190 protein-coding genes, 1 tRNA gene and 4 pseudogenes (1 of these 195 running past the window's edge) are annotated in these 230,686 nt (G+C 43.7%); 117 read left to right on the plus strand and 78 right to left on the minus strand.

Features of this window, described 5'->3' with window-relative positions; genetic code table 11:
• Positions 1–74: 74 nt before the first annotated feature.
• Positions 75–1,427, minus strand: coding sequence for an NADP-specific glutamate dehydrogenase (gdhA, locus tag NL645_RS01780; RefSeq protein ID WP_164665539.1), 1,353 nt, complete (start codon positions 1,425–1,427; stop codon positions 75–77).
• 302 nt (positions 1,428–1,729) lie between these two features.
• On the opposite strand from gdhA, the gene NL645_RS01785 reads away from it, so the two are divergent.
• Together NL645_RS01785 and NL645_RS01790 are read left to right on the plus strand one after the other, a co-directional pair.
• The gene (locus tag NL645_RS01785) at positions 1,730–2,740 is read left to right on the plus strand and encodes a DUF2804 domain-containing protein (RefSeq protein WP_253651066.1); all 1,011 of its coding nucleotides are present in this window, start codon (positions 1,730–1,732) and stop codon (positions 2,738–2,740) included.
• Between the two features lie 7 nt (positions 2,741–2,747).
• A complete protein-coding gene (locus NL645_RS01790; protein ID WP_243327922.1) occupies positions 2,748–3,605 on the plus strand; it encodes a sterol desaturase family protein in 858 nt (285 codons plus the stop codon).
• Positions 3,606–3,622: 17 nt separating this feature from the next.
• Here the strand turns inward: NL645_RS01790 and NL645_RS01795 are convergent.
• A tRNA-Gly gene (locus NL645_RS01795) sits at positions 3,623–3,697 on the minus strand.
• Between the two features lie 371 nt (positions 3,698–4,068).
• On the opposite strand from NL645_RS01795, the gene NL645_RS01800 reads away from it, so the two are divergent.
• Together NL645_RS01800 and NL645_RS01805 are read left to right on the plus strand one after the other, a co-directional pair.
• A complete protein-coding gene (locus NL645_RS01800) occupies positions 4,069–4,587 on the plus strand; it encodes a DUF4136 domain-containing protein (RefSeq protein ID WP_053807830.1) in 519 nt (172 codons plus the stop codon).
• Positions 4,588–5,162: 575 nt separating this feature from the next.
• Complete coding sequence (locus NL645_RS01805; protein WP_164665540.1) at positions 5,163–5,843, plus strand: DedA family protein; 681 nt, start codon at positions 5,163–5,165, stop codon at positions 5,841–5,843.
• 125 nt (positions 5,844–5,968) lie between these two features.
• On the opposite strand, the gene NL645_RS01810 is transcribed toward NL645_RS01805, so the two are convergent.
• The 3 genes from NL645_RS01810 to NL645_RS01820 all read right to left on the minus strand — a co-directional run bounded on the left by NL645_RS01810 (position 5,969) and on the right by NL645_RS01820 (position 7,814).
• Positions 5,969–6,292 carry a hypothetical protein gene (locus NL645_RS01810; protein WP_005397141.1) on the minus strand — a complete coding sequence of 108 codons (324 nt, stop codon included), beginning with the start codon at positions 6,290–6,292 and terminating at the stop codon, positions 5,969–5,971.
• An 86-nt stretch (positions 6,293–6,378) separates the two neighbouring features.
• Positions 6,379–6,837: a hypothetical protein gene (locus NL645_RS01815; protein ID WP_046875978.1), complete on the minus strand. Its 459-nt coding sequence runs from the start codon at positions 6,835–6,837 to the stop codon at positions 6,379–6,381.
• Positions 6,838–7,172: 335 nt separating this feature from the next.
• Entirely contained in the window at positions 7,173–7,814 is a 642-nt protein-coding gene (locus NL645_RS01820) for a murein L,D-transpeptidase catalytic domain family protein (protein ID WP_006741014.1), read from the minus strand.
• A gap of 1,005 nt (positions 7,815–8,819) precedes the next feature.
• Between NL645_RS01820 and NL645_RS01825 the strand changes: the two genes are divergently transcribed.
• Positions 8,820–9,395 carry a DUF1629 domain-containing protein gene (locus NL645_RS01825; protein WP_046875979.1) on the plus strand — a complete coding sequence of 192 codons (576 nt, stop codon included), beginning with the start codon at positions 8,820–8,822 and terminating at the stop codon, positions 9,393–9,395.
• A gap of 137 nt (positions 9,396–9,532) precedes the next feature.
• Here the strand turns inward: NL645_RS01825 and NL645_RS01830 are convergent, their stop codons facing one another.
• A complete protein-coding gene (locus tag NL645_RS01830; protein ID WP_046875980.1) occupies positions 9,533–11,899 on the minus strand; it encodes an EAL domain-containing protein in 2,367 nt (788 codons plus the stop codon).
• 472 nt (positions 11,900–12,371) lie between these two features.
• Here NL645_RS01830 and rbsD point away from each other — a divergent pair, with 472 nt between their 5' ends.
• The 14 genes from rbsD to vctC all read left to right on the plus strand — a co-directional run bounded on the left by rbsD (position 12,372) and on the right by vctC (position 25,067).
• Positions 12,372–12,791 (plus strand): D-ribose pyranase, encoded by a 420-nt coding sequence (gene rbsD / locus NL645_RS01835; protein WP_005397153.1) that lies wholly within the window; start codon positions 12,372–12,374, stop codon positions 12,789–12,791.
• A gap of 23 nt (positions 12,792–12,814) precedes the next feature.
• Positions 12,815–14,320, plus strand: a complete 1,506-nt coding sequence (gene rbsA, locus NL645_RS01840) for a ribose ABC transporter ATP-binding protein RbsA (protein WP_253651067.1) — start codon at positions 12,815–12,817, stop codon at positions 14,318–14,320.
• Positions 14,317–15,300, plus strand: a complete 984-nt coding sequence (rbsC, locus tag NL645_RS01845) for a ribose ABC transporter permease (RefSeq protein ID WP_006741011.1) — start codon at positions 14,317–14,319, stop codon at positions 15,298–15,300. The genes rbsA and rbsC overlap by 4 nt, the downstream gene beginning before the upstream one ends.
• A gap of 77 nt (positions 15,301–15,377) precedes the next feature.
• On the plus strand, positions 15,378–16,256 hold the full coding sequence (gene rbsB, locus NL645_RS01850) for a ribose ABC transporter substrate-binding protein RbsB (protein ID WP_006741010.1): 879 nt from the start codon (positions 15,378–15,380) through the stop codon (positions 16,254–16,256).
• 225 nt (positions 16,257–16,481) lie between these two features.
• Positions 16,482–17,399, plus strand: coding sequence for a ribokinase (gene rbsK, locus NL645_RS01855; protein WP_005397162.1), 918 nt, complete (start codon positions 16,482–16,484; stop codon positions 17,397–17,399).
• 33 nt (positions 17,400–17,432) lie between these two features.
• On the plus strand, positions 17,433–18,440 hold the full coding sequence (locus NL645_RS01860) for a substrate-binding domain-containing protein (RefSeq protein WP_046875982.1): 1,008 nt from the start codon (positions 17,433–17,435) through the stop codon (positions 18,438–18,440).
• 229 nt (positions 18,441–18,669) lie between these two features.
• Entirely contained in the window at positions 18,670–18,888 is a 219-nt protein-coding gene (locus NL645_RS01865) for a hypothetical protein (protein WP_005499106.1), read from the plus strand.
• Between the two features lie 161 nt (positions 18,889–19,049).
• Positions 19,050–19,781, plus strand: a complete 732-nt coding sequence (gene pnuC, locus NL645_RS01870) for a nicotinamide riboside transporter PnuC (protein ID WP_253651068.1) — start codon at positions 19,050–19,052, stop codon at positions 19,779–19,781.
• A 10-nt stretch (positions 19,782–19,791) separates the two neighbouring features.
• Positions 19,792–20,523, plus strand: a complete 732-nt coding sequence (locus NL645_RS01875; RefSeq protein ID WP_145534837.1) for a nucleoside phosphorylase — start codon at positions 19,792–19,794, stop codon at positions 20,521–20,523.
• A gap of 132 nt (positions 20,524–20,655) precedes the next feature.
• Positions 20,656–21,336 carry a Crp/Fnr family transcriptional regulator gene (locus NL645_RS01880; RefSeq protein WP_006741007.1) on the plus strand — a complete coding sequence of 227 codons (681 nt, stop codon included), beginning with the start codon at positions 20,656–20,658 and terminating at the stop codon, positions 21,334–21,336.
• A gap of 163 nt (positions 21,337–21,499) precedes the next feature.
• The gene (locus NL645_RS01885) at positions 21,500–22,408 is read left to right on the plus strand and encodes a siderophore ABC transporter substrate-binding protein (protein ID WP_134645591.1); all 909 of its coding nucleotides are present in this window, start codon (positions 21,500–21,502) and stop codon (positions 22,406–22,408) included.
• Positions 22,409–22,430: 22 nt separating this feature from the next.
• Positions 22,431–23,366, plus strand: coding sequence for an iron chelate uptake ABC transporter permease subunit VctD (gene vctD / locus NL645_RS01890; RefSeq protein ID WP_253651069.1), 936 nt, complete (start codon positions 22,431–22,433; stop codon positions 23,364–23,366).
• A complete protein-coding gene (gene vctG, locus NL645_RS01895) occupies positions 23,359–24,309 on the plus strand; it encodes an iron chelate uptake ABC transporter permease subunit VctG (protein ID WP_253651070.1) in 951 nt (316 codons plus the stop codon). Before vctD ends, vctG begins: the two co-directional genes overlap by 8 nt.
• 2 nt (positions 24,310–24,311) lie before the next feature.
• Positions 24,312–25,067, plus strand: a complete 756-nt coding sequence (gene vctC / locus NL645_RS01900; protein ID WP_253651071.1) for an iron chelate ABC transporter ATP-binding protein VctC — start codon at positions 24,312–24,314, stop codon at positions 25,065–25,067.
• 54 nt (positions 25,068–25,121) lie between these two features.
• Here the strand turns inward: vctC and cueR are convergent, their stop codons facing one another.
• A complete protein-coding gene (gene cueR, locus NL645_RS01905) occupies positions 25,122–25,508 on the minus strand; it encodes a Cu(I)-responsive transcriptional regulator (RefSeq protein WP_012842332.1) in 387 nt (128 codons plus the stop codon).
• A gap of 72 nt (positions 25,509–25,580) precedes the next feature.
• Positions 25,581–26,564 (minus strand): helix-turn-helix domain-containing protein, encoded by a 984-nt coding sequence (locus NL645_RS01910; RefSeq protein ID WP_253651072.1) that lies wholly within the window; start codon positions 26,562–26,564, stop codon positions 25,581–25,583.
• Between the two features lie 116 nt (positions 26,565–26,680).
• Between NL645_RS01910 and NL645_RS01915 the strand changes: the two genes are divergently transcribed.
• Both NL645_RS01915 and NL645_RS01920 read left to right on the plus strand, forming a co-directional pair.
• Positions 26,681–28,687 carry a TonB-dependent siderophore receptor gene (locus NL645_RS01915; protein WP_182018612.1) on the plus strand — a complete coding sequence of 669 codons (2,007 nt, stop codon included), beginning with the start codon at positions 26,681–26,683 and terminating at the stop codon, positions 28,685–28,687.
• A gap of 42 nt (positions 28,688–28,729) precedes the next feature.
• Positions 28,730–29,011, plus strand: a complete 282-nt coding sequence (locus NL645_RS01920) for a DUF2218 domain-containing protein (RefSeq protein ID WP_006742780.1) — start codon at positions 28,730–28,732, stop codon at positions 29,009–29,011.
• 98 nt (positions 29,012–29,109) lie between these two features.
• Here NL645_RS01920 and NL645_RS01925 read toward each other — a convergent pair whose 3' ends face one another.
• Positions 29,110–29,355, minus strand: coding sequence for a YgjV family protein (locus tag NL645_RS01925; RefSeq protein ID WP_005397186.1), 246 nt, complete (start codon positions 29,353–29,355; stop codon positions 29,110–29,112).
• An 860-nt stretch (positions 29,356–30,215) separates the two neighbouring features.
• Here NL645_RS01925 and NL645_RS01930 point away from each other — a divergent pair.
• Positions 30,216–45,587: a retention module-containing protein gene (locus NL645_RS01930; protein WP_253651073.1), complete on the plus strand. Its 15,372-nt coding sequence runs from the start codon at positions 30,216–30,218 to the stop codon at positions 45,585–45,587.
• A 159-nt stretch (positions 45,588–45,746) separates the two neighbouring features.
• Here the strand turns inward: NL645_RS01930 and NL645_RS01935 are convergent, their stop codons facing one another.
• The 3 genes from NL645_RS01935 to yccS form a co-directional block, all read right to left on the minus strand.
• The gene (locus tag NL645_RS01935; protein ID WP_253651074.1) at positions 45,747–46,049 is read right to left on the minus strand and encodes a hypothetical protein; all 303 of its coding nucleotides are present in this window, start codon (positions 46,047–46,049) and stop codon (positions 45,747–45,749) included.
• Between the two features lie 80 nt (positions 46,050–46,129).
• On the minus strand, positions 46,130–46,360 hold the full coding sequence (locus NL645_RS01940; protein ID WP_041853076.1) for a hypothetical protein: 231 nt from the start codon (positions 46,358–46,360) through the stop codon (positions 46,130–46,132).
• A gap of 185 nt (positions 46,361–46,545) precedes the next feature.
• Entirely contained in the window at positions 46,546–48,699 is a 2,154-nt protein-coding gene (yccS, locus tag NL645_RS01945; RefSeq protein WP_253651075.1) for a YccS family putative transporter, read from the minus strand.
• Between the two features lie 323 nt (positions 48,700–49,022).
• On the opposite strand from yccS, the gene helD reads away from it, so the two are divergent.
• Positions 49,023–51,092: a DNA helicase IV gene (gene helD, locus NL645_RS01950; RefSeq protein WP_253651076.1), complete on the plus strand. Its 2,070-nt coding sequence runs from the start codon at positions 49,023–49,025 to the stop codon at positions 51,090–51,092.
• Between the two features lie 77 nt (positions 51,093–51,169).
• Here the strand turns inward: helD and NL645_RS01955 are convergent, their stop codons facing one another.
• Together NL645_RS01955 and torT are read right to left on the minus strand one after the other, a co-directional pair.
• Positions 51,170–51,625: a methylglyoxal synthase gene (locus tag NL645_RS01955; protein ID WP_005376571.1), complete on the minus strand. Its 456-nt coding sequence runs from the start codon at positions 51,623–51,625 to the stop codon at positions 51,170–51,172.
• A gap of 64 nt (positions 51,626–51,689) precedes the next feature.
• Entirely contained in the window at positions 51,690–52,739 is a 1,050-nt protein-coding gene (gene torT, locus NL645_RS01960; RefSeq protein ID WP_080936816.1) for a TMAO reductase system periplasmic protein TorT, read from the minus strand.
• Between the two features lie 43 nt (positions 52,740–52,782).
• On the opposite strand from torT, the gene torS reads away from it, so the two are divergent.
• Positions 52,783–55,746: a TMAO reductase system sensor histidine kinase/response regulator TorS gene (gene torS / locus NL645_RS01965; protein WP_253651077.1), complete on the plus strand. Its 2,964-nt coding sequence runs from the start codon at positions 52,783–52,785 to the stop codon at positions 55,744–55,746.
• A gap of 49 nt (positions 55,747–55,795) precedes the next feature.
• On the opposite strand, the gene NL645_RS01970 is transcribed toward torS, so the two are convergent.
• The 3 genes from NL645_RS01970 to NL645_RS01980 all read right to left on the minus strand — a co-directional run bounded on the left by NL645_RS01970 (position 55,796) and on the right by NL645_RS01980 (position 58,821).
• Positions 55,796–55,987 carry a hypothetical protein gene (locus NL645_RS01970; RefSeq protein WP_054867428.1) on the minus strand — a complete coding sequence of 64 codons (192 nt, stop codon included), beginning with the start codon at positions 55,985–55,987 and terminating at the stop codon, positions 55,796–55,798.
• Between the two features lie 18 nt (positions 55,988–56,005).
• Complete coding sequence (locus NL645_RS01975) at positions 56,006–58,360, minus strand: fatty acid cis/trans isomerase (protein ID WP_253651078.1); 2,355 nt, start codon at positions 58,358–58,360, stop codon at positions 56,006–56,008.
• An 89-nt stretch (positions 58,361–58,449) separates the two neighbouring features.
• Positions 58,450–58,821 (minus strand): winged helix-turn-helix domain-containing protein, encoded by a 372-nt coding sequence (locus NL645_RS01980; protein WP_253651079.1) that lies wholly within the window; start codon positions 58,819–58,821, stop codon positions 58,450–58,452.
• A 330-nt stretch (positions 58,822–59,151) separates the two neighbouring features.
• Between NL645_RS01980 and NL645_RS01985 the strand changes: the two genes are divergently transcribed.
• Positions 59,152–60,699, plus strand: coding sequence for an arylsulfatase (locus NL645_RS01985; protein WP_046875994.1), 1,548 nt, complete (start codon positions 59,152–59,154; stop codon positions 60,697–60,699).
• Positions 60,700–60,821: 122 nt separating this feature from the next.
• Here the strand turns inward: NL645_RS01985 and NL645_RS01990 are convergent, their stop codons facing one another.
• Positions 60,822–61,679 (minus strand): LysR family transcriptional regulator, encoded by an 858-nt coding sequence (locus NL645_RS01990; protein ID WP_174856108.1) that lies wholly within the window; start codon positions 61,677–61,679, stop codon positions 60,822–60,824.
• A 140-nt stretch (positions 61,680–61,819) separates the two neighbouring features.
• Here NL645_RS01990 and NL645_RS01995 point away from each other — a divergent pair, with 140 nt between their 5' ends.
• From NL645_RS01995 to yegS, 11 genes are all read left to right on the plus strand, one after another.
• Positions 61,820–63,346 (plus strand): arylsulfatase, encoded by a 1,527-nt coding sequence (locus NL645_RS01995; RefSeq protein ID WP_005396660.1) that lies wholly within the window; start codon positions 61,820–61,822, stop codon positions 63,344–63,346.
• A 106-nt stretch (positions 63,347–63,452) separates the two neighbouring features.
• A complete protein-coding gene (locus tag NL645_RS02000) occupies positions 63,453–64,754 on the plus strand; it encodes an anaerobic sulfatase maturase (protein ID WP_253651080.1) in 1,302 nt (433 codons plus the stop codon).
• 85 nt (positions 64,755–64,839) lie between these two features.
• On the plus strand, positions 64,840–65,823 hold the full coding sequence (locus NL645_RS02005; protein ID WP_253651081.1) for a MoxR family ATPase: 984 nt from the start codon (positions 64,840–64,842) through the stop codon (positions 65,821–65,823).
• Positions 65,824–65,835: 12 nt separating this feature from the next.
• A complete protein-coding gene (locus tag NL645_RS02010; RefSeq protein WP_015313118.1) occupies positions 65,836–66,798 on the plus strand; it encodes a DUF58 domain-containing protein in 963 nt (320 codons plus the stop codon).
• Positions 66,799–67,377, plus strand: a complete 579-nt coding sequence (locus tag NL645_RS02015) for a DUF4381 domain-containing protein (protein WP_253651082.1) — start codon at positions 66,799–66,801, stop codon at positions 67,375–67,377.
• Positions 67,370–68,440: a VWA domain-containing protein gene (locus tag NL645_RS02020; RefSeq protein ID WP_253651083.1), complete on the plus strand. Its 1,071-nt coding sequence runs from the start codon at positions 67,370–67,372 to the stop codon at positions 68,438–68,440. The genes NL645_RS02015 and NL645_RS02020 overlap by 8 nt, the downstream gene beginning before the upstream one ends.
• Positions 68,433–70,163: a VWA domain-containing protein gene (locus NL645_RS02025; RefSeq protein WP_253651084.1), complete on the plus strand. Its 1,731-nt coding sequence runs from the start codon at positions 68,433–68,435 to the stop codon at positions 70,161–70,163. Before NL645_RS02020 ends, NL645_RS02025 begins: the two co-directional genes overlap by 8 nt.
• Positions 70,160–71,476, plus strand: a complete 1,317-nt coding sequence (locus NL645_RS02030) for a BatD family protein (protein ID WP_253651085.1) — start codon at positions 70,160–70,162, stop codon at positions 71,474–71,476. The genes NL645_RS02025 and NL645_RS02030 overlap by 4 nt, the downstream gene beginning before the upstream one ends.
• Before the next feature lie 49 nt (positions 71,477–71,525).
• Positions 71,526–71,951 (plus strand): bifunctional diaminohydroxyphosphoribosylaminopyrimidine deaminase/5-amino-6-(5-phosphoribosylamino)uracil reductase RibD, encoded by a 426-nt coding sequence (locus NL645_RS02035; RefSeq protein WP_253651086.1) that lies wholly within the window; start codon positions 71,526–71,528, stop codon positions 71,949–71,951.
• 173 nt (positions 71,952–72,124) lie between these two features.
• Positions 72,125–73,030 (plus strand): LysR family transcriptional regulator, encoded by a 906-nt coding sequence (locus tag NL645_RS02040; protein ID WP_253651087.1) that lies wholly within the window; start codon positions 72,125–72,127, stop codon positions 73,028–73,030.
• Positions 73,031–73,038: 8 nt separating this feature from the next.
• Positions 73,039–73,941: a lipid kinase YegS gene (gene yegS / locus NL645_RS02045; protein WP_253651088.1), complete on the plus strand. Its 903-nt coding sequence runs from the start codon at positions 73,039–73,041 to the stop codon at positions 73,939–73,941.
• 76 nt (positions 73,942–74,017) lie between these two features.
• On the opposite strand, the gene NL645_RS02050 is transcribed toward yegS, so the two are convergent.
• The 4 genes from NL645_RS02050 to NL645_RS02065 form a co-directional block, all read right to left on the minus strand.
• Positions 74,018–74,353 (minus strand): NirD/YgiW/YdeI family stress tolerance protein, encoded by a 336-nt coding sequence (locus NL645_RS02050; protein WP_253651089.1) that lies wholly within the window; start codon positions 74,351–74,353, stop codon positions 74,018–74,020.
• Between the two features lie 15 nt (positions 74,354–74,368).
• Positions 74,369–75,016, minus strand: coding sequence for an AcfA family outer membrane beta-barrel protein (locus NL645_RS02055; RefSeq protein WP_253651090.1), 648 nt, complete (start codon positions 75,014–75,016; stop codon positions 74,369–74,371).
• Positions 75,017–75,182: 166 nt separating this feature from the next.
• Entirely contained in the window at positions 75,183–76,796 is a 1,614-nt protein-coding gene (locus tag NL645_RS02060) for a VRR-NUC domain-containing protein (protein WP_253651091.1), read from the minus strand.
• A 67-nt stretch (positions 76,797–76,863) separates the two neighbouring features.
• The gene (locus tag NL645_RS02065) at positions 76,864–78,096 is read right to left on the minus strand and encodes an OFA family MFS transporter (protein WP_104970823.1); all 1,233 of its coding nucleotides are present in this window, start codon (positions 78,094–78,096) and stop codon (positions 76,864–76,866) included.
• 577 nt (positions 78,097–78,673) lie between these two features.
• On the opposite strand from NL645_RS02065, the gene NL645_RS02070 reads away from it, so the two are divergent.
• Positions 78,674–79,030: a hypothetical protein gene (locus tag NL645_RS02070; RefSeq protein WP_005398137.1), complete on the plus strand. Its 357-nt coding sequence runs from the start codon at positions 78,674–78,676 to the stop codon at positions 79,028–79,030.
• Between the two features lie 57 nt (positions 79,031–79,087).
• On the opposite strand, the gene NL645_RS02075 is transcribed toward NL645_RS02070, so the two are convergent.
• The 4 genes from NL645_RS02075 to NL645_RS02090 all read right to left on the minus strand — a co-directional run bounded on the left by NL645_RS02075 (position 79,088) and on the right by NL645_RS02090 (position 84,641).
• Positions 79,088–80,977 (minus strand): M48 family metallopeptidase, encoded by a 1,890-nt coding sequence (locus NL645_RS02075; RefSeq protein WP_253651092.1) that lies wholly within the window; start codon positions 80,975–80,977, stop codon positions 79,088–79,090.
• Positions 80,977–81,567: a LemA family protein gene (locus NL645_RS02080; RefSeq protein ID WP_005398201.1), complete on the minus strand. Its 591-nt coding sequence runs from the start codon at positions 81,565–81,567 to the stop codon at positions 80,977–80,979. Before NL645_RS02080 ends, NL645_RS02075 begins: the two co-directional genes overlap by 1 nt.
• A 226-nt stretch (positions 81,568–81,793) precedes the next feature.
• A complete protein-coding gene (dcuC, locus tag NL645_RS02085) occupies positions 81,794–83,161 on the minus strand; it encodes an anaerobic C4-dicarboxylate transporter DcuC (protein ID WP_005398199.1) in 1,368 nt (455 codons plus the stop codon).
• 355 nt (positions 83,162–83,516) lie between these two features.
• A complete protein-coding gene (locus NL645_RS02090; protein ID WP_253651093.1) occupies positions 83,517–84,641 on the minus strand; it encodes a fatty acid desaturase in 1,125 nt (374 codons plus the stop codon).
• A gap of 272 nt (positions 84,642–84,913) precedes the next feature.
• Here NL645_RS02090 and NL645_RS02095 point away from each other — a divergent pair, with 272 nt between their 5' ends.
• Complete coding sequence (locus NL645_RS02095) at positions 84,914–85,462, plus strand: GNAT family N-acetyltransferase (protein WP_005398196.1); 549 nt, start codon at positions 84,914–84,916, stop codon at positions 85,460–85,462.
• A gap of 87 nt (positions 85,463–85,549) precedes the next feature.
• Here the strand turns inward: NL645_RS02095 and NL645_RS02100 are convergent, their stop codons facing one another.
• On the minus strand, positions 85,550–86,167 hold the full coding sequence (locus NL645_RS02100; protein WP_150916739.1) for an HAD family phosphatase: 618 nt from the start codon (positions 86,165–86,167) through the stop codon (positions 85,550–85,552).
• Positions 86,168–86,534: 367 nt separating this feature from the next.
• On the opposite strand from NL645_RS02100, the gene NL645_RS02105 reads away from it, so the two are divergent.
• Positions 86,535–88,580, plus strand: coding sequence for a response regulator (locus tag NL645_RS02105; protein WP_253651094.1), 2,046 nt, complete (start codon positions 86,535–86,537; stop codon positions 88,578–88,580).
• 103 nt (positions 88,581–88,683) lie between these two features.
• Here the strand turns inward: NL645_RS02105 and cqsA are convergent, their stop codons facing one another.
• Entirely contained in the window at positions 88,684–89,865 is a 1,182-nt protein-coding gene (gene cqsA, locus NL645_RS02110) for an alpha-hydroxyketone-type quorum-sensing autoinducer synthase (protein ID WP_253651095.1), read from the minus strand.
• A gap of 340 nt (positions 89,866–90,205) precedes the next feature.
• Positions 90,206–91,150, minus strand: coding sequence for a ribosome biogenesis GTPase YlqF (ylqF, locus tag NL645_RS02115; protein ID WP_253651096.1), 945 nt, complete (start codon positions 91,148–91,150; stop codon positions 90,206–90,208).
• Between the two features lie 807 nt (positions 91,151–91,957).
• Here ylqF and NL645_RS02120 point away from each other — a divergent pair.
• Together NL645_RS02120 and NL645_RS02125 are read left to right on the plus strand one after the other, a co-directional pair.
• Positions 91,958–92,392 carry a type III secretion system chaperone gene (locus tag NL645_RS02120; RefSeq protein WP_253651097.1) on the plus strand — a complete coding sequence of 145 codons (435 nt, stop codon included), beginning with the start codon at positions 91,958–91,960 and terminating at the stop codon, positions 92,390–92,392.
• Between the two features lie 10 nt (positions 92,393–92,402).
• On the plus strand, positions 92,403–95,153 hold the full coding sequence (locus NL645_RS02125) for a hypothetical protein (protein WP_253651098.1): 2,751 nt from the start codon (positions 92,403–92,405) through the stop codon (positions 95,151–95,153).
• A 457-nt stretch (positions 95,154–95,610) separates the two neighbouring features.
• Here the strand turns inward: NL645_RS02125 and NL645_RS02130 are convergent, their stop codons facing one another.
• Both NL645_RS02130 and NL645_RS02135 read right to left on the minus strand, forming a co-directional pair.
• On the minus strand, positions 95,611–96,348 hold the full coding sequence (locus tag NL645_RS02130; RefSeq protein WP_253651099.1) for an EAL domain-containing protein: 738 nt from the start codon (positions 96,346–96,348) through the stop codon (positions 95,611–95,613).
• Between the two features lie 179 nt (positions 96,349–96,527).
• Complete coding sequence (locus NL645_RS02135; protein WP_253651417.1) at positions 96,528–98,756, minus strand: M9 family metallopeptidase; 2,229 nt, start codon at positions 98,754–98,756, stop codon at positions 96,528–96,530.
• 265 nt (positions 98,757–99,021) lie between these two features.
• Here NL645_RS02135 and NL645_RS02140 point away from each other — a divergent pair, with 265 nt between their 5' ends.
• The 3 genes from NL645_RS02140 (at position 99,022) to NL645_RS02155 (ending at position 104,602) form a co-directional block, all read left to right on the plus strand.
• The gene (locus NL645_RS02140; protein WP_253651100.1) at positions 99,022–102,057 is read left to right on the plus strand and encodes a M6 family metalloprotease domain-containing protein; all 3,036 of its coding nucleotides are present in this window, start codon (positions 99,022–99,024) and stop codon (positions 102,055–102,057) included.
• 46 nt (positions 102,058–102,103) lie between these two features.
• The gene (locus NL645_RS02145; protein WP_046876016.1) at positions 102,104–103,084 is read left to right on the plus strand and encodes a GlxA family transcriptional regulator; all 981 of its coding nucleotides are present in this window, start codon (positions 102,104–102,106) and stop codon (positions 103,082–103,084) included.
• A gap of 609 nt (positions 103,085–103,693) precedes the next feature.
• Positions 103,694–104,602 carry a LysR family transcriptional regulator gene (locus NL645_RS02155; protein ID WP_046876017.1) on the plus strand — a complete coding sequence of 303 codons (909 nt, stop codon included), beginning with the start codon at positions 103,694–103,696 and terminating at the stop codon, positions 104,600–104,602.
• 52 nt (positions 104,603–104,654) lie between these two features.
• On the opposite strand, the gene NL645_RS02160 is transcribed toward NL645_RS02155, so the two are convergent.
• Entirely contained in the window at positions 104,655–105,098 is a 444-nt protein-coding gene (locus NL645_RS02160) for a prepilin peptidase (RefSeq protein ID WP_046876018.1), read from the minus strand.
• A 194-nt stretch (positions 105,099–105,292) separates the two neighbouring features.
• Here NL645_RS02160 and NL645_RS02165 point away from each other — a divergent pair, with 194 nt between their 5' ends.
• The 16 genes and pseudogenes from NL645_RS02165 to NL645_RS02240 all read left to right on the plus strand — a co-directional run bounded on the left by NL645_RS02165 (position 105,293) and on the right by NL645_RS02240 (position 118,588).
• The gene (locus NL645_RS02165; protein WP_253651101.1) at positions 105,293–105,544 is read left to right on the plus strand and encodes a Flp family type IVb pilin; all 252 of its coding nucleotides are present in this window, start codon (positions 105,293–105,295) and stop codon (positions 105,542–105,544) included.
• A 56-nt stretch (positions 105,545–105,600) separates the two neighbouring features.
• The gene (locus NL645_RS02170) at positions 105,601–106,356 is read left to right on the plus strand and encodes a pilus assembly protein CpaB (protein WP_124007824.1); all 756 of its coding nucleotides are present in this window, start codon (positions 105,601–105,603) and stop codon (positions 106,354–106,356) included.
• 2 nt (positions 106,357–106,358) lie between these two features.
• Complete coding sequence (locus tag NL645_RS02175; RefSeq protein WP_124007825.1) at positions 106,359–107,702, plus strand: type II and III secretion system protein family protein; 1,344 nt, start codon at positions 106,359–106,361, stop codon at positions 107,700–107,702.
• Positions 107,702–108,151 carry a hypothetical protein gene (locus tag NL645_RS02180; protein ID WP_005445974.1) on the plus strand — a complete coding sequence of 150 codons (450 nt, stop codon included), beginning with the start codon at positions 107,702–107,704 and terminating at the stop codon, positions 108,149–108,151. Before NL645_RS02175 ends, NL645_RS02180 begins: the two co-directional genes overlap by 1 nt.
• Positions 108,152–108,154: 3 nt before the next feature.
• The gene (locus tag NL645_RS02185; RefSeq protein WP_005445972.1) at positions 108,155–109,354 is read left to right on the plus strand and encodes an AAA family ATPase; all 1,200 of its coding nucleotides are present in this window, start codon (positions 108,155–108,157) and stop codon (positions 109,352–109,354) included.
• A complete protein-coding gene (locus NL645_RS02190) occupies positions 109,351–110,616 on the plus strand; it encodes a CpaF family protein (protein WP_005445970.1) in 1,266 nt (421 codons plus the stop codon). Before NL645_RS02185 ends, NL645_RS02190 begins: the two co-directional genes overlap by 4 nt.
• Positions 110,613–111,527: a type II secretion system F family protein gene (locus NL645_RS02195; protein ID WP_046876022.1), complete on the plus strand. Its 915-nt coding sequence runs from the start codon at positions 110,613–110,615 to the stop codon at positions 111,525–111,527. Before NL645_RS02190 ends, NL645_RS02195 begins: the two co-directional genes overlap by 4 nt.
• On the plus strand, positions 111,527–112,393 hold the full coding sequence (locus NL645_RS02200; RefSeq protein ID WP_046876023.1) for a type II secretion system F family protein: 867 nt from the start codon (positions 111,527–111,529) through the stop codon (positions 112,391–112,393). Before NL645_RS02195 ends, NL645_RS02200 begins: the two co-directional genes overlap by 1 nt.
• The gene (locus tag NL645_RS02205) at positions 112,393–113,436 is read left to right on the plus strand and encodes a M48 family metallopeptidase (protein ID WP_253651102.1); all 1,044 of its coding nucleotides are present in this window, start codon (positions 112,393–112,395) and stop codon (positions 113,434–113,436) included. The genes NL645_RS02200 and NL645_RS02205 overlap by 1 nt, the downstream gene beginning before the upstream one ends.
• Complete coding sequence (locus NL645_RS02210; RefSeq protein ID WP_253651103.1) at positions 113,433–113,975, plus strand: TadE family protein; 543 nt, start codon at positions 113,433–113,435, stop codon at positions 113,973–113,975. Before NL645_RS02205 ends, NL645_RS02210 begins: the two co-directional genes overlap by 4 nt.
• Positions 113,965–114,543 carry a tight adherence pilus pseudopilin TadF gene (gene tadF / locus NL645_RS02215; RefSeq protein ID WP_124007830.1) on the plus strand — a complete coding sequence of 193 codons (579 nt, stop codon included), beginning with the start codon at positions 113,965–113,967 and terminating at the stop codon, positions 114,541–114,543. Before NL645_RS02210 ends, tadF begins: the two co-directional genes overlap by 11 nt.
• Before the next feature lies 1 nt (position 114,544).
• On the plus strand, positions 114,545–115,927 hold the full coding sequence (locus tag NL645_RS02220; RefSeq protein ID WP_226420581.1) for a TadE/TadG family type IV pilus assembly protein: 1,383 nt from the start codon (positions 114,545–114,547) through the stop codon (positions 115,925–115,927).
• A gap of 1 nt (position 115,928) precedes the next feature.
• Positions 115,929–116,492 carry an OmpA family protein gene (locus NL645_RS02225; protein WP_253651104.1) on the plus strand — a complete coding sequence of 188 codons (564 nt, stop codon included), beginning with the start codon at positions 115,929–115,931 and terminating at the stop codon, positions 116,490–116,492.
• A 323-nt stretch (positions 116,493–116,815) separates the two neighbouring features.
• Positions 116,816–117,358 carry a chromosome segregation ATPase gene (locus NL645_RS02230; protein ID WP_203342552.1) on the plus strand — a complete coding sequence of 181 codons (543 nt, stop codon included), beginning with the start codon at positions 116,816–116,818 and terminating at the stop codon, positions 117,356–117,358.
• Positions 117,355–117,564, plus strand: a pseudogene (locus NL645_RS02235) (diguanylate cyclase); the annotation flags it as partial. The gene NL645_RS02230 and the pseudogene NL645_RS02235, both read left to right, overlap by 4 nt.
• A gap of 136 nt (positions 117,565–117,700) precedes the next feature.
• Positions 117,701–118,588, plus strand: coding sequence for a LysR family transcriptional regulator (locus NL645_RS02240; protein WP_253651105.1), 888 nt, complete (start codon positions 117,701–117,703; stop codon positions 118,586–118,588).
• Here the strand turns inward: NL645_RS02240 and NL645_RS02245 are convergent.
• Positions 118,585–119,193, minus strand: a complete 609-nt coding sequence (locus tag NL645_RS02245) for a response regulator transcription factor (protein ID WP_253651106.1) — start codon at positions 119,191–119,193, stop codon at positions 118,585–118,587. The two genes, NL645_RS02240 and NL645_RS02245, sit on opposite strands and share 4 nt — an antisense overlap.
• 478 nt (positions 119,194–119,671) lie before the next feature.
• On the opposite strand from NL645_RS02245, the gene NL645_RS02250 reads away from it, so the two are divergent.
• Positions 119,672–120,652 (plus strand): chemotaxis protein, encoded by a 981-nt coding sequence (locus tag NL645_RS02250; RefSeq protein ID WP_025998672.1) that lies wholly within the window; start codon positions 119,672–119,674, stop codon positions 120,650–120,652.
• Between the two features lie 48 nt (positions 120,653–120,700).
• Here NL645_RS02250 and NL645_RS02255 read toward each other — a convergent pair whose 3' ends face one another.
• Positions 120,701–121,231, minus strand: a complete 531-nt coding sequence (locus NL645_RS02255; RefSeq protein WP_046876029.1) for a prepilin-type N-terminal cleavage/methylation domain-containing protein — start codon at positions 121,229–121,231, stop codon at positions 120,701–120,703.
• A 446-nt stretch (positions 121,232–121,677) separates the two neighbouring features.
• On the opposite strand from NL645_RS02255, the gene NL645_RS02260 reads away from it, so the two are divergent.
• The 4 genes from NL645_RS02260 (at position 121,678) to NL645_RS02275 (ending at position 124,518) form a co-directional block, all read left to right on the plus strand.
• Complete coding sequence (locus NL645_RS02260) at positions 121,678–122,400, plus strand: sulfite exporter TauE/SafE family protein (RefSeq protein ID WP_253651107.1); 723 nt, start codon at positions 121,678–121,680, stop codon at positions 122,398–122,400.
• Positions 122,401–122,501: 101 nt separating this feature from the next.
• Positions 122,502–123,407, plus strand: coding sequence for an EamA family transporter RarD (gene rarD, locus NL645_RS02265; RefSeq protein ID WP_005395245.1), 906 nt, complete (start codon positions 122,502–122,504; stop codon positions 123,405–123,407).
• A 197-nt stretch (positions 123,408–123,604) separates the two neighbouring features.
• Positions 123,605–123,991 carry an MAPEG family protein gene (locus NL645_RS02270; RefSeq protein WP_005395243.1) on the plus strand — a complete coding sequence of 129 codons (387 nt, stop codon included), beginning with the start codon at positions 123,605–123,607 and terminating at the stop codon, positions 123,989–123,991.
• A complete protein-coding gene (locus NL645_RS02275) occupies positions 123,985–124,518 on the plus strand; it encodes a DNA mismatch repair protein (protein WP_182032830.1) in 534 nt (177 codons plus the stop codon). Before NL645_RS02270 ends, NL645_RS02275 begins: the two co-directional genes overlap by 7 nt.
• 290 nt (positions 124,519–124,808) lie before the next feature.
• On the opposite strand, the gene NL645_RS02280 is transcribed toward NL645_RS02275, so the two are convergent.
• On the minus strand, positions 124,809–126,173 hold the full coding sequence (locus tag NL645_RS02280) for an endonuclease/exonuclease/phosphatase family protein (RefSeq protein ID WP_253651108.1): 1,365 nt from the start codon (positions 126,171–126,173) through the stop codon (positions 124,809–124,811).
• A gap of 353 nt (positions 126,174–126,526) precedes the next feature.
• Here NL645_RS02280 and NL645_RS02285 point away from each other — a divergent pair, with 353 nt between their 5' ends.
• A complete protein-coding gene (locus NL645_RS02285; protein ID WP_253651109.1) occupies positions 126,527–128,632 on the plus strand; it encodes a M4 family metallopeptidase in 2,106 nt (701 codons plus the stop codon).
• A 150-nt stretch (positions 128,633–128,782) separates the two neighbouring features.
• Positions 128,783–129,097, plus strand: coding sequence for a multidrug efflux SMR transporter (locus NL645_RS02290; RefSeq protein WP_005395239.1), 315 nt, complete (start codon positions 128,783–128,785; stop codon positions 129,095–129,097).
• Positions 129,098–129,179: 82 nt separating this feature from the next.
• Here NL645_RS02290 and NL645_RS02295 read toward each other — a convergent pair whose 3' ends face one another.
• The gene (locus NL645_RS02295) at positions 129,180–130,085 is read right to left on the minus strand and encodes a DMT family transporter (protein WP_253651110.1); all 906 of its coding nucleotides are present in this window, start codon (positions 130,083–130,085) and stop codon (positions 129,180–129,182) included.
• A 183-nt stretch (positions 130,086–130,268) separates the two neighbouring features.
• On the opposite strand from NL645_RS02295, the gene NL645_RS02300 reads away from it, so the two are divergent.
• From NL645_RS02300 to NL645_RS02310, 3 genes are all read left to right on the plus strand, one after another.
• Positions 130,269–130,727 carry an NUDIX pyrophosphatase gene (locus NL645_RS02300; RefSeq protein ID WP_253651111.1) on the plus strand — a complete coding sequence of 153 codons (459 nt, stop codon included), beginning with the start codon at positions 130,269–130,271 and terminating at the stop codon, positions 130,725–130,727.
• Between the two features lie 114 nt (positions 130,728–130,841).
• The gene (locus NL645_RS02305) at positions 130,842–131,414 is read left to right on the plus strand and encodes a GNAT family N-acetyltransferase (RefSeq protein ID WP_253651418.1); all 573 of its coding nucleotides are present in this window, start codon (positions 130,842–130,844) and stop codon (positions 131,412–131,414) included.
• Between the two features lie 125 nt (positions 131,415–131,539).
• The gene (locus NL645_RS02310) at positions 131,540–132,952 is read left to right on the plus strand and encodes a coniferyl aldehyde dehydrogenase (protein WP_253651112.1); all 1,413 of its coding nucleotides are present in this window, start codon (positions 131,540–131,542) and stop codon (positions 132,950–132,952) included.
• A 166-nt stretch (positions 132,953–133,118) separates the two neighbouring features.
• Here the strand turns inward: NL645_RS02310 and NL645_RS02315 are convergent, their stop codons facing one another.
• Positions 133,119–133,598 (minus strand): aminoacyl-tRNA deacylase, encoded by a 480-nt coding sequence (locus NL645_RS02315; RefSeq protein WP_006742302.1) that lies wholly within the window; start codon positions 133,596–133,598, stop codon positions 133,119–133,121.
• A 157-nt stretch (positions 133,599–133,755) separates the two neighbouring features.
• On the opposite strand from NL645_RS02315, the gene NL645_RS02320 reads away from it, so the two are divergent.
• The 4 genes from NL645_RS02320 to NL645_RS02335 all read left to right on the plus strand — a co-directional run bounded on the left by NL645_RS02320 (position 133,756) and on the right by NL645_RS02335 (position 138,756).
• Positions 133,756–135,297 (plus strand): glutamate synthase-related protein, encoded by a 1,542-nt coding sequence (locus NL645_RS02320; protein ID WP_253651113.1) that lies wholly within the window; start codon positions 133,756–133,758, stop codon positions 135,295–135,297.
• 185 nt (positions 135,298–135,482) lie between these two features.
• Positions 135,483–137,654 carry a catalase/peroxidase HPI gene (gene katG / locus NL645_RS02325; RefSeq protein ID WP_253651114.1) on the plus strand — a complete coding sequence of 724 codons (2,172 nt, stop codon included), beginning with the start codon at positions 135,483–135,485 and terminating at the stop codon, positions 137,652–137,654.
• A 177-nt stretch (positions 137,655–137,831) separates the two neighbouring features.
• Positions 137,832–138,284 carry an antitoxin Xre/MbcA/ParS toxin-binding domain-containing protein gene (locus tag NL645_RS02330; RefSeq protein WP_006742299.1) on the plus strand — a complete coding sequence of 151 codons (453 nt, stop codon included), beginning with the start codon at positions 137,832–137,834 and terminating at the stop codon, positions 138,282–138,284.
• A gap of 1 nt (position 138,285) precedes the next feature.
• On the plus strand, positions 138,286–138,756 hold the full coding sequence (locus NL645_RS02335) for an RES family NAD+ phosphorylase (protein WP_005376497.1): 471 nt from the start codon (positions 138,286–138,288) through the stop codon (positions 138,754–138,756).
• Between the two features lie 80 nt (positions 138,757–138,836).
• Here NL645_RS02335 and NL645_RS02340 read toward each other — a convergent pair whose 3' ends face one another.
• Complete coding sequence (locus NL645_RS02340) at positions 138,837–140,687, minus strand: acyltransferase family protein (RefSeq protein WP_253651115.1); 1,851 nt, start codon at positions 140,685–140,687, stop codon at positions 138,837–138,839.
• 241 nt (positions 140,688–140,928) lie between these two features.
• On the opposite strand from NL645_RS02340, the pseudogene NL645_RS02345 reads away from it, so the two are divergent.
• Positions 140,929–141,201, plus strand: a pseudogene (locus NL645_RS02345) (nitrogenase-stabilizing/protective protein NifW); the annotation flags it as partial.
• A gap of 122 nt (positions 141,202–141,323) precedes the next feature.
• Here the strand turns inward: NL645_RS02345 and NL645_RS02350 are convergent.
• Together NL645_RS02350 and gloA are read right to left on the minus strand one after the other, a co-directional pair.
• A complete protein-coding gene (locus NL645_RS02350; protein WP_253651116.1) occupies positions 141,324–142,424 on the minus strand; it encodes an alkene reductase in 1,101 nt (366 codons plus the stop codon).
• An 11-nt stretch (positions 142,425–142,435) separates the two neighbouring features.
• Positions 142,436–142,822 (minus strand): lactoylglutathione lyase, encoded by a 387-nt coding sequence (gene gloA / locus NL645_RS02355; RefSeq protein ID WP_253651117.1) that lies wholly within the window; start codon positions 142,820–142,822, stop codon positions 142,436–142,438.
• Positions 142,823–143,033: 211 nt separating this feature from the next.
• Between gloA and NL645_RS02360 the strand changes: the two genes are divergently transcribed.
• Together NL645_RS02360 and NL645_RS02365 are read left to right on the plus strand one after the other, a co-directional pair.
• Positions 143,034–143,462 (plus strand): PaaI family thioesterase, encoded by a 429-nt coding sequence (locus NL645_RS02360; protein WP_253651118.1) that lies wholly within the window; start codon positions 143,034–143,036, stop codon positions 143,460–143,462.
• Positions 143,463–143,488: 26 nt separating this feature from the next.
• On the plus strand, positions 143,489–143,878 hold the full coding sequence (locus NL645_RS02365) for a MazG nucleotide pyrophosphohydrolase domain-containing protein (RefSeq protein WP_237285044.1): 390 nt from the start codon (positions 143,489–143,491) through the stop codon (positions 143,876–143,878).
• Positions 143,879–143,923: 45 nt separating this feature from the next.
• On the opposite strand, the gene NL645_RS02370 is transcribed toward NL645_RS02365, so the two are convergent.
• Positions 143,924–144,799 (minus strand): universal stress protein, encoded by an 876-nt coding sequence (locus NL645_RS02370; RefSeq protein ID WP_253651119.1) that lies wholly within the window; start codon positions 144,797–144,799, stop codon positions 143,924–143,926.
• 212 nt (positions 144,800–145,011) lie between these two features.
• Between NL645_RS02370 and NL645_RS02375 the strand changes: the two genes are divergently transcribed.
• From NL645_RS02375 to def, 7 genes are all read left to right on the plus strand, one after another.
• Positions 145,012–146,358 (plus strand): magnesium transporter, encoded by a 1,347-nt coding sequence (locus NL645_RS02375; protein WP_253651120.1) that lies wholly within the window; start codon positions 145,012–145,014, stop codon positions 146,356–146,358.
• Between the two features lie 295 nt (positions 146,359–146,653).
• Entirely contained in the window at positions 146,654–147,190 is a 537-nt protein-coding gene (locus tag NL645_RS02380) for an AAA family ATPase (RefSeq protein WP_104973641.1), read from the plus strand.
• A gap of 113 nt (positions 147,191–147,303) precedes the next feature.
• Positions 147,304–148,749, plus strand: coding sequence for an N-acylglucosamine 2-epimerase (locus NL645_RS02385; protein ID WP_253651121.1), 1,446 nt, complete (start codon positions 147,304–147,306; stop codon positions 148,747–148,749).
• A gap of 100 nt (positions 148,750–148,849) precedes the next feature.
• Positions 148,850–149,101: a DUF2999 family protein gene (locus tag NL645_RS02390; RefSeq protein ID WP_005395194.1), complete on the plus strand. Its 252-nt coding sequence runs from the start codon at positions 148,850–148,852 to the stop codon at positions 149,099–149,101.
• A 313-nt stretch (positions 149,102–149,414) separates the two neighbouring features.
• The gene (locus NL645_RS02395; RefSeq protein ID WP_164665587.1) at positions 149,415–149,744 is read left to right on the plus strand and encodes a YceK/YidQ family lipoprotein; all 330 of its coding nucleotides are present in this window, start codon (positions 149,415–149,417) and stop codon (positions 149,742–149,744) included.
• Between the two features lie 31 nt (positions 149,745–149,775).
• Positions 149,776–150,234, plus strand: a complete 459-nt coding sequence (locus NL645_RS02400) for an ABZJ_00895 family protein (protein WP_029817912.1) — start codon at positions 149,776–149,778, stop codon at positions 150,232–150,234.
• Between the two features lie 220 nt (positions 150,235–150,454).
• The gene (gene def / locus NL645_RS02405; RefSeq protein ID WP_025559876.1) at positions 150,455–150,961 is read left to right on the plus strand and encodes a peptide deformylase; all 507 of its coding nucleotides are present in this window, start codon (positions 150,455–150,457) and stop codon (positions 150,959–150,961) included.
• 64 nt (positions 150,962–151,025) lie between these two features.
• Here the strand turns inward: def and NL645_RS02410 are convergent, their stop codons facing one another.
• Positions 151,026–151,433, minus strand: a complete 408-nt coding sequence (locus NL645_RS02410; RefSeq protein WP_005395191.1) for a helix-turn-helix domain-containing protein — start codon at positions 151,431–151,433, stop codon at positions 151,026–151,028.
• A gap of 84 nt (positions 151,434–151,517) precedes the next feature.
• Here NL645_RS02410 and NL645_RS02415 point away from each other — a divergent pair, with 84 nt between their 5' ends.
• The 4 genes from NL645_RS02415 to NL645_RS02430 all read left to right on the plus strand — a co-directional run bounded on the left by NL645_RS02415 (position 151,518) and on the right by NL645_RS02430 (position 155,173).
• A complete protein-coding gene (locus NL645_RS02415) occupies positions 151,518–152,021 on the plus strand; it encodes a DUF2938 domain-containing protein (protein WP_124007846.1) in 504 nt (167 codons plus the stop codon).
• A gap of 232 nt (positions 152,022–152,253) precedes the next feature.
• Positions 152,254–153,282, plus strand: a complete 1,029-nt coding sequence (locus NL645_RS02420; protein WP_006742284.1) for a phospholipase A — start codon at positions 152,254–152,256, stop codon at positions 153,280–153,282.
• A 94-nt stretch (positions 153,283–153,376) separates the two neighbouring features.
• Positions 153,377–153,835: a hypothetical protein gene (locus NL645_RS02425; protein WP_005395188.1), complete on the plus strand. Its 459-nt coding sequence runs from the start codon at positions 153,377–153,379 to the stop codon at positions 153,833–153,835.
• 333 nt (positions 153,836–154,168) lie between these two features.
• A complete protein-coding gene (locus NL645_RS02430; protein ID WP_253651122.1) occupies positions 154,169–155,173 on the plus strand; it encodes a metal-dependent hydrolase in 1,005 nt (334 codons plus the stop codon).
• Positions 155,174–155,214: 41 nt separating this feature from the next.
• Here NL645_RS02430 and NL645_RS02435 read toward each other — a convergent pair whose 3' ends face one another.
• From NL645_RS02435 to NL645_RS02455, 5 genes are all read right to left on the minus strand, one after another.
• Positions 155,215–155,607 (minus strand): hypothetical protein, encoded by a 393-nt coding sequence (locus NL645_RS02435; protein WP_047008310.1) that lies wholly within the window; start codon positions 155,605–155,607, stop codon positions 155,215–155,217.
• 504 nt (positions 155,608–156,111) lie between these two features.
• Positions 156,112–157,872, minus strand: a complete 1,761-nt coding sequence (locus NL645_RS02440) for an ABC transporter ATP-binding protein/permease (RefSeq protein WP_253651123.1) — start codon at positions 157,870–157,872, stop codon at positions 156,112–156,114.
• Between the two features lie 370 nt (positions 157,873–158,242).
• Positions 158,243–159,394, minus strand: coding sequence for a lipase family protein (locus NL645_RS02445; RefSeq protein WP_253651124.1), 1,152 nt, complete (start codon positions 159,392–159,394; stop codon positions 158,243–158,245).
• Positions 159,394–159,855, minus strand: a complete 462-nt coding sequence (locus NL645_RS02450) for a DUF6795 domain-containing protein (RefSeq protein ID WP_253651125.1) — start codon at positions 159,853–159,855, stop codon at positions 159,394–159,396. Before NL645_RS02450 ends, NL645_RS02445 begins: the two co-directional genes overlap by 1 nt.
• Positions 159,856–160,122: 267 nt before the next feature.
• Complete coding sequence (locus NL645_RS02455; protein ID WP_253651126.1) at positions 160,123–160,650, minus strand: DUF6795 domain-containing protein; 528 nt, start codon at positions 160,648–160,650, stop codon at positions 160,123–160,125.
• 1,268 nt (positions 160,651–161,918) lie between these two features.
• Between NL645_RS02455 and NL645_RS02460 the strand changes: the two genes are divergently transcribed.
• On the plus strand, positions 161,919–162,179 hold the full coding sequence (locus tag NL645_RS02460; RefSeq protein ID WP_005376453.1) for a DUF5062 family protein: 261 nt from the start codon (positions 161,919–161,921) through the stop codon (positions 162,177–162,179).
• 240 nt (positions 162,180–162,419) lie between these two features.
• Positions 162,420–162,913: pseudogene (locus NL645_RS02465) on the plus strand (YcxB family protein).
• 119 nt (positions 162,914–163,032) lie between these two features.
• Here NL645_RS02465 and NL645_RS02470 read toward each other — a convergent pair.
• Both NL645_RS02470 and NL645_RS02475 read right to left on the minus strand, forming a co-directional pair.
• Positions 163,033–163,773 (minus strand): helix-turn-helix domain-containing protein, encoded by a 741-nt coding sequence (locus tag NL645_RS02470; protein ID WP_253651127.1) that lies wholly within the window; start codon positions 163,771–163,773, stop codon positions 163,033–163,035.
• Between the two features lie 104 nt (positions 163,774–163,877).
• Complete coding sequence (locus NL645_RS02475) at positions 163,878–164,339, minus strand: carboxymuconolactone decarboxylase family protein (protein ID WP_253651128.1); 462 nt, start codon at positions 164,337–164,339, stop codon at positions 163,878–163,880.
• A gap of 241 nt (positions 164,340–164,580) precedes the next feature.
• On the opposite strand from NL645_RS02475, the gene NL645_RS02480 reads away from it, so the two are divergent.
• Positions 164,581–164,982, plus strand: coding sequence for a VOC family protein (locus tag NL645_RS02480; protein WP_253651129.1), 402 nt, complete (start codon positions 164,581–164,583; stop codon positions 164,980–164,982).
• A gap of 242 nt (positions 164,983–165,224) precedes the next feature.
• Here the strand turns inward: NL645_RS02480 and gcvP are convergent, their stop codons facing one another.
• The 3 genes from gcvP to NL645_RS02495 form a co-directional block, all read right to left on the minus strand.
• On the minus strand, positions 165,225–168,089 hold the full coding sequence (gene gcvP, locus NL645_RS02485; RefSeq protein ID WP_046876055.1) for an aminomethyl-transferring glycine dehydrogenase: 2,865 nt from the start codon (positions 168,087–168,089) through the stop codon (positions 165,225–165,227).
• 128 nt (positions 168,090–168,217) lie between these two features.
• A complete protein-coding gene (gene gcvH / locus NL645_RS02490; RefSeq protein WP_046876056.1) occupies positions 168,218–168,598 on the minus strand; it encodes a glycine cleavage system protein GcvH in 381 nt (126 codons plus the stop codon).
• Between the two features lie 53 nt (positions 168,599–168,651).
• Entirely contained in the window at positions 168,652–169,947 is a 1,296-nt protein-coding gene (locus NL645_RS02495) for a serine hydroxymethyltransferase (protein WP_005395177.1), read from the minus strand.
• A 377-nt stretch (positions 169,948–170,324) separates the two neighbouring features.
• Between NL645_RS02495 and NL645_RS02500 the strand changes: the two genes are divergently transcribed.
• Both NL645_RS02500 and gcvT read left to right on the plus strand, forming a co-directional pair.
• Positions 170,325–170,948, plus strand: a complete 624-nt coding sequence (locus NL645_RS02500) for a helix-turn-helix domain-containing protein (RefSeq protein ID WP_164665596.1) — start codon at positions 170,325–170,327, stop codon at positions 170,946–170,948.
• Between the two features lie 260 nt (positions 170,949–171,208).
• Positions 171,209–172,327, plus strand: a complete 1,119-nt coding sequence (gene gcvT / locus NL645_RS02505; protein ID WP_253651130.1) for a glycine cleavage system aminomethyltransferase GcvT — start codon at positions 171,209–171,211, stop codon at positions 172,325–172,327.
• Positions 172,328–172,460: 133 nt separating this feature from the next.
• Here the strand turns inward: gcvT and vdeR are convergent, their stop codons facing one another.
• Positions 172,461–173,189, minus strand: coding sequence for an efflux transporter transcriptional repressor VdeR (gene vdeR / locus NL645_RS02510; protein WP_006742273.1), 729 nt, complete (start codon positions 173,187–173,189; stop codon positions 172,461–172,463).
• Positions 173,190–173,350: 161 nt separating this feature from the next.
• Between vdeR and NL645_RS02515 the strand changes: the two genes are divergently transcribed.
• The 4 genes from NL645_RS02515 to NL645_RS02530 all read left to right on the plus strand — a co-directional run bounded on the left by NL645_RS02515 (position 173,351) and on the right by NL645_RS02530 (position 179,433).
• Positions 173,351–174,424 carry an efflux RND transporter periplasmic adaptor subunit gene (locus NL645_RS02515; RefSeq protein WP_074190630.1) on the plus strand — a complete coding sequence of 358 codons (1,074 nt, stop codon included), beginning with the start codon at positions 173,351–173,353 and terminating at the stop codon, positions 174,422–174,424.
• Positions 174,424–175,485, plus strand: coding sequence for an efflux RND transporter periplasmic adaptor subunit (locus NL645_RS02520; RefSeq protein WP_048625001.1), 1,062 nt, complete (start codon positions 174,424–174,426; stop codon positions 175,483–175,485). The genes NL645_RS02515 and NL645_RS02520 overlap by 1 nt, the downstream gene beginning before the upstream one ends.
• Entirely contained in the window at positions 175,485–178,544 is a 3,060-nt protein-coding gene (locus NL645_RS02525; RefSeq protein WP_253651131.1) for an efflux RND transporter permease subunit, read from the plus strand. Before NL645_RS02520 ends, NL645_RS02525 begins: the two co-directional genes overlap by 1 nt.
• 175 nt (positions 178,545–178,719) lie before the next feature.
• Positions 178,720–179,433 carry a hypothetical protein gene (locus NL645_RS02530; RefSeq protein WP_253651419.1) on the plus strand — a complete coding sequence of 238 codons (714 nt, stop codon included), beginning with the start codon at positions 178,720–178,722 and terminating at the stop codon, positions 179,431–179,433.
• Positions 179,434–179,515: 82 nt separating this feature from the next.
• On the opposite strand, the gene fruA is transcribed toward NL645_RS02530, so the two are convergent.
• The 3 genes from fruA to fruB are packed head-to-tail and all read right to left on the minus strand — an operon-like array spanning position 179,516 to position 183,388.
• Positions 179,516–181,255 carry a PTS fructose transporter subunit IIBC gene (gene fruA / locus NL645_RS02535; RefSeq protein ID WP_253651132.1) on the minus strand — a complete coding sequence of 580 codons (1,740 nt, stop codon included), beginning with the start codon at positions 181,253–181,255 and terminating at the stop codon, positions 179,516–179,518.
• Positions 181,256–181,273: 18 nt separating this feature from the next.
• Positions 181,274–182,245 (minus strand): 1-phosphofructokinase, encoded by a 972-nt coding sequence (gene pfkB, locus NL645_RS02540; RefSeq protein WP_253644475.1) that lies wholly within the window; start codon positions 182,243–182,245, stop codon positions 181,274–181,276.
• A gap of 9 nt (positions 182,246–182,254) precedes the next feature.
• Positions 182,255–183,388, minus strand: coding sequence for a fused PTS fructose transporter subunit IIA/HPr protein (gene fruB, locus NL645_RS02545; protein WP_253644476.1), 1,134 nt, complete (start codon positions 183,386–183,388; stop codon positions 182,255–182,257).
• A 374-nt stretch (positions 183,389–183,762) separates the two neighbouring features.
• Here fruB and cra point away from each other — a divergent pair, with 374 nt between their 5' ends.
• On the plus strand, positions 183,763–184,743 hold the full coding sequence (gene cra / locus NL645_RS02550; RefSeq protein ID WP_006742265.1) for a catabolite repressor/activator: 981 nt from the start codon (positions 183,763–183,765) through the stop codon (positions 184,741–184,743).
• A gap of 17 nt (positions 184,744–184,760) precedes the next feature.
• Here the strand turns inward: cra and NL645_RS02555 are convergent, their stop codons facing one another.
• Positions 184,761–185,714 carry an endonuclease/exonuclease/phosphatase family protein gene (locus NL645_RS02555; protein WP_253651133.1) on the minus strand — a complete coding sequence of 318 codons (954 nt, stop codon included), beginning with the start codon at positions 185,712–185,714 and terminating at the stop codon, positions 184,761–184,763.
• Positions 185,715–185,940: 226 nt separating this feature from the next.
• On the opposite strand from NL645_RS02555, the gene NL645_RS02560 reads away from it, so the two are divergent.
• On the plus strand, positions 185,941–186,474 hold the full coding sequence (locus tag NL645_RS02560; protein ID WP_054867581.1) for an RNA-binding S4 domain-containing protein: 534 nt from the start codon (positions 185,941–185,943) through the stop codon (positions 186,472–186,474).
• Positions 186,475–186,578: 104 nt separating this feature from the next.
• On the opposite strand, the gene NL645_RS02565 is transcribed toward NL645_RS02560, so the two are convergent.
• The 7 genes and pseudogenes from NL645_RS02565 to NL645_RS02595 all read right to left on the minus strand — a co-directional run bounded on the left by NL645_RS02565 (position 186,579) and on the right by NL645_RS02595 (position 193,115).
• Positions 186,579–187,397, minus strand: a complete 819-nt coding sequence (locus NL645_RS02565; protein WP_046876068.1) for an EAL domain-containing protein — start codon at positions 187,395–187,397, stop codon at positions 186,579–186,581.
• Positions 187,398–187,489: 92 nt separating this feature from the next.
• On the minus strand, positions 187,490–188,410 hold the full coding sequence (locus NL645_RS02570) for an amino acid ABC transporter permease (protein WP_253651134.1): 921 nt from the start codon (positions 188,408–188,410) through the stop codon (positions 187,490–187,492).
• A gap of 81 nt (positions 188,411–188,491) precedes the next feature.
• Positions 188,492–189,310 carry a transporter substrate-binding domain-containing protein gene (locus tag NL645_RS02575; protein WP_182018566.1) on the minus strand — a complete coding sequence of 273 codons (819 nt, stop codon included), beginning with the start codon at positions 189,308–189,310 and terminating at the stop codon, positions 188,492–188,494.
• A 9-nt stretch (positions 189,311–189,319) separates the two neighbouring features.
• Complete coding sequence (locus NL645_RS02580) at positions 189,320–190,117, minus strand: amino acid ABC transporter permease (protein WP_182033746.1); 798 nt, start codon at positions 190,115–190,117, stop codon at positions 189,320–189,322.
• Entirely contained in the window at positions 190,117–190,851 is a 735-nt protein-coding gene (locus tag NL645_RS02585) for an amino acid ABC transporter ATP-binding protein (RefSeq protein WP_253651135.1), read from the minus strand. Before NL645_RS02585 ends, NL645_RS02580 begins: the two co-directional genes overlap by 1 nt.
• Before the next feature lie 170 nt (positions 190,852–191,021).
• Positions 191,022–191,670, minus strand: a pseudogene (locus NL645_RS02590) (lysoplasmalogenase).
• 296 nt (positions 191,671–191,966) lie between these two features.
• On the minus strand, positions 191,967–193,115 hold the full coding sequence (locus tag NL645_RS02595; protein ID WP_006742257.1) for an iron-containing alcohol dehydrogenase: 1,149 nt from the start codon (positions 193,113–193,115) through the stop codon (positions 191,967–191,969).
• A gap of 206 nt (positions 193,116–193,321) precedes the next feature.
• On the opposite strand from NL645_RS02595, the gene NL645_RS02600 reads away from it, so the two are divergent.
• Positions 193,322–194,203: an AraC family transcriptional regulator gene (locus tag NL645_RS02600; RefSeq protein ID WP_053808441.1), complete on the plus strand. Its 882-nt coding sequence runs from the start codon at positions 193,322–193,324 to the stop codon at positions 194,201–194,203.
• Positions 194,204–194,480: 277 nt separating this feature from the next.
• The gene (locus NL645_RS02605; protein WP_145535014.1) at positions 194,481–197,645 is read left to right on the plus strand and encodes a glycosyl hydrolase family 18 protein; all 3,165 of its coding nucleotides are present in this window, start codon (positions 194,481–194,483) and stop codon (positions 197,643–197,645) included.
• A 97-nt stretch (positions 197,646–197,742) separates the two neighbouring features.
• Here the strand turns inward: NL645_RS02605 and glgC are convergent, their stop codons facing one another.
• The 4 genes from glgC to NL645_RS02625 form a co-directional block, all read right to left on the minus strand.
• On the minus strand, positions 197,743–198,960 hold the full coding sequence (gene glgC / locus NL645_RS02610; protein WP_006742254.1) for a glucose-1-phosphate adenylyltransferase: 1,218 nt from the start codon (positions 198,958–198,960) through the stop codon (positions 197,743–197,745).
• Between the two features lie 410 nt (positions 198,961–199,370).
• Positions 199,371–201,119 (minus strand): formate--tetrahydrofolate ligase, encoded by a 1,749-nt coding sequence (locus NL645_RS02615; protein ID WP_253651136.1) that lies wholly within the window; start codon positions 201,117–201,119, stop codon positions 199,371–199,373.
• A 236-nt stretch (positions 201,120–201,355) separates the two neighbouring features.
• The gene (locus NL645_RS02620; protein WP_164665612.1) at positions 201,356–202,660 is read right to left on the minus strand and encodes an inosine/guanosine kinase; all 1,305 of its coding nucleotides are present in this window, start codon (positions 202,658–202,660) and stop codon (positions 201,356–201,358) included.
• A gap of 232 nt (positions 202,661–202,892) precedes the next feature.
• Positions 202,893–203,363, minus strand: coding sequence for a CreA family protein (locus tag NL645_RS02625; protein WP_005397614.1), 471 nt, complete (start codon positions 203,361–203,363; stop codon positions 202,893–202,895).
• Positions 203,364–203,625: 262 nt separating this feature from the next.
• Here NL645_RS02625 and NL645_RS02630 point away from each other — a divergent pair, with 262 nt between their 5' ends.
• On the plus strand, positions 203,626–204,135 hold the full coding sequence (locus NL645_RS02630) for a flavodoxin (protein WP_253651137.1): 510 nt from the start codon (positions 203,626–203,628) through the stop codon (positions 204,133–204,135).
• A gap of 194 nt (positions 204,136–204,329) precedes the next feature.
• Entirely contained in the window at positions 204,330–204,998 is a 669-nt protein-coding gene (locus NL645_RS02635; RefSeq protein WP_005397612.1) for an HAD-IA family hydrolase, read from the plus strand.
• A gap of 429 nt (positions 204,999–205,427) precedes the next feature.
• Here NL645_RS02635 and NL645_RS02640 read toward each other — a convergent pair whose 3' ends face one another.
• Positions 205,428–206,858 carry a methyl-accepting chemotaxis protein gene (locus NL645_RS02640; RefSeq protein ID WP_253651138.1) on the minus strand — a complete coding sequence of 477 codons (1,431 nt, stop codon included), beginning with the start codon at positions 206,856–206,858 and terminating at the stop codon, positions 205,428–205,430.
• 568 nt (positions 206,859–207,426) lie between these two features.
• Here NL645_RS02640 and NL645_RS02645 point away from each other — a divergent pair.
• Complete coding sequence (locus tag NL645_RS02645; RefSeq protein ID WP_170892703.1) at positions 207,427–208,029, plus strand: ACP phosphodiesterase; 603 nt, start codon at positions 207,427–207,429, stop codon at positions 208,027–208,029.
• Between the two features lie 67 nt (positions 208,030–208,096).
• Positions 208,097–209,356, plus strand: a complete 1,260-nt coding sequence (locus NL645_RS02650) for a DEAD/DEAH box helicase (protein WP_253651139.1) — start codon at positions 208,097–208,099, stop codon at positions 209,354–209,356.
• A gap of 27 nt (positions 209,357–209,383) precedes the next feature.
• Here the strand turns inward: NL645_RS02650 and NL645_RS02655 are convergent, their stop codons facing one another.
• Together NL645_RS02655 and NL645_RS02660 are read right to left on the minus strand one after the other, a co-directional pair.
• Complete coding sequence (locus NL645_RS02655) at positions 209,384–210,172, minus strand: EAL domain-containing protein (protein WP_253651140.1); 789 nt, start codon at positions 210,170–210,172, stop codon at positions 209,384–209,386.
• A 186-nt stretch (positions 210,173–210,358) separates the two neighbouring features.
• Positions 210,359–210,991 carry a hypothetical protein gene (locus tag NL645_RS02660; RefSeq protein WP_005395531.1) on the minus strand — a complete coding sequence of 211 codons (633 nt, stop codon included), beginning with the start codon at positions 210,989–210,991 and terminating at the stop codon, positions 210,359–210,361.
• A gap of 186 nt (positions 210,992–211,177) precedes the next feature.
• Between NL645_RS02660 and NL645_RS02665 the strand changes: the two genes are divergently transcribed.
• The 3 genes from NL645_RS02665 (at position 211,178) to NL645_RS02675 (ending at position 212,700) form a co-directional block, all read left to right on the plus strand.
• Positions 211,178–211,420 (plus strand): DUF2164 domain-containing protein, encoded by a 243-nt coding sequence (locus NL645_RS02665; RefSeq protein WP_253651141.1) that lies wholly within the window; start codon positions 211,178–211,180, stop codon positions 211,418–211,420.
• A gap of 174 nt (positions 211,421–211,594) precedes the next feature.
• Positions 211,595–212,134 carry a cytochrome b gene (locus NL645_RS02670; protein ID WP_048625024.1) on the plus strand — a complete coding sequence of 180 codons (540 nt, stop codon included), beginning with the start codon at positions 211,595–211,597 and terminating at the stop codon, positions 212,132–212,134.
• On the plus strand, positions 212,131–212,700 hold the full coding sequence (locus tag NL645_RS02675) for a YceI family protein (protein ID WP_005395526.1): 570 nt from the start codon (positions 212,131–212,133) through the stop codon (positions 212,698–212,700). The genes NL645_RS02670 and NL645_RS02675 overlap by 4 nt, the downstream gene beginning before the upstream one ends.
• 138 nt (positions 212,701–212,838) lie before the next feature.
• Here the strand turns inward: NL645_RS02675 and focA are convergent, their stop codons facing one another.
• Entirely contained in the window at positions 212,839–214,290 is a 1,452-nt protein-coding gene (focA, locus tag NL645_RS02680) for a formate transporter FocA (protein ID WP_253651142.1), read from the minus strand.
• Positions 214,291–214,594: 304 nt separating this feature from the next.
• Between focA and NL645_RS02685 the strand changes: the two genes are divergently transcribed.
• A complete protein-coding gene (locus tag NL645_RS02685; RefSeq protein WP_005395522.1) occupies positions 214,595–215,500 on the plus strand; it encodes a LysR substrate-binding domain-containing protein in 906 nt (301 codons plus the stop codon).
• A gap of 435 nt (positions 215,501–215,935) precedes the next feature.
• A complete protein-coding gene (locus NL645_RS02690) occupies positions 215,936–216,418 on the plus strand; it encodes a DUF1097 domain-containing protein (RefSeq protein WP_253651420.1) in 483 nt (160 codons plus the stop codon).
• Positions 216,419–216,569: 151 nt separating this feature from the next.
• Here the strand turns inward: NL645_RS02690 and NL645_RS02695 are convergent, their stop codons facing one another.
• On the minus strand, positions 216,570–218,204 hold the full coding sequence (locus NL645_RS02695; RefSeq protein ID WP_253651143.1) for an ATP-dependent endonuclease: 1,635 nt from the start codon (positions 218,202–218,204) through the stop codon (positions 216,570–216,572).
• Between the two features lie 271 nt (positions 218,205–218,475).
• Between NL645_RS02695 and NL645_RS02700 the strand changes: the two genes are divergently transcribed.
• The 3 genes from NL645_RS02700 to NL645_RS02710 all read left to right on the plus strand — a co-directional run bounded on the left by NL645_RS02700 (position 218,476) and on the right by NL645_RS02710 (position 222,334).
• Complete coding sequence (locus tag NL645_RS02700) at positions 218,476–220,218, plus strand: bifunctional UDP-sugar hydrolase/5'-nucleotidase (protein ID WP_253651144.1); 1,743 nt, start codon at positions 218,476–218,478, stop codon at positions 220,216–220,218.
• A gap of 626 nt (positions 220,219–220,844) precedes the next feature.
• The gene (locus NL645_RS02705) at positions 220,845–221,864 is read left to right on the plus strand and encodes a TerC/Alx family metal homeostasis membrane protein (RefSeq protein WP_134645655.1); all 1,020 of its coding nucleotides are present in this window, start codon (positions 220,845–220,847) and stop codon (positions 221,862–221,864) included.
• Between the two features lie 278 nt (positions 221,865–222,142).
• On the plus strand, positions 222,143–222,334 hold the full coding sequence (locus tag NL645_RS02710) for a hypothetical protein (protein WP_005376351.1): 192 nt from the start codon (positions 222,143–222,145) through the stop codon (positions 222,332–222,334).
• Positions 222,335–222,525: 191 nt separating this feature from the next.
• Here the strand turns inward: NL645_RS02710 and NL645_RS02715 are convergent, their stop codons facing one another.
• The 4 genes from NL645_RS02715 to NL645_RS02730 all read right to left on the minus strand — a co-directional run bounded on the left by NL645_RS02715 (position 222,526) and on the right by NL645_RS02730 (position 227,390).
• Positions 222,526–223,083 (minus strand): PhnA domain-containing protein, encoded by a 558-nt coding sequence (locus tag NL645_RS02715; RefSeq protein WP_005395511.1) that lies wholly within the window; start codon positions 223,081–223,083, stop codon positions 222,526–222,528.
• 289 nt (positions 223,084–223,372) lie between these two features.
• Positions 223,373–223,582: a YgdI/YgdR family lipoprotein gene (locus tag NL645_RS02720; protein ID WP_041853072.1), complete on the minus strand. Its 210-nt coding sequence runs from the start codon at positions 223,580–223,582 to the stop codon at positions 223,373–223,375.
• 134 nt (positions 223,583–223,716) lie between these two features.
• Positions 223,717–226,125: a VolA/Pla-1 family phospholipase gene (locus NL645_RS02725; RefSeq protein ID WP_085343682.1), complete on the minus strand. Its 2,409-nt coding sequence runs from the start codon at positions 226,123–226,125 to the stop codon at positions 223,717–223,719.
• Positions 226,126–226,145: 20 nt separating this feature from the next.
• Positions 226,146–227,390: an outer membrane protein transport protein gene (locus tag NL645_RS02730; RefSeq protein ID WP_005395507.1), complete on the minus strand. Its 1,245-nt coding sequence runs from the start codon at positions 227,388–227,390 to the stop codon at positions 226,146–226,148.
• Positions 227,391–227,813: 423 nt separating this feature from the next.
• Between NL645_RS02730 and NL645_RS02735 the strand changes: the two genes are divergently transcribed.
• A complete protein-coding gene (locus tag NL645_RS02735; RefSeq protein ID WP_253651421.1) occupies positions 227,814–228,842 on the plus strand; it encodes a site-2 protease family protein in 1,029 nt (342 codons plus the stop codon).
• A gap of 73 nt (positions 228,843–228,915) precedes the next feature.
• On the opposite strand, the gene NL645_RS02740 is transcribed toward NL645_RS02735, so the two are convergent.
• Positions 228,916–229,704 (minus strand): M48 family metallopeptidase, encoded by a 789-nt coding sequence (locus NL645_RS02740; RefSeq protein ID WP_012842308.1) that lies wholly within the window; start codon positions 229,702–229,704, stop codon positions 228,916–228,918.
• Positions 229,705–229,907: 203 nt separating this feature from the next.
• Here NL645_RS02740 and NL645_RS02745 point away from each other — a divergent pair, with 203 nt between their 5' ends.
• The 3 genes from NL645_RS02745 to NL645_RS02755 form a co-directional block, all read left to right on the plus strand.
• Positions 229,908–230,342: a hotdog fold thioesterase gene (locus NL645_RS02745; protein ID WP_012842307.1), complete on the plus strand. Its 435-nt coding sequence runs from the start codon at positions 229,908–229,910 to the stop codon at positions 230,340–230,342.
• 6 nt (positions 230,343–230,348) lie between these two features.
• Positions 230,349–230,582, plus strand: a complete 234-nt coding sequence (locus NL645_RS02750; RefSeq protein ID WP_005395503.1) for a DUF3389 domain-containing protein — start codon at positions 230,349–230,351, stop codon at positions 230,580–230,582.
• A gap of 79 nt (positions 230,583–230,661) precedes the next feature.
• Positions 230,662–230,686, plus strand: the 5' end (the start) of a protein-coding gene (locus NL645_RS02755) for an SgrR family transcriptional regulator (RefSeq protein WP_047010405.1). It continues 1,685 nt past the right edge of the window; only the first 25 of its 1,710 coding nucleotides appear in the window; the start codon lies at positions 230,662–230,664; its stop codon lies beyond the right edge, outside the window.

Consider the following 230,686-nt stretch of genomic DNA (forward strand, 5'->3'; position numbering starts at 1 on the left):
TGAAGCTCTTCTTCAAAGCACAGTGTATCGCCGAATAGCGTTAAGCCAGCAGTCCGGCTGCTGGCTATTGTGAACTAAACGATGCCTTGCTCGATCATCGCATCAGCGACTCTTCTAAAGCCGGCAATGTTTGCGCCTAAAACTAAATTACCAGGCTGACCAAACTCTCGACTGGTTTCGTTTGCATTAATAAAGATGTTTTTCATGATGGTCTGTAACTGGCTATCGACTTGCTCAAAGGTCCAGTTTTGCATGCTGGCATTTTGTGCCATTTCAAGCTGACTGGTTGCAACGCCGCCTGCATTGGCTGCTTTCGCTGGCCCATAAGCCATTTCGGAATCCACGATGATATTGGCCGCATCACGAGTGGTTGGCATGTTTGCTCCTTCACTAATCAAAACACACCCATTATCGATAAGAGCAAGAGCATCGTTTGACGTCAGTTCATTTTGGGTCGCGCAAGGGAATGCGGCGTCAGCTTGATATCGCCATACAGCATGCCCTTCATTAGGATAGTCACCCAACGGCGTATACTCTGCTTCAGGGTAAGTGTCTAAATACTCTTCTAAACTTGCTCTTTTCACTTCTTTAAGTTGCTTGAGGAGCTGCAGATCAATACCGTGCTCATGATAAATCGTGCCTCGAGAATCGCTGCATGTTACTGGGGTTGCTCCCATGTGGTATAGCTTTTCAATTGCATAGATAGCGACGTTACCTGCGCCAGAAACGAGGCAAGTTTTGCCTTTTAGTGAATCATTACGGTCATTGAGCATGCATTCCGCAAAATATACGGTTCCGTATCCCGTTGCTTCTTTTCTAACAAGTGAGCCCCCCCAAAGAAGGCTCTTGCCTGTAAGTACCCCTTCGTAGCGGCCCGTCAATCGCTTATATTGACCAAACATATAACCAATTTCACGCGCACCGACGCCGATATCGCCAGCAGGAACATCTGTAACAGGACCAATGTGGCGGTATAACTCGTTCATAAATGATTGGCAAAATCGCATGATTTCACCGTCAGATTTTCCTTTAGGATCGAAATTTGAACCGCCTTTTCCGCCACCAATTGGAAGGCCAGTAAGCGCGTTTTTAAAAATCTGTTCAAAGCCGAGGAACTTTATGATGCTCGCGTTCACTGAATGATGGAACCTCAGTCCGCCTTTGTATGGACCTAACGCGGAGTTAAACTCGACGCGGTAGCCTTTGTTTATTTGCACATTCCCTGCGTCATCGACCCAAGGAACTCGAAACATGATTTGACGTTCTGGTTCTACGATTCTTTGGATAATCGCTTGTTCTTTATATTTATTATTGCTTTCTATGACTGGAGCGAGAGAAGTTAATACTTCTTCTACGGCTTGGTAAAACTCTTTTTGAGCCGGGCTACTGTGTTGCAACGCAACAATAGTATCGTGTATGTGTGACATAGATCTCTTCCTTGATATGAATAAGCAATCAGTTTATATGAATTTATTCCCATTAAATAGTGATTTTGACCAATTCTCAATGGCTATAATGGTCTTTCCTGCGGATGAGAACGCTCAATTTCCAACTTCTGGTCGTATTGATGAGGAAGATTAAGTGAGTGACATGATTGGATGGTTGAGTGATCGGTTTCACATATAGCGAGCAGAAGCCAAATTAGTCGATATTGTTGTGCTGTCACGCAAACTGTTTTTGTTAACTCGGTGTTAACATTTGAGCGTGTTGACTCGAAAAAGATAAAAATATGCATGAGCTTAAGACTCTGGACTCGTTTATTCAGCAAAACGGTCTACCAGTGTTTGGCCATCTTGATGGGATTCCCACATCTTTACAGTTAGATAAGTTTACCTACCTTGATGAGATGGATAAGCCAGCGTCTAAGTGGCGCCGTTACTGTGACTATAAGCAGTTTCAGTTCGTTAATTTGGTCACACCTAACTACGTGATTGGGGTTGCGATTGCGGATATTAGGTATTTAGCATCTGGTTTTTGCTATCTGTTTGACATTCAAAATAATGAGTTAGTGGAGCAGCAGTGGTTAAAGCCTTTTAATATTGATTATCAAACTCAGCCTTCCAGTTGGTCTAGTCATGCCCATCTTGCTGACAAAAGTATTCAGTTTTCTATTCAGAATGGTATTTGGCACGTCCACTTTGTGACAAAGTCTGTCAATGCTGATCTCTACTTACGTCCAGAAAGTATGAGTTTGCCATTAATGTTGTGTACGCCAACCGGTTATGCGGGTTGGACTTATACGCAGAAACATAATGCGTTAACGGTAGATGGCAATTTATTCATATTAGGAAAGGAACAAGATCTCTCAGAAGTGGCTGCTGGTTACGACTTTTCCGCTGGGTACATGCGACGGGAGACAAGCTGGCGGTGGGCGAGTATTAATTGCTTTGAAAGCGGCAGAAGGTTGGGGGTGAACTTAGCTGCGGGTGTCAATGAAACGGGCTACTGTGAAAATATATTCTGGATTAATGGTGAACGGCATTTTTTACAGCCTGTTCAGTTTCAATTTTCACGAAATGATGAAGGTCAAAGATGGCATATCATGTCGGAAGATAAACGGATTGACCTAGTATTCACGCCTTTAAATCGACGTTCAGAAAAGAAGAACTTTTGGTTTCTCAAAAGCAATTTTCGTCAATATATCGGCTATTTCTCTGGCTACATCGTTGATGGGAATGGTATCAAACATCAGTTAGAAGAAGTCATAGGTCTTACTGAAGATCACTATGCAAAATGGTAGAAACACAATGGATTGGACACAGTTGATGGAACGCCCTGAATTACTTCTGATGATTTTGGCGCCTGTTTTCTTTTTATGTATGGTTGCAGAGTACTGGTTTGGACAACGAAGGGGACATTTGCCTGAAAGCGCGACGTATTATATTCCGGAAGTTGTATGTAATTTTGTGCTTGCGGGCTTACACCAAGCGACAGACATACTCACGGGTTTACTGATTGCTCAGTTATATTTGTGGTGGTTTGATTGGCGATTGTTTGATATCGAAATGAGCGTTTCAGCGTTTTTGTTACTTGTCGTTCTGCAAGACTTTTTCTATTACTGGTTTCATCGGGCTAGCCACCGTATTCGTTGGATGTGGGCTGCGCACGTGGTCCATCACAGCTCGGAGAGAATGAATTTCAGCACCGCGTTTCGTCAAAGCTTGATGTATCCGTTAGCGGGAATGTGGATTTTCTGGTTGCCTTTGGTGATTATTGGCTTTGATCCCAAGTGGGTCGTCTTCGTTGTGCTGTTTAATCTGGGCTTACAGTTTTTTGTTCATACTCAATCAATTCGCTCGCTTGGACCGCTAGAGTGGGTATTTAATACGCCATCTCATCATCGTGTTCATCATGGTATAAACCGTCAGTACATCGACAAAAATTACGCGGGAGTGTTGATTATCTGGGATCGGATGTTTGGAACGTTTGAACCAGAAGTGGAAACCGTTAGGTATGGAATTTCTAAACCGGTAAACAGCTTTAATCCCATTCGTGTGACGTTTGCAGAATGGAAAGATATGTTTTATGACGTAACACGACCAAATTTAACGTGGAAACAACGTTGGCGCTGTCTATTTGCTCCGCCATCGGATTCTTTTGAGTAGATTGAGATAAAAGAGATTGGAGCGGGCAGCGGGAATCGAACCCGCATCATCAGCTTGGAAGGCTGAGGTAATAGCCATTATACGATGCCCGCGCATCGATAGGACGCAGTTAATATGCCACACTGAACGAAAAAGAAAAGTCTTTTCTCATCAATTGTTTGTCAGACGCCTAAAAAAGTAGCGTCTTGGTGTTAAAGTGTTCATTGTCTCTGTTTTTCAGGAGGGTCAGAGATTCCGCTTCTAAAATCGATGGCTGCTAATTAGGGGCAAACACACTGTCTACTAGCGTTTAGGTATTGATGATATTCAAGATTGTCAGTGTAAAGGTTAATTGCGTTTATTGAACAGTCACGTTTCATGGTCAAGACTAGATATTGAAATGATTACTTTTTACTGCTGAAGCGTATGTATAGCACTAGCGTAATTCCGCTGAAACAGTCAGCTTAACCAAAGGAGATTTAACATGTGGAAAGGTTTGATATTAGGGACGGTGATGATGCTCGTGTCTGCTTGTACAACCGTAACGACGGATGTTGATAAGCAAGCCGATTTTTCAGCTTACAGAACGTTTGATTTCGGTGCCCAAGCAGAAGCCCCTACGAGTATTGATGGTCGACGTATTGAACAAGGATTGGCTGAACAGCTTGAAGACAAGGGCTTAATTAAAGTGAATAGTGGTGGGGACCTTTACGTTCATCATGATATCGTCGAAGAGTCCGAGCTTGTCTCTTCTGGGTCTTCGGTGAGTTTCGGTTATGGTTGGAATAGCTTTGGCGTGATCACTTCAAGCCCGGAACGATACAAAGAACGTAAGTATGGCAAACTGGTGGTAGAGCTTGTTGATGCAAAGGCTAATCAGGTTGTGTGGAAAGGTGTTTCAAGTAGGAAACTATCTGAGTCTATGAGCTCTGAGAAAAGAGAGTCTCTGATTGAAGAAGAAATTGCGAAAATGTTTGAAAACTACCCTTACGGTGAAAAATAATTAGTATTCTTAACGATTAAGAATACTAATTGCCAATCGTTACGCACAGGGTTAAAAGAACTTATTATTTTGGTTTTGGTTACCTTTGTGCGTACGACTCTGATTGCTTTACTCGGACTACTTTTCTGCTTGTTGGCTCCGAGCATGAGTATGGCGCACTCATACCCAAATTTTCTTTCCTTTCATAACCAGAATATTGCTGTTGACGCTAAGTCGAAGCTCTTTTCAGAACACCCTGCCTCTCCAATACAACAAGACTATCCGAGTTTAAACAGCCGGAATATATTGAGGGTTAGCCATTCTAAGGAAACGAGCTCGAACGACGATGTAGAACTCGAATGGTTTGAAACGCTTGCTGTAGTTTGGTGGACACATCGTTCGGCAATTCACTCGATGGGGCTGCTAAAACGCATCGGCAATGAGGCTTTAGGTCGTTGTGTTGAAAGTATTTTTACTCATTCTAAATACAGAATCGGTGCGAGGAAAGAATCGAATCTCATATACCGCTTTATACATGCTCGCTAACACATTCCATGTTTTTACAATTTTTGGTTAGTTATGCTTAGGAGCGGTTTATGTTTGATTCGATAATTCAGGTCTTGAGTGCCTTTTGGCATCAAGATTTTACGGCGTTAATGGCGCCAGGCGGAGCAGGATTGGTTTATTTTGTTGTTGCTGCGCTTATCTTTTTGGAAAGTGGTTTTATTCCTGCTGCGCCATTCCCATGCGACAGTGTCGTCGTATTATCCGGTACGCTGGCGGCGGTTGGTGTCCTTGATCCAATAATGATCATGTTGGTGATAGCTGTTAGTGCGGGATTGGGAAGTTGGGCGGCTTACTTACAAGGCAAGTGGCTAAATCGCTTACCTAAGGTCCAAGGCTGGGTGAGCGCGGTTCCTCAAAAGCGTTTGGAACAGGTCGACGTATTACTCAGTAAACATGGATTGATTGCGCTTTTTTGTGCGCGGTTTATTCCGGTTGTTCGTTCCCTATTGCCATTAATGATGGGGTTGCGAGTGAAACGTATTAGTAAATTCCATTACTTTGCGTGGTTGAGTGCGATTTTATGGACGCTGATATTATGCGGTTTTGGTTTATTGCTTCCTTTGCTACCAGAGAATATGAGCAAAGCGATCACAATGCTATTAATGGCGGCCCCAATAATTACTCTTGTGATTGGGGTGCTTAGTTTCTTGTTTGTTAAAGCACGTCGAGCGTTCTGTAAATCCAAGGATGTGTCAGAGTTTTCTCAGTAAGTTTACTTTGATTTGCACTTTTAAGCTTGTATACAGATTAGACATCTAATCGGCTGGTTTTTATCAGTAAAAAGAAAGGCGCAATGTATGCGCCTTTCTTTATGAGTGTCGTTAGGGTTTCGAGTTTAATAGCCAATGCTATATAGGTACTCGCCAACCTCTTTACACTGAGACTTGTAGATATTTTCTACTTCGGATTCATTCTTATCTGCTGCTTTAAATTCAAGCTCAGCAGAAGATAACTGGCTGAAACTATAGTTTCTTTCAGACATTAGGTAGTGTCTGAACATCGCTCTGTGTTCTGGAATCGCAATACGTGCATTAGAAACGTTGGCACACTCTAGCAGAGTCTCATTGCTCATTTCTTCTGGCTTTGCTTCTGTGTTAGCGAAGGCAGAGCCCGTTGCAAATAGTAATGCTAGTGCGATAGTCGTAGCGAATTTTGTCATTATATGGACCTCAAATTGGTTCTAGTAACAATGAGCGTATTGGTTCTCATCGTTACATTTCCGTGTTCTCTGTATGTCATAAAAAGTTAAACAACAGGGAAGGCGTTGCGACCATGAGTAAAGACGTACATCAAATTGGCTTCTTTTCTTCCTGAGAGGCGATAGAGAGAGCGTTTACTCATCAGCCCGCTATAACCATCAAGAGGTAAGCGAGATGCTTGTTTTGCCAATTCCAATAGTGGCGGGGAAGAGAAAGCAACAAGTAAAAAATAATCAGGAGTAAAATCTGATGATAAAACACCATCAGTGGCGGATGTTCGACGGCAGGAAACCAGCGCTAACAACTCGCGCTTTATGTGCAGATAATAACCTTCTGAGCCCCAAGAACTTGGAGAGGCAAATGTATGGAATTCGCTGTGTGCTAGTTCAAAATCGTCTTGTTGCGCAAGTTTAAGCAAGCGTTCTGAGGTGTAATGTTTAGTGTGGTGATACGTATGCGCATATGAGGCAGCGATGAACCCTGAAAATAGGGACAATGAAAGCATCAATAATATACGGTGTAGATAACGCAAGAAGTAACCCTAAACATATAACGTCATAGACTATCACTATGGCTACGGAATCTTAGTGACACTATGATAACAATGAAAATCGGTGTCTGACCAACTCAGCGTATACTAACGAGATGGAAGAGGGATGAACAGAGTTTTCTGATGTTATTTAGGTATAAGCTAATACCTAAATAATTTTAGCGTTGAAGCAAGCGAAAACTGGAAAAATAGGTAAAGAAAGAGAGTCATGAGGCCTGGAAGCTTGAGTCAATCCGATTATTTGTTGGGGAAGAAATAGAGCATTCTTCCCCACATGATTTGCACCCGTGTTATGCGCTTGCGTAAATAACACTGCCGCCTTTTATGGTGTCAATGATCTCACGAGACAACTTCTTTGGCAGTGCAGGGCAACCCCAACTGCGCCCAAGGTAACCATTCTTCTTGATAAAAGAAGGGTTAGCATAGTCGGCACCGTGCACAACGATATAACGCTCGCGAGCTTTATCGTTCAACCCTGAGCTTAGACCATCTAGTCGAAGTGAATAGCCATTTGAGCCGTAGTAGGTGGTGTCAGTCAAAAACGTACCCAGTGATGTTTTACGCGAGTTCACCACATTTGAAAACTGCGTCGCTGTTTTCTTTCCACTGTTCACACCGTGAGAAACATAAGTATTGTAGATAAGCTTCTTTTTATCTAAATCAACCACATAAAAGCGCTTTTCAGTCGATGGTTTACTATAGTCGATGATGGTTAGTACTGATTTCTTTCTATCAGGTGTTTTTTGGTACGCGATATAAGCGTCACGAAACAATTTAAAGTCTACTACGCCATCTAACTTTGCTTGTTTGAACACTTGTTCAATTTGATTCTGTGGTATGTGACTTTTGACTTCGTTATCTGCTTGTTTTGCAAAGGCAAAAGGAGAGGCAGACAGAAATGTCCATATAAATAATAAAATTAACTTTTTCATCTTGGCTAAATAAAACTCTATGGTGTTACAAATTTACCGATTGCTTCATGCATTCGTTAAAACAACATGCACATCAATATAATTCTATTCCCAATGTTTCTTATTGTACGCTTAGGTACTTAATATTGGGTTAACGATAAGTTTTCAAGTTAAAAACTAACTGTTTGAAACTCAAATAAATTATGAAGTTAATCGATTGTTTCGATAAACTTCGGCATAAATAATATCTGATATGCGTAATTAATAAAACTGTGTTTAAGGATATTTGTGAGATGGCGAATTTATAAAAACGACGTTTTATTTTTTCTAGATTAGAAACTCTTTTTATTTCAATGTGTTTGTCTTTTGTGCGTCTATTCAGCCTGCGTTTAGATTTGTGATTTGACTCGTAACAAATCGTAACGTCAACTCGTTATGTGTGTTAGTGCATTTTAAGTGAGTGGGTAAACAACAAGATGGATAAGAAAGGTAGAGAAATACCGAGAAGAAGGGCATTTCCTGTTCACAAGTGATAAAGCTAAGTCTAAGTGGAGCCGACAAATGAGCTTCTACACGAATCATCTAAGCCGGTGATTAGCAGTACAAAAGTAAGTTTTGTCAGCTTTTACTTATTTCCTCATGTTTTCAATTAAATACATAAAAGTCTGAACTAAACTTACCAGAAATTAATTCTATCGTTTTGATTAAATATTTAAATAACTGAGAGCTTTCATCGAAAAATAATAATGCCAAAAATTAACGTACGAACTTGTATCAATTTTTATCTTGTTGAATCTAAGAGTGATTTTTTATGTTGGACCTTATGTTTGATTCATAGAGAAAAATCCCCTTTCTTAGCTGAGTATCGAGTTTTTAATTTTGATCTTTAAACCTATTTTGTCATACCTGATAATGCAGTGACATTAACATGCCAAGCATAATTGATATATTTAGCTAAGTAGGCGAAAATCTTGAGGGTGGAGAGTTCCCATTAAGAGAAGCTATTCAACCTGTTTAAGGATGGTTATGACAGCATTTAACAAAGTGTTTATTGTCACACCCAATGCGCATGATTTTGCAATCTTGCAAGAATCTGCATTGGAAATGTCCCTTCAAGTAACCACAAACGAACCTATCCAGCTGTATGGAGAATCTGTTAAAGACAGTTGGAGAAGTATTGATATTGAATGGTTAGATGTTGAAGGTGAAAACACATTACCTAGGCCTGATGTTGCTGCTTGGGGAGCGGTTACTTTCGCTGTGCCAGCTGCCATTGCTGATAAGCTTGGTGCGTTAAGCGAGAATGTCGAATTCTTGCCATTGAGTCTAAAAGGACAGCCTTGGCGAGCATTAAATATTATTACTCAAATCGATGCTATTGATAGCTCTGCTACCAAGTATAACCTTCGTAATGGGAAACCGAGTCGTACTAGGCCGTTTAAGAAACTCGTTTTGAATAGAGAAGCCATTAATGAAGCTGGCTTATTCAGAGTAAAAGGTGCGGGACTCAGAACGTTTTGCACGGACAAAAAAGGTGGATTGTACGATAGAGTCAAAGAACTAAATTTGACTGGATTGGATTTCAAAGAGGTGTTTGTTTAAGAGTAGATAAACGGTAATTTTATGCAACTGTATTATATCTATAGGTGTGTGATAGTAAGAGCTAGATTTTTTGTTCTCTTTATGAATCACACGTGACCAAGTACAGCAGCCACATACATGGCTTCTGTACTTAATCTTTAATAAGATGTCCCTTGAACAGTAATTGAACCTACTATGGAACCATCGAAGCGGCTATCGTCATTTGCGGATTGCCACCACAAATTCAGTTGTTCCTTACTCATTGGCTTACCAAATAAATAGCCTTGCATATAGTCACAGCGGTAGGACGATAACCATTCATGCATCACATTGTGCTCAATACCTTCTGCGGTGACCGTTTTATTTTGAGCGTGGCATAGATCGATGATGGGTTTGATCACATGACCGTTGTTGGTTTTCATCAATGTAACGAGGAACTCTCGGTCAAATTTGATCTTTTGAACTGGATATTGGACAAGTTGAGTCAGCGATGTATAGCCAGAGCCAAAGTCATCAATGGCGAGACGATAGCCACGCTTCGACAGCTCATCAAGTAATGCTGTACCTTGTTGTTCTGCGGCAAAGGTTTCTGTTATTTCTAATTCAATACATTCTGGTTTCACACCGTTTTTGCTTGCTTGGTCATGAATATAATTCGCCATTTCGATGGAGTTAAGCTCTGCTGAAGAGAGGTTGATCGAAAGGACAATGTCTTTGCCAAAAATATTTCTTAATTGGTGATATTCCGCTGTAGCGTTGGCGAAAACCCAGCGATCAATTTTATCAAATAAGCCCGCCTGTTCCGCGATTGGGATAAACTCTTTCGGAGGCACGGGACCAATGCCTTCCGCTTCCCAGCGCAATAATACCTCTAGTCCTTCAATCTCGTTGTCCCGATTATTCATATAGGGTTGAAAAACGAGATGGAACTCTTCTTCCACGTTGCTTTTTCTGAGCGCTCGCTCAAGCTGACTGCGTCTTTGAGACTCAACATTGAGAGCAGCTGAGTAATAAGCGTACTGGTTTTTCCCGGCTCGTTTGGCTTGATACATTGCCGCATCGGCACTGGAGAGTAATTTCGCGACGTCTGTACCGTCTTGAGGGTACTGAGCGATACCTACGCTCGCAGTCACGGGGAATGAATTACTCCAAGATGGACTGAGATTGCTAATCGGCTTTAGCAACTCTGAGGCCAGCAAGTCAGGTAGGCGTTGTGCATCCTGATTTGAGCTCAATAAAATAGCAAATTCGTCACCAGACAATCTTGCTGCAAAACAGGGACTATCGTAGTCGTGCGAGAATTTTTGACAGGCATTTTTGATGTGTGATGAAAACACCTTTAATAAGTTGTCTCCCAGTTCATGCCCGTATTTGTCATTAACGTACTTAAAGTTATCGAGATCGACATAAATGACCCACAAATGCCGCGAAGGGGAGATGAGTTCACGAGTTGCAAGTTCATGGAAACGATGGCGATTAGCGAGTTGCGTTAGGTGATCCGTTTCAGCCAGGCGTTTTGTCTTCTTATATATGACGTTGAGCTCTTCATACATATCAAAAAAGCGTGAGGATAAGCGTCCTATTTCATCGTTTGTTTCTAGCTTTTCAATGTTGCCGCGTTGATTTGTTTCCAGCTCTTGTAGCTGTTTATCGAGGCGAGAAACGGGGTGTAATACATAACGATACAAAACCAAAACAATTAAGGTGATGGTACAAAACGCCGCCACACCAAAGGAAAGGGCCAGTTCTAGCCACACTTTATCGACTTTATTCCACATCAAATATTCAGCGGGGGAGAGTACCGCATAAAAGTGTGGCAATAGTTCAATCGTCTGAGCGAGAGGAATATCGAGATAAATAGGCTTGTCGGCAAAAGTTATCACGCTATGCGTGTCGAACTCGATTTCGTGCTTGATCTCATTGAAGGCTTCGAGCGATACCGATACCACCACGAAAAAGACATTTTGCGGATCAAAACTTAGAGGTTGTGTCCCTGTTCGTTTGTCGATGAGTTCGTATTGCAGAAGAATACTTTGCCCGCTGGAATTGTAAATAAAGCCAGTATGGTTAAACGCTTCTCTCGTACTAAAGCTTCGCGAGATGTAATCCAATACCTTAGGGTCGACTACACCTGATGATTCGTAGTATTTATTTTCTGTGTAATAAAGAAGGTTTTGTTTCCCGTCGAGAATCGCCATGCTTGCATCGCCTGTATAGCCATGGCTTAACACATTTGCGGTTTCATCGAGTCGGTTAAATAACACGCGCTCACGATACGGATTGTTATGATTCACCAAGTAGTCTTGCAATACATCACTTTTGCTTAATGTGTATGCATAACTATTGAGGAATATGTTGGCTTGTCGGAACTGCCCTGCGAGCTTTTCCATTTGCAATTGGATATAGCTGTCTTCTCGCTTGATGAGCGTTACTTTTTGAATGCTGTAAATAATATAACTTGATACCAGCGCGCTTAATAAGATCACTGGCGCGACAAGCAAGATGACTCGATTGCTTAACTTCATTATGGCTTTTAGTTTCCGTTTGTGTCCCTACAAACGTCGCATACCATATAAGGTACTGAACGGATGATGTGTTTTGCAAATTGTAACCAGATTGTAAGGTGAGCGTTCTCCAAAATCAGACAACCATCCAAGAACTGTGATGATGTGTAAGGTTTCCATCTCATTAACTAGAGTGTTTCTCAGTAATGGGACGTATCTCTTTTTCAACTGTCTTTAAAAACCTCACTTCAAGTGTAGATTAAGCCAATCATCGAAACGTTTCGATGATAAAGTGTGACTCATGTACCTTTTTACTATTCGATGACCCGTTAATTACGGATCATTCTCACACCTTATCGATCTCACTCTGGTCAAATTACCACTACGAATTATTATTTCATCGAAACGTTTCGATGAGTTTTCTGTTAATAACGAAAACACTTTAAAACAGGCGCTCATGGTTGTATGAACGTGTAACCGAAAGGTCGATGAGATGAAAAAAAGTACCCTAATTAACTCAGATATTTCTTACTTGGTGGCGACGCTAGGCCACACCGATGAGATCACGATATGTGACGCTGGCCTGCCAATCCCTGAGCATGTACAGCGAATTGATTTGGCGCTAACGCATGGCGTACCAAGTTTTCTTGATACTGTTCGCGTGATTCTATCTGAGTCGCAAATCGAAGGGGTCATTATTGCGGAAGAGTTTTCTGATGTAAGCCCAGTTTTGCATCAAGCATTGCTTAACGAACTGAGCAAAGAGAGCGAAGAAACGGGTAAATCTATCGAGATCAGCTACGTGTCACATGAAGCATTTAAAGCACGCACGGCACAAAGCCGCGCTGTCGTTCGAACTGGCGAATGCTCGCCATACGCGAACGTTATCTTTCAAGCGGGCGTGGTTTTTTAAGCCAGAGATATTGAGGACAGATTATGACTCAAGCCATTCTACAACTGAGCGACATTGAGAAAGCGTTCCCGGGCGTGAAAGCACTGGACAAAGCGAGCCTGAATGTTTACCCAGGCCGTGTCATGGCGCTCATGGGAGAAAATGGAGCAGGCAAGTCAACATTGATGAAGGTGCTGACTGGCATCTATCACATGGATGCGGGTAGCATCCAATATCAAGGCCAACCTGCCGCGTTTAAAGGGCCGCGTGACTCTCAGGAAGCGGGCATCAGCATCATTCACCAAGAATTGAACTTGATCCCTGAACTAACGATTGCTGAAAACATCTATCTAGGTCGTGAATTTACCGGCACGATGGGGCGTATTCAGTGGAGCAAGATGTATGAAGAAGCAGACAAGTTGCTTCAACGCCTTAACGTAAAGCACTCATCGAAAACGTTGCTTGGTGATTTGAGCCTAGGTGAACAGCAAATGGTGGAGATCGCGAAAGCGCTTTCGTTTGAATCGAAAGTCATCATTATGGATGAGCCAACTGACGCGCTGACTGATACCGAGACGGAGTCACTATTTAAAGTGATCAACGAGCTTCGAGAGCAGGGCTGCGGCATTGTTTATATCTCACACCGTCTTAAAGAAATCTTTGAAATCTGTGACGATATTACGGTGCTTCGTGACGGTAAATTTATCGGTGAGTGCAAGGTGCCCGACACTGATGAAGACGGCCTGATCGAAATGATGGTTGGTCGTAAGTTAGAAGAGCAATACCCACGTATTGATGTACAACATGGCGAAACTTGCCTTGAAGTGATTGGCCTGACCGGATCTGGCGTTCACGATGTGAGCTTCACGCTGAAACGCGGTGAGATTTTGGGTATTTCTGGTTTGATGGGGGCAGGCCGCACCGAACTGATGAAAGTAATTTATGGCGCGTTGCCAAGTGAGCATGGTGTTATCAACCTTGATAACAAAACCATTAACCCGGTTAGCCCACAAGATGGCTTAGCAAATGGCATCGCTTACATCTCTGAAGATCGCAAAGGCGATGGCTTGGTGTTAGGTCTCTCGGTTAAGGAGAATATGTCACTTTGTTCTCTCAATCATTTGACTAAAGGCTTCCAAATCCAACATAGCGACGAAGTGATTGCCGTGGAAGATTTTATCAAGCTATTTAATATCAAAACCCCTACGCGCAACCAAATCATTGGTAACTTATCCGGCGGTAACCAGCAAAAAGTGGCGATCGCGAAAGGGTTAATGACCAAACCTAAAGTTCTGATTCTCGATGAGCCAACACGTGGCGTCGATGTCGGTGCGAAAAAAGAAATTTATCAACTCATCAACAAGTTCAAAGCCGAAGGCATGAGCATCATCTTGGTGTCTTCCGAGATGCCAGAAGTGCTCGGTATGAGTGACCGCATTCTGGTTATGCATGAAGGTCGTATTACTGGCGAATTCGATGCGAAAGACGCCGATCAAGAAAAATTACTCGCCTGTGCCGTAGGCAAAAAGATCAATGAGGAAGCAGCATGAGTACTAATACCATGAGCAAACCAACCGAAGCTAGCAACAAGAAGTTGTTCACAAAAGAGTGGTTGATTGAGCAAAAATCACTGATAGCACTGATTTTTTTGATTGTTGTTGTGTCATTTTTGAACCCGAACTTCTTTACGGTCGACAACATTCTCAACATTCTTCGTCAAACCTCAGTGAATGCCATTATCGCGGTAGGTATGACACTGGTTATTTTAACCGCAGGCATCGACTTGAGTGTTGGTTCCGTACTGGCGTTATGCGGTGCCTTTGCGGCAAGCATGATTGCGCTTGAAGTCCCGGTGCTGGTGGCGGTTCCGACTGCTTTAGTCGCAGGTGCAGCGTTAGGTGCAATTAGCGGCATCATCATTGCGAAGGGCAAAGTACAGGCTTTTATCGCTACGCTGGTTACCATGACGTTACTACGCGGTGTGACTATGGTGTATACCGAAGGTCGTCCAATCTCGACAGGTTTTACTGACACAGCTGATGCGTTTGCATGGTTTGGTACCGGCTACGCGCTAGGTATTCCAGTACCTGTTTGGTTGATGGTAGTTGTATTCGCTGCGGCTTGGTACCTACTTAACCACACTCGCTTTGGTCGCTACGTTTATGCACTAGGTGGCAACGAATCAGCGACTCGTCTATCTGGTATCAATGTAGACCGAGTGAAGATTGGTGTGTACGCAATCTGCGGTATGCTGGCAGCGCTTGCAGGCATCATCGTGACTTCTCGCCTGTCTTCGGCGCAGCCAACAGCGGGTATGGGCTACGAGCTAGACGCTATCGCAGCGGTTGTTCTTGGCGGTACCAGCTTGATGGGCGGTAAAGGCCGTATCATGGGTACGCTAATTGGTGCGCTGATCATCGGTTTCTTAAACAACGCTCTTAACCTACTAGACGTTTCCTCATACTACCAAATGATTGCCAAAGCAGTGGTTATCTTGCTCGCAGTACTGGTAGACAACAAAAACAAATAATCCATAACCATTAAATCCTGAATACAAACCGAGCCAGTGGGCGTGTGCTGGCTCACCCTACACAAAGGACTAGAACGATGAAAAAACTTGCAACTCTTATCTCTGCTGCACTTCTTTCTTCCACTGTATCAGTAGCGGCACAAGCCCAAGATACGATGGCGATTGTGGTTTCGACGCTAAACAACCCGTTCTTCGTAACGATGAAAGACGGTGCGGAAGCTAAAGCGAAAGAATTGGGGTACGACTTAATTGTACTGGACTCGCAAAATGACCCGAGCAAAGAACTGTCGAACATCGAGGATTTAAGTATTCGCGGTGTAAAAGCAATTCTTATCAACCCAACGGATTCTGATGCTGTGTCTAATGCGATTCGTATGGCGAACCGTTCTAAGATCCCTGTATTGACACTAGACCGTGGCGCAAGCCGTGGTGAAGTCGTGAGTCACATCGCGTCCGACAACGTGATCGGTGGTGAAATGGCAGGCCACTACATCATGGAAAAAGTTGGCGAAAAAGCAAAAGTAATTCAGCTTGAAGGTATTGCGGGCACATCGGCGGCGCGCGAGCGTGGTGAAGGTTTCATGAATGCCGTGAAGGGCAGCGATATGGATCTTCTTGCCAGCCAGCCAGCAGACTTTGACCGTACTAAAGGCCTAAACGTGATGGAAAACCTACTCGCGGCTAACCCTGATGTACAGGCGGTATTCGCACAGAATGATGAGATGGCGCTAGGGGCACTTCGCGCAGTTCAAGCATCTGGCAAAGACGTCGTTATCGTTGGTTTTGATGGCACGGAAGACGGCATTGCGGCAGTTAACCGTGGCAAACTAGCAGCAACCATCGCGCAGCAGCCAGATCTTATCGGTGCTTTGGGTGTCGAAACGGCTGACAAAGTCTTGAAAGGTGAAAAAGTAGAAGCATACATTCCGGTACCACTAAAAGTAGTGACTAAATAAGTTTGACGTTCAATAAAGCGTCCTAATTTTTGCTCTCTCCTCCGTTTATATCTGTCGTTTAGGAGGAGAGGGCAAACATACCCAAGTGACTTAAAAATGCAGGGTATAGATGCCTTTGGCTTTTTATCGTGACTCCTTCGCTAAGGAGAGAAGTTAAAGTCATCTAATGTATTTTCCAAAATAGTTTTTCAAAAAAAGGGTTCATTCAGAACCGAGGATAACCGTATGAATAAGTTAGTGGTGTTAGGTAGTGTAAACGCTGACCATGTTCTTCAAGTGCCTTCTTTCCCTCGCCCTGGCGAAACGCTACATGGTCGCAACTATCAAGTTATCCCAGGTGGCAAAGGTGCCAACCAAGCTGTTGCTGCAGCTCGACTCAAGGCTGATATTGGCTTTATTGCTTGTGTAGGCGATGACTCGTTCGGCATCAATATTCGTGAAAACTTCAATATGGACGGCATCGACATCACTGGTGTGAAGATGCAACCAAACTGCCCAACTGGCATTGCGATGATTCAAGTGTCGGATAGTGGTGAAAACAGCATTTGTATTTCAGCAGAAGCGAATGCCAAATTGACAGCAGAAGCGATTGAGCCAGATTTAGATCGCATTCGCCAAGCGGATTACCTGCTGATGCAATTGGAAACGCCGATGTGCGGCATTGAGAAAGCCGCGCGAGTGGCGAAAGATGCAAAAACTAACGTCATTTTAAACCCTGCCCCTGCTCGTGAACTGTCAGACGAACTGCTTGCTTGTATTGATGTCATTACACCAAATGAAACCGAAGCTGAAGTCCTGACGGGGGTAACGGTAACGGATAATGACAGCGCGCAAGAAGCGGCGAATGTGCTTCATAGCAAAGGTATCGAAATTGTCATGATCACTCTCGGTGCGAAGGGTGTTTGGTTAAGTCAAAATGGTAGAGGTGAGCTCATCCCGGGGTTCCGTGTTGACGCGACTGATACCACCGCAGCAGGGGATACGTTTAATGGGGCATTCGTCACTGGCCTGTTAGAGGATTTACCTTTAGAATCAGCAATTAAGTTTGCACATGCGGCGGCTGCAATTTCTGTGACCCGCTTTGGCGCGCAGACGTCGATCCCAACTCGCGAAGAGGTGGACGCGTTTCTCGCTGCACAATAGGGCTTAAACGCCTCATTAATTAGGAGTAATAACATGGCGACGATGAAAGACATCGCAAAACTGGCAGGGGTTTCCACTTCAACAGTGAGCCATGTTATTAACAAGACGCGTTTTGTGAGTGAAGAGATCTCCGAACGCGTCAATACTGCCGCAAAAGAACTCAACTACTATGCGCCATCAGCTTTGGCGCGTAGCCTCAAAGTCAATCGTACCAAAACCATTGGTATGCTAGTGACAACTTCAACCAACCCATTCTTTGGCGAAGTCGTAAAAGGCGTCGAACGCAGTTGCTATCACAAAGGCTATAGTCTCATTCTATGTAACACCGAAGGTGACAACGAACGCATGCGCCAGTCCATTAATACGCTTTTGCAAAAGCGTGTCGATGGTTTGATCTTGATGTGCTCCTCGCTAGAAGGGGAGCGTATCGATGTATTTGAGCGTTATCCTGATATCCCTGTCGTGGTGATGGATTGGGGGCCGATGCTGTTTACGAGCGATAAAATTCAAGATAACTCGCTTCGTGGCGGTTACCTAGCGGCGAAATACCTGATTGATTGTGGCCACACAGAAATAGGATGTATCACTGGCCCTTTGATTAAACACCAAGCGCAAATGCGATACGAAGGTTACAAACGTGCGATGAACGAAGCAGGCTTGGAATTTAATGCCAACTGGATCATTGAATCGGACTTCGAATGTGAAGGCGGATATCAAGCATTTATGAAAATGGCGCAGCGAGGCATCTTACCCAGCTCGATTTTCGTTTCCAATGATATGATGGCGATGGGTGTGATTAACGCCGCAAATGAGCTCAATATTAAAGTCCCGGAACAGATTTCAATCATCGGTTACGATGACATACATATCGCGAAGTTCATGTCGCCTTCCTTAACGACCATCCACCAACCCAAATATCGACTCGGCCAAGCCGCCGTCGAAACTCTTGTCCGAAGACTGGACGACAAATCTAACGAAGCTCAAGTCGTTCAACTGGAACCAGCATTGGTTGTACGCAACAGTGTGACGAATTTCTCTTAATTAAAAACAAACGTATGGTTAACAAATTTAGTGCATATAATTTATAAAGAATGGGCTAAAAATAAATAAGCATGCAAAACAGATGTTCGAATTTATTAACTCAATATTTGAAAAGTGTGATTTTTTGCGAGTAACTCGAAAGATTTCGTGTAGATAGTGCTTAAAAAGCTTATTATTAATAAAGTCTATAATTAGATTTATAACTTATTGAGATGAATGGAAAATCTTTATGTTAGTTAAGAGATATGCACAGTATTCAGTAAAGAGGCCGTGGTTTCACCGTTTCAATATTTCACTAGTATTAACGGTGTTTGTCGTGAGTGTTTATGAGCTACTTGCGAATGAAGAGTATGTATACTTGGCTGGCGTGGTGTTTACATTTGCTTCGACTTTACTGTTCGCGTCAGCATCTACGTTCAAAAAGCGCTACCTAGGACACGAGTCCTAGTTCATTTGGAATGAATGGTTGAGATAAATAGGCGCTTTCAAGCAAATATTGAACTGAATTATGATCGAGTGCATCAAGAGGGGGACAAATGTCCTCCTTTTTGTTAGGTGTCACGCCCTAATATAGGCATATTCCCAAACAAAATAATAAAGGACATCGACATGGACCTACTTGCCTTACTCGATATAAACAACACCCTGGTTAACATTCCAATTGGCGGCGGTTACGCAATGAGTTGGATCGAAGTTTTCGGTACGGTTTTTGGATTGCTTTGCATTTGGTTTGCTAGCCAAGAAAAAACCATCAACTACTTATTCGGTTTGCTGAATGTCACTCTTTTTGCCGTTATCTTTTTCCAAATTCAGTTATACGGATTATTACTTCTTCAACTGTTTTTCTTCTGTGCGAACATTTACGGTTGGTATGCGTGGACTCGTCCAAACGCGGAAGGTGAAACGCTGGAAGTACGCTGGTTAAACAAACAGAAACTCATCGCCACTGCTTCTATTAGCGTTGTGTCTATCGCGTTGTTAACCATCTACATCGACCCCTTTTTCTTTGCATTAGCAAACATTGCTGTTGATAGCTTGAATCTATTTGGTGCAGGTTTGGCTGATCCGGTACTTGAACCTGATGCGTTCCCGTTTTGGGATGCAACCATGACAGTACTTTCTGTTGTTGCACAAATTCTGATGACACGTAAATATGTGGAAAACTGGATTCTTTGGGTTGTGATTAACATCATCAGTGTTGGTATCTACGCGACACAGGGTGTTTATGCGATGTCCGTTCAGTATGCGATTTTGATGTTCATTGCTGCCAATGGTACGCGTGAATGGGCCCGTAGCGCCAAGCGCAATGGCGATAAAACCTTAGCTCAAGCTGCAGCTTAAGGAACGAAAAATGGCGAAACAACCTCATATTGGTGTTGATGAAACACAAGTCGCTCCTCTCGTCATTGTATGTGGTGAGCCAGACCGAGCTAATCGTATTGCCGCATTATTGGATGATGCAGAAATGATCTCGGAAAATCGCGAGTACCGTGTTTTTACTGGCAAATACAAAGACCAGCCTGTTTCAGTATGCAGCACAGGCATCGGCGCCCCATCGATGATCATCGCAGTTGAAGAGCTAAAACAGTGCGGTGTCACTCATGTAGTACGTGTTGGATCGGCCGGTGCGATGCAATCAGGCATTCAGCTTGGCGAGCTAATCATTGCCGAAGGTGCGGTAAGAGATGAAGGCGGCTCCAAAGCGTATGTGGATTCGGCTTATCCGGCGTACGCAAGCTTTTCCTTATTAAAGGAAGTTGAGCGTTACCTGTCAGTACAAGAGGCGCGTTATCATTTCGGTGTGGTACGTTCTCACGACAGTTTCTATACCGATGACGAAGATGCGATATGCCAATACTGGAACAAGAAGGGCGTCTTAGGTGCCGATATGGAAACCTCAGCTCTGTTTGCCGTTGGCCGATTACGTGGCCTTCATGTCGCTTCGATCTTAAATAACGTCGTTCTGTACCAACAAAATGTGAAAGAAGGGGTTGGCCAGTACGTTGATGAAGCGAAAGTAATGATGCAAGGTGAGAAGCTTGCTGCAATGACGGCGTTAGAAGCGCTGATTGCTCAGAGATAGTCCGTACTAACTTCAGTAACTCTTATAAATCAATGAATGTAAAGCGACAGGCCACTGTCGCTTTTTTATTTGGTGTTACGGGGTACAATCCATCTGAGATAGTTATCAGTAACTTTTCTGAGAGAACAGAGAATGAAAATCAGCCCGTATCCAACTGGCCGCTTCAAAACATACCTTGAAAAAAAGAGCGTTGCCTTTCGTGAGATGATCTATCAGTGTCAAATTAGTACGCGTTACTTTGATGCTGGGGAAGAAATTCTCCGTCAAGGTGAGCAACTTCAGTACTTATATGTTGTGCCGGTAGGTCGAGTTTCAATGAGCATATTGGCCGCGAATGGGCGACGCTTTCAATTAGGAGAGGCAAACTGCGACTACCATATCTATGGTGAAATGGAGTACTTCACTCAGACTCCTTGCCAATGGAACGTGATTGCAGACGAGCACATGCAGGTTGATGTCATCTGCATCCAAAAACTAACTGAAGCGCTACAAAAGCATCCAGAAATGATGGTGTTCTTTGCTTCAGCGTTGGCCGAAGATTATCAAGATTCTATGGATATCTATACCAATCGGTTATTGCATCCCATTACTTATAATATTGCGTATGATCTTTTCGTCCGTAATCAAACCAACACATTGCTCGGTGGCTTTGACAAAGTGAATCAAGAAGCTGAGCGATTTGGTACTTCTGGTCGTGTTTATCGACGTGCAGTTAAAGATTTGATTGAAAAGGGATTGATTGCAAAAACGGAAAACGGGTTGGAGATTATTGATGAGCTTGCACTCAAAGCATTTATCGAAGCGCATGAATGATACACCTAGATATTGCAATGAATGGTTTTTATAAGTCTTTGATATAGTTGGAGCTCGAATAAGCGTAACTAATGTAAAGTACCTTAAATTTTGTTGAATGCAGTAAAGAGTAACGTTATATTGCGAACGCGCATGATAATAGATCTCATTAAGGCTTAACAAAATGAAAAAATTCGTCGGTGCGGCTATGCTGTCGCTATTTACTGTTTCTCCTTCTTTCGCTGCTAAGGTTGTGATTGACCATTACATGGGGCAAACCGAGCTAGAGCAATCACCAGAGCGCGTGGTTGTGATTGGCTTTGGTCCGCTAGATGCGCTGGACAACTTTGGTATCGATCCTGTTGCAGTTTCTAACTCTTCTAATCTGCCTAGCTACCTTTCAAAGTACAGCAAAGATAACTACACCTCTGCGGGTAGTTTGTTTGAACCTGACTTTGAAACCATTTACATGCAAAAACCGGATTTGATATTGGTTGGTCCGCGAGCGTCTGCGAAATATGAAGAGCTGAGTGAAATTGCTCCTACGGTCGTTTTTGCTGCGAAAGAGAATCAAGGTTACTGGGAGGGTACGCAAGCACAGTGGCGCAATATTGGTAAAATCTTCGATATCGAAGAAAAAGTAGAGCAGAAAATTGAAGCGCTAGATGCTCAATTCAAAGCAATCCGTGACTACAATCAATCAAATAACAATGATGCGTTAACGATTTTAAGCATGGGTGACAACATCAGTGCGTTTGGAGCTCAATCACGATTTGGTGTTATTTATAACGATTTCGGTTTCTTGGAAACGGTTGAACACGTGAAAACGGGCACTCACGGAGATGTTATTTCTTATGAATTTATTCGTGAAGCTAACCCGAAAAATATACTCGTAGTTGACCGCAATTCGCTGAAAGGCACGCCAGATAACGATATTCGTAAGTCCATGGATAACGACTTAGTCAAAGCAACCGCCGCATATAAGAATCACAAAATCACTTATTTAGATGTGGACGCGTGGTACTTGTCGATGTCTGGTGTGACTGCAACAGAAAAAATGGTCAGTGAGATCAAGCAAACCGTTGAACTGTAATCCAAGATAGCAGAGGTTAACTTTGAAAAAGTTATTGCTAACCCTTGTGGTTTTAAGCACGGTTTCGTTATTTGTTGGGGTGGCAAACATGACGCCCCAACAACTCTTTTCGGGTGATGAGAAAGCGTTAGAGCTTTTCTTTACCAGCCGTATACCACGTTTATTCGCCATACTGCTTGCTGGTGCAGGCTTAAGTATTACAGGCCTTATTATGCAGCAAATTAGCCAGAACCGATTTGCTGCACCTTCTACAACCGGTACGATCGAATGTGCCATGCTGGGCTATGTACTGAGCGTGGTTTTCTTTGGCAACGACAATCACCTTTGGCTCGTATTCGGCATCTCGGTATTTGGGACGCTGGCGTTTATTTTCTTTATTCAGCGCATTCAATTTAAGAGTGTGGTTTTTGTGCCTCTTGTCGGGATTATTTTCGGCAATGTCATCCAATCCATGACCACGTTTATCGCTTACAAATACGATGCACTTCAAAGTCTGAATGCTTGGACAGTCGCAAACTTCGCCAACATCTTGCGTGGTGATTTTGAACTGCTGTACATCGCGGTACCAATGGCTATTCTCAGCTATCTTTTTGCCGCACGGATTTCAGCCGTGGGTATCGGAAAAGATTTCGCGGTTAACTTGGGGTTAAATTATCAGCAGGTTGTCACGATTGGCGTTCTATTGGTGTCAATCATGTCAGCAAGTGTCGTGATGATTGTGGGGCAGCTGCCATTCCTTGGTCTGATTGTGCCGAACCTCGTTAGTCACTTTTATGGTGATAACCTCAAAAAGAACATTCCGCTTACGGCCATGTATGGGGCGACTTTAGTGCTGTGTTGCGACTTGGTGAGTCGTTTGATTATCTTCCCTCATGAAATGCCAATCTCTATCGTGATCAGCATATTGGGTGGTGTGGTATTCATCGCGATGTTGTTGCGAGGTAAGCAACATGCGTGATTCAACGAAAATCCTACTGCTAGGTGGCATTGCGGTACTTTTCGCATGTTTGTTTATTGGTATTGGGCTAACAGCTGACAACTACCAGTATTTTTTATCTCGTAGAGTTCCTAAAGTATTGGCGATAGTGCTAGCGGGTGTGGCTATTGCTCAGTCTTCACTTGTATTTCAAACCATTACGCACAACCGAATTTTAACGCCAAGTATCATGGGGTTTGATGCGTTGTATGTGTTGACGCAAATTTTGATCGTGCTGATTTTTGGTGGTTTGAGTACTTTAGTTCTTAACTTGTACGTCAATTTCACAATTGCCGTAATTGTAATGGTGTCGTTTTCATTATTGTTGTTTGGTTTTTACTTTTCTAAAGGAAGCAAGAACTTGATTACGTTGCTATTGGTCGGCTTGATCTTTGGTCAGCTATTTTCCAATGCGTCGTCATTTTTCTCTTTGCTGATGGACCCAAATACGTTTGCAATCGTTCAATCGAAACTTTACGCCAGCTTTAATAATGTCAAAGTGAATTTGGTTTACTTTAGTGCACCAGCTTTGATGTTTGCATGTTGGTTGCTATTTAGTATGCATCGCACTTTAGATGTGTTTTGGCTCGACCAAGACAATGCGAAAAGTTTGGGCGTCGACGTACCTAAGGTGACGCGAAATGTATTCATTATCTCGGCGGTTCTGATTGCTATTTCTACGGCTCTAGTGGGACCAATCATGTTCTTTGGTTTGCTGGTGACCAACTTAAGCCGAGAAATGTTCCGAAGTTACCAACACAAAACGCTATTGGTTGGTTGTTCGTTTCTCTCCATCAGCTCGTTACTGGCTGGGCAATGGATTATCGAGAACGTGTTCAGTTTTGAGACGACGTTGAGTGTCGTTATTAACTTTATTGGTGGTGCGTATTTCTTATACCTACTACTGAAAAACAAAGTTGTATAAATATGATAGTGATAGACAAATTAACGAAGGCCTTCGGTTCAAATAAAGTGGTTGATGAGGCCAATACTCAGTTTGAAAAGGGCAAAGTGACGTCCATTATTGGCCCGAATGGCGCGGGAAAGAGCACGCTGTTATCTATGGCTTCGCGCTTAACGGAGCGGGATGGTGGTAGTGTTATCATTGATTGTAAGGAAATTGCGGAATGGGACACTAAAGAGTTAGCGAAAAAGCTGGCGGTACTTCGTCAAGCCAACTCTATTACCATGCGATTTACCGTGAAGGAGTTGGTCTCTTTTGGCCGTTTCCCATACTCCAAAGGAAATCTGACCAAAGAAGATCATGCGGTGATTGAACAAGCGATCGACTACCTAGATTTACAAGGTATCCACGACAAATATTTGGATGAGTTAAGTGGTGGTCAGCGACAGCTTGCGTTTATTGCCATGGTGATTGCACAAGATACAGACTACGTTTTTCTTGATGAACCACTTAACAATCTAGATATCAAACACTCTCTTCAGATCATGAAAGTCGTGCAGCGGTTAGCTCATGACATGAACAAAGCCATGGTGGTGGTAATTCATGATATTAATTTCGCAGCGTGCTACTCGGATGTCATATTGGCGCTTAAGCAAGGCAAAGTTGTGGCAAGTGGTGCGGTGGAAGAGGTGATTCAGGCGTCTACGCTAGAGGATATCTACGAAACGCCGTTTAATATTATCGAATTAAACGGCAAGCGCATGTGTACTTACCACTAATCCAACCTCAGTGCTTAATGAAAGCGATTCTTCAATGAGGATAGATAGGCGAGTTTACTTGGTGAGCTCGTCTATGATTGGGCATCGGCTTTCAGCGTCTCCCGGACAAGAAGAAACCCAACCTTCAAGTTGCGTTTTGATCTCCATAAGGTGCGCGATTTTTTCTTCAACCTCTCTCAGCTTATCCATGGTTCTTGCTTTTACTTCGCTGCTTTTTCGGTTGGGATTATGGGCAAGCTGCACAAACTCTTTGCATTCTTGCAGTGAAAAGCCAGCGTTTTTTGCGCGTGATACTAAGTTAAGCTCTTGAATATGATTATCTGAATATTCGCGATAGCCAGAGTCGCTGCGCGCTGGTGGAGATATGATCCCTTTGTCTTCATACAATCGAATCGACTTAGATGAAAGCCCAGTAAGCTTTGCGACAGCACCAATATTCATGTTCAACCTCCATAACGTTTAAGGCGAGTATATACCGATGTTGTGGATAAGACACTCCTAAATAACAGTCAGTTACCTGGGGCCTCTTTGCTCTTTTATCACTTCATGCGGTGGTACACCAAATACCTTTTTGAAAGCGCAGGTGAAGTTGGAAGGGTGGTGGTATCCGGCTTCATAAGCCGCTTCCGTGATCGTCACTAGGCCACGTTCCAAGTGTTGCCTCGCAATCTCAAGGCGCCGAAAGCGAATGTAACCATTTACGGTCATATTCAGTGATTGTTTAAATCGGCGCTGCAGGTTTGAAACGCTCATTGAAAACACGCTTGCCAACTTTTCTAAGCCTAGTTCTTGCTCAAGGTGAGTTTCTATATAGCTAACAATATCCTCTATTCGACCATCTGTGTGCCGTTCATGGTTATTTTTATTAGCACTGAAGTTTTTGGGGATTTGCTCAGTCGCTTGATGCAAAATTTGATAGATCAAGCTTTCAACTTCCAACTTATCTTGGAATTCTTGTGGTGTTTCTCGGCTTGTCAGCGTTTCAGCCAGTTCGCATAACGCCTGGTTAAGCTCTAGAGGATGAAACGCCTGATGAGAGTTAAAAAAGGACCAATGACGACAGGTTTGGTCAAGGCGAGCCTCTAGCCACTGGGGCTTAACCAATATGTTGATCTTATTAATGAGGTTATCTTTGAGCAGTGAACGACGAAAGTTTGCAGGTTTGAGTAGGTTCACCACGACACCTTTAGGGCCGTCGCCTGCGTCTAAATCAAATTGCAAATCGTCGTAGCCAAACGAGAGCTTACCTTCTAAAAGAATAGTGACCAACAGTGAGGCGTGTGCAGTAGAAACAATATGTGAATCAACAAGCTCTAGGCAGCGTCCACCATGAACAAAGATTTGATCATTGTACTGATATGATAGGAATTTGCCTTCTGCCAGTTGAGTTTGACAAGGTTGACCTTGCGTGACGATCCACTGCTTTTCTGTGGCTTCCAGTTTTTGGGTTAAAGCGATCTTGGCAATTCTAGTTCGTTTTGGTGTGACTTCCTGCATTTGACACTTCCTCATAACACTTGTGCGATTTCGCATAATCAAATCGCCTTTGTATTTATAAAACTCATGCTTATTATACCTGAGAATTATTATCATTAATATTTAGGGATGAAGTTATGGAAAGCCCTGCTTGTTCATCTATCAAGCTTTCAAGCCTTTGCCTTGCAGTGGGAATGGCGCTATCAAACCCTGTTTTAGCTCAAGATACCGAGTCACATTTTGAAGAAGTCGTTGTATGGGGAACAAAAGTTTCTAGCAATACTGAGTCGATGTTTGCGGACGACATGTCACTGAAGCAAGCGGATCATATGTCTGATTTACTGCGCGATATTCCCGGTGTGGATGTTGGTGGAACACACTCTGTGAATCAACGTATTACCATTCGTGGTTTGAGCGAAACCGATTTGGACATTCGTCTTGATGGTGCTTCTCAGCATGCGAGCATGTTCCATCACATTGGTAACTTGACGCTAAACCCTGACATTCTCAAATCTGCCGATATCCAGGTAGGTAATAACTCTGTGACTCAAAATGGCTTAGGCGGCTCGGTTTATTTTGAAACGAAAGACGCTCGCGATTTACTTCGTTACGATGAAACGTTTGGCGCTCGTGTTTATGGCGGTTATGCATCCAACGACAACCAACAAGGCTCGTTGACACTGTACGGGCTTTTGTCCGAAAACATTGATGCGATGGTTTATGGCCATTACGTTACGCGCGATGACTTTGAAGATGGTGACGGCAACAAAACCTATGGCGCTGCGGGTGATGTTTACAACATTCTGGCTAAGTTGGGGTATGAACTAAACGACATCCATCGTTTTGAGCTCTCTTATGACATGTACCGAGACAGTGGTGATTACAGTCCGCGTCCTGATATGTCGGGTAGTGCGAACAATGGCTTATCGAGCACGTTACTTATTCCTACGGATTATGACCGAGATACCGTTACCTTGAGTTACGAGCTGCGAGGCGAACAGCATAAAGGTAACGTCACACTTTATAATACCGAGACAGAAATTAAACGGGATGAGAGCGTTATGGCTCCTCGCTGGCCTTCGAACCGTTTATCGAAGAACACCGCTAAAAACCAAAACTTTGGTTTGAATGGTAAGTTCCAGTCGGATGTTATGTTAGGTGAGTTTGATAATCGAATCACCTATGGTTTCGACTACATGGATAAGACATCTTCAAGTTACTACGGTAGTCGTAAGTTCATGGATGAATCGGCCATTTCAACCGCATTGTTTGTAGAAGACCAGTTCTTCTTCTCTGATGCTTTCTTTGTTACCGCAGGTATGCGTTTTGATGATTACAAACGTGAAGCTGAAACGGGGACGAGTAACTATGATGATGTGACCTGGGCCCTAGCAGCAGAATGGGCAGTCACTCAGGATTGGACGTTGTTTGCGAGCGCACGCTCTCTATTCAAAGGCCCTGAGCTGATGGAAACCTTTATTGCTTACCAAGACGTTGCATTTTTAGAGGATGGACTAAAGCCAGAAACGGGGTTGAACACACAGGGTGGTGTCCGTTTTGATAAAACCTTTGATAAGCATTTCTTTGGAGCGAATATTACGGCATTCCAAACGGAAATTGATGATTACATTGCAGACCAGTACCAAAACGCGACTCAAACTTACCTGATTTACAACTTAGGTGATGTCGAGATTAAAGGCTTTGAGGCAAGTGCTTCTTATGGCTACGACAAGTTTAACAGCAAACTTTCTTACTCTAAGTCGGACACCAAAAACAAGAATACTGGTGGCCCTGTTGCTGGGGGTAATGGGCGTAGCATTGATATGGGTGATAGTATTGCTCTAACTTTGGATTACCAGTCAGACGCTTTAGAAACGATCTTCGGGTGGAACTCAATGTTTGTTCTAGAGGAAGACAACGTCTTTGATGGTCAGCCAAAGAAAGCAAGTTATGATGTACATAATCTATATGCTCAATGGGTGCCGTCTGATATTGATGGACTGTCGGTGACCTTTGGTATTGATAATGTATTTGACGAGTTGTACAGCTCTCATGCGTCTCGTTCGGGTACTGCACGTGGCTTCACGCTTGATGACTACGAGCCGGGTCGCAACTTCAAACTTTCTGCTGCTTATCAATTCTAATAGGGCTCCCGAGAGGGGGCGCTTCAAAACACGAGTAAATTCATGATTAAAGAAAGCACCCGAATAGATAGCGAACACGCTGACAAATACTTAGTGACACTTTGTCGACATTTTGGACGAAAGGTTCCTGCTACTTGGAATGAAAACAGCGGTTTGGTGACATTTCCGACGGGAAAAGCGGAGTTTGCTCTTTGCGAGTCTAGCTTGACCATTATTTGTGAGGCAGATTCAGAAGAGAGATTGAGCACAGTGAAGGCGATAATCTCATCGCATGTAGACATGTTCTCTCGTAGAGAAACATTAGCACTTAACTGGGTTCGCTAGAGCTATTGATTAATGTGCAGAAAATGAGAGCGCATTAAAAGCAAAAAGCCCGCGATCTTATCATTCGCGGGCTTTTATTGTTCGAATGCTATTGCTTTTTAGGCTCTAGATTCTAGGCTTTTTTTTTCCTGTTGCATTTTTGCTAGGAAGTAGATATTAACGCAAGCAATAAAGCCGTTAGTTAATACTACAGGCCAAGAATCAATCATTAGTCCGTAAGCAGTAAATAGCGCACAACCAATAAAGTTAAGGATACGAAGCTTAACAATATCTTTCATAGTTAGCGAAATTGCGACCATGATTGAAGCTGCATAACCTAAAATCTCAACCATATTCATGTCCATTTTTTGACCCTCTTAAAATCTGCCGAATTTTGTCGGTACCAATTCTTCTCATCTTGAGATTAATGAGGAAGCTCCATGCCTCGAATGGTCTTTTTTTGTTGTATGGACGCACTATATCAATGGAAAAACCGTGATAAAAGCCTCAAATCAAGGTTAAGAGAAGGTTAGCGATTACGCAAACGTTTAGGACGGGAATTACTGATAATTTTACTTATTGTGTTGATTGATAATAACGATGGTATTAATAGCTCTCACATCATTGAAAGTGGGGGAATATTTACATATGATTGAAAATGATAATTATTTTCAAGTGTGATGTTTATGTATTTTCTTATTAGCTTGCTCGTATTTTTTTTACTGTATATCAGGACAAAGCCGAATTCGTGGTGCTCGGGAATTCATATTGTGAGCCACATTTTCATGGTTATATTTTGTCCAACGATTTATGTCATTCAATATTTAATCGTCACGTTTTTCTCGTCACCAATATTGATTAAGTTTTCATCACGTTCAGGTGTATACAACATTCTTATTGCTTTTCTTCCATTATTGATTGCAACCGGTAGTTTGGCGTTTAGCTGAGCGTTTTCATCTATCTTCTTTTTTAAAACGACTACACTTATACGGAATAAGATATCAATTTCATATAATTAATCGATATTGCGGTGTTAGGACATGTGTCACATTTCTGTGACTACTAGTAAGTTTTACTTACTTTGCTCATTAGTGCGCCATTTATCGATTGTTTAATGAGTTGATACTTAGTCTAATCGTCTAAAGGTGTGCAGTATGCCGCACTAAATCATTTAAAAACTATCTAAAAAGGTTAATGGGAAACGTAGGCCATTAGCGGAGGTCAGATGAGTACGCAAACCGTGCCGCAGAACGCGATTGTAAATGCTGTCAAAGGTGAAGTCTTGGTTTTAGGTCTGGATGGAAAAGTCAGGTCTATAAAAGCGGGGGATGAGTTAATATCTGGCGAAGTGATCATTACTGAAAATAACGCTTCTCTTGATGTACAGATACATAATGAGCTGTATCTGGTTGATGCTAATTGTGTCGCGTGCCTTCCAGAACCTTCTTTTGAACAACCAGAAACCTTGCTGCAATCTCCAGTTAATGGCCAGGTTACTTTCGATCCAACAGCTATCGAAGGTGCTAACTTTGACGCTAATGATGTCGCGGCTATCCAACAGGCCATTTTAGATGGTGCTGACCCGACTGCTATTTTGGAAGCAACGGCTGCTGGTGCTGGCGCTGAAGGCTCAGCCAATGCTGGCTATGTGACCGTTGAATATAATAATCCGGAAGTACTTGCCTCCACCTTTTTTGAGACGTCAGCGACTCGTAGCGGTGTAGAAGAACGCGATGAAGCTGATGATTTAGATGTCACTATTTTTGCCGATGGCGGACAATCACTGCAATCTAGCATAACAGAAGGCTCAATTTCTCTATCAAGCTACCCGCAAACCATTTCTTCTAGTGTGCTGATTGAAGCAGGGGATCTCGCACTTGATACCGCTTCATTTGTACCTGAAACGTCCTCATTAGAGTCTCTGTTAACCGAGCTAAATAGTGATATTACCTCTGCTGGTCAGCCAGTGGCGTTCGTTTATGACGAAGCGCAAAATGTCATTATCGGCACTCAAGAAGGTAACGAAGTGCTTCGTATAGAGATCGAAGCGACATCTTTAGGCCGTGATTTAGAGTTAGAGGTCGTTACCACGATTAGCCAGGGCATTGACCATGTCGCTTCTGTTGCTGATGGTCAAGTTTCCATCTCCGGTGATCAAATCAATATCGCTTTTGACATTACAGGCGCAGATATTGGTGGTAACAGTATTCAAGCACCTATCGATTTCACGACAACCGTTATTGATGGCGATGATCCGGCGCCGCAAAACGTTACTTTCGAAAACGTTGAATCTTCTTCTACTCCGATTACTGGCACCTTTGTTGATATTGGTAGTGATCAATTGGCAACGGTCACATTTAATCAAGAAGGACTTAGTCAATTTGATGGCCTATTGAGTGATAATCAGGCAACAGAGGCGGTACTCTCTGAAGACGGCAGCACTATCACCCTGTCCATTGCAGGCTCTAATGAAACCGTTTTAACCATCAGTCTGAATACTGATGGTACCTACCAATTTGAGCAATTTAAGCCGTTAGAACAAACAAACGGTGAAGATACGATTGAGCTCTCTTTGCCAACCACAATCGTCGATTTCGACCAAGATACGGCAAGTAACACCTTTACGATGACCATCCTTGATGGCGATAACCCGGTGATTGAAAACGTGACGGGATTGTCTTTAGACGAGGCGGGGGTTGACCAAGGTTCACAGGAAGGCGCGGTAGTAACAAGTGGCTCTGGGTCGATCACGACATCGGTCGGTAGTGACATCATTGATCACTATGAGTTGGAACCTACAGAGTTTAATGTTGGTGGAGAACTCCAATCTCAAGGGCAGGTTGTTCAACTGGAACTCGCGTCCGAGAGTAACGGCGTGCGCACTTACGAAGGCTTCATCGAGTTGGATGGCGTGCGTATTACCGTATTTGATGTGGCGATCGATGCCCCTGCATTGGGCGAATATCAATTCAACTTGTATGAACAACTCGACCATACGGGTGCTAATGATGATGCGCTCACTTTCTCACTGCCAGTTTACGCGGTAGATGCGGATGGCGATCGCTCCTCGATTACCGACGGTTCGAACACACCAGAAGCGGCGCAAATTGTCATTCAAGTTCAAGATGACGTTCCTTCGATTGATGGCGTTGATGCGCTAGCCGTCGATGAAGACGATTTATCAAGCATCGGCTCTGATCAAAGCGATTCTGTGCTCGCGCAAGGCAGTTTCACGACGACTCAGGGCTCAGACCGTGTTGTAAGTTATCAATTAGAGAGCGGCACTGATCCACTCAATGGGTTGGAATCACAGGGTCGATCTATCTCTCTGACGGAAACTGTCAACTCAGATGGCAGCTTTACCTATTCTGCAACGGCAGAAGGGGACGCTATCTTCACCTTACAAGTGAACCCTGATGGTTCTTATTCATTTAGTCTTGAAGGCCCAATCGATCATGCTGTGGGTAGCGATAGCTTAACTCTAGACTTCACGATTGTCGCAACGGACTTTGACGGTGACACCAGTTCACTTGTTCTACCGGTAACCATTGCTGATGATGTGCCAACCATTAACGACGTTGTTGCTCTTACCGTCGATGAAGATGACTTAAGTTCGGTAGGCTCTGACCAATCACAGCCAACGCTGGTTGAAGGTCAGTTCACGACGACTCAGGGTTCTGATGGCGTCGTACAGTATCAGTTGGATGTAAACGCTGATCCTTTAAATGGCCTGCAATCTCAAGGGCAAACCGTCTCCATTGCCGAAACGCAAAATGCAGACGGCAGTTACACTTACAGCGCAACGGCAAATGGCAGTGCAGTCTTCACATTGATTTTGAATACCGACGGCTCGTACAGTTTTGAGCTGCAAGGTCCAATCGACCATGCGGCAAATAGCGACAGCTTAACCCTTGATTTTAGTGTTATTGCTACCGACTTCGATGGTGACACAAGCCAAATCGTACTGCCTGTTACCATCGTGGATGATAAACCGACCATTACCGATGTTGATGCGATTACTGTTGATGAAGATGATTTAGGCACGATTGGCTCAGATCAGACAGACCCGATTTCAATCGATGGCAACTTCACCACCACACAAGGCTCGGACCGAGTAGTGAGCTATCAGCTCGATGCTTCTGCAACACCAGTTGACGGCCTTACATCACAAGGCGTTGCAGTCACGCTAACTGAAACCGCAAACGGTGATGGCAGTTTTACCTACCAAGCAACAGCAGGTACTGAGTCGGTCTTTACACTGACAGTGAACACTGATGGCTCTTATAACTTCACGCTAGAAGGGCCAATTGATCATGCTGTCGATAGCGACGAGTTGACGCTCAACTTCCCAATCATCGCGACCGACTTTGATGGTGATACCACAAACGCGACTATCCCTGTCACCATCGTGGACGATAAGCCAGTGATTACTGACGTAGATGCCATTACGGTTGATGAAGATGATCTAGCATCAATAGGTTCAGACCAAAGCAATCCGATTTCTATTGATGGTAGTTTCACCACCACGCAAGGCTCAGACCGTGTGGTGAGCTACCAACTCGATGCTTCATCAACACCGGTTGACGGTTTAACATCTCAAGGTGTGGCGGTAACGCTAACAGAAACCGCAAATGGTGATGGTAGTTTCAGTTATGAAGCGACTGCGGGTGGTAACCCAGTATTTACTCTGACAGTAGATACTGATGGCTCTTATAACTTCACACTTGAAGGTCCAATTGATCACGCGGTTGATAGTGACGAGTTGACACTCAACTTCCCAATTATCGCAACCGACTTTGATGGCGACACCGTTACTGAAACCATTCCAGTCACAATTGTTGATGATGTACCGACCATCACAGCGGTGGATGCGTTGAGTGTCGACGAAGACGACCTTAGCGGTGTGGGCTCGGCCCCAGGCGGCGATCTGTTCGTTGAAGGGGCGTTTACCACCACTCAAGGCTCAGACCGAGTGGTGAGCTATCAATTGGATTCAACAGCCGATCCTGTTGCGGGCCTGACGTCTCAAGGTGAGGCGATTACCTTGGTGGAAACCGCGAATGGTGACGGCAGCTTTACCTATGTCGCGACCGCAGATGGTAATCTTGTTTTTACCCTAAACGTCGCAACGGATGGTACGTACGACTTTACGCTTCAAGGACCAATCGACCATGCGGCCAACAGCGACAGCCTAACCATTGATTTCCCGATTATTGCCACCGATTTTGATGGTGATACGGCCACGGCAATTATTCCAGTCACGATCACGGATGATGCACCAATCATCGATAATGTCGTGCCTCTGTCTGTCGACGAAGATGATTTATCAGGTATTGGCTCAGACCAAACTGACGCTGTGTTTGTTGAAGGCGCGTTTACGACCACCCAAGGTTCAGACCGTGTGGTGAGCTACCAACTTGATTCAACTTCTGATCCTGTTGCAGGCTTAACTTCTCAAGGCGAGCCAGTTACTCTGGTAGAGACTGCGAATGCCAATGGCAGCTTTACTTACGTTGCTACCGCGGATGGCAATCCGGTCTTCACTATGGATGTGAATGCTGATGGCACATACAACTTCCGTCTGGAAGGGCCAGTCGATCACGCGTTAAACAGCGATGAATTAGTTCTGAACTTCCCAATCATTGCGACGGATTTTGATGGCGATACGACGACTGCGACCATTCCAGTCACCATTACTGATGACGTTCCAAGCATCGACAACGTTGTTCCACTGACAGTAGACGAAGATGATCTCGCCACAATTGGCTCAGACCAAAACGATGATGCGTTTATGTCTGGTTCGTTTAGTACGACAGAAGGCTCGGACAGCGTTGTTAAATACCAGCTTGATGCAACCGCGGATCCTCTAGCAGGGTTAACTTCTCAAGGTGAACCTGTTGTGCTTGCTGAGACGGCAAACGGTGATGGTAGCTTTACTTACACTGCCACAGCAGATGGCAATGCCGTATTTGAATTAGTGCTGAAGCCAGATGGCAGCTACACCTTTACTCTGCAAGGTCCACTAGACCATGCGATGAATAGCGACAGCCTACAAATCGATTTCCCGATTATCGCAACAGACTTTGATGGCGACACTTCAACTAAAATACTGCCTGTCACTATTGTTGATGATCAGCCAAGCATCACTAATGTTGATGCGATCAGCGTGGATGAAGATGACTTGGCGACGATTGGTTCTGATCAAAACGAGTCCGTGTCGATTGATGGTCACTTTGTCACGATGGGCTCTGATCATGTTGTGCGTTATCAGTTAGACGCGTCCTCTAACCCTGTTGATGGCTTAACCTCACACGGGGTTGTGGTGACAATGACGGAAAGCGCGAATGCGGATGGCAGTTTCACCTATACCGCTACCGCAGGATCAGAAGCCGTATTTACCTTGACGGTGAACAGCGACGGCAGTTACAACTTCACGCTTCAAGGTCCAATCGACCATGCGGTAGACAGTGATGAGCTAAAGTTGAACTTCCCAATCATCGCGACAGATTTTGATCGTGATACCACCACAGAAACGATCCCAGTCACCATCGTGGATGATAAACCGACCATTACCGATGTTGATGCGATTACCGTTGATGAAGATGACTTAGGCACGATTGGCTCAGACCAAACTGACCCGATTTCAATCGATGGCAACTTTACCACCACACAAGGCTCGGACCGAGTGGTGAGTTATCAGCTTGACGCTTCTGCAACACCAGTAGCTGGCCTTACATCACAAGGCGTGGCGGTCACGCTGACTGAAACCGCAAATGGCGACGGTAGCTTTACTTACGAGGCGACGGCGGGGAGTGAAGCGGTCTTTACACTGACAGTGAATACTGATGGAAGCTATAACTTCACGCTTGAAGGGCCAATCGACCATGCTGTTGATAGCGACGAGTTAACGCTCAACTTCCCAATCATCGCAACAGATTTTGATGGCGACACGTCTGCTGAGACAATTTCTGTCAAGATCGTTGATGACAAGCCGACACTTGGTGGCATCGAAGCAACAAGTGTGCAAACGGTTGACGAGGACGATATCCCAACAGTGGGATCTGATGGTACGCAGGCGAACAGCATTGCCGGTAACTTCATCGCGACTGATGGCTCTGATGGCATTGTGGAGTACGGCGTTTCTGACCTAACGACGCCAGTACAAGGCCTAGCCTCTGGTGGTCAATCATTGGTTATGGTTGAAGTATCAAACGCAGGTGGTGTTTCAGTTTACGAAGCACGTATTGATGGCACGACGACACCAGTATTCCGTGTGACCCTCGATGCCTCTGATGACAGCTACACGTTCGATTTGCTGGCTCCTCTCGATCATCCAAATGCTGATGGCCAAAATGAACTGGTCATCAATTTGCCGATAAACGCGACGGACTTTGATGGAGACGTGTCGAACGACATCACCTTACCAATTACGGTTGTGGATGATGTTCCGACCATTGATGGTTTACTAGCAGGCAGCGAACAAACCGTTGATGAAGATGACCTACCAGCAGGTACTGATGCTGCAAGTGCAGAAGATACTGTTATTTCAGGTACTTTTGATATCACCGAAGGTGCTGACCAAGTTGCTTCTATTCAGCTTAGTGACCTGACCACGCCTGTTGCGTCACTGACTTCAGATGGTGAAGCTATTAGCTTAGTTCTGTCTTCTAGCGCAAACGGCGTAAACGTATACCAAGGTGTCGCTGGTAATCCTGCTGAAGTGGTGTTCGAACTGACGTTGGATGCAACGAACAACACCTACGAGTTCGATTTACAGAAGCCGCTTGATCATCCAGATGGTAATCAGCAAAACGAGATTGTTATTAACCTCCCTGTGACCGCGACAGATAATGATGGTGATACTTCACCAGCCTTCACATTGCCAATTACCGTTGTGGACGATGTTCCAGTTGTTACCAATATTGAAAGTCTACGTGTCGACGAAGATGACTTACCTCTTGGTTCTGATGGCACGAAAGAGCCATTAACGGTATCAGGTGAATTTGAGGTTACTAGCGCAGATGGTATTGATGCGTTCGAATTAGATCTAAGCTCAAACCCTATCCCGAATCTGAAATCGGGTGGAGAAGAGGTAACACTTTCTCAAGACGTTGGTGCCTCAACTGCTGACGCACTTGTTTACGTAGGGCAAACTCCGGGTGGAGTGACGGTCTTCACGTTGACACTTCATCAAGATGGTAAATACGACTTTGAGTTATCTGGTCAGTTAGATCACGCGGTTAACTCCGATGAGATTTTGTTGAATCTACCTGTGAAGATCACGGATGGCGATAACGATACCATCACAGCGACCTTGCCAGTGACCATCGTAGATGACAAGCCAACCATTGACTCTATTAGCTCTGGTAGTACCTTGTCTGTGGATGAGGATGATATTCCAAGCCAAGGTTCGGACGACACGCCAGAATCCAATATCATTGGTGGCAATTTTGAGGTTACCGATGGTGCCGATTCTATCGTTAGCTTCCAGTTGGATAGTTTAACATCGCCTGTTTCGGGCCTTACCTCAGGTGGTCAACCGCTTGATTTGGTTGAGTTTTCAAATTCAAACGGTGTGATTGAGTACCGAGCTTATGTACAAGGTACGACGGACACCGTCTTTAAACTGACGCTAAATGGCTCAGCTGACAGTTATGAATTTGAACTGTTAGGTGCACTTGATCATCCTGCGGGTAACGATGAAAACTCGTTGGTCATTAACTTCCCAGTCAACGCGACCGATTTTGATGGCGATGTGTCCAATAACATCACCTTGCCGATCACCGTGGTGGACGATGTTCCAGCTATTGTGAAAGTGACAGACTCTAGCCAGCAAACCGTTGATGAAGATGATCTTGCCGGTGGCTCTGATACGACAAGTAATGATTCTACGGTATTGAACGGCGGATTTGAGGTCGTTGCTGGTGCAGACAAGATTGTCAGCTACCAAGTTTCTGACCTCGATGCAGTCGTGTCTGGCTTAACGTCGAACGGCAGCAGCATCGAGTTGAATCTAGTAGGCACGAATGGCGGAGTAACCAGTTACGAAGCGGTGATTACTGGCACATCAACTAAGATCTTCACGCTGTCTCTTGATGCGAATAATGACAGCTACCAACTTGAGCTGTTGGGACCAATCGACCATGACGCTGTTCAAGGTGAAAACAACCTTGTCATTGATATCCCAATTACAGTTACAGATTTTGATGGTGACACGTCATCATCACTGAACCTTCCAATCACCATCGTTGATGACGTTCCTGAAATTAAATCAGTATATCCTTTGGCTGTTGACGAGGATGATCTCGCTAATGGCTCTCAGGCAACCAACAAAAACAGCCTAGAAGCAACGGGCAATTTCGATACGGTGGAAGGGGCAGATACCGTTGTCTCTTACCAGTTGGATCTTACTTCTAACCCGATCCCAGGAGTCACTTCAGGTGGTTTTGCGGTGACGTTAGTTCAAACCGCGGTAAGCAACAACAACTTTACTTATCAAGGTCAAACACCTGATGGTAACTCAGTGTTCACGCTAGTTTTGAACGCTGACGGCTCTTACAAGTTTACGCTTGAGGGGGCGCTAGACCACTCAACCCAAGGCGAAGATACACTCATACTTGATCTCCCAGTCTTCGCGACCGATGTCGATGGCGATACGGCAGGTATTAACTTACCAGTGACGATTACCGATGATGTTCCAACCTTGTACGATGCATCTATTTCGCGTGTTGAGGGACAAGGCAGCCGCACGGTTCACTTATTCCAAGACCCTGTAGAAGGTGATGATGATCTTGGTGCTGACGGCGCACAAATAACTTCATTTTCGGCTGATGATTCAGGCATTTACTTTAAGCAAAACGGTGTTGATTCCGATTCTGTCGATTTGAACGGCAGTGACCAAGTTGTTTACGTTCACAAGGTTCTTGACGGAGTGGATACTGAAATCGGTCGTTTGGTTGTTCGAACTGATGGCAGTGTGTCATTCCGTCCGAATGACGATCTTGACCATACCGAAACCGACTCGATTGATTTCACCATCAACGTTGTTGCAACCGATGGTGATGGCGATATCGCAGATGCCGATGTGGATATCTCGATAAGAGATCGTAATGCGCAAATTGACATGTCTACCGTTACTGCGTTCGAGGACCAAGGGCGTGATGGTGTCGTTGTGGGCGTTGACTCTGCAAATACTCAGGACAACTTGTCGACGCTGGATGTTAACCCGGCGAAAGTCGATTTGGTTATCAATTTACATGATATCGACCGTAACGAGAGCTTAGGTGACATCACTATTCGAGATGCTGATACTCACAACGGTACGTTCTACTACCGAGACGGTAGTGGCAACTACATTGAATTAACATCTGTGGGCAATACGGTTGTTCTCGACGCATCAAATGTCGAGCAGTCATTCAATGGTGAGCTTGTCTCGTTAGATAACTTGTACTTCGTACCAGATCGTCATACATCAACCGATGCTTCTGGTATCGATCCTCGTATCCGTGTGGAAATTCTTAACAATGGTACGCCAGATCATACGATTAATGGTCGTTTAGACATTGAAGTTGCTGCCGTTGCAGATATTGCGACTTGGACGACGAGCAGCGAGTTTAACTATTCTGTCGATGAAGACGGAAACAACGTCGCACTTAATATCACGGCGGAAACTCAGGATACTAGTAATCCTGAAGATATAGTGTACGAGCTCATCTTTACACAAGGAGAAGGTAACGCGGAGTTAGTTTATTCGGATGGTAGCGCGATTCCAAAAACTGGTGGTGTTTATCTCGTAGATGCCAGCCGAATTGGTGACGTTCAAATTGATCCAATCGATAATTTCTCGGGCGAAATCAAGATTGATGTAACCGCGATTACAACAGAAAACAATAATCCGTTATCAGGGAAGGAAACGGCACGTTCAGAGACAGAAACTATCATCATTGATGTTAACCCAATCGCGGACCCAGGTAGTTTTACGGTCAACCGAATCAATGTCTTTGAGGATAACGCTCGAACTCAAGACACCGTCAATCCTGTCACGGATCATGATCCACTTCAGTTAAGTGAAGTGATTACCATGAAGCCGTCTGCGGATTTAGATGGTTCTGAAGCACTGTTTGTGCGTATTTCTGACTTCTCAATTGATGGCGTTACGTTAGTGTGGCTTGATTCAGCAAACCCAAGTCAAATCGTGGAAGTGACCGATTCAAGCGGCAATGTACTCTATTACGAAGTGCCAGAATCTGAGTTAGCCAACGTCGAAGTGCTTCCTCCGTTGCACAGCAATGATGACTTTACTTTCAACGTTGAAGGTATCGTCAAAGACACGGCATCGTTATCTAATGGGGTTGCCGAAGATATTTTGTCACTAGGCAGCAAAACAGTGATCGTCGGTGTGAAAGGCGTAGCTGACATACCATTTATTGAGCTGAATGATAAATCAGGGATCTGGCATGAGTTTAATGACGGCAATGTAAGAGGTATTGAGACTAATATTGATGAGAATGGTCAAGTAGAGTTGGGCTTTAGTGTCATCTCTGGCGAGTTACCAGATAACCCGAATGACCACTCAGAGTCGGTTACGGTTCTGCTGTCCAATATTCCTGCAGGTGTTGAGGTATTTGATAGCGATGGTGCATCCGTCGATCTGACTTTTGTCGGCTATGACGCGCAAAATCAGCCAATCTATGAAGCCAACATCACCACGGCGAATATTAATTCTGGAATTGTTATTAAACCGGAAGCGTCATCGACGGAGAACATTCATATTACAGCGACGACGATCGTCACAGAGAATGATGGTCACAGTCGAACCTCATCGGGTGAGATCCGAATTATTGTCGCTCCTGTCATTGATGCGCAAGATAACTACACGGTTCAATCAGAAGGTGATGAAGATACACGCTTTAATATTGATTGGAAGCCAACGCTGGCTCAAAGCCCTGATACAGACGAGTTCTTTAGTGATGTGACGATTTCTGGATTTCCTCCAGGCAGCACGGTTTATGTCGATGGCGTAGCACAAACATTGGTTTCTGGAACATTAACACTTTCGCCACTAGCGAACGAGTCGGAGCAAGACTTTTCTGCTCGAATCTCTCAAAGCGGGTATGTCCAGGTGCAATTAGAGCAAGACTCTAGTAGTGACTTTGATTTGAATACTACGGTGACGGTGAAAGAGATTGACCACGAATATGTCGATGCTTCTAATCCAGGGCAGGGAATTGCAGAAAAAACCATCAATGGCATGGTGCATGTCCAAGTCAATCCAATCGTTGAGCCAGAAAATACAACAGGATCGCTAGACGCCCAGACACGTTTGCTTGTTACTGAAAGCACTGGCGTTATCACTGACATCGTGAAGTCAGACGGTCAAGGGAACATTGATTTTACGATCAATACTTCAACGGGTGGGGAGTCTGGTGCGAATATCATCAAATACCAAGAATTTGACGCCTCTTCAGATGAAGTAGTGACTCAGCTTGTTGTTCAGTTCCACAATGTCGACCCTGAGATTCTCAATCAATTGGTCATTGTTGGTGCATTGAACGAAGGCGGCGGTCGATGGACAGTCATTGACGAAGAAAACTTCTCGATTAAAGCGCCTTCGGGTCTTGATTTAACGCCAAACGACGACAGCGATGATGGTGACAACGGCGGTCTATCTCAAATTGGGTTAACCATCTATGCCGAGGTCAACGATTTAGGTGAAGATGCCGTTGAAAAAGACGCAACAGTAGTAAGAGAAACTGACGTGACACTTGAGTTTCCGACGGTTCTCACGCCGCAAACGAGTGTTGCCGCTGAAATTCAGGTGGCTGATGACGTCCAAATTGAAGCATCAGAAGATAATGCGATCGACCTTGGCACTCAATTGACGTCGAAAGTCGATGCGATTAATGCGGATGGTGTGGAAGATGTTTTGACTGTTGTTATTGACCCATCTGCACCCGGTATTCCTCCAGGCTTGGTGATAACAGGCACTGATATCGATTTTGTCAATGGTAAATACGTTTTCCAAGCAGATATTGATGCTAGTGGCAATATCACAGGTTTGGACGGTTTAACAATGCACTTGGCAGAAGATTACGCTGGTGATTTCGAATTGCCTGTGAGGTTTGTCACCAAAGACACAGAGTCTGGCGACGAAAAAGAAAACAACGTGCGAATTCCAGTCCAGGTTTTACCGATCGCAGATGTGCCTAGTTCGGCGGATGATCAGCCATTAGATGGTGATGTTACACCAAATGTGACAGTGGATATCACAGGTACTCTCGGTTTAGACGCTAACAAACAACCAGTTAATGACCTAAATAACGATGTACCAACGGCGGATGGTGTGGGTTATGAAGATGGTTTAATCCAACTTAATCTAAATGTCGATTTTGCCGACCGTTATAACAATATCCAAGGTGGTCAGGAAACGCTAACGAATATCAAGTTAGAGCTCGATGACACAACACTGGGGGAGTTTGTTGACGCAAATGGCAATAGCTTAGGTACAAGTATTGAGTTTAATGAAGCAGAGATTTTAGCGGGTGCGCTTGATAATGTTCTGTTTAAGCCGAAAGAAAATTATCCCGTAGGTGGGGGACAAAACACCGTCAAGATTAATATCGAAGGAGAGATCACGGACGAGGCTGTATTTGATCAGTCTATCCTAAATAACCCTGGCGATAATATCGACATAAGAACTTTTACTGATGACGTGACATTCGAAGTTACGCCAGTGGTGGACGATATTACGATTACAGGTGCCGATCCTACGAAGCCAATTACCGTGGTTGGTGACGAAGATACTTTAATTTCGTTGAATCAATCGGGCTCAGGGGTTTCGATCAGCTTAAACGATAATGATGGCTCTGAAAGTTTCGTTTCACTCAAGTTAACAGGGATCCCTGATGACTTTGTCGTGCAATCCAATTCCTCTGATTATGTTGTTAAGAACAACGGCGGAGGAGAATGGAGTATTCAGCTAAAAGACCTTACTCAGACATCCGTTGATTTGAGTGACATCCAAATCAAACCGCCGAAAAACTTCAGTGGCGAGGCAGAGATTGGCATTACCGTGTTCATCCAAGAAGAATTGTTACAAGTACCAACTGAGCGAACTAATAACTTTACGCTGGTTGTGAATCCTATTGGCGATGATGTCGATGTGAATCCTGATACTTCAGCTGCGGGGAATGAGGGAGAAGATATTGTTATCAACGTCAATGCGTTGGTGGTTGATAACAAAGAGTCCATCGGAGATGGCGCAACCTACCAGGAAAATGATCCAGAGACGCTGAGAGTTGAGATTTCAAATGTCCCTGATGGGGCGAGTGTTTCATTACCTGATGGAACGGTGTTTACTGACCAAGGAAATGGCGTCTTCGTATTAGAAATCGATGCTCAAGATTTGGATCAAGTGGTCTTTAATTCTGGTGATCGAAACGATAACTCATGGGGAGGGTCACTGCATTTCAAAGTGCAAGCGGTTGATACCGGGCTCGATGGTCGACAAAGTTTAGGTTCAGCCGAGGAGTTTGACGTAGCTGTTGATGTTGAAGCGGTGAATGATCGACCGGAGTTCGTGAATGTCATTAACGTTGAAACACCAGAAGACAACGCTATCCTGCTGGATACATTTGGTATTTCGGATGTGGATGCGGTACTTGATGATCCTACCGCAGAGTATGTCTTGAATATTGCTGTCGATAGCGGTTACTTGGCGCTCAATCCATCGATTATTGCCAATTACGGATTGACGGTTTCAGGAGACGACACGGGTTCAATTGAACTGAAAGGAACCGTATCTGACCTTAACGCCGCTATCGCTGATGGTTTAGTGGAGTTTAACCCAGCGCTTAACTTGTTTGGTAACGTCAATGTCGACATCTCTGTCGATGACCAAGGCAACGAAGGTATCGTGATTAGCGGTGTCGATGAAACACTCAATTCAAATAGCAGCCAATTTGTAATTGAAGTCACAGAGGTGAATGATGCGCCAACAACATCTGAAGTGACGTTGACAAGTATTGATGAAGACAGCGGCGCTGTTATTGTTACCGCAGCGGACTTGCTGGTTAATGCGGTTGATATTGAGTCGGACAATTTAACCGTTAGCAATGTTACGCTTGTCGACCCTGCAGCAGGGACGCTTACTCAACTGAGCTCAACGGAGTGGAGCTTTGAACCTGCTCCTGATTTTTACGGGGATGTAAGCTTTAATTACGATATTACGGATGATGGCATGACCAATGGCGTCTCGGATCCGAAGACCGTCAGTGGCTCAGCCGTGATGACAGTGCAGGCGATTAACGATGCTCCGGAGATTGATGGCTCAATGGTCACAAATACGATTGTGGAGTCATCGGATCAAAAAATCTCAGGTATCGAAATTACCGATGTTGATTTTGCAGGTGTTCATGAGAATGAAATCATGACGGTGTCACTCAGCATCGATGAGGGTGATATAAGTGTCGTTGTCCCGGCGGGGAGTGGCATTACTCAAGGCGTTGGTTTAGCAGGTGAAACTGTACTGATGGGGACTTTGTCTCAGCTTAATAGTCTTTTCGCTTCGACGGATCCGGATGTCGGTGTATTTATTGATGCCAGTGACGTGAACAGCAATTCTATTGCGCTTACCGTTACCGCTGATGACAACGGTATCTTCTATGACAACTTAACGGGTACCTCACTACAAACATCAGAAACGTTTGATATTAACGTAACGCCGGTCGCTGACGTACCAAACTTGGCCATTGATCAGAACTTTAGTTACATTCAAAGAATTAGTGCGAGTCAAAGTGCAAGCCGTCAAGGCATCGCGCTGGTGGGTATTATGGCGGCGTTGACCGATGTCGATGAAGTACTGGCCTTAGAGCTCACTGGCGTGCCAAGAGGAGCCACTATCACGAGTGAAGCTACAACATCGAATATCAGCTTTGATGGTACAACATGGACTGTTCCAGAAGATGAAATTGATACGCTACATATCAATAATGCGATCCCGGGAGATTACGATATTACATTGACTGCGGTTTCTACTGCATCAAATGGTGACCAAGCGTATTCAACGCCATTAGATATTAATCTAAACGTTACGCTAAATAATCAAGATATTGATCAGTCTGCTGAAAGTGAAGACAGCTATCTTATTGGTAGTGATGCAGGCATTACTTTAGCAGCAGGTACGGGAGATGATTATATCCTAGGAGGAGATGGAGATGACGTGCTTATTGGTGGACTAGGCTCTGATATTCTGACTGGTGGTGCGGGTAGCGATATCTTTAAATGGACAGAAGACACGGTGGATAATGGTGCGATTGACACCATCACTGACTTTAGCGTCAATGAGGACACCATTGACCTCAAAGACGTGATCGCTGATTTGAATGATCCAACGGCAGGTATTGATGATTTACTTGCGCACATTCAAGCCGATTACGACGCATCAACAGAAAATGTTTCTCTGAACATTACGACGGATGCAAATGTCCAGCAAACCATTGTTGTGGAAAACTTAGGTACATCGATAGACTTCAACGGTCTTAGCTCCAATGAGATTGTAGAGTCATTGCTGAATCACGGTGTTATTGATAACGGATAAATTTGGATTCAACATAAAACGGGCGGCTTTAACAAGGCGTCCGTTTTTATTGGGAGTTATTGGTTTTTATCGAGACTTATTGAATCGAAATAGCACAACATTAGGTAGCAAAAGAGGGCTTGTTACGGATTTGTAGTGACAGGTCGGAACTAAGAAGTTTTAGACGTGAATATCGAGTAAGCTGCCAATGACTTCATTGTTTTTCTCAATGACGGACGCACCCACTCGGTTGTAACCTGCAGCTTGCGTAAGGTTGATGAGTGATTCAACTTTTTGAGAGGGGAGGCTAGGAGTTGAAGCGGTTATTGCGACATCTGTCACTTTAGCCAAATCGATGTTGTGAGAAGCGATCTCTTCTTTCACTTTACCTAAATTATCATTAATGCCATGCGCGGCTTTTTCAGCCATCTGCTGTGACATCTGAACAATTTGGTGCCCAGCTTGAATTCCTGATACAGGCATATCACCACTCCCAACACTATGCTAATGAGAGCATAGGTGGAGTTTATAAAACGTTCAAGTGTTTTATATCAATGATTTGATTAAGCAAACAGTTTAGAAAGCATTTCTCGCTCTTCAACAGAAAGTACTGGGTTTTGCGTTTTGTTTAACTTTACGCTTATCTCACCCTGTAATGATTTCAACTGACTCGCCGTTAAATCGCTGAGCTTTTGTTTAAGTTCATTAAATTGTTGTGCGTTCATCTCAATACCCTCGTTGTAATTCGGTTTATCCTTCATTTCCCGAAATTCTTCGTCCTTTGGATACAACATATTTATTCAACCTAGATAGATTAGAATTTGATCGATTGCTTTTTGTCCGAACATTGTCAAGGTGTGTTAAGTGATACGTCAGATTTTTCCTATGAAGGTACATAATTACCCACTTTGGGGTAGATAGAAAAGTAGAAAGAAAAAAAGGAAGCGACAATCCGCTTCCCTTTTCTATCCGTGTGTTACTAGTTAACCCTCACTGCAAACTTACTGGCGAGTGAATGTAGCTCTGGGAGCATGCGATAGATAAGGTGAAGTTGCTGCAATACCATGCGAGCGGAACTATCATCTTCATCTCGCCACTCATTTAAGCGTTGCTCAAGTCCCGCGTCGTCAATATTAGATAAATCGCACTCTTCGCAATGCTGGTGAAGCTGTTTATGGAGGACGTCTAAATGCTGATGAATACAGCGGTGTGCATCTAAAACGAGTTTATGAATCGACTCATCTTCAATGCGAGTTCGGTGCGCACCAAGAGCAGAAATATAGTTCAGCATTGCGTGATTTAACGTTAAGAAGCGGAAGCTCTCATCAACGGCAGCACGATATTTACCAGGTTCCGCTAGCATTGTACTGATGGCAGAAGAAAGTGAGGCATCACTGTTATGGGCTTGACGACGAGCAATGCGATAGCTCAAGTTGTCCTTTTTACCAATTCGATACTGACCAATGATCTGATCGAGATACTGTTTGTTAGCATCTATCGCATCCGACATGACTTTGTGCAGCCTTCTCGATTGCCAATCTGGCAAAATAACCAGCACGGCTCCTACAGCAAGCACACACCCGATGAGGGTATCAGCTAGTCGAGGAAGCACAACCGCGTAACCTTCACCTAACTGGTTGAATAAGAAGAGGACCAGTAGTGTGATAAAACCGGTTGCGTATCCGTAATTGTTCATCCGAAAGGCGAAAAACATCACGCCAGAAATAACGATGAATACTAACTGGCTTTCTTGAGAAGGGAAGAAAGTCAGTAATGGTACGCCAATTAACAAACCGGCTAATGTGCCTACGACTCGCGCTGTCAGTTTTTGACGTGTTGCGCTGTAGTTCGGCTGACACACGAAGAGAGTGGTTAAGAGTATCCAGTAACCTCGGTCGATGCTGAACACTTGAATGATTCCATAACCAATCGTCAAGGCAATCGACATACGCAATGAGTGTCGAAACAGCATCGAATCTTTGTGTAAATTCGCGGATATACGCTGCCACATGGCTTTTAATGTGTGCGGGTTAGTATCGGCGAGCGTATCTTCCTCTAGGCCCTCAACATCTGGGTTGTTAATGTTATTCAGTTGCTTTTCTACCGTCGCTAAGTTATTGAATAAATATGTTAACTGCATGAGCAGACGTTTCCAGTGTCCTTGCTTTTGTTCTTCTAAGTAAGCAAGTGAATTTTGCACTTCAGCTAAGGCCAAGATGGACTGATCGGTATGTGAGTATTCATTCCCTAGCTGAATCGCTAATGCAATATCACGACACGCTTGGGCTTGAGATTCCAAAAGATATTTAAAACGAAACAGCACATCAGAACGTTCAAATTCAGTTGCTAAATCTTGATAGCGGTAATGGCTAGAGCTGACTCGTTCGTGGATGTCTTGAGCGATGAAGTAGATATTTAAGAATCGGTCACTAGGGCCATCAATGTGGCCGCGTTTCGAGCGGTTTAGTAATGTGGCTTTGCAAGCGTTTAGCGCCATCACCGTCGCTGCGTTGCACTTGGCAGCTTCAATCCGAAGTGGCTGTGGCGTTAGGTTGGTGACAGGGTGAAAAAGCTTGGCTTTCGCATCGAGATAATTTGCCATTTGGAAGAACACATTGGCTAAGCTTTGTTGTACAGGCTGAAGAGGCCAAAATATCTGCCAAATCATCGACATGAAGTAATACCAAGCCGCACCAGTTAAAAGCAGCAGTGGCTGAAACCAAATGTTAGTACTCTCATGTGCGCCAAGCATGGTGTAAATGGCGATCAGCAAAGAGCCAAAAGCAATGCTCGCGTATTTAGGACCTATCGCTCCAAGAATGATAAAACCAAAGGTTGAGATAAATAACCCTAATGCAAATGCCCAAGGGGTGTCGAACAAGATTTCAATTGAGAAAGCGGCGAGCGCAAAACAGAGAAAAGTCAGAATCAGCGCCTTGATGCGCCCAGTGAAGCTGTCATCACTCTCTGCCAAAGCAGCAGCAATAACGCCCAATATTAGCGGCGTGATCAGCGTGTTTTGCTCGAAGTACCAAGTCGGGATAACCACACCCAGTAAGGTGATTAGGATAAGAACGCTGTAATTTATGGTCTTGTTTGCCCAATAGAGCCGAAATTTAGAAGTTGCTTGCACAATGCGCCTTATGTTTCCGATGAAGAACGGGGGAATACTACCAAACCCACTATAGCGCGTTTATGATTTACTTTAAGAAAAATTCGCTGTTGCTGATAAAATCAACAGGGATGTCATTGACTTATACTAAAGCAGCCACGCAATGTGTCTATAATTGTAAAGTCAGCTTCAAATAGAATGAGCTTTAGGTTACTAAATCGACAGTAATGTGAATTTTATTAAAGAATAAAAGAAGATGCTTACTTAGGTGCTCGCCATTGCTACAATTTGGCGCCTTAAAATGATATAAATCGACAACTTCTAAATTAAAAGGCGCACGTTTCATGCAGCTCACTGCCACTAGCAAAGCACAGTTTTTTATTCAAAATGAGTACCATCACGTCGAAATAAAAGAGAACAGTGTTTTATTAAGCTCAATAGGCAGTGAAGAACATATTCCTTTTACGATCTGGAATGGCAAAGTTAGCGTAAAGCGTGGGTTGTTATGGAGCTCTTTGCAGTTTTTTGCTCATGAGCACGAAGGCAAACAACAAAGCTGGCTAGTACAAGGGCTACCGTGGCCACAATGCCGTAAGTTTGCTCTTGAAGCTGTTCGTCAGTATCAAGAATGGCACAATACTCAGTGCCGAAAACTGGCTGAGTATCTACCTAAGTGGGAAGAAGAGCTCTACAAACTTAAGCATCTTCCTGCCTATCTATCGCACTCTCAAGTGGTCTCCTGGGTGGAAAGTCTTAACCAAGAGTTACGCGAAATGAAAACCACTCTAGAAGAAGCCAAAATGCGGATGCCGAATCGCATGGCGGAAATCGAACCTTGGCTTATTGATACGTCTGCGACGCTTGGTGAGCGTAATCGTGATTGGCTTGAGGAAGAACGTCCGAATTGGGAAGTGCTGTTTAATCGCATAGAATCTTCGCCTTTAAACTTATCCCAGCAATATGCGGTGTTGCTCAACGATGATCACAACTTAGTCCTTGCTGGCGCAGGCTCTGGCAAAACCAGTGTTTTAACGGCTCGAGTTGCATACTTGTTGCAAAGCCACCAGGCTCAAGCAGAAGAGTTGCTTATGCTGGCTTTCGGTCGTGATGCCGCGACTGAAATGAAAGAGCGTTTAGTGGATAAAGTAGGCATGGCCGCAGACGGTGTGCGTGTGAATACGTTCCATCAACTAGGCTTATATATACTCAATCAAGTTGAGCAACAGCCTGTTGAGATCAGTCCGTTGGCGTTAGATGACAACCAGCGAACAGCATGGTGTGTAGATTGGCTGAAAAAGCATTGGATGACGCCTACTAACTTTAAACGTTGGCAAAAACATTTAGACAAATGGCCGATTGCCTATTTAAAAGGGGACGATGAGTTAGGAAGTCACTCAGAAAACCCCAAACTGATCGCGTGGCTAGACTCTCAGTTGTCTCACTTAGCTGCGGTAGGGCTAACCAAAAAGCAAGTGCAAGAAAAGTTGGTAAATCACCAAGACTATACTCGTTTAAACAGCGAACTCGCCTTGTGTTGGCCATGTTTTACTGCGTGGCAGAAAATGCTTAAAGAAAGCAATCAAGTGGATTTCCCTACCATGATCAGTCGTGCGACAGATTATGTAAATAAAGGGAAATTTGTCTCCCCATGGCGCTTCATTATGGTCGATGAGTACCAAGATATCTCTCCAGACCGTTTAGCACTGATTGAAGCACTGTGCGAATCCACACAGAAACAAGCGGGTGCGACGTTGTTTGCGGTTGGTGATGACTGGCAGGCCATCTATCAGTTTGCTGGTGCGGACGTCGATCTTATCACTGGGTTTAAAGACCGCTTTGCTCACTCTACCGTTCATCATCTAGATACGACTTATCGTTTCAACAATCAGATTGGTGATGTGGCAAACACTTTTGTGCAGCAAAACCCATCGCAATTGCCGAAAACACTAAATAGCCACAAGCAACGTAAGCAGAAGAGTGTGCATACCGCACCAAGTAACCAAGTTGAAAAGATATTGGATCAATTGAATCAACAAGCCAAGCAAACCAAGTCAGTCTTATTGTTAGGACGTAATCATTATCATAAGCCCGACTTGTATGACGATTGGTTGCGACGTTTTCCTAATCTCGATATTCGTTTTATGACTTGCCATGCGAGTAAAGGGCGAGAGGCTGATTTTGTTATTATTCTTTCTGTGGATGAGGGGCAATTCCCTGCGAAGAAGAAGCAAATTCACATTGATGGCGCATTGACCGAGTCCAAAGACAAATTCCCTCACGCAGAAGAGCGCAGGCTGTTTTACGTGGCGATTACGCGTGCGAAAGAGAAAGTTTGGATTACGCACACTGGCGCTGGGTCCGCATTTGTTCAAGAGCTCGTCAATGGCGATTATCCGATCATCACTTCGCGTTGAAGGCAGATTTCTGAATTTTAGAAACAATAAAGGCGATACTCAGTATCGCCTTTACGTTATTCGGTTGGAATCAAAGCTTACATGCGTTCAGCAAGATACGCTTCGTAATCCGGTACTTCAATATCTACCTCTTGCTCAAGAAGAGGGGAGTTAAACAGGAACTTAGCGGTGGCTCGGTTCGTTGCCACAGGAATATTCCAAACGCTAGCAATACGAAGAAGCGCTTTAACGTCTGGGTCGTGAGGTACGGCGTTGAGCGGATCCCAGAAGAAAACGAGAACGTCGATTTTGCCTTCTGAAATGAGCGCGCCAAGTTGTTGGTCACCGCCCATTGGGCCACTGATCATGCTCTTAATCGCTAGTCCAGTTTCTTTGCTCAACATGTGTCCGGTTGTGCCTGTCGCGTAAAGAAAGTGACTCTGCAGTTTTTCTTTGTTTTCTTTTACCCAGCGAAGTAGCTCAGGTTTGCAGTTGTCATGGGCAACCAAAGCCACATGTTTGTGGGTTGGCATGGTACGAATGGTTTTTTGCATCAAGATGTTTCCGTTTGTATGATTTTAAAATTGTTGTTATTCAATAGAACACGTTTTTTGTCTTTCAATCAACAGCCTTAACACGGAATGTCGGCCTATATTCTGACGGAGATAACGATTCTTCGATCGTATCGTCATGAAGTGTCTTCGGAGTCAGTGGCTTGATCGTTGGTGAGGCATGTTTGTCATACTCTTCACCCCTCAAGTAATGCGCTGCTTGCATGACGGAAAGCCTGCCTTGCTGCACCATTTTATCTGTTGGCGCGAAGAGTACTTTGTTACGCAATAGTCCTCGGTAAACACCATGACTTAAGTACACAGAAACCAAACCGATCTCCTCAGCTTTGCCTGCGCTACGCAGTTCACTGATAGCGGCTTCAATCGCAACCGCGCTGCCAACGATATAATCTATATTTCCCATATCAATCACACGTTGAACCAAGTTACGCTGTAACTCTTTGTCGTTGTCTGCCCAAAACGAGTCAACGATGTTGATATCACTTCCTTGGATCGCTTCATAAAATCCGGCAGTCACGGGCTTCGTGCCTCCACGAGTACGCGGCCCCAAAAGTAAGGCAATGTTTGTTTTTCCTGATCCCTTTGGATGGCGAGCAGCGAGATATTTTCCTGCTTCGTATCCCATCCAGTGCCAGTCAACACCGACCGTACCTTTTAACAGCTCACTTTGCTCTTCATCCAGATCGAGTTGGTTCACAGTAGCAAAGACAGGAATGTTTCCGACCCAATTCTTAAGCGAATGTTCATAGGCTTGTGGGTCCACGGTCCCAAGGACAATCGCATCTGCTCCCCATTGGCTGCACAGTGCGAGTTGTTGCTCTTGACGCGTTTTGTTTGGGTAGCCACCCGCTTCAAGGACTCTCAGCTCGACGCCTTCTTTTTTCGCTTCGGACACCATTCCATAGTTTACTGATAACCAGTATGAATCCTTTAGGTGAGGGTAAATGGCACATACTTTTTCTGCTGCAACCACTGGTAAAGAAGCGACAAGGGCTAATGTGACTGCAGAATGTTTGAAAATTGTGCGAAATGCGTGTTGATTTTTAACCATGAAATGAAGTTCGTTGGCATAGATTAAGTAAACACTGCAAAATATAACGTAATATGTCGCTGAACACGAACATTAAGGTCATGAAAATATGTTGCTAGCAACCGCAAGCATCGGTCGTAAACTCTTGTTGTCTTTCATTGCGATGGCAATGCTGGTTATGTTATCGGCACTTATTGGTGTGTCTGGATTTTCTTTAGTTGCCAAGACGGAAAGAAATGTCGTGGATTCTGCAATTCCCGCCATGATTGAAGCGAGGCAAGTCTCTGAGTTGAGTACTCGCATCATTTCGTCTGTACAACTGTTATCGAACGCAAGAAACGAGCAGGAAAGAAAAGAGTCTGGGCGTGTGCTTTTCGAACAGCTCGAATCATTGCTTACTCATATCAAAGAGCTGGGGAGTGAGTCGTTTGATTCTCAATTGCTAGAAGATCTCGAGAGTAACGTCCAGAACGTTATCGACAACTTGGCAGAACTTGGTGTTTCGGTTGAAAGAAAGCTGTGGCTGGCAAAAGAGATTGATACTCGTGTCGAAGAGATGCGCTTACTGAGTGAAGAGTTGGAACAGCTAACTCGGACGCAAGTTCAGAACACGAGCACCATTGCCGTTGCTAACGTCACACATATCTATGACTTATTAGAATCGAATAAAAAATCGCAAGTTTATCAGGCACTAGATGCGCTGGTGGAAGTGGATCTAGATCTGACAGAGCGATTGCATGAGCTGCACTTATTGGCTTTTAAAATGCTGAATCAAATTGAAGAGGCTCGCACATTAACCAATATTGAGCGAATCCAGCAGGTGCAAAGTGATTTTGAAAGTAATCTCAAAATCATGAAGCGCCGTGTGCTTGCCGTAGAAGATCCCACTCGCTCTAAACAAATGAGCCAACTACTAACAGAGCTCGGTAAGCGTCAGGTCGTGTTCACTATTTTGATGCAGCAGTATGAGAATAACGAACAATCTCAACAACTGATGCAAAAGACACTGGAATTGTTTTCGGAGCTGAATGGTACCGTAAACAAATTGGTTGATGATTCAAACAAAACGACAACCGTCGCTGTGGATGAATTGACGAGCACGCTGAAATTCGCTCAGTGGTCTCTAACGGTGATTTCAATTGTTGGTTTGATTGTGTTGGTGCTGATTTTATGGCGTGTTGTATACCTTTCTGTGGTTAAGCGATTGGCAGAGTACTCTGCTGCGCTGCTTTCTGTGGCGCAGGGTAACTTAGCCGTCGAGCTGGAGGTAAAAGGCAAAGATGAGCTAGCGCATATGGGGCAAGCTATCATCACGGCTCGAAATACAGCTCAAGCGCTAAAAGTGGTCGCAGAGGGAGAAGCTCAAGCCAAGCGAGAGCTCGAAGAGCACAAAGAGCATTTGGAAGAGCTCGTTGAGCAACGCACTTCACAGTTAAAACAAGCTAACCGCCGTTTGAATGAAGAGGTTTTGAATCACGCGAAAGCTCGTAAGCAAGCAGAGCAAGCGAGTCGAGCTAAATCAGCATTCTTGGCGACCATGAGCCATGAGATCAGAACGCCGATGAATGGGGTGCTCGGAACGGCACGTTTGTTGATTGACTCAGGCCTCAACCCCATTCAAAAGCGTTATGCGGAAATCATCAACCGCAGTGGTAAAACGTTGCTCGCGATTCTGAATGATGTGCTGGACTACTCCAAGATTGAAGCAGGGCATTTAGAGATTCGCCACATGGGCTTCGATTTACACCAAATGGTTGAAGACACTTTCCAGTTAATGAACAGCCGAGCTCAAGAGAAGAAGCTGTTGTTTTCCTATCATATTGAAAGTGATGTAAGTCGCTATTGGAAAGGGGATGTCACCAGAATCAGTCAGGTGCTGAACAACCTTGTCGGAAACGCGATTAAATTTACTGACGAAGGTGAAATTGATATCTACGTTAGCCTCAACCCAGAGGATGAGTCGCAAGTCCTATTTGAAGTATCAGACACCGGGATAGGTATTGCCAAAAAAGATCAGAAAACGTTGTTTGATGCCTTCACGCAAGCCGAAGGTGGGATGAGTCAAACTGGAGGAACGGGTCTTGGCCTTGCCATCAGTAAACGAATCATTGAAGCGATGGGCGGTATTTTAGAAGTCGATTCTGAAGAAGGACATGGCAGTCGATTCTGGTTCTCCATTCCATTAGAGGAAAGTGAACCTGTTGAAACCGGTGCAGTGGCAACCGCGCGCTGCAAAGTGAAAGCGAAAGTCTTGTTGGTAGAAGACAATGAAGTAAACCGAGTGGTTGCGGAAGGCTTTTTAGAAAGCATGGGCCACCAGGTCGTGATGGCAGAAAACGGCTCACAGGCAGAGCAACTGATCAGCACGCAGGATTTTGATATCGCTTTAGTCGATATCAACTTGCCAGACTGTGATGGAACCGAGTTAATCCAACGTTTGAAACAAATTGAATGTAACAAACCAGCTAATAAAGCCCTTGCTGCTACGCCTATGATCGCAGTGTCTGCGCACGTTTTTGCCGAAGAAGTTGAGCGCTATTTAGCTGCAGGTTTTGACGGGTATTTACCTAAACCATTGGCAAAAGAAGCTCTAGCGGCATTGATTCAGGACGTGCTGGATGGAAAGCCGTTATTGTTGCCACAAAATGCCGACTGTACCCCGTTTGATCAAACTTCGCCTCAAGAACAAGCGATACAATCAAAGGTTATTCAAGTCCCTAAAACAGAGGAATCAGATGTGGTCATCATTAACCCGAGCGTGATTGAGTCCGATATGAAAATCTTGGGCAGAGAGAAGATGTTGCACATCATTAATCTGTTTAGAACGACCAGTGCCGATGTACTAAGCAAGCTGCAAGCGTCTGCTGGTGGTAATGACAGTAAAGAAGTGAAGAACCTTGCTCACAAACTAAAAGGCAGCGCAGGGAGTTTAGGGCTTACTGCATTAATGAACTCTTGCCAAGAAATTGAAGCTGCGCCTCAACCTTTAGATACCTACATGGCGACTAAAGATCAATTGGTGTCTCAAGTGTCTGAATCAATTCAAGCTCTTGATGAGTTGATGGCGAAGTAAATCAATTGCATCCCAAAAACAAAAACCTCCGGCAAGCCGGAGGTTTTTTCTATTTGGTCATGTCATCTTCCCACTCGAATCGAGTGTCTAGGGCATAAGGGTCGTCATCAAAAGGATGCTCCACTTTGCCACGCAAGTATTCGAGTTGATGCTCAAGCATGTTGACCGTTTCGTAGTCTCCCTCAGAACAAGCAACGTAAATCTGTTGTTCAAGAGCGGCAATGTTATCTCGGATACCCATGAGAACCCCCTTAAATCATCATCGATTCTCAAAACGATTATAGTCAAGTAATCCAAATTCGATCGGTTGTTTTGTACGGTACCAATTGTGCAGACGATCGCTAAACGGCCAGAATTTTTCTGAGCTTCTGCGAATCGCAAAATTATCCAACAACTTAACGTAATCGGATTCATTTTGGATGGCACTAAATTGATCGACAAATTCTTTTACTTGATTTTCGTTTATCGAGAAAAATGCCGCTGGGTAGCTTCCCACAACGCCACGTACGATAGTCATATCATCGTTAGCAAAGTCCCGGTTGCTTTCTTCATCAAACAAGCTAGAAATATTCGTGTGTGCATTATTGTGAAGTAGGGTGAACAACTCATCTTTTCCAGACTGGCTTCTCACCATAAGCATGGTGATTTGCGGAACGGTTTTCAGACCTTCTCCGCGAACTTGGCCAATACGTTGGAGCTGTTTTTCACTTTGAGCAGAAAGCTCAGTATCTTTAATCTCGTAGCGCGGAAGAAGAACATCTGAGACTCGTTCTCTAAGCAACTCGACTAACTCTGTTTTTGGATCGTCAGTTTTGTACTCGACGCTGGTTGGTTGGTTAAATGGCTTCACGTTGCGTTGTAAAAAGTCACTTAACTGTGGACTTTGATCTTTATACCAGCTTGATTGCAGTTCATGACGCATGTCGGTTGGCAGCAAAGATATAAAGTTACTTTCGCCTTCCAGACGCAAAAAGTCCATGAACATTCGTGTCATGAGTTGGTGGCCGAAGTTGCCGTACACATCAAACCCAGCAACGAGCAAATAGTGGATGCGTTCTAGTAACGCGTAGTCAAGAATCCATATCGTTTTCGGCTGCTCGCCAACTAACCCTTGTACGACTGACGCGCTGTCAAAGTGGCGGAAAATCGTTAATGCCGCATTGTGGTTGGTGCCATTACCGTACCAAATTACGTCGGTGGATAGGTTTTCGCCTTCCTTAAACCAGTTATTGGTAAATTCAGACTTGGCTTCTAGGTAGCGAGCTTGCTGACGCGCGTATTTAACCCAGTTGGTAACAGGCAGCGTGTTGCTTTCCTGCTCTGCTGGCAGTCTTAGGTTATCAGCCTGAGAACGGTAAAACTCATTTACTTCAGGGATATCTGCTTTATCTGGATCTAGAAAGAATATCCAAAAGCGATCATTGATAACATTCAATGCAAGTTGGCCACGACAAACAGGCCCTTTAATATAAGCCATGATCGTGTTTTGTGCATTGTCCAACATAAACTTGAAGCGTGATTTAACCGGAAGATCGATAAATGATGTCATTGGGTTTGCAGCAACTTCAGGTTCATAACTCGGTAGTTGATTAACCGTGTAATCAGCATCGATAAACCATGTGTTCCAGTTTTCAATACGTTGCTTGTTTAACGCGAACGGCATGTGTGTTTTATCTACAATCGTCCCTTGTTCTGGAATAATTCGATAAAACACGCGCTCAACCCCGGGATCATCGTACGGGCGACGTGTTGAAATACGTTTTACTGGTTGCCCCGGTGGAGTAGAAGAACGAACTAACGTAAAGAATCGAGGATCTTCAGTGAGTTCTGAAAAGTAGAGGTGAGACAAAAACAAATGCTCGTAAATATAGCGAGCCATCAGTTGATTTTTTAGATCAGCGCGATTGAGCAAAGTTTCATACTTGTCGATTTGAGCTTGCTCTTGTTCACTAATTGGTTGGTGAACGTTCATTATCGCGCCGTTTTCCAGCCAAGTCATCAGTGTGTGGTATTCACTGTTTGATAGGTTTGGCATACCAAAAGGCATTCCCCAGGTTGGGTTATCTTTTTCGTACTGTTCGTACTCTTCAATTGTTGGACAGGTTTGTTCTCGATCTATCGAAAAATCAAAACCTTCTAACTGGACTTGATCAGGCAGCGGGTGGCGTTCTTTTTGTTGTAGCAAACGTGCAATGAGGCCTGCATCAATGTTGGCCGCCATGCTCTGATCACGTTCGTTAAGTACCGGATGAAAACCCGCATCGCGCCACTCTTGGGTTGTTTCTGCATCTTCGAATAAGCGTGTTGGCGCGGCGGCAGTAAGTCTTGTTCCTTCATATACCAGTGCTTTGCTCGCGCCACGGTCAATACCCTCAACGGAAGAAAGCTTAAGCTGGCATGGTGCATCGTAGCACGCATGACAGACGACACAGCGGTTATCCATAATGGGTTTGACTTCGCTTTGGAAGAAGTTTGCTTGAGGTGTAGCCACGTCCGCCGTACGTTCACGAACGAGCTGTGGACCAAACAGTTGGTCATAGCTAAGGCCCGCATAGGTTGCACAGCCAGCAAACAATGTAGCAATGCAAAGTATAAAAATTAAGCGCAAATTCATTGAGTTATTTTACGTGATTAGAATTTGCATTAATTAAAGCAAAATAAGCGGTCAATTACCAAAAGTTGGAGCAATTCGCCGCGATTTCTTTACTTTTTCGCATGCTTAAATACATAACCTTGTCGATGAACGGTCTGAATTCGATCCGCTTTAATCCCTTCGCTAGCCAGTCGTTTTCTTATTCTACTAATGTGCATATCGAGTGCGCGGTCATGCTCTGAGAACGTGCGCTTCAGTACCGTTTCATAAAGGAAAGGTTTGCTAAGCACTTGATCTTGATAATGAGTCAGAGTACGGAGCAGCTCGAATTGAACGCTTGTAAGCTGAACTAACTTTTTGTCTGACGGACGATTTATCATCACAGTATGGCTGTGCTTATCCAGTACGAGCTCATATTCATTATTGAGACCGTTATCGGAAGCTGCCGTCTTAGGAGCAGACGAAAGGATATACTCAAACATATTGGCATTTTAATTATTAATGATAGTAAAAACTATTATCATTAATGTTAGCTTGAAATCAATGCTGTATTTTATTTGTAATGCAATATGTCGGAGTCATATCAAAATTCTGATATGGAAGAAATAACTCTACGACGGAAAGAGCACCAATTTAAATCGCCAAATCAATAAGTATTACCACAATTTCTAAAGCAAATAATCAGCTATTTTGGAGACTAGAGCAGCTGTTAATGTCTCTAAAGTTCTTATTTCTAAGATTCGCTTATCCACTATTTCTAGACTATACATTCTGTTGCAGGAAGCTCTTTTCTAATACACACAGAGGTTTATATGACAGCGAAATATGGCGTAAAACGTCGATTAGCGATTCTTGCCGCCGCCTTAATTGGCGCGACAAGTAGCAGTATCGCGGCAGAGAAACCTAACATTCTCGTCATTTGGGGTGATGATATTGGCCAGTCCAATCTCAGTGCTTACACCTTCGGCTTGATGGGATACAAAACACCAAACATAGACAGCATCGCGAAAGAGGGCATGATGTTCACGGATTATTACGGTGAACAATCTTGTACTGCGGGCCGTTCTACTTTTATCACCGGCCAGACCGTCCTTAGAACGGGTTTAAGTAAAGTAGGGCTTCCTGGCGCAGATCTTGGCTTGAAGGAAGAAGATGCCACCATTGCCGAAATGTTGAAGCCGATGGGCTATATGACGGGTCAATTTGGTAAAAATCATTTAGGCGACAAAGACGAACACCTGCCTACTAACCACGGCTTCGATGAATTTTTTGGCAACCTTTATCACTTGAACGCCGAGGAAGAACCAGAAAACGTCGATTACCCTAAAGATCCAGAATTTCGTAAAAAATTTGGTCCACGAGGTGTTATTCGCTCGTACGCTGACGGCAAAATTGAGGACACCGGGCCTCTGACTCGCAAGCGTATGGAAACCGTGGATGAAGAGACGTTGGATGCGGCTCTCGATTTTATGGATCGTGCCGTCAAAGCTGAAAAACCTTTCTTCGTCTGGTGGAACGCAACGCGTATGCATTTCCGTACCCACGTGAAAGAAGAGAATTCGGGAAAAACAGGCATCAGTGAGTATGCAGATGGCATGGTTGAGCATGATAATCATGTCGGCCAACTACTGAAAAAAGTGGACGATTTGGGCATAAAAGACAACACGATAGTCTTTTATTCAACCGATAATGGTCCGCACATGAACTCGTGGCCAGATGCAGGTACAACGCCATTCCGTGGAGAGAAAAATACCAACTGGGAAGGTGCGTATCGAGTCCCTGCGATGGTACGTTGGCCGGGTAAAATTAAAGCTGGCTCTGTCTCGAATGATATCATGCACCATATGGACTGGATGCCAACTTTCGTTGCTGCCGCGGGTGATGACAGTATCAAAGAGAAATTACTCAAAGGCTATAGTGCGAATGGTAAGAAATTCAAAGTGCATCTCGATGGTTACAACTTCCTGCCATATTTAACTGGCAAAGAAGAGAAAGCACCGCGTGAAGAGATTTTTTACTTCTCGGATGATGGAGACTTAACCGCACTTCGTTATAACAAGTGGAAACTGGTTTTCATGGAGCAACGAGCAAAAGGTACGCTGCGCATTTGGGCAGAACCATTCACCACACTTCGAGTTCCTAAGATCTTCAACTTACGTATGGATCCTTACGAAGTGGCAGATATCACTTCCAACACCTACTATGATTGGATGCTAGACCGTGCTTATATGCTGGTTCCTGCCCAAGCTTACGTAGGCAGATTCCTCGAAACATTTAAAGAGTTCCCACCAAGGCAAAAAGCGGCAAGCTTCTCGCTCGATCAGGTGATGGAGAAATTAAAAGAGAACCCAAATAAGTAGGCTAGTGCTACGTAAGCAATACGATGCAACCATATAGAAAAGAGGCTCATATGAGCCTCTTTTTCCGTCTAATAGAAGCTTTAAGAGCAACGAATGACAAAGAAAATGCGAATCAATAAGGCCTACAAGGAAACTGGCTCGTAGTGGGCAGCCGTTAAGTTCGCTTTAATTTTTTCACGTAGCGCAATATGAGCAGGGTTGTTCATTTCTCGCTTGTGGTAAACAAACTTGTAAGGGATAGCGCATATAGAAATAGGGCAGTGCAGAACTTGAAGCTTAAGGGCTTTACTCCATTTGTTTGCAAAAGATTGAGACACTAAACCTAAACAATCGCGTTGCGCGACGTACAACGCCATACCAGCAAGCGAAGATGTGATCAAATCGACTTTTCTCTCTTGAATAGTTTCTTGGGATAGCTGCTCAAAACCGCTCATGTTGTTCCATTTCCCTGAAAACAAACAGTGAGTTTCCTCATAAAACTGTTCTTTTGAGAGCGAGCCTTGCACGCGGGGATGATTCTCACGACAGATAATCACCGCCTCTTCTTCGTAGGCATCTTCAATAATAAACGCCGCATCTTTTGTGATAACAGTATCAATGACAAGATCGACTTTTTGTTGTCTTAGAAGCTCAAATAATAAGAACTTTTCGGGTGGCGATTCATAAAAAATAGTGTTCTTTATCGGGTCCATAATGTGCAATAAAATTTCGGAACAACACACTTCAAAATGATTCTTATCGGATATCGCATTGTCAATGATATTAACCGCTTGCTGGAATTGTGGTAGCAGTTGATAGGCGGTGGATGTTAGTGCGATACCTCGCCCTTTTTTGACAAATAATTGCTTATCGACCACTTGTTCTAAACGCTTTATTGCAGCGCTCACAGCGGGTTGTGTCAGCCCCAATTGTTCCGCGGCTTTCGTGTAAGATTGGAACTCCGCGACAACAAGAAAAGTTTGGATCAAATTCAAGTCCATAACGTTACTCATAAATTTAATTTATAGGTTAACTAATTCTGACTGCATTTATCGCCTGAAATTAGTGCTTTATCTTATATCAACAATGGTATTGAAAAGCGAATACCATTTTTACGCACTAGCGAACTCTTGGAGATAATATGAAAAATGCGACCAAAACGAGCAGTAAAAAACTCGTACTTAACGCATGTACGTTAGCATTAGGCGCTGCATCTGCAGTTGCACACGCAGCGGACAAACCCAACATTCTTGTCATCTTTGGTGATGATGTTGGTTACTGGAACCTTAGTACCTACAACCAAGGCATGATGGCGTACAACACGCCGAACATCGATAGCATTGCTAAAGAAGGTGCGAAGTTCACTAACTTCTACGCACAGCAAAGTTCGACAGCAGGCCGTTCTGCATTCATTACTGGTCAAATGCCAAAACGTACTGGTCTATCAAAAGTGGGCTTACCAGGCGCTCCGCAAGGTATCTCGGAAAAAGATCCAACGATTGCAACTGTGCTCAAGCAAATGGGTTACGCAACCGGACAATTTGGTAAGAACCATTTAGGTGACCGAGACGAACACCTTCCTACCAACCACGGTTTTGATGAGTTTTTCGGCAACCTATATCACTTGAACGCGGAAGAAGAGCCAGAGAACGTGGATTATCCTAAAGATCCAGAGTTCAAGAAGAAATTTGGCCCTCGTGGCGTAATCCACTCTTACGCTGACGGCAAAATTGAAGATACCGGTCCACTTACGCGTAAGCGTATGGAAAATGTTGACGGTGAATTCCTTGATGCTGCGGAAACCTTCATAGAAAAACAAGTAAAAGCAGATAAGCCGTTCTTTACTTGGTTTAACACCACTCGCATGCACAACTTCACGCATGTTCCTGAAGAATACCAAGGTAAAACAGGTGCTGGTTTTTACGCGGATGGTGTCAAGCAGCACGATGATCAAATCGGTCAGCTACTTAACAAGATCAAAGAGTTAGGTGTGGATGACAATACAATCATTGTTTACACCACTGACAACGGCCCTATGGTTGATTTGTGGCCTGATGCAGGGATGACACCATTCCGCTCTGAGAAAAACACTGGCTGGGAAGGCAGTTTCCGTGTGCCGATGTTGATTAAATGGCCTGGAAACATCGAAGCAGGTAAAACGTTCAACGGCATGATGTCATTAGAGGATTTCTTCCCGACATTGGTTGCTGCAGCGGGTGACACCAAAGTTAAAGATGAATTACTAAAAGGTAAGAAAGTTGGTGATATGGACTATAAAGTTCACCTAGATGGTTACAACCAACTGCCATATCTAACGGGTAAGTCAGACAAATCTGCTCGTAACGAATTCGTTTACTGGAGCGATGACGGTGATCTTGTGGCATTACGCCAAGGAAAGTACAAGTTCCACTTTATGATTCAAGAGAATGAAACAGGCATGGATGTATGGCGCAAGCCGTTTACTAAACTTCGTGTTCCATTGATCTTCGACTTGAGTATCGACCCATTCGAACGTGGTGACCAAGGTATGGGTTACTCTCGTTGGATGTACGAGCGTTCATTCTTAATGATGCCAGCGATGGATACAGTGAAAGAAGTGATGGGTACATTCAAAGAATTCCCACCTCGTATGGAAGCAGGTTCGTTCGTACCTAAGTCTTCTAAGTAATTAATATTATATAGCGCTTTTCGGAGCGCTATATACCCAAATAGCTTCAATTCCTGCTGAAATGTGATTACGAGGTTATTTGGGTATATTAAATAGTGAGAAACGTATGAGTAAGATTTCCCCTCGCCATTCTACTACCATGCCTATTGTTCCTCTTAAAACGGCGTCTAAAGCAACGGTTCCGGGTGCGTACGACCGTCGATTCCATTTGATGGCAAAGCCAGGCGGAGCAAAATGCAACATCGATTGTCAGTACTGCTTTTATCTGCATAAAGAAAATCTACTGCACCAAGAAAAGCAGCCAAAAATGGACGACGCAACACTGGAAGCGTTCGTGAAAAGCTACATCGAAAGTCAGGATGGCGAAGAAATTGTATTCTCATGGCAGGGTGGGGAGCCAACGCTGCTTGGGTTGGACTATTTCCGCAATGTTGTAGCTCTGCAAAAGAAACATCAGCCGAAAGGCGTTCGCATTGAAAACGACCTTCAGACCAACGGCATTTTGCTAAACGATGAGTGGTGCGCGTTTTTAAAAGAGCACAACTTCCTAGTTGGCTTGTCGATTGATGGGCCACGAGAGCTGCACGACAAATATCGCAAAACCCGCAGCGGTAAGCCGACGTTTGATCTGGTGATGAAAGCGGTAGATAAGCTCCAAGCACATGGCGTGAAATTCAACGCGTTGGTGACGGTGAATCGACACAATGCGAAATACCCGCTCGAAGTGTATCGATTTTTAACCCAAGAATTGGGTGTGACATACATTCAGTTTGCACCGGTGGTTGAAGCGAACGACTTCCAAACAACCGCACCGCAGTTTTGGAACGAACAGATGATCCCAACCAAAGGCAGTGATCTGGCGAAACCGGGTCATCCAATGTCTGTAGTGACGGGTTGGTCGGTCGATCCTGAAGACTGGGGACGCTTTTTAATGACCACCTTTGAAGAGTGGGTGAATAACGATCTTGGCCGTGTACTGGTTAACCTGTTTGAAACCGCGGTAGCGCAAGTAATGGGGAAACCGTCTCAGCTTTGCGTGACAGCTGAGTTTTGTGGCAAAGGCTTGGCGATTGAGCACAATGGCGACGTGTTCAGTTGCGACCACTATGTATACCCAGAATACAAACTCGCCAACATTCATGAACACTCATTGAATGACATGGCATTCTCTACACGACAATACACCTTTGGCATGGCAAAACGCGAATCTTTGCCGACGTATTGTAAGCAGTGTCCCTACTTGCCTTATTGCTGGGGCGAGTGTCCGAAAAACCGTCTGATCAAAACGCCGAATGACGAGGCTGGACTAAACTATCTGTGTTCGGGAATCAAAATGTTCTTTGATTACGCATTACCGATGTTGGTTGGTCTTGCGCAGCTGCTCCAATCTGAAGAACCACAAAGATAACATAGTGAATATAACCTTAAGTTATTTCATTTGTTCTTATACTTAACTATTGAAAAGACGGCTTAAACCACTGAAAAGGTACCCTATGAACCACGCACAACAAGCGATAAAAGAACTCATCGAACAAACAGAAAAAAGCGTCATTGGACAAAGCCACGTGGTTCGAGCTTTAGTCATCGGGTTATTAACGAACGGGCACATTCTTCTAGAAGGTTTGCCGGGAACGGCAAAAACACGTTCTGTAAAATCGTTGGCCAACTTGTTAAACACGAGTTTTGGTCGAATCCAGTTTACGCCGGACCTTTTGCCATCGGACGTGACGGGAACCGAGGTTTATCAAGAGTTGGATGGCAAGCCGCAACTCCATTTTCAGCCAGGGCCAATTTTTAACAGCATAGTGCTTGCCGATGAGGTCAACCGTGCGCCAGCCCAAGTACAAGCAGCACTGCTTGAAGCCATGGCCGAAGGCACAATCACGGTAGGTGATAAAACTCACGTATTGCCAGACTTGTTTATGGTGCTTGCAACGCAAAACCCAGTAGAACAAGAGGGCACGTATCCGCTGCCAGAAGCACAAATGGACCGTTTTATCATGAAGGTTACCGTCGATTACCCAGAAGATGAAGCCGAACGTGACATCATTCGTTTGGTGCGCAGTGAAGAATTAGGTGCGGAAACCAGCAGCGAAATTATTACGCCAAAACACATCGAACCTGACGTGGTGCTAGAAGCACGTCGTCAACTACCTGATATTGTTGTGTCAGATCTAGTGGAAAACTACATCGTCGCGTTAGTGATGGCGACTCGTAAGCCAGAGCGTTATGCCGATTCAAACTTAGCAAAATGGATTGAGATTGGCTCTAGTCCTCGTGCTTCCATCGCACTAGACAAATGCGCTCGTGCGTATGCGTGGATGCAAGGACGTGACCATGTCACTCCTGACGATGTGCGAGCCATGATTCCGTCTGTACTGGGCCACCGTTTTTCTTTGACCTACGATGCACTAGCAGACGGAGTCGATCACCAACGCGTCGTGCAAGAGCTGCTAGATTGTGTAGAAATTGGGTAAGCGGGAGGCATTATGGCTAAGCCAACTCTTGCGCCAAAATCACAGGGGATGGATCCCCGTTTGTACTGCGATTACGCTCGCTTAGTACGCTTGCAAGCACAAGCAGAATCATTCAGTTTACTTCCTCACCTAAAAGCGGGTAGCGTACTCTCAGGCCGCCACAATTCGCTGTTTCGTGGTCGTGGATTGAACTTCGAAGAGCTGCGTCATTACCAATTGGGTGACGACATTCGTAATCTGGATTGGAAAGTTACGATGCGCACAGGCAAACCGCATGTGCGTAGCTACACCGAAGAAAAAGATCGCAACGTGATCGTGTGTGTCGACCAGCGCAGCGCAATGTTTTTTGCTTCGACGCAAGTAATGAAATCGGTTGTCGCGGCTGAAATCGCGGCCATGTGCGGGTGGCGCGTGTTAAAAGATGGCGACCGAGTTGGTTTTGTCATCGCATCCCAACAGGCGTTGTTTCACAGCAAGGCGCAGCGTTCGCAAAACGATCTTCTGGCTCAACTTAAGCGTCTCGCTAAAGCCAATCAATCGCTCAATGTGGACTCCCGCAATTCCGAAAAAGTGACGTTCAGTCAATGGATTGAGCTCATTAAACGCATGAAGCTCAAACAATCCACATTGATTTTTATTAGCGACTGGAGCGACTGCGAGGAGCACCATCTTGACCACCTTAAACAGTTACAACAGCACAACGATGTTCTCGCAGTGATGGTCAGTGACCCATTAGAACAAGCACTACCAGACGATTTGGCAAAATCGAAATGGGTGGTTGGTGATGGGCAGTATCAACTCAATTTAGATAGCAAAGCAAAGGTAGAGGCCGCGAGCGCAAAGCTTGAGGCTCGAACTAGCTTACAGCGACAATCACTCTCTCAACTTATGGCGATGAAACACCTTCCGCACATCGAACTCGATACGACAGGCGAGCACATTAAACAATTTCAAAAACTGGTAGGGGGGCGTTAGATGAATGGTCTTCCTACGCCTCCGAGTACCTACATACTCAGAGAGCTACATGATGTGGCCGTGCCACCAAGCGTTAGTTGGTATCCGCAAACTATTGGCTGGAAAATTTTAGCGGCGGTTGCGTTCATTGCATTGGTATATGTTGCATATCGCTTGGGTCGGCAATGGTGGCATAATCGTTACCGAAAAGAAGCTCTACTGGCGATTTCGCAAATCAAACCGAGCGACAAAGGCATGCCTAAAGCATTGTTCTCTGTGCTTAAAATTGTGCTGATTCATGTTGATAGCCGCAACGCGAAATTGTTTGATACCGCCTTTCTGCGTAAGCTCGATGCGCTGTATCCGCAAACCAGAGACTCTCAAGCAAACTCGCAAATGGTTTTTAACGATGAGCTTTCAAAGTGCTGGCTACAAAGTATTGTTGACCCAAGCGTTACGCTAACCAACGAAGAGCGAGTAACGCTTATTGCTCGTGCGAAAAACTGGGTGAGTGAACACCGTGGTGATGCTCAAAAAAGCGCGGCAAAGAAATCACCACGATTGAAACGCAAAGCACATCAGGGAGGTCAACATGAATGATCTTCTTGCATCGATAACTGGTTTGTCTGGTTTTGAATTTGCTCACCCAATGTGGTTTCTGATTTTGCCGCTGCCATTGGTGGTGTACTACTTGGTGCCTGCATATCGCACTAAGCAAATGGCGATCAAAGTGCCGTTTTTTAGTCAGCTGGTGGAAGCGATTGGCGAGACGCCATCAGAAGGTGCAAGCCAGTTAACCCCAAGCTGGTGGCAACGAGCAACGTTAATTCTCTCATGGCTTTTGGTGGTGTGTGCGATGGCCAAACCCACCGTGTTAGGCGAGCCTCAAGTTCGCGAGAGTTTAGGGCGCGATGTGATGGTCGTGGTGGACCTTTCGGGTTCCATGGCTGAGCCTGATTTCACCTCTCGTATAGGTGAAAAAATTTCTCGCCTTGATGCGGCGAAAGAAGTGTTGACGGAGTTTGTTCAGTCTCGTAAAGGTGACCGATTAGGCTTGGTTCTTTTTGGTGATGCCGCTTTCGTGCAAACGCCATTTACCGCTGACCAAAAAGTGTGGCTCGAACTGCTTAACCAAACCGATGTGGCGATGGCAGGGCAGAGTACCCATCTTGGTGATGCGATTGGCTTAGCGATTAAAGTTTTTGAGCAAAGCGATAAGTCGCGTGGTGCTTTAGAACAAGATCAAAACCGTGAAAAAGTCGCGATTGTATTAACCGATGGTAACGACACGGGCAGCTTTGTCGAACCGATTGATGCGGCGAAAGTTGCGAAAGCCAAAGGCGTGCGAGTGCACGTGATTGCGATGGGTGATCCGGAAACGATAGGTGAAACCGCGTTGGATATGGACACGATTCATCGCATTGCGAAAGAATCCGGCGGTGAAGCGTTTGAAGCACTCAACCGTGATGAACTGTCGGCTGCCTACGACGAGATTGGCAAACTGGAACCTCAACTTTACGAAAGCACCACATACCGGCCGAAACAAAGTCTTCACCATTACTTGATGGCGTTAGTGGTTATCATGCATTTACTCGCGTTCAGCGTCGCGACACTCAAAAGAAGGGCTGCAACACGATCATCATTAGGAGAGAGCGATGTTTGATTCTCTTAGTTGGACGCAATTCTTTACGCAGTTTCATTTTATTCGACCGTTGTGGTTACTTGCTTTGATCCCCATGTTTTTCTTGGTGTGGTTGCGCTGGCGAGAAGAAAGCAAACCAAGCTGGAAGGATATTCTGCCCGAACATTTACGCAATGCTTTGACGATAGGCGAGCGAGGTTGGCGCAAGCAACTGCCGCTTAAGCTCTTGATGCTGATTGTGCTAATCGCCATTGTGATTTGTGCAGGCCCAACGTGGCAACGTGAATCTTCTCCCTTTGGTGAAGATAAAGCCTCTCTGCTTGTGGTGCTTGATAACAGCGACTCGATGCTGCAAAAAGATCTCCCACCAAGCCGCCTTGAGCGTTCCAAACAGAAAATACGCGATTTATTAGCTGCGCGAAAAGGCGGAAAAACGGGTTTAGTCGTGTTTGCGGGCAGTGCTCATGTGGCGATGCCTGTGACTCAAGACAGCAAAGTATTTGACCCATTCTTGGCGGCCATTACGCCAGAAATCATGCCCGTGCAAGGTAAGCTTGCTGAAAAAGCCTTGCCGTTAATTGATCAACAATTGCAAGGTCAACCAGGTTCCACCGTTTTGTTGGTGAGTGACGGCGTGAACCCAGCCACGATTAAGCAATACCAAGCGTATTTTGCAGGCAAACCTTATCAACTGTTAATTCTTGTTGCGGGGAATGCAGACATCGTGAGTAACAATCCGATGGATTTGGATTCTCTGCAAAAACTGGCCAGCCAGACCAACGGTCGATTGGTGAAAGTGACGGTCGATAACAGTGATATCGAACAACTGAATCGATACGTTGAGCGCAATATGCAGCTTAATGGCGAATCTTCAATGCCTTGGAAAGACATGGGTTATCAACTGCTGTTCCCAATCGCGTTGATCATGATGCTGTGGTTTAGAAAAGGGTGGTTAGTGCAGTGGTGCGTGATTGCAATGGTGAGCGGTACACTGTTGATGCCGACCAGTGCGATGGCGGAGAACATTTCTGTTAAAGCCGAACAGCCACAAGTTGTGCAAAAAGTGACGACCTTCGACAAGGTGGCGCAATGGTGGTGGGATTTGTGGCTGACGCCAGACCAACAAGGACAGCGTTTGTTCAACCAACAAGCGTATTTAGAAGCTGCAAAACACTTTGTCGATCCATTACGCAAAGGCACGGCATACTATTACGCTAGCGAGTTTGAACTCGCGCACAGTGCGTTTTTGGAAATGCAAAACGACCCGTCTGAAGAGGTTCGAGATTACGGTCTTTACAATGCGGCGAGCGCATTGGCGCGCCAACGTGAATATTTGGCTGCTCGCGACTTGTTAAAATCCTTAGCCAGCAAGCCAACGTTGAACGAGTCGTTAAGACCTGATGTTGAGCACAACTTGAAAGTGATTGCTGGCATCGTCGATGAGATAAATCAGATGAGTGAAAGTCAAGCCGGAACAGAGCAAGAGGCGTCAACCGAGCTAGGCGACAACCCTCAAACCGCAGAAGGAGCGGATGAACAAACGTCAGCGGAGTTGATGATTAAAGAGACGTTAAGCGCAGACGACATCTTAGGTAGCCAAGAATTAGCCGACAAGTGGCTAAAGCGAGTCGAAGCGGATCCGAAGTATTTCTTACGCGCTAAATTCCAAATTCAATTACGCTCGCCAACAACGGGTAGCTCAACTACGACAACGGAACACAATACAGAGGAGGCTGCCCAATGATGATGAATGTCCATCGCGTTAACTCTTTTTCTCTTCCTGTACGGATAGTGGCATGGTTAGTGGTTTGTTTGAGTCTGTTCGTAAGTCGTCACGTTTCCGCTCAGGATATTTACGATCTTCAACGCAATCATGGTGTTGAGTTGCAAGCGTGGGTTGGTCAACAACCAACGGCAGGAGAAAAGCGTAAAACGCCAAGTTTTAGTGTCAATGAGCAAGTTATTTTAACCATCGAAGTGGCAACGCCGCGCTGGTTTACGGGGGGGACGCGAATTGGCAGTATTGAAATGCCCAATGTTATCGCCAAACAGCGTAATCAGTTAGCCACTAACTTCACGGAGCACAAGGGCGGACAAACTTGGTCGCGTCAACGCTGGGAAGTGACTTTGTACCCACAAGCATCTGGTGATTTTGTGATTCCACCTGTCGCAGTAGGCGTTCAGGTGTCGGCACCGGACGGCGAGAAGGTATCAGGCACACTTTACACGCAGCCGATTAAGTTCAAAACTGTCTTGCCATCGGGATTGTTGAGCGGTGATACGCCTTGGTTTTCTGCAACGCACGTAGACGTAAAACAAGAGTGGGAAACCTCCACTGAGTCACTCAAAGTTGGGGATGCAATCACGCGTAAAATCACCGTTTCAGCTCAAGATTCACTATCTGTGTTGTTACCAGACTTGTTGAAAGGAGAATCAACAACCCGTTACCAAGCGTATCCTCAACCGCACCGTCTTACAGATACGCAAACACGTGGTGATTACCAGTCAACACGCACAGAAGAGAGCGTGTACGTGATTCAACAAGGTGGTGAATTAACCCTGCCAAATTATGAGTTCCGTTGGTGGAACAGTAAGACTCAACAAGTGGAAACGGTGGTGCTAGAGGGCAAAACATTTGCTGCGAAGCACACGTTGAAATCCTTCATCAAAACGTACTTTGCATGGATTGTATCCACGCTTGTATTGCTGGGTTTTGTGACTGTTTCATTGGTAGCCATTAAACGTTACTACCGCAACAGACCGACACCAGCATGGTTGACGTTCCACCGTTTGTTAAAGGCTAAACGTTGGTCTGAAGCAAGGACCGTATTGTACAAACAATTGCGTTTAAATACGGCAGAGCTGGAAATGACCAAAGCCGATTCGAGTGAATCGTGGCAAAAAAGTGCGTCGCGACTGCAAAGTGGTGAAAATAGCGCTCATTTAATGAAGTCGATGTGGCGCAAAATACAGACCAAACAACAACGCTTTAAACTCCGTATTCCGCGAGCGTTACCAGAACTGGACAAAGTCATTGGAAGAGATGGCAATGAATAAAACGGGGCGCTAATATAGCGCCTCGTTTTTATTAGAGAATAGAGTTCAAATGAGCCACGAGTTTATGCGCCGCGCATTGGAAGTGTCCAAAAATGCGCTTCCTGAATGTCAACCCAACCCGCCGGTTGGCTGCGTGTTAGTGAAAGACAATCAAATCGTTTCAGAAGGTCATACTCAAGCTATTGGTGGCAATCACGCGGAAGTAGAAGCGCTGAATGCATATCAAGGCTCGTTAGAATCGGTGACGGCATACGTTACGCTCGAACCGTGTTCGTTTGTTGGTAGCACGCCAGCGTGCGCGTTGACATTAGTAAAATCCGGTATTAGCAAAGTCGTCGTAGCCATGTTGGATCCAGATCCGCGCAACAGTGGTCGAGGTATCGAGATTCTAAAACAAGCCGGTATTGAGGTAGAAATTGGTTTATGCGGCGAGGAAGTCAGCGAGTTTCTTACCCCATATTTAGGCAAATCTTAATGTAAGCTTTGGCTTGCACGCTAGCTGCTCACTTATGCGGTGAATGGAGTACGTCAAAATTGAGTTAAAACTCATTAAAACAGGTCGTACCGCCCATTTCTTGTACTTGGCTACGTTAACAATCATGCTGTTAGATTAAAATAGAAAAAGTGATTTTCGAAAAATTTAATAGCATGAAACCGACCGATCTTAATCTCATCCCCATCTTTATTGCCATTTATGAAGAGGGGAACTTATCTAAAGCGGCAGCACGTCTCAGTATCACACAGCCCGCAGTCAGCAAAGCGTTGGCACGCCTTCGTGATATTTATGACGAACCTTTATTTCATCGCTGTACCAAGGGGGTAGAACCTACCTCTTTTGCTATGGATATTTACCCTGCGCTGCTTACTTCGGTGCAAAACTTTACTTCAACTCTGACGGCTTCTAGCGAATTTGACCCTAAAGTATCGAATCGAGTGTTTTCCATTGCTTGTGTCTCTGTTGCAAGTTTTGAGTTGCTCCCTCAAGTCATGAAACAGATCCGGGAGTTAGCACCACATATTGCTTTAGAGGTTCATCCACTCTTTACGGAAGATTTTGAAAGCGATCTGCGTTTGCAACGTTACGACTTGATCATTGATATCGCGCCAAGAGCAAGAACAGTTTTAAAAGTTGAAACTGTACTTACTGAGCGCTTGGTGGTGGTGTGTAGCGAGGAGCACCCACGCTTAAAGGACGAGATTACGGCTGAACAATTTTTTGAAGAAGAACATGTGGTGGTTTCGCAGTGGCAGAGTCGTAAGAGCTTGTTAAACGCCGATGATATTGTCGACTTGGATAAAAGAAAGGTAAAGTATCGAGCTTCTGGCGTGTTAGAAATGCTACCTGTTATCTGCGGTAGTGAATATATTGGTTTAATGCCCGAGTCGATGATCAACTTGTTCAACCACACCTATCATGTTAAATCTTTATCTATGCCATTTGATGAACAAACCTATGAGCTCTGCACAATATGGCATCCTAGTCGGACAAACGACAGTGCCCATCAATGGTTGCGATCACAGATTAAACAAGCAGGGAAAACCATCAACCAATAGGAAGTGCAATGAAGAAGACAATACGTGCCATCCTTAACGGCAAAAAAGCTGGGAACCCAGAGTTAAGAGATGCAATCATGAAAATGAGAGACAAGGGCGTCGATCTGCAAGTGCGAGTGACTTGGGAATCTCAAGACATGCCGCGCTTGGTGAAAGAAGCGGTTGATGAAGGGATTGAACGTATTGTTGTCGCTGGTGGCGATGGGACCGTCAATGAGGCGGCTTCTGCGATTATCCAAATTGAAGAAGAAAAACGCCCTGAGTTAGCCATTATCCCTCTTGGTACCGCAAATGATTTTGCCACCGCGATTCAAGTGCCAGCTTCTATCAAGGCGTCTTTATCTCTCGCCGTAGAAGGGCAGTCTACTTTGGTCGATTGTGTCAAGGCTAACGATCGCTACTTTGTTAACGTGGCAACAGCAGGGTTTGGCGCAGAAGTTACGGCAGAAACGCCTGTTGAACTTAAAAACTTTCTTGGTGGCGGCGCTTATACACTAACCGGTGTTGTAAAAGCGCTCGGCTTTAAACCTTATGACGGAACAATAAAAATTGAAGGTGGGGCTTATCAGGGAGAAATGTTGCTTGGCGCTTTCTGCAATGGTCGCTTAGCTGGAGGTGGGCAAGAGTTAGCGTCGAAAGCGATGATTAATGATGGCTTGATGGATCTAACACTGGTGCGTCCATTCTTGCCTCATGAGCTGCCGAAAGTTATCGAAGAGATCAATAATCCTAGCGAGAAAGGTGAGTTTGTAAAACACACAAGAGCAAGCTGGTTGGAGATAGACTTCCCAAATCCACTTCCGCTCAATTTAGATGGCGAACCATATCATTCGAGAACAATACGGTTTGATGTTCAGCCTAAGAGTATACGATTAGTCTTGCCGCAAGATTGTCCTTGCTTGACCAGCTAAACGAGTAGTTTCCGGCTCATAAACAACACAGCCTCCAATATGTGGCTGTGTTGTTTGTGTTGAGGTGTCAGGCGAATTAAAGCTTTTGAATGGTCTCTACGTCGATCTGCGTGGTTGTCCACTCTGAGTCAACTTCGCCTCGAATCATCACTTTATCGTTTGGACCAACGTCTAGTCCCATCCAATCTTCATTGTCGATTTCTACTTCGATTTCGCCAGTCTCATCTTTGAACAAGTAAGTCTCGTTACCAAGAGATTGAACAATGTGCCCGGTTAACATGACGGCGCTGTCGTCGGTTACGTTGTGCGCCTCTTTCACCGAATTAATTACGCTTACTTCTGGACCATTAAATGCGGCGAAAGCTGAGCTTGAAAGTAGGGCAAACATGGATGCTAAAATTATTTTTTTCATTATCGTCTCCTTAAATTAGAAGTAGTAAGTTGTGCCTACGTTGAAGGATGCCGTGTTTGCGTAGCTGTCTAGTTGATATTTTACGTTTGCACCTATGGTGAGCTGCGGGAAAATTCTGTATTCCGCACCCACTGAGAACATTGCGCCTAGCTCGTTGTTTTTCTCTGTGTTGTGGAAAAGCGTGTTGTTCATTTCTACATCATCATTCGCGACAAGCTCGTATTCTTGATGTTTAGAAACCTTGGCGTTGTATTCCGTGTACGTTAGACCCGCTTTGAATTTTGTTGTCCATTTGTCATTTAATGCATAGTTAAACACAGGTGCCAACGACACTTGCTTGGCTTTGATTGACGCATCCCAATCCATTTCATGATGGTAATCTTTGCCATCAATTTGTTTGATACCAAGGTTCTTTGAACGATTATCATCAAGGTCAAATTGGCTGTAGCCCAACTCTAGCGCCCAGTTGTCATTGAACGCGTAACCGACAAAACCTGAGAAAATACCGTCTTCAAGCTCAGGGCTGAGTGTTACGTTGTCAGTTGAAAAGTGAGGTTCCAAATCATGGTCAGTGGTGCCTAGTCCATATTCCAGACCTACATAAGGAGCCGCAGATACCGAAACTGAGCAGGTAACAAGTAACGCAAGAAGTGTTTTGTTCATTTTATTTTGCCTCTTCAAATCAACTTAGTGAGTAGAAGCGCATTTTGTGTGAAGAAGCGTGAAGCGATCGTGAAGAAACGAAAAAAATGTTTAGAAAAAAGAGCAAGGGGCGATAACCGAGGGGCGGTTTGAGTGAACAAACACCAAGCTCTTTATATAGAGTAAGTTAAGTTGCGGCGACGTAACACACCGCAAACGGGACATTAAGGCGAGTAAACTCTTTGATCCAACGCCATTGGTTATCCTGGAGTTTATCGCCAGGACCTTTCACTTCAATCCACTTGAACTCGTTTTCTTTAAAAGCAATGAGATCCGGCATCCCATTACGGTAAAGCTTAAGGTCGCTCAATTGTATTTTGAACAGCGCCATCAGCATATTGGTTGGGATAGTGTTGAGCGCTGTTTCGAGTAGCTCTTTACTTATTAAATTCCAATGTACAAATGGATTACTGATGCCAAACTTCTCATCGTATTTTGTCAATAACGTCTGGGTGTTGCCCGCTTCTAGTTCGGCAAAAGCGGTGTCTATCAAAACTTGGCGCTTGGTAACAAAATCCGAGTGATATAAATCTAAAGGACGGTGTTGATAAGCGTTAATGAATGCCCCTTCAATAGGAGCAAAAATCGCATCCCAGAATGTAAGCCCCAGTAGCGAGTTGAGCAACGCATTTTCAGCGTAAAACACATTCCAGCCTAAGGACTCAAAATACGCTTTACTGGCAAGCTCGACTCGTTGTTGAGATAAATCCAGTTCAATATGGTATTCGGAGCAGAGTGGCTTTGCTACTCTTGGCATTTTCGCGCCTTGTTTTCGCTTCAACCGTTGCTCAAGTTTTTGTGCGACTTCGAGCTCAGACACATCAATTGGCGACTGCAGCATCTCTGTGACAATGTCACTAAATAAATCATCTTGGTTTAGTTTGTCATAGATACGTGCACGTCGTTCTCGGCTCGGAGCGAGCTGAGTTTGGCCAAATAGTGATAGGGCGGTCTCTAGCTCATCAATCCGTTCGTAATCACGTGCTATGTCATTCAACATGTGTTCACGTTTACGATCCACGTAATGGTGATTAACGGGCTGAGGCATTGCCTCAATTAATAAGTCGAGATTGGCTTTGTCTTTTCGATCAAATTGCCAGTACAAGTTGCTCAGTTGGCTCAGTTCAATTAAGCGGTCTCTTTGCTCACGTGAATCAAAGAAACGGCGCACTTTACTCAATTGGTATTGCTCGAACTGATGTAGACCTAAGTCATCAAGCACGAACTGACTTAAGTCTTGATGGGTGTTGGCAAAAAATAGGGTGAGTAAAACATCGATCATGTGGGCGGAATTGAGTTTGATGATCGTAAACTCAAGCTGCTCAAAACGATCAAATTCCGTGTTGCTTAAACTCTCTACAAGGACATCTTTCTTTAATGACTTCGGTAGCTCTGGGTAAAGTGCAGAGATCTCCGGTTTCGTCAGTAAGTTAGACGCTAACTCTTGATGAGAGAGTGTGGGGGAAAGGGCCACAAACTCATGTTGACTCAATTCTGCCAGCGCTTCATTGATTGAAGGTATTTCTTGATAACTCAGCTTATCACTTCGAAACCAACGCCCTTTTCGGCTGTATAAACGCACCAACAGGCACTGGGCGTGTTTGCTCAAGGAATCAAACGAGCAAAGCCAAGCGTGTTCTTCCTCAGCCAGTAAATCGCTGTACCAGGTTACTGCGTGGTGAGTCAGCTTAAAGAAGTTTTCTAGATAGTAGTCTGGTGCAAGTTCGATAGGGCTTTCCATAAACGACCGATAACAAAAAAGGCTTAACCCATAGGTTAAGCCTTTTCGCTATCAAATCAATTGGCAATTATGCGTTTTTTAGGTGCGCTACTTTTGCTTCAGACAATGGCTTGGTGATGAACGCAAGTACGATACATACTGCCATCATTGCTGATGAAATAGTGTAAGCCAAGGTGTAGCCTTCGCCGTTCGTCATAGAGAAGCCAACAACTGCTGCGCCGATTGCACCACCGATACCCCATGCAGTGTAAAGCACACCGTAGTTAGTACCGTAGTTTTTCAAACCGTAGAACTCGGCCGTTAGAGTAGGGAATACCGCTAGAAGTGTACCGTAACCTACCGCTGCGATCGCAGTACCAATGATCAGAGTGAACTCAGAGTCGAACGTTGCGAACAACACCATGTTTACGCCTTGTAAGACGAACGCAAGTAGAAGCGTACGAACACCGCCGATTTTATCTGCAAGCATACCCGCAGCAACACGGCCGCCTGAGTTAAATACAGCAAGAATAGACGCTAGGTAAACGGCGTTTGGTAAGTTTGCTTGAACGCTTGCGATGGTCGTGATGTTGCCGATGATCATTAGACCAACAGAAGCTGCGAATGCGTACATGATCCATAGAGAGTAGAACTGTGGCGTCTTCAGCATTGCTTTCCAAGTTAGATCATCTGACTTTTTAACTGCTTTAGGTGCTTGACCTTCTTTTACTTTCGGTTCTGCAGGCGTGTAGTCTGCTGGTGGGTTATTGATGGTTGCTGCAAGAGGAACTGCAATTGCCAGGATACCAACACCAAGAACCATAAAGCTCGTTTGAATGCCCATGCTGTCGATCAATGATGATGTTACTGGTGCTAGGTAGATAGCCGCTAGACCGAAACCAGCCGCAATAATGCCGTTAACCATGCCTTTCTTCGAAGCGTGGAACCATTTCATTGCAGAAGGTGATAGGCATGCGTAGCCAAAACCGATACCTGCACCTGTGATCACACCGAAGGTAATGTTCAGCATGAGTGGAGTGTCAACAAAGCCAGATGCGATCATGCCTAGACCTGTAAGAACAGTACCTAGGATAAGAATCATACGCGGACCCATGCGGTCTTGCAGAATACCTGCAACAAGAAGACAGATAGAGAAAGTGATGGTTGCAGTTGCGTAAGGTGCAGAAGCTTCTGCAGCACTCCAGCCTGATTCAGTTACCAGTGCCTTGTTGAATACACTCCAAGCATACAGGATGCCAAGACAAAGGTTGATACAGAACCCTGCTAACAGGATGCGCATAGCTTTATCAATCTTGCTCATTTTCATTCTCAGTTTTTCCTCTTGTTGGCAATGCCGCAAAGAGGGTTGGTTTAAAGATGTTTTTTCTCAAAATTAGTTTGCGTTTTTCAACGATTAACGCAATGAGCGCGGATTATAACCAATAAATATGTGATTGGAATCTCTTTTTGCCGTTACTGATAAAATAATTTGAAACATTAAAAGCGGATGTGAATTCATGGTTTTGTATGTGGTTGGAGTGTTATCAAAAAGTGATGATTTTTGTTGTGAGGAACGAGGAACTAGTCAAAACAGAGAATTCAGTGCGCAGTTGGGTGCACAGCTCACATTTCATATAAAAAATTTCAAAATGTTACCGTGTTAACTCCCTGTAACAAAAATGACTGAAATATCGTCTTGTCGCCGTAAGTATTGGATGTAAAGGGTTTCTTAAATTTAAATTGTTAACCTTTTGTAATAACTAGGGCTGATTAGGTTTTTTGTGCATTAAGTGAACAAAAAAGTCACTTGTAATTGCAGATTATAGGAGCAGAATATAGCGAAAAATGAGATTTCATTTATGAAGGGATGCTTTTTTAGACTTGTTGTGAGGTGACTTATGAAACTGTTCCTATTACTCATGGCTTCGGTATCTGCTGGTGTCGCATCTGCAGACCACATCCATTCATTTATGTTGGGTCTATCTATTGCTTCTCTAGCGGTAGGGAGCTGTTATTTCTTTGCATTCCGTAGCTCGCGCTTTCCGCAGCTTGCCTTATTCTTACTAATTTGCGGCATGCTTTCTAAGTTGACGATAACGGTTGTTGGTGTGATGTGGGGAATGTCGGCTGAATTAATTACATCTCCAATCGTCTTCGCACTTTCGTATTTATTCTTCTCTCTCGCCGTGACCTACTTATGGTTTAGTTATCGAGAGAGTATCACTAAGATCCCTGATCGATTTAAGTCAGCGTAAATTGTCAAATAAGAAAAAACGCCAGCAAAAGTGCTGGCGTTTTTGTTTAAAGCTAAGTCAGTTAGCTTGTTGTGTTTGGCTCGGTAGGGGTTGTCCTGTATTGAATGATACTGTTAGTGGCGGCTCTGGAACTTCTAAGAAGCAGGCGATTACCCTATAGAGTTCTCCTTCCGCAACGGTAACCTTTCCATCCGATTCAATCGCTAATCGACACGCTTTTACGAACAAGCGACGACTTTTCGGTTTGAGCTGCAGTAGGAGCTCTAAAGCGGCGCGATTTAGGCCCCAGTTCTTATTTGCGGGTTGTAACTCTGCATCATTAAAGCCCAAACAGGTTAGGGCGCTGCTAAATGCACGTTGAGCGTCTTCCGGTTGAGAGTGACTAACCCAAGCCAATTCGCGCAGTAGCCAAAACACACTCTCTTTTAATTGCTTTAAAGATTGGAACTGTTTTGTACATCCATACGATTCGAGTAGTTGCTTCTCCAATAAGTTGATGACACACCATTCTGCGAGTGAGTAGTGGTCATCAGTTTGAGAGAGTTCGCGTAGCACCTGGCACAGTCTGTTTTTCTGACCCTCACTTAGCGATTTCAAGGCAGGAATGGAGAGTTCGAGTAATGGAAAGCGTAGATGAAGAGGCAAATCATAATCCAGCCATGGTAATAATTGTGCTTGAGACACCTTTGGGATATGACTTTTTATCATCTCTCGCTGGAGTTCACTGCCATCAAATATCAAGGCAAAAGCAATAAAGCGCGCACTGTATGGTTCACGAGCGATGTCGACAAGTTCGGAAGGAAGTTGGTTAAGTAGTTGTTGACCTACTTCGCTGAGTTCTCCGGTGGTTGGTTTCTCCGGTTGTGTCGATGTCCCTGATGTGAATCCACTAACGTTATCATTCTCAAAGCTTGTCGTTGGACGATGCGAACTTTGAGAAAAACTTCCATCCCAACCAGGTTCAATTCGGCGAATCCGTTCTTCTAGTGGAGGGTGAGTAGCAAATAGGCCAGAAAAGCCGGAGAGTTTGCTTTGACCAAACATCATATGGCTCATCTCATCGCTTGCTTTTGTATTCAATGAAGAACCCGCCATATGACTACCAATTTTCTTGAGTGCACCAGCAATGCCTTGATCGTTTCGAGTAAATTGAACGGCACTGGCATCAGCGAGAAATTCACGTTGACGAGAGATTGCGGCTTTGATCATCGAGCCAAACAAGGTGCCAATCCAGCCCAGAACCAAACAGATAATCGCAATCAGCATGATAACCGCAAAGCCTTTATCGGAATCGGAAGAACTTCTTGATACGCGACTCGTATGATGAGTGTTATCTAAGACCAAGTGTCCAAAATGTGCAATGCAAGTGATGCCAAACAGTACGCCGATAAGACGCGTATTCAAACGCATATCTCCGTTTAAGATATGGCTGAATTCATGAGCAATGACACCTTGTAGTTCATCTCGCGTGAAGCTATCCAGTGCGCCTTGTGTGACGCCGATGACGGCATCATCAATGCTCATGCCTGCTGCGAAAGCATTGATACCGCGCTCTTCCTGCATCACATAGACGGGAGGAACCGGAATACCAGATGCAATTGCCATCTCTTCCACAACGTTGAGCAGTTGTCTATGTTTTGCATCTAAGGTGTTTGAGGAAATCAGCTTGCCGCCTATGCTCTCAGCAACACCTCGGCCTCCATTGGAGGTGAGGGCGGATAAGCGAACCGTTGAACTTATCGCAACAACCAGCAATACACCGGCAAAGCACAACAAGACGTAGGTAAGTGCGGTTTCTTGATCAAAGTGTTCGCCTGTTACTCCGTAATAGATACCAATCGATAATACGCTTACCAAACCAGTGATGGTGACAACTGCTAAGGAAAACAGGAACACCAAAAGCCCAGTGCGTTGACGCGCGGTATCTTGATGGTCAAAGAAATCCATTAGAACTCAACCTTCGGGGCCGCTTGTATTTCAGCACTGTCAGAAAACTCTAACAGTTTGCCATCTTGGAATCCGAATGCGTTGGAAAACAACACTGGCGGGAACGTTTGTTTGTATGTGTTGTAGCTGGTTACCGCATCATTAAATGCTTGGCGAGCAAACGCAACTTTGTTCTCAGTGCTGGTTAATTCTTCTTGAAGCTGACTCATGGTTTCATTCGCTTTAAGCTCAGGGTAGGCTTCCACTACAACATTAAGTTTGCCCAACGCACTTTGCAGCATGCCTTCTGCTTGGTTTAGTTGGCTAATTGCCGCATCACTACCAGGTGCGTCACTGGCTGCTTTCAGGCCAGCAATTGCTTGATTACGAGCTTGGATGACACGTTCAAATGTTTCTTTTTCGTGTTCCATATAGCCTTTTGCAGTATTAACTAAGTTCGGAATCAAATCGTATCGACGTTTTAATTGAACCTCTATTTGAGCGAAGCTGTTTTTGAAACGGTTTTGTAGAGTAACGAGCTTGTTGTAGATACTGACGGCGTACACCACAATGAGCAGGACAATAACGATAAAGACAATAAATGCAGTCATAATAAATCCCATTTTCTTAATGTATTCAGTTCTTATATAAACTGTTGAGATATTAAGCAAATGCTTCTGAAGAAGCGATGCAATAACCGAGAAATATGTCACGAGTTGAGTAACAATTAAAATGCATTTACAAAGCAATACAGAAAGAATAATGGCACTGGAGAGATGAAAGAAATAGGCCCAGCTAGAAGCCGGGCCTTGTCGATAAGCAATATTGGCGATGCCGTTAGGCACTCATTGGAACAAGCACCATAGTACCAATTATAACTGTGATAAGACCGGCAAGAACCGGAACAGATGTTCGTTTTACAACCTCAAACGGGCTGATGTTCGCCATACCGGATGTCGCAACGATTACGCCAGACACTGGTGAGATAGTACGACCTAGGTTTGATGCTTGAAGCATCGGGATAATTAGGAACGCTGGGTTTAGTCCCATTTTCGCAGCCAAAGATGGTGCCAACTCTACAAATGCATAGAAAGGCGCGTTACCAGACCCCGTTGCAATTGCTGCTGCAACTGTCAATGCAGTAAGGATAAGCATTAAAGCAACACCGCCTGCACCTGCATTGTCTGCAAGGTGAAGTAGGTTATCGATAGCGCCGATAGACATTAGACCTTGAGCAAAAACCCCCGCTGCAACCAAAAGCATCACAACGCCTTTGAACGCGTCAGCCATGCCAGCGTAACAAGAATCTAAATCTTCCAGTGATTTCTTACCATCAAACTTATTTACAACGTAATGGATCAGAGCGCCAAGGAAAATCGAACCGACCACAATAGTGTAAATGTCTAGGCTAAGTCCTGGAATGGTACGACCGTTGAATAGGAACACGCCGATGATAGGTAGAAATGGCAGTGCCGCATAAAACGCTGGTGCATCGGCTTTGATCTCTGATACGTCAATTTTTTCCATTGGCGTATTTTCTTTCTTATCTAAGTATTTGTTCCAGAAGAAAGCCGCGGCAGCCATCACGATGATTGCGCAAATAGAAACAGGCAACACTGTTTGTACCGCAAATACATCAAGCGCCAAGCCAGATTTTTCGGCGGCGATCACCACATCACCAGAGGTTGGAGAAAGAATGATTGCCGCAGGAGAGGCACAAACTGCAACCGCTGCTGGACGAGAGATCCCCATCGCGACCATCATTGGGAACAATGTCGCCATTAATAGTACGCCAAGGCCAGTTGCAGAACTTACCGCAAGAGACATCAAACACGCCACAATGTAAGCCGCTACCAAAAGGACATAAGGAGACTTGATAACAGAAAGCGGTTTAGAGAACTGTTTCACTACAACGTTATTCGCGCCGATGTGAGTCATATAGGAAGCGAAGCCACATAGCAACATGATTTGCATACCAAGGCCGCCGCCGCGGTATTGTAGCATGTATTTCACGTATTCTAGCGCGTCTGTCACCATGTTACCGGTTGAGGTGATTTTTGAGGGCAGCACGTCATGCCCCAATACGCCAGTCATAAGAAGTAAAGCAATACCAGCCGTCAGTAACACGCCCGCTGCTTTATAGCCTTTGACGATAAAGTAACCCACAGCAATGGTGACAACTAAGCCAATTAAGAGCTCTAACATAGGGATCTCCGAATGTTATGAAAAAAAGAAAGAAACTGTTTCAGTTTATGACAAGGAATTTACAGAATTCTTAACTGTGGCACGAGACAAATATGGGGCTTGCATGATCTGAGACAAATAATAATTTAATAATTAATTTCGTTAGATTGTATTGTTGGAATTTGGTTTTCTAAGTGTTATGTGCTGGTTTGAGGCTGTTTGCAGGAAGGAAAATATGACCAGAAATTTGAATAAATAGTGAGGGAATTGATTCAAAATGAGAAAAAGAAACAACTCAGTGAGTTGGGAGAGGGTAATAATCCTTGCAACAAAAAAGCTTCGCCGAAGCGAAGCTAAATCGTAAGGATAGGTTAAGTTAAGCGTATCGGCGCACCATGAGGTTCCAACTGCGTTGTTGCCGTTCGAACTCCGCTTTGATTTGCTGATACTTTATCTTTGTCACAGAGCACTCGTATTTTTTTACCACACTGGCTGTTTTTGCACCGAGCACTTCCTTTCGCATCTCATAATATTCCTGCATGTGATGAACTAGCGCATCAAACTCGTGTTGTAACTGATCGAGAATCGTCTGCGTATTCGGTTTTGCTCCCAGTTTTTCTTGTGCTTTCTTCAAGAGTTGAGTTGCGCGAGCTTTTTCTATTCTAAATGTTGGCGTTGTGCGTAATTTAGATGTCAGTCCTAGCCAAGAGCATGACTTAATCAACCACTTTGTCGGATCGTAATGCCACCAGTACACACCATTACGATAGTCATTCTCGAAGATATGATGGAAATTGTGGTAGCCCTCACCAAATGTGAAAAAGGCTAACACGCCGTTGTCGCGAGCGGTGTTTTTGTCCGTGAAAGTCTGTTTTCCCCAAACATGCGCAAGTGAGTTAATGAAAAAGGTCGTGTGGTGGCTCATAAAGAGTCGAGCGGCACCAACTACTAATAACATACCCCAAATATCGCCGTAGATAATACCAAGAGCGACCGGAAAGCCAATATTGGTGAGTAGAGCAAGTGGAACATAGTACTTATGTTGCCACATGACGATTTTGTCACGCTTTAAATCGCGGCAGTTGGTGTATTCGTTTTCCTGCGATTTGTTGTAGTCGCGTAACATCCAACCAATATGAGAATACCAAAAGCCACGTTTAGCTGAGTAAGGATCTTTGTCGTTATTGTCGACATGCTTGTGGTGTACACGATGATCAGAAGACCAGTGTAATGCACTATTTTGCAAAGAAAATGCTCCTCCAATCGCAAAAATAGCACGTAAAATTGGATGAGCTTCGTATGTTTTGTGGCTCCAGAGTCGGTGATAGCCTGCTGTAATAGAAAGATTCGTAAAACTGAATGCCATCACTCCCCAAACTAGATGCTCCCAACCCAGTCCAAAATGATATGCATACCAAGGCATTACAATAAAAGTCAGAACAAAACTGGAAGAAAATATCAACGTATTCAACCAGATAATGGGTGGTTTGTTTTGAGTCACAGGTGTATTCCTAACTTTGAGCTAACAACTGTTCGCCAGAATATCAGCGTACACGTGTAAGTCAAATTAAAGTTAGACAAATGTGACTGTTCCTTTGGATGTACATTAAGGAACTTGATGGGATATTTTGCTTTTAATTGAATAATGAGTAGTATTAAAAAATGAGCTCTGGCTTAAGGTGTATAAAATCTGCCAAGAAACAAGTGTTATAAAGGTGGAATATGCCGAGACTCTATAAAGAAGCAAAAAATGTAAGAAAATAGGAATACGTAATGGATTTACGATTAGCGGAATATAAGGACTACGAGCGCATTGCGCATCTTCATGCGGATAGTTGGAAGCGTCATTACCGTGGCATTCTTAGTGATAACTATCTTGATAAAGAGGCGATTGACGACAAACTACTGATCTGGCAAACCCGTCTGACCAACCCACCATTCAACCAGCACATTGTCTTGGCGGAAGAGGGTGGTTTGTTGCTCGGCTTCGTTTGTGTGTTTGGCAACCATGACTTCGAGCGTGGAACCTTTATTGACGCACTGCATGTTGATGACAGCTACCGTGGTCGTGGTATTGGCAAGCAGCTATTACTTGCTGTCGCAGAATGGCAGCAACAGTACTTTAAAGACACTGGTCTTTATCTAGAAGTCGTATCGCAAAACATTTCTGCAATTGAATTCTACCGCCATATTGGAGGTCAAGAATGTCAAGAGCGAACTTGGCGTGCGCCTGGTGGAACAGAAGTATTGGAGAAGGTATTCCGTTGGAAGAATGCTCAGTCACTAGTCAGTGGGATAGAAGAAAACGTTATTTACTCCTAGTCTGACGTTTTAGCTTAACAATAAGAGCAGCATCAACGCTGCTCTTTTTTGTGCCTGTACCTAAAGTATTGTGTTTCAGTGGGCGACTCAAAAGCAAAGCCCCATGGCTTTTAGCTCTGACTCGCATTGCTGAGCATTTTCAAATTGAATGGCAGCCATGCCTACCGTTCGGGCTCCTTCGACGTTGTATGGCATATCATCAAGAAATACCGTTTCCTCGGCCTGAAGCTGATATGTTGAAAGTAGGGCTTGGTAGATCTCAGCTTGTGGCTTTAGTAACTGCACTTCAGAAGAGATGATTGCACCGTCAAACAGCGGCCAGAATTCATAGGTAGCACGAAGATGCTCAACAATTTCGTTAACGTTGTCTGTGAGCGCATAAACGCTATATCCTGCACTTTTTATTCTTTTTAGCAGTTCGACACTGCCGTAAAGTAATATTTGTGTATGTTTGACGTAGTAAAAAAAGCGGTCCATTTCTTCCGCTGTCACTTTGTGCTCACGTTGATAGCAAAGTTTGGCTTCCTCTTCGGAAATGATTCCTTTGTTTAAGTCTTTCCAGATTTGTGATGAAAACAGCAACTGGGCCATTTTTTCCGCTTCTACTGAGTGACCAAATGTTAAGCGAACAATCTCTACCGGAGACCAGCGTACTAATACATTTCCCACATCAAAAATTACGTTTTTTATTTGTAAAGGTTCCATAACACACCCCAAGCCAATTGTTCATCACCGCGTTACATCCACAGTGAATGCTGTCGTTAAATCTTTGGAAGTTCGAGCCAAAGGCGCGGTTTAAATGTCTCGAACGTATATGAGATTAACATCCCTTAGGATACAACGCGATTATCGCAAAATTACACTAAACTATATGCAACTTCATTTATTTGGTTGTAAATCAAGTGTCTCTATCTTAAAAGATTGAAATTAAAGACAAGCGTCGCGAAATATTTGCGCCATTTCGCGCTGCTTATAAGCGTTAAGTAATATATAATTACTTAATAATAAAACGATAAGAATGAATGCAAATCACACTATTGGGACGTCAGGCGGAGTAGGCAAAATAGATAATATGGACTCGATACGTAAGGTTTATCAATATGCAGAACCCAACCTGACTCTCGTTGGTTGGATGGGGTTTCTTGGCTTTCCGCTGTACTACTTTGTTTGGGATTTTGTTTTCCCACAGGCTTATGAAAACTTGCCGCTCAGACTGTTTTGTTCACTATTGTTCTTTGGCATCATTTTTAGAAACCGCTTGTCGTCAACGTGGCGAAAATATATCCATATTTACTACCAAGTGACGATAACGATCTGCTTACCGTTTTTCTTTTTCTATATGTTATTGATGAATGACTGGTCCAATGTTTGGGTCATGTCCTTTATGTCCGCGATTTTCTTGCACATTCTATTGGTTCATGTCACAAGAGTTATGTTCGCTCAAACTTTTGCCGGAATAGGTTTAGCGACGTTCTTTGCTTGGGTGGCGAAAGGGTTTCATCTCGATTTAACAATGGACTGGACGCATGTACCAATCTTTCTCTTTATTTATGTATTTGGCAATTTATTCTACTTTCGGAACCAAGTAGAGCACGAAGCGAAAGTGTCGTTGGCCAAGTCATTCGGGGCCGGAATTGCGCATGAAATGCGTAACCCTTTAAGTGGCCTTTGTACGTCAATCGATGTTATCCAATCAGTCTTACCCAGTAAAAAAGAAGCCGAGAAAGACCAATATCTGATGAGCGGAGAGGATGTCACCCTGCTGCGCGAAGTTAGTGAGGATGCGATGAACATCATCCAGTCGGGCAACGAGACGATAGATTTACTTTTGACATCGATAGACGAAAACCGTGTCTCGCGATCCAGTTTCCAAAAGCATTCTGCTCACTCAGTGGTTGAAAAAGCGATTGAAAGCTTTAGTTATAAGCGTGCGACGGATCGCTTTGCTATATCCCTAGATGCGAGAAGTGAGTTTGATTTTCTTGGTAGCGATACCTTACTCAAATACGTTATGTATAACCTTTTCAAGAACGCCTTCCATCATCGCACATCTGAAGATTTCCACATACATGTCTCCATGACGAGTACGGAGCACTCAAACCAAATCGTTGTAACCGATAATGGTGCAGGCATTGCTCCTGATGTCCTACGTAATATATTTCAGGACTTTTACACAACTGGTAAGTCAGGCAGCTATGGTTTGGGTTTGCCATTTTGTAAAAAAGTGATGCGTTCTTTTGGAGGTAACATTGAATGCCAGTCTCAGCTAGGTGAGTGGTCTCAGTTCACGTTAACTTTCCCGCCGATCACATCTGATATCGTGACTGAAATTAAAAACGATTTGACCAAACTCAAAACCATCCTAACGGTGACTAATCAAGATATTCTTGTGTCGAAAGTGACGGACATTAGCCGTTTTATGGGTTTTGAATCAACGATCTTAGATGTTAATCAAGTGCTCAAAAAGAAAGAGTATGAGTTCGAATTCGACCTGATTTTTATCGATCTTGAGAGCTTGGATGCAAGAGCAAACCAATTAGATAGATTAGAATCTCTTCTGTCTTTCACGGAAGCTCGTATCGTTTATCTTTTTGAGCATCACCCGACACAGAGAGCATGCAAAGTGGCATATGAGCCTATTTGGGTCGAGACTCAAGCCTGGTTATTGAATACTAAGCCAACCATTGACCGTCTCTTGTATGATTCAAGCTATGTGTCGACACCAACGGCCTCAGTGGCTTTGGATACGTCAAATAAGCGGACAATTATGGTCGTGGATGATAACGAATCTTTGCGAAAATTTACCGCGATGTTACTCGAAAAGCAGGGCTTTGAAGTGATTCAGAAAGAAGACGGGCAGCAAGCACTGGATACATTAGAGCAAGAGAACGTTGACCTCATTCTTATGGATATCGAGATGCCCATCATGGATGGTGTAGAAGCTTCAAGGCGAATTCGAAGCTCGGATAAAAACTATGCGTCGGTACCTATTATTGCGCATACTGGGGATAGCTCACCTGTTACGCTGGACAAAATAGGCTCTTCTGGCATGTCTGACTTTATCGTGAAACCAGCGGATAAAAATCGCTTATTCGACAAAATCGCAAACTGGATTTAATCACTCGCAACTGTGTTATCTCGAGACGAGTTGATCATAACGCGAATACGGATAAAGAGCTCAGCAAAACTGCTGAGCTCTTTATTTTTACCTACACTCTAGCTTATACAAACTCTAGATCGGGATGAACAAACGCTTCTTGGCAGGCGGAAAGAACGTGATCGACTTCGGCGGCAGTCATGTCCGCATTGACAGAAAAACGAATGATGTTCTTGTTTCTTCCTGTTGCAGGGCGACAGAAAACTGCACCAAAGACATTCCTTTCTTCTAGAAAGTTGCGAACTCGCTCAGTGTTTCTTTCGTTGCCACATTCTAGCGCGATAATTTGCGACTCACTGCGAATAGTAAACCCAATACGTTTTAAACCAACGGCTAGAGACTTCGCTCTTTTAAACAAAATCTCCCGCTTGTCATCGGCTTTCTTTATGACGTCCAGTGTTGTTTCTAACCGAATGATCTCTTGCGGTAACACGGTAGAACTGAAAATGGCAGGATACGCGACAAATGGAAGCGTCTTCGCCAGCTTTTCTGCCCCTAAAATTGCGCCAGCACGATAAGCAAATGTCTTTGCAAGACTTACGGTTACAAAATCCACCATATGAGTCAAATCCAGCTCTTGCAGTAGCCCAGCGCCTTGCGGACCGTGCGTACCTAACGAGTGCGATTCATCCACAACTAAGCCGCAGTCAAACTCTTGTGCTATTTCGTAGATATCACGTAGAGGAGCAATGGTTCCGATAGTGCTGTAAACCGAATCCACAACAATAATTCCCGAACCATGGCGTGAAATCTGTTTTCGCAAGTGGTTGGTGTTGTTATGCATGAACGGATGAATTTGTGCTCCTGCGATACGTGCACCTTCCCATAAAGACATATGCGCAAAGAAGTCGATATACACAGGTATGTTCGGTGCACAAATAGTCTGTAATAAACCGACATTCGCTGCCCATCCCGATTGGGAAAGCAGACAGCTAGGCATGCCGACAAAACTGGCTAGTTGAGTTTCAAATGCAGGTTTCGACTCATCATCTTGCAAGAAAATCGCGGACATCACGACGTTGTCATCGTGTTGAGAAATCGCATCACGATGCGCGTTTTGAATCTCCTTGTTATGAGACAGTGCAAGGTAATCATTGCTTTGCATAACAATAGCATTACATGGTGGACGTTTACCAAGAACAAGGTGTTTTTTGTTCTCGTTCGGTTCAATTAGATCTTGAATATGAAAATCTAGGCGTTCCTCAATAAAGGAAGGAAGTGGTTTGCTTTGTATAGTTTCACTCATAATAAATCTCTTCTTCATATGGAAAAACGCCAGCGCTGACACTTATTCATATTGCGGATTTTGGGGAGAGTGTCACTAACCAGGTTGCATAAGTTTGCAGACCCTTGCAAACTCGACATTTGAGGGTTGGATGGTGGCTGTAACTCTATAGGGGCCCGGGGTCTAAACTAGTTTGTGCTTAAAGTTTATACGGCGATTTTGCGGTGTTTTTTTCGTGCTTCATATCTGGATTTTGTATGAGGAATATAAAGTTTGAAAAGTGAAAAAATGGGCGCATTAGATAACAAAAAAGGCGCGAAAATCGCGCCTTAAAATATGATTGGAAAAAGATAATATCAGTTTATCGCTTATTACGTAGATAGCGCTTGCGGCGCTCTTCTTTACGCTTCGCTTTTTCTTCTTCTTTACGAGCGGTTTCAATCTCGACTTCAATCAGCTCTTGAGTGATCATTTCTGGGCGCTCTAGTGTAATTTGGCCTAGTGTGCCTTGGCGAAGTTCGTGCAACAAAATCTCGGATACTTTGTGCAAGTCCACACGTCCACCTGCGCGTAGTGCACCACGACGGCGACCAATCTCTTCCATGATCTCGATATCTGATTCAGGAAGCTCTTCGATTTGGTAACGCTCTTTAAGCTTGTCTGCATAGTGGGCTGCTAGGTACTCAATGGTGTAAAACGCAACCTCGTCGTATTCCATCGCAGTATCTTTTACAGCGCCAGTAGCAGCTAAACGGAAGCCACTGTGTGGGTTTTCCACTTTAGGCCACAGAATCCCTGGAGTATCGGATAAAACGATGCCATTTTGCAGGTTGATGCGCTGTTGACGACGTGTTACCGCGGGCTGGTTACCTGTCACCGCGATCGTTCGACCAGCTAGAGTATTGATGATTGTTGATTTCCCAACGTTTGGGATCCCCATGATCATGGTACGAATGTTTTTACCGATCTCTTCACGGTGTGGGGCAAGTTTACGGCAAAGCTCCATGATTCTATGCACTTCTTGCGGTTCTGACGTCGTGATCGCCATTGCTTTTACGTGTTGCTCTTGCTCCAAGTGCTCAATCCATAATTGAGTTAACTCAGGATCGGCCAAATCACGCTTGTTCAAGACTTTAACGACTGGCTTGTCACCACGGATTTGAGATATCAAAGGGTTTTCACTACTGAAAGGAACACGAGCATCCAGTACTTCGATGATCACATCCACTTGTGGGATTGCTTCTTCGATCTCTTTGCGTGCTTTGTGCATGTGGCCAGGAAACCACTGGATTGAGTTATTAACCATTTGAAAAATATACCTTTAGTTTTTATGGCTAAGCTGGTGTGGCATCAAGTGGGGTACCAAATGTATTTTATTCTTCACTTGTAGCTACAACAGCACTGATGTGACCATCTTAACATTTTATTTTGGGTACTAAAATGTTGATAACTACTAAACCAACCTTTCTAGTTCTATTGCTAACAACGAAAAATGATGCGTAAATGCACTATTGAAGTTCAGAGTAATTGGTGTTGTGAGCGTAAAAAATAGGCATATTTATATCATGATGAAAACTTAAATGCATCAAGTGTAATTATTTCACAGTTGTAGAACGAATTATTCCGAATACCTATAAAGTTATATGTACTCTATCGTTATCATGTATCCATATTAACGAAGGAAACTCCTAATATCGATTCAATTTGAAGTGACTATTAATTTCTTAATTTTTAATGTTTTAGGTGGGTTAGCTTGATGTTGTTTATAAATGACCATCATAAATAACATTTTTATATCTTATATTATAAATTCCTATAGGAATGCTTTTTGGACAAGGTAATCATACTGTAAATATATTTATTATAAAGGATTAATAAAGTAGTAAGTTACCTTAAATACAAGTGTAAGCCGATTTAAAAAATATCGAAGAGAAAATAGAGCTCTAAACTTAACGCCTAAAACTTTTCGTCGAGTACTGATAAAAAAAAGTCTGTTACTGATAACGCCCTTTTTCTGAGAGTTTTAACATGAGTTAAAAACGAGGCCATAAAAACAAACTGTATTTTGTTAACCGTGGCGTCAGAACCTCTCTCGGAAAAGTTTGGAGTTGTTATGGAAAAAATGCAGTGGGAGAAAGTGCTCGGTGACACAGTAGGTCAGCCAGTCTCTTTCGACGAATTCTCATTAACATCGGTAATGTTTGAAGAGCCTAAAATGATAGTCAATCTCGAACTTCGCGTAAATGAACTTGTTATTTATGCCTTGGTTGGAGAACTGATAGAAGAAAGGCAAATGTGGGGGCTTCTTGAAGGAAACTGTCTCTGGAATTCAACCAATGGTGCAACGCTCTCATTGCTCGATGAGAAGCGTGTTTTGCTCGCTATGTCTGTGAGCCACCAAGACCAACTGCGTTTTTCTGAACTTCTTTCCGGGTTTGTCGATGCTGCTAGCTACTGGCAGCAAAAGTTATTAGAGGCGGAGCCAGCGACAGTTGATGCGCAGGATATGAGTGGCTTCTCTTCTTCTCGCAGTTCTTTATTTGTTTAGGAGTGATGCCATGACTTCAGTGAATACGTCTTTCGTTGATCGTTCTCTTCATACTAATTCTGTACAGGAAGTGGAAGGTGCTAACACCAACAGTCCGTTGGCGCTAAATGTAGCGAGCAATCCACAGCTAAGTGGCAATGCTAGCTTATCATCTGCGCACCGCGTTGAAGCCTTGTTTAGCCAAAATCAACGGGAAATCTTCACTAATTTTCCCCAGTCTGTCCAAACGGCTTTATTGGAAACGCCTTATCTAAAAGAAAAGAGCGATACCTTATCAAACCGAGAGTTTGGAAAAGTGCTTGCTGCGGCAGGACATTTAGAAACGTATCTAGGTTCTTCTTCTAGCAATCTACAACTGTTTGCCAACGCGGCGCTTGGTAACGTATTTAAAACTGGCGATAGTTCGCTATTACTTAAAGCGCTGGATCGTCTTCCTGTATCTGAAAGTGTCAATATTGCCCGTGATGCGGTGTCCACACTAAAGAGCGACAAGACCGCAGAAAATTACAGTAATGCTTATCAAGCGCTGGCAAAGATATGCGAAAACTTGGAAAAGGGGTCTCCAGAGCACACTCGAATTGCCGGACTAGCAGAACAGTTACGCAGCGGAGGGCTAGAGCAGCTACGTGATCAATTCAAACAGCAATTAACCGAGCAGTTCAGTGGATTAACTAAAGGCGGCACGGAGTCAGCCGTATCGACCTCTTTTGAGATAGGTCCTGCGCTTGGTCTGTTTAATCTTGAGGCCGCATCGGTAACCGTTGAGCTCAAATACGACTTCAAAGTGTTTGGTGGTGATGACACAAAAATTCGCGCGAAGCATAACTTCTCTCTTGGTGTTAATGCCTCAGCGGGTGGAGGCGAAGTACCTGTAGACGTTCATGTTGGTGGTAATTTGGGGCTGGGCGCAGCACAAAGCTTCCCGAATCTTAAGTCGTTTGTGGATTATCATGCCAATGATATGATCGCGATGCTTGCAGGAAGTGGTGTTAAGAAATTGACCAATTTAGGCGGTATCCATCAAGCTCGTAAAGCTGACCGATTACTTGAAAGTGTTGTCGCAAACAACCACAAACTACAGCAAGACTTACGTCAGCAAGGGATCTTAGGACAAGGCGACAAAATAGAAGTAAAAGGCAGAAAGTACGATGCTCCGGTGAGAGCAGAAGCCTTTGCTGGAAGTCTTTCTGGCGGTGCTGGTGTAGGGATAAAAGATCTTTCTAAAATCAGCGGTGGTGGCTCTGCGTCGATAACCGAGACTTACTTCACTAAGCATACCGATTTGCTCCAACAACTGCGTCAGCAACCTGTCCGACTTATGGCTCGTAATCCGGACTATTTTACTGTTTCAGTACCGTTTGAAGGATATGCAAAAGACGCTGAATTTCTTGGCAGTCGCCAGACTCTAAGCGGTTCACAAGGTTTAGAGTGGATGAAAGAAACGGCGTTGGAGGTCAGTGACCTTGCCCAAAAGGTAAAAGCAGATCCAACGGCTCAAAACCCCAAAACCGGCGAACTCAATGCTGATGTCTTGAAAGCAAAGCGTGCTGAGATCAAAGATGTCATTACCACTTTGTACAAAGAGTACGAGAGCTATTCAATCCTCGTTAACCAGAAGGATTCGAGTAAAAGCCGCGATGCGGATAAGCAAATGGGCGTTATTAAGCATGGTATGGAAAGTGACCGCGGTGCTGTTGGTCGAGGAGAGTATTTACGCGCGGTGATCTGTAGTCATGTTGCGTTAACCCAAGCTTACTTGGCGAGCTTCTCTGAGGGAGAGGTGCCTTATCTTAATAAAGACGAAGCAGGTTTTTGCCAATTCCTTACCGAGATCGACCGTGCTTATAGTAACCCTCAGATGAACCTTGACCAAAAGCGAGACATTGAAAAACAGCTAACGCTAGTGTCGGGGGCGCAAAGCACCAACGTACAACTGAGTGGTAATGTATCTGTGCAAGTTCCGGGTGTGAGCAAAGATGTTGGAATGGTCGTCAAATACAACAATATTGTAGGAGACATCAACCCCGACAATGATGGTGAATACCTTAATATCGCCTTCACTGCCAATGTCCCGCTAGGTGAGCCGTCATCAAAAGAGGGAACACAAGGTGCGAAGAAAACCTTTGCTCGTGCGGTTTTAGGGGAGGCGCTTAGTCAGTTTCTTTCGAGAAATTCCATCGAAGCTCAGTTGCCAAGTGACGCGACTTTAGGGCTGGAAGGTGCACTTGGACTCGGTGCTCAACTTGAGTTAAACATGGTGAAAGGGGAAGACAATAAATTCCATATTCAATACATTCGCGCGACGGAATCCAGCTCACTAGGTGGCAAAGGTTCCGTGACTGCAGGTGCTGTTAAGTTTGGTGGTGGTGTGAGTGTTTCTTCTAATACGCATTTATCTGAGTGGTTAGGTGATGACACATTAACCTACTTACAAACCAAGTTTAACGGCTGGTCAGTGGGGCAAGAGCCACAGCTTTGGCAACGTTATTGCGATAATCACCACAAAGGTTTGGAGAGGGTATTCAATAAACTGATTGAGCCTTCTAGCAATGCGGCAAAAGAGCTCACCAAGATGGCTGAAGACTCGAAGGATATGAAAACACTCAAATCCGATCTGCTTAATAAAATTGGCGAATGGGCTGAAGATAAGTCCGAGGCAACATTCAATAACGCATTAGACAGTTTCAATAAGGTGCTTGCTGGGCAACATCACGCCTATAAAGATGAAGCCGTATCCCGCCTATACTCAAAAAAGCGCTAATCTAATTTATTGCATAAAAATTAAAAGGGCCCTATCGATAGAGACAAGAGGGTCCTACTTTGGCAAAGTTTTCTAGTTCTTTATTTTTAATTAAGAAGTACATAACCAGTTTGGTCTTTATATAAGGCACACTCTGGAAGGAGAGTGGTTTCATTATTCTTACTACCTGTTCGGATAGTTGTAAGGTAAATGGGAGAGTATTAGAGCTACTTTTAGAATGTGATTAGGCAAGCTTTAAAGTCTAAATATCAACAATTTTACAGAGCTTGCTTTAAAGCATCAGCTCTAAATTTTCCTAGCTATCTTTAGCTACTCATAAACACGTTTTTTAGTCATTATATCTAGTGTTAAGCTTTTATTTATCAGTTGGTTGCATTGTTCAGACGTTTTAAGTTCAGTGTTTATGCAAGGTTTGATTCCTGTGCGACCTCTATATTGAAAGTTTTGGGCTCTTTGTCTATCTTACATACGAGAGCTTTCCGGAGGAGGAAGCGCGCGGTTTTGAGTCGAGAGAATTTATTGGGGACGGTCTAAAGTAATAGTAACCTTGAGTTAATGAGTGGCTTGTCTTTAACATCTTATGATGCTCGATGTACTCAGCACCCTCGAAGATCAATCCGTGTAAGCAGAAAGGGGCTAAGAAGTACTCTAGTGCTTGTATAGACTCTTGGTCGGCGTGTTTTAGAAAGCTTTTGTCAATCTTGATACGATCCCAAAGTATGTTGCCAAGTGACATGTTAGCCAGCTTGTTGTTACGGTGATAGTCATCCAGCCAAATCTCGATATTGTTCGCTTGTAACACTGATAAGTTTTCGCGTATTTCTTGTGATTCGGTATAACAATCAAGCTCGCTTATCTCAAGAGCAAACTTAGCACCATTGAAGCTTAAAAGCTCACGGACAAAATCTTCGTCAGCTAAACAAGAGAGTTTAATATTGAAAGAGTGTAGTTGGTGAGGGTATTTTTCAAGAGAAAATCGAATTTGTTGTAAAGCGAGAGTTTGAATAAACGTGTTGTCTATAATAGAAAAGAATACGTCGTTGTTTATGTTGCTTTTATCAAAAGTGTTTATCTTAGACAAAGTTTCGTAATATTGAATTTCTTGGCTTCTAGGACAGAGGATAGGTTGTACTAACGTTTTTATATCAAAGTCAGTCAATTTGAAGCTAGGTAGGTAAGGCATATTCCTTTTCATATTATCCACTTTATCAGTTTACTATTACTATGTTTGACTCACACTTAAGCATCGTTTCATATTCTATATCTAAAGTTATTACGTCAGGAAATTAAGAATTATAATACCTCTATAAATAATATTTAATGTTCATTAAGCACCATCGTGAAAACAGGTGCCTAATGAACGATGATAGAAATTTATTTCGCAACAACAGACAGTTCTACGTCGAATTCTTCACGACCACTGATGCTGAAATAGTATTGTCCCATTTTGATCGACCCGTCTTCATTTTTTGGGATTGAAATCGTTTCGTTACTGCCATGGGTGTAGTTCGACCATTCGTACTCGAAGTAGTGGCATATTTTGTCGTAACAAGCGTATAGATCGGCATCACCAGTGCCGGAGATAGACACTTCCAGTTGATTATAACTTTCTGAAACATCGACAAAGAAGAGCGTTTCAGAGAACTTTTTACCGCTTACTTGGATGCTGGTATTGAGTTCGATTTTCTTAGGCTTCTCTTTCGGTTTTGGCTGAGAAATATCCGAATCGTCAATGTCTTTCGTCACCTCATCCAGCCACGAATGAAACTCGGTATTGTAAGCAGGCCCTAATCGTTCAAGCAGTTTTACCCACTCTTTGTATTGGCCGGTACGCGAGTAACCTAACAGTTCAGTAACGTCTTCAGGATGCTTCTCTATCATGAAGCGTACAGCTAAGTAGCCCCAGCGGTACACACGGTTTAAACCGTCGCTGTAATTCGTACTGAACACGTCTGCCAATGTGTGCGTCTTTTCTTTGCCAAGTACTAGAGCAGCATTGTAGCCCTCTTTGTAGTACATGTATTCAGCAAAACCTTCCAACCACCACACAATATTGCCTTCGCGCATTGTGTCATGGAAGTCACCGTATTGGTTGAATCGACCGTCTAAATAATGCACATATTCGTGCTCTAAGTTTAGAATCGAAAAGTCGTCGTCCCATCCGTTTTGATAAGCGACAAATCGAGGTACATTTCCTTGTTTTGATGGGTCTCGCTCAAGGAACTGTCCGCCGTTGTTGGTTGTGTTATCAAAAAGGAAGCTGGAGTAGGTTGAGTAGTCACTTTTGGTTTTAAAAACAATAACATCGACACTATCGCTATGATCATCAGCGACAGGCTGATATCCGGTATTAACAGTTTGGTGGAAGTCATCTTCTTTGAGGTTTAATGTTTCGCAGCTTGTTATTGCTTGAGCTTCTGTCATCTCTTGAGCAAGAATTCGCGCGGGTCCGCGACAATCATAACTGAATGTCATTATTCGCTGTTTTAATACGGATTTTGAGTTACTTAGCCCTAGCTGCTCAAGATAATCTGATGCATAAGCGTCAACCATTTCGGCGATGCCAACCCAAATTCTGTCTGACTTATCGCCTAGCGGGTAGCGCTTTAACAAAGAATCTAAAGTGTCGACAACGACTTTTTTTGTCTCTGCATCTTCAGTTTTTACCAGCCTAGCGAGCTCTCGCGCGGCATTGCCAAGTAGTTGTTCAGAATCCGTGCCTATCGCCCATTCGTTGTTGGTAATAAAACCACTCAAACGATGGATATAACTTGAGTCAGATTCAATCACATCGTAAAACGCTTTGGTTTGTGAGTGCCCAGCCATAGCGACAAAGATATTGTTGATGGCTTTACGGTAGTAATAGCTGTCGCTTTTATCCGCTGAAAAGCTATCAAGAATAGCGAAAACATCGGGTGCGGCGATTGCGAGTTGTCGAATACTATCAACAACAATCAACATGGATGCGAGCGCTTCTTGCTGTTCGCGACCGTCAGTTAGAGCGTGTGGTGAGCGCAAAAATTGTTGAATGGTATTGGCAATATCTACGCTTAATTCGGATGGAAAAGGTTGTAACTTTTTGGCAAAGGTATCGTGTCGGTTTTTGTAAGCCGCCTTAACGAACTCACCTAAATAGTATATTTGCTGAGCTTGCTCTTTTGTTCCTTTATAAGCCTCAATTGCCTTTTTTAATCCGCCAGTAATTCGACTCACGCTCATGGTACTGAAGACGACGTCTGCTTGCTCTAACGATGGAGAAAACCACGTTCTCATGCACTCGTAGTCACTGTTTGCGACTCTTGATTCGATATTGACTCGGTCAACCGTAAAATCTTCAACAGTACATTTTCCTTTGTGTGGGAAAAGCTCGGTATCGTCATCTACCACGGTGTCATCGTCAGTGGTATCGTCGTCTTTCGTGGAATCATCATCGACGGTACTGTCATCATCTGTATCTGTATCTGTATCTTTATCGTCATCCACAGTTGAATCTACGTCAGCGTTGTCATCGTTTTTGTCGCCAGAATCTACGCCAGCGACAGGAACAGTCTTGACTCCACCGGAAGAATCATCACCACCACATCCAGTTAAAACACCAAGCATGGATAATAGAAGACATGCAGTTTTAATATTTTTCATAGAATTAGTATTGTATTTGAAATGGGCGTTAAATATATATTTTTACTGATGCATAGTTAAATAATAGAATTTAATGGCTAGATAAAAATGTATTATGCTCAACACGCCTATTTTTATGTGATATTGAACAAATAACTATTATTTATAAATTCAGTAGAAATGTTAATTGGGAAGGAAAAATTGATTTTGATATACATAACGTTTGGTTTTTATTTTAGTCGACGGGTATATGAAAAAAATATATTTTCCAATCATCAGCACTTTGATGGTTTCCTTTGCTCATGCCAATACGCTGCCTGCGCCAACTTGGCATCAATTTCAGTTAAATGATGGTTCAAAGAAAGAATTAAAACTTTATGGCGATCAAGAATCTTTCTGGTATCAAGATAGAGAAGGCATTATTTATGTCCACGATGAAGAGACAGGGTGGTTTTATGGTAATCATGACATTGTTGATGGGCGTTTTGTCGTCACTTCTCTTGGGGTTGAAGCCAAATTAGAAATGCCACAAGCAGTGAGAGAGTTGTTAAAAGAGCGCGTCACCCCGACGTCTTTTTTATTGCCTTCTGAGCACGTTTATCCAATGAATGAGCCATATCTTGAGCAAACTCCCATTCGAGCACTAAACGCAACAAATGAGCCCACGCACCAACCTTTGCTCGTTGTTCAGGTGAGCTTTAACAACCAAGACTTTGTGAATGACTTCACCAATGTGATTTTTGGTGATAATCAGCAAAGTGTAAAAGACTACTTCAGTAAGAATAGTTACGGACGTTACATTGTAGAGCCTGCGAAAGAAACGGAAGGTACGGCAAACGATGGTGTCATCAACCTTACGTTGGATATTGCTCATCCGAATTGCCACTCAAAAAATGATGCGACTTGTGACAGTAAGTTAAATGAGGCTTTTAAAGCCGCTTACGACAAGTTAGACCGTTATGTGGATTTGTCTACTTACGATTTGAATAACGACGACAAAATCACGCCTGACGAATTGTCTGTGATGTTTGTATTTGCGGGGTACGACAAGTCTGCTGGTTCGGTAAATACGCCGTACATTTGGCCTCATCGTTATAGTCATAATGCGATTGAGATCGATGGAAAGACCATTCGAGATTACTGCTTGTTTGCTGACTTCCAAGGTGACCATCAATCTACGATGGGCGTGATTGCCCATGAACTTGGACACTTGATGCTTGGTCTACCTGATTTGTATTCCTACAGACATTCCGGCTCTGTTGGCCAATGGGGATTAATGGGTGGCGGAAGCTGGGCAAGTAAACAAGGTGATACGTATGCAGGGGAAACGCCGGTCAATATGTTGGCATGGAGTAAGGAAGCTGCTGGTTTCATCAAACCGAAAGTGATTGAAGCGTCTGGTTCTAGCACGATCGAGACTCGTCAAGGCGAGGGTGTGGTGTATCTCGATCCGTATTTGAAACAGCAAGGTCCAAGAGCTTACTTCGAAAACAGAAGAAAAACGGAATACGACCGTGCGTTGTCAGGTGAAGGTCTTTTGATCACGGCCGTAAGTATCGACAACCGTTTCAATGACACAGGGCCAATGCAAGTTCAGGTATTCCAAGCGGACGGTCTGGATGAACTACAAACTCGTGGTTGGTCAGATCAAGGTGATGTGTTCCCGGGCTCAAGCAATGTGGTCACTATTTCGGACGATACAACTCCTTCTTTAAAACTCATCACCGGTGGCCGGGAAACCAATATCTCGATTAATGATATCGCCAGTACAGATCAAAGCGGCACGTTACGAGCATCTATTCCTTCATCGACGAATAAATCGGCTTGGATAACGTCACTTTTAAGAACGTACGTGTATGAAGACAGCCGCAACAATACGATAGGGTTTGGGTTAGAAAACAACGACGGTTACCAATCTTTGGTTGGTTTCTACTTATTTGCTAAGCCAATCCTACCAAACTCCGAGATGCGTTATCGTATGTTTAAATATGACCTGACTACAAACCGTTGGGGGAATGCTGCTATTAACGTTGACACTCAAGTTGAAGTGTCATCGGGGGTGATTCCTACGTTTGGTGGTCGAGTTATGTTTGCATCGCCATTTGATATCGATGAAGGTGAGCAGTTGTTGGTCATTGAGCTAGAAAACGCTAAGCCAGAATACAGCTATTCATTCTTGGACGCTTATTTGTCTAACGGAGAGAAAAAGAAGCAGTTCTATGGAAATGCCAGTTCGTACAAGACGAGCGGATTAAGCGAAGGGCGTGGCCGTAACTATCCTTTTGCTGCTTTGTTAGAAAAACCTCAGGCGAAACCTAGTATTACGGTTGAAACGGATTCCGTCACCGTATTAAGCGGTGAAAGTATTACGATTGATGTACTGGCGAATGACCACTCATCAGATGCGAATAGCACACTGAAGCTAGACAAGATCACATCAAAGCCTTCGATTGGTAGCGCTGAAATCTCAGGACAAAAAATCCACTATTCTGTTCCTGTTTCGGACATTCCAGAACAACGAGCAGTAATGAAGTATCAAGTGTCTGACGATTTTGGGACGACAGCAGAAGGTGAGGTGGTCATCACGATCAATTCTCCAGTAATCACCGCCAATAGTCTTCAATACAAAGCGCTAGAAGATACGCCACTGGAACTTAACTTACGTCAGCAACAAGGACTAGAGAAAGGGGACACCATCGTCATTAAAAAGCCGCCGATGCACGGCAAGATTGATGGAAATACCTACCAAAGCAAGGAAAACTACTTTGGTAATGACCAGTTTGAGTTTTCTATTGTTAAAGAGAACGGACGTGAATCTAATACAGCTATGGCTGTAATTTCGGTCGAAGCGGTTAATGATGAGCCGATCTTTTCTATCGAAGCGAGTCGTAAAGAAGGCCTATCAAATGAAAAAGTCACACTATCTGTACTTGGCTTAAAAGACGTTGATTCAACCAATCATTCATTCAAATGGCGTCAAGTTTCTGGGACTAAAGCCCAGTTTGCCACCACGGACACGATAAGTGTAGAAGTGACGTTACCAAAAGTGAGTGAGAAAAGTGAAAAGCTGACGTTTGAAGTGACGGTAAACGACAATGATGGTGCAATTATTACTAAGAACGTTGCTATGGTTGTTAAGCAAGAAGTTGTTGTGGAAAATGATCCTGGCAAGAGTGAAGAAGGTGGCTCTATGGGGCTGTGGGTCATTCTGTGTATGATCCTGATTAGTCTAAGAACAAAGGTTAATAATTTGTATAGATTCGTAATAAGAAATGATATTTGGTAGAAAAATATTATAATTCATCGCCTTGTATTCGCAGGATGAATGAAGATTGAAGGAAACCAATAAGAAAAACCTCCGTGTCGTAGCGCTTGCTCCGACAGGGAGGTATTTTGCATCAATAATAAGCTCATTAGAGATCTTGGAAACAGCAGCTGAATTTGCAGAGTTCCAAGGTTTCATGACACACGTCGTTACGGCAAACAATCGGCCGTTAATTGGTCGAGGGGGAATCAGCGTTCAACCTACCGCACAATGGCAATCATTTGATTTTACAAACATATTAATCATTGGCTCTATTGGCGATCCTTTAGAATCGTTAGATAAGATCGATCCTGCATTGTTCGATTGGATCAGAGAGTTACACCTAAAAGGCAGCAAAATAGTTGCAATTGACACTGGTATTTTTGTCGTCGCGAAAGCCGGTCTTTTGCAGCAAAACAAAGCTGTAATGCATTCTTACTTCGCCCACCTCTTTGGCGAACTGTTCCCTGAGATAATGCTCATGACTGAGCAGAAAGCACTCATTGACGGAAACGTCTATCTTTCGTCTGGACCTTACTCTCACTCAAGTGTGATGCTGGAAATAGTAGAAGAGTATTTTGGAAAGCACACTCGAAACCTTGGTAACCAGTTTTTAAGTACAATAGAGAGCAGTGGAAACTCTCATTCATACTGTGATGTTTTCCGGTACATGCAACACAGAGATGAGCTGATTCTAAAAATCCAAAAATGGATTCTCACCACGGATCTAGACATCGTTTCTATCAGTGATTTAGCGAATGAAGCTTGCTTATCAGAACGGCAGTTAAAACGCCGATTTAAAGAGGCGACATCCATCAGTCCGTTAAAGTTTATTCAGTTAGGGCGTTTATCTTTTGCAAAAGAACTGTTGAGGTCAACAAAATTGTCAATTGATGAAGTGGCAAGTCGATCTGGTTATGTTGATACACAGTTTTTCAGGCAGATATTCAAACGAGAAAATGATTGTTCTCCACTTGAATATCGTAAAAGAAACCAAATTAAAGCTTAATGATAAGCATATCTCATGGCCAGAATTATGATCTATACAACATTATTAATTGAATAGTCATATTTACATTCGTTTTAAATCCATATTATAGTTCGAACGAAAATAGCAAACGTTTGCTATTTTCGTTCGAGTATAAATGAGTTAGTCTTGAATTAATTATTAATAACGGTAACTTATACTTATATATACGTATTCTTATAATTACTTAATTTCTATTAATAATATTGTCGTTCATATAATGTATATAGTTTGTTATGAAATAAAACAATATGAATATTATTAAGTGATTACTTAAAATAAAAGGGGGATTTAGACCTTATAAAGGGGGTGATTAAGACACAATATTATAAATTTACCTTTTTTAAATCAATTATTTTTCAGCGTAAAATAATAATTAAAACATGTGTTTGCAATGTTTTTTGTCTTTTCGAATCAGTGTAAAACTTAGTTAATAAGAAACTGGTTTCTTATACAGCTGTTTAATGCTTAGACGTAAAATAAGAGACTGAGTTATAGAGGGGAGCTATTTATTAACTAGCTTCATCTGTAGCTTTATGGATTTATAAAAATTATAACTATCGGAAATTATTGGGTCTTGGTGTTATTAAAATGAAAGCAAATAAACGTACCATCGATGTAAAGTACTTGCGCACTTTTTCACATGTTGCAAGGCATAGAAGTTTTACTGCGGCAGCAGAAAGTCTATATTTAACCCAACCAGCCGTTTCACAACATATTAAAAAACTTGAATGTACTATAGGGGCTGAAGTCTTCGATCGAAAAGATGGATTCAATCTGACTAAACATGGCCAAATATTACTTAGTTATACAGACAGAACAATGTCTTTATATGACCAATTATTTGACGAATTGGCTCAAGTAGATATGTTTGATCGGTATTCTATTGCGATATCTGATTCATTTGCTCCTGAATTGGTAGCGAAGGTAATTAGCTCTTTTAGAGTGTATAACGACGTCGAGTTAGCTATTACAAGTTATAGCGACATGAATTGTGTTGATAAAGAGAACCACGATTTAGTCTTCGCTATTGGTGACACCACATCCGTGGAAGGTCGCGTTTTCCCACTAAATAGAGAGCAATACATTTTGGCTTGCGGCTGTGCAGTCAAACCTGAGGAATGCTACCCTGAGCGAATCGTCTTTTGTAATACTTTGACTAGGCGAGATGCTGAGGTATTGCTTGACTCTTCTGGGGTGGATACTTCTAGAGTAAAACATTGGCTTACTACTTCTTCGTCTCGATTGATGATCAATGAACTGCAAGCGGAAAATACTTTTGTTATCTGTCCTAGTTGGACACTGGGCGATTACAAGTGTAGCCAGTATCCGCTATCCAAGTACATCGAGATGTACGTATGGTGTAATGATTCTGCTGCGAAGAAAATCGACCAAGAACGTTTGAGAAGTTTGATTACCGAAACATTCCGACTGACTTCTAAAGGCGTGGTTGGTAGACCACCTACGGGTCGGTTACTAACCAGTTGTGAAGTGATGTAGAAAAACGCCATGCCTATTGAATAAATAGACATGGCGTTTGTTTTAATAATGATTAAATTAATGACATGTAGAAGAAAAAGAGCCCACTCGTACCAATTGGTATTGTGTAAGGGATGCCGTTCTCAAAAAAATTTTTTTTGTGATAAACAGACATTAACCACATAACCAATATTTGAATCCCACCCATTAATCCGATCGCTACTATTGCAGCTAACATATATTCATCGTTCACTCCTAAGAAAAGTGCACCAATGAGTTTTACATCTCCGCCTCCTACAATGTTTATCAACCAAAGTATAAAGAAACAAATAAAAACAGAGATACTCACTGTGAGTTGAGCTAGTGGTTCTGGAGTAAACAACAAGCTAAGTAGTGAAGTAATAAAGATAATAAGAAGAAATCGATGTTTCACAATTCTATAACGAATATCGTCATAGAATATGAGTAAGACGTTGACCAGGCAAGTTAGCCACAAAGCAAAATTTATATAATTCATTTTCCTATTTTAAATTTTTCACTTATAAATTCAAATTGTTTTCGATAATAAAAATTTATGTAATGGATTTCATTGATTTTATAACAACATCTTATATGTGAATAAAAAAGCTTAATTGGTGTGATTATTTCTGTTGGTGTAAATTTTATTCGTTCACGAAATGAGTGATTAATTCAAGGGAAATAGAGGTAAACATGCTTTTAAATATCAATAATAAACTTCATAATATCCGCCATAAATTTAATTCTGACAAACGTGGTGTCACAGCTGTAGAATACGCAATCATCGCTGTAGCAATGTCTTCAATTATTCTATTTGTATTCAAAGATGGCACTTTGAAAACAACGTTAAATGATGCGATGGGCAAAATTTCCACTTCAATGGAAAGTGCTAACTCTGCTGGAGGTTCTGGCTCTGGCAATAAAGCTGACGGTAAACAAGGATAAGTTAACCAGTTATAAATTTAGAGAGGGGAAACCCTCTCTTTTAAGGTTTTTATTCTATGAGTAGAGCATTAGTTTTTGTATTTGTTGCCATCACTATGTTTTTGGCTTTTTTCTACGTCAGCGATTTTTTTGATCAGCCTGAGCCAGTGGCTGTGGTCGAAAATGAAGTGTTTGTAGAGGTCGCATTCGTTAATCGAGCTGTAAACAAAGCTGAGCCGGTTAACACCGATGCAATAGATATTCGTGAGTTTCCCGAGTCGGAAGCAAAACAGCATTCATACGTTCCTTACGCGAGTATCAAGATTGATTCAGGTGCTCTATGGGCGAAAGACGTCAATGAAGGTATGCAATTAACACCAGACTTGGTTTCTAATCCTGGTGAAAAAGATTACATGTATCTTTCACTTAAAAAAGACCAAGTGCCTTACTACTACTTGTCGCAAGGCAGTAGCATTGTAGAAGCGTTACCAATTCAACCTGGCGATCGCGTCAGTTTTGTTGCCACAACCTCATCTCAATCTAATTTATTAGAAAGTGGCTATTCCGATATCGATAGCTTAACAAGCAACGTCATCATTGACGGGGCTTTGGTTTTGCAATCGATGAACGTTTCTGAAGATGATGATTCGTCAAATGAAGAATATGGCTTGATTATCGCTTTGACCGTTAAACAGGTACTTAAGCTTGAAATGGCACAGAAAATCGGAGCCATTACTCTGGTTCCAGCAAAGATGGTTCATAAATACTTATCTGTAAAAAGTAGCGATTTGATTGAGCATCGATTTGGCGTTCGACAGCTGAGAGGGAATTAAGGGTGTTCAATAAAAATATATTATCAGTCACGTTGGGATTGGTTTTGCTTCTCCCGGTTTCCGCGTCAGCTGGGGATCTATTAAGCCTTGATAAAGGTGCAGCGAAGACGATTAATGTAAAACGCAACATTGATACCGTGTTTGTCGCAGATACCCAAATTGCGGATTACAAGGTCATCGCAAACGGGAAACTGGTGATTTACGGTATTGGCCGTGGCGCCACTTCCATTATCGCGTACGACCGAGCAGGAAACGAAATTTACAACGCAGAAGTGGTAGTAAATAAAAGCTTAAGGCTTTTAAAACAAACGCTTATTGCAAGGTATCCCGATGAAGACATTAAGCTGACCAATATTGGTGAGCAGGTTGTCATTGATGGTGTCGTGAGCAGCGAAGAAATCAAAAACAAGGTGTATCGCCACGTGGGTGAAATGCTGAAAAAGAGCAAACAAAGGAACACTTTTGAGCTCACTAATGCAAACGGAGAAGCTGGCGATGCTCTCGACTACACAGCGACTTATGTGTTTGAAGACATCATCAACAACCTGAAAGTTCTCACGACTGATCAAATCAACGTAAAGCTGACGGTTGCAGAAGTTTCAAGTTCATTCTTGACCGAGCTAGGGGTTTCATACGCTGAAACAAACGGTAAGTCCATTGGTGGTGCTGGTCAGTTCGTCAATAAAATTTTAGATTTTACTGCTGAGGATATCGTTGCGGTTATTTCAGCGAGTGGTAATGACAGCATTGGACAAGTGCTTGCCGAACCAAATTTATCAGTGATTTCCGGTGAGTCCGCAAGCTTTCTAGTCGGTGGTGAAATCCCTATTACAGTTCGCGATAACGATGGTATCTCTGTTACTTACAAAGAGTACGGCGTAAAGCTGTCGATGGTTGCTAAAGTAACAGACTCTGAAAATATTCGTTTGTCACTGCTGCCGGAAGTGAGCTCTATTGATAAGACCAATGGTGTGAACTCTGGACTCATCAGTGTGCCTTCTTTGAGGACTCGCAAAGCCCAAACGACCGTGCAATTGAAAGATGGTCAAAGCTTTGTTCTAGCGGGTCTGTTGACATCAGAAGAACAGGAATCATTAGCCAAAATCCCTTACCTGGGTGATATCCCGATTTTGGGTGCACTGTTTAGTAAAACCAATACTGAAAGAAGAAAGACTGAGCTGATTATCGTAGCGACAGTTAACCTCGTCGATCCTGTTAAAGAAACCGATATCAAACTGCCGAAGTTCAAACGAACGAGTGATCTTGAGCGTTTGTTGAAACTTGATCTTTCAAATGTTGATGACGAAGAGCTGGAAAATACGATAAAGGCGGGAGGCTTTAACTAATGAAGGCAAACCTATTGTTGGTGGTTTCTGTATTACTCTCGGGTTGCTCGGTATCGGTAACACCAAACAAAACAACCGTAGACACAATTGTAGAAACCTTTGAGTTTCGAGTCACAAACAAAGAAGTGGCGATGGATAAGTCAGTTAACTTCGTCAATCAAATTAATCTTCAGTATCCAAAGTCGACATTTGCAATCAATTACGACGCCAAAGAAAGTCAGTTTGTTGATGGCTTTGTGAAAGAAATCAAAGCCAAAGGCGTAAACAAGTTGCGTTATACCCTAAACGCAAACAGCGAAAGCAAAGGCGTAAAAATCGTTGCGAAATACCACAAGATGCAAGAGCAAACTTGTGATGCCGTTTCATTCAACACCCTTAAACATCATCCATTTGGGTGCAGCTTGGAATACAACAGACGCTTGAGTATGACGAATCCTGTGGCGGAGTAAAAAATGGATTTAGATAACCTATTCAAAACGACTTCATCAAGCAAAGATAAGAAGAACAACACCATTGATCTGGTTGTTTCAGATGATTTGGCTTTTCTTCAAGCAATCGACGAGCTCTACGCAATCGAAGGTTTCGCTTCACCTTTAAAAGTCGACGATATTGATGACGAAAGTTGGCATAAAACTAACGCTGAAATAAAACATGTCATTCTTGACTTAAGAGCATGTGGCGAGTTGATTTCAGAAGTTGCGGAGATCTCTTCAAGATTAGACGTCAGCATTTCTCTTATTGTAGTGAGTAACATGGACTCAATACTGATGCGAGATAAAGTCTTGTCATTGGGTGCCAACTACATTCTTTGGGACCCTGAACTCGATGGTTTGTTAGGGGCGCTTAAAGAGTCAAGTGCTGCGACATTCTCACCAACAGTTAAGAAGAAGTCTCGCATTGCCAAGCGAGTCTTAATGCTTGGTAGCAAAGGTGGGGTGGGCGTGTCCACGATCAGTGCCTTTCTTTCACACAGTTTGAGTCAACAAGCTAATTTAAAAACCTTGCTTGTTGAGCATGACACCATCGCACTAAACTCAGACATATTTCTAGGCTTAAAAGGGCTAAAAGCGCAGCAAAACAGCATTGATTTGAACCAGTCTGAACTGGATGCCGCGATTGCTGGAAGCTATGTAAAACCCGTTAAAGATAAGCTCAACTTCCTCACATTAGAAAAGAACGTTGCTTGCTTGAGCGATCATGTCGATTCGTTGTTTCGCATCTCTAATGAACTGGTTGATCAATACAACTTTATCATTGATTCCATGCCGCTCAGTGCGATTGATGAGTTGACAGCAGAAGACATCAGTGACCGATACAACCGTATTTTTATTGTTTGTGAACCTTCTGTGGCCTCATTAAGAGCGTACCACTCAATCAAGAAGAAGCTGGGTAAGTCTGAGCATCGAGTGATTTTCTCGATGACGCGATCTCAGAAGGACTACATGATGCCGCTTCAAGGGGCGAAAGAGAAAATCAAAGCCAAAGACGCGATTGATTTTGCTTATGAAGCCAATCTAGAGAAGCTCATTATTCAACAAGGCATTCAAAATACGGCAAAGCTTAAGTTTGCACCTGCCATTGCCAATATTGTGAATTCGTTGACGGGTAAAAAAGTCAAAGTACAGAAAAAGTTCGCGTGGTTTAAGAAATGAATCACTTGAAAGAAGTTTATATCGAGATCCGGGACGAAATCTTTGACGCTTTAGATGCAGCCTCGTTAGTTGACGTTGAACCGTTAGAGCTTGAGAGCCAACTAAAAGACTCCGTTAATATTCTTATTGAGAAGAAGCAACTTCAAATCAGTAGCTTAAAGCGTTTAGAGCTGGTTAAAGCACTGCTTGACGAGTTGAAAGGTCTTGGACCCCTTCAAGCGTTGGTTGATAACGATGAAATCTCGGACATCATGATCAATGGTCCCTCAGACATCTTTATCGAATTGAACGGTAAGGTAGAAAAGTCACCAATTCAGTTCGTCAACGAGAAACAGCTCAACACCATTGCTAAGCGTATTGCGTCAAATGTGGGGCGTCGAATTGATGAATCGAAACCGCTTTGTGATGCTCGTTTGGAAGATGGAAGCCGTGTAAACATTGTTATTCCGCCTCTTGCAATCGATGGGACATCCATTTCTATTCGTAAGTTCAAAGAGCAAAAAATCAAGCTGGAAAACTTGGTTCAGTTTGGCGCGCTATCGGTTGAAATGGCAAAGCTGCTTTCGATTGCCAGCCATTGTAAGTGCAACATCCTTATCTCTGGGGGTACGGGTTCAGGTAAAACAACCTTGTTGAACGCATTGTCCGGTTTCATTGGTAGTGGTGAACGTATCGTTACCATTGAAGATGCGGCCGAACTTCAGTTGCAACAACCACACATTGTTCGATTGGAAACTCGTCAAGCAAGCGTTGAAGGGACGGGTGAAATCACTGCACGAGATTTGGTAATCAACGCTCTGCGTATGCGACCAGATAGAATCATTGTTGGTGAGTGTCGTGGTGGTGAAGCGTTTGAAATGCTTCAAGCAATGAACACTGGTCACGATGGCTCAATGTCTACGCTCCACGCGAACACCCCTCGTGATGCGATTGCTCGTGTGGAGAGTATGGTAATGATGGCGACAGCCAGTCTACCGCTTGAGGCGATTCGTCGAACCATCGTGAGTGCGGTTGACCTGATAGTCCAAGTACGACGACTCCATGATGGTAGTCGTAAGATCTTGTTTATCAGTGAAATTGTTGGTCTCGAAGGTGACAACGTTGTTATGGAAGATATCTTCCGGTTTGAAAACAACGGAATGGGTGATGAAGGCAAAATCTCAGGCGAATTTCGAACACCAGGTCTTTCTAAGCGCTCTGTAATTTATGAGCGAGCGAAGTTCTTTGGCTTGGATGGGGCGCTGCAGGAGCTGTTCTCATGATGTTGATTGTCATTTTGCTATGGGTTGTAGTTGCGTTGTTTCTGTTTATTGGGCATTCGAAAAAACAGAAAGAAATCACATCGATCATTGAGCAATCTAATACGTTCGAGGGCGTTTCTGGCTCTCGAGCGGTTATCGATTCAGAAAGCTTTGATATCAGCTACCGAAAAAAGATTAAGGATAAATTTAAGCAGTTGAAAAAGCTGTTGAGTCCTAATGCAGGAATCAAATTGATTGGCTTTTTCGCGGGATCTTCATTAGCGGTTTACTTCGTTAACGATTGGTTCTTCATGTTTGAGTATTGGAAAGTGTTGCTTGCTTTGGAGCCAATATTGTTTGTGATGTTTATTCTCAAACTTAGTGGCATCCAAGCGCAGCGATTCAAGGATAACTTCCCGGATGCGCTGAACATTCTTTCTGGTGCGCTCTCCTCGGGTCAAAGTATTGTCCATGCGTTCGAATACGTGGGCACTCAGCTTGATAATGAAGTAGGCGAAGAGTTCAAGAAGATGTCAGAGCGCCTTCTTATCGGTGAAGACCCAGATGATGTATTGGCGCGCAGTGCTGCGTCGTTCCCTTATGTTGAGTACTTTTTCTTTGCGGCGACGATTCGAATCAACTTGAGTCGAGGTGGCCAACTAAAAGATGTCATTAACCGCATCAACCGAATCATGTTTGAAGCAAGGGCAATCGAGAAGAAGAAAAACGCACTGACGTCAGAGGCGCGTGCTTCAGCAAAAATCATCGCGGCTCTGCCGGTAATCTTTATCATGATTTTGAAAGTAACCAGCCCTGAAAATTATAACTTCGTGATGTTTGAAGAAGGTGGGAAGCCTATTTTCTATTACGTGTTGATCAGTGAAGCTATCGGATTCTTCTTTATCTACATGATATTAAGAGGGGTGAAGTAGTGGTCGATATAAAATTAATCTTTTTAGCATTAGGGTTGTTTATTTCACTATCTGTCGCGTATTACTCGTTAAAAGTGTTTGATAAAACCAAAGCGAATATTTCGACAAAGAAGATCATTGACTCAACCCAAGAAAAGACGCCTTTTACGGATAAGTTGGCAGTACAACTTTCGCGCCTGTCTTTTAATAAAGAAGAAACGAAAAACAACTTAGTTAGAGCAGGGATTCATAGTGATTTTATTGCGCAAGCTTATTACCTGCTGAAGGTTATACCACTGTTATTTTGCTTAGTATTTATTGGTTATTCTTACATGCAGGGAGACATGGAATTTTCATCTGCGTTTATTTCATTCTCGCTTTCGATGCTTGTGTGTTTGATTGCGCCAGATATGTACATTTCATCGAAAGGGAATGCGAACGTTCGTCACGTCAGTAGTCGACTGCCTTTCTTGCTCGACTTGATGAATGTGTGTGTGCATACCGGGATGACGCTCGAAGCGAGCTTGGAATATCTGTCGAACGAGCTAAAAACAGTCGATGAAAACCTGGCTTATGTTGTTAAAAAAACGTCAGAACGAGCCAAAATTGTTGGTTTGGATCGAGCGCTTACTGAGTTCTATGACCTGGTTCCAACCACAGAAGCGCAAAGTTTTGTCATGACTCTTACTCAAAGCTTGAAGTACGGCTCATCAGTAGGTGCGGTATTAGCTTCCCTCGCTTCTGATATTCGAGAAATAAACATGCTCGATTTGGAAGAAAAAATAGGAAAGATGGGGGCAAAAATGTCCATACCAATGATCGCTTTTATCATGGTTCCTATTGTTGTTCTAATCGCAGCGCCAGGGATAATGAGGATGCTAGGATAATGAATGTAAAAAAATTTATTTCCCTTTTTGTTTTACTGCTTTTAAGTGGTTGTTCAACCATCAATCAGGAATTAGTAACCAAAGAAAAACTACTAACTAATGCTGGACAAACTGAACAACTGATCGAGTTTTATAAAGCAAATTTGGTTGAAGTTCCAAGCTATAAGATAAAACTGATCAATTTATACCTCGATAATAAAGACCTCGAAGATCCAGAGATTATTTACATCTTAGCTAAGTTGGAATATCTAAAACGTAATTATGACGCAAGTGAACGCTATCTAGATGACTATTTAGAAAACGGTGGTCCGAAGGGTAATTATTATCTTTTGAAAGGCAAGATTTTAGCGCGTAAGAAAGATTACAACGGTGCAATCGTCAACTTCAACGACAGCAAGAAAAACGGCGCATCGGACCGAGAAGCGAATAACAATATTGCCGTCGTGATGATGTTGCAAGGTCGTCCGGAACCTGCGATGGAACTGCTCTACAGCTTGTTTGCGGCTAATCCGAACGATGAAAAAGTCCGCTCAAATCTACTATTAGCTTCGACTCGCTCACACCGACCTGACGTGGCACTGGAAGTGTTAAAGCACGACAGCAGCGAACAGGAAGCGCGAGTCAAACTGAAAAAACTCATGCAGAGCGTTAAACCGCTTCCTAAAAAAGTAACGAAAACAGTTCCACCAAAGCAGGTCGCTAAAGTAAAGGAAAAGAAAAATATGGAAATGGAAACGAAATCAGTCGATTTGAAACCAAAGTACGTAGCACGCTCAGTTCTAGATCCAAAAAACTTACGCCCTAAAGCACCTTCAATTTACCGAATTCAAGTTTTGGCAACCTATAAGGTGATTCCTTCGGATTACTTAAACTATCTGAAAGGCAATTATGGAAGTGTGTATTCCTACACGCACGGCTTATGGAAGCGTTACTGCATTGGTGAGTTCAGTGATATCAATGACGCAAAGAAATTTCTTGAAAATATGGATATCAAAGGTGCCTTTGTTGTTGATTACACGAAGAAAAGGTACGTCGAGCTATGATCAAGTTTCAAAAGGGAAGTTTGACGGTTGAGACCGCAATGGGCTTGCCAGTTTTACTAATGGTTCTGTTTACTTGGTTTGACTTGTCGGTTTTAACGTACTCAATGGGCGTCACGGATCATGCATTAACCACAGCAGTGATGAGCAGTAAAAAGCAAGGCAGCTCTCACAGTACTGAAAAAGTCGACTACCAAGACGTAATAAAAACCAAGCTTGAATCAAGTGGTGGTGCACTATGGTCAAAAGTTGTTGATCACTCAACGGTTTCGGCATCGGTTTATTACTTTAAAAACCTACCTGACTTTATCCATTGTAATCGCAGTGGAAAAGCGTTGAGTGAATGCCCAAACATCAAGAAAGGCGACACTGCTGAAAACTCAGTCAATATGCCAATTGCCATATACCAATTGAGCTTCACCTATCAGCCTCTGTTTAACTTTGTTATGCCAAGCATGAACATTAGTCGTGAGATGGTCGCGGTTCAGGAGTACGAGCGCTGCACGTTCAAGTTAGGAGAGGAGATCAGTTGTGGTAACTAAGTCAAAGCAAACCGGTGCTTTTATTGTTGAGCTTGCATTGGTCTTACTCTTTTTTGGCTCCATTATTGCCATGCATATCAACTACACCATCGCTGTTAATAAAAAAGGGCAGTTGGATAGGGTGGTGTATTCGATCGTCAGTGTTATTAGTGAACGCCGACAGTTGTTTGCCAATGAACTTGATATTTGCGGCGCAGGAGGTAAGCAGTGCGAGACACACATGAACAATTCGTTCGATATGGCGAAAGGCATGTTGAAACGCACACTACCAGATTTTGACGAAAATGAGCTGGGGATGCGAGTCTTAGAGCTATCTTTGATTGATAAAGATAAGAAGCTTGTTAGAACCACCGCCTTAAAGGGCATGACGGCGGGGTGTAATTTTCCGGATCTAGAGGACATTACGTTGGAAAAAGCAACAAAACTATTGCCTTTGACCACGCAGAACCGACGCCTTCCTCTTTATCACGTGTCTCTTTGCTACAAAACGCCGTTTAACATTATCGGTCTTATGAGCGGTGAGCCGATCAAAGTAGTGACCAGTTCCTATTCATTTGCAAGGATTTAATATGAATCGCTTCACTAAGCAAAAAGGGGTTGCTGGGATCATATTTCTTTCGTTTCTCCCTATATTAATCATCACTTTCTCGTTTTCTGTTGGCTATACGCAACGTTTGCTTGCGCACTCAAAAATAGAAGAGGCGGCTGAAGTTGCAAGTCTTGCCTTGATTGCAAGTCCGGGCAAAGACAATCAAGAAGACAAAGACTATGCGCAGAGAATTGTTGACTTATATATTACCGACAATATTAGCGACATTCAGATCAATGTATCGACCAAGAAGTGTGAGTACAAAGACGGTTGTGTTCAGAAAGCCAATGAGTTATCGCCATTTGCAGACTTCACCGTGGTTGCCACCTCTGAGCATGATTCATGGATTTCACATAATGAAATCGGCGTAGAGCCAAAATTCAAAGTGTCTGGCGACTCGATCACCCGGAAATACTTACCTCAACCGGTGGATATCTACTTCATACTGGATACCAGTCAATCGATGAGTAACCTGTGGTATGGGCAAAACAACAAAACTCAGATGCAGGTGGTGAAGGAAACGATCACCAAGGTTGTCGAAGATTTGAAGGACTTCAAAACCGGTGAGAATAAGAAGAGTCGCGTTGCCTTGTTGACTTACAACGCCTACAACGTGAAATACGATAAAAAGGATCGCAGACTAAAATTCTACGACTATGCAAGTGAGTTTTCTCACACAGAAGCATCTTTCCAAAGCATTGTCGATGATATGTTTGACCAGTCTGTGGATGAACAAAACGTGTACCACTCTAGTTATTATAATCAGGCACGAGATATTCCAATAACAGACAACTATCAGGACTTTATCAATATATTGAATTCCAACAAGGTAATGCCTGCAAGAGGGGGCGGTACCGACTCTTGGTTAGGCTTGATTGCAGCAGCGAAAGAAGCGGACAAAGTGAAGAAAGAAGATCGTAACCCGGAACAGGTGTTTATCTTCCTTTCTGATGGTGCAGATACAGACGTACGATTCCCTGACCATCTCCATAGAAATAGTACGTATAGAAACAAATACGATGTAGTCACAAAAAGTTATCGAGACAGTTATGGTTATATTCAGTATCAACAAGTTTACGACAAGTTCTTGAAGTCATTAGTGCGTGAACACAACCTTTGTGAACAGCTCAAGAAAAGAATTTCTAGCAAAGAAAATAAGTTTCAAAGTGAACACGCGAAGTTAGAAGGTGAAAAAACAAAAGTCACTATGGGCGTTATAGGTGTTAACTACAACGTACAAAAAGACGATGGGTTCGGTGATTGTGTTGGCGAGAAAAATATTTATCACGCAAAAAATGGTAAAGATGTCTACAAATATATATTAAATCTGATTAACGAAGAGACAGGACGATTAAAAGATTAAAATGAAAAAATTATTATCAATCGCGATTATTTTTACCTCAAATGTCGCACTCGCTAATTGTATTAATCATGATGAAAACTACGTGAGCTCCAAAATTCTTAAAAGTTCCGAAACCAAAGTCACTCAGGTTGTTGGTAAGTTAGCGGTGACGGTAAATGAAGAACGTTCTATTGTACAGGATAAGAGAGTAGTTAAGGTTGAGGGGGCGAATGCGACCGACAGCTGCACCTTTGATAAGAACTCGATGTCGTTGATCCTCAACTATGATACTGATAAATACCGTTTAACAGATACTCACAAACAGGCGATTTCACAATACTTGGAACTGGTTGACGAGGGTACTCATGTTCTTGTTGAAGGGCATACTGATGAGGTCGGTTCTCAAGCTTATAACAAAGGCTTGTCTGCTCGTCGCGCGAATGCCGCAACAACATACCTGAAACAAGGGTTAGGTCTAGGCAACAGGATTGTTGAAAAAGCATTCGGTGAGTCTGCGCCGATTTGTAAGGTAAATGAAAACAAATTATCTGGCTGTAACCGTCGAGTTGTACTGACTATAGAGTAATGTGCAATCCACTAGTTGCTGTCGTGATTTTAATATTTATGTGCTCAATTTTATGTGGTGTTTAAACGTCTTTGCTGATTTTTAGATGGCGTAGAAATAGGTTGGAAATACTAAACGACATCTAAATTATAAACAAAGCTTAGAGTGGGCAGAGCAATAAATACTAGCGATATATTAAATATGAGCCCTATTTTTTTTGGGGCTCAAAGTTTTCTTATTTTAATTGAAGATGATTTAATGTGTTGAGTATAAGTTCTACTTTAATATTACATAGATTAATTTTTAGATATAGAAAATTGTTTACAATATTTGCGGATTGATAAATGAAGCTTAATTATGTTTTACAAATGCTAATTTTGTTTTTAGGAAACTCTTGTTATTCTTATGGTAAAGTAGAAAATCTAAGTATGAGTGAACAACTGGAGGTATATGTATATAACACACGTATAATTAAGGATACGTCGGATTCTTTAGTCGGTATAGACTTAGATAGAAATAGTATTCGTGATGACGTTGATAAAGCTATCGGTTATCTTTCGGTAAGCGAGGTTGATAAAGAATTTGTTTCTCGCTATGTAAAGTATGCAACAAAAATACTGGAATATAATTTCAAATTAGATAGGTTGGAAAATAAACTAGTTGCGGATGAGCTTTACAAAGAGCATATATATATTAAAAAATGTTATAAGGAGTCTGGCGTTGATGGCAAGGAACTATATGACTCAATAAATGCTTTAAATGTCTTAATTTTTAATACAGAAACTAGGATAATGGCTTACCTCTACTATGAGAAGTACTTAGATATAAGGCAAACTTACATGGGGGTAAGCTATGATTGTAAAAATAGTAATTTCTATCAAATATGATTATTTTGCCCGGATGCAGCATGAGCAAAGCTTCCATGTTAGCGAAAAAGCTCCGTAGCGTTGTTAAACACAATCGTTTAAATACATTAGATATAGAGATCAGCGTTAGTACTGGTGTTGCTGTGCGCGAAGAGGATGAAACGCTGCAAGAGGTGATCGTGAGAGCAGATGAAGAGTTATATGAAATGAAAAAACAGCGTGTTTGAGGACAACAATACATAACCATGACATAACTGTTTGATAAATTTGACCAAGCAGTACCCTTGGTCTTTTATATTAGTCGAGCAATGCATAATGCTCCTTTGATTGCTGATTAGCATAAGACCCAACTGGTACTGTATCGTGAACAAAGACCTTGATCTAAACCTATTAAAAATACTGGTTCTGCTAGAAAAGCATCGTCAGCTTAAACCCGTAGCGAAAGCCTTGGGCAAGAGTGAGGCGTCGATCAGTAAATATCTTGCTCGCTTATGCATCCAGCTTGGTGATGAACTATTCATTCGTCACCCACATCATTTAGAACCCACCAACTTTCTGATGCGTCAGTTACCCAAAATAGCAGATGCATTAGATAACTTAGAAACATGCTTAGTTCGATCAGAATTCAAACCAGAAAAATACAGTAAGGATATAACGGTCTGTTTACCCCAAACGGCTCAGTACTCATTTGGACACTTGTTGGCGATGGATTTAATGACGCTGTTTCCTAAAGCTCATATTACTGTCGCAACCATCACGGAATATACGGTAGACGAAATCCTTTTAGGCAAAGTGGATGCCCAGCTTCATTACTTCAATGATGAATTGCCAAAATCTATCCATCAGAAATTTATTGGCTACGCGCCTGCTGTGGTTGTTGTTCCGGAAGAGCTTGGGATCACCACTCTTGAAGAGGCTGCCAAACTGCCATTTATTATGCTTGAAATTATCGGTTGGAAAGAGAAAGAGCAGCTTGCAAAACGAGCAATGGAAAATCACGGTATGGTGATCAATCGAATTGCAGCGCTAGATAACGTGAGCAGTGTGCTAAAGCTGCTCAAACAAAAAAAGGCGGCGACGGTTTTTCTGGAGTATCAGGCGCCAATCGAAGGATACCGTTTTATTCGTATTCCTGAATCTTATTACCCCAATGGCTGGCCAAAGGTTGTACTTCAGATGAAGCAAAGCCATCGTCACGACGCTATGCACCAGATATTAACCGATGCCATTGCAAAATATATGAAGAACTAACGCTCGCATCGAATGTTTTCAGCGCTTGGGATCGTATGCAGTAATTCAATCAATGAATCTGCATGGTATTTTTTCAAAATACGAGTTTTGTAAGTGCTGATGGTTTTAGCGCTGAGCGATAGTTGTTCTGAAATACGTTTATTTGAATAGCCCTGAGCTAAGTAGTGGAACACCATGGCTTCGCGATTGGATAGCGTGACATCACCAGTAGAAGGAGCGTGAGTAGACTTAAACATAGAGTACCCACGTGAGACACTCACAATCGCGTCAGCAATAGCTTCTTTTGTCTCGTTTTTATTCAAGAAACCATGAGCTCCCATCTCGTAAGCCGCTTTAGAAAGGCTGGAATAGTCGCGTGAAGAAATGAAAAGTAATTTACCTTGATAGCCCGTTGCTAAAATATTCTTCGCCAAACGCATACCATCTCGATCACCAAGGACAACGTCTAGAATAATAAAATCAATTTTTGTATTTCGAACTAAGTCCATTACTTCTGCGCTGTCTTTCGACTGAATGACTTCGGCTGTGTTGATTACGCTCTCAACAAGAGAAGTCAGTGCTTCGCTGTAAAGTGGTTGGTCATCAATGATAAGAACATTATTCAAATGGAGCCTCACTACTATCCGAACTGTCATACCGCCCAACGCAATATGATTGTATTAAGAGGGATTGTAGGAAAAACCTTTCTGATGGAAAGGAAAATGACATTTTCTATAATTGAAATTCACTGAGCACAATTGAATAAGATACTGTCGAATACGCCAATACACGAGGGATTTCATATGTGTGGGTATAGTGATAGGCCAACGAAAAACATCAATATTAACCCTAAACTTTTCATCGAAATGGCCGCTAAAAGTGGGAAGGTAAGGTCGCACTAAGTTAACTCATGTTATCCTGTTCAAAAATGAGACATTTTTTCACAGTTTGATATGGAAATGTGCGTTGGCCGTCCTTTTGGTGGTTTACAAACTTTGTTGTAACGACTAAAAAGGATGCTTGGATTTTTAGCCTGAGAATGGCTTCTCATGGCGTTTGCATCAAACTTTTTCTGATGCGTATTTTGGTTGGATAATTGGCTTTATGAGTAACGTAACCAGCACCATTTTGACAGAAAGTGGTACCAATGAGCTTGAAATCATCGAGTTTCATTTAGAAAAAACATTGCCGGATGGCAGCACAAAAACTTGTTATTACGGCATCAACGTTGCGAAAGTACGAGAAGTGATTCGCGTACCAGAGACAACCGATTATCCAAACGCACAACCTCACATGATCGGGGTGTTTTCGTCCAGAGATGTATTGACGCCTTTAGTTGATTTAGCTGGTTGGTTAGGTGTACCAACACGGCAGGACCTAGAGCGTAAGTTTGTTATCGTTACTGATTTCAACAAAATGACCAATGGCTTTCTGATTGATAGTATTTCACGTATTCATCGTATCTCTTGGAATGATGTGGAATCACCAAGTCAGTTTTTGGAAGCGGGCGAACAAGATTGTGTAGTGGCAGTTGTCCGCAAAGAAGGCAACCTGATCATGATTCTCGACTTTGAAAAAATCATCGCGGATATTAACCCAGAGCTGAGTATGGAAAAATACGATGTGAAAGGGGATAAGTCGGTAGATCTAAACCAGAGAATGGTGGGTAAGCGTAATGCTAAAACGATCATGGTGGTGGATGACTCAGCATTTATTCGCTCTTTGATTCAAGATACATTAGCTTCTTCAGGTTACAATGTGATCACTTGTAAAGACGGTGGTGAGGCTCATGAGAAATTAATGAGCTTAATCGAGGTCGCGAAAGAAGAAAACTTGCCAGTTAAAGAGCTGTTAGATGCGGTGGTTACAGACGTAGAAATGCCTCGAATGGATGGTATGCACTTAGTGAAGAGACTACGCGATACTGAAGCGTTTCATGAAATGCCGATCATTATGTTCTCATCATTGATGAGTGAGGATAACCGAGCGAAAGCACTGTCTCTTGGCGCAAATGATACGATTACCAAGCCAGAGATTGGCCGTATGGTGAATATGATGGATAAATACGTATTTAACTTTGCGTAAACAAACCCGATAAGATTAAAAATAAGGCTGCCGATGGGCAGCCTTATCTTATTGTGGGCATGGAAGAATTTTTAAGGTGTAACTTTCGTTTGGAGCCTGCGGTGGTCCATATAAAATCCCGCATTGTGTCAGGCTTGCTCTTTTTTCGTCTACTGCTGCAATGACCATTTCTCGTGTTGTTGAACCCGCTGGGTGATGAAATGTTTTCCAATCTGAGCCTTCTTCGTTCAGCCCTTGCACAAGCAATTTCATCGACTCGCTATCAGAATCAGGATACCCATATAAGAAAACACAGCGTTTTGAACCACCAATATTACAACCGTCAAATGGTAAATCGGCCATTAAAGCACTGTCTACGAAGTTTGAAACGTAAGATTTGCTTTCCAACCCTGCAATCGCCATTTTCCCATAACCGACACCGAGCGCTGATGCAATCGCGCCCTTCATGCCTTCTAAACGCGCTTCACGCGCATCACTTTGAAGGTTTAAAAAGCGTGGTGCGGCAGTGACAGCAAGAATGCCAAGCACGACAATAACTACGACTAACTCTATTAGAGTAAATCCAGTTTGTTTTCTCATATTATTTTCACAGCAAGTTAAAGGTAGAAAAAGTAACACTGACCGTACACTTGTTGTTGTGTAAATAAGTACGGTAATGACAAAATGATCAATAGTATAAAGCGATGAGTCATAAAGTGTTATACCGACGTAGTGAGAATCGATTACGCCTATATAAAGCGGGAGGAGGGTTCAAAGATCTAATGCGGCCGTTTTTGAGCAGTCATTAATTCCGTGGAAGAAATGCTGCATGAACAGTCGAGCATGAATTCGCCTAGATATAAGCATACGCGTACATCGGCTGAATGAAAGACGAAAAGAAGTGACGGCAAACCGCACAAATGGATTGTCTTTTTGTTCACTTTGATGAATGCTACGCGAGATTCATATCACAACACACTCGACGCATTCATCGTGCGAATGTGCTTTGCTTTCGTGTTTGGCTTTCAAATATAAGAATAATCTAAATGGAACTCGATTCGATAAACTTGCTTGCGATAGGGCTAATATTTCTTGGCTCTTATGTACAAACCGCAATAGGCTTTGGCTTGGCAATTGTTGCCGCACCTTTACTGATTCTTTGGGCGCCGGAGTATGTGCCTGCACCAATCTGTTTAGTCGCGTTATTTATTTCGTTGATGAATGCGATGAAGCACCGCAGTAGTGTTGAAATCGGCGGTTTAAAAATGGCATTGATTGGGCGTGTGCCCGGATCGGTCGCTGGCGGCTTGCTACTGTTTTTTGTCTCGACTCAAGCTCTTACACTTTGGATTGGTTTTTTGGTGTTATTCGCGGTTGTGGTGAGTGTTTTACCGTTTCGGGTTGAACCCACACCAGCGCGTATGACATTAGCAGGATTCTTTTCTGGATTGTTTGGTACCAGTTCGGCGATTGGAGGCCCACCGATGGCGCTGTTGTTGCAACATCAAGAAGCGAATCAGTTACGTGGTAACCTATCGGCATTTTTTGTTTTCAGTTCCATCATTTCGCTCGTTGTTCAAATTCCCGCTGGTTTCTTCACATTACACCATTTGGTGATTACTATTCCGCTATTACCTGCGGCAGCACTTGGGTATTGGCTCGCGATGAAAACCACCCAATCGTTACCAAAAGAAAAAATTCGGTTTGGAGCACTTATGTTGTGTTTTGTGAGTGGGTTTACAGCAGTAGTACAAGCGTTGAACCAATAATGCCCTCAGCATCTTAAATTCACAGGGATATCGCGTTCCTTTTATCATGCATAGCGCGATTTGTTTGCGCTGACTTATTCGTTTAGATGAGCGATAGTTTTATGAATAACACTCGTTATGGCACTTTTATGGCAGCATTCTCCTTTGTAATTTGGGGGCTGCTACCCATTTATTATCGTTATTTACCGAATGCTTCAATGGATGAGTTGCTGGCATGGCGAATCATCGGCTCAGTTCCTGTCGGTTTTTTAATTGTGCTTGGTATAACCCGTCGAGGACCGAATTGGAAAGAAATCTGGTGTGACAAAAAATCTTTGTGGTATACGTTTGTCGCGAGCAGTTTGATGTGTATTTCATGGAGTGCGTTCACTTGGGCTTTGACTCACCATCGAGTCATTGATGCAAGCTTAGGCTTTTTTATTGGACCGTTAGTGTCAGTGGCGCTAGGCGTGTTTATTCTTGGAGATAAGCTTTCAAAAGGCAAACTCATCGCAATTGTGCTAGCAACAATTGGCGTGATGTATCAAGTGATTCATTATGGCCAGTTACCTGTTATCGCACTAACGATGGGGTTGTTCTTTGCTTTGTATGGGTTGTACAAGAAGAAGATAACATACGACTGGAGCACCACCTTATTTGTTGAGGCGCTGCTATTGACTCCAGTTGCCGTGGCGTATTTGTTTTACAAACAATGGACAGTGGGTGAGTTGGCTTCAGGTGTAGATATCACAACATTGCTTTTGTACTTTGGCAGCGCACCGATCACGCTTTTACCACTGATTTTTTATTCTATCGCGATACGTATAACAAACTTATCGACAGTTGGTTTAATGCAATACATTGAACCAAGCTTGCAGTTTGTTTTGGCTGTCATGTTTTTCGGTGAACTGTTTGATGAAGTTAAAGCAGTGACCTTTGCCTTTATTTGGGTGGGGCTGTTATTTACAATCTTTGAAAGTATTGTCAAAGGGCATAAGCGTAAAAAGCTGGCCAATCACCCTTTATAGTGCACCATTCTTGAATATTCACGATTTCACTCTCACGCCCTCTATTCGAGGGCGTTTTTAGTTCCATAAAGTATTCTCTTACTCGTTTTCTTATAAGCATAATTTGAGGTTAATTGACGCATTATCATTAGGATACCGCTATATTTATAGCCAAGTGACACGCTATATAATGAAAACCGGATCAAAAAGGACGACATATGATCACAGCTCTATACGCTAGCATTCTTGCAATACTGATTATTTGGTTGGCCGTTCAAGTGATTAAGCAGCGTCGCTTAAATCAGGTTGCTTATGCTGACGGAGGAGTAGAGGCTCTCCAAATCGCTCGTAGTGCACAGAGTAACGCGACAGAATATATCCCCATTACTCTGATTCTAATGGCACTATTAGAATCCAATAGTGCTTACCCAACCTGGATACATCTCACAGGCATTATTTTCGTGATCGGTCGAATTATCCATGCTCGAGGTATATTGAAAGAGGACTTAAAAAGGCGTGTTAGGGGCATGCAGGTGACATTCCTAGTGATACTTTCGCTGGTTGTGCTGAATATGATTTATCTTCCGTACGATAAGTTATGGTAAGTCTTCGTAGCTATATCCCGCCGCCATGGGTACTCGTTCTGATTGGGTTAGTACTGAATATTGGCGCGATCGTTCTTACTAGCTTGGTCCTTGATAGGCTTGGCAAACAGTATTCGCAACTCGCAGAGCAAAAGGCGGAAAACTTGTATTCCATCCAACTCGCGTGGAATAGCGTTGAAACTCTAGAAAGAAAAAGAGAGGCGTTGCTGCTTCACTTGCACATAAGTCAGAGCGAAGCGATACCTTCGGAGATAGAGCAGATAGTGGAAGGGCATTTATCCTCTTGGACTCATCACGAATCGGATGAAATACAAATAGATAAACTCCCTCAGCTAATGTCAAAGATAAACCAAGCACAAGCTTCGTATAGAGATCGCATTGATGACTATTACATTGAGAATGTAGAGCTCAATGAGCTAATGGCAAAGCAAGATGAAAAGATCGCTTGGTACAAGAATATCGGGCTCTTCTTGCAAGTATTCGGACTCGCATTAATCCTCGCACGTGATTTGGCTAGGAAGCCATAGAACAAAAGTTAATGGTAGGGTTTATTGCGAAATGCCAATAATAATTTGCAAATTGCAATTCATTGCGTGAGCAAACAGTGGCTATTGGTGAAGTTTTAATGAAAGTGATTAAATAACAACCTGTTTTGTGCACTACAAAGTTGGCACGCCTCATGCTTTAGTATGAGTGACCCTTTCTAAGCCGAGGGTCACCTAGCCAACTGACGTTGTTAGTGAACCACTTTGTTCACAAATATATACAGCCAATCACGAATCCTTGTGGTTGGCTTTTTTTATTTAAATGACTCAGTTTAGAACTGTGCTTTAATCCAGATCATGCGATGGTCGGAAGACACATCTTTGCCATCACCATACTTACCAATACGCGCATCGTTAAATAGCTTACGACCTTCTTCATAAGAAGCTGACCAGTATACGCCAGAGTCCACCACATTTAGGTTTGCAGAAGGCAAGGCATAATCTACACCCAAGCCAAACGTCGAAGTGATGCGATTTGGATATGGGTGAGTGGAGCTGCGGTCAACAGCGTGTTCGGCTGCCCCAAAGCTTGTCGGATAAAGCTCGCCATTCATCACGGTTTGGTTAACCAATGGATCATTATGCAGTTCTTGCATTACAGAGCTAATACCGTCACCGGCCACGGGATCAAGGTTTTGATCGCCCATCATTACGAATTTAGCCCCGCTCGATAAGCCGCCTTTCTTACCTGCATCGTCGTAGAAATAGTCTTTACCTTGAATGTAGTGATGCCAGAACTCTACTTCGGCTGCGTTTTGCGCTTTGTTTTTACCTGGATCGAATACTGGTGGAGTAGGGTGCGACATCAGTAGATGCACAACTTCCTCGCCATTGCGAGTCGGAATGATAATTGGTGCATCTACGTGGTTTTTAGAAGATAGGCGTACTTGATCCCATTCTTCTGCAGAGTACCACTCATCACCACACTTCATGCCATCTGGAATCTTTTGTGAGCCGTCACAGATAGTAATGGTTGGAATCTTCGCACCTTCCATATCTTTCCATTTAAACGCTTGGAACGTGCGCGTATTTGCCGTATCAATCTTGTATTTAGACATTAGGGCAAAGGCATATTGACCGTGGTACATGCCAAAGCCCCATGCATCGCCCGGCATTTGACCTGCTGTTCCATTGTTGTCGAGGTCAAACTCGCTTAGCAAACCTGTGTTGGTAGAGTAAGACTCCGCGAATGGATATTCGATAGGTTCAAGGTTCGCTTCACCGCCTGCACCATTGATGCTTTGCGCGACAGACAGGTAGTTCTTCTGGAAGCCTTCAAGGGCAGCTTTGTTTTCGCCTGTTCCGTCGTTGTTGTATTCCGCCATCATAAGAACGTCAGGGCGATTCTTCTGAATAATCGCAGCAACGTTTCGAATTTGAATGACTTTTTCCGCAGTGGTTTTGTCTTCAGCGGCGATAGAACCGTCTAAATAGGCAGTAACCAATACAGTTTGCTGCGCTGGTTCAATTTGCATTTCACTCACTAAAGCTTCAAAAGTTGCACGGTCAAAAGAGAGGTTGTAAGTCGCTATTTTTACTTCTTTAGGCTGAACATTGACGTATTCAGTGTCGTCATTACATCCAGATAATAGAGCGGCGCCAACCAGGAGAGCGATAGAGGTTTTGATTGTTTTCATGGGTACGTCATACCTTATAATTGATTCGGCTGAATATTAAAGTCATCAGTAATTGTTTTAAGCGATATCAATCACACAAACGTTTTCATATTTACATGTTCAATTAGTTTTTGTGTGATTTGTGCAATAAACGCAACACTTTCAACACCAAAAGGTTATATGCAAATTGTTAAAAAACGGTGTCGTTTTTAATAGATGAAATGGCACTAAAACATAAGTTGTATGATTGTGTGTGCTAAAATCAATGAGCGGGATGATTACGATAAGTTTGACTTCACTTTTGGGTGAGAAACAAACAAATAAGAACTGGTCAGTTTGGCTTTGCTATTGATGCAAAATAGGGGGGCTAACCGATGGGTTCAGTATCAAACTATCAGAGCAGGTTATTTGTCAAGGCAATGCTTGCTTCACCACTTCTTTTTTCAATATCTTTATCCGCCGCTCAGTCCGAACGGCTAGAGCAAAACCATGGTCTTGTTGTTGCTTTAGAAAAACGCAACCTTGCAGCCACACAAAATATAGATCGTGTGTTAGGTTTACAAAATGGAAATCGTGTACAAAAGCTGAAAACTAACAAAGGTAAAAACGGCGGTACGCATAATCGTTATCAGCAGATGTTTAAAGGCGTCCCGATTTGGGGCAAGCAAATTGTCGTACATCGTGATAAACAGGGCCAAATCAAGCATATCAACGGCACTCTCGTAAAGGATATTGCCCGAGATATCAATGATATGGTGCCTAAATTGTCGCTTTCTCAAGTAATGTCTTCAATGCAAAAGTCGTACCGTGAAAACGGATACCAAATAGAGAATCAGCGCCAAGGTTTACGTATTTATGTCGATAAAAGTGACGTGGCGCACTTAGCTTATATTGTCCAATTTTTTGCTGATAATGAGCATGGAGGTAAGCCTACACGTCCCACCTTTCTTGTTGATGCTAAAACAGGAAACATTTTGCTGCAATATGAGGGGTTAGCGCACGTAGAAGCGAATGGTCCAGGAGGAAACCAAAAAATTGGTCGTTATCATTATGGTGTGGACTTTGAGTCTCTATTAGTCCAGCAATCTGGTGATACGTGTTTGATGGACATTCCTGGCGTGGTCAAAACTATCAACTTGAATGGTAGGACGTCTGGCAATACGCATACGTTCGTTTGTCCAACCAATAGTGTTAAAGAAATTAATGGAGCGTACAGCCCGTTAAACGATGCGCATTACTTTGGCAAAGTGGTATACGACATGTACAAAGATTGGCTGAATACCGCGCCCTTAACGTTTCAGCTTCAAATGCGAGTGCATTACCGCAAACGCTATGAAAACGCCTTTTGGAATGGTTCGAGCATGACTTTTGGCGACGGTGCTACTTATTTCTATCCTTTAGTGAGTTTAGATGTCTCAGCGCACGAGGTTAGCCATGGATTTACAGAACAAAACTCTGATCTGATTTATTCAGAGCAATCAGGCGGAATCAATGAAGCTTTCTCAGATATGGCAGGTGAGGCGGCTGAATTCTATTCACGTGGTTCTAACGATTGGAAAGTTGGGTACGATATTAGAAAGGCTGCCAATGCGGCGTTGCGCTATATGGATAATCCGTCCCTTGATGGTCGTTCAATTGATCACGCGTCTCAGTATGTGAGTGGCATGGATGTGCATTATTCAAGTGGTGTGTTTAATAAAGCGTTTTATCTATTGGCGGTTGAGTACAACTGGGGAACGCGACAAGCGTTCGAGGTTTTTGCGTATGCTAACCAGAACTACTGGACGCCAAGCGAAACGTTTGACTCTGCAGCTGCGGGTGTATTGGCGGCCGCCCAAAGCTTAAACGTGGCGGCGAATGATGTAGCCGATGCTTTTGCTCAGGTCGGTGTTTCAGTTGATGGCGGAGTCGTCGAGCCACCATCTAGCACGTGTGAGGCTATCGCCCTAAACAATGGTGTTTCCAGCAACATAGACTCTTCATCTACTGGAGAGTGGCATTGTTTTACGATTGATGTGCCTACCAATAGTTCAGATTTTACTGTTACCACTTCGGGAGCAAACGGCGATGCGGATCTTTACGTTAAGCTGGGAAGTGAACCAAGTTTAACCAGCTACGATTGTCGCTCATACAGTGGCAACAGTAATGAAGCATGTAGTATTACTTCTCCGAATGAAGGAACGTGGCATATTGGTGTGTACGCTTACAGCAGCTACAGTAACTTGAATGTGGAAGCAAGTTATGTAGGAGAAGAGGCGCCACCACCATCTGATGAAGTTACTACACAATCAATCAACAATGGTAAAACATGGACGGCGATTATTACTGGTTCTGGCTTGATGAATGGCGTGTGGAATGTTATTTCAAATACGCCGTGTGATAACGATAACGAGTGCAGTTTATCCGGTATCGGAAAGAAAACCAGTGAGGTTAGCTTTACGTTGACGGATGGTACCGTATTCATCATCGCTAAGCCCTAGCGATTTTTATGTAAAGAGGCCCTGAAATATCAGGGCCTTATTTTTTTACGTTCAATTTTCTGTATATAATAGCGAGTCACAAAGAAGTGAGGACGACCTCACCGCTCTATCTTTTCTCGGGGACGACCCCATCTCGTTGGGAAATATGACATGGCTTGGGGAATTCTCTTCATTGCTGGCTTATGCGAAGTGGCATGGGCTGTCGGACTAAAATACTCACAAGGTTTTACCAAATTGGCGGCATCTGGCTTTACCGTTACGTTTATGGTGTTGAGCTTTTGGTTACTTGGAATTGCATTAAGGACGCTACCACTCGGTATCGCTTACGGCGTTTGGGTAGGTATAGGAGCGATTGGAACGGCAATCGTCAGTATCTACATATTTAACGAGCCCGCGACGCTGATAAAATTGCTGAGTTTACTGCTTATTGTTGCCGGTATCGCTGGATTAAAATTATCCGCTTAACGTCAGTTTAAACATAAAAAGAAAGCCAGAGTCGACTCTGGCTTTTTACGTTTTAGTGTTGTCTCGCTTTGGGGCTGAAGGGTTAAGCGCTGCGCTTAACGAATGGCAATCGCAAATGGTGACCAAATGCGTTAATGAGTGCGCCCGCTACAATTAGTGCACCACCGATGTACGTCCAGATGAGCGGGATTTCGCCGAAGAAAATGATGCCTAACAACACAGAAAATACGATCTGAATATACGAGTAAGCAGACGCTTTGCCCGCTTGCTGAGTTTGCATTGCTTTGGTTAATCCCAATTGCCCAACTTGGGTGAATACACCAACCAAAACCAACATGAAAGTCAGATACAGGTCTGGCATAACAAAATCATCGCCAATCAGTAAGAGTGAAGTGGGTAGAGCAACCAGAGGGAAATAGAAAATGATCACCGAGCTGTCTTCGGTTTGGCTGAGCTTTCTTACAATGACATAAGCGATAGAGCTACCAAAAGCACCTAAAATAGCAATCATCACACTGAACATTGGAAGTGTTTGTGCAGATTCTACGCCGGTTTCTGGCCGAACCATGACGTAGACGCCGAGCAAACATAGCGCAATACAAATGAAGGTTGTGGGCTGAATTCGCTCTTTCAAAAAAATGACAGCGAGCAGCGCCGTAAATACCGGATGAATGTATTGGAAGATGGTTGCTTCTGCCAAAGGTAACGTGGTCACCGAATAGTAAACACACATCAGCGCGAAGGTGCCCACCACGCCACGCGCTAAAAGTAGTGTTTTGTTGTTGCCCCAAACAGAGATTCGTTTTCGTTTCACATCTAAATAACTGATCACTAAAGAAACGAGTGCTCTTGCTGCAACGATTTCAAAGACAGGGATACCATGAAGACTGACATGCTTTACCGTGGCCGACATTAGCGCGAACCCGAAAGCGGAAAGCACCATAAAGCGCACACCAATGGGAACCATAGTGTTGAGTGAATTAGACATTTTACTGCTCATTTGTTGCGACAGATCGCACTTTAGCATACTCAACAGACAAAATGATCGGCGGCATTCAAACATCTCTGCCGAGAGAAAGAATAAGCGGTAGACTGTGGGTTCTCAATCAACTTATCTTTCTTTCGCGCATGGAGCGCATCTAGGAAATATCTAGATATTTAAGGAGCATACATGATCCCAATACAAGCGACGCATGTCTCTGGCGTTGTCATCTCTCGAATTGATGGCGTAGATAAAATTCTGTTACTCAAACGCGTTAAAGGCGGGTATTGGTGCCATGTGGCTGGTGGTGTAGAGGCTGGTGAAACAGGATGGCAAACCATTCTGAGAGAGCTAAAAGAAGAGACGCAGATTGACGATGTTGAGTTACATACTGCAGACTTTCTAGAACAGTTCTACGAAGCAAAAAATAACCGCATCATGGTTATTCCATGCTTCGTAATGTTTTGTCCACCTAACCAATCGGTTGTACTTAACGAAGAACACACAGAGTATTGTTGGTGTACGCTTGAAGAAGCAAAACGACTAGCCCCGTTTGCAAATCAACACCACCTTTACGAACATGTGTGGAGGCATTACGTGGATGTGGAGTCGTTGACGCCATTTACGTTAATTGAACAAACAGACTAGACGAGATAGCCATCCTTTTAAGCACGTTTGACATAACGAATATGGAAGTTTGTTCTCAACGCAATGAGGCGGTAGGATTTATGAGTAGTGTTTACTGAAAAAGGGATAATGTGGATGGATGAGGTCATGTGCCAAAAGGCGTATCAAGGAAATAGCATGCAGGCCAGTTTTTCTGTTTCAGAAAGGGTCTCAATTGAGCCTCTTACCACCAAACACGCGACCGTTTTACTGGAAGTGGTGAACACGTATCGAAACAGTCTCTCTGGCTATTTGCCTTGGACGGACTTTGTGACCAACCGCAGAGAAGCGGTGAACTACATCTCTCAGCGCGTGAACAGCAAAGCGTTAGATGCCCACTGGTGCGCGATTTATTTTGATGAGCAGTTTACGGGTGTTATTGGCATAAAAGGTGTGGATTCGCACACACGCGTCACTGAGATTGGCTATTGGCTTGCCAACAATGGGCGAGGACACCGAGTGATCGACCAAGTACTCGCGGTGTTGATTCCTTTTTTGAAGCAGAAAGGGCACGCGCAATTCATCCAATTCCACTGTATGGAAGATAACATTGCCAGCATCAATATTGCTGAGCGTGCTGGTGCTACATTAAAAGAATACATTGATCACGAGTTCGAGACGCTTGACCGCTCTCAACGGCTCGGCATTTATGAGTTGCGTCTGACTTAGTTCCAAACCCACTGATATTTTAATCAGAGTTCGAACTCTAATTTCGCGAGCGCTACAATAGTAACATTGTTGCGCTCGTGTTAATTTGGAGCGTCATTGGTTGAAACTAGGTTAGGAGAAGCATCATGAACGCAATCGCAGAGGTTGAAGTGGACAACCTGTTACAACAAAGCCTTGATCGCTTAAAAGCGGCGTATGCCGCCGAACCTTATCCTAGTTTGGATGAGCGTAAGCAGCGCCTTGTCTTGCTAAAACAAGCTCTGATTGCGAATAAACAAGCATTGGTGGAAGCGCTGAGTGACGATTTTGGTTATCGTTCCGAATTTGATACCGCCATGACCGACGTTTTGCCGACGGTCTCGCACATCAATTACACCATCAAGCAGCTAAAAAAGTGGTGCAAACCAAGTAAGCGTGAATCCGGTCTGTTGCTTGCTCCGTCGAAAGTGACTGTTCAGTATCAGCCACTCGGCGTGGTCGGGATCATTTCGCCGTGGAATTTTCCTGTCATTTTGAGCCTTGCGCCTTTAGTTACTGCTTTGGCCGCAGGTAACCGTGTGATGATGAAGCTCAGCGAATTTACGCCCAAAACCAATAAAGTCATCGTCAATATTTGTCGCGAGTTGTCTGAATATGTCGAAGTATTTGAAGGTGAAGCGGACGTTGCACGATCATTCAGCCAACTGCCATTCGATCATCTTTTGTTTACTGGCTCGACAAATGTTGGTCGCGCTGTGGCAAAAGCAGCGGCTGAAAACCTGACTCCAGTGACGTTAGAGCTGGGCGGGAAATCCCCGGTGATCATTGCGGAAGATGCAGACATGAAGAAAACCGTTGATGCGATTTTGTTTGGGAAATGCATCAATGCCGGCCAGATTTGTGTCGCGCCTGATTACGCGTTTGTACCACAAGAACGCGTCGAAGAGTTCATCACGCTGTTCTTAAAACGTTTTGAAAAACTCTATTTGAAATCCAACAAGAATCAAAAGCTGACCCATATTATCAATCAACGACAGTATGATCGTTTGACTGCGCTGCTTGAGGATGCCAAAGCTCAGGGCGCAAGCATCCGTACCGTTGAAGCGTCACCTCAACAGGAAAGGCTTTTGTATCCTCATTTGATCACAGACGTGTCGACAGATATGCGCATCATGCAAGAGGAAATATTTGGGCCATTTCTACCCATCAAGCCTTACAAAGCGATAGATGAAGTGATTGACTACATTAATCAACACCAAAGACCACTTGCGCTGTATGTTATGTCGGACAACAAATCGACCATCAGACATATTGTACGCAACACACACAGTGGCGGCGTCGGTATTAACGACACGGTATTACACGTTGGCGCTGAAGATGCGCCTTTCGGTGGCGTTGGTGAATCAGGCATTGGTCATTATCACGGAGTGGAAGGATTTAAAACCTTTAGCCACGCGAAAACCGTACTCCACACGCCGAAATGGCTACCAAGGACGGGGGCATTAATGCGTCGCAGAGCTATGGCGATAAAAGCGATTCAAAAGATTTTTGTTCGATAGTGGTTGGATTGTTAAAAACCGCTCAAACGGGCGTTTTTTGTTTCTATGTGTTCTGAATTGCGGATTACCTAAGGTCGGGAAGTTTCCACCACGCGCTGCCAATAGAGAAAGAAAGGCTCTTTTTGAAAGAGCCTTTTTCACGAAATGTCGACAGATTTTTGGAAGTTTAATGCAGAACTTCACTGCTGAATCTTAAGTATTTGCAGTCGTTCATTAGCTCTTTAAATGCCTTTCTATCTAGCTTAATCAGAGTTTCATGATCGCCGGCTTCAAGATAGACATGTTCCAAGTTTGCTAATCTTTCATCACAAACGGTCGACATGTGGTAAGGACTACCAATCGGTGGAATCGCGCCGTGCTCACAATCAGTGAAGAGTCGGTAAACCATACGCTCTTTCACTAAGTGGAAAGTAGCGTTAAATTCATCGTTTAATCTCGACAAACTGATTTTGTTGTTGGCAGGTAAGACCGCCATCATATGATGCCCTTCATGATCCTCAAGAATGACGCCTTTTGCGATATTCATTAAAGGCACACCTGCGGCAACACCACTTTGTAGCGAGCTATGACTGTGGCTGTGATTCACGGTTTGAAAGTGAATGTTATGCTCAGTCAAATATTCATCTAATCGGGTTGCAATCGTCATATAGCCTCCACGTGTATGAGACCCATAAAGAGTATAGGTGAGGCAAGCGACAATCGCGTATTTTACTCTGGTTTCGCTGACGCTCTTTCCGCTCCTGTTCTACGCTTATTGCAAGCCAGCGAGAAAGCGTGGTTAACAATAATAAATAGGGGGCAACATGAGCAAGCCAATCATCGCCGATAATAAGCCGATTAAAGTGAATCTAACCGAAGGGCAAGAATATTACTTTTGCCGATGTGGACGTTCTAAAAATCAACCTTATTGCGATGGGTCGCATTCGGGAACAGGCTTAAAGCCAATGAGCTTTACTGCGGAAAAAGATGAAGAAGCGTATCTCTGCCAGTGCAAGCATACCTCTAATGCCCCATTTTGTGATGGAACACATAAGCGTTTTTCTTCTGAGCAAGTCGGCAAAGAAGGCCCTGAGAAAAAACGAGAGAAAAGTGACAAACCGACTGCGTCCGCTACTCAAGAAGAACCAACCCTAGAGTTTATCCACCAATTAGCGAGAGAAGGGCTCTCTAAACTCGGCCATCATGGTCCGATGGCTGCAATGGGGGTTCCTAGGCATTTGCTACCACATTGGGATGCTATACAAATCATGGTGGCGCAAATGGCGACACAACCGTTGTTAGAAGACGTTCCCGTATCAACTGAGTTGATTGTGGGGCCAAACGCGCGTAAGCCGCTCAAACTTGCTATCCCTTTATTGGTATCGGACATGAGTTTTGGCGCACTTTCGGAAGAGGCGAAAATTGCGCTAGCAAAAGGTGCTGAGTTGGCAGGGACTGGTATTTGCTCCGGTGAAGGGGGGATGTTACCTGAAGAACAAGCTGCAAATTCGCGGTATTTCTATGAGCTTGCCAGTGCTCAGTTTGGCTACGATGAATCTAAGCTTCTTAATGTTCAGGCTTTTCATTTTAAAGGTGGGCAGGGCGCCAAAACAGGCACGGGTGGTCATCTTCCTGCGAATAAAAATGTGGGTAAGATCTCTCAGGTGAGAGGTCTCCCCGAAGGACAACCAGCGATCTCACCGCCAACATTTAAAGATCTTCATACTACTCACGATTTCAGAAAGTTTGCTGACAGAGTCCGTGGCATCACTGGCGGCATTCCAATTGGCTTTAAACTCAGTGCCAACCATATTGAGCAGGACATACAATTTGCGCTCGATGCGGGTGCCGATTACATCATCTTAGATGGTCGCGGTGGTGGCACGGGCGCGGCGCCAACTATGTTCCGTGATCATATTAGCGTGCCAACCATTCCTGCGTTAGCTCGTGCGCGTAAGTACTTAGATGAAAAAGGCACAAGTGACCGCGTCACATTAATCATCACTGGTGGGTTGCGAGTTCCTATGGATTTTGTCAAAGCGTTGGCACTTGGGGCAGACGGAGTGGCGATAGCAAACAGTGCGATGCAATCGATCGGTTGCGTCGCGGCCCGGATTTGTAACACCAATAATTGCCCTGCGGGGATCGCAACGCAAAATGCCGATTTGAGGCAGCGTCTCGACGTCGAAAAGTCATCCCAGCAACTGAAAAATTTCTTCGAATCTTCGGTTGAGCTCATGCAAGTCATGGCGAGGGCGTGTGGTCATCACGCTCTGAATGAATTTAGTCATCATGATTTAGCGACTTGGGATCACAACATGGCGAGGCTGTCTGGGATCAAGTATTCAGGTATGGACTTAAACTGATCTCTATCCATATTTTCTGCATATAGGTACATGTTTGATAACAATTATTTATTAGCCGAGATATGGAAATTTTGACTTGGCGTTAACTAAAAATTCAGTGTATGAACTACGCTGTTTGAGGTGGATATTCGATTTATTGAATAACAAAGAGTGGTTACCACAACCACGATACGAAGGAGCATTATATGAGCAACACAAACGGCGGTTCGGTAGGTAAATGTCCAGTTATGCATGGTGGGCAAACATCTACAGATAAGTCGGTGATGGATTGGTGGCCGAATGCCTTAAACTTAGACATCCTGCATCAACACGACTCCAAAACCAACCCATTTGGCCAGGACTTTAATTACAAAGAAGAACTGAAAAAGCTAGATGTCGAAGCACTTAAAAAAGACTTAAAAGAGTTAATGACTGATAGCCAAGACTGGTGGCCTGCCGACTGGGGACATTACGGCGGTTTAATGATCCGAATGGCATGGCACGCAGCGGGTAGTTATCGTATCGCGGATGGACGTGGCGGCGCTGCGACAGGCAACCAGCGTTTTGCTCCTCTCAACTCTTGGCCAGATAACGCAAACCTCGATAAGGCTCGCCGCCTTTTATGGCCCATCAAGAAAAAATATGGCAACAAATTAAGTTGGGCCGATCTGATTGTCCTTGCCGGTAACATGGCGTATGAATCCATGGGCTTTAAGACCTTTGGTTTTGGCTTTGGGCGAGAAGACATTTGGCATCCCGAAAAAGACACCTACTGGGGTTCCGAGCAAGAATGGTTAGCCACAAGTGACGCTGATAACAGCCGCTACTCTGGTGAGCGAGATTTAGAAAATCCACTTGCCGCAGTAATGATGGGGCTGATCTACGTGAACCCAGAAGGGGTGGACGGGAACCCAGATCCTCTCAAAACAGCACATGACATGCGTGTGACCTTTGCGCGAATGGCAATGAACGATGAAGAAACTGTCGCGCTCACAGCGGGTGGTCACACGGTCGGTAAGTGTCATGGTAATGGTGATGCCGCAAACCTTGGTCCAGAGCCCGAAGCCGCAGACGTGCATGAACAAGGTCTTGGCTGGATTAACCATAAAACACGTGGCATTGGCCGTGACGCGGTAACGAGCGGTATTGAAGGTGCTTGGACGACACACCCTACACAATGGGACTACGGATACTTCCACCTACTATTTAAGTACGATTGGGAACTGAAGAAAAGCCCAGCAGGTGCGTGGCAGTGGGAGCCAATCGACATTGAAGAAGAAGACAAGCCTGTCGATGTTGAAGACGGCTCTAAGCGCTACAATCCAATCATGACTGACGCCGATATGGCGCTCAAAATGGACCCTGAATATCGCAAGATTGCAGAAAAGTTCCAAAATGACCCAGCGTACTTTGATGATGTTTTTGCTCGTGCCTGGTTTAAGTTGACACACCGCGATCTAGGACCAAAATCATGTTATTTCGGACCTGATGTGCCAAGCGAAGATCTTATTTGGCAAGACCCAACGCCTGCAGGTAAGACAGACTACGATGTCGATTTAGTGAAAACAAAAATCGAAGCAAGTGGCCTATCCATTAGTGAGCTAGTAAGCACGGCTTGGGATAGTGCGCGTACTTACCGTGGCTCTGACCGCCGAGGTGGCGCAAATGGTGCGAGAATTCGTTTGTCTCCGCAAAAAGATTGGCAAGGAAACGAGCCAGAGCGTCTAAGTCGTGTTCTTGCTGTGCTAGAAAAAATAGCAGCAGAAGAGGGCTGTAGTGTTGCAGATGCTATCGTACTTGCTGGTAACGTAGGTATTGAACTGGCTGCGCGTGCCGCAGGTCATGATGTATCTGTGCCATTCGCGCCAGGCCGAGGTGATGCCACCCAAGAGATGACGGATGTTGAATCATTCGAAGTTCTTGAGCCTGTGGCTGACGGTTTCCGAAATTGGTTGAAGAAAGACTACGCGGTTAAGCCGGAAGAGCTTTTATTAGATCGTGCTCAGCTTATGGGGCTAACGGCGCCAGAAATGACGGTACTTATCGGTGGTATGCGCGTTTTAGGCAGTAACTACGGCGGTGGAAAAGAGGGCGTATTTACTGACCGAGTCGGCACTTTGTCGAATGATTTCTTCGTGAACCTTACTGACATGTCATATACGTGGCAACCGGTAAGTGCTAATCAGTACGAAATACGTGATCGTAAAACAGACCAAGTGAAATGGACGGCAACTCGAGTGGATCTTGTCTTTGGCTCAAACTCGATTCTACGTTCGTACGCGGAAGTGTATGCGCAAGATGATAATCAGGAAAAATTCATCCACGACTTCATCGCTGCATGGACGAAAGTCATGAACGCCGACCGTTTTGACTTGTAATAAGTCAAACGATGCAAATCGGTAGATGCGTAAACAAAGTTGATGAATAAGTAAGAGAGGCGGGCGCAAAGCTCGCCTTTTTCTTTACCTGTCTTTTTACTTTGATTGTTACTTTGATTGAAAGTTAAGCTCATTTGAGCCATAATAACTAGACCATATGAACCATAGGAGCTTGATATGGCAACTGCAGCATTAAAAAGCTTTAAGCCGAAACAATCTCATAAAGCCAATTTCTGGCTTATGCTAGGTATTGAAGATGCTGAAACGGGTCGTATTGATGCGGTTCACAAAGGCTTTGAGCCCAAGGTATACCGGAACATTGTTGATCGAGTAAAGCTTTCTCAAAGTGAATTCCAACATGTGACACTGATTCCTGTTAGTACAATTAAGCGTCGTCTTAAAAATGATGAGCGTTTTAATACTCAAGAGAGTGATGCAATCTATCGATTAGCGATGTTATTGAAACTCGCGACAGAGTTGTTTGACGACGAAGAGCGCGCGTTAAAATGGATGAGAGAGAATGTGTACGGCTTAGGTGGAAAACGTCCACTTGATATGGTGTCGACTACGGTTGATTTTGAAATCGTAAAAGATTTGATCGGCCGTTTAGAGCACGGGGTGTTCTCATAATATGAAGCTCTATCGTCTCACACAAAAGAAATTCGCTGACACGCCATTTAGCCCCGTTGGCGCAAAGTTATTTGGAGGGCGATGGAACTCAAAAGGAACCGAAGCCCTCTACTTCTCTGAATCGGAATCCCTTTGCTCGTTGGAAGTGTTCGTTCACGTAAATAACGATCCAGCTATCACCAAACTGTACGATTTATATCGTATTGAAATGCCAGAATACCTCATCGCCACCTTAGATGAAGAAGATCTCCCTGTGACGTGGCGAGCAATACCGGCGAGCGAGTCTACACAGTACATTGGTGACCAGTTTCTCAATGACCCTCATCCCGAGTTTGCCGCACTGCAAGTGCCTTCAACGATTTCACCTCGTGATAAAAACTACGTGGTGAACCCAAATCATCCCAAAATGAAAGAGATCATCAAGAAAGCCGAAAAGCTCGATTTTGCGTTTGACCCACGCATTTTCAAATAGACGCGCGGGCTTTGTCTTGCTTTAAAATATTCAGCGCTTACCTGAGATAAGCGCTGAAGCATAAAAGTTTATTCCCTTGGTTATTGTCGGTCGTAAGTGAACTGTTGCGCTCCATTCGTACTGCTGTGGTAATGCCCAAGCACCAACTCAGCACCTTTGTAAGATAAATGGCTGTCATCCGTATACATCGCATTGTTCGCACCAACTTTCATTCGACATACGCCATTTCTGCAAATGGCCTCGGTCAAGTCGACAAACTCAACGTGCTCAAATTGCTCAAAGTAGTTCACTAACTTCGCCACGTTTTGAGGGTGATGTTGTTTAGGAGAAAAGTCGCAGGCAGACTCTTCCGTCTCGCCAAACAAACGCGCTTTCCAAAGGCATTCTCCTACCGCAAAAGGTGCAGAAGGCGTTGGGCCGAAAACGACCACTTCTTTCCCTTCCAGTTCATTCAACAATCCAGTTAATGATGCCTCATAATCGGCTTGTGAAAGCTCTTTATTGAAGTTGGAAGAGATAACGACGCGACGAATAGAAGGGGTACGCAAAATGGTATCGATTGCCTGTTTGAAGAACTGTCGGCAAGAAATTGATCCAGCATCTTTGATGATGTCGACATAACCGACTGCACAGGAATCTTGAGTAAGTTGCACCACGCCAGTTGGTGTTACTTCGGACAGACGCTTCACGTAAACCATGCTGTGACTATTGCCTAACACAGCGATGGTGGGCTGCGGCGCAGACGAGCACACATCGTTAACGTCGGTGTTGCCGTTGCAATCTAAACCGTAACCGTTATTAACGCGCATGGCTTCGAAAAATGCGCTTCTTTCTGGAAAACCACCGTTTTGATGACCGATAACGCCGAACGTTAGCAAGGGCAACGTCAACAACACAATAACCGCGGACACAGTGCGCATGCTCATGGCTTTTCGGCTACGGAACGGCTTTTCAATAAAGCGCCAAGTGAAGTAAGAAAGTACAAAAAGAGCGGCAATGTAAAGCGAGATATTGACGTCTTGTGTTGCGTCCAACACGTAGCGGTAAAACACAAATAGCGGAATATGCCACAAGTACAAGCTGTAGCTGATTAAGCCGACAAACACGACCCATTTTAGGCTCAGCAATTTACCGCACACATTGTCTTTAGAGGCAAACAAAATCACTAACGCGCTACCGATGACCGGCACCAGCAGCGTAATGCCCGCGCCATCTTGCGATTTTTCAAACAAAAGCGCGGAAGCCAATATCAATACGATGCCAATGGTTGCCAGCGTATCGTTGGATTGAACTTGAGCTTTTCTCATTACTAATGCGAGTAATGAACCGGTTGCCAGCTCCCAAGCACGAGAGAAGATCATATAGAAGGCGAAATCAGGATCGTTGCTCGCATAGACAATAGTCATCAAACTCAGCGCAAATACCGCGACAAAAAAAGTCAGGAAAAACGCGTTTTTGCCACGAGCGAGAAGCATGAGTAGCAAAGGAATGACAATGTAGTATTGTTCTTCAACGCCCAAGCTCCAAGTGTGAAACAGCGGATTGGCTTGATCTTCTAAACCGAAGTAATTGTGGCCTTTTAAATACAGAAGAATGTTGGATGAAGAAAGAATAGAAGACACTGCGAACTGACCAACGTCTTTGTGCGCTTGTGGCAAAAATAACCACCAAGACATCAAATAGCTTACGGCAATCACCACCAGTAGCAGGGGAAGTATGCGGCGAATGCGTCGCTCATAAAAATCACCGAGGCTGAACTTCTGGTTTTCCAAATCGTTAATTACGATGGTGGTGATCAAATAGCCGCTGATAACAAAAAATACGTCGACGCCAATAAAGCCACCAGCGAATTGCTCAACTCCTGCATGAAACAAAATCACTAACGTGACAGCAATCGCCCTTAATCCGTCTACTTCCGCTCTGTAAGTCATATTGTGTCCCTCCAACATTCCGTTTAACGAAGTAGAGCAAAATATGAACCAGAAATAATATTGCTTTAAATCAGTACCTTAAATTGATTGTCAAAATGAAAAGGCTGGGGGAAATAACGGATTCCCAAATTGAATTTCAATATGGAAATCCCAGAAAGAGTGATGTTAAGAAGCGCTAAATCAAAGAACGTAAAGCGCGAGGCTCTTAGACTTCATTGAAAATGATAACGCTAAAGAAACAATGACAGAGAATACGATTCAGGAAAAAATTACCAGCTTTACTTGTATCGAAGAAGCGTTGGATTACTTCGAAATCGAGTTTGATAGCCGATTTATCGAAAACAATCGAACCGAGTTGGTTAAGAGGTTTAACGGCTACTTAATCCTCACTAAACCGGATGATTGGTTTTCAGGCCGCCGCGCACTCAAAAACGCCTACTGTAAAGTACAACGCAGTTTACTAAGTAAAACGACGCGCTCTGCGTGTCGAGGTTGTACATCTTGTCAAAGACGTTACTTCTTGGTGGCTTGCCTAAAAAAGAACCCTGCATCTTGGCGTCACAGGGGGAAGAGCAAGGTTCTTTTGGGTTAGCTGTTGGTTTGTCGCGAGTTGCGAATCAGCTTTACGCAGATGAATTAACCCGCGTGATACGCAGGGTAGTCCACTAAGCCTTTTTCATTGCCGCCGAACAATGTCGTAGGGTCATGTTCTGCCAGCGGATAGCCATGCTTGATGCGGCTTGGTAAGTCTGGGTTTGCAACAAACGGACGACCAAAACCGATCATGTCGGCTAAACCACTTTCAATCGCGTGTTGCGCCTTTTCTGCGTTGTAACGACCGGCATAGATCAGTTTGCCTTTATACGCCTCACGAACTGCGGTTTTAAAGTCGTGCGGAGTGTCTGGTGCGTCGTCCCAATCCACTTCTGCAATGTGAATGTAAACCACATTGAGTTTATCAAGCAGCGCAGCAGCAGCGGTGTAGGTATTGACAGGTGTGCTATCAACGGTGCCGTTTAACGAAGTGAATGGTGCAAGGCGAACACCAACACGCTCTGCGCCAATGGCTTGCGTCATTGCTTCGACCACTTCACCAAGAAAACGCAGACGGTTTTCAATTGAGCCGCCGTATTCATCGGTGCGGTTGTTCGCTTCAGAATCGATAAACTGGTTAACCAAGTAGCCATTTGCTGCGTGAAGTTCGACACCATCAAACCCAGCTTCTATCGCGTTTAATGCGGCTTGGCGGTATTCTTCAATAACATTATTGATGTCTTGCTTGGTCATTTCACGTGGCTCAACCACGTCGACAAAGCCAGGTTCGTCTGTGCCATTGTCGATAAATACTTTCACGTTTTCTGCTTTGAGCGCAGAAGATGAAATAGGTTGCTCGCCGCCGATGTTGTCAGGATGAGTCACACGACCAACGTGCCATAATTGCGCGAAGATAACGCCGCCTTTCTCGTGCACTGCATCAGTTACTTTTTTCCAGCCAGCAATTTGCTCTGGGCTATAAATACCCGGAGTCCACGCATAGCCTTGACCCGTTGGTGAAATTTGCGTGCCTTCAGCAACGATTAATCCCGCTTCGGCGCGTTGAGCGTAGTAGGTGGCCATCATGTCGTTAGCGACATTACCCGGTTGAGAGGCTCGAGAGCGCGTCATCGGAGGCATAACGATGCGGTTTTTTAATGAGAGAGAGCCAAGTTGAATCGGTTGAAATAATACGTCTGTCATAGGAAACCTCGTTATTGTTTAGTTTGAATCAGTTCGATTGGGTAGCCGTCGGGATCTTTAATGAAGGCGATGTGCGTTTCTCCTCCTTTCATTGGACCGGGTTCGCGAGTGACGTTGCCACCAAGCGCTTTGATTTTTTCGCAAGCTGCGTAAATGTCTTCACACCCAAACGCCATGTGTCCGAATGCGTTACCTAAGTCGTAACTGTCGGTATCCCAGTTATAAGTTAGCTCGATGGTCGCGCCATCTGGTTGATCAGGGTTACCAACAAACACCAGTGAGTAACGGTATTCTTGGTTTTCAAAACGATCCAAAACGCTCATTCCCAGAACGTTTGTATAAAATTCGATAGATTTGTCTAGGTCAACAACACGGATCATCGTGTGGAGAAACTTCATAAGTCGCCTTTCATAACGTTGCGTAATCACGGTGCAAACCTTATCGCTACTCTAAATAAACTGGAAATTATCGTTAATTATAAAAATGATTATTTAACGTTATGGACAATGAGGTTGTTGGCCCTACAACGTGCAAACAAAGATTACTCGCCATTTCTTTTTAATAATCGGCATATGCTAATTACTCCTTTTTACAAGCCGAGTACTTAACATGTCCGCAAATAGTCACTTTCATTCCACTCACGAAGCTCATTATCAATGTGCGGTTTGTTCTTCCATCGATGCGAATCCGAACTCTTTGGCTGTGAACTACCAGTGTCTAGCCGATGGTTCTGTTGTCGGAGAGTTTCACGTTTTACCGCGTCATCAAGGTTACACAGACCTGTTGCATGGTGGCATTGCGAGCTCGCTGCTCGATGGTGCAATGACGCACTGTTTGTTATTTAGAAACATTCAAGCCCTTACCGCGCAGTTGGATGTGCGCTACCATGCACCTATTGAGCTAGATGACCACGTCACGATTACTGCACACTGTGAAGGTGAACGCCGCGGTATATATCAACTGGTGGCTCAATTACTGGTCAATAATGAAGTTAGAGTGACGGCAAAAGGGAAGTTTATTCGTCCTAAAGAGGCGTAAATAAAAACTCGTTCTACGGAGAGATAATGAAGAAATTTGATGAGCTGTACGCAATTGCGACGAGAAAATCTCAATATGACCAAACCAACACTTGGTTTAAAGGCGTAGAGACTTATCTGGAGGCCATTGGCAAGGAAGTCGATGAAGTCCGTGAAGAGATTCGTGAGGATCGCCTTTGTCATTTGGAAGACGAGTTAGGCGATGTGTTGTGGAACTATCTTAACGTATTAAAAGTGTTGGAAAGAGAAAAGGGCATAGATCCTGAGAAAGTACTCGAAAGAGCCTGCGCCAAATACGAGCAGCGTGTATCTGCGATTGAATCGGGACGCAGTTGGGATGAGGTTAAACAGCAGCAGAAACAAGCCTTGAACGCGGAACATGAAGCCGCGCAGTTAGAGACCATGAAGAGCCAATAACTGCGCGTGATATTATTTAAGATGCGGCGGAATGGGGAAGTCTGATCAATCCTTCGTGCCATTGACCAACAGTAGGTCACAAGGAGGTTGATCAAGTAACGTGTCTACAGTGCTGCCAGACCAAAATTGGGATGACATGCTTCGCTTACACGCGCCCATAATCAGAATTGCCGCTTGTGATTGCTTAACTGCTTTTGGTAACGCCGTTTCAGGGTTTCCTTCTGGCAGCAGTAGTGGTACTTGAGTTAACTTTTGCGCAGTAATAAAGTCCGTAATGCCTGCTTTTTGGTTGCTCAAAATCTCTGCACGATAGCGAGACAGATAAGGCGCAACGTAGCGGCAGTAAACTAACGTCATTTTTCCGCTCAAGGTTTTTTCTAGCTTTGAGCCTCGCGATACGATGGCTTTATCTACGACCGACTTTGCATCTCCGCGATGAAGCGGATCTATCGCGCAAAGCATGTTGGCGTGAGAAGGCCATGAACGCTCACTTAATAGCAATAAATCACAATCGTTTTTTGCTAGCTCGGTGAGTAAGGTTTGAATGTCGTGCTTGTTAAAATGCCCCACGAGCAGTAAATCTGTGTCGTCGACAAGCCGTTTCGCGACTTGAACAATCCAATGACTCCCTTTGAAATGCTCATAAGAGAGTGTTGGCGTTTCAACTTCCTCTTCTTCACAAAGTTCGATAACGAAGTCTTTAAATTTTGATGTCCAAGCTTCAAACTCAGCTTGTCTCTTTTCTATATGGTCAGAGTTGAAACTAAGGAAATGCGCGAACGCGTGATCTTCACTCCGGCGGTGATCTTCCACCAATACCACGATGGGTTGAGCCAGCGCTGTCGCAAACTGAATCACTTTACGAAGCACCTTACGACTTGGTAAGGCGGCTTGCTGAGTCAGAAAAAATACTGGTGCCATTGATTACTCCATTATCAAACGAGGCAAATGCGCCTAATGCACACTAAAAGTTTATACCATCCTCTTATGCAAAGACGTTCTGTTTCTGCGAGCAAAATATAAATTCCGCAATTGTGCGCGCCATTGCCTAGAATTTTAACATCAGGATCTCATGCCTTTAGGTAATAGACATCGTGTTGACACTAACGTGATGCCCAAGGAAATCGGTGACAATGATGATAGATTCCAGCCAATTACAAATTAATCGCAAAGTGCCTCATTTGCTTGCCGAGATCATTAAAGCGATAGAGTCGACCGAAGACCTCAGTTTTTTGAAAGACTATCAGGAAGCGCAAATCGCGAACATTTTGGAGTCGGTCAACATTGCTTATCGTAAACGCGTAATAGAAGCGGTGCCGCCAGAGAAGTACTGGACGGTATTAAACTTGCTGCGATACGACACCGCCAAGCACATTCATCAATCACTCAACAAAGAGCTGCAACATGAACGCTTAGCATACATCACGGATTCGGAACTGATCATCTTTGCAGACTTTCTACCGACCGAGTTTGTGGATGAGTACCTTATCGACCAAAGTGAAGAGTCGGTCGCGCACATTCAACAAGCGCTGTCGTATGAAGATAACAAAGTGGGGAGATATGCCGAGCCGCATTTTTTAGTCGCAAATCCTAAAAACAGCGTAGGAGGCATCAAAACCGAGTTGTTAAAACGTGGACAAAGCCCGGTGCGATTGATCATTGTGCGCGATGTCGGAGGCGTTCTTGGGACGATAGAACCTCAAATCCTGTTGCTGCATGAGAATCATACCAAACTCACAGACTTGACCGTAGTCACGCCAATTCTGGAAGATATCCAAACGATTCAAAGCGTCAGTAAACAGGTCTCGATTGATGGTGGAGCGCATTGGTTTCCTATCATGGCTGGTGGCAAAATTATGGGCGTTTTGTCGATGGCGACCATCGCGATTACCTTGCGTGAACTCAGCCTACAAGCTGTAGTGGCAGAAAACGTACGAAGCGAAGAGGATTTGTTCACACCATTAACTGTGGCGACAAGGCTAAGAGCACTTTGGTTGGTGATTAACTTGCTGACCGCTTTTGTTGCCTCTGCCATCATTGGTATTTTTGATAATGTGGTCGAGCAAGTCGTTGCGCTTGCTATCTTAATGCCTGTTGTGGCGAGTATGGGCGGCATCGCAGGTAGCCAAACCTTAGCGGTGGCCATTCGGGGTATCGCACTAAACCACTTGCACCAAAGTAACTTGAAGCTATTGGTAAATAAGGAATTAAAAATCGCCACCATTAATGGCTTGATCATGGGATTAGTCATCGCGGGTGTCGTCTACATGGTGTTTGACTCTTGGCCATTGGCGCTTATTATCTGCTGCGCAATTTTTCTCAATAGTCTGGCGGCTGCGGCATCGGGTACGCTGATACCATTCACGTTGAAGAAGTTTAACATTGACCCCGCCGTGGCTGGCTCGGTAGTATTGACAACCGTTACCGATGTCGTCGGTTTCTTTGCGTTTTTAGGCTTAGGTGCCATATTCTTGATATAGAAAGCCAATTGACGCGTTAACCTGATGATCCAATCTCTCCATTTCCCAACCCAATATTTTGGGCAAGTTTGGTTCGCTCAAAATTCCTCCGTTTTTCATAAACGCTGAACACGCCGTTTAAGCTTTCATTTCATCAATATTTTTCACTGCTCATTTCTATCCCAAAACTTTCCACTGCCGATCTCGCTTAACGCTGGCGTGCCAAATGCCATGTCAATTTCAAACGCCAGATGATGCCAATTTTCTTGGCTGTACACGCATTACTTCACTCAAACAAAAAAATAAGGAAACAATTTTGAATAAACTCATCGTATTCACTGGTGGTCCCGGTGCAGGAAAAACCTCGGTAATCGAACAACTAAAAACACAAGGCTTTATCTGCTCGCCAGAAACAGGTCGTCACGTAATACAAAGGCAGGTTGCGAATTACGGTTCAGCATTACCTTGGAATGACAAACAAGCCTTTCGAGACGAAATGATGAAGGCAGAAGTGAGCAATTACCGAGCTTTCAATGCCCACCAAGGGAATGTGTTTTTTGATCGCAGTATTGTGGACGTATATGGCTACAGTAAGTTGGAACAACTGCCAATCTCGCATGAGCTCATCACGCATTGCCAGACGTTTCGTTATCATTCTCAAGTATTCATTTTTCCACCGTGGGCGTCGATATTCAGCAACGATGAAGAGCGAAAGCAAGGTTTTTCTGAAGCGGTCGCCACGTATCAACAGATGGTCGATGCATACCACAAGTTCGGTTATCAATTGATCGAAGTGCCCAAAATGTCAGTCGAAGACAGAGTGGCGTTTATTCTCGACTCAGTCATCGAATAAGGCAGACAGATGAATAATGTAAACAAATGCGTAAGGCGATTGTGACCACGACGACAATATGCGTAAAGGGAGTTATTTATACTGGATAAAATTCAATGACTTAATTGAGCATTATGTCTTTTAAATATCTTACCTTATTGCTCGCAACGACGAGCATGAACAGCTTTGCTGATGTGGACCTGCCTTCGGGGGATGATTGGTTAAACCATGTGACGAATGGCCTAGCCCCATATTGGATGATGGAAAGCGCGCATGGGCAACCTGCGGGGAATTTTCCGACATTTCGTTGTGATAACGGTGTCATTCTCGACCCACAAAAGCCGTGTGAAGAATTAAACAAAGGGTGGATTAGCCCGCACTTCGATCGCGAATACACACGCATGAAATCGCGCCAAACTTACGCTTATGGCGTGCTTTTTCATCTTACGGGTGACAAACAAGCATTAGAGCTGGCAAAGAAAGGGGCTTATTACCTGATTGATCATCTACAAGATGAGAAAAACGGCGGCTTCGTGAGCTTTACGCGTAGTGGAAAACCGGGGATGGAGTGGCAACAGCGAACTTCTCAAGACCAAGCTTACGCCTTGGTGGGCTTGGCGATGTACTACTACTTGACGCAAGATCCAAAGGTTGAACAAGCACTTATCGACCAGCAAGCGTTTATATTTAAACAATACCGACGAAGCGATGATCGCGGTTTGGCGTGGGTTTTGAAAGACGGTGATGGAGAAAGTGAGAAGCAGCAAGAGTTAGTCGCTCAACTTGACCAGATCAATGGCTACCTGTTGTTAACGGCGCCACTTTTACCAGAACCAGCGCAAGCCAAGTGGAAACAAGATCTGGAGTGGCTAACGCAAGTGATGCTGGATAAATACCACTCCGACAAAGAGCAGCGCTTTTATGGCGCGATACACCACAAAGCGGTAATGATGCCAGATGCGAAACACAATGATTTTGGACACACCATCAAAGCGTATTGGATGACGTATCTCACTGGTCAGTTGTTGGGGAAATCCAATTGGACAGAGTTTGGTTTCAAAGGAATGAAACATACGCTTAAACAAGCGCAATACCAGCAAAACTTTGAGCAAGTCAAAGCGTTCTTCTCACCAGAATGGCAGAGTAAATGGACGCAAGAGAGCATTCCTGCTTGGCAATCAAGACCGCACAAACACTATAGCTCGTCTTGGGAATGGGCAGAACTCGATCAAGCGGCGATGACGGTTTCTCTTGTCGATGATTCGATGAAAGAAACGTTGCAATACACGTTACCCACCTTTATGGACGTGTGGGTGGATCATCAATACGGAGGTGTTGGTCTGAATCCTAAATCAACCAAAGCGTTCCATTGGGGGAATGGTTACCACCAGTTTGAACATGCGTTGGTCGGGTATTTGTACGCGCAACAAATGGCAAAACAGCCCGCCAAGCTTTACTACGCGCGACCAGCCGAGAGTAAAATGCCACTTAATCCATATTACTTTAACGCAGATATAAAAGCGCTTTCATCGCAAAGTGATGGAGTCACTACCGCAACGTTCACCAATATTCGACCATAACTTGGTCGATGGTGGTGTGGTGGTTAAAGTCTGCGTGCAAACTAACAAAACCCAATGGTAAACTGCGGGTCTGTTTTACATAGTATTTAAAGGTAATTTGATGAACCCGATTCTTGCGATGTTGAAAGAAAACAATATTAGCGACGAGCAAATCAACGAGCTATTTCAGGCGTTAACTCAAAACCCTCTGGCTGCAATGGCAACTATCAGCCAACTAGGTCTGCCACAAGATCAGCTTCAAGCGTTGATGGCGCAGGTAATGCAAAACCCTGTACTGATTAAAGAAGCAGTGGAAGAGCTAGGCCTAGACTTCTCCAAAGTAGTAGAAGCCAAAGCGAAGCTACAGCAGTAATCGAGTTTTCGATAAAAACAAAAGCCGCCAGAGCCAAACGGTTCTGGCGGCTTTTTTACATCAGATGAAAGGTACGAGACTCCAACGGGAAAGCGAATAGATTGAGCTTAATTTGGTGCTTGCATAAAAAATCAAGTGCGATTCTAGTCACGTCGCATGAACTCACGGGTGCTATTGGAAATAAATGAATTGTTTCTAATACATAGAACGTATTAACATGGTTGCACTAGGCCCATATGAGTAAATTCATTGAATATACAATTTGAGAGAGGGTTTAGTTTTAAAAATAATAGTTAGTTGGAATCTAGGTTAAATGAAAATAAATATATTTAAAAAGCTACAAGTTGTATTTCTTGTGGTGTCAGCATCTTTAATGATGGGGTGTTCGTCTATAGATGCGCATGCTGGTGGCGGATACGGAAAGCCGTTTTCAGGCACCGCGTTATCAGTCGCACGACAACCTTGCTATTTAAGATCTGATATTACTTCCATCGCGTTATATCCACTTTCATTGATTGACATCCCTTTGTCGTTAGCAACGGACGTTGTGTTTCTTCCTGTTGATTTAGTCATGGTAGCTACACCCACAACGAGTTATGGCGGCGTTGTTTCTCTAGGTTGTCCAAGCGGCAGCATGATCTAAAATCTGATTTTATTGAAATAAATGCAAGGAAATGAAAGTGGAATCGAAAAATAATTACTCAACAGAAAACAACGCTCCCTCGGTGCTCTTTGTAACGTCGCTTTTGTGTTTGGCATCAGTTTGTTTGGCCATACTGCTATTTATTATTGAGTACATTTCTGGCATGGAAATGAACGGTGTCGGCTTTCTTGGGACGTTAATACCAGCGATGAGTGTAGGATATTATTTTGGCTATAAAACAGGGAATATAATGCCTTCGACAACGAGATGGTATTCAGTGCTGCTTTGGAATTTATCGAGCTTAGTGGTGTTTTCTCTCATCTTAATGTTTTTGGGCATCTCTATATTTGAACTGATAGCGGAACTAGGCTGGTTCAGTATTATTATCGTTGTATTAACGTTAATAACCGTTTGTCTCGGGTACTTTATTTTCAAGAGTGGTGAAAAAATGGCGATTAAGGTTTTGCTAAAAGCGCAAAAGAGTGCGTAACTCACAAATAACGAACGCTTAAAGATAGATACGTAAAAAAGACGCCAGCCATATCGTGCTGGCGTTATTGTTTTCTCTTTCTTTTTGCCTCTTTGGTCTCTAGCAAAATCGAATGTTTTAGACGAAACGGTCTTTCCACGAAAACTCAACATGTTTATGTCTGCCGAAACGTGTGTATAATTCGCCGGAAATTACGATTTACAGATAACGAAAGGTAAGTATGGCAGTCCTCGAAATTCTCTCCATTCCAGACCCAAGGCTTAAAGTAAAAGCAGAAAAAGTCACTGACGTATCGACAATACAAACGTTGATCGACGATATGCTAGAAACACTTTACGCAACGGGCAATGGCATCGGTTTAGCTTCAACCCAAGTGGGTAGAAAAGAGGCGGTTGTTGTCATCGATATCTCTGACGAACGCAATGATCCTTTAATCTTGGTCAACCCAGAAGTGGTGAGCGGAGAAAACAAAGCACTTGGTCAAGAAGGGTGCCTATCTGTTCCCGAATACTACGCCGATGTTGAGCGTTACACATCAGTTGTTGTGTCTGCATTGGACCGTGATGGTAACCCGATGACAATCGAGAGCGATGAGTTTTTAGCGATTGTGATGCAGCACGAAATCGACCACTTGTCTGGTAACTTGTTCATTGATTACCTTTCACCGTTAAAGCAAAAAATGGCGATGAAAAAAGTGAAGAAGTACGTAAAAGCGCAAGCTAAGTAATATGAAAGGAAGTAACTCACAACCGCGAGTTACTTCCTTTTACATCAAGAATAAGTAGAGTGCTTTATCGCGTTTTTTTGGGGACATAACGCTTCACGATCTTCATAAGCTTCTGAAATGAAGAACAGTCCATATGTGACTCATGAGGGCAGGTGGCAACATGGTTTAGGCTGTCTCGCACCGCTTTCAAACGTGTTATTTGCTCATCAATTTCAAGCGCCTTTTTCGCCAGTAAGTCACGATCAATGTATGGTTTTGAACCTTCTGAGTGATTCAACATTTCTGCCATTTCGTTAAGTGATATTCCAGCGATACGCCCCAAACTAATGATGTTGAGTTTATTGAGTACCTCTGGTGAATATTGACGTCTCAATCCATTCCTTCCTATCGAGCGAATTAACCCCAACTGTTCGTAGTATCTGAGCGTTGAGGTCGGCAATCCTGATTTTTTAACCACTTCTGCAATATCCATATTATTCCTCATTGACTTCAAGTTGGCTTTAAGTTGTAGCATGCAACTAAGACCTTAACAAATCAAAAACTTGAGGAGCGAAAAATGCTGTTTTTAATAGGATTACAAGCGGCGCTAATAGGGATTGGTGCGACTTTGATAATGGATTTATGGGCTTGGCTACAAAGGAGAGTGTTTGGTATTCCCTCACTAAACTATGCATTGGTCGCGCGCTGGGTTTTGTACATGCCCAAAGGAAAGCTTATGCATGCGCCAATTATGGCAACAGACCCGATGTCGGGAGAAAAAGCACTCGGTTGGTTTTTGCACTATGCCATTGGTGTTTTTTTCGCTTTGGCTCACATTGCTGCTTTTGGGCATCATTGGTTGGTAGAGCCTAGTCTAGTGCCCGGCTTAGCCACTGGTGTGGTCACGTTGGTCTTCCCATTTTTTGTCATTCAACCTTGTTTAGGATTTGGTTTTGCTGCCAGTAAAACCCCAACACCTTGGAAAGCCCGTTTTCTTAGCACATTGGCGCATTTGGCTTATGGCTTGGGTTTATTCATAGCCGCGTTTGCAATCAAAGTGGCGAGCCAGTATTTTGCATAGGGAATATGAGCATCATGCAAACGAGTCTTTTTTGTTTTTATTTATGATGCTCAACTCTTGGTCGTTTTTGGCGCGTTGCTCATAGTGGGCGGATATGTTTGAGGTCTGTCGTATTTATCCAAGACGTAAAGTCAGCGAACATTTAACATTGCCTTAACGCCAGAATGGCAAGCGGTTTACCAAGAAAAATTAAAATTATCTGGTTTGACATAAAGAATATTAAGGGTTTCAGATGGCTTCAAAAGTGGCAGGGATATCAATACTGAGCTTATTGGCAGCGCCAGTTGCGATGGGAGAAACAGCCAGTGCTTATGATTTATGTTTGCTAGACAAAATCAAGCAAAGCAAAGGTGAGGAAACCATAAAGAGCATTCGCGCGCAGTGTGAGCTCGATGCAGTAACAAGTACAGTGCCCGCTGATCCAGAAATTGAAGAACCTGAGGAGCTTCAGGAAAGCTTGGTCGACAAGCGTTTGGAATCAGAACGAGAAAACGCCTTTGAACCATTTAGTTTGGTGGCGCATCGTGTTAACTACATCTTGCCGTTCACTTACAGTGATCGCGTAAATAAGCGTGCTTATGCGGACACTAAGTACGGAGATGAGTTGCGTAAGGAAGAAGCGGAGTTCCAAATTAGTTTTAAAGTGCCAATGAACTACGACGATTTGTTGTTTGATGGGGATGGTTTGTTCTTTGGTATGACGCTAAAGTCATTTTGGCAGGTGTACACAGGAGCAGCATCGCGTCCATTTCGTGAAACCAATTATCGTCCTGAGCTTTTTTATTATACCCCGACAGACTGGAAGCCACTTGATGGTTCGACTTGGTTAGGTTTTGGTATTGAACATGAGTCGAATGGGCAGAGACAAGAGTTATCGCGCAGTTGGAATCGTGTTTATGCCAACTTAACCTTTGCGAAAGACAATTTTGCGGTTTCTCTTCAACCGTGGTGGCGTATACCTGAGGATGAAAAAACATCTCCGAATGATCCTAAAGGTGATGATAACCCGGATATCGAAGATTACATGGGGCACTTTGAGCTATCGAGTGCGTACAAATGGAATGGTTATGAGTTTACCTTCTTAGGCCGCCAGAACTTCCAAACGCATAAAGGCTTTGCCGAATTAGGGGTGTCATTTCCGATCTGGGGCAAACTTCAGGGATACGCACAGTACTCGACGGGGTATGGTAAGAGCTTGATTGACTATGATCATAATCAGCAGCGTATTGGTGTTGGTATTGCGATCAACGGTGTCCTGTAGTTTTTCGGTAGCCCAATAGAAATAAACGCTGGCAATTGAGATTTCAGTATTTAGAATGCGTGGCTGAAATTGATTTCCAACCTAGAGTGATTTTATGCTTCGTGATTACACCTTCGATTGTCTTGTAACCATGCCTCGTCATGAACTGGAAGAGTTTAGTGCTCGCATGATCAGTAAAATGGTGCCTGAAGACGTGATGAATGAGCTATTTACTTTCGATCAAGAAGAAGTGGATAGCGAAGACCGTATGTTGTCTGCACGTCTTGATGCCATGTTACGCATGACAGCAATCGCACTGAGTGAAATTCAACAAGCGTTTGATGACTCAGACAATGCGAAGCAAAATAGCGAGCGAATGACGCGACTGGTTCTTTGGCATTTCTATGCGATTTCATTCCATTTGGAAGAGGCGATCACGTTAGAAACACACTGTGCACTAGTGGAAAAGCTACTCGAAAATACACCTTCGGATGTTTTTGATTGGGTAAAAACATTGACGGAACTTCTGCACACTTACGCTGAAATCAACGCGAAAGAAAACCCTCAAGACTAAGGTTTTTGTCGTTAATCCTTCAGTAAACAAGGCGAGCCATCCGGTTCGCCTTGTTTTATTTTTGCATCTGTAAAATCCGCAGTTTTGTACTTTTGACGTACACCACAAGCCTCGCTTTAGGTTCGCTTCTCACTAGCGAATAGGGCGATTCCTTCTTACACTAAAATCAAAGTGTTTGTTTTCGAACACTTTAATGCGTCATTAAGGTGTGTCTTCCAATCCACTTAAATACGGATAATTTATGTCGGAGAACGTTCTGGTTTTTAAATTTGAGCCTATTTTGAAGCGTATATGCCTTCTATCTCGGCTACATTTTCGTTGCGGGCGTAAATAATGGACCCGTTAACGCAAGGTTTACTTGGCGCTGCTTTGCCACAGTCTGCAAGTAACAAGCGGCACATTGTGGCTGCTGGCGTGTTAGGCATGGTTTCAGGGATGGCGCCGGATTTGGACGTACTTATCCGTTCATCAACTGACCCATTGCTGTTTTTGGAATATCACCGACACTTTACCCATTCATTGTTGTTTATCCCTTTTGGCAGCTTTCTCTGTGCTTTAGTGTTGTATCCGTTGTTAGCAAAAAAGCGAGGACTAAGCTTCCGGCAGAGTTGGTTTTATTGTGCCCTTGGTTATAGCACCCATGCGCTGTTAGATGCTTGCACCAGCTATGGGACTCAGCTTTTTTGGCCGATAAGCAACACACGCTATGCCTGGAATACGATCTCTGTTATCGATCCCGCTTTCTCACTTCCGATTTTGATCCTGCTTTTCTTTGCCGCACTGAAGCGAAATCGAAGCTACGCGCGTGTCGCATTTCTATGGTCTCTGGCTTATCTGACTCTTGGGGTTATTCAACGAGATAGAGCAGAAGCGGCCGGGTGGAAAATCGTCCAAGAGAGACAGCACAGCGCTTTGCAGCTAAAAGCAAAACCAACCTTCGGGAATCTTTTGGTCTGGAAAGTGATTTATGAAACGGAAGATAACTACTATGTGGATGCGGTAAGAGTGGGGCGTTCAATAAAAATCTACCCAGGCGAATCCACACCAAAGCTCAATGTGAAGACTCAATTTCCATGGCTCGATCCGCAATCGCAGCAAGCGAAAGACATCGAACGTTTCCGTTGGTTTTCAAATGGTTTTGTAGCGCAAGACCCGAATAACGAAATGCGAATTGTTGACGTGCGTTACTCCATCGTTCCAAACCAAATTAACGCGCTGTGGGGCATCAATCTATCCCCAAAAGCCAGCGCGGATGAACACGTCGAATACACTGCTCATCGAGGTAGTACAACGGAAGACCGCCAAACTTTTCTCAATATGCTTACGGATTTTGAGTGATGGTTTTTACTTTGGGTACCGATGCGGTGTCGTAATAACCATCACGCTGACTGAAAGTCCTTCACTAGGGTAGGCTTGCTGGCGAAGAAAACTTTGCCAAACAGAGACTTGTACTTCCAGCCAAGAGACAACAGTCGTTTTGCTAAGCTTTTGTTTTCAATGATAGCGACCTCAACGCCTTGGTAATGATATGGATGGCTTTTAATGTAGTCGATAAATGCAGTAAGCACACCTTGCCCGCGAACGGAGGGCGCAAAGTTGACTGCAACAATGGAAAAGCGCTGACTGCCAACAGGGCAACGGACAAAGCAGTGTCCAAGCGGATGAGTGATGGTCTCGGAAAACTCAGGAAACGCGCGAGACTCTAGTTCTTGAGAAAGCGCATCGTATTGCTGACATAAATGATAAAAAAGTTGTTTCGCTTCACTGTTCATCTCGGTGCCACTTACTTGTAACTTGGTTTAAAGGCATTGATTTCACGAACATTGTAACCATAGGCAGCAAGACAAAACGCGGTGAATTTTTACAGTGGTAATTTCCTATTTTTGAAACCTAACTTGTTACAAATGAAGTTGATTGGATTTTATATGGTACTTGGGGATGAGTGTTTCTAGTTGAAGGGAGAGTACGCTGGTTACTGGATTCTTACCGGAGTTCCTGTATTAAAACGAGAACCACTTGGTTTAATGCCGCTCGTTTAACTACGAGTGGCATCTTTTTGTATTTCGTTATCTTGTACAGCGGCGAAGGTGCGTGATATAGGATCTTCTATCCTAGCTCTTTATGGTCAAAATTGTCTCTTTAACCACTCCTCAGCACGTTGCTATTAGATTCCTAGTCTCGCCAAGGCTCGCTGGAATGACACAAAAACATCGTTAAGCTATTGGCATTAAATCACTTGGTCCGTTTTTGCTTATTCTTGAGGGCTTAACTAGGCGTTACTCTAAGTGCTTAAATTGTAACGCCACGAGTCGCTGATACAACTCACAGCTTTGCATTAATGATTGGTGGTTACCAACATCGACTAACTCACCATTGTCCAGCACCGCTATTTTATCCGCATGTTGGATAGTCGAAAGGCGATGAGCAATGATAAGTGTTGTGCGTCCTTTCATCAGTGCTTCAAGTGCTTGCTGAACGTGATGTTCACTTTCACTATCAAGGGCGCTGGTAGCTTCGTCTAGTAGTAAGATTTTTGGATCTTTTAGAATCGCGCGGGCAATCGCAATGCGCTGCTTTTGACCACCTGATAGTCTAACGCCGCGCTCGCCTAAAAAGCTGTGATAGCCTTCGGGAAGCTTCTCAATAAACTCATGGGCATGAGCTTTTTTGGCGGCTTCGATGACTTGTTCATCCGTGGCTTCTGGATTGCCGTAGCGAATATTGTGGAACACATCATGGCTAAACAGCGCTGGCTGTTGTGGTACGAGTGCCATTTGGCGTCGAAGCTCTTTTGGGTCGAACTGTCGAATATCTTCGCCACCAAACAACACTTGCCCCTGTTGTGGGTCATAAAAGCGTTGCAGCAATTCGAATAGTGTTGTTTTACCTGCACCAGAAGGGCCAACCAACGCCAATACTTTGCCTTGTTCTGCGGTTAGATTTAATTCTTTGATAGCTGGTTGATTTGGGCGAGAAGGGTAGTTGAAACTCACCGAATTAAAGTTAACCTCAGCAGGCATATCCGGACGGACAGGCAAATGGTTGCTTGACGCTTTAATATCGCTGTCTACTTGAAGAATCTCAATCAGTCGCTCGGTAGCACCTGCGGCTCTTTGCAGTTCACCCATGACTTCGGAAATGGTTGCAGTCGATGAGGCAACCATAATGGCGTAAAACACAAACGCTGCTAGGTCTCCCGCAGACATCTTTCCGTGAATCACATCGCTGCCGCCAACCCAAAGCATGCCTGCAATTGCGCTGAACACAATCACAATAACGCCTGATATCAGGATTGCGCGTTGTTTTACTCTCTGTCTGCCCACTTCATACGCTTTTTCCACCTCGACAGCGAAAGCCGCTCGTTCGTACGGCTCTGAGCTAAAACTTTGCACGGTTTTAATATGTTCTATCGCTTCACCTGCGTAGCTGCCGACATCGGCCATTGAGTCTTGACTTTGGCGAGAGAGCGCACGCACGCGTCGTCCATAAAACAAAATCGGAACCAAAACCAAAGGCACAGAAGCAAGCACAATCAGCGTGAGCTTAACGTTGGTGGCAAACAACATTATGATGGCCCCAAAGCACATCAAAGCGCTACGCATCGCCATCGAGAACGATGAACCAATAATGCTTTGCAGCAACGTGGTATCGGTAGTCAGGCGCGACATAATATCGCCGCTACTGTTGGTCTCAAAATAGCTCGGATGCAGCGTAATCACATGGTTAAACACCGCAAGGCGAATATCCGCACTGACGCGCTCACCTACGGAAGACACAAGGTAGAAGCGAAAGAACGTCCCAATGGCAATACACAGTGTGACACCGACAATAAACTGAATCGCATTGGTGAGCTCTTGCAATGATTGCTGTGCAAAGCCTTGGTCGATAAGAATACGCACCCCATAGCCAACGGATAACGTCAAACTTGCCGTCGCGACAAGGGCAACCAAAGCCGCCACAACCCGCCATTTATAAGGTGCAATAAAGGTGTTGAGTTTAAGAAGAATGCTGAGATTTTTGTTATTTTTTCGGCTCATGAGTGACTCACAAAGCGTTTTAGGTACCTGGCATAGTAAGCCAGTTTGGTTGGTGAGACCAGCGAACTACCGTTTTCGGATAGGCGAGTTTAGTGTGTGGGGGAGCATAAGTAACTTTTATAACTCGAACTTTAAATAGAAATGTTTCCCTTGATATTCTATTGAAATATAATGTTTTCTGTATAGTAACTGATAAAAAATGTACCTTCGATGTTCGAAATGAGCACGTAATTAATGAATGTTTTTATCTGTAAAAATAATAGTCTAAGCTAATTTCTGTGAACAGAAACCAGGTAATTACAAACGTGCTCTACCTAGATACTATATAATAGTTAACTGTTATATAGTATTGTTATTATAAGAAGATAACTTATCTTGCCAAATTCATTGCGTGTCCTACAAATTGCTTCAGCTTTTTTATAAAACGAGAAAAACAATTTTTAATTACAGAATAAGTGATGTTTGATACATCTAACGCTGGATTTCCAGACATTACATTCATATGGCCAAGAATCCCGCGCAAATGCTCTGCATATTTAACTTTTATTTTGCTAATACTATGAAGCAACTTAGCCAATAAATCCCAACAGGTCATTCCTGCAGTCATGTATGCTTGAGCTCTGTGAGCCTGGCCACTTAACTTAAGTAAAGTCATGATTGCAGAACCGATTTTTGCTATCCAAGTGGAGTTGAAGTGGGCGTTATGCCTGTTAAAATATGAAAGTGTAGTCGGTTGTCGAAGATAAATATCGGAGGAGTACTCCAGACCTTCCCAGTCCTGTGTATTGGCAGTATTCATGTATCCTGGCGTTGCTTTCAAGCTTAATCCGTGGGCACATGCGTATATACCAGAGCTTCCATCGAGTCTATATTCGCTACCACCATGGACAAACGGCCAAAGAGGCACCATTGGTACTGGATCAGCACCATGCGTACAGCGATAGGTTTTCTCTATTTCACTACTTACTCCACGTGCAAAAGGTAAAAAGCCAACCCGAGGCGCACCAAATGTATATAAGTGAACTCGAGCATGGTAAGTACATCTCAACCACTCTGCAGCTAGCGAGGCTACTGCTCCCCCTAAACTATGACCCACACAATGTATTACTTTAGGCATGGTTCCGTAGGTTTTCTTATAAGATAAAATATAATTGGATATCTGCGGTCGAATGCTATTAAAACAGTTCTTAAAACCGGCATGAACAATATGACCTGAGGATGTGCCAGTTAGGCCAACATGTCCATCTGTGATAATGTCACCAATTATTTTCTCAGTACCTCTAAATGATATAACCAAAGAATCGGCATACTGAGTTCCTTTTCTACCTTCAGCTATTACAGCAAACTTTGTTGTTTGTTTTACTAAGCCTATTAACTTGGATGTTGCTTTGAAAATTTTTAATTTGGTATCAAATTCAAATTGTTTAGCAACATCAGTAGGAACGTTGTTTAATTCGCCAGAAAAAACATCATAAGGTACTTCTGCTATAGCTGAAGCTAGACGAGGGGTTAATGACTTCACTATGAATCTCCAATAACTTCCGATTGAAAATAGCCAAATAATGAACATTGGCTATAAACATACACTGGTGCAGAGTTTCCCTCTCCATCTTTAAATGCAAAGGAACTTATCGGGTTGTTAATCTCACAATTTAAATTTCCAAGATTGTTTCTTTCAAAATCACTTACAACGAATCCGCTCAATGTACTATTCCAAAGTATCACTCTCTTGTCATCGTAATTAGTGATAATATAAATGGAGACACGTTTTTCATGAAAAATTCCTTCCGTGTTTTTGTCTTTCTCCACATATATTGCTTCAAAATTGAACTCACCATTTTTGTCTGTTTTGACAATTAATTCTTCATTTATTTTTTCGGAATTTATTCCAAATATTATTTCATGATCTCTAACAGGAATCCCACTTTTTTTTATTACCCCATTTATATTGGGTGTATATTCATCAAGTTGTTTTTTATTCATTTCAAACACTCGGTAAAAATTAAAAATAACATACTACTTCTAAAGTGAAGTTAACTCTAGGAGGGGGAGCATAAAATGCGACATGAGGTGAACTTGAACTGTAACTAATATAAAAAACAATTACATTAAGTTTGGTATCACCTAAAGATTAAAGTGTTTTTAATAAAAATGGCACAATATAGATTGTGCCATGATTAATTTGATAATTTTATATTTATGATTTTGTAGGATTTAATTATAGATAAATGTTATAGTTTTTAATAGGTATTATCTATTTACTCGCAAGAATTTAATCAGTTCGCATTGGCTCAATACAGAATCTCCATATGAATGGAAATCATATTTTTTAATAGGATTGCTAACTTCGCAATGTAAATTAGACATATTTTCTCTTTCGTTATTTTCAATTGATAATTGCCTAGAAATTCCCTTCCAGATTATAGCTTTGTTGTTGTCAACTATTGCGGAAATTTCTATGGACAGCATCTTTTGAAAAATACCATCAAAAATACTTAGAACCTTTCTTCTTTTTCTTAAAACCGAATTAAATGTAAATACACCATCTTCGTTTGTAGGGCATCTGTATTTTAATGAGTGGTTACTAGATTTAATCCTAAGTTCTATAATGCAGTCTTGTATAGCGAACCCATTCTTGGTAATACGCCCTTTAATGTTTGGAGTATACTCTTGGATTTCTTGACCACTAAAAAAATATCCAAACGCAAAAATAAAAATCAACATGATAACTAATATTAGTGCAAAGTATTCTGACGCTATAAAAATTAAATCTAACACAATTGTAACCCACCTGAAATGAAACTAGTTAAATTGTCGCGCAATATGGGTAAGGGTAATACCTAGTCTATATTTATGTGAGATTCTCATCACAATTTTAATGATTTCATATAGGTTTACTTTCAAGCTTGAGAGCTCTGTTCATTAACACAATTTATATAATCAATAAGTTACATTGATTATAGGTGATTTCTAATATATAGAAATCTAAATTTTTGAACAAGAAGTTAGGTATGACTAAAAATTTAATTATGGAGATATCAAGATAGAACAATTCTCCTCCAAATTTTTATAAAAATAAAGATAATTAGTATCATTGTATTTTTGTGTAATTCTATCAATGAATAATTATAAGGTGAAAATAAGAAATGTCAGTAATCCATAAGGATTATGTAAAATTTAATAGATAATAGATGGTTATGGCTGATGTTAAATACTTTATCATAGCATGTCAATGCTCACCCTAAAATGGAGCTCTTGCTGATGAAATTTTTAGTTTCATAAGTAAATATAATATTAGCTGAATCCATAGAGACCTATAAGAAGCTGAGGATTTATTGTATTTAAAACACAAAGTTCCCATGTGATACATCAGTGTTTTAACTAAAAGTGATAACTATCAGGACTAAAAATTACTCGTAGTAGTTATAAACATACAGATAGTAACAGGTAACCTTACGGTTTACCCACTTGTCTCGTGATTTGCTTGGCGTTTGAACTACTCATAAAGCTCTTCTGGAAATATAAAGGCATACAAAACCAAATCTTCTAGATCATGTTCCAGCTAAATCACTTTCAGAGCTCTTTAACCGATTTTCACGACATAACTTAGTGGATAGAATCGAAAAATCTGTTAGTGTGCCTATTTTGGTTAGTTGCACATGCTAATTTTATCATAATGAAACTGCTAATACATGTAATCTCCTACAGATCTGTATTACTGGAGTATCACATTGCTTAGACTGGGGCCGGAATCCTGTTTGCGAGGCGATGTGTGATTGAGCAAGCCACACGAGAAATATGACTAAAGGGTGTTGCAAAAAATGAATTTCTATTCGAACTTGACGCTTTAGACGTGATTGTTAAAAAATGCGATCTGCTTGAGAGACTAGCCCGGCTGGTAGCAAACTCACCAATACAACAATTCGGTTTGCTTTTTGAGTGCTGACTCGGAAGCAAGACATAAACTTATCAATATGTGAGCTTACTAACACGCCATACGTGACACCTCATGTATTCTTAGCCGAAGCGAAGAAGAGGATTTATCAATGTCAAAAAGCTCCAAGCTTCACAATGAAGACAAACTGGTCAAGAAGGCACTAGAGATTGGTGGGAAGATGGCGAAACTACAAGGTTTTGACCTCCCACAGTCACCACAACCTCTGAGAGTAAAAGCGATTTACCTATTCTTGGTCGATGCAAAACAGATAACGCCACTACCGGAAAGTAAGCTAGACGGCGCAAGCATCAAACACCGACTGGCAGTATGGATACACAGTGCATTGCCAGACAACGACCCTCTAAAGTAGAAAACTCAAGAAGTCACATAGGTTATTACTTAACACAGGCCATTAATTAACAAGGCGAGCCAAATGGTTCGCCTTGTTTGATCTTGGCGAGTGCACCGAGGTCTTTTTGCGTGGCGGTATCATTGATTTACAAAACAGAATCAAAAGGACTAAAGATAAATCCCGAGAAGCGCTACAATGCAGGCGTTGCGAGAGTGCAGCCAAGATTACTCATTTACAGAAGCCTTGAAGTAACCATACATGTCTAAAGATTTCGAATTCACTACAGAATACATACTCGACAAACCTTTCTTTGCTGAGTGTTATGATCAAACTAGCCAACCAACGAAGTTTCCACAGGCGTACCTAAAAGGGATACTGTTTCTTGTCTTTGGTGTGGTTTTGTTAGAGTTTGAACTGCTACCTAACGGTTATGTCGGTTGGTTCTTTATCGTATTGAGTGTGATTGAAGCGTGCAGCGTTTACTTCAAAAGAACTTGGTGGCTGTGGCGTCAAACCATCAGCTCAAGCCGTGGCAGTAAAGTGGTTTTTGAAGTGAATGCAGATGGCGTGCGCTACAAAAGCGGTAAAGTTGACCGTAGCCTCGCAGGAATGATATCGACCAACTCGAACAAACTGATTTGGGCTTTATCCTTCACCTTGGTAAACAACGCCAATACATCAGCAAATCTTGCTTAAACGAAGAAGTGAGCGCGTTTATGGTAGAGCAGCACGCGGCATCAAAAGCGAGCTAACAAATTCACATCAAGCTGGAATGAGCGATCTAAAAAGTAGGTGATATATGATCGAACTTCATAACAAGTGATTGGTTGATTCTGAATCAACTGGGTTTGATGTACAAAACTAATAGGGTTTAGAGATTTCTCTTTCGGACAAACTGCTTCGGTGTCATGCGCGCAATCTGCTTACATTCTCTAGTCATGTGTGCTTGATCGGAAAAACCTTGCTCCAGCGCCAACTCCGATAAAGTAAGATCGGGTTGCGCTCGGAGTTGCTCTAAAGTGAGCTTCACTCGTTTAATGCGTTGGTAATGTTTAGGAGTAATCCCCAACCATTTCTGAAAATTGCGCTCTCTCTGGCGCTGACTGAGCGTCCCTGTAGGCTGGTCAATGATGTGGCGGACGTACTGTGGTTCATATTCCTCAATCAGTGCTTGAACCCAGCGATACAAAGTAGAAATCCTTGCAGACGGCGAACGCGCTGTTTTCAGAGACTCAAATGTTGCTAGCGCAGAAGAAGCCAAAGGGTGGTCGTCTTGAATCCGCAATAGCTGATCTAGGCGTTTACCAAATAGTTGATAACCAACTGCAGGATGAAAGCGTACGCCAGTCATCACCGCGCCTGGCGGTAGGCAGACTTGATGTGCCAGAATGCTCACAGGTAGTAGGACAACCCCTGGCGTTTGCCACTCACCATCCATTTGTACTTCATTCTGTAAAATGAATACCACACCTGTACCAGCATCACTGAGTAATTGTTTACGTACGGTTTGCGTCGTATCAGGTTTGACGGATGCTGACCAAATGGCTTGAACATAGCCAGCTAAAGCCTTTTGAGGTTTTAAAATATCAAATTCTAGGTTCAAATGAATCATCCTATTTAACCTCAACTTAAATGAGAAAGTGATATACATGTACTTTTCATCATATTAAGCTGAGGAATAAGCAGCGACTTATAAGTAAAAACTGTCAGATAGAATTATCTAGGTTTATAGTCTCCAACCTTTGGCTTAAATGCCTTAACTATTCGGTTCCAACTATTGATCGCGTTGATCGCAATTGTTAGGTTGACCATAGCTTCTTCTCCGAAGGTATTCAAGGTCAGCTGATAGGTATCATCATCTACTGGTAGGCCAGCAGTTAGTAATTCAGCCCAGCCTAGTGCAACGTGTTCTGCATCGCTGTAGAATGGCATATCTCTCCATGCACTAAGCCCCCATATGCGTTCCGGCTTTTCACCTAACTTAAGCGCATCTTTACTATGCATGTCGATACAAAATGCACATTGATTGATTTGCGATATGCGTAACTTAACCAGTTCCCATATGATCATGTTCATGGTTTCTGATTGGCTAAATTGTTCATGGAAGTAAGCTTCCTGAGCGTACAGGATTTCTATTGCCTTTGGCACTACTTCAATATAGTTGAGTCGTTTTTTCATGGTCATTCTCCTCTGTTTTTCACATAATAAAAAACGCTCTTAGCAAAAGATTGAAGATTTTCGACATGCACTCAATAAAGTTAGATAAAAGAGTGAACGACGAAAGCGAAAAAGGATGTCCATTTGATGCTGTGCGTAAACATGCGTATTGTGTGCCTTACACATTTGCAAGGCGTTACGTGCTTTCTAGAAAAGTCTCAAAATAGCGTACAATTAGCGTTTTGACGCAGCGGAAATCATCATGTCCAAAACTGTTCAGCAGCAAATCGGAAACATTGCTCTAGTCGTTGAAAATTACGACGATGCTATCGAGTTTTATACTCGAAAACTTCAATTCACCCTGGTTGAAGATACCAACCTAGGAGGTGGTAAACGCTGGGTTCAAGTTTCTCCTCCAAACTCCAATGGTACAAACCTACTTTTAGCTCAGGCAAGTACACCGGAGCAAACGCATGCAGTAGGAAATCAAACAGGTGGTCGTGTTTTCCTGTTTCTGCAAACTAATGATTTTTGGCGTGACTACGAGTTGATGAAGAAAAATGGTGTTGTATTTAATGAAGAGCCTCGTGTGGAAGAATACGGGACAGTGGTGGTGTTCCAAGATCTCTATGGTAATAAATGGGACTTACTGCAACTGAACTGAGAAACTACACAGCACCTGCATAACATAGTGTTCATGAGGAGTTTCCAACAAGCTTTTAAGGTTCTGAGATATTTTTCTAATTCTAAGGTTCTCAGAAGTTACAATATTTCTAAATCACTTTTGTGCAAACAATAACTAGTTATCATTCCTTCTTGATGTACCAACAAATGTCAGGGCGGCACACCAAAAACAAAAAGGCGAACCAAACGGTTCGCCTTTGTCTATTTAGATGCTACCAAAAATTAATCTTCGTAGTTATCGATGCTTGGGCACGAGCAGATTAGGTTACGGTCGCCGTATACGTTATCTACGCGGTTTACTGTTGGCCAGTACTTCCAAGATTTGGTCGCTTTAGAAGGGAAGCAGCCAAGCTCGCGAGAGTAAGGACGGTCCCACTCTTCAGCAGAAAGGTCAACTTGCGTGTGTGGCGCATTAACGAGAGGGTTGTTCTCTAGTGGCCATTCACCGTTTTTCACTTTTTCCATTTCTTCGCGGATAGCGATCATCGCATCACAGAAGCGGTCCAGCTCTTCTAGATCTTCCGATTCCGTTGGCTCAACCATTAGCGTGCCCGCTACAGGGAACGACATAGTTGGTGCGTGGAAACCGTAGTCCATTAGACGCTTCGCAATGTCTTCTTCGCTGATGCCTGTTTCTTCTTTCAGTGGACGAATGTCGATAATACATTCGTGCGCTACACGACCATTTTTGCCACGGTAAAGAACAGGGTAGTGTTGGCGAAGTGTTTCCATCACGTAGTTTGCGTTCAGAATTGCTACTTTTGTTGCATCTGTTAGGCCTGCTTCGCCCATCATTGCGATGTAAGCCCAAGAGATCGGTAGGATAGAAGCGCTACCCATATCTGCTGCTGATACTGCAAAATCTTCGCCTTCTACGCCGTCTTCAATATGGCCTGGTAGGAAAGGCGCCAGGTGAGATTTCACACCGATAGGACCCATACCCGGACCGCCACCACCATGTGGGATACAGAAGGTTTTGTGTAGGTTTAGGTGAGAAACGTCTGAACCGATGAAGCCTGGTGATGTTAGACCAACCTGTGCGTTCATATTAGCGCCGTCTAGGTAAACCTGACCGCCAGCGGCATGAACCATTTCACACACTTCTTTCACTTTCTCTTCGTAAACGCCGTGCGTAGAAGGGTAAGTGATCATAATGCTTGATAGGTTGTCTTTGTGCTTCTCGATTTTCGCTGCTAGGTCGTCGATGTCGATGTTGCCTTCTTCATCACACTTAACCACGACAACTTTCATTGACACCATAGATGCTGTCGCAGGGTTAGTACCGTGCGCAGAGCTTGGGATCAAACATACGTTGCGGTGACCTTCGCCACGGCTTTCGTGGTAGCGTTGAATCGCGATAAGACCTGCATACTCACCAGATGCACCAGAGTTTGGCTGAAGTGAGAATGCGTCGTAGCCTGTGATCTCACAAAGCTTCTCTTTTAGATCTTTCGCTAGTGCTGCATAGCCCGCCGCTTGTTCTGCTGGCGCGAATGGGTGGATAGAACCAAACTCAGGCCAAGTGATTGGGATCATCTCTGCTGCTGCGTTCAGCTTCATCGTACAGCTGCCTAGTGGGATCATGCCATGCGTTAGCGAGAAGTCTTTGTTCTCTAGCTGTTTCAGGTAACGCATCATTTGCGTTTCGCTGTGGTGCGTATTGAATACAGGGTGAGTCAGGTATTCTGTTGTGCGGCGTAGCGCTTCTGGAATTGCCGCAAACTCATTGCCTGCGATTTCCGTCGATAGTGCTGCTACGTCTTCTTTTACACCAAAGACTGCAAATAGTGCTTCTACATCAGCGACCGTGGTTGTTTCGTCACAGCTAATACCTAGCTTGCCAGGTAGTAGACGTAGGTTGATGTCTGCTGAAAGTGCTTTTGCGTAAAGCTCTTCTGTTTTTGAACCTGTGTTGATCGTGATGGTATCGAAGAAGCTGTTATGAGCAAGTTCAAAGCCACCTTTGGTTAGGCCAGCGGCGATAATCGCAGTCATATGGTGTGTACGGCGAGCAATAGTGCGTAGACCTTCTGCGCCGTGGTAAACCGCGTAGAAAGACGCCATGTTCGCTAGCAATGCTTGAGCGGTACAGATGTTCGATGTCGCTTTTTCGCGGCGGATATGCTGCTCACGAGTTTGCATTGCCATGCGCAGTGCTTGGTTACCGTTAGTATCGATAGAAACACCGATCACACGACCTGGCATGGTACGCTTGTGTTTGTCACGCGTTGCCATGAATGCCGCGTGTGGACCGCCGTAACCCATAGGAACGCCAAAACGTTGTGCAGAACCGATTGCTACGTCTGCGCCCATTTCACCAGCAGGTTTCAATAGGGTAGAAGCAAGCAGGTCAGTCGCAACAGTGACAAGCGTTTTGTTTGCTTGCGCTTTTGCGATGATGTCCGTTAGGTCACGAACTTCACCTGTTGTGCTTGGGTATTGAACTAATGCGCCGAACACGTCTTGCTCTGGTAGGGATTCTAGCGAACCAACCAGAACTTCAAAGCCGATGAATTTTGCACGAGTTTTTACTACTTCTAGCGTTTGTGGGTGAACATCGTCAGCCACAAAGAATACGTTGCTCTTGCTCTTACCTGCGCGCTTACACAGAGTCATTGCTTCTGCTGCCGCTGTTGCTTCGTCTAGCAATGAGGCGTTCGCGATTTCCATACCAGTTAGGTCGATGATCATTTGTTGGAAGTTTAAAAGGGCTTCCAAGCGACCTTGAGAAATTTCAGGTTGGTAAGGTGTGTAAGCGGTATACCAGCCAGGGTTTTCTAGCACGTTACGTAGAATGACGTTTGGAGTAAACGTGTTGTAGTAGCCCTGGCCAATGAATGTACGTTTAATTTGGTTTTGTTTAGCAAACTGCTTCATCGTCACTAGCATGTCTGCTTCGCTTTTCGCTTCTGCCAACGTCATTGGTTGTTCTAGGCGAATTTGTGCAGGCACGGTTTCTTCGATGAGGGCGTCAAGGCTTACCGCGTTGATGGCATCCAACATTTTTTGTTGGTCTGATTTGCTTGGTCCGTTGTGGCGTCCAACGAACTCATTTTGTGTGCTGAGGCTTTGAAGTAATTCAGTCATTGTCCTTTACCTACTCCTTGGCTCGGGTAACGGAAATGGTCGTTAGTGACACATTTAATTATACGTCCGAACCTAGAAAAAAAGCTGCTCTCTAAACAGGCTAGGGAACAGCTTTCGTCACATCCTAATTACTCTTCTTCGATAGAGTTTAGGTATTCTTCCGCGTCTTTTAAGTCATCCAACTCAGATGGGTTTGAAAGCTTCACTTTCACAATCCAACCACCTTCGTACGGTTCTTCGTTGATTAGCTCTGGGCTGTCTTCTAGTTCTTCGTTGATTTCTACGATTTCACCGGTAACAGGAGAGTAGATATCTGACGCTGCTTTTACAGACTCAACCAAAGAGAAGCTTTCACCTGCTTCTACTTCGTCTTCTACGTCTGGTAGGTCAACGAATACTACGTCACCCAACATTTCTTGCGCATGCTCAGAAATACCAAGTGTTACTGTGCCGTCACCGTTGTCACGTACCCACTCGTGGCTATCTGTAAACTTCAGTGTTTTGTCCATTGCTTAATCTCCAAATAACTTGTCAGGAATTATTGTGATTTTTAAAAAATCGTTTATTGGTAAAGAGGGAAGCGACTGCAAAGTTCTTTTACTTCTTTGCGAACGCGTTTTTCAACGTCTGCGTCACCTTCTGGGTTGTTCACCAAACCATCCAGTACGTCACCAATCCAATTACCGATGAGTTTGAATTCTTCAGCGCCAAAGCCGCGGCTTGTACCCGCAGGCGTTCCTAAACGGATGCCCGATGTAATCATAGGCTTCTCTGTATCGAATGGGATGCCATTTTTGTTACATGTGATCCCAGCACGTTCTAGAGCTTCTTCTGCTTTGTTGCCTTTCAAGCCTTTAGGGCGAAGGTCAACCAGCATTAGGTGCGTGTCTGTGCCACCAGTTACGATGTCGCAACCGCGAGTTTGCAATACTTCCGCTAGGACTTTTGCGTTATTGATCACCGAATCAATATAAGTTTTAAATTCAGGGCCAAGCGCTTCTCCAAATGCAACCGCTTTTGCTGCGATAACGTGCATCAGTGGGCCGCCTTGTAGGCCAGGGAATACGGCGGAGTTGATTTTCTTAATGATGTCTTCGTGGTTAGTAAGAATCATACCGCCGCGAGGGCCACGCAATGTTTTGTGTGTTGTGGTTGTCACAACATGCGCATGTGGCAATGGGCTAGGGTGTGCACCTGTTGCGATAAGGCCAGCAATGTGCGCCATATCGACCATAAGAATTGCGCCAACTTCGTCAGCGATTTCACGGAACTTAGCAAAATCGATAACGCGTGGAATAGCACTGCCACCTGCGATGATCATCTTTGGTTTGTGTTCTACTGCAAGTGCACGAACGTCGTCGTAGTTGATTTCCAGTGTTTCGCGATCAACGCCGTATTGAACTGCGTTAAACCATTTACCAGAAAGTGCTGGGCGTGCACCGTGTGTTAGGTGGCCACCAGCGTCCAAAGACATGCCAAGAATGGTGTCACCTGGTTGAAGAAGAGCCAGTTTCACCGCACCATTTGCTTGAGCGCCTGAGTGAGGTTGAACGTTTGCGTATTCGCAATTAAAAAGTTTTTTCGCGCGTTCGATAGCAATGGCTTCCACTGTATCTACGTGCTCACAACCACCGTAGTAACGACGACCTGGATAACCTTCAGCGTATTTGTTTGTTAGGCATGTGCCTTGAGCTTGCATTACCGCTTTAGAAACAATGTTCTCAGAAGCGATAAGTTCGATTTGTTCGTTTTGGCGAGCGGATTCCGCCTGAATTCCAGCAAAGACAGCATCATCTGTCGCAGAGAGGTTGGTAGAGAAAAAGTTTTCCAAGCTGTGGTTAGGGTAACTCTTATTCATGGTAGTTGACCTTCCAAATCTTAAAATGAACCCGCAATAGATGAATTATGATTTGCGGTTGTGGTTCATTTGTCCTCAAAACAGCTGAACTGCATAGCAGAACAGAGTGAACATCCGGCCCTAAATGTGGGCAAAAACTCCGTCGGATTGCGTGTTTCCTTTACCAATCTCTTACGGAAATATGCATCTCTACATCTAACAAGTTGGTAACATAGCGCCTGCAGCGGGAACAATCAACCAAAAATTTCCTATAGGAAACAAGATTTCAAAAATTGTTAACAAGAGCACGGTTTAATTCACTTGGTGGACTTTTATCCACTATGTGCTTCATGCACAATGCTAGTAGGATAAAAATAAGGATATCTATAGAGGGATTTATGGCAGAAAGTATTTACGATGAATACCCATCGATGACGTTAGCGAAAGAGCAAAATGAGCAAAATATCGAGCCATTAAAGCTGGGTCAGCGTATCAAGGATATCCGCTCAAAACTTGGTATTACACTAGAAGAAGCCAGTCAGCGAACAGGGCTTGCTCGTTCTACACTGAGTAAAATAGAAAATGAGCAGATTTCTCCGACATTTCAAGCAATGCAAAAATTGGCGCTTGGCTTACAAATTGATATGCCGCAACTCTTTGAGCCACCTAGAAAAAAGGTTGCGACAGGGCGTAGGGATGTTACCAAGAAGAATGAAGGCAAACCACACCCAACGCAAACCTATGAACATGAACTGCTCGCTACTCAACTTTCCAATAAGAAAATGATGCCGTTTAAGAGCCAAATTCGTGCTCGCAGTTTTGATGAATATAAAGACTGGGTTCGTCATGATGGTGAAGAATTTTTGCTTATCTTATCTGGTGAGGTCATGTTCTATTCTGAGTTCTACGAACCTGTTGTTCTAAGCGAGGGCGACAGCGTCTATTACGATGCGAACATGGGACATATGTTGACCAGTGTTAGCGAGGAAGATGCGCACATTTTGTGGGTGACAGCCAAATAGTAATAAATTATTGTAAATTTCCTATAGTGAAAGCAAACGATTGCTGTCGGTGGTCGTTATGATGAAAAGGCGCTTTTTTGATGAGAATACACTCATTAAAGCGCTTTTTTTGTACGATTTGTTGTGATTAAAATGTTAAGAGTCACACTTTTGCAAGTCGATCTACGTCTTGTTCGTGCAAAATAGAATGAGCCGTGTTTATTATTGGAAACACATCGAATGCCGATAGCATTCTCGGGTCTATCTAAATGGAGACGAAAATGACTCAAGAACTACTGAAAACACCACTACACGCACTTCACGTTGAAGTTGGTGCCAAAATGGTCCCGTTCGCGGGTTACGATATGCCTGTTCAGTATCCTCTAGGCGTAAAAAAGGAACACTTACACACTCGTGATGCCGCAGGTCTGTTTGATGTTTCTCATATGGGACAACTTCGCCTAATTGGTGACGGTGCAGCTGCGTTCCTAGAAACATTAGTGCCAGTGGATATTGTGGATCTTGAGTCTGGTAAACAGCGTTATGCGTTCTTCACTAATGAAGAGGGCGGCATCATGGATGACTTGATGGTAGCTAATCTAGGCGATCATCTTTTTGTGGTTGTGAACGCGGCATGCAAAGAACAAGACATTGCACACCTACAATCGCATTTGCCATCTGGTGTTGAGTTAGAAATTATCGAAGACCGTGCTCTGCTTGCGATCCAAGGTCCTAAAGCGGCAGCTGTATTGGCGCGTTTTGCCTCAGAAGTTTCTGACATGCTGTTCATGGATATTCGTAAAGTCGATATTTTAGGCGCCGAATGCATTGTTTCTCGTAGTGGCTACACTGGCGAAGATGGTTACGAGATCTCGGTTCCTGCTGACAAGGCAGAAGAACTCGCACGTAAACTGACCGCAGAAGAGGAAGTTGAATGGATTGGCCTTGGTGCTCGTGATTCACTTCGTCTTGAGTGTGGTCTTTGCCTATACGGTCATGACCTAGACACAACAACTACGCCTGTAGAAGCAAGCTTGTTATGGGGCATCCAAAAGGTTCGTCGTATCGGCGGTGAACGTGAAGGTGGTTTCCCAGGTGCGGATATTATTCTTAAGCAGATCGAGACCAAAGATGTGGCGCGCAAGCGTGTCGGTTTGGTCGGCCAAACTAAAGCACCAGTCCGTGAAGGCGCGGAATTGTTTGATGCTGATGGCGTTAAAATTGGCGTTGTCACCAGCGGCACTGCGGGTCCAAATGCAGGTAAGCCTGTCTCAATGGGTTATGTGCGTGCTGATCTTGCTGCGATTGGTACCGAATTGTTCGCTGAAGTGCGCGGAAAAATGCTACCAATGACGGTTGAGAAAATGCCGTTTGTACCGCAACGTTACTACCGCGGTTAGGTTACTCATTATTGCCATTCTTCGCGTATTCGCGAGGCAAGAAACAAGCAAAAATGCCGAGCTTTCTAGCTCGGCATTTTTATGTATATCGGTTTTATTTATACGCTTGGAAGTTATCGTAGTTTCTGCAGCCTTATCCGACCGCTTTGTCGATTGTACAACACATGTCGATAACGATATCTTCAAGTTTTTCCGGATGAATCATGTCTTCTTTTGCAATCCCAAACTGAGACGCCATGATCGTATTGAACAGCTCCCAATGTTTGATCAGCATTTTTTCGCGATTATCAGCGATGTCAGGCCATGTCTCTTGCATCATCGGAGTAAGACTGATTGCACCATGTGCAAAAATCAACATCTGCCACTTTGATTCCCACTGATCAAATTGGGCGTTAGGGTTTTCACTGTTGTACTGCTCAAAAATTCCGGTAAATATCGCAGCAAACTCATCTTTTGACTTTAAGAAATACTGCAGCAGGGCACCATCATCGCCTTGGCGAATAGCATCAGCGATCATCTGTACTGGGTGAGGATTAACGAGCGCAAATGCCAGCATGCGAACCATGAACAGATAAATTTTTCTATTCGAAGGTGTGTTCTCAGGCATCTCATTGATTAATTCAGCCATATAGCACTGCATGAATTCATCCATCGCGTCGCTAACCGCTTGCCAAATCTTCTCTTTGCTGCCGAAGTGGTGACGGATCAAACTATGTGAAACACCAGCCTTTTCACTGATATTGCGCAGTGAGACACGCTCGTAACCAAGTTCACAAAACATATCTGCTGCCACCTTAAGGATCAGACACTTAGTTTGTTCTGCGGCTTCAGCACTTCTACGCCCCTGCTTTCTTTCATTCATAGTTCGAATTTTCCCGAATATTAATCAACGCGCTTACTTTTACCAGAAACCGGACGCTTTGACTAATTAATTTGCTTTCCACCTGGAAAATATGTTGATCAATTTCAAATTCTGCATATACTGCACGACTGTGTAATATATAAAACCTACGGAGAAAGCGGGTGCGAAAACAATATTTAAAGCGCACTTTAGTTGGTGCTGTGGTGACATTAAGTCTCTCTGGCATGCTAACTGGGTGTAACAAAGCCATTTCCGAGCCGTCTGAACCTTTAATCAAACCTGTAAAATTACTGGCGGTGAAAGATCTAGAAGTTGAAGACTCGCATGCCTTTTTAGCGCGTATTGATGCGACACATCGCGCACAGCTTTCTTTTCAGGTTGGTGGTGAGGTCGATGAATTACTTGTTCGCATGGGCCAAGAGGTAAAAAAAGGTGAAGTGCTTGCAACGTTAGACCCTAAAGATCTTCAGCTTGCGTTAGACGCCTCTCAAGCTCAGTTCGCGTTAGCAAAAACGCAATGGGAGCGCGCGAAAAACCTTTATGGAAAAAAGCTGATTAGTACAGATGAGTACGACCAGAAAGAAACTCAATATAAAGCGGCATTGGCAAACTACGAACAAGCCAAAACAGATTTGAGTTATACCAAGATTCACGCACCTTTTGATGGCATCGTGTCATACACCTATGTCAACCCGTTTCAAGTGGTCGCAGAGAAGCAAGAGATCCTGAATCTTATCGATAACACGACCTTAGATGTGTCGTTCACACTGCCAGTCAGTTATGCGGAATCCGTATCACTTGAGTCACTGCAAAACTCCGATATGTGGGTGACGATGGATAGCGAGCCAGGAAAACGTATCCCTGGAAAATTTAAAGAAATTTCGACTCAGCCAAATGTCGATACCAACAGTTATGAGGCGATCGTAACCATCACTCGACCAGAAGATCGCAATTTGCTAACAGGTATGACAGGGCAGGTGCACATAGCTAAACAACATCTATCGGACGCGATGACGTTGCCTCAATCTGCTTGGGTAAACAAAAAAGAGACGCAAGGCGAAGTGTGGGTAATGGACAGAAACACACAGCAAGTTAATAAAGTCACAGTGTCTCTTGATGCCTCTGGAGGTGTGAAAGCAGGGCTTGATAACAATGATTACGTTGTTGTTGCTGGCGTTGAGCGACTGGTCGAAGGACAAGTCGTGAAAGCTTGGGTTCGTGAGGGAGGCATTTAATGAAACGATCTCTATTTACGATCTCTGCAATTGCGCTTGCAGTTTTAACGGGTTGCAAAAATGAAAACCAAGCTGTCGTCGAGCAGCCGCTTTTTGTGTCGACTATCTCTGTGGATGCGCCGGTACAAAGCCAATATCGAGCTTTTAAAGGAATAGTTGTACCAGCAGAGCAAACACCTATGGCATTCCGCCGCGCGGGAGAAATTCAACACGTGTTGGTGAAAGCGGGCGACGTTGTTAAGCAAGGCCAAATGATCGCAAAGTTGGATGACAGTAAAGAAAAGCAAGCCGTAAATGACGCAGAAGCGCAATATACACTGGCGATTCGTCAGCTCAAACGCGGCGAAGACCTACACGCACGTCAGATGATCTCAAAGGCCGAGCTTGATGAGCTAACGGCTAATAAAGAGTTGGCAGAGGCTAATTTCTATAACGCCACCAATCAATTGAACTACACCCGTTTATTTGCCCCGTTCGCCGGTAAAGTGTCTGACGTTTTTAAAGAGCGTTTTGAACGTGTGGCAGTTGGGGAGCCGGTGTTGAACCTATATCAAAACGATTTGGTGTACGTGCGTATTGAGCTTTCCGACAATGTTCTCGCTATGGTGGACCCAAATTCAGACAACATGAGTTACAAGCCTAGAGCAACCTTCTCCGGCATTAGTGACACATTTGCTTTGGACTATTTAGAGCACACAAGTGAGCCTAACTCCGAAACTCAAACTTACGAAATGTATTTGACGATGCCACAGCCAAAAGCAGAGATTCTACCGGGAACCAGCGTCAGTGTTCTGGTCGATATGGTTAAGGCGGGGATTACCTCCATCGATGGTTACAGTATTCCAGTAACGGCGCTTCAAGCGGGCAGTGAAGAGAATGAGTTCTTTGTATGGAAAAAAGAGGGTGACGTTGTCACTCGGGTGCCAGTGATGATTTCCCAAGTGAATGGCAACGGAGCCATTGTGTCGTCAGGAGTTAAGCAAGGCGACGTTCTGATTAATTCAAACCTACGTAAATTACGTGAAGGTAAACATGTGGATGTTGTGGAGAATAAACAATAATGAACATTGCTGAGTACTCAATAAAAAATAAAGTCATCAGCTGGTTGTTCATTATTATCCTTGCTGTTGGTGGTCTAACGTCGTTTTTGGAGCTTGGACGACTAGAAGACCCGGCATTTACGATTAAAGATGCCATGATCATTTCAACATACCCTGGCGCGACGTCGAAAGAGGTTGAAGAAGAGCTGACGTATCCTTTAGAAAAAGAGATTCGAAAACTCCCTTACATAGACAAAATTACCTCTACGTCTTCTGATGGTATGTCTCAAATCACGGTCAGTATGGAAATGGACTATGGTCCTGATGAACTGCCGCAAATTTGGGATGAAATGCGCCGTAAAATTAATGACTTGCGACCAACTTTGCCTCAGGGCGTACAATCTTTGCAGATCATTGATGATTTCGGTGACGTTTATGGCGTAATGCTGATGCTCACTGGTGACGATTACGATTATGTCGAGCTAAAACGCTATGCTGATTACCTGACTCGTGAAATCGAGCTGGTTGATGGCGTAGGAAAGGTGGATATCACGGGCGATCAACAAGAAATGCTGTTTGTTGAGATCTCTCTTGACCGCCTTGCGGCATTGAACTTAGACATGAACGTGGTTGCGAGCTTGTTGAACCAACAAAATAATGTGGTTTCAGCAGGGGAAGTGATGGTCAATGGCGAAAGCCTTGTCATTCGTCCAAGTGGTACCTTAAACACCGTAGAAGCGCTAGAAAACTTGATCATTCATGGTCGTGACACTGGGAACCTAATTCGTCTAAAAGATGTAGCAACGATTTCTCGTGGTATCCAAGAGAAGCCAAGCAACGTCGTACTCTTTAACGGTCAAAAAGCAATTAATATCGGTATCTCGTTTGCGTCAGGTGTGAACGTGGTTGAGGTTGGCGAACGTTTGGATGCGGAGCTTGCGAGCCTTGAGTCTATCAAGCCTGCTGGCATCGATATGAACTACTTTTACAACCAAGCCAATGAAGTGGATGAGTCCGTTAAAGCGTTTGTGATTAGCCTAGCAGAGGCTGTGGCGATCGTTATCATCGTTCTGCTGTTTACGATGGGATTACGCAGTGGTGTCATCATTGGCGTCGTGCTGTTATTGACGGTGTTCGGTACCTTCATCTTGATGAACTACAACAATATCGAGCTGCACCGTATTTCTCTTGGCGCGTTAATTATTGCTCTGGGTATGCTGGTTGATAACGCGATTGTGGTCGTGGAAGGCATCTTGGTTGGCCTAAAAAAAGGGCGCACTAAAGTTCAAGCGGCCGTCGATATTGTAAAGCAAACACAGTGGCCTTTGCTTGGCGCAACCATCATTGCGATTACGGCTTTTGCACCTATCGGTTTGTCGCAAGATGCAACGGGTGAGTTCATGGGCTCTCTATTCTGGGTGCTGTGTTTCTCACTATTTTTGAGCTGGATTACCGCTATTACGCTGACGCCATTCCTCGCAGATCTATTGTTGAAAGAAGAGGGCAAGGGCCAAGATACCAACGAAGAAGATCCCTATAAAGGTTGGCTGTTTGTTGTATTTGGCGCATCGCTGAAATTCGCACTGCGATTCCGTTGGCTCACGGTTGCTGGCATGGTCGCGCTATTAGTGGGTGCTGTCGTGGCATTTGGTAATGTAAAACAGCAGTTCTTCCCACCATCGAACACGCCGATGTTTTACGTTGATATGTGGATGCCAGAAGGTACGGACATCCGCGAAACGATCAAAAAAGCCGAAGAAGTGGAAAGCTACATTCGTCAGCAAGACGATATTGACTTTGTTTCTGCTTCAATTGGGCAGGGTTTGCAGCGTTTCGCTCTGACTTACCAGCCAGAGAAAAGCTACGAAGCGTACGCCCAGTTCCAAGTTCGCGCCACTGATCGTGAGAGCATGTTCGGTTTGTTGCACAAGTTAGACGCTAACCTTGCGAAGACGTTTGATGCACCGACATTTCAATTTAAATTGATGGAATTTGGCCCTTCACCAGCGTCTAAGATCGAAGCGCGTATTACTGGTCCTGACCCACAAGTTTTGCGTGATTTAGCGGTGCAAGTTGAAGACATCCTTCATACCGACCCTGGTGCCCGAAACATTCGTCACGATTGGCGAGAGCGTACTAAGGAGCTTGTGCCTGTTTTCAATGAGTCTAAAGCTCGTCGCTTGGGCATTTCGAAAGAAGATCTCTCAAGCACACTGCAAATGGCGTTTGGTGGTAGCACGTTGGGTTACTTACGTGATGGTACACACACGTTGCCAATTATGACGCGCCTTCCTGAAGAAGAACGCGTGGACTTTGAATCACTACAAAACGTGACCATTTGGAGCCCATCACTGCAAACGTATATTCCGGTCGACCAAGTGATTGATGGCGTTAAATTGGATTGGAGCGAGCCGCTAATTCAGCGTCGTGACCGCAAGCGCACGTTAACTGTGCTCGCTGACCACGATGTGTTGAGCGACGACACGGCGGCAAGCTTGTTTGCGCGTGTGCAGCCTAAAGTGATGGCACTGCATATTCCAGAAGGTTACGAAATCACATGGGGTGGTGAGTATGAATCATCGAAAGATGCGCAAGAAGGTCTGTTTGGTTCGTTGCCGATGGGTTACTTGTTGATGTTCATCATTACTATTTTGCTGTTTAACTCAATTAAAAAGCCGTTGGTCATTTGGTTCACCGTGCCGTTGGCGATCATTGGTGTTGCCTTTGGTTTGCTTACCACTAATATGCCGTTCAGCTTTACAGCGTTCCTTGGTTTGCTGAGCCTAAGTGGCATGATTTTGAAAAACGGTATTGTGTTGCTTGATCAAATTAACCTTGAGTTGGAATCAGGGAAAGAGCCTTACCTCGCGATTGTCGATAGTGCGATCAGTCGTGTTCGTCCGGTAAGTATGGCTGCTCTGACGACCATCTTGGGGATGATTCCACTCGTCTTCGATGCCTTCTTTGGATCGATGGCAATAACGATTATGGCAGGTCTTGGTTTTGCTACAGTGCTGACACTGATTGTAGTGCCAGTAATGTTTGCGATTCTGTTTAGGGTAAAACCGACCACTGCATAGGGACTCCTGGCTATTTGCCAGCTTCCTGCCTAGCCCTGAAGGTCTTCTTCAGGGCTTTTTTGATCTTACCAATGTACACCAATCCATTCATTTACTTGATTCTAATGATTTTCTTACGAATGCAATGCAAATCATGCGTATACTGATGGAACGATACATCAAAGAGCGAGATAACATGAACAAGCGCGTATTACACGGACTCTTCTTCGTCGGTTCTTTCACCTTGGTCGGCTGTACTACGATAGAGAGTATGACTACAGAAGAGGCTAAGCAAGCCGTTCCTAAAATCAACAGCGTTAGCACTGAAGTCATCTCCAACTGGATTAATAACAAGGTTTTAGCGCCTGAAGGGCTTTCACTCGAACAAGACAATCTACGTTATATATCGGGTAGCGCCGACTTAAACAGCGATGGCAATGCAGAACACATTGTATTGCTACAAGACCGTTATTTCTGTGGCAGCGGTGGTTGTGCAGCTTATATGTTTGATAATGAGGGGAACGTTATCAATCGAATGTCTGTCACTCGCACGCCTATTGTACTAGCCGACAGTTACAGCAATGGCTGGCAAGATTTCATCGTTTGGAGTAATGGCTCATATCGACTCATGAGTTACAACGGTGAATCTTACCCGAGTAACCCTTCTTTGGAGCCAAAGGTGGATCGTGACTCAAACCAGCAGGCGGCAATTGCGAATGTAATGGCGACAGAGCTTTATCAGCAAGATGGCTATGACATTATGCCCGCTGATTCGAAAACTTTGTGGACGCCGGCCAATGTATACCACTTCACCTTTAAACATTACGGTGATCCGCATAGTACTTATAAAGCGACGGTGGATATGAACAGTGGGGAAGTAGACATTGTTGCCGTTCCGGCTGCGGAATAAAAAACACCTCCCTTAACCGGAATTAAAGGGAGGTGCTGAATGCCAAATTCGAGGGTGGCATTGTTAAGCGGAGTAATTCTGTTTATGCCGCGACTTCTTGTTTGGCTTCTGCTTTGCTTTTTAAGAAAGCGTAAGTAAAGCCAGTTACTGCTGTACCAGCTGCGATGGCCACTAAGTACATTAACACTGGTGAAATGGCGTTAGGGATTAACAGTACGAACAGACCGCCGTGTGGTGCCATTAATTTTGCACCGAACAGCATGGATAGGGCACCAGTAAGCGCGCCACCTGCCATACAAGATGGAATCACACGCATTGGATCTTTGGCGGCAAATGGAATTGCGCCTTCAGAGATGAAACACAGGCCCAATACAAATGATGCTTTACCAGCCTCACGTTCATTTTGTTCAAATTTGTTCTTCGCAATGAAGGTCGCTAAACCCATACCTAGCGCAGGAACCATACCAGCAGCCATGATTGCTGCCATTGGCGCGTAAGTTTGCGAAGCCAATAGACCGACGCCAAATGCGTAAGCGGCTTTGTTGACCGGGCCACCTAGGTCGAAACACATCATCGCACCAAGGATAATACCTAGCAGAACTGCACTGTCAGATCCCATGTTGTTTAGGAAATCAGTCAGGCCGTTCATGATGCCTGAAACTGGGCCACCTACGATGTAGATCATCACAAGGCCTGTGAACAGTGTTGCCACAAATGGAATGATCAGAATTGGTTTAAGCGCTTCCATCGATTGTGGGAGTTTTACTTTGTCCGCAAGGAGCTTCGCTGCGTAACCGGCAATGAAGCCAGCTGCGATACCTCCTAGGAAACCAGCACCCGTTGAACTTGCTAGCATACCGCCAACAAGACCAGGAGCCAGACCCGGACGGTCAGCAATTGAGAACGCGATGTAACCCGCAAGCACAGGAATCATCAATGCGAATGCAGAGCCACCACCAATGTTCATCAATGCTGCAGCTAGCGTGCCTTCTTCTTTAAATGCTTCAATGCCAAACACGAACGATAGGGCGATGATCAAACCACCAGCGACAACCACAGGCAGCATGTGCGATACCCCTGTCATCAAGTGTTTGTAAGCGCCTTTCTTCTCGTCTGTTGCCGAAGCAGAATTTGCAGAACCTGAATGTTGGTAAATCGTGGCTTGCTCGAATGCTTTGTCCATCTCTTCGGCTGTTTTCTTCAGAGCTGGGCCTGTTTTCGTGCGGTACATATTTTTGCCGTTGAAGCGATCAAGTGGCACTTCGATATCGGCAGCAATGATCACTAGATCAGCGTCTGCGATGTCTTGATCTGTCAGTTGGTTTTTCGCACCAACTGAACCACGAGTTTCCACCTTGATTTGATGGCCACGGCGTTTGCCTTCTTCTTCTAGCGCTTCTGCTGCCATAAAGGTATGCGCAACGCCAGTAGGACAAGCGGTGATTGCGACAATTTTCTTCGCTGCTGATGTTGCTTCAGGAGTGATAGGGGCTGCAAGTGTGGTTGCTTTTTCAAGTAAAGTGGCGTTTTCAACCGCTTGCTGGAGAAACGTAGTTGCGTCTTTTGCTACTGCGCTGATTTCCGCTTGGTAAACCTTTTTCCCTACGAAACGAGAAGTATCCACGCTAGTATTTGCCGCAATGATAATGACTTCTGCTTGTTCAACGTCAGCTTCCGTCAGCAGTGTAGGTTCAACCACACTTGATTGACATTCGATTTTTGCATTCCAGGTTAATTTTGCGGCTGCTTGTTCTAGTAACCCTGCCGCAAGGATGCTATTTGCAACACCGCTCGGACAGGCAGTAATAATGGCAATATTCATACGATAACCTTCTGTTCCTTAGTTTTGTTCTAAGTTTGTAATAGGGTAAAGCTCGCTAACTTCAGTTTGCTGCTTGATGTTCTCCAGTTCTTCCTGACTGGTTAGCCCTACGCCGACTTGACTAACTGCCAAGGCAGAAAGTGCTGTAGCGAAGCGCAATAAATCGTTTTTCGGCATCAGTTGCATGTGACCCCAACACAAGCCAGCAACTAGCGTATCGCCAGCGCCAACGGTGCTTACCACATTCATTCGAGGGGGTTGTGCACGAAGCCATTCGCCTTGGTTTAGCCACATCACACCGTCAGCGCCCATGGAAACCACGATGTTCTCGATGCCTTTGTCACTGAGTGTTTGCGCGGCGGCTTGGCATTGTTCTGGTGTTTCTAGGTGTTCGCCGACAAAATCACCAAGTTCTTCATCGTTAGGCTTAATCAACCATGGGTGAGCCTCAATACCTGATTTCAATGCGGCTTTACTGCTGTCGAACAACACCTTTTTGCCTTGTTGATGCAGTGCTTTTATCCACGCAGCACATTGTTCGGCGGTTACGCCACCAGGTAAGCTACCCGCAAGCACAAAGTAATCGTGAGTCTCTGCGAGACGGAATAGCGTCTCCTCAAAGCGAGCAATTTCGTCAGCCGTTACTTGAACACCAGGGAAGTTAATGTCACTAACGTTGCCACTAGCCTCCACGAGCTTGACGTTGATACGAGTGGCACCTTGTACTTCTATAAACTCATTCTTAACGCCGATGTCATTGAAAAGCTGATGGAATAGCTCAGGGTTATCTTTACCAAGAAAGCCGGTAACCGTGACATCTGCGCCTAAATCGCTCAACACTTTTGCTACGTTGACACCTTTACCTGCAGCATGGAGATTGCTTTGCTGCACTAGGCTCACGGAACCAACGTTTAGCTCATTTACTGAACCTGTTAAATCCAATGCCGGGTTGAGCGTAATAGTGACAACTTTACTTGTTTTGTTCGTCATATCGGCTCCTTAACCTTCACCAAGGCCAGAAGCGATAGCATTCCCGATAGACTCCAAGGCTTTTGGTGCATCAGGGCCTTCCGCAGTGAATTGAAGTTGATGGCCGTGCTTAACCCCAAGCGCAATGACTTTCATTAGGCTCTTCGCGTTTACTGTTTTGCCATCACCGTCTAGGTTGGCAACGCGAATGGTGGATTCAAATTTTTTCGCTTCCGCCACTAACATTGCACCCGGACGAGCATGTAAACCATGAGAGTTTTTGATTTTAAATACAGCGGTATTGCCTTCTTCTGAAGATGCGGCTGTGGCTTCTTCACTTTTAAACAAAGCAAGAATCTGTTCTACTGATGCATCTAAAAGCTTGCCGTGCTCATTGTTAAACACAATATTAGAAAGCGTTTTTAGGATAGGCTGGTGAGCATTGTTACATGCCGCAAACGCGACAAGTGCACGCACTTTTTGACCTTCATATTCGCAGTCGTTTGCCGTCGAGACAAATGACACGCCTGTGCGAGTTACATGTTTGTCACTGCCAATTAACCAAAGGCCATTACCTAAGTGAGTTGGTGTTTTGGTAACGAGATCTGCGACGAACTCGTTATCAGCACAGCCCGTGTTTTTCAAAAGACCACCAGCAACAGCACTCATTTGTAGCATATCGCTCGCAGGGAACATAAGTTGAATTAAAGAAGCGTCAAAGTCTGCTTCAAGCTGAACATCACCGTGGAGCAGGGCAATAATCTCGTCTTCATTTTTTGCATTACGTAGGCGTTCTTCTACGCCGTCAGCGCCTAGCACTTTCGTTAGCTGTTTAAGAATGCCAAGGTGCTCATCAGATTTAGCTGCAATGCCGATAGCGACGAATACCGTGTTACCATCGCCCCAGTCGACACCTTGTGGAAAGTGGTGCACAGCAACACCCGTTGTTTTCACCATTGAGCGAGTGTCAGTCGTGCCGTGCGGGATGGCAATACCGTTCCCCAAAAACGTTGAGTTTTGGTTTTCACGGTTTAGCATGCCTTCCACATAACCTTGTTCAACAAGGCCTTTATCAGTCAGGCTATGAGCAATACTCTTTATTGCTTCAAACTTATCTGTCGCTGATTGCGAGAGGGTAATGTCGTTCTTATTTAGCTTAAGCATGGTGCTTCTCCAGCCTTAAGGTATCAATTTAAAAATGTATTCTGTGTGAGAAGTTGAACGCTGCTTCTGCTGAGCGCTTATCACTCCTCAAACCATTCTATCTTTCAAGCTAAATCGATTCAGCTTATTGGTAAATTTTTTAAAAGACTCAGAAAAACTATTTTAAAAACTGACGTTAACAAATGAGTCTTTGGCGCTGTCCTATAGCCTAGCCTACAAATTGGTTTGTTGTGTATTCAGGTGATTTACGTCAATTTTTAAGTTTTGCTGAATCCTTTCAGCTTTTATACTGAATCGGTTCAGCTTATAATTCAACTTATCGAAAGATCGCTGATGTATTAATATGATCGCGCGCACAGAATAAGGTTTAGAATATGACACTGGATGAAATAGCCAAATTAGCAGGCGTTTCTAAGACAACTGCAAGCTATGTGATTAACGGAAAAGCGCAGAAATACCGCATCAGCGAGAAGACTCAGAAGAAAGTGATGGCCGTTGTAGAAGAATACAATTATAAGCCAGATCATGCGGCGTCTTCTTTGCGAGCAGGTAATTCACGCTCATTTGGGCTTATCATCCCAGACTTAGAAAACACCAGTTATGCGCGTCTTGCAAAACTGATTGAGCAAAACTCGCGTAAAGCAGGGTACCAAATTTTAATTGGCTGCTCTGATGATGATCCTGATACAGAGCAAAAGGTGGCGGAAGCGTTAGTCAGTCGTCGCATTGATGCGTTGTTTGTGGCAAGTGGTATGCCCACTGCAAACGAGTATTATCTTAAGTTGCAAAATTCTGGTACGCCAGTTATCGCGCTAGACCGCCCAATGGATGATGAGCACTTTTGTTGTGTCATCAGCGAAGATTTTGACGCCGCACTTGAACTCACTCAGTCAGTACTGTCCGAGGATATAAAGTCCATTGGCTTAATCGGCGCATTGCAAGATCTTCAAGTTTCAAAAGAGCGTGAGCTCGGTTTTCGATCCGCTTCTCAACAAGGTGGCAAAACGGCAACAGTGGGTTATGGGCAGCACTTCTCCCGAGAAGAAGGCAAGAAAGTCTTAGAGAGATGGCTAGCAGAGAACGAGCTGCCAGATGCCATTGTCACAACGTCATACACACTGTTAGAAGGTGTGTTGGATGTGATGCTCGAAAAGCCAGAACTCATGAGCAAAGTTCGCCTAGCGACGTTTGGTGATAATCGACTGCTGGACTTCTTGCCAGTGAAAATCAACTCTTTACCTCAACAATTTGAGTTGATCGCGGACAGTGCAATGGAGTTAGCGCTCAACGCTTCCGCCAAACGTTACAAGCCTGGCGTAGAACTTATCCCGCGTAAAATCGTTAAACGCCACTAAGTTACTAAATAGGTTACTCAAAGCTTTACTTCAGCCGTCAGCGCCACAAATGCGTGGTCGCTGGCGTTTTTATCTCTGTCATAAATCGGGTTGATCAGATGTTGGTTAGACACCTGATAATCAACAACCTCGGCAACCGATATATCTGATAAGGTGTCAAACTCTTGAGAGAGCAAGATATAGTCGAGCACATTCCCAGTGGAAAAATGATAATGCGTAGCGGGGCGTTCATCCTTCAGAGCGTCACTTTGTAATGACCATCCATCTTTGAGTTGCAATTCAGTGACACTGTCACCAGTATTGGATACCAATGCGCTATTAACACTGGTTGGAGTGATAGGTTGATTCATATCACCCATTAACACCGTTGGCATTGGCTCCTTTCTATACCTTTTTTGCATCGCGTCTCTTAACATCGCTGCTTCCCAACCTCTTTGCTGGGTGGATAACCAGCGCCCAATAATCGTGCTAGACGTTTCTGGTTGTTCTGAGTCGGCTGGGCGTTGAGATTTTAGGTGCGTCACGTAAACGGCGATATGACCGAGTACAGGATGTATGACTTGGGCATAGATAGGTTTGCGACTGAACTCTGGAGCAACACTCACTCCAAAAAGCTCAAGCGTTGCTAAGTCAAACTCTACCGCTTGTACTTTTTCTATTGGAAACCGAGATGCGATTGCCACAACAGGGCTTGAGTAAATGTACTCATCCTCTACATGTGGGGTGTCAACGGTCGCAAAGTAGGGGTAGCCGATGGTTGAAAAGAATGCCTGAGTCTTCTCGATACTGAACACTTCTTGTAAGCCAATCACGTCGCCTTCCAGTTTTTCAACTTGACGTTGCGTCCAAGCAAGTTTGTCTTGCCATTGCTCTAACGAGTAGATGTTTTCGAAATCATAGTAGGCATCAGGAGGTGCGACAAAATTAAACAAGTTAGCCGTGACAAAGGTAATTCTGCTTGGTTGAGACAAAGTATTCGCTCTTTTCAACAATAACTTGAAGAGTATATACCTTCAGACTGCGTAATTGCAGCTTCGTTTGAACCAAGCCTCGACATACAAGCTAACGAGCAGCAAGTTAAATGGGTTAAGAGGTACTCAAATGCCAAGGCTAATCGGTGATTGAGCATCGGCAGAGGTTTCTATTTTTAAGCATTGCGTTTAAACTTCAGGGCATCAAATAGTAAGAGTAAGTAACATGACCCAAGATTACGACCACGAAGAGTATTTAGAAGGCGAAGAGATTGAGATCGAAGCGATTGGCATCGACGTTGATGCGCATCCGATCGAACTGTACAAGCTTTTTAAAATCGCGAACTTGGTCAGCGGTGGCGGCGAAGCAAAGCATATCATCGAAGAAGGTTACGTCGCGGTGAATGGTGAGCTAGAAACACGTAAGCGCCGCAAGATGTATGATGGTGACTTTTTTGAGTTTAACCAGGAATATTATGTTGTGGTTTGCGATGCGCCGGTAACTGAACCTGAAACGGCAGAGCAAAAAGCGGAAAAGAAAGCGAAGAAAGAAGCGCAATCCGCACGTAAAGAGAAATCTCGCCAAAGCAAGCCTGCTAAAGGCTCTGGACCTAAGTCAACAGGCCGAAAAGCAGCGCATAAAGAGCGTAAAGCACAACAAAACGCGCTGTCGCAATCGGCGAAGAAAGGTAAGAAAGCTGAAAAGCCGCAAGCGACTCGTGATCCGAAGAGCGGACGTAACTCTATTGACTTTTTCTAAGCAAATTAATACCTAACTAAGCAGGTCATCGCCAAGCAAAACCCAAAAAGCGCCGAGTATATATCGGCGCTTTTTGGGTTTTACTGTATTGTAAGGGGGCAGTGTCAATGCACTGTCGTCTCAATGTTTAGGCTATCGGTCCAGTGATGAATGGCGCAAGGCTTACCTAAGTAAAAGCCTTGGTAATAATCCAAATCAAGTTGATACATCGCTTGCAGCTGCACGTCTTCTTCTACCCCTTCTATGATCACTTTTGCTCCCATATGAGCCGCGAGCTCAACGGCGCTATGTATGGAAAAGGTTTCTCCGGCGCAGTAATCAAGTAGATAGGAGCGATCGATTTTTATGATGTCAGGGCAGAGCTGCTGAACACGTGCGATATCAGAATGTTGAGCGCCAAAATCATCGATAGCAAAGATAAAGCCATTCGCTCTCATTAACTGCACGGCTTTGATCAGTAAATCAGTATCACCGCATGACTCTTCGACTACTTCAAACACCACGTCTGAAGGGCTCATACCAAGTTCGGAAAGGCGCTTGTAAAGCAGGCCGTTGTCTTTAAAGCCCATGTCTTTGGTTAGGGTGAGTAGGGTTTGAGGCATGACATTGAGAAACAGTTTGATAGGCGTTCCTGCGAAACAGCGTGCAAAATTTCGAATGTGCATTGCTCTGGATAAAAACTCAACACACAATCGAAAGTAGGGATCGAGGCCATTGTTGGCCAGAAATACATCAGGACGAATTAACGAACCATCAATGCCACGAATTCGCAGTAGAGCTTCCATTCCAATAATACGCTGGTGCTTATCAAAAATCGGCTGATAAACACTGTGAAAAGTGAATTGATTGAGAACTACGTAATATTCACCAAGATTATCTTGCTTAATGTATCGCTCGTAGTCCGATTGATTCTTTAACTCCATGAAAAACGCCGAAAATTTAGCATCTTTTCAATGTAACAGGATGCAATTCTGATTTGAAGATTCAAATGTGTCTAATTACATATACGGTTGAGTTAATTTGAAATGGATTCCGATTTTGCTTCAATGTAGCGAAAAGTAAGTGACAACCCGAAACAAATCAAAAAGTAAGCAAGGCCGACAATCAGCCAAATTTCAAAGATATATCCTGATGAGTTTGCCATCTCTGTCCCAACGAAAGTCATTTCTTGTATAGAAATTAGCGAAACGATGGAGGTGTCTTTCACTAGAGAGATGGTTTGACCTGCAAGTGCTGGGGTGATGACTTTGAGCACTTGCGGCGCGATAACGAATCGGTATTTCACCCACCGAGACAAGCCCAATGAATCTGCCGCTTCCCACTGTCCTTGGTCGATACTTTGTAAACCTGCACGCACCACTTCTGCAACGTAGGCAGAAGATAGTAGGCCGACGCATAACACGCCAGAGGCAAGATTTTCCCAAAGGTTATAAGGCCCAAAAAGAAAGCTCTGTAGCGCATTTGGTTCGCTGTTATAGTTTCGTAGAATATCTTCCAAACCGAGTAACGGGATCAACTGGTTAGAAATGAAAAAGTAGAAAATAAAAACAAAAACCAACGGTGGGATGTTTCTTACCAACTGGATAAATGTGTTTGCAGGTGTGCGCAACCAAACGGAGCGAGAGAAGCGCGCTAAGCCTAGCAACGTGCCAAGTACTAACGCGAAGCTGATGCTCCAAATACTGAGCCTTAACGTCGAAATCAAACCTTGGAAGAAGTAGGGCAAACCACCATCGGCTCTGGGCGTAAAAAGTAGTTCAAACGCCTCTTTCCACTGCCACAAATAATGCACACCAACAGTGGAGCGATGGTACAGCCAAACGCCACCAATACCACAGATAATAAGCAGTACCCAATCTAGCGTGTTTAACCGCGATAGAAAGGAACCTGTGTTGGAATTAGTGGGTACTGTGCGAGTGGTGGTTTGTTCGCCCAAAAATTTGACTCCGATAGATGATGAAAAAGTAAAATGGATGATTGGAAAGTATAGGCTCGCGAAGACCACGAGCCATTTAGATTACTGGCCTCGCGCGACTTGATCTTGCCAATCTAATGTCGAGAACCAGTATTCATAACGCTGTTTTAACCATCCATCTTGGGTTCTTTCTTCAATCCATTTATTGAAAAAGGCTTTTTTATCTTCTTCTCCTAGGCGAACCGCAAAGGCTTCGTTACCTTTTGAGAGTCGCTCGGAGAATGGAAGGAATAGTTTGTCGCTGTGTTTCACTGTCTCATGCTCTGGTTTTGGGCTAGAAGCGATGACCGCATGGGCGTTACCATTCAGCACCTCTTGGAACGCTTGAGCGTCATCATCAAATTGCAGAATCTTCGCTTTCGGGAAGGTTTCTCTGGCTACTTGAACGGTGAACGCACCGCGACGAGCCGCTATTTTTACGCGTCGTGAGTCAAAATCGGAGAATTCGCTAAAACCTGAAGCCAGCTCTTTGTTCGCTGCCACTTGAACTCCAGAGTGCGAGTAGGGCTCAGTAAACAACACGCTTTTGGAACGCTCAGGCGTGACCGACATGCCACCGATAATCACGTCGAACTTTTTCGCCAGTAGTGCGGGAATAATGCCATCCCATGCAGTCGGTACAAATTCCACTTTCAAACCTGAATCTTGTGCTAAGCGTTTGGCCACATCGATTTCAAAACCGATTAACTCACCTTGCTTGTTGCGCATTGCCCAAGGTACAAATGTTGACATACCAACGCGCAAAGTGCCTCGTTCTTTGATTTGATCTACATTGGGTGTGGCAACATCTTCTTTCGCGATTGTAGGCATAGCGATGGCTAGCCCTAATAATGCAGTAATGGTCGCTTTGAATAACTTCATGTTATCTCCTTATAATTTGCGCCAACTGGCTCCGAGTTTGTGTTCTAGCCATGCAGACAAGCCAGAAAGTGATAGAGTGAGAGCAAGATAAATTGCTGCCACGGTAAACCAAATTTCAAACGGCATCGCCGTCTCAGAGACGATGTTGCGTGCCTGTGTTGTTAAATCAAAAATCGCCATCACGCTCACAATGGAAGAGTTTTTGATCAAAGAAACCACTTCATTGGTCAATGGCGGTAATGTGCGCTGTAAAACCTGGGGCAAAATTACGTCTTTGTAAGTGTAAAACGGTGATAACCCGAGTGTTTGTGATGCTTCGAATTGCCCTTTAGGAATACTGTTTAAACCTGCGCGGAATATTTCTGCAGTGTAAGCACCTTGAAAAAGGGACAAAGCCAAAACGGCGGTGCTGAATCGGTCCAAACCAATCACGGGGCCAAACACGAAATAGAGCAAATAGATTTGCACCAACAACGGCGTGTTACGTATTACCTCGACATAAGTGGTGCCAATAACATTGCCGACTTTCGAATCGCTAAGCCTTAGTAACGCGGTGACCAACCCCAACACTAAGGTGAAGAATAGACTAATGGCCGAGATGTTAAGCGTGACCAATAGCCCATCGATAAGTTCTGCGGGCCACCATTCTCCATCTTCATAAAAAGCGATGTAATCAGGCACGCGTTCCCATTGCCATTGATAGCCCATAGCATCGGCACCAGAGTCCAACACCCACACAATCGCGATGAAGAGGAGCATCATTTGCAGTAAAGCTTGAAGGACGGGTTTGATTACGCGAACTATCATCAGTAACTTAAAATTTGGTTCAAAAATGCTTGGGTTCGTGGATGCTGTGGCGTCTCAAATAAGGCGATCGGTGAGTTCATTTCCAGGATTTGGCCTTCATCCATAAATACCACGCGGTTCGCTACTTTTTTGGCAAATCCCATTTCGTGCGTGACACAAATCATCGTCATTCCGCTTTGTGCCAGCTCAACCATGGCATCCAACACTTCATTGATCATTTCCGGATCAAGCGCCGAAGTTGGTTCGTCAAACAGGAGCAAGTTCGGTTCCATGCATAAGGAGCGGGCAATCGCGACGCGTTGCTGCTGACCGCCAGAAAGCTGGATAGGGTACTTGCTCGCTTGCTCTTCAATGTTGACTCGCTTTAGGTAATGTCGTGCGCGTTTTTCAGCTTCTTGTTTTGACAATTTGAGTGTGCGAATCGGCGCTAAGGTGAGGTTTTCCAGTACAGTCAAATGAGGAAAAAGGTGGAAGTGCTGGAACACCATGCCGATTTTACCGGGCTTGAGAGATTTTGCGTGAGAAGGCTGGTCGAATACATGAAGCTGGCCTTCTTGAATCGATTCAAGATGGTTGATGCAACGAATGAGCGTTGATTTTCCTGAACCAGAAGGGCCACACACCACGACGATCTCGCCAGAATTTACGGAGAAGTTGATATCTTTTAGAGCGTGGTAATCGCCATACCACTTGTTTACGTTGCTAAATTCAACAACAGGAGTGTTCTCTTTCAAAGGGGCACGCTATAAAGGAAAAATATCCTTCTACAATAGCAAGTTGTGCGCATTATTTCATTAAGAACAAGCTTATATTCAGGTTCTAAGATTAAGAACCTGCTCACTTTAGTGCTTGATAAAGTGATGTTTTAAGAATTAGGCACAAAAGCTATTACTAATAAGTCAGTTCAACTGAGATACGGATAACGAACTACGATGGCAACAACGGACATTACCATCAATGTTTGTGCGGAATAGTAGGTCACCATGACGACTTGTCGCGAAAATACGGATCGTCCCCCGAAAGCGTTCAAAAGCTAAGACGGTACCAGAAACGATGAAGATAAAGCTTCCGAGCACTGCAAACGAGGACGATTGTGTTTTTCCACTCAAATAATACTCGATAGCAGCCCAACACATGGTCATCAATACCAATATGTAACTGGCAACCGGGAGCTTTTCTTGACCAAGGTCCGGTCGAAACAACCAATAGAAACATACACCGAGTCCAAATAAAGCAATAGGGAGCCAAGGCGTAAAATGCCAAGCGGACATGATGGTAAAACCGTAGCTATAGGAAAGATGGGCAGAGCAGAAGAGCACTAATCCGGTAATAAACTTATCTCTAGGGAGCATTAATAGTAGATCACCAAGCAACGAGAGCGATAAGCCAATCAAAATCCAATGCGTATATGGCATATGATAGGCAGGAGACTGGATTAAAATTCCTAACATACAGAGCACTGGTAATGGTTTGGATACGTAGAAGACCCACTTAGGACCTTTACGGATACTGATGATATGTATGAATGCTAATACGACAACAACTAGCCACATAAAATGGATTCTCGAACAGACAAGCTAATGTAGTGGATAACTACAACAAATAAAAGGTCCATTAAATGAGTAAGTTAGACCTTTGAATTCAATTTTATTTTTGTTTGTGTAAAGCTGGACAGTTGTCTCTTTACTGACCTACACGATCAATGAGTTTGTAGGGATTAATCGTTATTTTGAGGAGTTCCCGAATTTGAACGTGATGAAGCTTACAAAATAGCATAAAAAAACGGTATTGTGACCGTTAAGTCACAATACCGTTAAACCCTAGAAAGGGCAGTGAACTGTTTTTGCTGTTAGGCAACAGCGAGCTCTAAAATTTCACGACTACGTTCAAGAGTAATCGCCTGGTTTTCACCGAGAACGGTCATTCCGTGTTTATTGAGTTGTTCGATGATGGCATCGATCGCTTGTTCACGACTTTCACCATAGTTTTCTAGCTTAGTTGCGACATCAAGTTGATGATAAAACGCTTCGATCGCTTCGATGGTACGTTCAGCAAGATCGTCTCCAGCTTCAAGTCCAAATACGTTGCGACCCATTTGCTCTAGTTTAGGACGTTTAAATTGCATTTGGTTGCGAAGTAGCGATGGTTGGACGATTGCAAGAGAACGTGCATGATCGACGCCCCATAGAGCCGTTAATTCATGGCCGATCATATGTGTCGCCCAGTCTTGTGGAACGCCACTACCAATTAACCCGTTCAATGCTTGGTTAGCAGACCACATTAAGTTTGCGCGCCACATATCGTCGTCTCGCTCGGCAAACTGTTCTCCGAGTGTTTTTAAGGTTTTCAGCAGTGTTTCTGCATAACCATCTTGAACCATTGCGCCGGTAGGAAGCGTCAAGTATTGCTCACATACGTGCACCCACGCGTCAACAATGCCGTTGATCAACTGGCGTTCTGGCAATGTTTTCATTACATCTGGGTCTAACACAGCAAATTTAGGCTGTACTGCTGGAGACATGAACGGAAGTTTGTCTTGAGTTTCTTTTTTAGTGATAACTGCGCCCATGTTTGACTCTGAGCCTGTTGCTGGCAATGTCAAAATTGCAGCTAGAGGCGTCGCTTCAGTGACTTGGTGTTTACCAATCATGATATCCCAGCCATCACCATCATACTTAGATGCTGCTGCTACGTATTTAGAGCCATCAATGACTGAACCACCACCTACAGCAAGAATAAAGTCAACACCATGTTCTTTTACCATTGCGACCGCTTTATCGAGCGTTTCTTTGGTTGGGTTGGGTTCAACACCAGAAAACTCTAGCCATTCATGTCCCTCTAGTGCTTCTGAGACTTGGTCGTACACGCCATTTTTTTTAATTGAGCCACCGCCGTATACCACTAAAACTTTTTGGTCGGATGGGATAGCTTCTTTGATTGCAGCGATTTGTTTTTGACCAAAGAAAATCTTGGTTGGGTTTACATAAGAAAAGTTCATTATTAGCCCTCTTGCTTCCAGTAAAGGAGATTGAATACGTGCATATTAGTCCTGATTAACGTTCGTTAACAGGTCGATTTCTGCAAATAATTTGCCTATTTCTACAAAATTAATGCTCTTGAACTAGAAAGTTAAAGTTGAGAGGAAGTATAGTGCTCACAATAATAATAGAGACCAAACTCGTTGGTCATTGATGGAGCGCTCTAATGCACACTCTCGCAGATATCATGCAGCAATATGTTGAAAAGCAGGGACTGCATGACTTAGAAGGTATGAAGAAAACCGCAATAGATGGCGTATGGTTTTATCGCAGTAGCAAAGGAAATCATCGACAGCCGTTTGTCTATCAGTCTGGCATTATTGTTTTAGGTCAAGGACATAAGAACATTCATATTGGTGATACACCTGTCCAATATGGGCCCGATGATTACCTTGTTGTAGGAGTTCCCATGCCCCTGGAGTGCGAAGCGTTTGCGACAAACAATGAGCCTTTACTTGGCATCTCGATAGATATTTCGCCAACGCTTCTTCATAAGCTCGTTAAAAAACTTGAGGCTGAGAAATTCAGTAATAAGTGTCTGGATGCTACCCGTTGCGGCCTTAAATCGGTACGCATGAGCGAAGGTATGCTGGATGCATGCAAGCGACTAATGAGCGCGTTGTGTAATGAGCTTGATGTTGTCATGCTCGGTGATCTACTTCTTGAGGAAATTGTTTATCGCACTTTGGTAAGCAAAGAAGGGTATGTTTTATTTGACTTAGCACACCAAGAAGGCTCTTACGCTAGAGTGGCCAAAGCACTGAATCGTGTTCATCAAGCGTACCATGAACAGTTGAGCGTACAAACATTGGCAGAAGAAGCCAATATGAGTGTGTCTGCTTTCCATCAAGCTTTTCGCAATGTCACGCTTGAATCTCCGTTGCAATACATTAAGAAAGTTCGACTTAATAAAGCGCGCGAGTTAATCCAGTTGGAGGGGCGACGTGTTAATGATGCCGCGAGACTGGTCGGGTACACGAGCCCATCACAGTTTAGTCGTGAGTACAAGCGACATTTTAATGAAACGCCAAGGTCAACAAAGGCTTAGTGATCTTTATTTCAAAATAACGACTTTTTTTGCCTTTTTTATTAATTTGCGAGTGACATATTTATTTGATTTATAAAATTAGTTACTGGTGCCAAATAATAGGTATGTTGTTGCAAGCATTTAGTGGATTGTTGCGAGGCGGTGTGGAAAACTCGTAAATAGATAGTGTGAAATCACCAACTTGTACTTAAGTTATTTTACGTCGAAATAAAAGTATAAGTGCGCTTTGTTTAGCGCATTTAGTATTGTTTTAACAATAACTTAAGGAAGAGCGATTATGCACCTTAAAAACGGCAACGCAGTGAAAAGCGTGTTCACACTAAGCACTCTCACCGCTTCTTGTCTTATGGCCTTCAATAGCTACGCAGCGGTTGACTGTGCCCCTCTAGAAACTTGGCAATCATCAAAAGTTTATAACGGTGGTGACCAAGTTCAACATGAAGGTAATGCTTACAAAGCACGTTACTGGACGCAAAACAGTAACCCAGCGCAATCTGGTGAGTGGGGCGAGTGGGAAACACTTGGCGCATGTGATGGCACTGGACCGGTTGATCCACCTCAGAATGAAGTCCCGACTGTTACTCTGACATCGCCTTCTGCGTCGGCTTCTGTGACTGCGGGGGATGTTGTTAACCTAGCTGCAGATGCAGCAGATACCGATGGAACCGTTAGCAAAGTAGAATTCTTTGTTGATGGCGTATTAGTTGGTCAGGCAACGTCTGCGCCTTATGCTGCGTCATGGACAGCGACTGAAGGCCAGCATGAATTCTCTACTAAGGCGTATGATGATACGGGTGCAGTGAGCACAGCAAGTGCTGTGACGTTAACTGTGGCACCAGCACAACCTGGTAACGAAGCGCCGACAGTGGATGTTGCACTTTCTGCGACTTCTATTGACTTGGGTGGCTCCGTCACACTGACTGCGAATGCCGCAGATGCGGATGGCACCGTTGCTAAAGTTGATTTCTATGTGGCGGGTGTCCTTGCTGGCACCGCAACAACTGCACCATACACGCTTGATGTAACGCCTTCACAAGCTGGTTCGCTAAGTGTTTATGCAAGAGCAACCGATGATGCCGGAGCAACTGCAGATTCTGCACTTGCTACGTTAACGGTAAACGGTGGCGCGGTGACATCTAACTGTCGCCCTGATGGCTTGTATCAAACAACGGGTGTAGACGTCCCTTACTGTTCTATTTATGACGAAGAAGGTCGCGAGAAAATGGGCGCCGATCACCCACGTCGTGTGATTGGTTACTTTACTAGTTGGCGCGCAGGTGAGGACCCTCAATCGACTTACCTTGTTAAAGATATTCCTTGGGAGCAACTTACTCACATTAACTACGCGTTTGTGAGCATTGGTTCTGATGGTAAAGTAAACGTTGGTGACGTTAATGACCCTAACAACCCTGCTACGGGTAAAACTTGGCCTGGCGTTGAGGTAGATCCTGCTCTTGGCTTTAAAGGTCACTTTGGTGCGCTCGCGACTTACAAGCAAAAACATGATGTTAAAACGCTAATCTCTATCGGTGGTTGGGCTGAAACGGGCGGTCACTTCGATACGAATGGCGATCGTGTGGCTGATGGTGGCTTCTACACCATGACGACGAATGCGGACGGTTCTATTAACCATGCAGGCATCGAGAAGTTCGCAACTTCAGCCGTTGAAATGATGCGTCAGTACAAGTTCGATGGCCTGGATATCGACTATGAATACCCGACATCAATGGCAGGTGCTGGTAACCCTTACGACAAAGATTTCATGGAACCACGTCGTCAGTATCTATGGGCGTCTTACCAAGAGCTGATGAAAGTATTGCGTGAGAAACTTGACGCGGCATCCGCGCAAGATGGCATTCATTATATGCTGACTATCGCAGCACCATCTTCAGGTTACCTACTGCGTGGCATGGAAACCTTCGATGTAACTAAGTACCTAGACTACGTAAACATCATGTCTTACGACTTGCATGGGGCTTGGAATGATCACGTTGGTCACAACGCAGCATTATTCGATACAGGTAAAGACTCGGAGCTAGCCCAGTGGAACGTATACGGCACTGCTGCATACGGTGGTATCGGTTACTTGAACACAGACTGGGCTTACCACTATTTCCGTGGTTCTATGCCAGCAGGTCGTATCAACATCGGTGTTCCTTACTACACCCGTGGTTGGCAAGGTGTTACTGGTGGTGAAAATGGTCTGTGGGGCCGAGCAGCACTGCCAAACCAAGCTGAGTGTCAACCTGGTACCGGTGAAGGTGAGAAGAACAACTGTGGTCACGGTGCTATTGGTATCGACAACATGTGGCACGATACAGACCCTAAAGGCAACGAAATGGGCGCTGGCTCTAACCCAATGTGGCATGCGAAGAACCTAGAAAATGGTATCTGGGGCTCTTACGCAGCCGCTTACGGTCTTGATCCAGTTAACGATCCTTCGGATAAGTTTGTTGGTACATATACACGTCATTACGATAGCGTTGCTGTAGCGCCTTGGTTGTGGAACGCAGAGAAGAGCGTGTTCCTATCTACGGAAGATAAAGCTTCTATCGAAGTGAAAGCTGATTACGTTATCGATAAAGAAATCGGCGGTATTATGTTCTGGGAACTGGCAGGCGACTACAACTGTTATGTACTGGATGCAAATGGTAATCGTACGGCAGTAGATGCAACTGAACAAGCTTGTGCAGCTGGTAATGGTGAGTACCACATGGGTAACACTATGACCAAAGCTATCTACGACAAGTTTAAGTCTGCAACACCTTACGGTAATAAAGTCGCGACGGGTCCGACACCAACAGAAGCGGTAGACATTACAGTCAGCGTTGGCGGCTTTAAGGTTGGCGACCAAAACTACCCAATTAATCCGAAGATCACGTTTACGAACAACACTGGTCAAGCGATCCCTGGTGGTACTGAATTCCAGTTTGATATCCCAGTATCAGCTCCTGATAATGCGAAAGATCAATCTGGTGGCGGTTTGAAAGTCATTGCTTCTGGACATACTCGTGCAAACAACATCGGTGGCTTAGATGGCGTAATGCACCGCGTATCGTTCTCTCTACCTGCTTGGAAAGATTTACCAGCGGGCGGTACTTACGAGCTTGATATGGTTTACTACCTACCAATCTCTGGTCCGGCTAACTACTCAGTGATTTCTGGTGGTAAAGAGTTTGCGTTCAAGTTTGAACAGCCAGAACTGCCAATTGGTGACCTAAATGCAGGCTCGGGTGATGGTGGTACTACTGAACCAGGTACGTGTGATACGACAGGTTTAGTGACATACCCAGCTCTACCACAAACGGATTGGGCTGGTAACCCAAGCCACGCTAACCAAGGCGATAAGATCATCCACAACGGTGTGGTTTACCAAGCGAACTGGTGGACAGCGGCTGAGCCGGGCACAGATGGTAGCTGGTCAACGGTATGTAACATCTAATCGTTTTTGATTAACTGTTATAGCCTAACGTTAATAGGCATTTAAACAAAAGCGCATGATGATGATCGTGCGCTTTTTTGTTGCGATGGTTTGTCGTTTAATCGAATTGATAACTTTCGGGTATGACGACAATACCTTTGTCTGAGATTTTAAATCGCTTCGCATCTTCTAGTTTGTTTATGCCAATTTGAGTATGTGGCGGAATACGAACATGTTTATCCACAATACAGTTGACCAACTGACTTCCTTCACCGACCTCTACGTCATCAAAAATGATGGAATCGACTACCGTGGCGCTGTCTTGAATGCGTACGTTAGAGGAAATAATGGAATGCTGTACTGAGCCTCCAGAATTGATGACACCGGTAGCAATGATGGAGTTAATAAAAATACCTTCATTACCCGTGGCTGACGATACGGTACGAGCTGGTGGAAACTGCGGCTCGTAAGTACGAATCGCCCAATTGGATTGATATAGGTTCATTGGTGGTACTGGCTCTAGCAGATCCATATTCGCTTCATAGAAGGAATCAATGGTACCCACGTCGCGCCAGTAGCAATCCTTATCAACGCGCCCTTTACTGCCACAAAATTGATAAGCATAAACGGATTCCGTATCAATCAGCTTAGGTATGATGTCTTTTCCGAAGTCATGGCTTGATGAATCGAGTTTTGAGTCGTCTTCGAGTGCTTCTTTTAAAACATCCATGTCAAAGATATAAATCCCCATGGAAACGAGGCTTCTGGTTTTACTTCCTGGAAGGGTAGGTGGGCATTCTGGTTTTTCTATAAATGAAGTAACTAGCCCGTTTTCTGCGGTGCCCATTACCCCGAATGCTGAAGCATCCTCTACGGGAACATCCATACAGGCAACGGTGAGCTTAGCACCTTTCTCTTTATGCTCTTCAAGCATCGCGGCGTAGTCCATTCGATAGATATGATCGCCGGATAACACAACCACATACTTCGCGTCATTGCGCGATAGTAACCACATGTTGTGATAAATCGCATCAGCGGTTCCTTCATACCATGCACCACCTTTGCGCATTTGAGGTGGAACCGCAGTAATGTACTCGCCAAGCTCTGGATTGAATATTGACCAACCATCTCGCAAGTGTTTTTGAAGTGAATGAGATTTGTATTGGGTCAAAACAAGGATTTTACGTAAACCTGAGTGTAAACAGTTGGTTAGTGTGAAATCTATAATTCTATACTTTCCGCCAAAAGGTACTGCTGGCTTGGTTCTATCATCGGTGAGTGGGCTGAGCCTAGACCCCATCCCCCCAGCTAAAATTACGGCGAGTGCGTCTTCCATATTATTCCCTTTCCCTTTTTTGCATGCATCAAAACGGTGCTAACCAGGAGGAAGTGGTGTACAGCGCAGAGGTTTTGAAAGTGCATGTGCTGATGTGTTTACTACTGCAAACTTTAGTACAAGATTCGAGCCATAGAATATCTCTTTAAAAATCAAAAGGGTTAAAAGTTCATCGCAAGGTAATTGCACCACATTAGTGAAGTGCTAAGTAGGCCGTGCATCAAATTGGCGCAAGATTATAGGGAAGGGGAGAAAATAAGTATGGATTTACAATGTAAAGTGAGGATAAAACAGTAAGATAAAGATAATCAAGCGCGCCTCTTCATCTGTTCAAAGTGAGTGGATATAGAAGTAAACCACTCACTCTTTAAACGTGCTTCCTTTATAGTCAACTATACGTTGACGTTACACTAAGAGAGACCGACGATATTTCCTTCATCATCAAGGTCTAAATTCATAAATGCAGGTTTATCAGGCAAACCTGGCATCGTCATCACCGTGCCTGATAACGCATACACAAACCCAGCGCCAGCACACAGACGTAACTCGCGGATAGGGACTGTAAAACCTGTCGGCGCGCCTTTGACAGCGGAATCTGTTGTTATCGATAGTGGGGTTTTCGCTATGCAAACCGCTAAGTTGTTAAAACCTAGATTTTCAAAATGGTTGAGCTGTTCAGTAGCAAGGGAACTCATTTCTATATTGGCGGCACCATAGCCAGCTTCACACACAGCCATAAGTTTTTCGTGTAACGATTGTTCTTTATTGTATAAAGGACGAAACTCTGTAGGCTGGGTACAAGCGTCAATAACATGTTGAGCTAACTGAGTTGTGCCTTGCCCGCCTTGCGCAAAAGCGGTGCTGATAGCGACTTTAACTTCCGGATTAAATTGCTGAACCAGCTCTTTAAGTATTTTAAGCTCTTTCTCACAATCTTGCGGGAACTGGTTAATAGCGACAACAGCTGGAATGCCATATTTATGAACGTTATTAATGTGCCATTTTAAGTTTTCAAATCCCGCTTCCAATGCTGCTTGGTCTGGATTAAAAATGGAATCTGGAATGGCCATACCTGGTCGTAAATCATAGTGTCCAGAATTTGCTTTGAGGCCGCGTAATGTCGCTACTATCACTACACAATCTGGCGCCTTGCTGGCGGCGGCAGCTTTAATGTTACACGCTTTCTCAAATCCCATGTCCGAACCAAACCCCGCCTCAGTTACAGTGTAACTTGATAGTTTTAGCGCGATATCGTCGGCAATAATAGATGAATTTCCATGGGCGATGTTTGCAAACGGGCCTGCGTGAATCAACGTAGGAACACCTTCCAGAGTTTGCATCAGTGTCGGTGCTATGGCCTCTTTTAATGTCACTGCCATTGCTCCTGCAACTTGCAGATCCTCAGTGGTTACCGGGTTTCCGTTCAAATCGTACGCTACGACAATTTTCCCAATACGCTGACGTAAATCTTTTAAATCTTTAGCCAGTGCAATGATAGCCATTAACTCAGACGCGGCAGAAATATCGAACCCTTCGTCGCGTTCGTATCCATTGATGACTTTTCCTGGCTCATTTAACCCAATTTTGACTTTACGTAGTGCACGATCATTATGGTCCATTACTCGTTTCCAAGTAATGCTCGCCGTATCGATTTTAAGTGCCTTTAATCCAGTACGTGCTTCAAAGGCATCATAGCCTTCGCGCTGTTCATGATACAAGCGAGCATCAAGCGCGGCTGAAGCTAGATTATGCGCCGCCGTCACCGCATGGATGTCACCAGTAAGGTGCAAGTTCAGTTCTTCCATTGGAGCAACTTGGGAATAACCACCGCCAGCAGCACCGCCTTTAATACCGAATACAGGCCCCATAGAAGGTTGTCTAATACATGCGATAACGGATTGTCTAAGCTTAGCTAAACCTTGCGCCAGTCCGACTGTTGTAACGGTTTTTCCTTCGCCAAGTGGGGTAGGAGTGATCGCAGTAACAAGCACAAGCTTACCGTTATCATTCTCTTTGAGCCGCTCCAAACATTTTGGATGGACTTTGGCTTTGTGCTTCCCGTGAGTGTCATATTCTTCGGGTAATAACCCTACTTTTTCCGCAATAACATCAATAGAAGAAAGTGGTGTGTTTCGGCAAATTTCAATATCTGACTGCATGGATAATCCCTAAAGTGACTCGCAGGTAGTGTTGAAAAACAATCTGAGTTGGAGCAAGTATCATTGTTGGGCAAACGTTTGCTCTGTGATGGTACTGTTTCGATTCGGTATGTAAAGAGTTTACTGCTCTATACTGTGCTACATACTAACAAAATCTACTAATTACTGCGCCAGATCAAAACAAAAAGGCCACCAAATGGTGACCTTGATGTATTTTTAGCTTTAAAGCTGTGATCTTAACGATCCCAGTAAGTTTCTTCTAAGCTATCTTCCCGTTCAGGAAGTGCTCGCGATAGGCGAGGAGAGTGTTGCGTCAACACTTCATAGCTTACTCGGTTTGCATATTTACAGATCTGAGAAAGTGATGAGTAAGTCAAACAGCGTACTTCGTGCTTTTCTGAGTTAGGCACTTCTTTTTGATGGAAAGAGTTTGCAGCCATATCATGCAGTAAAGCAGAAAGTGCCGCATCACCTGCGCCGTTGGTGTTCTTAATCTCTAGTGGACCACCTAGGTAAGGACCAATGTAAGAGTATACCTTCATTGGCTTCTCACAATCTCCTTTACGCATCGCACGACTAAATTCGTATTGGTTAAAGGCTTCAATTGAGCCTTCAAGAATGTCGTGTGTGGTTTCTCGTTTTACTTTTTCGTCAGTGTAACCTGCCATGTATAGGCCATTTGGCCCAGCAGTACATAGAACAAGATCGACCCACTCAAGTGCTTTATTAGCAGCCGCTAGCGGTTCTGTCTCGCCTGTTAATGCGGCGCCTTCTTCTTCATTCATTGCAACAACAGATATGTTCTCGCGAATGTACTCTTGCCACCACTGCGCGTTACCTTCGATAACGTACTTTGTGCCTAAAGTCAGTACAACAGGGACATCGTGCTTCTTGGCAAAGTCGATCGCTTTTTGTACTGCTCTCGGCATTGGATCCTCTTCTTTACCGCGCATTAGGTAAGAAGAAACAACCAGAGCTGATGCTTTCTCAAAGATCTCTTCAGGAATGCTTTCCGGAAGTAGTTGGTTCATGTGACCTTCATTGATAGCAAATGTGCGTTCGCCATCTTGAGAAATCAGGGTATAACAACGACCAATAGGACCATCTACCGTTTGTAGGTGGTTGAGGTTCATGCGTGAAGACGTGCGGCAAAGGTAACGGTAAGCAAAAGAACCGACTTGAATGTTCTTGGACATCACACCGAGCAAAACGGATTTGCTATCCGCCAATACTGAGTAATTGTGCAGAGTGTTGCCAATCGTGTCACCTGGGTATTGGTGTGTGATCAGGCCTTGCTCAACCAGTTCTTCGTAAAGTGCATCTGCTTTGCTTTCTTCAAGAACGAGTGAATGTCCTTTACTTAGGTTGTATTTTTCTAAAAACGCATCATCTACACGCGCTTCGATATCTACGATGGTTTGACCGACACCAACGATAGTTGGGCGATATAGCTTAGGCGCTTGTCGGATTTGGTTTACTAATGGATCTCGAGCGTGAGTTGGGAAGTAGTGTTTAGATTTACGCTGACCAGGAAACTTCATGCTTGTTCTTGAGTGAGAAAAAAAAGAGGCGGGATTGTATCACAAAAAAATGAAAATCGTGGCGTTTTATTACAAAGAAGTTTGCCCGCTGAAAAAACCAGCGAGCTGGAGAAATTGCGACCAAGATAACCTAAATTACTGATGCTTATAGTACTGCAATTGGTCGCTTTTCAGATTGTTGATCGGTTATTCTCTTTAACAACGAGCTTGGAGCTACCCAAAATTAGCTGCGTTACTTTTTAACTTCAGTTGGCTCAACGTAAGCCTTGGTGCCCCAAAGTGGAACCGTCGATAGGCTGTGCTTAAAGCTACCGTCTGTCTCTTTTGTTGTGTAAGACAGGTAGAGTAAGGTTTGGTTGTCTGCATCATAAATTCGGCGAACCTTCATTGTTTTGAAGAAAATACTTTTTGACTTCTTAAATACAATTTCGCCAGACTTACTTTTATCTATTTTTGCAATCATTTCCGGCGTGATTTCGCCAGTCTGACGACATGATATTGAGCTGTCACTTGGATCCGCTAAGCTAAAATCGGCTTCGATAGAAGCTATATGACACGTCACCCCCGTGACTACCTCGTCTTTTAATTCACCGACTTTGATGTCTTTCAAAGTAAACCAACCGAGTCCTACATCAGCGACATCGTTATCTGAACAACCAACCAGCGTAGTAGCAAGCAATGCACTTAACAGCATCTTTTTCATTATTTTTGTCCTTAACTAGGAAAGATATTGATGAAATCTATCAGAGGTTTGCAACTAAAACAAAATTTAGCCAAGGAAAGGTCTACGTACGCTAGGTTTGTTGTGGGCTTCATGCTAATGTACTGCTCTAAACGAAATGATGAGTTAGAGTGACCATACTTTCTCCCAATATGACTTTATATCGCTTGTCGCTCTGTCTAAGCTTCACTCTATGTGAGAATGAAACACTTTGCACATTTCGTTTTGCAACTAAGGTATCAAAATGAATGAACAACAGTTAGCCAGTATCGAGCGTAAAAATGCATGGCTGTATGATCTGGTTGAAGTTGAATTTCCAACACCAGAGAGTCTGAAAGGGCGTGATGTCTATTTCAAAGCACTAGAACAAGCAACCTATCAAGTGGTCGACAAAGACACGCTACTTGAGAGTAATTCTGAATTTAGCTCTGACGATATTTTTCTGGTCGATTTTCACCGACTTACTATCATGTTTTCTGTCCTGCAGTCTCAGCGTTGGGATCAACAGTACGATAAAGATATGATTGTGGAATATCTCACTCAGATAATTCTAACGCCAGATTTTGAATTATATGTTGGTTTTAAATCTGGAACTCCAATTGGTGCCGCTATTATTAGCCACCTTGAAGGAAACACGCTTATCTCTGATGTCGCGGTTTCTGAATCAAAATACAAGAGTTCGTTTGTGGCGGATCTTGCTAAAAGACTAAGTACCGAACACAAGCTTTTAGATTCGGTGATTATTGAAAGCTAATTTGCGCACTCAAATGCATAAAAAGCAAAGCAAGATGACGATAGGTGATCTTGCTTAGAAAAACTGTAATTGCTCCCCTCTATTTCTATGAAATGCCAAGCTCGTCGTTTCAACAATCCCAAACTTAAATAAGATTAAGCCAACATTTTTAAAATCAGCTAGGGCATTAGCCTTTAAGATGTCTGGAGATGGCTATGGCAATTACCAATATTAAGTGCGTGATATTTGATTGTGATGGTACGTTGGTCGATAGTGAACGATTGTGTTGCCAAGCTCTCGTCAATGTATTTAACCTGCATGGCGCAGAATTAACGATGGAAGAGTGCGTTTCTCATTTTAAAGGAGGAAAGCTCGCTGACATCCTTTTAGATACTAAAGAGCTGAAAGATATCAAAGTCCCTATTGATGTCTTAGAGCCGCAATACCGTGAAGAAGTCCAGTCTCTTTTTGTTCGCCACTTACAGCCGATGGATGGCGCAAAGCGATTAATTCAGTTTTTAGATTCGCATAATATCGAATATTGTGTCGCGTCCAATGGGCCGAAAGATAAAATAGAATACGCATTGGAGTTAACAGGATTGCTCGATGCTTTCCAAGGGAAAGTGTTCTCTGCATTCGATGCGAATAGTTGGAAGCCTGAACCTGACTTAATTATGTACAGTGCAATGAGCATGGGCTTTTTACCAAGCGACTGTCTTTATATTGATGACACACCTAAAGGCGTAGAAGCGGGACTAAACGCTGGCATTAAAACCGTACAGCTATTTAATGGTGAGGCAATCAATCGTGTTGATGATGAACGCGTAATTCGCATTCAACATTTAGATGAATTAAAAGAGCAGCTATTTAGCTGCTCTGTTTAATCTCTTAATGGCACACCGTACTTAAGCTATGGATATGTTTAAGTTTGGACTGTAGGTAAGGGGTTTGATGTAGGCATTGGATGGATGAGAAGCTTTTTGTATGAAATCCGCAAGCAGCGCATGTGAATTTCTCTCCATCCGATGAAATGAGATATTCATCCCCCTGGCAGAGAGGGCAACTTAGGTTTTCGATGTCTTTTGTATCTTTGTAATTATTCATATTGTTTTCCAGCAGCAAATTGGAATTGGCAGGATTAAGCATAGCGGAACGCTTTGTTTATGAACATTATTTCATCAGGTACAGCGAGAACTTGAGATTCACTTCAAATATCCACTTGTGTGTAGTAGAAAATATCGACGATAACGGCTGAAAACGGTTTAAAGAAAAGGGCTCCTGAGGAGCCCTTGTTGATCATAAATGCTGCAAAGTTATGCTGTGCGGTAGCGATGTAATACCTCACCAAGAGACACTGACGCCTGAGTGAGATTAGCTACCCCTACGGTAGATTGCTCTGCAACTTCTCTGATTGTGCTCGACTGGCTGCGAATTTCTGAAAGCTCAGATGCAATATCATTGGCGACTGCGCTTTGTTCTTCTGCTGAGGTGGAAATTTGGATACTCATGTCCATCAATGAGCGTGCGGATTCAGCAATAGACGTCACATCATGACCAATTTCATCAATAAGCTGGCTACTGGTTTGCGCTTGTTGAACGGTTCGATCAGTGATTGAAGCAATGTTCTGGCTCTCGGTTTGTAGTTTCTCAATCATGGCTTGAATTTCTACTGTTGCCTGTTGAGTTCGGCTTGCCAATGTACGCACTTCATCAGCAACCACAGCAAATCCACGACCTTGTTCACCAGCGCGTGCTGCTTCAATTGCCGCATTCAGAGCCAATAGGTTGGTTTGTTCTGAAATGGCATTGATCGTTGTGATAACGTCATTAATCTGCGTCGTGTTTTCATTTAAATTGGTTACTGATGTGGAAGCCTGTTCAATATAGCTGGATAACGTCTCAATTTCTCCAATCACATTTTGCACGCGATTTCTGCTTAGCTCGATCTTTTGAGCATCCTGATCGGATTGCATCGTCGCTTGTTGGGAAATGCTGGATACTTCTTTTGCAGAGGCTGTCATTTCTTCCATTGCTGTCGCGACGGAATCGAGTGTTTGATATTGATGAGATATCTGCGTTTCGCTCAACTGCATATCTTTTTCGAATGCAGAAGATGTCTCACTCAATGTAGCCGCATTATTTTTCACACTGTTAACCAGTTCACTTAAGGTGTCCATAGATTTATCTAACGCGCAACCAATGGTGCCAAACTCGTCTCGACCAGGATGGAAGCCAAGGCGAGAGGTTAAATCACCTTCACCAATTTTTTCGGTTGTCGTATATAAAACCCACAGGGCGCCTCCTATAAAGGTCGCAACCCAGTAAGAGAAAAGGGCAAAAGGAACAACCCATAAAAAGCTGAGTAACAGAGAGGTTAAGGCTGACGACTTTGCAGATTCGTATTGCGCGGATACGTTTTGAGTCAACTTAATCACTTCGCCAGAATGCAACTTTGCATAAGCGGTGACAGAGCCATCAACAAAAGAGCTCTCGCTTACGCGACTTGATTTCGATACGCCGTCAATTTGTGGAACAAGACCTGGTTGAGCGTCAACAATACCAGAAAGTTTCGCTTCGCTAGCAGAAATCGCTTGTTGTTTAAATTGTTGTATTTCATTGAAGTAGCGGCTTCCAGCCACAGAAGTGAGGGCTACTAAAAACAGCAGGAATATAACCCACATTTTGTCGTTGATAGACATCTTGATAAACAGCCTGTCTATCGTTCTAAACTCAACTTCTCTCATTTAAAGCTCCATTAGAGATAAAAGATATTGACCAAATCTATTGCTATATCGAAACAAAATATGCGAAGTTAATCAGCAAAATATGTAACGAAAACTAAATTTAGTTTAAGAAATGAGATCTAAGGACGCCTATAACGGTATGTTATATCTTTAAATTGACATAAATATTGATAAAAGAGCTATTTCTCTGTAGTGCTAAGTAGATATGAAATCTGGTTGCAAACGTTTACTTTTGATTCTGCTCATAGGTTTTTAAATCTTTACTTCTCGCTGTCATGAATGTGTCATATAAAGACTATAAAAAGGAGTTGTTGACGTGGATATGGCAAGGCCAAGCCGTCAGCAAGTACAAGCAAGAGAGCTTAAAATAAAGGAGGTCACAATGAGCGACCAATACCAAAACGATGAGAGCCTAGAGCTGCTAGATGCGCTTGAAATTGGCATTATCTTGTCGGAATACGTTGGCTCAGACAACGAAGCCGAATAGCGGAACACTCTCATCTCGTCGTAATTGACGTTATACTAGGTTCATGTCACACCAAGCCTTAAAGGCCAAAACTGGCGTCGGATGAACTTTCTAGCCCACCTGCATATCGCAGACCACTGTAACAGCCATTTATTGGGAAACTTGCTTGGAGACTTCGTAAAAGGAGATCCAAGCAAGCTGTATGAACGTGATATCTCGAACGGCATCAAATTGCATAGATTTGTTGACCGCATTACCGATCACCATCCTATTGTTAACGAATGCAAACCTCACTTCAAAGGTACTGCGCGGCGCTTTGCCCCTATCGCTCTCGATATGTTCTGGGACCATTGTCTCGCAAAACACTGGAACGACTTTTATGCCGTATCTCTCGAACACTTTGTCGACTCGGCATACGAGCGAGTAAACCGTGACGTTGATGAACATTTGCCATCGCGTTTTTTGGTGCTCCACAGCCGGATGTGGCACGGTCGATGGCTTCAGTCATACCAAGACCTGGATAATATCGAATTTGCATTACATCGAATGTCGCAAAGAAGCCCGAGAATGGCTGACCTTACTACAACATTTAAAGTGATTGAGAGTGATTACACAGAATTGGAAGAGAAGTTCTCGACACTCTATCGAGACGTTTTACGCCAGTCGTATGATTTTCAGCAACATCTTATTGATTCAGCCCAATGAGATAGAAAAGTAGTATGGCTATTGGGGCTCTGGTAAACTCTGCGCTCCAAAAATAATGAGGTTACACATGTCTGTTAATTTTGCTGACTTAGGCATTGAACAAAAGCTAATCGAGACGCTAAGCAATCTAAATATCGTGACACCAACACCAGTGCAAGAAAAGTCTATTCCACATGTCCTTGAAGGAAAGAACTTACTTGCTGCTGCACAAACTGGTACGGGGAAAACAGCTGCGTTTGGTTTACCTATTATACAAACCGTTCAGCAAAAAAAACTCAACGGCACGCCTCAAGCATTGATTTTGGTTCCAACACGCGAGCTTGCGCAGCAGGTATTTGATAATTTGAATCAGTACTCTGCACAAACAGAACTTCGCATTGTGTGTGTTTATGGTGGTACAAGCATTGGCGTACAAAAGAGGAAGTTAGAAGAGGGCGCTGATATTTTGATTGCAACACCAGGCCGCCTTTTGGATCACCTGTTTAATGGCAACGTAAACATCTCCAAAACCAGTATGCTCGTTCTAGACGAAGCCGACCGTATGTTAGATATGGGATTCTGGCCTGACTTGCAACGCATCTTCCGACGTTTACCCGCCGAAAAACAGATCCTGTTGTTCTCTGCGACATTTGAAAAGCGAATAAAAACTATTGCGTACAAACTCATGGAATCGCCGGTTGAAGTTGAAGTGTCACCAGCAAACACGACCGCTGAAACGGTAAAACAGATGGTTTATCCGGTAGACAAAAAGCGTAAACGTGAATTATTGGCGTACTTGATTGGCTCGCGCAATTGGCAGCAAGTGCTTGTATTTACAAAAACTAAGCAAGGTAGCGATGAGCTAGCAAAAGAGCTTAAGTTAGATGGCATAAAAGCGGTTTCAATTAACGGGGATAAGTCACAGGGTGCGCGTCAAAGAGCGTTGGATGAGTTCAAACAAGGTAAGGTGCGTGCGTTGATTGCGACAGATGTAGCAGCACGAGGGCTGGATATTCAAGAGTTAGAGCAAGTGGTGAACTTTGATATGCCATTTAAAGCCGAAGATTATGTCCACCGTATAGGCCGTACTGGCCGTGCAGGAAAGTCGGGGTTAGCTGTGTCTCTAATGAGTCGGGATGAAGAATATTTATTGCATGCTATCGAGAATTTGCTTGATCAACGCCTACCGCAAGAATGGTTGGCAGGCTTCGAGCCAAGCCTTATAGAAGAAGTCGAGCCTGAGAAAAATGGTAGTGGACGCCGTCGAAGCCGTTCATCAGAGAAGCGTAAGCTAAAAGCAAAATTAGCGATTCATAAGAGCCGTGGTAAATCACGTAACTCTCGCTAAACCGCACAAACTTTTGTTCTTACATAGTCAGGCTGTTTTTGCCTCTTCATAAACGTCTAACGTTTGCGGGATAGCGAGTAGGTATCCTTGATACATATCGAAACCGAGTTTTTTCATTAAGTTAAGTTGATGCTCGGTTTCAATTCCTTCGATAACGGTTTTAGAGCGCAACGTTCTTGCTAGTGATAATGCATCGACTAGAGCTTTCCAGTCACCATTTTCGTATCTCAGCATTAACGAGCGATCCATCTTTATTATGTCTGGACGAACGCCTTTCACTCGTTCAATTGTTGAGGCATTGACGCCATAATCGTCGATCGCCAATTTAAACCCGCCTTGGCTTAATTCACGAGCTGCTTGCGACAACGAGGACTCGTCTTCTACGTTCAACTCAAGCAACTCCATGACGATTTGTTCATTTACTAAATGAGATTGATAAATGGTTTGTTTTAGCAGCCTATTGTACGTGATGTCTCTGGCTAGTATTTTTGTTGCTTCTGGTAATACATTAAGAAACAGTTGTTTATTGTGAAAGTGAGATTGGGCAAAGTTTTTGATATGAATTAGGCGACTTAAGCGTTCGACATTGAGTAGGTCTTGAGCGGCAATGGTTTTTGATTGGAAAAACTGATCTGGCCTGATCATGGTGCCATTAGCATTGGTAATTCTTACTAGTGCCTCAAGGCCAACGATAGAAATATCTTTTTTATATATAGGTTGAAAGACACTTCGAAGAGTGAGCTTTGCGTATTTCGCAATATATTGCCCGTCGGCTTGTTTGCGGATGCAACTAAGAAGTTGCGAGGTGCTCATCATTGTTACAACAACCTAAATCAATGCTTCTACATCAGCGCTATCGCGCTAATTTTTTATTTCATTGGCAGTGAATCTAAGTGGGCTCATGAACTCAAGCAAGAATGATGGTAAGAGATGATTAGATTTGTCGAGTGATATCAAACAAATTGATGAAATGACTGACAATCTTCCTAATGCAATTTGATGTTACCATTGTAGTACTGCATACAGTTGTAAGTATTTTCTGACCAACTGTTGTTTGTTCGAGCGACGCAAAGGATGACCAAACTTAATGTAACAAGGGCTAATGCCAAATCGAGTGTCTAACGATTGCGTGAGCTGCGATTCGCTGGTGTACAGCGTGATGCCTTGCTCCGTGTATTCGTTGATCTGATCGGGCAGTTCACCCATCCACCAATGAAGCAACTCTCGGCTCGTTTTGCTGCGACTGATCCAATGATCACAAACTAAAAAGAGTAGATCATTCGGTTGCAGTGCATAACCATATTCGCTTTGCCATTCCGTAATTGATGAGAGTAAGTTTTCTCGACAAGATTTTCCCGCACTGACCATATGGTGACTCAGGACCCAAACCGTGCCTATTTCAGATGAAATACGATAGTGATGAGGCAGATCCGGCGTATTTAAAACTTCAATTGGTTTTACCACACTGTTGTATCCGAAGTGACGGAAAGTGTGTTCCATTCGTCTTGAAAACGCGAGACCAAGATGATGCTCACTCATGCCTTGGTTATGTACCGCAGGGTAATGCTTTTCACACAGCTTAAGACAGTCGTCTTGAAAATCATTAACACTTTGAATCACTAGGTCGAGTAGCAAAGAATATCCCTTAATAATTAACAAAACGAACTGCAAAAGGTTAGCATAGTCTTTTGAGAATAGACTAATTTACTTCGGCAACTTCTTGATCTAAACACCAAATTTCTCACAAATGATCGCGCCTACTCTTTAAGAGAGCAATGCGATAGAAGCACACATAGAACAAAATTCTGAAAAAGGGCAAAGATGATAAAGTTAGAACGTGCGCAAAAAGAAACGCTGGCAACCGCCATTCAAGATTATATGCAGGACGAACTAGATGTTGAGGTTGGCCAGTTCGATAGTGAATTTCTTATTGATTTCATTACAGAAAAACTAGGGCCAATTTATTACAACAAGGGGGTGGAAGATGCAAAATCACTGGTTGAACGTAGAATGTTAGAAGTGTCCGAAGAGCTGTATGAGATAGAACAAGAAGTTAAGCTGTAAGTTTCAGTTTTATAAACGATTTAAAGTTCCTTCAAAAAATTCGAACAACTTGATAGATACGGTGCCATTGGCTGGATGTAAATGATGGTAAATAATCTGTTTCATATGACGTAAATAGGTTAATGTAGTGTTTCTTGCTCAACATTAACTTAGGAATATATCTAGGAACTTGAGATGGATACACTGGTAAAGAATTACAACCTTACTGCACGCGTGATGCACTGGTTATCTGCGCTGTGCATTATTGGTCTATTTGCAGTGGGTTTGTGGATGGTCGACCTTAGCTATTACAGCGAATGGTATCGAACTGCGCCACATTACCATCGCTCTGTCGGTATTTTACTCGCTATTTTAACTTTGGCACGCATTGTATGGAAACATGTTACGTCGTCACCAAAGGTAGAAGGCAAACCTTACGAAGTGCTTGCTGCTAAAGCGGCGCATGGTGTTATGTACCTACTATTGGTCACCATCTTTGTTTCAGGTTACCTCATTTCAACGTCTGATGGACGCGGTATCGAAGTGTTTAATTGGTTTACCGTGCCAGGAGCGGGAGAGTTATTCCCAGGACAATCAGACATAGCGGGTGAAATTCACTTCTACGCAGCTTGGGCCGTCATCCTGATAGCAGGTTTGCACGCTATTGCTGCGCTAAAACACCACTTTATCGATAAAGACAACACATTAAGAAAAATGTTAGGAGCTTCAAAATGAAAAAGTCACTCTTCGCTACAGGATTAGCTATCGCTATGGCACTACCATTTGGTGCGCAAGCTGCAGATTATGTCATCGATACCAAAGGTGCTCACGCTTCAATTAACTTTAAAGTTAGTCACTTGGGTTACAGCTTCATCAAAGGTCGTTTCAATACATTTTCTGGTGACTTTTCTTTTGATGAGAACAACATTGCTGATTCAAAAGTGAATGTTGTTGTTGATACAACTAGCTTAGACTCCAACCACGCTGAACGTGACAAGCACATTCGTAGTGGTGATTTCATTGATGCTGGCAAATACAGCGAAGCGACCTTTAAAAGCACAAAAGTGGTTGATAAAGGCAATGGCAAGCTAGATGTAACTGGTGATCTAACGCTACACGGTGTTACTAAGCCTATTACTATCGAAGCTGAATTCGTTGGCGCAGGTAGTGACCCATGGGGTGGTGAGCGCGCTGGCTTCGTTGGTAACACTCGCCTTGAGCTTGCTGACTTTGATATCCCAGTAATGGGTGCTTCAAGCTATGTTGATATGGAACTTCATATCGAAGGCGTTAAGAAGTAACGAACTTCTTTTAGATACAGTAAAAGCGCTCTTCAACGAAAGAGCGCTTTTTTATTACCTCAATCACAATCGACAACATTGGCAAGCCAGTCAGTGACAGCGATTGAAAGCCAACAGACGTTGCAAGCGTTTAATGAACTACGCTGTTTCTAACTCGTTTTTTTCTACTAGGTTTAAACGCTCACCAAAAATCGGGCGTAGTGCTGTTAATACTTCAGTACGAGTAACAACACCGACCATCTGGCCATTTTCAAGTACAGGAAGTACTTGTGGCTTGCTCACTTTGATGCTTTTTGCGCGTTCTTCTAAAGATAGAGACGTCATGCGAGTGGCGATGCCCATGCTGCTCGTTGGGTACAACTGCTCTTTATCGATACATAGGAATTCGACAACATCAACGAGACGATCACCAGCATCAATTGCGACCACATCGCGGCTCATGATGTCGACGACTTTTTGGTCTTTCACCGGAATGTAGTCCTCACACCATAGTTCTACCATCACATCGTGAGCAGAGAAGAAGCCAACCAATCGATTTTGTACGTCTACAACAGGTGCGCTAGTTACGTTGTTATCAAGTAGCACATCCAGTGCGATTGCTATCGGTGTTTCTGCACTGATGGTAACTGGTTTTGGGTTCATAATGTCTTTAACAAAAGATGCGTTTTTCATGGTGAAATCCTTAACTGACGAGAGTGTTGTAGTCGTTGTGATAGAAGATATATTCGCTGCTTTTAGTTCTGGTCGGCGAAAAATACACCAGTTTGCAAGACCAACTAAAACCGCTCCGCCGACGATGTTGCCAAGCGTGACAGGAATTAAGTTAGCGGTAATAAAGTGGCCAATATTTAAGTCTGCGTACTGTGAAGCGGGCACACCGACGGAGGCCCAAAAAGACTCAGGTGCAAAATTCGCGATAACAATGCCAAGTGGAACCATAAACATGTTCGCGACACAGTGTTCAAAGCCACTGCTGACAAACATGGCCACAGGCATGATTGTCATTGCTGCTTTTGTCATTGCATTTGCAGAGCTAAACGTTAACCAAATCGCGAGGCAGACCAATAGGTTACAAAGGATGCCGAGCGCAAACGCCTGAATGAGAGTGTGATGAAGCTTGTGCTGCGCGATGTTAAGCGCATTTAACCCCCATTGACCGTTATCCATTTGATAAAGACCAGCTGCAGTAACTAGCGCAAGTAGGAACATCGCACCAATGAAGTTGCCAACGTAAACCTTGCCCCAAATAGAAAGCATTTTTCCAAACGAGATTTGCTTATTGGCCCATGAGATACTGGAAAGAACTGAGCTGGTAAATAGTTCACCACCGCAGATCACGATGAGGATCAAGCCCATACTAAATGCTAATCCGCCAGCAAGACGGCTTAAGCCCCAACCAGTGCCAGCGCTGCCAGTAGTCACCGTGATGTAAAACAAGAACGCCAATCCAATGAACGCGCCCGCCATGATGGCAAGACTCAGTGTCATACTGCTGGTTTTGTTTGCTTTACTTAACGCAAATTTTTCCGCTTCAGCCATCATTTCTTTTGGAGAAAAGTACTGGTGATTTTGAGAGCTGGTCACCGCCATATTGACTCCTTAATTTGTAATCGCATAAAAATTCCTTGGTTATTAACTCAAAAATGAAATTGTTGTTTTTATTTAGAAGCCTCAATGACTTCAGTCTCAAAGTCATTGAGGCTTGCGGTGTTCCCGAACCGCACAGTCAGAATAAGGAGAAGGGTTTGGTAGGTAAAATTGATAATATTTAGAAACCTCATCAAATTAATTGATAACTTTATGCGGCTAGGTAAAATGAACTCTATTGCTTATTGGGGCATGTTTTTAACGATTGTGAGGGTATGAAAAATACTCACCAATAATGGAGGACACTTTGCGCTACTCACTTAAGCAATTAGCGGTTTTTGACGCAGTTGCAGATACCGGCAGTGTAAGCCAGGCCGCAGAGAAACTGGCTTTGACACAATCAGCGACAAGTATGTCGCTTGCGCAATTAGAAAAAATGCTTGGCAGGCCTTTATTTGAAAGGCAGGGCAAGCAAATGGCGTTAACCCATTGGGGTATGTGGTTACGACCAAAAGCAAAACGCTTATTACAAGACGCACTGCAGATTGAAATGGGCTTTTATGAGCAACATTTGTTAAGCGGTGAGATTCGCATGGGCGCGAGTCAAACTCCGGCAGAGCATCTGGTTCCAGACCTTATCAGTATCATTGATAATGACTTTCCAGAAATGCGTATTTCCCTTGGTGTTCAGAGTACAAAAGGGGTTATTGATGGCGTATTAGATTATAAATATGATTTAGGGATCATCGAGGGGCGTTGTGACGATAACCGTTTGCACCAAGAAGTCTGGTGTCGAGACCATCTTACTGTTGTCGCTGCTTCTCATCATCCCTTTGCTCGCAATCAATCTGTAAGCCTCGCGCAGTTAGAACAAGCGAAGTGGGTGTTGAGAGAGCATGGCTCTGGCACACGAAAAACATTTGATAGCTCTATTCATCATCTAATTGAAGATTTGGATGTGTGGCGAGAGTACGAGCACGTTCCGGTGTTACGCAGCTTAGTTGCTAACGGCCAGTACCTTACTTGTTTACCGTATTTAGATGTAGAGCGATATATAGAAGCGGGTCATCTTGTTGCGTTAAATGTGCCCGAGCTAAAAATGGAAAGGACACTGTCATTTATATGGCGAGCTGATATGGCAGAAAACCCACTAGTCGACTGCATTAAACGAGAAGGTCTGCGAATGATGAAAGGTAAGCCTTCGGTATTGTAAGTTACCACTCAAATAAGCTCTAGAAGTACAGCAATGCCACTCGCTTAATTGGGAGTGGCATATTTCTATGTACAGTATACTGAACTTCGAAGAACAAGCGTGATTCAGGAGCTTTTATGCACTCACTTGGTGATCCATGATTCTGCACGCCGATATTAGCTTCCTAGTCTCGTTAAAGCTTGCTGGAGTGACCTATTGGAACTATCCAACACACATCCTTTTTTACCTAGCACTAGAAATACTCATTCCCTAAATCTGTTGATTTATCGGTTGCGTCAAACTTTTAGTGCAAGTCATGAAATTGCTATAACTTTATTGTGATCATTATCACCGATAAACAAGACTGATGTATCTAACATGTGTCCTTGATTTCAATGTATGAAGGCAGTTATTGAGCCATATGGGTACGATAATAGCCAAGCAGGTACGACTACCATGACGACACTTTTAGCTATCTCTATCACTACTGGAATTTTATCTGGCGTATGGGGTTGGATCGCCATTTCTTTAGGTTTGCTTTCTTGGGCTGGTTTTTTAGGTTGCACAAGCTACTTTGCTGCGCCAACTAGCGGATTGAAAGGACTTGGTATCAGCTTAATCACTAATATGACGGGTGTATTCTGGGCAATGGTAATTATCCACGGTTCAACTTACGTTGGTTTGGAAATTATCGGTTATGTGATTACCGCTATTGTGGCATTTTTCATGTGTATTCAAGCGAAACAGGCTTGGCTCGCGTACATTCCAGGCACTTTTATTGGTTCCTGCGCAACATTTGCCGCTGATGGAAACTGGCAACTTGTCATTCCATCTTTGCTGCTAGGTGGTGTGTTTGGTTATCTAATGAAAGCGACTGGGCTTTGGTTGCATACGAAATCAAGCACTACTTCTTCTACGCTTGCTGAGCAAGTACAGTAGTGAACCCCCGATCTTATTTGTATCCACTGTGTATTGAGTTTTATCCCTCTCAATACCTTTAATCAAAATTAATGATGTTTGATACAAGCACACCAATTTGGTGTGCTTTTTTTGTATTACAAGGCAAGGTGTGAGTGTGAAATATTCTAACTCATGTATTGCCGTTTGCCATGGTGACAACGCGCTTAAGTGTCCAACGCAGAAGTACAGGAATGCACTCCATACCTCTCTCTTCACAGTGGGAGACAATGGCCAAAGCTAAGTCCGGTTTTGCATGCTTTTTCAAAACACGGTTTACTACTTTTTTAGCTGGGATAGGGTGATCATGAGGAACTTTGATGATGTCCTTAAAGAAAAGTTCAAACCCATGGTTATATAGAAAATGTTCGATATCTCGATCAGGTAACTCTGTAAGTCTATGCCTTTCCTGATCATGATCGAGTTGCGCTCTCACGGCATGCGCGTACTTTTTACCTGCCGGGTCACCATCGGTAACAACATGCCAGTCGATACCGAACTCTTTTGCTACTTTGATCAGTGACTTCAGTCCTGACTGTGCAAATTCAACGATTTGAACTCCTTCCGCAGCTAAGTTATATCCGCATTGACGAGCCAGTTCATGAAATAACCAAACTTCAGTTTCGCCCTCTACGAGTAACCAACACCGTGCAAACAACGCCCCTGAGCGATGAAAACGAATGTGGAAACCAATTCGGCGTAACTCATCTCTACCAAACTTGGCAGAGTTTAAGCTCTTGGCAATGGTTCGGTCTGACAAGCGAATCAAACGCCGGATTGAATAAAGTGGAACCGAGCCAAGTAACGTACCGCTGTTGGTAGTTAAAATCTTTTGCATTGGCAACAACTGCAATAATGACCACGCTCTAGCGAGATGAGTTGGGTGTAGTCGGCCTTCCGGGTCTTCGATGATCAGTATCGGTCTTGCGCAGCGTCTTAAATCGGTAGGGCCTTTTGCTTGAAGGTAAGCATTGAGAAGCCCCATTAAAAGCAAGCGGCTTTGTTTGTCATTTGTTTCCTTAAGGAATTGACTTAATCCTTTATCAGAGGAAGGGCTCGTATAAAAAAGACCATCACGAGGTTTTCGTGGGTTACCTTTGCTGACGCTGCGGAACGCAAAATAGTGTTCGACAAGTGTTTGCATTGAATCGAGACTACTGCGAATCTCACCCTTGTTTACGTGCCCAGGCATCGCCAATAGCCGTCGACAGGTGTTATTGATTCGTTTTTCAATCCGAGCATTTTTGCTGTCGCCGTTGACGTGGTTTAGATCTGGGAAGCGTCGGGAGTCTCGTAGGCGGATAACAGGGTGAAGAGTCATCAACTCTACGGCGAGTTTCTCAGAGTGGTGCAGTTTCTTCGGCTTACCGTTATGATCCAAAAACGCGTATTCAGTTTTAATATCATACTCGTCGCGAGACGCACTAATTCGATAGTAAATGACCTGCTCACCATCTTCGTTTGTGCACCATGCAGGTTTTATCCGTCGATAACGCCCAGCTTTTACTTCGTTCTTGTCTTGTGCTTTAAAGCAAACAATGATCTGCAAGTGTTGGGTTTGTGGATGAGAAATTGAGTAATCAACGTGAAAATCTTTTAGTTCGAATTGATATAATGAGCCATTAGCAGGTAGCGCGATAGAAAGGGCATCGAGCAATGATGATTTGCCCCACGTGTTCTCACCGATGAGCGTAGTGAGTTCGTCAAAAGAGAGTGAAAGGCGTTTGATGCCTCTAAACCCGGAGATTTCGATGCGTTCTAGTCTCATCTCAATCCTCCTTGCAATTATTTGAATTATAGAGAGTTATTTTGCTACTCCTAAGCATATATTAATTCGAAATATTGGAGTTAAGCTCAGTTCACAAAATTACGAGAGCCCCTTAATGAATAGAGACCGCAACAAGCGACGCTTGCTTTCAAAAGTAGTGTAGATAGCATCGTGATCACTTAAACATGAAATCAAAAAATCACAGTTTCATAAAATTCATGATTCTGTCATGATTCACTTCTTATTATTATAAGGAATGAAAAGAGAGAAGATGAAGATGAATAACAATCATAAGCCAGTGAGAATCAAACTGGCACACATCAATGACACACATTCCTACTTTGAGCCAACGTCATTACAGTTAAAGCTTAAGATCAACAAAGAACTCACGTTAGAGCCATACGTGAGTGCTGGCGGGTTTTCTCGCATCGCAACCCGAGTAGAGCAGCTACGAGACGACGCTCAACGTCAAGGGCATGGGATGTTATTTCTCCATGCTGGAGACTGTTTCCAAGGCACACTTTATTTCTCATTATTTAAAGGTAAAGCCAACGCCGATTTGTTGAATGCATTAAAGATTGATGCGATGGCGTTAGGCAACCATGAATTGGATATGGGTAATGAACCTGTTGCCTTATTCTGTCAACGCACTCAGTTTCCATTGCTTGCTGGTAACTGGGATCTATCAAATGAATCGCTTCAAAAGCCTCACCGAGTCAGCGATAGCAACAACGTGTATAGCTATCAAACGGATACACAAAGCGCACAATACATCGTCAAAGAGTTTCATGGTGAGCAGGTTGCGATTTTCGGATTATCCATTGATAAAATGAGCGATATCGCGAACCCAGATGCAGATACGCCATTTAAGTCTGCAATTGAAACCGCTAAGGCGACCGTAAAACAAATTCACTCCTCTGGTATTAAAAATATCATTCTTCTAAGCCACTTAGGTTATGAAGGCGATTTAGAGTTGGCTGAACAAGTTGAGGGGATTGGTATTATTGTTGGTGGACATAGCCACCGACTGCAAGGCGATTTCTCATCAATAGGTTTAGGGCAAGATGATCCTTATGGTGTCAAAGTAAAACATACCTACGTTGTGCAAGCGGGCTTTCATGCTTTGACCATGGGGCACTGCGTCATTGAATTTGATGAAAACGGCAAAGCAACCATGCTGAGTGGTCAAAATGAACTGTTACTTGGCCGACGTATTTTTTGGGACTCGACACTAAATCAACAGCTTGACCAAGGCGTATTCGAAACCGCGTGTGACTTTATCCATGGTCAACCTAATGTGGTGGTCTGTAAGAAACACCCGGAGACTCAAGCAATCCTAAGTGATAAATACATCCCTCGGGTAAGGCAGTTACAGTCACAAGTCATTGCCAGTATTGACACCAAAAAGCGTCATGTGCGAATCCCAGATGAGTTTGGTGAGAGCGAGCTGGCTTCTTCTGTTGCTCGTTCATTTTTGTACAGCCTAAATAAACGCGGGCATGAGGTTCAATTTGCGATTCATAATGCGGGTGGCGTGCGAACATCATTGAATCCTGGCAACATCACAGTGGCAGATATTGCCGGACGGTTGTTGCCTTTTGCCGTTCCGATCGGCTTTTACGACGTAAAAGGCAGTGCTATTCGCCGAGCACTTGAAGGCGCCATAAACAATGCACTCAACAATGATGTGGAAGGTACTGGCTCTGGCAGTTATCCATACACTTACAATTTAAACTTTGAGTACCGAGCTGATGCCCCTAAAGGTGAAAGAATTCAGTCATTAGCAATTTTTGATGGTCAACAATGGGTCGACGTTCAAGACGACACCTGGTATCGAGGCACTTCCTCCGCTTATACCATGAAAGGGAAAGAAGGTTACGATGCGCTACTGGAGATGAAAGGCGAGGGGCGTGTAACCAACTTATCCATGGCAGACTGTTTTATTGAACTTCTGACCGATGAGCCAAACTGTTTGAATCAAAGTCACAAACTTTATACACAGCAACACAGGTAGTAGATATTGGTATCGATTTTGCTGCCTTTCAATTGCTACATGCGATGATGAGGGTGGCAGTATGTGGAATAAAGATTGGACAGATACGGCAGTGGTGGTTGCTTGGGTCGCAATTTGGTCAACGTTAGTTTACTTTGTACCTTTGAGCGGCTTTTGAATTGCTAATAACACGGAAGTTAGAAAAGGAGCAGTTATGCTCCTTTTTTGTGTCTATGTTCTCAAAGACAACGCTCTGACTCCTAAATGTATCATCTTGAGTCACTTGCTGCTCTTTACACCTAATAACAAAAGTTCACGTGGTTGAATCAATTCCTTTCTTTTTATATTTCTTTCTGATTTTTAATAGGAATTTTATTTCGATTGGACAAAGTTTTTTTGTTGGAAAGCGTGACATTCGGCGTTATCATTGCGGCGTTTGGGGAGTAGTTAGCGCAAGTTTACTTATCGTCATCTCGTTAAGCATCAGCTTATCCGGTAAGTAAAGGTGTTGCGTGATTCATCCACGCCGACACTTCAACGAGACCAACGCATTCATTGACTGGCAGCACATGATTACTATGTGACTGCTTGTTGTTATTGTCTGCGGAAGGTCACCAAACTCATGTCCTTCCGCCATGGGAGGAAGCATGTCTCTTATCGAAAGTACCACCCAATTGAGCCAATCGGCACCACTTCAAGAGTCATTAGCGATGTATGGCGCTTTTGGTCTTTTTACGCTTGTTCTTGTTGCGCTTGATATCTATCAAACGCGTGGTGGCGTAATAACGATGAAAAAAGCCATCCTTTGGAGTGTTTTTTGGTTCTTACTTGCCTTTGTTTTTGCAGGTTCTATCTATTTATTCTGGGACCTTTACGCACCGCACAGCACTTATACGAACGATAAAGCAACGGTTTCATTCTTAACAGGCTACTTACTAGAGAAGTCGCTAAGCGTGGATAACTTGTTTGTGTTTGCCATCATCTTTGCACAATACAGTGTGCCGGAGCATTTGCGTCCGCGAGCGCTGCTTTGGGGCGTGATTGGTGCGTTAGTTCTACGGGCTATCATGATTGCGGTTGGTGCTCAGTTACTTGCGCAGTACCACTGGGTGTTGTACCTCTTTGCCGCATTCCTTATTTGGACAGGTATTAAGCTTGCTCGCGACAAAGGTGAAGCAGAAGAAGTTAACCCATATCCTGAGCAGTTTATTCGCAAAATATTGCCAGTTACGGATGATTACCAAGGAAATCACTTAATCTTAAAGCAAGCTGGTAAGTGGGTGGCAACACCAATGCTGATCGTAGTCGGTGTAATTGCAGTGATGGACGTAATGTTTGCACTGGATTCTATACCAGCCATATTCGCGGTAACACGAGAGCCATTTTTAGTCTTAGCCGCGAACGTGTTTGCACTGTTGGGTTTGCGATCTTTGTACTTTGTTCTGCAAGCGATGTTAGACAAGTTTGTATACTTAAAACCAGCATTATCGGTGATCATGATGTTTATCGGTGTAAAGATGTTATTGGTGGGAACAGAGTATGAGATTCCGACAACGTGGTCACTCACATTCTTAATCGTTGTGATGACATCAGCGGTTGTGGCATCGCTCCTCAAAAATAAGTCGAACAGTCGCTCTAGCGTTAAAATTACTAATCAAAAAATATAAGTAAAGCGCTAAAAATAAAATAAATAACGAAACTTAATGTTAAAAACATGTTGTTGGTCGAGATGGCTTTATGCAGGTAACGTTAAGTTATTCAACATAATTAGACAGTTTATGACTATTTATGCTGTTATTATTCATTTGTATTTTTGATGTTTGTAATGGACTTGTTTTATTAGATAATCTAATCCGAATAGGTAAAATTTGTCATTTCTTAAACAATAAGAAACTGACTAATATACAACCAACAAAACAGACTACTGCTTTAAAGAGAGGCAATCATGGCACAAGCAATGCAAATGACAAATGTAGCTTTACCAACCTCTATGGATAAGAAAACCTACGCGGTTAACTTCAAAGGACTGATTGCTCACTTACTAGACATTCTATTCGTAGATAATACTGCACCACGCAGTTACTATGCGGAAGATTTGTCAGCTCACATTCAAAAAGATATCGGTATGTACCGTTAATCTTGAAATAATGAATGAAAATACCGGCTTATAAGCCGGTATTTTTTTAGCTGCTCAAACGCGAATAACGGAGCTAGAACTCTATACAGAGTCAATACCGGAGTAGAGGAGCTTATTCCAAATTGGTGTTCATTAGAAATGAAAACGGGGCACTAATAGTGCCCCGTTTTGACTTGTAGAGTAATACGATATTACTTCTTACGGCAGTATTCTGCGATCACGTACATTGACTGACCGCCATTTGCCTTGCCCGAAACTAGTTTCGGATCATCACCAAGGCTGATACCACGGATCACTGTGCCTTGTTTGATTACTTGGTTAGTGCCTTTAACTGGTAGGTCTTTGATTACCGTTACATCGTCACCTTTCTTAAGTTCAGTGCCGTTGCAATCTAACGTTTTGTCATCATCAGACATACCCTTCATCGCCCAGTTCATTTGCTCTTCTTCCATGTACATCATGTCAAGAGCATCTTGAGCCCAGCTTTCAGAGTTTAGGCGAGTGAGTTGGCGCCATGCTGTCACTTGTACTGCAGGAACCTGACTCCACATGCTTTCGTTTAGACAACGCCAGTGGTTAATGTCTTTTGGCTCATCGATCTCACCCAGACACTTATCACAAACCATGATAGCAGTATCAACGGTCACGTTACCGTGAGGTGGGACAGCGTATGCTGTTAGTTGAGATTCAGAAGAACACAGTTCACATTTTGACTCGCAGCGCGCAAGCAGAGTAGCTTCAATAGACATAAGGACTCACCTTAGTAATGTTATTTTGTGGCGGTATTATCCACTTTATCCTGAGAAATAAAAGGGTGTTAGCGAATTAAAGCCGAGATTTTACAATATTCCAACCTGATTAGGGTGAAGATGTAAAATATTCGCTAAACAAATAATACCTGTATATAAGAAAATGCATTGATTGCTTTGGGTGATGAATTGGTTGCTTCATTTATTGAGGAAGTTAGAAGTTCGTTGTGAGTATTAACTGCGCTCAGAAGTGTGGGTAGGGCCCTCTAAAAATATAGAGGGCATATTGCTAGCGTTCTATAATCTGCACAATTTGATCTTTTGAAATGCTCATTTCTTTCCCATCCATGTCTTCATACTCGTACATACCCGTTTCTTCGTTAAGGTCTGGTTTTCCGTAAGAAGTAATGATTTTCCCTTCATTTGTCGACATAAGATATTGGCTACTTCCGCACGCTGCAAGAAGTAAAGCTGTGGCCATTATAGTGAATATGCGCATAGAGTTTTCCTTTCAAACAAGTAAGTTAGGTACGGAACCGATTTAACTATAGCAAAGGATATACGGGACGGTTTTTATGATAGAGAACGAAAAAGCCCAGTCGAAACTGGGCTTTGGTAAGAGAGGTGATACGATTACTTCAGAACGGAAGTATTAGTCACACCCGTTAAAGTGTCATCCATTAAGAAGTCTGTGTTTTCCATTTGCATCTCAACGTGATGGTCAATATCAGAAAGTGTGCCATTTGGAGAAACAAACGTAATGTGCGATGCAGTAGCGTTATATTGCACAAAGCTTGCCATTGGAGACACGGCTGTATTAGCACTGTTTACGGTCGTTAAACCTAGTTTAGCTGCTAGAGGCTCAGTCCCGGCAAACGGTGCATTTGGAACGCTGTTTGGTACATTGCCATCGCCATCAACCTCGGTCATCAGGAATGGTGTTGTTAGTGAACCAGAAGCAACTAAATCTGACGCGTTTGTGAACGGGTCTACGGTATCTAGCGTGGTTTGTGCCGCGTAGATAAACTGGGAGAAGCCAGCTTCTAGTGTTGCTAACTGAGTTTCTGTTGCTGCGGCCTCAAAAGCTTCGTAACACGTTTTATCTTCCAATTGTGTACATGACGCATCTGCATAACTCGCGTAGTCTGCAGACGCAGCATATGCTAAGTTATGCCTGATCTGAGCGCCATAGGCTTCTGAACCTAGTAACAAATTGCCGATTTGGCCACCAGAGTTCTGTACAGAAGCAGAGCTAAATGTGTAAAGTGCATCTGCGTTGGGGCTACCTAGCGTGTTATTTGCTGCTGCCACGGCAGATGTAGCCACAATACCGCCAAGTGAATGACCTAACATTTTGACTTTAGAACCCGTCATTGGGTTAAAGCCTTGCAGAGGCCCTTCTGCCAACAGACCACCTTGCGCCGATACCACTAAGCTCGCGCGTAAACCCAATACATCCAGTACACTTTGGCGTAGGTTATCACGAGCGATTGCCAAGTTAGAAAGATTTAGATACGCCAAGATATTAGAATTAGCTGAACGTTGCTCATCTAAGCTACGTGTGCCGTGAATAGGTAAGTCGATAGCAATAACAGCCACACCTGCTTTCACCATATTAAACGCGAAGGCATATGAATCCTCTTTTGCAGAAGTGATGCCGTGTTGATAAATCACAACGTCGGTCGCGACACCAGATTTAGGTGTGAAGACAAGTACTTCGACATCTTCTACCGATTTAACGACTGGAACTGGGGAGTAGCGAGTCACAATACGTTCGCTGTCGAGTTGGGTACCATCGCTTAATGTGAGTTTAGCACCCACCAGTTTTAGCTGCTCTGTAGGATCGGTTGCAAGCTTTGTCACGTCAACAGGGTTATTTGCGAAAACGCCGGTTGATAGCTGCTGGACCATGTTCGCTTGCTCGTTCGGATCCGCCAGTGCTGCACTTAGCTTCGCTAGGCTTGGCATCGCAGATACCATTGGCTGCATGTTCCAGTTTGCCCCTTTTTCTAGATAATGAGGCAGTCTGACCACACCTTGAGTCACATTTACATCGGCACCTGACTTCGCATAAAGGCCTTTAATTGCCGTTTTTGCCGCGTCTAGGTCACTAACGTACTTACTAAAGTCATCGTCAGAGTCTAGCGCAGTGCTAAAGTCTTGGGTTGCACCAAGTGTCATTGTGTAGGCTGTTGATAAATCTACTGAACCTTCGTTCGCATCGTTTTTGTAAACGGCGTTTAGTGTATTTGCACCCGTTGAGAAACCGGTTGCGGTTACACCTTTAACCGCCGCCAAAGTATCACCTACAGACTGAGTGCTGAACCATGAGGAGTAAACGATGTCGTCAGGGTTAACTTGAGCTAGACCAAAAATGCCTTCCACCGCTTGTGTCACCGCTTGAATAGAAGCAAGAGCACCAGTTTCATAAACGATTTCTTTCGATTTACCTGTCGCGTAACTGGCTGATGTACCGATTGGCTCACCATTCACGTCAGTAACATCTTGTGTTACTGCAAAAATGTACTCGCTTGACTCATCAAGCGCATCCATGAACTGGATATATAGAGAGTTGCCTTTTGCTTGAACTACGTAGTCTTGGTTCTGAACGAGAACGTCTTCGATTGGGTTAGACTTACCATCCCACTCGGTCAAACGTTGATTAATCTTGATGACTTTAATACCAGACGGCAGCATACCCGTTGCAAAACCATCGCCTTTAAAGTTCAGAACGATTGGCATAGACGTTGACCATCCATCCATCGTATTCATCGAGGCTCTAGGGTTGGTTAAGGCATCATCACCGTCAGTTGGCAGACCAAGCGTGCCATCTGTTGTGTCCATTAATAAGTAAGAGGGCGCAGGTACATCCGCATTCGCCCCTTGAAGCGTAAAGCTGATAGATGTTCCACGGTCGAGCAGTGCTTGGACTTCATCTTCAAATTGAACTTTGTCGGAAGTACCAGAGCTTGATGTATTATCACCACAACCAGCAAGAAGGATTGCAGAACAAAGCATTGATAATTTAAACGTGTGTTTCATTGGTTTACTCCGTAATCCCATTATTTGAAGGTGTAGTTCATCTGTACCGCGCTGATGTAAGCAGTACCTTCAGAGTCGAACTTGATCTCTTCATCCTGAGCGTTCGTCTCGGTGAAAGAGCCTGATTTACTCTTAACAAGTGCAAAGCCTGCATCGAAAGTTAAATTCTCATTCATTGCGTAAGTCAGGCCCGCGCTGTACCAAAAACGGTCACTGTCAGGGATGCTCAATGTGGCTTCACCTGCTTGTTCGTCGTATGCAAAGCCTGCACGGAATGTCCAATCCGCATTGAGGGTGTAAGTTGCACCAATAGAATAACGGTTGTTGTCTTCGTATTTCTCTGGTTTGTAGAAACATTGACCAGCAGTTCCATCATTACATTGAGGACTCGTCGCTTTCAGTTCTTTAAATGTGCTCCAATCGGTCTGTTGCCAGCCGTAATGTACTGCCCATTGTTCATTCAGTTGATGGAAAGCCGATAATTCGATAATTGAAGGGAGAGAGATTTTTAAACGGCCATCCACTTTTGGTGATGGAGCTCGGCCTGAGTCGTAACTACTAAACTCACCGTCGTCAAAATCTAGATCAACTTTAGAACGGTAACCAAAGCCAAAACGGTTGTTTTCATTTAGCTCGTACAAAGCGCCAATATTCCAACCCCAAGCAAAAGTTTCGCCTTCCATGCCGACAAGGTTATCGGACTTATTACCACCTAAAATACCGGCGAGTGCGCCTTTATGACGAGTCAGCTCCGCTTCCGCGTACACTAGGTTGATACCGCCACCGACACTGAAAGACTCGTTGATACGGTAAGCGACATTAGGGTTGATGTTTACTGAAAGTAGGGAAGTGTCACCCGCCATGTCACCCGCAGAAATATCATCTGGATAATCAGTAGCAACACCGTATGTTGTGAACATACCGATACCCCAAGCCCAGTTATCGTTGATAGGGCTGATGTAATAACCCGCTGGCACGACTTGTAAAGGGGCAACATCTTTCGCATGTTCTTTGTTAACTGTGTCATACACATCGACTTCAGGATCGATGATAGATAACGCGCCCGAGAATTGAGCTTCTTTGAAAAGCGTCATCGCTGCTGGGTTTCGTGCAAGAACGCTGGCATTGTCTGCGACCGCTCCTTCACCTGAAAATGCTCGACCAAGACCAGATGCTGAATGCTCAGCTACCTGGAAGCCCGCTGAATGGGCATTACACGCAAACAATATCGAAATTGTAAGCAGAGAGCAGTGCTTCTTGTTCATCCTTGACCCTCCTAGGGTGTCATAGTGTTGGACCGAAGTCCTTGTAATTGTTGTGTGATACTTACACCAGTTGTTAATACGTGAAATACAACTGTGATGTAAATGTAATGTTAATTGTATGTTTAATAACTTGTCAAAGTTTGAGCGTATTTTGCGTTTTAAATATGATGCATAGGTCAAACGGTGATTCGTAAGGGCATGTATTATCGTTATATTTTTTAAGAGAATGGTACGACCAGAATTGTTTTACGGGCTTTATGATTAAATGGCATTCAAACCAAGAGATAGCGGGCTTTGCCGTTTCTGTACTTAGCAGGCATAATTCGCGCCTCGCTTTGTTGTTATTCAATAGACGCAATAGGAATCGTGTTGGAATTACTGAATGTTGAATTTTTAGGTCGTTCGTTAAGGCTCGAAGGATCGATGGCTGGTTGGCAGCAGTTATATTGGGATAACACCTTGGTGTCCCAAATAGATGCCAGTGATAATGTTGCAGACACTTGTCTTCACCAGTTTAGACTCTCTGCAGGGGAGGAAGTCCTGGTATGCCATTTGGAGTGTTCATTAACATGGCAACCGTTTGAATTGAGTTACAAGGTCACAATTAACGATGAGCTTATTAGCGAAGGTTGCCGAAATGAAAAAGACATCGAACGCCAAGTACCAGAAGTTGAGCCGCCAACGGAAAAGCGTTTAAGTGTGATAGGGCTAGTATCACTTGGAATGAAAGCACTCAAGAGTGCGAAAGTAATCAAAGTGGCGCTAGCATCTGCAAGTCTTGCTGCATATTCTTGGCTATTTTCTATCGAGTTCGCGTTAGCTTTGATCGCCTGTTTAGTTTTCCATGAGTATGGCCATATTAGAGCGATGAAGTTCTTTGGAATGAAGACCAAGGGCATCTATTTGATTCCATTTCTTGGCGGTTTAGCGCTGAGTGATGAAAAGATCAACACACGCTGGCAAGATGTGGTTATCTCGATTATGGGACCATTTTTTGGTTTAGTTCTTAGCATCGCGTTTACTTTGCTTTATTGGATGACTGGAGAGGTGCTCTTCGCTGGTCTAGCAGTGTTTAACGCGTTACTAAACCTGTTTAATCTGTTGCCTATTCTGCCACTAGATGGTGGTCATGTACTCAAAAGCATTACCTTCTCGATGAACACTTGGGTTGGATTAGTCGGCAGTATAGCTGCTGCCTTGTTGGGTATTTTTATCAGCTATTCTTTCGGGCTGACGTTGCTAGGGTTTTTATTGTTAATGGGGATGCTAGAAGTGGTCATGGAATGGAGAGGTCGACATCATAGTCATTTATTGCCGTTAACCCGTTACGGACAACTCTTCTCACTTGCTTGGTACTTGGTTTCTGTCGGTGGTTTTGTCGCTATCATTTGGTATTTTGCTACCCTTGGAGATAGCCTGTTGAGCTTGCCACTACAGATACTGGGTACTTAAACTATTCCTTATACCCATTAAAAAAGCTCCCTAGGGAGCTTTTTTGCGAAAAATAGACACTGGTAGCAGAAGTTTAGCCACATTTTGGCGCTTTCGCGTTATACGCAGGCAACTTATTTATGGTTGCTTGTAAATCTTTAATACGCGTACTGTGCGATGGGTGAGTTGAGAAGAATTCAGGCGGTTGAGAGCCACCGGATGCAGCACTCATATTTTTCCATAAATCGACACTTTGACGTGGGTCGAAGCCTGCTTTTGCCATAAACTCAAGCCCGACAATATCAGCCTCGGATTCCTGTGTACGACCGTATGGTAAAATAACACCGTATTGGACACCGACACCAAGTGCCGCCATCGTCATTTGCTGATACTGTTTGTACTCGGAAGCTCCTATAGCAACGTTTGCCAGAGACAATCCCGCATTTGCTAACTGGCTTTGTGAAAGGCGTTCATTACTGTGGTCAGCAAGGACGTGAGCCACTTCGTGACCAATGACTGTTGCCAACTGATCTTGGTTTTTCGCGACACCTAAAAGCCCGGTGTAAACGCCGATCTTCCCACCAGGTAGAGCAAACGCATTGACTTGTTCACTATCAAAAACAACCACCTCCCAATCTTTAAATCCAGCTTGCGCAGGGATGGTGTCAGTGATGTGTTTGGCAACGCATTGTACGTAGGCATTCGTTTTGCGATCTTTGCTGATTGGGATATCTTTCTTCATTTGTTCGAAAGATTTGGCGCCAAGCGATGACATTTCTTGATCTGAAAACATCAGGATCTGATTACGGCCGGTCGGTGATGCGCTACATGCCGTTAAGCCCGCGATAGTTAAAAGAGCAGAGGCTTTCATCCATACCTTCATAATAGGCTCCATCTAAATTATTTTTGTTTTGAAGCAATAGTATATACCCAAATAGTAACACGATGCATGGATCAAATTATTCATCAACTGGCAAAGAGGCCAAGATGTTACACCTTGAAGTTAGACCTAAGTAAAGTCTATGCTAGCTCTCTAATAAATCGTTACAATCCGACAAACCAATTTGTGAAATTAAGAGTAAAACAATGAGTATATGGAAAAAGCCCGTTAGCATAGAGATTCTGAATGCTACATCAAAAAATACCCTGATCGAGCACCTACAAATTGAATACACAGATTTCACGGATGACTCCCTTACAGCAACCATGCCTGTATGTAGTTTTACTCATCAACCTTTAGGAATGCTTCATGGTGGCGCTTCTGTTGTGCTCGCAGAAACATTAGGCTCTTTAGCTGCGAATTTCTCTGTTGATGAGGGGAGTTACTGTGTCGGTTTGGATATCAACGCGAACCATGTACGTGCAATGCGAAGTGGTCATGTGATTGGTACGGCAAAACCCGTACACCTTGGCGTTTCAACACAAGTATGGCAAATCGACATAACTGATGAACGAGGCCGATTAGTGTGTACCAGTCGCTTAACTATCGCAGTGAAGCAACATAAAACGAAGTCGGTATAAAGCAAGATGGTGATTGAGTTTTCATTAGGAAAAATCATTGCTACCCAGCGTGAAATCGTGATTAAGCTCTCCGGCAGTGCAATGGTGACCTTACAAGCGCAAACCGATTCTATCCAGTTACTGGGTAGAGGAGCGAACGTTGTTTTATCTCATGGTGCAGAGTGTAAATGGTCTATCAAGCTGGATAATGAGGAACAACTGGCCGATCTTGCACGAGAAATTGGCATCGATATTCAATAATTTACTGCGTGACGTTTGCACTTTTTGATAAAAATGAGGAAACTTAGCTTATCAACAATAAGATAAGAATTTCCTCTTTATGAGTAGCCCTCGTTTACGTGTTC

The organism is Vibrio sp. Y51_MX_L26 (assembly GCF_024181935.1).
Taxonomy (GTDB): Bacteria; Pseudomonadota; Gammaproteobacteria; order Enterobacterales; family Vibrionaceae; genus Vibrio; species Vibrio diabolicus.

What these genes read in the sequence shown, in the direction of transcription:
- NL645_RS02440 (WP_253651123.1), bottom strand. Translation starts at nt 157,872, where the DNA reads ATGAGCCGAAAAAATAACAAAAATCTCAGCATTCTTCTTAAACTCAAC.
- NL645_RS02605 (WP_145535014.1), top strand. Translation starts at nt 194,481, where the DNA reads ATGCACCTTAAAAACGGCAACGCAGTGAAAAGCGTGTTCACACTAAGC.
- NL645_RS02705 (WP_134645655.1), top strand. Translation starts at nt 220,845, where the DNA reads ATGTCTCTTATCGAAAGTACCACCCAATTGAGCCAATCGGCACCACTT.
- NL645_RS02155 (WP_046876017.1), top strand. Translation starts at nt 103,694, where the DNA reads ATGAAAGCAAATAAACGTACCATCGATGTAAAGTACTTGCGCACTTTT.
- NL645_RS02480 (WP_253651129.1), top strand. Translation starts at nt 164,581, where the DNA reads ATGTCCAAAACTGTTCAGCAGCAAATCGGAAACATTGCTCTAGTCGTT.
- NL645_RS02740 (WP_012842308.1), bottom strand. Translation starts at nt 229,704, where the DNA reads ATGAAGGTATGGATGAAAGCCTCTGCTCTTTTAACTATCGCGGGCTTA.
- NL645_RS02005 (WP_253651081.1), top strand. Translation starts at nt 64,840, where the DNA reads ATGAACCACGCACAACAAGCGATAAAAGAACTCATCGAACAAACAGAA.
- NL645_RS02205 (WP_253651102.1), top strand. Translation starts at nt 112,393, where the DNA reads ATGAATGTAAAAAAATTTATTTCCCTTTTTGTTTTACTGCTTTTAAGT.
- NL645_RS02450 (WP_253651125.1), bottom strand. Translation starts at nt 159,855, where the DNA reads ATGAATAAAAAACAACTTGATGAATATACACCCAATATAAATGGGGTA.
- NL645_RS02690 (WP_253651420.1), top strand. Translation starts at nt 215,936, where the DNA reads ATGACGACACTTTTAGCTATCTCTATCACTACTGGAATTTTATCTGGC.
- NL645_RS02000 (WP_253651080.1), top strand. Translation starts at nt 63,453, where the DNA reads ATGAGTAAGATTTCCCCTCGCCATTCTACTACCATGCCTATTGTTCCT.
- NL645_RS02020 (WP_253651083.1), top strand. Translation starts at nt 67,370, where the DNA reads ATGAATGATCTTCTTGCATCGATAACTGGTTTGTCTGGTTTTGAATTT.
- NL645_RS02665 (WP_253651141.1), top strand. Translation starts at nt 211,178, where the DNA reads ATGATAAAGTTAGAACGTGCGCAAAAAGAAACGCTGGCAACCGCCATT.
- NL645_RS01805 (WP_164665540.1), top strand. Translation starts at nt 5,163, where the DNA reads ATGTTTGATTCGATAATTCAGGTCTTGAGTGCCTTTTGGCATCAAGAT.
- NL645_RS02365 (WP_237285044.1), top strand. Translation starts at nt 143,489, where the DNA reads ATGAAGAAATTTGATGAGCTGTACGCAATTGCGACGAGAAAATCTCAA.
- NL645_RS02370 (WP_253651119.1), bottom strand. Translation starts at nt 144,799, where the DNA reads ATGGCACCAGTATTTTTTCTGACTCAGCAAGCCGCCTTACCAAGTCGT.
- NL645_RS02635 (WP_005397612.1), top strand. Translation starts at nt 204,330, where the DNA reads ATGGCAATTACCAATATTAAGTGCGTGATATTTGATTGTGATGGTACG.
- NL645_RS02295 (WP_253651110.1), bottom strand. Translation starts at nt 130,085, where the DNA reads ATGTCTAATTCACTCAACACTATGGTTCCCATTGGTGTGCGCTTTATG.
- NL645_RS02725 (WP_085343682.1), bottom strand. Translation starts at nt 226,125, where the DNA reads ATGAAACACACGTTTAAATTATCAATGCTTTGTTCTGCAATCCTTCTT.
- gdhA (WP_164665539.1), bottom strand. Translation starts at nt 1,427, where the DNA reads ATGTCACACATACACGATACTATTGTTGCGTTGCAACACAGTAGCCCG.
- NL645_RS02600 (WP_053808441.1), top strand. Translation starts at nt 193,322, where the DNA reads ATGCACACTCTCGCAGATATCATGCAGCAATATGTTGAAAAGCAGGGA.
- gloA (WP_253651117.1), bottom strand. Translation starts at nt 142,822, where the DNA reads ATGAAGTTTCTCCACACGATGATCCGTGTTGTTGACCTAGACAAATCT.
- NL645_RS02360 (WP_253651118.1), top strand. Translation starts at nt 143,034, where the DNA reads ATGTCCGCAAATAGTCACTTTCATTCCACTCACGAAGCTCATTATCAA.
- NL645_RS02745 (WP_012842307.1), top strand. Translation starts at nt 229,908, where the DNA reads ATGAGTATATGGAAAAAGCCCGTTAGCATAGAGATTCTGAATGCTACA.
- NL645_RS02035 (WP_253651086.1), top strand. Translation starts at nt 71,526, where the DNA reads ATGAGCCACGAGTTTATGCGCCGCGCATTGGAAGTGTCCAAAAATGCG.
- NL645_RS01995 (WP_005396660.1), top strand. Translation starts at nt 61,820, where the DNA reads ATGAAAAATGCGACCAAAACGAGCAGTAAAAAACTCGTACTTAACGCA.
- helD (WP_253651076.1), top strand. Translation starts at nt 49,023, where the DNA reads ATGCAGCTCACTGCCACTAGCAAAGCACAGTTTTTTATTCAAAATGAG.
- NL645_RS02500 (WP_164665596.1), top strand. Translation starts at nt 170,325, where the DNA reads ATGGCAGAAAGTATTTACGATGAATACCCATCGATGACGTTAGCGAAA.
- NL645_RS02655 (WP_253651140.1), bottom strand. Translation starts at nt 210,172, where the DNA reads ATGATGAGCACCTCGCAACTTCTTAGTTGCATCCGCAAACAAGCCGAC.
- NL645_RS02435 (WP_047008310.1), bottom strand. Translation starts at nt 155,607, where the DNA reads ATGAACAGTGAAGCGAAACAACTTTTTTATCATTTATGTCAGCAATAC.
- NL645_RS01930 (WP_253651073.1), top strand. Translation starts at nt 30,216, where the DNA reads ATGAGTACGCAAACCGTGCCGCAGAACGCGATTGTAAATGCTGTCAAA.
- NL645_RS02055 (WP_253651090.1), bottom strand. Translation starts at nt 75,016, where the DNA reads ATGAACAAAACACTTCTTGCGTTACTTGTTACCTGCTCAGTTTCGGTA.
- NL645_RS01800 (WP_053807830.1), top strand. Translation starts at nt 4,069, where the DNA reads ATGTGGAAAGGTTTGATATTAGGGACGGTGATGATGCTCGTGTCTGCT.
- NL645_RS02410 (WP_005395191.1), bottom strand. Translation starts at nt 151,433, where the DNA reads ATGGATATTGCAGAAGTGGTTAAAAAATCAGGATTGCCGACCTCAACG.
- NL645_RS01880 (WP_006741007.1), top strand. Translation starts at nt 20,656, where the DNA reads ATGAAAATCAGCCCGTATCCAACTGGCCGCTTCAAAACATACCTTGAA.
- NL645_RS01860 (WP_046875982.1), top strand. Translation starts at nt 17,433, where the DNA reads ATGGCGACGATGAAAGACATCGCAAAACTGGCAGGGGTTTCCACTTCA.
- NL645_RS01920 (WP_006742780.1), top strand. Translation starts at nt 28,730, where the DNA reads ATGATTAAAGAAAGCACCCGAATAGATAGCGAACACGCTGACAAATAC.
- NL645_RS01975 (WP_253651078.1), bottom strand. Translation starts at nt 58,360, where the DNA reads ATGAATTTGCGCTTAATTTTTATACTTTGCATTGCTACATTGTTTGCT.
- NL645_RS02065 (WP_104970823.1), bottom strand. Translation starts at nt 78,096, where the DNA reads ATGAGCAAGATTGATAAAGCTATGCGCATCCTGTTAGCAGGGTTCTGT.
- NL645_RS02050 (WP_253651089.1), bottom strand. Translation starts at nt 74,353, where the DNA reads ATGAAAAAAATAATTTTAGCATCCATGTTTGCCCTACTTTCAAGCTCA.
- NL645_RS02225 (WP_253651104.1), top strand. Translation starts at nt 115,929, where the DNA reads ATGAAAAAATTATTATCAATCGCGATTATTTTTACCTCAAATGTCGCA.
- NL645_RS01885 (WP_134645591.1), top strand. Translation starts at nt 21,500, where the DNA reads ATGAAAAAATTCGTCGGTGCGGCTATGCTGTCGCTATTTACTGTTTCT.
- NL645_RS02730 (WP_005395507.1), bottom strand. Translation starts at nt 227,390, where the DNA reads ATGAACAAGAAGCACTGCTCTCTGCTTACAATTTCGATATTGTTTGCG.
- cra (WP_006742265.1), top strand. Translation starts at nt 183,763, where the DNA reads ATGACACTGGATGAAATAGCCAAATTAGCAGGCGTTTCTAAGACAACT.
- katG (WP_253651114.1), top strand. Translation starts at nt 135,483, where the DNA reads ATGAGCAACACAAACGGCGGTTCGGTAGGTAAATGTCCAGTTATGCAT.
- glgC (WP_006742254.1), bottom strand. Translation starts at nt 198,960, where the DNA reads ATGGAAGACGCACTCGCCGTAATTTTAGCTGGGGGGATGGGGTCTAGG.
- NL645_RS01910 (WP_253651072.1), bottom strand. Translation starts at nt 26,564, where the DNA reads ATGCAGGAAGTCACACCAAAACGAACTAGAATTGCCAAGATCGCTTTA.
- NL645_RS02350 (WP_253651116.1), bottom strand. Translation starts at nt 142,424, where the DNA reads ATGACAGACGTATTATTTCAACCGATTCAACTTGGCTCTCTCTCATTA.
- NL645_RS02735 (WP_253651421.1), top strand. Translation starts at nt 227,814, where the DNA reads ATGGCTGGTTGGCAGCAGTTATATTGGGATAACACCTTGGTGTCCCAA.
- NL645_RS02160 (WP_046876018.1), bottom strand. Translation starts at nt 105,098, where the DNA reads ATGAATTATATAAATTTTGCTTTGTGGCTAACTTGCCTGGTCAACGTC.
- NL645_RS01865 (WP_005499106.1), top strand. Translation starts at nt 18,670, where the DNA reads ATGTTAGTTAAGAGATATGCACAGTATTCAGTAAAGAGGCCGTGGTTT.
- vctG (WP_253651070.1), top strand. Translation starts at nt 23,359, where the DNA reads ATGCGTGATTCAACGAAAATCCTACTGCTAGGTGGCATTGCGGTACTT.
- NL645_RS01970 (WP_054867428.1), bottom strand. Translation starts at nt 55,987, where the DNA reads ATGGGTATCCGAGATAACATTGCCGCTCTTGAACAACAGATTTACGTT.
- NL645_RS02130 (WP_253651099.1), bottom strand. Translation starts at nt 96,348, where the DNA reads ATGAAAAGGAATATGCCTTACCTACCTAGCTTCAAATTGACTGACTTT.
- NL645_RS02560 (WP_054867581.1), top strand. Translation starts at nt 185,941, where the DNA reads ATGACCCAAGATTACGACCACGAAGAGTATTTAGAAGGCGAAGAGATT.
- NL645_RS01990 (WP_174856108.1), bottom strand. Translation starts at nt 61,679, where the DNA reads ATGGACTTGAATTTGATCCAAACTTTTCTTGTTGTCGCGGAGTTCCAA.
- NL645_RS02255 (WP_046876029.1), bottom strand. Translation starts at nt 121,231, where the DNA reads ATGAGAAAACAAACTGGATTTACTCTAATAGAGTTAGTCGTAGTTATT.
- NL645_RS02340 (WP_253651115.1), bottom strand. Translation starts at nt 140,687, where the DNA reads ATGACTTACAGAGCGGAAGTAGACGGATTAAGGGCGATTGCTGTCACG.
- vdeR (WP_006742273.1), bottom strand. Translation starts at nt 173,189, where the DNA reads ATGAATGAAAGAAAGCAGGGGCGTAGAAGTGCTGAAGCCGCAGAACAA.
- NL645_RS02565 (WP_046876068.1), bottom strand. Translation starts at nt 187,397, where the DNA reads ATGGAGTTAAAGAATCAATCGGACTACGAGCGATACATTAAGCAAGAT.
- gcvH (WP_046876056.1), bottom strand. Translation starts at nt 168,598, where the DNA reads ATGGACAAAACACTGAAGTTTACAGATAGCCACGAGTGGGTACGTGAC.
- NL645_RS02700 (WP_253651144.1), top strand. Translation starts at nt 218,476, where the DNA reads ATGAAGATGAATAACAATCATAAGCCAGTGAGAATCAAACTGGCACAC.
- NL645_RS01915 (WP_182018612.1), top strand. Translation starts at nt 26,681, where the DNA reads ATGGAAAGCCCTGCTTGTTCATCTATCAAGCTTTCAAGCCTTTGCCTT.
- pfkB (WP_253644475.1), bottom strand. Translation starts at nt 182,245, where the DNA reads ATGACGAACAAAACAAGTAAAGTTGTCACTATTACGCTCAACCCGGCA.
- NL645_RS02575 (WP_182018566.1), bottom strand. Translation starts at nt 189,310, where the DNA reads ATGAAGTTATTCAAAGCGACCATTACTGCATTATTAGGGCTAGCCATC.
- NL645_RS02220 (WP_226420581.1), top strand. Translation starts at nt 114,545, where the DNA reads ATGAATCGCTTCACTAAGCAAAAAGGGGTTGCTGGGATCATATTTCTT.
- NL645_RS01925 (WP_005397186.1), bottom strand. Translation starts at nt 29,355, where the DNA reads ATGGACATGAATATGGTTGAGATTTTAGGTTATGCAGCTTCAATCATG.
- NL645_RS02320 (WP_253651113.1), top strand. Translation starts at nt 133,756, where the DNA reads ATGAGCAAGCCAATCATCGCCGATAATAAGCCGATTAAAGTGAATCTA.
- NL645_RS02040 (WP_253651087.1), top strand. Translation starts at nt 72,125, where the DNA reads ATGAAACCGACCGATCTTAATCTCATCCCCATCTTTATTGCCATTTAT.
- NL645_RS01940 (WP_041853076.1), bottom strand. Translation starts at nt 46,360, where the DNA reads ATGTTGTATCCAAAGGACGAAGAATTTCGGGAAATGAAGGATAAACCG.
- NL645_RS02375 (WP_253651120.1), top strand. Translation starts at nt 145,012, where the DNA reads ATGATGATAGATTCCAGCCAATTACAAATTAATCGCAAAGTGCCTCAT.
- NL645_RS02010 (WP_015313118.1), top strand. Translation starts at nt 65,836, where the DNA reads ATGGCTAAGCCAACTCTTGCGCCAAAATCACAGGGGATGGATCCCCGT.
- NL645_RS02420 (WP_006742284.1), top strand. Translation starts at nt 152,254, where the DNA reads ATGGCTTCAAAAGTGGCAGGGATATCAATACTGAGCTTATTGGCAGCG.
- NL645_RS02625 (WP_005397614.1), bottom strand. Translation starts at nt 203,363, where the DNA reads ATGAAAAAGATGCTGTTAAGTGCATTGCTTGCTACTACGCTGGTTGGT.
- NL645_RS02100 (WP_150916739.1), bottom strand. Translation starts at nt 86,167, where the DNA reads ATGGAACCTTTACAAATAAAAAACGTAATTTTTGATGTGGGAAATGTA.
- NL645_RS02120 (WP_253651097.1), top strand. Translation starts at nt 91,958, where the DNA reads ATGGAAAAAATGCAGTGGGAGAAAGTGCTCGGTGACACAGTAGGTCAG.
- torS (WP_253651077.1), top strand. Translation starts at nt 52,783, where the DNA reads ATGTTGCTAGCAACCGCAAGCATCGGTCGTAAACTCTTGTTGTCTTTC.
- NL645_RS02310 (WP_253651112.1), top strand. Translation starts at nt 131,540, where the DNA reads ATGAACGCAATCGCAGAGGTTGAAGTGGACAACCTGTTACAACAAAGC.
- NL645_RS01785 (WP_253651066.1), top strand. Translation starts at nt 1,730, where the DNA reads ATGCATGAGCTTAAGACTCTGGACTCGTTTATTCAGCAAAACGGTCTA.
- NL645_RS02210 (WP_253651103.1), top strand. Translation starts at nt 113,433, where the DNA reads ATGATCAAGTTTCAAAAGGGAAGTTTGACGGTTGAGACCGCAATGGGC.
- NL645_RS02580 (WP_182033746.1), bottom strand. Translation starts at nt 190,117, where the DNA reads ATGATAGTTCGCGTAATCAAACCCGTCCTTCAAGCTTTACTGCAAATG.
- NL645_RS02125 (WP_253651098.1), top strand. Translation starts at nt 92,403, where the DNA reads ATGACTTCAGTGAATACGTCTTTCGTTGATCGTTCTCTTCATACTAAT.
- dcuC (WP_005398199.1), bottom strand. Translation starts at nt 83,161, where the DNA reads ATGTTAGAGCTCTTAATTGGCTTAGTTGTCACCATTGCTGTGGGTTAC.
- gcvT (WP_253651130.1), top strand. Translation starts at nt 171,209, where the DNA reads ATGACTCAAGAACTACTGAAAACACCACTACACGCACTTCACGTTGAA.
- NL645_RS02710 (WP_005376351.1), top strand. Translation starts at nt 222,143, where the DNA reads ATGGCACAAGCAATGCAAATGACAAATGTAGCTTTACCAACCTCTATG.
- NL645_RS02060 (WP_253651091.1), bottom strand. Translation starts at nt 76,796, where the DNA reads ATGGAAAGCCCTATCGAACTTGCACCAGACTACTATCTAGAAAACTTC.
- NL645_RS02650 (WP_253651139.1), top strand. Translation starts at nt 208,097, where the DNA reads ATGTCTGTTAATTTTGCTGACTTAGGCATTGAACAAAAGCTAATCGAG.
- NL645_RS02525 (WP_253651131.1), top strand. Translation starts at nt 175,485, where the DNA reads ATGAACATTGCTGAGTACTCAATAAAAAATAAAGTCATCAGCTGGTTG.
- gcvP (WP_046876055.1), bottom strand. Translation starts at nt 168,089, where the DNA reads ATGACTGAATTACTTCAAAGCCTCAGCACACAAAATGAGTTCGTTGGA.
- NL645_RS02630 (WP_253651137.1), top strand. Translation starts at nt 203,626, where the DNA reads ATGAATGAACAACAGTTAGCCAGTATCGAGCGTAAAAATGCATGGCTG.
- rbsD (WP_005397153.1), top strand. Translation starts at nt 12,372, where the DNA reads ATGAAAAAAAGTACCCTAATTAACTCAGATATTTCTTACTTGGTGGCG.
- rarD (WP_005395245.1), top strand. Translation starts at nt 122,502, where the DNA reads ATGAATAACACTCGTTATGGCACTTTTATGGCAGCATTCTCCTTTGTA.
- NL645_RS02520 (WP_048625001.1), top strand. Translation starts at nt 174,424, where the DNA reads ATGAAACGATCTCTATTTACGATCTCTGCAATTGCGCTTGCAGTTTTA.
- NL645_RS02015 (WP_253651082.1), top strand. Translation starts at nt 66,799, where the DNA reads ATGAATGGTCTTCCTACGCCTCCGAGTACCTACATACTCAGAGAGCTA.
- NL645_RS02695 (WP_253651143.1), bottom strand. Translation starts at nt 218,204, where the DNA reads ATGAGACTAGAACGCATCGAAATCTCCGGGTTTAGAGGCATCAAACGC.
- NL645_RS02185 (WP_005445972.1), top strand. Translation starts at nt 108,155, where the DNA reads ATGGATTTAGATAACCTATTCAAAACGACTTCATCAAGCAAAGATAAG.
- NL645_RS02615 (WP_253651136.1), bottom strand. Translation starts at nt 201,119, where the DNA reads ATGCAGTCAGATATTGAAATTTGCCGAAACACACCACTTTCTTCTATT.
- fruA (WP_253651132.1), bottom strand. Translation starts at nt 181,255, where the DNA reads ATGAATATTGCCATTATTACTGCCTGTCCGAGCGGTGTTGCAAATAGC.
- fruB (WP_253644476.1), bottom strand. Translation starts at nt 183,388, where the DNA reads ATGCTTAAGCTAAATAAGAACGACATTACCCTCTCGCAATCAGCGACA.
- NL645_RS01955 (WP_005376571.1), bottom strand. Translation starts at nt 51,625, where the DNA reads ATGCAAAAAACCATTCGTACCATGCCAACCCACAAACATGTGGCTTTG.
- NL645_RS02720 (WP_041853072.1), bottom strand. Translation starts at nt 223,582, where the DNA reads ATGCGCATATTCACTATAATGGCCACAGCTTTACTTCTTGCAGCGTGC.
- NL645_RS02285 (WP_253651109.1), top strand. Translation starts at nt 126,527, where the DNA reads ATGGGTTCAGTATCAAACTATCAGAGCAGGTTATTTGTCAAGGCAATG.
- NL645_RS02315 (WP_006742302.1), bottom strand. Translation starts at nt 133,598, where the DNA reads ATGACGATTGCAACCCGATTAGATGAATATTTGACTGAGCATAACATT.
- rbsA (WP_253651067.1), top strand. Translation starts at nt 12,815, where the DNA reads ATGACTCAAGCCATTCTACAACTGAGCGACATTGAGAAAGCGTTCCCG.
- vctC (WP_253651071.1), top strand. Translation starts at nt 24,312, where the DNA reads ATGATAGTGATAGACAAATTAACGAAGGCCTTCGGTTCAAATAAAGTG.
- NL645_RS02645 (WP_170892703.1), top strand. Translation starts at nt 207,427, where the DNA reads ATGAACTTTCTAGCCCACCTGCATATCGCAGACCACTGTAACAGCCAT.
- NL645_RS02305 (WP_253651418.1), top strand. Translation starts at nt 130,842, where the DNA reads ATGGATGAGGTCATGTGCCAAAAGGCGTATCAAGGAAATAGCATGCAG.
- NL645_RS02425 (WP_005395188.1), top strand. Translation starts at nt 153,377, where the DNA reads ATGCTTCGTGATTACACCTTCGATTGTCTTGTAACCATGCCTCGTCAT.
- NL645_RS02300 (WP_253651111.1), top strand. Translation starts at nt 130,269, where the DNA reads ATGATCCCAATACAAGCGACGCATGTCTCTGGCGTTGTCATCTCTCGA.
- NL645_RS02675 (WP_005395526.1), top strand. Translation starts at nt 212,131, where the DNA reads ATGAAAAAGTCACTCTTCGCTACAGGATTAGCTATCGCTATGGCACTA.
- NL645_RS02595 (WP_006742257.1), bottom strand. Translation starts at nt 193,115, where the DNA reads ATGAACTTTTCTTATGTAAACCCAACCAAGATTTTCTTTGGTCAAAAA.
- focA (WP_253651142.1), bottom strand. Translation starts at nt 214,290, where the DNA reads ATGGCGGTGACCAGCTCTCAAAATCACCAGTACTTTTCTCCAAAAGAA.
- cqsA (WP_253651095.1), bottom strand. Translation starts at nt 89,865, where the DNA reads ATGAGTGAAACTATACAAAGCAAACCACTTCCTTCCTTTATTGAGGAA.
- NL645_RS02335 (WP_005376497.1), top strand. Translation starts at nt 138,286, where the DNA reads ATGAAGCTCTATCGTCTCACACAAAAGAAATTCGCTGACACGCCATTT.
- NL645_RS02640 (WP_253651138.1), bottom strand. Translation starts at nt 206,858, where the DNA reads ATGAGAGAAGTTGAGTTTAGAACGATAGACAGGCTGTTTATCAAGATG.
- def (WP_025559876.1), top strand. Translation starts at nt 150,455, where the DNA reads ATGGCAGTCCTCGAAATTCTCTCCATTCCAGACCCAAGGCTTAAAGTA.
- NL645_RS01810 (WP_005397141.1), bottom strand. Translation starts at nt 6,292, where the DNA reads ATGACAAAATTCGCTACGACTATCGCACTAGCATTACTATTTGCAACG.
- NL645_RS02275 (WP_182032830.1), top strand. Translation starts at nt 123,985, where the DNA reads ATGGTAAGTCTTCGTAGCTATATCCCGCCGCCATGGGTACTCGTTCTG.
- NL645_RS01875 (WP_145534837.1), top strand. Translation starts at nt 19,792, where the DNA reads ATGGCGAAACAACCTCATATTGGTGTTGATGAAACACAAGTCGCTCCT.
- NL645_RS02495 (WP_005395177.1), bottom strand. Translation starts at nt 169,947, where the DNA reads ATGAATAAGAGTTACCCTAACCACAGCTTGGAAAACTTTTTCTCTACC.
- ylqF (WP_253651096.1), bottom strand. Translation starts at nt 91,150, where the DNA reads ATGGTTAATAACTCAATCCAGTGGTTTCCTGGCCACATGCACAAAGCA.
- NL645_RS01985 (WP_046875994.1), top strand. Translation starts at nt 59,152, where the DNA reads ATGACAGCGAAATATGGCGTAAAACGTCGATTAGCGATTCTTGCCGCC.
- NL645_RS02070 (WP_005398137.1), top strand. Translation starts at nt 78,674, where the DNA reads ATGAAACTGTTCCTATTACTCATGGCTTCGGTATCTGCTGGTGTCGCA.
- NL645_RS02190 (WP_005445970.1), top strand. Translation starts at nt 109,351, where the DNA reads ATGAATCACTTGAAAGAAGTTTATATCGAGATCCGGGACGAAATCTTT.
- NL645_RS02750 (WP_005395503.1), top strand. Translation starts at nt 230,349, where the DNA reads ATGGTGATTGAGTTTTCATTAGGAAAAATCATTGCTACCCAGCGTGAA.
- NL645_RS01790 (WP_243327922.1), top strand. Translation starts at nt 2,748, where the DNA reads ATGGATTGGACACAGTTGATGGAACGCCCTGAATTACTTCTGATGATT.
- NL645_RS02290 (WP_005395239.1), top strand. Translation starts at nt 128,783, where the DNA reads ATGGCTTGGGGAATTCTCTTCATTGCTGGCTTATGCGAAGTGGCATGG.
- NL645_RS02195 (WP_046876022.1), top strand. Translation starts at nt 110,613, where the DNA reads ATGATGTTGATTGTCATTTTGCTATGGGTTGTAGTTGCGTTGTTTCTG.
- NL645_RS02230 (WP_203342552.1), top strand. Translation starts at nt 116,816, where the DNA reads ATGAAGCTTAATTATGTTTTACAAATGCTAATTTTGTTTTTAGGAAAC.
- NL645_RS02415 (WP_124007846.1), top strand. Translation starts at nt 151,518, where the DNA reads ATGCTGTTTTTAATAGGATTACAAGCGGCGCTAATAGGGATTGGTGCG.
- NL645_RS02095 (WP_005398196.1), top strand. Translation starts at nt 84,914, where the DNA reads ATGGATTTACGATTAGCGGAATATAAGGACTACGAGCGCATTGCGCAT.
- NL645_RS02280 (WP_253651108.1), bottom strand. Translation starts at nt 126,173, where the DNA reads ATGAAAACAATCAAAACCTCTATCGCTCTCCTGGTTGGCGCCGCTCTA.
- NL645_RS02390 (WP_005395194.1), top strand. Translation starts at nt 148,850, where the DNA reads ATGAACCCGATTCTTGCGATGTTGAAAGAAAACAATATTAGCGACGAG.
- NL645_RS02395 (WP_164665587.1), top strand. Translation starts at nt 149,415, where the DNA reads ATGAAAATAAATATATTTAAAAAGCTACAAGTTGTATTTCTTGTGGTG.
- NL645_RS02430 (WP_253651122.1), top strand. Translation starts at nt 154,169, where the DNA reads ATGGACCCGTTAACGCAAGGTTTACTTGGCGCTGCTTTGCCACAGTCT.
- NL645_RS02170 (WP_124007824.1), top strand. Translation starts at nt 105,601, where the DNA reads ATGAGTAGAGCATTAGTTTTTGTATTTGTTGCCATCACTATGTTTTTG.
- NL645_RS02075 (WP_253651092.1), bottom strand. Translation starts at nt 80,977, where the DNA reads ATGGATTTCTTTGACCATCAAGATACCGCGCGTCAACGCACTGGGCTT.
- NL645_RS01815 (WP_046875978.1), bottom strand. Translation starts at nt 6,837, where the DNA reads ATGCTTTCATTGTCCCTATTTTCAGGGTTCATCGCTGCCTCATATGCG.
- NL645_RS02330 (WP_006742299.1), top strand. Translation starts at nt 137,832, where the DNA reads ATGGCAACTGCAGCATTAAAAAGCTTTAAGCCGAAACAATCTCATAAA.
- NL645_RS02620 (WP_164665612.1), bottom strand. Translation starts at nt 202,660, where the DNA reads ATGAAGTTTCCTGGTCAGCGTAAATCTAAACACTACTTCCCAACTCAC.
- NL645_RS02460 (WP_005376453.1), top strand. Translation starts at nt 161,919, where the DNA reads ATGTCAAAAAGCTCCAAGCTTCACAATGAAGACAAACTGGTCAAGAAG.
- NL645_RS02470 (WP_253651127.1), bottom strand. Translation starts at nt 163,773, where the DNA reads ATGATTCATTTGAACCTAGAATTTGATATTTTAAAACCTCAAAAGGCT.
- NL645_RS02270 (WP_005395243.1), top strand. Translation starts at nt 123,605, where the DNA reads ATGATCACAGCTCTATACGCTAGCATTCTTGCAATACTGATTATTTGG.
- NL645_RS02670 (WP_048625024.1), top strand. Translation starts at nt 211,595, where the DNA reads ATGGATACACTGGTAAAGAATTACAACCTTACTGCACGCGTGATGCAC.
- NL645_RS02030 (WP_253651085.1), top strand. Translation starts at nt 70,160, where the DNA reads ATGATGATGAATGTCCATCGCGTTAACTCTTTTTCTCTTCCTGTACGG.
- NL645_RS02025 (WP_253651084.1), top strand. Translation starts at nt 68,433, where the DNA reads ATGTTTGATTCTCTTAGTTGGACGCAATTCTTTACGCAGTTTCATTTT.
- NL645_RS02530 (WP_253651419.1), top strand. Translation starts at nt 178,720, where the DNA reads ATGAACAAGCGCGTATTACACGGACTCTTCTTCGTCGGTTCTTTCACC.
- cueR (WP_012842332.1), bottom strand. Translation starts at nt 25,508, where the DNA reads ATGAATATTGGTGCTGTCGCAAAGCTTACTGGGCTTTCATCTAAGTCG.
- NL645_RS01980 (WP_253651079.1), bottom strand. Translation starts at nt 58,821, where the DNA reads ATGTTTGAGTATATCCTTTCGTCTGCTCCTAAGACGGCAGCTTCCGAT.
- yegS (WP_253651088.1), top strand. Translation starts at nt 73,039, where the DNA reads ATGAAGAAGACAATACGTGCCATCCTTAACGGCAAAAAAGCTGGGAAC.
- NL645_RS01820 (WP_006741014.1), bottom strand. Translation starts at nt 7,814, where the DNA reads ATGAAAAAGTTAATTTTATTATTTATATGGACATTTCTGTCTGCCTCT.
- rbsB (WP_006741010.1), top strand. Translation starts at nt 15,378, where the DNA reads ATGAAAAAACTTGCAACTCTTATCTCTGCTGCACTTCTTTCTTCCACT.
- NL645_RS02140 (WP_253651100.1), top strand. Translation starts at nt 99,022, where the DNA reads ATGAAAAAAATATATTTTCCAATCATCAGCACTTTGATGGTTTCCTTT.
- NL645_RS02105 (WP_253651094.1), top strand. Translation starts at nt 86,535, where the DNA reads ATGGACTCGATACGTAAGGTTTATCAATATGCAGAACCCAACCTGACT.
- NL645_RS02135 (WP_253651417.1), bottom strand. Translation starts at nt 98,756, where the DNA reads ATGCTTGGTGTTTTAACTGGATGTGGTGGTGATGATTCTTCCGGTGGA.
- NL645_RS02400 (WP_029817912.1), top strand. Translation starts at nt 149,776, where the DNA reads ATGAAAGTGGAATCGAAAAATAATTACTCAACAGAAAACAACGCTCCC.
- NL645_RS02385 (WP_253651121.1), top strand. Translation starts at nt 147,304, where the DNA reads ATGTCTTTTAAATATCTTACCTTATTGCTCGCAACGACGAGCATGAAC.
- NL645_RS02715 (WP_005395511.1), bottom strand. Translation starts at nt 223,083, where the DNA reads ATGTCTATTGAAGCTACTCTGCTTGCGCGCTGCGAGTCAAAATGTGAA.
- rbsK (WP_005397162.1), top strand. Translation starts at nt 16,482, where the DNA reads ATGAATAAGTTAGTGGTGTTAGGTAGTGTAAACGCTGACCATGTTCTT.
- pnuC (WP_253651068.1), top strand. Translation starts at nt 19,050, where the DNA reads ATGGACCTACTTGCCTTACTCGATATAAACAACACCCTGGTTAACATT.
- rbsC (WP_006741011.1), top strand. Translation starts at nt 14,317, where the DNA reads ATGAGTACTAATACCATGAGCAAACCAACCGAAGCTAGCAACAAGAAG.
- NL645_RS02180 (WP_005445974.1), top strand. Translation starts at nt 107,702, where the DNA reads ATGAAGGCAAACCTATTGTTGGTGGTTTCTGTATTACTCTCGGGTTGC.
- NL645_RS02080 (WP_005398201.1), bottom strand. Translation starts at nt 81,567, where the DNA reads ATGACTGCATTTATTGTCTTTATCGTTATTGTCCTGCTCATTGTGGTG.
- NL645_RS01830 (WP_046875980.1), bottom strand. Translation starts at nt 11,899, where the DNA reads ATGAAGTTAAGCAATCGAGTCATCTTGCTTGTCGCGCCAGTGATCTTA.
- NL645_RS02260 (WP_253651107.1), top strand. Translation starts at nt 121,678, where the DNA reads ATGGAACTCGATTCGATAAACTTGCTTGCGATAGGGCTAATATTTCTT.
- NL645_RS02250 (WP_025998672.1), top strand. Translation starts at nt 119,672, where the DNA reads ATGAGTAACGTAACCAGCACCATTTTGACAGAAAGTGGTACCAATGAG.
- NL645_RS02165 (WP_253651101.1), top strand. Translation starts at nt 105,293, where the DNA reads ATGCTTTTAAATATCAATAATAAACTTCATAATATCCGCCATAAATTT.
- NL645_RS02475 (WP_253651128.1), bottom strand. Translation starts at nt 164,339, where the DNA reads ATGAAAAAACGACTCAACTATATTGAAGTAGTGCCAAAGGCAATAGAA.
- NL645_RS01825 (WP_046875979.1), top strand. Translation starts at nt 8,820, where the DNA reads ATGACAGCATTTAACAAAGTGTTTATTGTCACACCCAATGCGCATGAT.
- NL645_RS01935 (WP_253651074.1), bottom strand. Translation starts at nt 46,049, where the DNA reads ATGCCTGTATCAGGAATTCAAGCTGGGCACCAAATTGTTCAGATGTCA.